Raw genomic sequence first — 219,774 nt, forward strand, 5'->3', positions numbered from 1 at the left:
TCCGGCTGGAAATCGGGCTTGAGCGTGCCAGCCACGACAACCAGTCCGCCGATCAATTCCGGATGCTGCGCGGCTAGCGCGATCGACACCATGGCGCCCAGCGAATGGCCGACGACGACCGGCCGTTCGAGCCGCAGGCGCCGGATCAATCCGGCGACATCGTCGGCGAAGTCAGCGATGCCAAAGCCCCTGCCCGCCTGCGAGGCGCCGTGGCCGCGCAGGTCCGGCATCACCAGCCGCCGACCGGAAAGATGCGGCGCCAGCAGCGAGAAGCTGCGACTGGTATCGGTGAAGCCGTGAACCAAGAGCAGCGGTGGCTCCGAACCGGCGATCTCGACATAGGCGAAATCGAGGCCACCGACATCGGCGAACCGCTTGCGGCCAGCCCAGGCGCGCTGCTCGGCCTCCTGCGCCGGCACCGGCAGATCCAATGCCGCCGGCCTCACAGTCCGAGCTTTTCCTTGACCGCGGCAAGGCCGGGCTTGCCGTCGAACGTGGTGACGCCTGCAAGCCAGGCGTCGAGGCGATCCTTGTTCAAGGTGATCGACTTCAGCGCCCCTTCCTCCGGCTTCATGCCGTCATTGATGAGGTAGCCCATGCCGACATTCTCCAGATCGATGTCGAAGGTGAGGTTCTTCAGGAACTGCGCGACGTTCGGGCACTCCTGCAGAAAGCCTTTGCGCACCTGTGTCGTCACCGTCGCGGCGCCGAAATTCGGGCCGAAGAACTTGTCGCCGCCGGTCAGGTACTTGAAGTCGTACATCGTGTTCATCGGATGCGGCGCCCAGCCCTGGAAGACGATGAACTGCTTCTCCTTGATCTCGTAGCCGACCTCCGAGAGCATGCCGGCTTCGCTGGACTCGACCACCTGCCAACCGTCGAGCTGGAATTGAGGGTCGGCGATGGCGTCCATCATCAGCTGGTTGGAGCCGGGCTCGATACCGTACATCTTCTTCCCGAATTTATCGGCGAATTTGTGCAGGTCCGACAGGTCCTTGACGCCGGCTTCCCAGACATAGGTCGGCACGGCGAAGGTGTATTTGGCGCCGACTAGATTGACGCGCACATTCTCGATCGAGCCGTCCTTCTTGTAGGGTTCGTAGTAGGTGACCATGGCCGGATCCCAGTAGCCGAGGAACAGGTCGAGGTCTTTGTTCTTCATGCCTTCGTAGATGACGTTGATGCCGAGCACCTCGCTCTGCGGCTCGTAGCCGAGCGCCTGGAGCAGGACCTTGGCCGCGCCCGTGGTGAAGGCGAGGTCGTTCCAGCCAGGCTCCGCCATGCGCACCACCCTGCACTGCTCTGGCTCGGCCGCATAAGCCGTTTGAGCAGCCACCATCAAGGCAGCGAGACAGACACTATTCGCAAGCATGCGCAGCATTCCGGTTCTCCTCATCGGCCTGTTTGACCTTTCGGTCTATTTATTGTCCCATTGGTCAATCATTGATCTGGACGGACGAAAATGTCAACATGGATTCGTCATGCATGGATCCATCCGGTGAAGCTCACGCGTCTCAGCGACATACGCCGCAAGGAGTTGCGGCAGGCGGCCTTCGCGGTGCTGGAGCGCGAAGGCATTGCCGGCGCGACACTGGAAAAGGTCGCGGCCCAGGCCGGCGCCTCGAAAGGCATCGTGCTTCACTATTTCCGCAACAAGCAGGAATTGTTCGAGCACGCGATGCGCGAGGCAAACGCCGTGCTGTGCAATGCAGTGGTGGCACGGCTCAAGCGGGCGCGGACGCCGATGGAGCGGCTGGATGCGGTGATCGAGGGCAATTTCGAGGAGCATCTGTTCCTACCGCCGCTCTGCCATGCCTGGCTGTCGCTCTGCGCCGAGGTGCCGCGCGACGAGAAGCTGGCGCGCATCCAGAAGGTGATCCACGCGCGCATGCGCTCGAACCTATTGTCCGGCCTGCGCGGCCTCGCATCGCCGGAGGCGGCCGACGAGATCGTGCTCGGCGTCACGGCCTTGATCGACGGGCTGTGGCTCAGGCTCGGCCTGCAGCCGGGCAGCGTCACGCGAGAACAGGCGGTCCGCCAGGTGACGGATTATGTCGCCGGGCGCCTCGCCCTGCGCCAGCAGGCACCTGTCGGCCTGGCCTCGGCCGGATAAACCCGGTCCTACACGCCGGCATCGTCCGCGCCATCCCCGTCCTTGAATCCAAGCGCCTCGACCTCGGCGAGGATCTGCTCGCGGATCCAGCGATGCGGCGCCTCGTCGTCGTGGCGAGCGTGCCAGTACATCCTCACCGCGGGCGAAGGGATCGAAATAGGCGCCTGATAGACGCAGATCGGCAGGGATTTTGTCGCCACCGCCGCGAACTGCCTTGGAACGACGGCCAGATAAGGCCCGCCCGCCACCGCCAGCGCGACGGCCTGGAAGTGCGGCAAGGCGAGCGTGACGCGACGCACCCGGCCCATCCTGCCCAGCGCGTCGTCGGTGAAGCCCGACATCGAGCCGTCGATGGAGCGGAGCGCGTGCGGCAATTCGCAGAACAGGTCGAGCGGCACCTGCTTGCCCTGTGCGATGCCCGCTTGGCGAAGCGCGGCGTTGTCTTTCGCCGCGATGACGGCGAAGGGCGAGCCGAACAGCGCCACACTGGACACCCAGTCGGCAACCTCCAGCGGGCGTTCCAGCGCCGCGTCGATCTGATCCTCCTGCAGCAGCCTCGAGACGTCGCCGATAGCGCTGTCCAGAAAGCGGAATGATATGCGAGGCGCAACCGCCGCGATGCGCGCGGCCAAAGGCGGCATCAAGAGCATGGAGAAGAAATCGGCGCCCATGAAGGTGAAGGTTCGCTCCAGCCTGGCCGGATCGAAGTCCGTCGCCGGCTGGAAGGCGCGCTCGATCTCGCGCAGCGCCGCACGCACCGGCTCGGCCAGGCTTTCGGCGCGCGGCGTCGGCACCATGTCATTGCCGCGGCGCACGAAGAGTTGGTCGTTCAGCGCATGGCGCAGGCGGTTGAGCGCCGCACTGACGGCGGGCTGGCTGAGGCCGATCTGCTCGCCCGCGCGCGTCACGCTTTTCTCGCGCAAAAGCGCGTCGAGGACTCTCACCAGATTGAGATCGAGTGCTTTCAAATTCATCGCATCAATTCAGCCCATACGATCATTCGATTTCCATCGTCCGCCCACCCCTGGTTAGGTCGCATCGACGCCGTTTCGCCGGCCCGACACAAGGGAGAGACATCGTGACAATGATCAACCGGACCATCGCAGGCAAGGAGCTCCTGTGGTTCAACAACACGCTCGTAGCCATCCAGGTCTCGTCGGCGGACGGCGAGGACGGCATCTGCGTCATCGAGCATCGCCTGCCCTATGGCGATTCCGCGCCGCTGCATGTGCACCGCAACGAGGACGAGGTGTTCCATATCCTGGAAGGACGGATACGTTTCATTGTCGATGGCCGTGAGCGGGTCGCCGGCGCCGGCGAAACGATCATTGCGCCGAAGGGCCTGCCGCACACATTTAAGGTCGAGTCTGCCGAAGGCGCGCGCACGCTGACTGTCACGCGCGGTTCGGATTTCGAGACGATGGTGCGCAAGGCAAGTCGCCCCGCCGAGCGGCCGGACCTGCCGCCGCTTTCGCACCCGACGCCTGAGATGATCGCGGCGCTGACAAGGATTTGCGGGGAGAACGGGATCGATATTGTTGGAGCGCCGATGGGTTGACCGCTTTCCCTTCTCCCCTTGTGGGAGAAGGTGTCGCCGAAGGCGACGGATGAGGGTGCTCCAGGGAAAGCCAGCGTCTCACTCCGCTGGAACACCCCTCATCCGTCTCGGCGCTGCGCGCCGATCCACCTTCTCCCACAAGGGGGAGAAGGAAGAGGCTATACCCTTCAACCGATTTGCATCCTGCCCGCCCGTAATCTCCGCTTGATGCCATTTGTGCAACGCGATACGCCCTTGCCAAATCGACAGATCGGAGACTTGCCGTGAGCGCTGAAAAGACCAGAACCGAGACCGATACGTTCGGTCCCATAGAGGTGGCGGCCGACCGCTATTGGGGCGCGCAGGCGCAGCGTTCGCTGGGCAATTTCAAGATCGGCTGGGAAAAGCAGCCGGCCTCGATCGTGCGCGCTCTGGGTGTCGTCAAGCGCGCGGCGGCCGAAGTGAACATGGAGATGAAGCGGCTCGATCCCACCATCGGCAAGGCGATCGTGGACGCCGCGCAGGAAGTGATCGACGGCAAACTCAACGACCATTTCCCGCTGGTAGTGTGGCAGACGGGCTCGGGCACGCAGTCCAACATGAACGCCAACGAGGTGATTTCGAACCGGGCGATCGAGATGCTCGGCGGCGTCATGGGTTCCAAGAAGCCGGTGCATCCCAACGACCACGTCAATATGAGCCAGTCGTCGAACGACACCTATCCGACGGCCATGCACATAGCCTGCGCCGAGCGGGTCGCGCATCATCTGATCCCAGCGCTCCATCACCTCCACAAGGCGCTCGACGCCAAGGCCCGCGCCTTCAACCACATCATCAAGATCGGCCGCACCCACACGCAGGACGCCACCCCGCTGACGCTCGGCCAGGAGTTTTCCGGCTATGCCGCCCAGGTCGCGTCTTCGATCAAGCGCATCGAGCAGACGCTGCCAGGCCTGCAGGAGCTGGCGCAGGGCGGCACCGCGGTCGGCACCGGCCTCAACGCGCCGGTGGGTTTTGCGGAAAAGGTCGCGGACCGCATCGCTGCCGTCACCGGCATTTCCTTCGTGACGGCGCCGAACAAATTCGAGGCGTTGGCGGCGCATGATTCCATGGTGTTCTCGCATGGCGCGATCAACGCGGCGGCGGCTGCACTGTTCAAGGTCGCCAACGACATCCGCCTGCTGGGCTCCGGCCCGCGCTCCGGTCTTGGCGAACTGTCGCTGCCGGAAAACGAGCCGGGCTCCTCGATCATGCCTGGCAAGGTCAACCCGACCCAATGCGAGGCGCTGACGCAGGTCTGCGTGCAGGTGTTCGGCAACAACGCCGCGCTCACCTTCGCCGGCAGCCAGGGCCATTTCGAGCTCAACGTCTACAACCCGCTGATGGCCTACAACTTCCTGCAGTCGGTGCAGCTGCTCGCCGACGCCTCCGTCTCCTTCACCGACAATTGCGTCGTCGGCATCGAGGCGCGCGAGGACAACATCAAGGCGGCGCTCGAGCGTTCGCTGATGCTGGTGACGGCGCTCGCCCCCACCATCGGCTACGACAACGCCGCCAAGATCGCCAAGACCGCGCATAAGAACGGCACCACGCTGCGCGAGGAAGCTTTGGCCACCGGACTGGTCAGCGAAGCCGATTACGACCGGCTGGTGCGGCCCGCGGATATGACGCATCCGGGGTAAGCGCTGGTTCGTATCCTTGGGCTGTGAAGTATTTGGCGGCGGGACAATTTGCTCCCGCCATCGAACATTGCGACATCAATTTCGCGCCGACCGAGCGATCACAGGAACATAGAACCTGTGAACAATGTGTCGCCGCATAGACAGCTTTGGTGAACAGTCTCCATCGTCTATCTGACTGGACATTCAACCCACTCGGAGACTCGCCATGTCCATCAACACTTCCGCCGCAGGTGCCGGCGCCGCATCGAACAATTCCACCACCATCCTGCTCGGCCGCATCCTGCTTGCGGTCATCTTCCTGCTTTCCGGCTTCGGCAAGCTCACGGCCATTTCCGGCACCGCCGGCTACTTCGGCGCCCTCGGCCTGCCCGTGCCGACCGTAACGGCCGTTGTCGTCGGCCTGATTGAGCTGCTCGGCGGCCTCGCCATTCTCGTCGGCTTCCAGACGCGGATCGCCGCCTGGGTGCTCGCCATCTTCACGATCGCCACCGGGCTGGTTGCCCACACCGGCTGGGCCGATCAGATGCAGATGATCCAGTTCCTGAAGAACCTGGCCATCACCGGCGGCTTCATCCTGCTCGCCTCCTCCGGCGCCGGCGCCTACTCGATCGACGCCAAGCGCGGCTGATCTTTGTTTGACGCAATTCCCGGCGAAGATCGTTTCCCGGAATTGTTCCCGGCCTTTCCTCCCAGGCCTGAATGAAAGCGGCGCGGAATTTTCCGCGCCGCTTTTTCGTTTTCTTGACGGCAGGCGTAAACTGCAAAGGCGGGCGCAATTCCGAAAGGAATGCCTGCAAGGGAGGCTGCAATGTTTCGCAATGCACTGCTTCTTATCTCGCGGCTGCTGTTTGCCGCGCTGTTCGTGCCCTCGGGCTTTCAGGCGCTCGCCAACATCGCCGGCACGACGAGTTATTTCGCCGGCCTCGGCCTGCCGCTGCCGACTTTAGCCGCCTGGGGCACCGGCCTTTTCGAGCTGATCGCCGGATTGCTGATCCTGATCGGTTTCCAGACGCGGATCGTGGCACTTCTGCTTGCCGCCTTCGCCATCGTCGCCGGTTTCATCGGCCATTACGGCCAGGGCGCCGACGACGCCACGCTCGCCTTCCTGCACCAGCAGATGCTGATGAAGGACATCGCCATTGCCGGCGGCTTCCTGGCGCTGGCCATGGCCGGCGCCGGCGCTTGGTCGGCGGATGGCCGCAGCTTCGGAATCGGCGCCGAGGTGACGTGATCCGCTATTTTACCGAAACGCTTGGCCCGCCCTCGACCGCCAGCACCAGGCGGCGGTTGGTGATGCGCGCCAGTTGCGCCAGGCGGCCGGCCGGGCGCTCGCCATAGAGATCGGTGAGCGAGGCCGGCAGCACCAGCGCCAGCGCGCCGTTGCCGCGGTTTTCCCATTTCAGCCTCGGCATCACGCCGGGCATCGCCGCCGTCATCAGGTAGACGACGCGCATCATCGCAGCCAGCACGCGAGCGCGCTCGAGGATGCGCGGCGGCGCCAGCGCCTTGATCTCGGGCGCAATGCCGTCGTTGAAGATGCCGTCATGGCGGTAGGCGCTGGCCAAAGCCAGATAGGCGCGGCCGGGATGGTCGACGCCGATGAAGGAGGCATGCGCGATGATGTTGAGCGACTGCCGGCCGCGATATTCGGGATGCGCGCGCCAGCCGATATCGGCGAGCAGGCAGGCGGCATGGCGGTAGCGTGCTTCGTCCACCGTCTCATCGATGCCGAAGGCCTTGAAAGCCTTGCCGGTCCATTCGACGAGATCATGCGCGTGGTGGACCGAGCGCGAGCGCAGGAGCGCCAGCTCTTCCGCCGCCGAGATTAGCGGATCGGCCCTCTGCTCGGCCGCGTCGAGCAGGGAATAGAGGAAGCCTTCGCGCACGCCCTGGGCCGAGACAACGATCTTCGACGGCTGCATCGCCGCCATGATCTCCTGCAGCACGACGGCGCCGTAGGGCAGCAGCGAGCGGCGGTTCTTGGAAACGCCTTCGATGCCCTTGACCTTCTCGACTTCGCCCTTGGCCACCTGCCTGAGGAAGGTCTGGGTGCTATCGGCGGCGATCTCGTAATGATGCATGACGCCGAGCGGATAATTGTTCATCTCCATGTGCAGCCGGGCGAGATTTCGCCAGGTGCCGCCGACGGCGTAGAAGACCCTGCCCTGCCCGCCCTTCAAGAGCTTCGCCCGCGCCAGTTCCTGGCGCGCGATCTTCTGCGCCTGGACGAGCGAGTTCTTCGCCATGTCCTGCAGGCGCAGGCCGCCGAGCGGCAGCGTGATGCCGTCGCCGATCGTTTCGCCATTGATGTCGATGAGTTCCAGGCTGCCGCCGCCAAGGTCGCCTGCGATGCCGTTGGCCGGGTGGAAGCCGGAGATGACGCCGAGCGCCGAGTAATGCGCCTCCTGCCGGCCGGAGAGCACCCGGATCTCGGTCTTCAGCACATCCTCGGCGCGGTGAATGAAATCCGGGCCGTTGACCGCCTCGCGGGCGGCCGCGGTTGCCAGCACATACATATGCTCGGCGCCGGCTTGATCCGAAAGCGCGCGGAAACGGCGGAACTCCTCCATCGAGCGCGTCACCGCCTCGGGATCGAGCTTGCCTGTCGACACGATGCCGCGGCCTAGGCCGGCCAGCATTTTTTCGTTGAACAAAAGCGTCGGCGAACGCGCCAGCCCTTCATAGACGACGAGGCGGATCGAGTTCGATCCGATGTCGATGATCGACAGCGGCCGCCGGTCCTGGAGCCGGCCCTGGGAAATAGAAATCACGCGGCGCCGTTCTTCTTGCGGCGCTTGAACTGGGCAATGCGCCTTGGCGCATGCGATTTCAGCGCGTCACCCCGTCCGGAAAGGCTCGGATTGGTCATGAAATATTCCTGCGCGTTGAACGGTTCCTCGCCCTCCTCCAGCGTGACGCGCCGGGAGGTGCCGTCAGCCAATACGTCGAAACTTTGCTGGTTGTCCATGACGTTGCCGAGCATGATCTGGCCAAGCACCTGTTCATGCACAGTTGGAGTGGTGATCGGCACCAGCGTCTCGACACGGCGGTCGAGATTGCGCGGCATCAAGTCGGCGGATGAGATGTAGACGATCGCCTCGTCGGACGGCAGCCCGTGGCCGTTGCCGAAACAGAAGATACGGCTGTGCTCGAGGAAGCGACCGACGATCGACTTCACCCTGATGTTCTCGGAGAGACCCGGCACCTGCGGCCTCAGGCAACAGATGCCGCGCACGACGAGATCGACCTCGACGCCGGCACGGCTGGCGTCATAGAGCGCGTCGATGATAGTCGGGTCGACCAGCGCGTTCATCTTCATCCAGATGCGGGCCGGCCGGCCCTCGCGCGCATGGACGATCTCTTCGCCGACGTGCTTCAGGATGCGGTTGCGCAAGGTGAAGGGCGATACGGCAAGCCGCATCTCCTCGGCCGGTTCGGCATAGCCGGTGATGAAGTTGAAGACCTGCGCGACGTCGCGCGCGATCGTCGGGTCGGTGGTGAAGAAGGACAGGTCGGTGTAGATGCGCGCGGTGACCGGATGGTAGTTGCCGGTGCCGAGATGCACGTAGTTGCGTAGCCTGCCGTCCTCGCGGCGCACCACCAGCGACATCTTGGCGTGGGTCTTCAATTCCAGGAAGCCGAACACGACCTGGACGCCGGCGCGCTCGAGGTCGCGCGCCCAGCGGATGTTGGCCTCTTCGTCGAAACGCGCCTTGAGCTCGACAAGCGCCGTGACCGACTTGCCGGCCTCGGCCGCGTCGATCAGAGCACGCACGATCGGGCTGTCGTTCGAGGTGCGGTAGAGCGTCTGCTTGATGGCGACGACTTCCGGATCGGCCGCCGCCTGGCGCAGGAACTGCACCACCACGTCGAAGGATTCGTAGGGGTGATGGACGATGATGTCCTTCTCGCGGATGGCGGCCAGGCAGTCGCCGCCATGCTCGCGGATGCGCTCGGGAAAGCGCGGATTGTAGGGCGTGAATTTGAGGTCGTCGCGCGGGATGGCGACGATCTCGGAAATCTGGTTGAGCGCCAGCGGGCCGGTGAGCACGCTGATGCGGCTCGACGAGACGCCGAGCTCGCCGGCAACGAAGTCGCGCAGCTCGGCGGGCATCAGCGTGTCGAATTCGATGCGGATGACGGAGCCGCGGCGGCGGCGCTTCAGCGCCGTCTCGAACAAGCGCACGAGGTCTTCCGACTCTTCTTCCACCTCGATATCGCTGTCGCGGATGATGCGGAACGTGCCCGAGCCCTTGACCTCATATCCCGGGAAAAGCTTGCCGATATAGAGGCCGACCGCTTCCTCCAGCGGGATGAAGCGCACAAGATGCTTGCGGTCGGGCAGACGAATGAAGCGCCGCAGCGCCACCGGCAGGCGCAGCAGCGCGCTCATCTCCTCGCCGTTCTTGCGGTGGCGCAGTTGCAGCGCCATCGAGAAACCGAGATTGGGGATGAACGGGAACGGGTGCGCCGGATCGATCGACAGCGGCGTCAGCACCGGGAAAACCTGCTCCTGGAAATGCTCCTCCAGCCAAGCCTTCTCGTCCTTGGTCAGGCCATCGCGGGTGATGCTTTCGATGCCTTCCTTGTTGAGCAGTTCCATCAGCGTCGACAGGCTCTTCTGCTGGTCCTCCTGCAGTCGCTCGACCTCGCGCAGCAATTGCTCGAGCTGCTGCTCGGGCGTGCGGCCGTCCGGGCTCTTCAGCGCGATGCCCTCGCGGACCTGGCCGGCGAGGCCGGCGACGCGGACCATGAAGAACTCGTCGAGATTGGCGGCCGAAATAGACAGGAAGCGGACACGCTCGAGCAGCGGATGGTGCTCGTTCAGCGATTCCTCCAGCACCCGACGATTGAACTGCAGCCAGGAGAATTCGCGGTTGACGAAACGGTCGGGATTGCCGCCGTCGGGGCTCGCCGCCTCGACGCTGATGAACTCGCTCTGCACCGGCCTCAGTTCGCTCATGGTTCCTCGTCCGCAGCCTTTCTCTTTGAGCGCCATACACCGCAGGGCGCGCATGATCGACGCTCTAACACGCTTTTGTGACGCATGATCGGTCACGGAATCGCTCCGATTCCCAAGGTCATGCGTTTAACCGGCTCAACTTATCCTCTGCCAGCCTTTTGCGACAGTTTCATTTCATCGATCTTGCAAACTGCCCGGTTATGATCCAGATGCAAACGGGCCGAACTGAAGGAGACGACGATGGCAGGCGGTACCATTCCCCATTTCCAGAACGACGCGGGCCATCCGGCGATCGATATCGGCGTGAAGGAATTCATGTGCACCGGCGCCAATCCGCCCTTCGATCATCCGCATGTGTTCCTCGACATGGGCGACGACAACGAAAAGGTCTGCCCCTATTGCTCGACGCTCTACCGCTATTCGGCCAAGCTGAAGGCGACGGAAACCGAGCCTGCCGGCTGCCTCTTTATCGACCAGGCCGCCTGATCCCGCTTCGCCTGGTTGGCTGCTAGACCATGAATGAGGCGCGGTCCCGGCAGGTCGTCATCGCCGGGGCCGGCATCGCCGGGCTGACCGCGGCATTGGCCTTTGCCGAGCGCGGCCATGCCGTCACGGTCCTGGAACAGGCCAGGCAACTCGAAGCTGCGGGCGCCGGGCTCCAGCTTTCTCCCAACGCGACGCGCATCGTGCGCCGGCTTGGCGCGCTCGACCGGTTGCGGCCGAGCGCGATCAGGCCGGAAGCGGTGGTGCTGAAGGACGCCGCAACCTTGCGCGAGTTGGCGCGTGTGCCGCTGGGTCAGGCCGGCGAACGGCGTTGGGGCGCGCCCTATCTGGTGGCGCATCGCGCCGACCTGCAAGCGGCCTTGACGGCGCGGACGGCGGAGCGTCCCGAGATCCAGCTTGTCACCGGCGCGCGGGTTACAGGCATCGCGGTGGCACCGCAAAATATCGTCGTCACGGTGCAAGGAGACGGCGGCGGCGCGGAGGTTGCCGCAGGCCTTTTGGTGGGCGCCGACGGCGTATGGTCGTCGGTCAGGTCACAGCTTGCCGGCAAGGATCCCGCTTTCACGAGAAGCCGGTTCTCCGGCGAGTTGGCCTGGCGCGCCACGGTGGCGGCCGAAAGCGCCGCCGGACAGACCTTTGCGGCGATCGGCGCCGCCGCCTGCGTCACCACATTCCTCCATCCCGGCTTCCATATGGTCGCCTATGCGGTGAGCAAGGGCAGCGCCTTCAACCTCGCCGCCTTCACCAAGGGCGAACGCATCGCCGAAGGCTGGTCCGGCCATGCCGATCCCGCAATTCTCGCGAAAGCCATGCGCGGCACGTCGCCCGAACTGGCGAGGCTTGCCGCCTTGGCCGGGCCATGGACGGCGTTTCCGATCCACACCGTCGAACAGCGGCGCTGGACGATGCCGGAGGGAATCGCGCTGATCGGCGACGCCGCGCATGCCATGACGCCGTTCGCGGCTCAAGGCGCGGCGATGGGAATTGAAGACGCCTCGATGCTCGCCAATCTGGTCGCCGACTTCCCCGGCGATGTGAAGCAAAGCCTCACCGTCTGGGAAAACCTGAGGGGACCGCGCGTCGAAGCGGTGCTCAGGCGCGGCGCGCTCAACCGGCTGGCGTGGCATGCCTGGGGTCCGGTGGCCATCGCGCGCAACCTGGTGCTTGCAACGCGGCCGGCAGAGAAGCTCGCGGCGGATCTGGACTGGCTGTATGGGTGGGAGGAGAGCAAGGTTGTGAGACGGTAGGACGTCTGACGGGCGAGAAAGTTGGATAGGCTGGCGGGACAGAGGGGGCGCGAAGGAACGAGGCGCTCGCCGTTTTCCCGTCCTGGCCGCCAGCTCTTAATTATGCAACTCCAACGACCACCCCAGCGACACCGGCAGCGGGTTCCACCAGCCGGTGCGCAGGCCCGCAACGCGCAAGCCGGCCGCCGTCCAGGTGTTGCAGCCGACCAGCGCGTTGAAATGGCCCTTGGCTTCGTAGAAGCGGTCGAAAGTTGAATATCCGGCATTGCCGATGAGCATCGGCCCGTTCGAGCCCTGTCGGAAGCTCGCGGCGATATAGTCTAGAAGTGCGAAGAAATGCTGCTCGTCGACGTCGAAGCCGGCGACGTCCGGGTGCGGCTCGGCGATCGCGCCGGCGACATCGACATGCATGACCGAGGCATCGAGCGTCAACGCCTTCAGGACAGGCGCGGCCTTCAAATCCGACCAGGTCGGCGTCTCCAGATAGAAGGCGCGACCGCCCCAGCCGAAGACGACGTAGCGCGCCTCCGGCGCATCGACCGGCAGGCCGGCATCGGCGAGAAAATGGAAGCGCCGGCGCACGCCGTCGTCGACCGGTATCGCGATGTCGGTGTGGATCGGGTTGCTCAGCACCAGTATGTGACGAGTGCCCTCACCCGCGGCGGCCGCCGGCCAGAGCGGACGCGGCACCAGCGTGCCGAGCATCGCGGCAACCACCGCCGCGACGGCCAGCATGGCCAGGAAGCGCCAGAGCTTTCTCATCAAGATGCGGCGCCCCCCGTTCAATCGAGCCAGTCGATCGCCCCGAACAACAGAAAAGCCCGGCCGTTTCGCGGCCGGGCTTCGCAAATGGTGTCCGATCCGCTCAGTGCAGGATCTGCGACAGGAACAGTTTCGTGCGCTCGTGGCGCGGATGGTCGAAGAACTCGGCCGGCGTGTTCTGCTCGACGATCTGGCCCTGGTCCATGAAGATCACCCGGTTGGCGACCTTGCGGGCAAAGCCCATCTCGTGGGTGACGCAAAGCATGGTCATGCCTTCTTCGGCGAGGCCGACCATCGTCTCCAGCACTTCCTTGATCATTTCGGGGTCGAGCGCCGAGGTCGGCTCGTCGAACAGCATGATGCGCGGGTTCATGCACAGCGAGCGCGCGATCGCCACGCGCTGCTGCTGGCCGCCGGAGAGCTGTCCCGGATATTTGTTGGCCTGTTCCGGGATCTTGACGCGCTTGAGGAAATGCATGGCGATCTCCTCGGCTTGCTTCTTGGGCGTCTTGCGCACCCAGATCGGCGCCAGCGTGCAGTTCTCCAGGATGGTGAGGTGCGGGAAGAGGTTGAAGTGCTGGAACACCATGCCGACCTCGCGGCGCACCTCGTCGATCTTCTTCAGATCGTTGGTGAGTTCCTTGCCGTCGACGATGATCTTGCCCTTCTGATGCTCTTCCAGCCGGTTGATGCAGCGGATCATGGTCGACTTGCCGGAGCCGGACGGACCGCAGATGACGATGCGCTCGCCGCGCATCACCTTGAGGTTGATGTCCTTCAGCACATGGAACTCGCCGTACCATTTGTGCATGCCGACGATGTCGATGGCGACATCGGTGGTCGAGACATGCATCTTCTTGGCATCGACCTTGATGTCTTCCGCGCTGACGGCGTTTTCGGTGCTCATGGCCAATTCCCCTTTTATCGTTTGTAGCCGGTGTCGAGCCGGCGTTCAGTGTACATTGAATAGCGCGACATGCCGAAGCAAAACAGCCAGAACACGAAGGCCGCGAAGACAAGACCGGATTTCGCGGTTTGCGGCGTCGCCCAGTTGGGGTCGGTAAAGTTCAGCTTCACCACGCCGAGCAGGTCGAACATCGAGATGATCAGCACCAGGCTGGTGTCCTTGAACATGCCGATGAAGGTGTTGACGATGCCGGGAATGACCAGCTTCAAGGCCTGCGGCAATACGATCAGCCCCATCTTCTGCCAATAGCCGAGGCCGAGCGAATCGGCGCCCTCATATTGGCCCTTCGGGATCGCCTGAAGGCCGCCGCGCACCACCTCCGCCATATAGGCGGCGGCAAACAGCGACACGCCGATCAGCGCCCTGAGAAACTTGTCGAAAGTGACGCCCGCCGGGAGAAACAACGGCAGCATGACGCTGGCGAAGAAAAGCACGGTGATCAGCGGGATGCCGCGCACCGTTTCGATGAAGACGACGCAAAGCCATTTGATGATCGGCATCTTGGAGCGTCGGCCGAGCGCCAGGACCACGCCGAGCGGCAGCGACACCGCGATGCCGACGAAGGAGAGGCTGAGCGTGACCAGCAGCCCGCCCCAGCGTGACGTCTCGACAGCCGGCAACCCGAAAACGCCGCCCGTCAGCAGGAAGAAGGCGACCACAGGCAGCGCCAGAAAGAGCAGGATGGCGTTCAACCCCTTGCGCGGCACGCGCGGGATCAGCATCGGCGCCAAAAGCGCCACGAACAGGATGGCGGCCACGATGGGCCGCCAGCGCTCCTCGACCGGATAGGTGCCGAACATGAACTGACCGAACTTGGCGTTGACGAAGGCCCAGCAGGCGCCGGTCCAGCCGTCGGGCTGAATGCCGCCCTGGGAGGCGGTGGTGCAAACCGTGCGATCCGGCCCGGTCCACTGCGCGTTGATGAAGGCCCAGTTGAGGACCTGCGGCAGGATCCAGGCAACGATGGCGATGCCGAGGATGGTGAGGATGGCATCGCCGACCGAACCGACGAGGTTCTTGCGCACCCAGGCATAGGCGCCGCGTTCGGTGGGCGGCGCCGGCTGCGCCAGCGCCATCTCGGTGCGCACCCAGGACAAGTCGTGCTCCTGCATGGCTCTACCTCTCCACCAGCGCCATTCTGGCGTTGACGACGTTCATCACCGCGGAGGTGATGAGGCTCAGCACCAGATAGGCGATCATCATGATGAACACGCCCTCGACCGCCTGCCCGGTCTGGTTGAGCACCGTGCCCGCGACGGCGGTGAGATCGGGATAGCCGATGGCGATCGCCAGCGACGAGTTCTTAGTCAGGTTCAGATACTGGCTGGTCAGCGGCGGGATGATGATGCGCATCGCCTGCGGGATTACCACCAGGCGCAGGATCGGACCGGAGCGCAGGCCAAGCGCGCCCGCGGCCTCGCTCTGGCCTTTGCTGACGCCTTTGATACCGGCGCGCACGATCTCGGCGATGAAGGCCGCCGTGTAGCAGGACAAAGCCAGGTAGAGCGACAGGAATTCGGGTTTGACCTGGAAGCCGCCGGTGAGATTGAAGGTCGACTGCTTCGGGAAGTCGAAGGTGAGCGGCATGCCGGCAAGCAGGAAGGCGAGCACGGGCAGGCCGACGATCAGCGCGACCGATGTCCACAACACCGGAAACTGCTGACCGGTCGCCATCTGCCGCTGGCGCGCCCGGTGCGCGACGAACCACGCCATGGCGAGCGCCACGACGAAAGCGACCAGAATCAGCCAGGAGCCGTCGCCCCAGACGGCGCTCGGGAAGTAGAAGCCGCGCTGGTTGAGGAACGAACCGAACGGCAGGTGATAGCTCTCGCGCGGCGGCGGCAGCACCGCGAGCACGCCCGAATACCAGAAGAAGATGACCAGCAGCGGCGGGATGTTGCGGAAGATTTCCACATAGACCGTGCAAATCTTGCGGATCAGCCAGTTGTGAGACAGGCGGCCGACGCCGATGACGAACCCGATGATGGTCGCGGTGATGATGCCGGCGATGGCTACGATGATCGTGTTGACGAGGCCTACGAGGATGGCACGGCCGTAGGTCGAATCGGAGGTGTAGGCGATCGGCGTATCCGAGATGTCGAAGCCGGCCCTGCCCTTCAGGAAGCCGAAGCCGGAAGCGATGTGAAGGCGCTGGAGGTTCTCGATGACGTTATGGACGATCCACCAGACCGAACCGAACAGGAGGATCACCACCAGCGTCTGAAAGAACAGGGCGCGTATTTTCGGGTCATTGATGAAGGAGCCGCGACTCGGCTCCTCACGAAGGATTTCCTGCGAAGCCATGAACGATCCCCTGGAAAGAGAAGCCGGGAGGCAGACTGTCTGCCCCCCGGATCACGTTTCGATCAGCGAACCGGCGGACCATATTGCAGGCCGCCCTTGGTCCACAGCGCGTTGATGCCGCGCGCGATCTTGAGCGGGCTGCCCGAGCCGACATTGCGCTCGAACATTTCACCGTAGTTGCCGACAGCCTTGATGACGTTGACGACCCAGTCGTTGGAGAGGCCGAGATCGGCGCCGTACTTGCCATCGGGCTCGGTGCCGAGCAGACGCTGGATGTTCGGGTCGGTCGACGACTTCATCTCGTCGACATTGGCCTGCGTGATGCCGGCTTCCTCGGCGTTCAGCAGCGCGAAATACGTCCACCGCGCGATATGGGCCCACTGGTCGTCGCCCTGGCGCACGGCCGGGCCGAGCGGCTCCTTGGAAATGATCTCGGGCAGCACCACGTGGTCGGCGGGCGAGGAGAGCGTCAGGCGGATGCCATACAGGCCGGACTGGTCGGTGGTGTAGGCGTCGCAGCGGCCGGAATCGTAGGCAGCGTTGACCTCGTCCAGCTTCTCGAACACGACGGGATTGTACTCCATCTTGTTCTTCTTGAAGTAGTCGGCGAGGTTGAGCTCCGTCGTGGTGCCGCTCTGCACGCAGACGGCGGCGCCCGAAAGCTGCAGCGCCGAGTTCACGCCCGGCAGCTTCTTGGCGTTGATCATGAAGCCCTGGCCGTCATAGTAGGTGACGCCGACGAAATCCAGGCCGAGCGCGCTGTCGCGGTTGCTCGTCCAGGTGGTGTTGCGCGACAGGATGTCGATCTCGCCCGACTGCAGGGCGGTGAACCGCTCCTTGGCGCTGAGCGGCGTGAACTTGACCTTGGAGCCGTCACCGAAGACGGCGGCCGCGACGGCGCGGCAGAAATCCGCATCGATGCCCTTCCAGTCGCCCTTGTCGTCCGGCGCCGAGAAGCCGGCAAGGCCGGTCGAGACGCCGCACTGGATGAAGCCCTTCTGCTTCACGGTATCGAGCGTGCCGGCCGTAGCGGCTGACGCCGTGAACCCGAGCGCGGCGGCGCCAAGGATACCCAATGCAATATGTTTCATGACCCACAGACCCTTTTCTGTTACAGGCGCCCCTGCTTCCCAGGCAGCCCTGATCTTTTTCCGTGTGTGAATGCAGCTCCCATTTGGGTCCGCTCCCGGACCCGCATCGTTAGCCGATGCGCTGCCTCCCATTCACGAAACGCATCGAAGGCGATTATTCCTGTGAGGTCAAGGGAAATGACCGAATTGCGACGGGTTTGAAAACCGATTGCCGCAAATGCCTGAATTGCAGACAAAAGCGCCCGCGAATTGGTCAAGAGCTGCAACCGGAACCGGCAAGTCCCGGCCCCCGGAAATTTTGAACATTACGAGAATTCCCAGCCATTACTATTGTCGACGGCAATGGAAGGACTGGCGCGATTCATGGCGGGGCAAGGCGCACCGGCTGCGTTCGGCAGATATCCGCCGGAAGCGCCAACGGGCGCGCAAACGATAAGGGCGGCAATCCTCTTATTTGGCCCATCCAAACACCGCCGCTTGGCGGATTCGAAGCGGTTGCGCGGCCAGGTCCACCGCTCTATGGCTGGGCTCCTGACACATTTCGACGAGCGACGAACCATGGCGACAGACGGCAGCAAGATCGGCATCAACACGCAGCTTGCCCATTCCGGCAACAACCCGCGCGACTATTTCGGTTTCGTCAATCCGCCGGTGGTGCATGGCTCGACGGTGCTCTATCCCGACGCCGCCTCGATGGCCTCGCGCAGCCAGAAATACACCTACGGAACGCGCGGTACGCCGACGATGGATGCGCTCACGCTCGCCGTCGACGCACTCGAAGGCTCGGCCGGCACAATCGCCGTGCCGTCCGGCCTGGCTGCGGTGACGATTCCCCTGCTTACCTTCGTCTCGGCCGGCGACCATCTGCTGATCGTCGATTCCGTCTATCACCCGACGCGGAATTTCGCCGACACGATGCTGAAGCGCCTCGGCGTCGACATCGAATATTACGACCCCCGCATCGGCGCCGGCATCGCCTCGCTGATCAAGCCCAACACAAAGGTGGTGTTCACCGAATCGCCGGGATCGAACACCTATGAGGTGCAGGACATCCCCGCCATCGTGAAGGCGGCGCATGCCGCGGGCGCCATTGTCATGATGGACAACACCTGGGCGACGCCGCTCTACTTCAAGCCGCTCGACCACGGCGTCGACATCTCGATCCATGCGGCGACGAAATATCCGGCCGGCCACTCCGATGTGCTGCTCGGCACGGTCTCGGCCAATGAAGCGCATTGGAAGCGGCTCTATGAAGGGTTCTGCACGCTGGGCTGCTGTTCCGGGCCGGACGATGTCTACCAGGTGCTGCGCGGCCTGCGCACCATGGGGGTCAGGCTCGAGCATCACCAGAAGAGCGCGCTTGAAATCGCGCGCTGGCTGGAGGAGCAGCCGGGCGTGGCGCAGGTGCTGCATCCGGCGCTGGAAAGCCACCCCGACCATCAGCTGTGGAAGCGCGACTTCTGCGGCTCGAGCGGTGTCTTCTCGATCGTTCTCAAGGGCGGCGGGCAGAAGGAGCAGCACGCCTTCCTCGACGCGCTGACGATCTTCGGCCTCGGCTATTCCTGGGGCGGCTATGAGAGCCTTGCCGTGCCGGTCTTCCTCGGCGACCGCACCATCGCCAAGGGTTCCTATCAAGGGCCGCTGATCCGCCTGCAGATCGGGCTGGAAGATGTCGAGGACCTCAAGGCCGACATTTTGCGCGGGCTCGAAGCGGCAGCGGCCGCCGAGTAACGGCCCGAACCGGCGGGGACGACCTGCCTAATGATGATGTTCCTTCAGGCGATGCCGGTGGGCAGCCTGCTTTGCCCGGTTGCCGCATAGCGCCATGCTGCACCAGCGGCGCCTGTGCCCGCGCGTATGGTCGACAAAGAGCAGCGTGCAGGCCGGACCTTCGCAGGCCTTCACATGCGAGAAGTCCTCGGTGCAGACAAGCTCGGCCAGAGCTTCCCCGACCGGCAGCAAGAGGGACGCCGGCGTCCGCCACCTGCGAACCGGCTGAAGCGCAAATGGCACGGCTTTGCCACCGTGCACCGCGGTGATCCGGCTCGACGTCTCATCGCGCTCGAGCAAGCGATTGAGCGGCTCCAATTCCGCCAGGTCCGCCGCAGCCAGAGCCCGCCCCTTGTGCTCGCGGACAAAGCCTCTGAACCATTCCCTGAGATGCCTTGCCTGATCGGCGACCTTGTCGAGTTCCCCCGGCAGCGCGTTTCTTCGGACAGTTTCCAGCACCTCGGCCGGCACGAGCCGCGCCTGCCGCAGCCAGTCCAGCAAGCCCTCGCCGCCGTCCAACCAGTCGACAGGCGTTTCGACGGGCGCCGCAATCGAATTGAGGAAATCCAGGCCAAGCGCGTCGCCGACGAAAAGCGCAGGTGAGCGGTCCATCGCAACTCCAATCCGACGTGGCAGCAGTCCGCCGCGGGGCATCAATCCATGAACACGAGTCTGTGATAACCGGTTTAAATACGGTTGACAAGTTACCTTCTTCAATCGTAACCGTTCTGTATCGGATAATGAGGTTATCGACCAAGCGACCCCGATACGGAAGGAAGCGGCAATGTCATCGAAAGGCGTAAGTATCGTGCTGGTCCATGGCGCCTGGGCTGACGGATCGAGCTGGGCCAAGGTCGTCGCGCCGCTGGCCGCGCAAGGCCTCAAGGTGGTGGCGGCGCCGCTGCCGCTGACGTCATTCGACGACGACGTCGCGGCGCTCGATCGGGCGCTGGAGCGGGTCGAGGGGCCAATCGTGCTGGCCGGCCACGCCTATGCCGGCGCGGTGATCGGCGCGACCCGCAGCGAGAAGGTGAAGGCGCTGGTCTATGTGGCCGCACTGGCGCCTGACGAGGGCGAGACGGTGGCGGACGTCTTCTACCGCGCCGAACCGCATGCCGAGGCGCCCAAGCTCGGCCCCGACGAGCATGGCTTGATCTACCTGCCCGACGAGGCTTTCGCGGCTGCCTTCGCCCAGAATGCCTCGGCGCAGGAACTGGCAGTGCTTCAGGCCGTGCAGCGGCCCATTTCCCCGGCCTGCATTACGGTCGCCGTGGAGCGACCGTTGTGGCGGGACCGGCCGGCGTGGTTCTTGATCGCCGAACAGGACCGCATGATCGCCGCCGAAACGCAGCATTTCATGGCAGCGAGAATGAAGGCCCGGGCGCGCTCGCTGCCGCTGGATCACACGCCGATGGTCACCGCGCCGGATGCGGTCGTCGAGATCATCCTCGAGGCCGAGCGGGCATAGCGTCGCCGGTCAGTCCGGCACCCGAGAATAACCCTTCACTCGCCAATATTTCGGTTATAGACAAGGAGAGAAAGATGACTGCCTACCGCACGGCCGATGTCGACGGCTTCAGCATCTTCTACCGCGAGGCGGGCAAGCCCGGCGCGCCAAAACTGCTTTTGCTGCACGGCTTCCCAAGCTCCAGCCATATGTTCCGGGATCTCATTCCCCTGCTTGCCGACCGTTTCCACATCGTCGCGCCGGACCTCCCGGGCTTCGGCCGCTCGGACATGCCTGAAGCCCGCGCATTCACCTACACATTCGATCATATCGCCGACATCATCGACCGTTTCACCGAGGTGGCAGGCTTTGATCGCTATGCCCTCTATGTCTTCGACTATGGCGCGCCGACCGGGTTCCGTCTGGCGCTGAAGCATCCCGAACGCATCGCCGCGATCATCTCGCAGAACGGAAACGCCTATGAGGAAGGCCTGAGCGACGGCTGGAATCCGATCCGCGCCTATTGGCAGGAACCCTCGCCGGCCAATCGCGAGGCGCTGCGCGGCTTCCTGAAGCCCGAGACGACCGCTTGGCAGTACACGCATGGCGCCCCGGAGAACGCGGTCTCTCCCGACGGCTATTCGCTCGACAATTTCTATCTCACCCGGCCGGGCGCGCATGAGGTGCAGTTGGACCTCTTCGGCGACTACAAGAGCAACATCGCGCTCTATCCTGCCTTCCAGGCCTATTTCCGCACCCACAAGCCGCCCTTCCTGGCGGCCTGGGGCAGGAACGATCCATTCTTCCTGCCGCCAGGTGCCGAGGCGTTCAAGCGCGACATCCCCGAGGCGGTCGTGCGCTTCTTCGACACCGGCCATTTTGCGCTGGAGACGCATGCCAAGGAAATCGCGGCGGCAATCGACGACTTCCTGCGCTGATCCCGCCTCGAAGAATCAAGGAGAAACGCCCATGGCGAAATCCGTCGCCATCGTCACCGGCGCCAGCCACGGCATCGGCCATGCTGCGGCACGGCCGATGGCGTGGAGGCGGCAAAGAGTTCGGTGGTGCTGACTGTACGCATGGACGGCGGCGAAGCGAAATCTATCTGAAATGCGACGATCGAACCCTTGAGGCTGCACACATGATTGACTGGGACAGGGTGACCCGCGCCCACGTTCTGCGCGCGATGGAAGAAAATGACCGGCTGGGGCCCGAGCGCTTCTTCGCCGAGCACGGCTTTGCGCCAACCACGACCTACGAGCTGGTCGCGGACAACCGCCTCTACCCGCCGAAAGCGATCCTCGGCACGGCCTATGAGTTCGCTACGAGCGAGCGGCTCGGTTCGAGCGACTTCGAGGGCGGCAGGACCGGAGCCGTCAAGGTGCTCGGCAAGCTGGGTTTCACCGTCCAGGCAAAGCAAGCGAAATAAGCGGGTCGCGGATAACGGGCCGCGGAACCTAGATCCGCGAACGGCCGCAAGCATTGGCGCGATTGACGAAGCGAAGGCCGTTGGCGGCATTCCGCCGGACGGCGACGCGCAATAATATTCTCTTCAACCGCGAATAGACGGATTGGTTTGGCTTCCAAATCGGCCGCTTCGGCGGCATTGCGGGCACCGCAAATTCGCACAGGTTCCAGGACTTGCCATGGCGTTCCGTCTCTTCGTTCCGATCCTTGCCGGCGCGACGCTGCGCGAGCGGCTCGCCGCCTGCATCGGCGCCACCATCGGCATCGCGCTGACCGGGGTGATCAGCGGGCTCGCCATGGGCAGCGGCCCGCATGTGGCGCTGCTGGTGGCGCCGATGGGCGCGTCGGCGGTGCTGCTCTTTGCCGTGCCGTCGAGCCCGCTGGCGCAGCCCTGGTCGATCATCGGCGGCAACACCATCTCGGCGCTGGTCGGCGTGACGGTGGCGCATTACGTGCACAGCCCGGTGATCGCCTCCGGGCTAGCGGTGGCGCTCGCGATCGCCGCCATGTCGTTCACGCGCTCGCTGCATCCGCCGGGCGGTGCCGCCGCGCTCACCGGCGTGCTCGGCGGACCGGCCGTGGTCAGCGCCGGCTTCCTCTTTCCGTTCGTGCCGGTGGCGCTGAACTCGATCATACTGGTCACGCTCGGCTTCCTGTTCCACAAGCTGTCGCGCCGCAACTATCCGCACGTGCATGTGCCCGTGGCCAACAGCCACGGCACCGCCGACCGGCCGCCGGCGGAGCGGGTTGGCTTCCGGCCCGAGGATGTCGATGCCGCGCTTGCGGCGCTCGACGAGACCTTCGACATCGACCGCGACGACATCGAGAGACTGCTGCGCCAGGTCGAACTGCAGGCGATGGTGCGCGCACAGCGCACGCTGCTTTGCCAGGACATCATGTCCCGCGACGTGATCTCGGTGCCCGAGCACGCCACCGCCAAGGAGGCGAGCAAGCAGCTGCTCGACCACAACATCCGCACCTTGCCGGTGGTTGACGCCGAGGCGAAGCTGGTCGGCGCGGTCGGCCTGCGCGAGCTGACGGGAGCGACCGACACGGTGAAGGACGTGATGTCGAAGGCCGGCACGGCCTCGCCCGAGACGCCGGCGATGAGCCTGCTGCCGGTGCTGACCGACGGCCGCAGCCACGCGGTGGTGATTGTTGATGCCGAGCGGCACATCCTCGGCCTCATCACCCAGACCGATCTCCTCGCGGCGGCGGCGCGCGTTCAGACTGCAGACAGCCCGCAGTTGAAAGCTGTAGCATAGGGTCAGCGGCCGAAAACCCGGGAACCTTTTGCCGGTGGGCGCATCCAATTGCCGGATGCAACTTGTCGGGAGATCGGGACGCGATGAGAAAGTCCGCACTGCAGGCCGCCGCGATTTCGGCGGCGGAGGCCAGCGACATGGCGCTGGTGCGCCGCGCGGTCGCCCGGGAAGCGGGCGCCTTCCGCGCAATCATCAAGACGCACAACCAGCGGCTCTACCGCATCGCGCGCGGCGTGGTGCGCAACGACACCGAGGCCGAGGACGTCGTACAGGAGGCCTATATGCGGGCGTTCGCCAGCCTCGACGCCTTTCGCGGCGATGCCTCCTTGGCCACCTGGCTGTCGCGGATCGTCATCAACGAGGCGCTCGGCCGGCTGCGCAAGAAAAAGCGCATGGCGGCGATGCCCGGAAACCCGCAGGCTGAGATCATCCGGTTTCCCCTGACCCCAAGCGACTTGAACCCTGGCGACGATCCGGAGCGGACGATGGCGCAGCGACAGATCCTGGCGCTTGTCGAACGGGCGACCGACAGCCTTCCCGATGTCTATCGCACCGTGTTCGTCGCCCGCGTCATCGAGGGCCTGAGCATCGAGGAGACCGCCGACCTGCTCGACGTCAGGCCGCAAACCGTGAAGACCAGGCTGCACCGGGCACGCGCGCTGGTGCGCAAGGCGCTGGACGACGAGATCGGCCCGGTGCTGCTCGACGCCTTTCCTTTCGCCGGGCGCCGGTGTGAAAGGTTGACGCAAGCGGTGATGAAGAGGCTGGGGTTCGAGGGCTGATAGGTCGACGGGACCAGTGCCCGGCTCCCCAGCGTCACGCTTTCCCGGAACCTTTCGCCCCTTCCGGCATCCAATGGCCGTCAACCCAGACAAGCCCGACGCCTTGCGCCGGGCGAAGGAGATGCCATGTTTATCCGACAGACCGCCGCCCTCGCCGCTTTCCTCCTTGTCAGCGCCGCGCCGCTGGCCGGCGCCGCCGAAAAGCCCACCGATCCGCAGATCGCCCATATCGCCTACATGGCCGGCACGCTCGACATCGAGGCGGCCAAGCTGGCGATCAAGACGTCCAAGACCAAGGAGGTCGTCGACTTCGCCAAGGACATGGAGCGCGACCATGAGGCGGTGAACAGCCAGGCGCTCGCCCTAGTGAAGAAGCTGAACGTCAAGCCCGAAGACAATGCCACCAGCCAGGCGCTGGCGAAGGCCGCGAAGGAGGAGCGCGCCAAGCTGGCGAAGCTCAAGGGCGCCGCCTTCGACAAGGCCTATATCGAGAACGAGGTGGCCTATCACAAACAGGTCAACGGCGCGCTCGAGACGCTGCTCATCCCCTCGGCCAGCAATGCCGAGCTGAAGAGCCTGCTGGAGACAGGGCTGAAGATCTTCCAGGGCCATGAGCAGCATGCCGAACATGTCGCCGGCGCGCTGAAATGAGGGCGAGCGCGTTATCGCTGCTCAGCTCGCTGGCGCTGGCGCTCATCGCTTCGCCGGCGCTCGCCGCCACGATCGAGGTGACGATCGACAAGCTGGTCTTCTCGCCGGCGAGCGTCGAAGCAAAGGTCGGCGACACGATCGAGTGGACGAACAAGGATGCGTTCGTCCACACCGCGACGGTGAAGGGTGGCTGGGAGGTGATGATCCCGCCGAAATCGAAGGGCAGGATCACGCTCGGGCAAGCGCGAGCGGTCGACTATTTCTGCCGCTTTCACCCCAACATGAAGGGTCATGTGGAGGTCGCGCCCTGACTTTCGAAGCCGGCGGCGCACGCCACCGGCTTCTCCGCGCTAATGCCAGGTGCGGCGTTCGCTATCTTTTCCGATAGATGCTGATGTGGCGCCAACTGCGGGCATCGAACGGTTCGCGGTTCCAGCCACCATATCGCTGCTCGAGCACCAGGCCGGCGCATCGCGCCATCAGGTCAAACTCGGGCGGGTGCGCCAGCCTGAGCCTGAGCGGAACCATGCGGACCATGTCGTTGCCGATATCGATATGCGACAGGTCCAGCACCTGACTGATCGGATCATACCGGCACGCGGTGATGTGGACCGATGCGGTTCCAGGGTGAGAGACTTCGACGAACCCGTTGTCGGCCTGCTTCGGCGCGGTGGGAATCCGGCATTCGAGCAGGAAAACGCCACCTTCATCGAGGTGCCGGGCCGCATTCTCGAAGCATTTGACCTGGCCATCCTGGGTAATCACGTTGCCGATGGAATTGAACACCAGATAGACTAGCCCGTACCGGCGACCCATATCAGCCGCGGTCATGTCGCCATTGACGACGCCGACCTCCGATCCGCCCGGTTTGGCCCTCAGCACTTCGATCATGTCGGGCGAAAGTTCGATGCCATCGACGCGCAGGCCGGTCGCCGACAGCGGCAATGCAATTCGACCGGTGCCGATCGCAAGCTCCAGGCAATCCCGTCCGGCCGCGATCTGTTTCAGGAATTGAACCGTCTCCTCTTCATCGCCGCGCAACTCGTCGTCGTAGCGCCTTGCGACGTCGCCGCGAAAGCTGTCTTCAGGCCTGAACCCTTCCATATCGTGTCCTCCAATCCCACGTAACTAGGCTGCGCGACGCCCCAGGCAAGCGCCGTCAGGCATGCGGTCGATCAGGGCATAGGTCAAGGCGTTGAGTTTTTCGGAGCGGTTGAGGGTCAGCACCGCGACGCGGTCGCGGATCTCCCACGGCACAAGCTCGGTCATCATCTATTCCTTTCCGGCGTGAACGGCCGCAAGGGATCAGCTTTCGGCTTGTCTGTATATTCACCAGTCGGTATACTTGACGGGTGAACGAAAAGGTCAATCACACCAGGAAGCGCCTTGTCGACGCGGCGGCGAAGCTGTTCTATGCCGAAGGCATCGGCCGGGTCAGCGTCGATGCCGTGGCGGAGAAGGCGGGGCTTACCAAGCGCACGCTCTACTACCACTTCAAGAGCAAGGACGAGCTGATCACGGCCTATCTCGACAGCCGCGACCAGCCGAACCTCAAGCAGATGGCCGACTGGTTCGAGGCTGCGGAAGGCGGCGCGGACAAAAAGGTCACGGCGATCTTCACCCATCTGGCGCGCGTGGCGCGGCACGTCAAATGGAAAGGCTGCGGCTTTCTGCGCACGGCTGCCGAACTCGCCGCGATGCCTGGACATCCGGCGGTCAAGGCCGGCTCGCGCCACAAGAGCAATTTCGAGAAATGGCTGGCGGGCGAGCTTTCAAGCCATGGCGTGCGCGAGCCGAAGATGCTGGCGCGCGAGATCGTGCTTCTGATGGACGGCGCCTTTTCCAGCATGCTGATCCATCACGATCCCGACTACATCACCGCCGCCGGCCACGCCGCCGCGACGCTGGTGCGGGCGCGGATGGCAGCGCCGGCGTAGACTTCGAACCGGCGGAGCGCGGCAGCGTCCCTCGCGCGCCAGATGCCATGTTGGAGGCTTGGCCGGGTTCGTCGCCAACGGGCAGCTCTGACGCCCTGGACCAAAAAACCTGGAAAGGATTAGGGCCAGTCCGCCTGACTTGGATGGTGCAATGCAGGAAGCGGATGGTCATTATAAGGAGACCCTTTATAACGGTCGCCGAGATTTCCGACTTAGCCAAGGGGAGACGATGCGCTACATACGTCCGCAATCAATGGAAGATGCCGTGGGCCTGCTGGCCGGCGCGGCCGGCCCGGCAGCCATTCTTGCCGGAGGCAGCGATCTCCTGGTCAGGATGAAGGGCGGCTTTGTCGAGCCCGAGCTGATTGTCGACATCAAGGCGATCGAGGGCCTAGGCGAAATCACGGAAACGGCCGACGGCTTCAGGATAGGTGCGGCAGTCCCCTGCGCCGTATTGGGCGAGAACGCGGCGCTGAAGAAGGCGTGGCCCGGCGTCGTCGAGGCGGCCAAGCTGATCGGCTCCAAGCAGGTGCAGGGACGCTGCACCATCGTCGGCAATCTCTGCAACGCCTCCCCCGCCGCCGACAGCGTGCCGGCGCTGGTGGCCGCCGGCGCCAAGGCGGTTGTCGCCGGGCCATCCGGCAAGCGCACCATTCCTGTCGAGAGCGTGCCGACCGGGCCTGGCCGGACCTCTTTGGCCAAGGGCGAGATCATCGAGGCGATCCTGCTCGACAAGCGCCCGCCGCATGCGGGCGATGCCTATCAGCGCTTCATCCCGCGCACCGAGATGGACATCGCCGTGGTGAGCGCCGGCGTGGACCTGACGCTCGATGACAAAGGCGTCGTCAAGGCGGCCCGCGTGGCGCTGGGCGCCGCCGCGCCCACGGTGCTGCTGGTCGAGGAAGCTGCCCAAGTCCTCATTGGCTCGAAGCTCGATGAAGGCACGCTTGAGCGGCTGGCAAAAATCTGCGCCGGCGCCTGCCGTCCCATCGACGACAAGCGGGGTACCATCGAATTCAGACGGAAAGTCGCGGGCGTGCTGGCCAGACGGGTCGCAGCAATCGCTTATGAACGTGCAGGAGGCAAGTGATGGCCGGTGTAGCGGTTTCAACGACAATCAACGGCGATCACGTCGAGTATCTCTGCCAGCCTGACGAGACGCTGCTCGACGTGCTGCGCGACCGGCTGGGGCTGACCGGCGCCAAGGAAGGCTGCGGAACCGGCGACTGCGGCGCCTGCAGCGTCATCGTCGACGACCGGCTGGTGTGCTCCTGCCTGGTGCTGGGCGCGGAGGCCGAAGGCCGCCAGATCGAGACCATCGAGGGCATGGCGCATGGCGATCAATTGCATCCGCTGCAGCAGAAGTTCCTGGAGCATGCCGCCCTGCAATGCGGCATCTGCACGCCGGGCTTCCTGATCGCGGCCAAGGACCTTCTGGCGAAGAACCCCTCGCCCACCGAGGAGGAAATCCGCTTCGGGCTGGCCGGCAACCTCTGCCGCTGCACCGGCTACGACAAGATCGTGCGCGCCGTCCAGGACGCGGCAAACGTGATGAAGGGAGCCTGAGATGAATTTCGATCCGCGCTATTCCGGACGCAATTTCTCTTCCGTCGGCACGCGCCCCATCCGCCCCGACGGCGTCGACAAGGTGACGGGCCGCGCGCGCTACGGCGCCGACTTCAACATGGCCGGACAGCTGGTCGGGCGCGTTCTCAGAAGCCCGCATGCGCACGCCGTCATCAGGAAGATCGACACCTCGAAGGCTGAAAAGCTCGCCGGCGTGAAGGCGGTGATCACCGCGGCCGACCTGCCGGACCTGACCGACGGCGATGCCGCGATGTTTGACATCCTCGACAACTGCATGGCGCGCACCAAGGCGCTCTATGACGGCCACGCGGTGGCCGCGGTCGCGGCGATCGACGCCCGCACCGCCAGGCAGGCGCTGAAGCTGATTGAGGTCGACTACGAGGTGCTGCCGCATGTGACCGATGTCGACGAGGCGATGAAGCACTCGGCACCGCTGATCAACGACGCCATCTTCACCGAGGGCCTCGAGGAAAAGCCGGTCAAGCCCTCCAACGTCTGCAAGCGCACGCAATACGGCCATGGCGACGTCCATCAGGGTTTCGCCCAGGCCGACATGATCATCGAGCGCTCCTTCAAGACCGAGCAGACGCACCAGGGCTATATCGAGCCGCATGCCTGCGTGGCCAGCGTCAACCCCGACGGCACGGCGGACCTGTGGGTCTGCACGCAAGGGCATTTCGTCTACCGCCAGCACTGCGCGCAACTGCTTGGGCTGGAAGCCTCGAAGCTGCGCGTCACCTCCTCCGAGATCGGCGGCGGTTTCGGCGGCAAGACCCATGTCTGGGCCGAACCCGTCGCGCTCGCGCTGTCGCGCAAGGCTGGACGGCCGGTGAAGCTGGTGATGACCCGCGACGAGGTGTTCCGTGCCTCCGGCCCGACCAGCGCCACATCGATCGACGTCAAGATCGGCGCCAAAAAGGACGGCACCATCACCGCGGCGGAAGCGACGCTGCGCTATAGCTGCGGCCCCTATGCCGGCATGTGGGCCGAGATCGGCGCCATGACGGCCTTCGCCTGCTACAGACTGGAGAACGTCAAGACCGTCGGCTATGAGGTGCTGGTCAACCGGCCAAAGACCGCGGCCTATCGCGCGCCCTCCGCACCCATGGCGGCCTTCGCGGTGGAAAGCGCGGTCGACGAGCTCGCCAAGGAGATCGGCATCGACCCGGTCGACTTCCGCATCAAGAACGCCGCTCAGGAAGGCACGCGCGCTTCCTACGGCCCGGTCTACGGCCCGATCGGCATCGGCCCGACGCTGGAAGCGGTGAAGAACCATCCGCACATGAAGGCGCCGCTGGGCACGAACCAGGGGCGCGGCATGGCCTGCGGCTTCTGGTTCAATTTCGGCGGCCAGACCTGCACCGATCTCAACATCGGCATGGACGGCTCGGTCTCTTTGGCCGTCGGCACGGTGGATGTGGGCGGGTCCCGCGCGTCGCTGTCGCTGGTGGCGGCGGAGGAGCTCGGCATCGACTATGCCCATGTCAAGGCGATCGTCGCCGACACCTCTTCCCTCGGTTACAACGACATGACCGACGGCAGCCGCGGCACCTTCTCCTCCTCGATGGCCACCATCTCGGCCGCCCGCAACGCGATCAAGATCCTGCGCGAACGGGCCGCGCAGATGTGGGACATCTCGGTCGATGACGTTGTGTGGGAAAAGGGCCATGCGGTCGCCAAGGGCGAGAAGCACGGCAATCTCGGCAAACTGTCACTGAAGGAGATCGCGGCGCAGTCCGGCAAGACGGGCGGGCCGATCGCCGGCCACAGCGAGCTCGTCGCCGACGGCGCGGGCGTGTCCTTCGCCACCCATATCTGCGACATCGAGGTCGACCCCGAGACCGGCTCGACCAGGGTGATCCGCTACACGGTGGTGCAGGACGCCGGCAAGGCGGTGCACCCGACCTATGTCGAGGGCCAGTACCAGGGCGGTGCCGCGCAAGGCATCGGCTGGGCGCTCAACGAGGAGTATATCTATGGCAAGGACGGGCGGCTGCAGAACCCGGGCTTCCTCGACTACCGCATCCCGGTATGCTCCGACCTGCCGATGATCGACACGCAGATCCTCGAGATCCCCAACCCCAACCACCCCTACGGGGTGCGCGGCGTCGGCGAGACCTCGATCGTGCCGCCGCTGGCGGCGATCGCCAATGCGGTGTCGAACGCGGTCGGCGTGCGCATGAGCCACATCCCGATGTCGCCGCCGCGGATTCTCGCCGCGCTCGAGGCCGAACGGGAGAGGTTCTCGCGCTAATGGTCGAAGTGACGCTCTGGGGTTCGCTCGGCGCTGCCGCCGGAGGCCAGAGCAAGCTCGACATCGAAGCCAAGGACATCAGGGAGCTGTTCCGGAAACTTTCGGAACAGTATCCCGCCTTCGAGCCCCTGATCGATCGCGGCATAGCGGTGGCGATCGACGGGACGATCTATAGGGATACGTGGTCGAAGAAGCTGCCGCCGGGGGCGGAGATTTTTCTGCTGCCGCGATTGGCGGGGGGATAGGCGGATCACGATCTCCACATTCCAGAGCTGGCAGCCAAAGGCTCGGCCAGCGCTGGACTTGCTCGAAAAGCGCGATCGCGTCGCAGCGCGCGATCAAAGCTCCAGGGAACGGGTGGTCAGACGAGGCCGCGACGCCCGGTGATCTTCTCGACGTTGATGCGGAAGAAGAGGTGGGGCGGACGGGCCACGTTGTCCTCGGAGCGAGGTGTCTCGCTGCCGGGGTCCCACCAGTTGGAGCGCGCTTTCTGCAACAGCGCCCATGCCTTGTCGCGCTCACCCTGCCGGGGGCCGGCATCGGGGAGCTCTTCGTAGCGGCCGAAGGCGACGACGCTCCACCAATCGCGGGGGCTGCGAATCTCATCGACTTCGAAGCAGACCTGAGGGTGTCCCCGCATCGCCTCGACCTTGTGGCCGATGAGGGAGAAGCTGTAGATGTGGCCGTTCTCGTAGACGAAACTGACCGGCACGACATACGGCACCCCGTCGCTTACGCAACCAAGGCGCCCGACCCTGCTTTCGGCCAGGTGCGACCTGCATTCCTGGGCGGTCATTTCGCTGACGATCACGGGACGCCCCCTGCTGAGAGAGCGAGGCTCATTCTTTTGATCTCCATTCCGCCAAAGTGCGAAGCGCACGCAGGCTCGGCCGGATGCCTCCCGTCTAGCCGATCGTTTCAAGGAACCGATCGGCGAAGCCGGCGAGCGCGTTCCAGTCGGTGAATTCGTGATCGCGCTCGATGTTCGGATCGCCGCTCTTCATGACTACGAATTTGACGAACTGCTCCTGAAAGTAATCGTATTTGGTGAAGCGCAGGGCGCCGCCGAGAAGCAGGATCATGCGGGGTTGCCACGCCGTGACGGAAACGAAGCGATCCACGTACTTTTGAGCGTCCGCCTCGTGACCCTCCAGCGCCGCCGACAGGCTGACGGAAATGAGGGCCGAGGGCTTGGTGCTCAGCTGGTCGTGATGCGCAAACACGAAGTTCGTGACGGCTTCCTGGTGGTGCTCCTGGTGGACCGATGCGGCGACGACGAAGGCATCGAAGTGTCCGAGCTTCAAATCGGGAGCGAGCGCCGCGCTATCCTGCAACTCGACCTGGTGCCCGCGCGCGCGAATTTGCGTTGCCGTCCGCTCGGCGACCTTCTTCGTCTGCCCTTCCGTCGATCCAAAAACAATCAGGACGTTCACGGTGCCCCTCCGACAGCGGATGAGACAGTCATGGGGCGATCAATATGAGCCCGCCCGGCATGCCGGTACCTTGATGCAACGGCAATCGACAACATTATAGCTCACGGAACAGGCATCACGAACCGATTTTCGCTGCGGCATGGAGGCTGGAGTAGTCAAGCAACGAAGACTGAACCGGCGGACTCTTTGCGCATCGCTGCATGGGGGCTGCGGGGCTACCGTTTTTGCCTTGGCGCTTCCCGGTTTGTTCAAAAAGAAAGCGACAGCTTTCTCTCTGGAACTTGGACTCTGGATTCTGGCTTATGGATTATGGGGCTTATCCCCTGCCTTAACCCGGGGGTTATCCAAAGCCGGGATTCCCCAGTTTTTCCAACGGCTTCTGCTTCGGCCCCGACAGCGCGTCGAGCCGCTGTTGAAGATGCCCGTTGAGCACGTTCGCGCGGGTTAGATCCGGTGCTGGACGTCGCCTCCACCGAGTTTTTCCCTATAGGCCCGCCAGAGCCTGAGCAGCAAGGAGCCGAGCTACCAAGCGGTACTGCTCTACGAGGAAATCGTCATTGGTGAACCATTCGGCATAGGGTGCCATGCGAACGCCCTTCGCTTCGGCATCCTTGATTTGGCTGGCGCCGGCGAACATTAGCCGTTTGCCGTCCGACGAACGAACCATCTCAGCGCTGACGGTCATTGCGATCCCTCGGCCATCGCCAACTGGTACGCTCAATGCGTGGTAGACGTTGATCTTCAGCCTGGCGGAGGCGGTCGATGCCGCATCTGTCAGGCGATATCCCTTGCTAATGAGGTCTTCCTTCGCCTGACTCTCGATGAGCTCGCGGAGGTTGGTGCGCGTATCCACGATCTCTTGGAGACGAGAAGTTGCCTCTGCCACCGTGGCGGGCACGTTCCCGGAACTCGCATTTGCCTCACTTGAATTTGGCGCAAAGACAGTGGCTTTCGACAGCTGCACAGGCTCCACGTAGACGAAGCCCATGGAGGCCTTGCTCTGCGGGTCGATGGAGGACGCGACGCAAGCGGTAAGAGCGACCGCGACAAGGGCAATAAGACTGCGGCGAAGCAATGGAATCTCCAAAATTTTCAAAGTCGATTCGCGATACTACTAAACAGGTCATTCGGCCCATCGCGTGGGACACGTCAAGGAGCAATCATGATGCCTCTATCGCGCTCGTGCAGATACTCTTTGGATGGACATCCACATCCGACCATTTCCTGAAGGCGATCGAGGAGCGAGTTCAGGAGCGTGTTGAACTAGCACTAGCCAAATGAGCTGATGTGGCCTCGGCGAGACCGCGCGCTGCTGGCCTGCCGGTGCGGGCCGACCGGCCCGTCGCGACTTCGTCAGATGCCGAGCGCTCTAAGTCACCACCGAAAGGCTCGCCGGCTGCGACGCGCCCGGGAATGGTCCGATCCTGGCCGGGCGATGCCCGGACTGGAACAGGTTGCTGTGGAGGTTGGCGATCCACTGCTTGCCCTCCGTCGTCAGCTCCAGATAGCGCAGCGCGTCGCCGATATAGGGCTCGACCTCGAGCGTGAAGAAATTGGTGAAGATGGCGCCGAGATCGGCGGCGGTCCTGCAGCCGAGCTTTTCCACCATGCCGATCTCGGAGAACTCGGCAAACAGCGCCGTCAGCTTGCGGTGGTAGAAGGGATCGGCGAGCTGGCCGATCAGGTCCGCGGCCCTGACCAGCGCCGGTTCGGTGTTGGTGACGTGGTAGGCCGGATCGTTCGGCACCGGAAAGCGCGTCATCTCGATCGCCGCGACAATGCGCTCCTCGTCGATGAACTTCGAGGACTTGAAACGCTGGCGCACATACATCTTGGCGCGGTCGACATGATAGGGCCCAAGCACCGCGTCGGAGGCGCCGCGCGGCGGCGTGCAGCGGTCGCCCGCCTCGTTGATGACGAAGCTCTCGTCGGTGTCGCCCTCGCACACGCCGTGCACCATGCCGATGTCGTGGACAAGCAGCGCGCAGGTATAATGCAGCCAGTCATCAGGGGTCAGGGCTTCTGAAAGCAGCCGGCCGCGGATGATCTGCTGGCCGGCGAGCGTGACCATCAGCGTGTGCTCGATGTTGTGGTAGAGCGCGTTAGAACTGCCGATGCGCTCCAACACAAGGCGCGCCGCCCCGCCCAGGTAGCTCGCATATTCCGGATTGCGATGCGAGAAATACTGCAGATAGAGTTCCGACAGATAGTCGCCGAGCCGGTTGGCCATGATGGAGATCGGATTGAGCATGACAATCGTTCCTGACCGCTTTGAAGCATGACAAGTCGCGCCGCGCGGCGGCCATCCTAGCACGGTTCCGTCGCAGATTTGTGCCAGACCAAGGCCCTAAGCCGGCGGGGACTGGCGGCTGCTGCCGGCGGTCGCCATCGCCACTCGCGAGACCGTGGCCGCCGCCGGTGCCGACTGCGCCGTCGGCGACTGCCGCGGCCATGTTCACCCATGTTTCGAGGCTCATCTCGACCGGGCATCGGGACCTCTGGACCTGGCACTCTGGGCTTGGGAGCTGAAGTCATGACCGCGGCAGGTCGAAGCTAGTGCCGGTGAAAGCTGCCCGCCCTACGCCCCCAGCGTCGGCTCCGTATTCACCTCCAGCGCCTCTTCCGCCTCATCCTCATCGCCAAGCACCTCGCCGTTCACGCCCAGCGGCCGGCCGATCCAGATCGGGTCGACCAGGTGGTCGCGCTTGGGGTTGGTGGTGTTGGGGTGGATGAGGATGCTCAGGCCGCCGTGGTTCAGCATCAGCCACGGCACGAGCGAGGCGAAAAGCTCGGTCGCGAACGAGACCTGGTACATCGCCTGCTGATGCGGGCCGACCGGCTCGTCGCGCCAGTTGCCCAGGCGCACGCGGAAACGTTCGCCGATGCGCAGGCGCAGCCATTCGGCATGGTGCCGCTCGGCCTGCCCGGCGTAGTAGATATGGGCGTGATAGCTGGCGATCTCGGCGATCGGCCTGACTTCGTTCATCGCGATGCTCCCCTTCGATGATTTTTGCGCGCCGCGGAACTGTAGCCGAGGTGCAGGCGCCTTGTCTGCAACCGGTCCCCCGCGGTTCAGGAAGGCAATCGCGCACGGCAGCGCCAGCCCCGGCTCCGTCTCGGCTTCGCCGAGCCACCTCTCCCCCCACGTTATGGGGCGAGGAACCCAAGCTTTCCGGGGGCGCGGCCTCGGCGGTTGGCGTTTCCTCGCCCCCATGAAATGGGGGAGAGGTGGATCGGCGCGCAGCGCCGAGACGGAGCGGGGGAGCAGCATCTGCGATTGCCCTGTCCGCGGCCGCGGAAACGCGGCCTATGCGGTGCCTTTTTTCGAGAAGACCGAATAGCCGAGATTGGGGCCGATGTGCCTTGCGCGCTAAATCACCGCGGTGACCGTCCCCGCCGCATTGAGGCGACAGTCGACACGCGCCTGCCTGACTTCAATGCCGCCTTGCCTCTTATAGTCTATGCGCACCGCGATCGGGGCGTTGAGTCCGCTTTGAGCTTGACGCGCGGGACCTGCGCTTGCCGCGTAGACACGCACGGCGCCGAGGGGCTTCGCGGCGGTCATGATCGCCGCGTGACAGGCGCGCACCACGTGATCTGGTGTGCCGGGTTTCGCTGTCAGAGGTGACAGGACCGCAAACGGATGCCCCTCGGCGAGCCGCCGGAGGTCACCGTTGCCGGAAGGCCGCAGCGCGGGAGGCAGAGTGATGGATTGTGCCGCGGTCTTGGCCAAAGCGGGGGCTGTCGTGACTGCGGCCGGGCGCCGGGCAGAATGAGCCTGTCCTCTTTGAGCGGAAGGATGGTCGCCCACACGGGCGCCCGCAGACACGCCCGCGCCTTTGCCGCCCATGTTGCCGCCGGCACTGGCGCCGGGTGATCCGCCGCCGCTGGCCGATGCGCCAGCGTTTGCGCCACCGACACCGTCGGCGCTCGCGCCCACGCCCGCCGACACGCCTTGCGAACCGGCGCTCAATCCAGCGCTGACCCCGACACCGCCAACCGTGCCGCCTACGCCGACGTCGACAGCCGAGGCAGGCCCGATCGTGATCCCGATCACCAAGCCAGCTGCGACGTATTTCTTCATGGCCATACCTCCCCGCGGTATCGTTGCGGGTCGCTGCTCTTCACGGGTCCGGCGTCGGTGGTCGCGTCGGCAGCAAGGCGGCGGGAAGAGCTATGGTCGCCACCAGATCGGGTTGCGGCGACTTTTGCAGCTTAACCCTCTGCCTGTCCGGCGCCTTGTGCGCGGACGCGGAGCGCTCCGACATGCTTGCATGCCGCCTTGCGGGGACAGTCGCTTTCGGCATGCGCTTCATGCTCACCGTGCGACGCTCCGCCTTGACGATGCCAGTTGCCTGCCGTGCGGCACTGAGGCTGCGGGCCAGGCCGATAGATCTTTCACGCTCTTGTTCCAACGCCGCGCTCAACGCTGCCGCGGCCTCTCTTGAAGCGTCGCGTTCCTTGCGCACGCTGTCGAGATCCCGCGCGGCGGCATCCGCCCGCTGACGTTCCAGCGCCAGCGCCTCGCCGGTCTGCTTCAATGCGGCCTCGGCCGCCTGGCGGTCCTTTATGGCGTTGGCCTGCTCGATCGCGGCCTGAGTTGCGCCTGTCTTCAGATCCTCGGCGGCCCGGCGGGACGCGGCGAGTTGCTGTTCAAGGAGATCAACCTTGTGCCGCTCCTCATCAAGCGCCCGCTGAACAGCAACCTGAGAGGCCTCTGTCGAGCGATCCGCTTTAAGCATGGCGGCCTTTTCATTGTCCCACACAATAGCCTTGGCCTTGAAGTCTTCGACAACGCGCCGCGCCGCCTCCAGATCGAGCGCGAGCGCTTTGGCTTTCTGCCGCTGCTTTTGCAGGTCTTGTGCCTGTTTGGCCGCCTTGTCGGCCACTGCATGCGCCTCGGCGCTTGCGTCGCGCGCGTTGCGCTGCATGACGTCCAGCTCAACTCGTGCCGCCGCCAATTCGCGGCGCAAAGCCTGCTCATGCTCGCCAGGCAGCGTCTGCGCAGCTTGCTCGAGTGCTCCTGGCGCCGTGGGCGCCGTATCTTCGGGCGCTGCTTGCTCGCCTTCGAGCCCCACGGAACCTGTCGTTTCCGCGGCCGGTTTAAGGATGCGCTGGACGATCGTCTCCGGCCGCTCGGGCAGGCCACTCCTGGCTTGCAGACGATCGGCAATCAGCTTTGCCAACTCGTCGGTACGCAGCCTGGGCCCGCTCCATGGGTCTACCCTGCCGGTCGAGTCGATGTTGAAGTCTCGGTTGAGCTGCAACCCCTCCACAACGCCGCCACGCAGCGCGGTCCAGTGCCAAACGTGCAGTTCGATCCTGTCTCCCGGGCCTAGTCTGTCGTCAACCGTCGACTGGCTCCTCGCCGGAAGACCCAGCAGCAGAACGAGGCATAGCGAAATGAGACAAAGCGCGGGGGTGCAGCCCCTGCCGCGCATTCCAAGGAGTGAACTCGAAACCCGTCGCCCAATGAAGGTGGAGTTACGATGGATGCATGCTGACTGGGTGCCCTGCACATGGTTCATCACTGAACCCCACCGGCTGCGCGCCCCTCACCGCCATCTACGATCCGTAAACCCGTACTCGGCGGCTGGACGCCGCACCAAAGACCCATGATAGAAAAGCACTCTCTCGGCAACGCCAAGTACCGCAAAAGGCTTAGGGGACCGTCACCTTTCAACTTAGTGATTATCGATCCGTCGTGGGCGGCCATGGCATGTGTTGAGCTCGCCCACCGCGCCGTTAAGGGGCAACTTGCAAATTGGTTTTGCCTAATGTGCGGTCGTGTCTGCGGCCAAGTAGATCGCCGTCCCCTCACCCTGGCCCTCGGCGCCGCCGCCCGCTCCCCCACAGAGCCCGCGCGACCAGGCCCCGCGTCCTCCTGCGCGGAATAAGCTCCACGTCGCTGACCAGCTTCGCCCCGCCCTCGCGCCGCTCGAGCGTGATCTTGCGGCTGTGAAACGCTTCCAGCTCGGCCCGGTGGGCGACGCTGATGATGGTCACCTTGGGCAGGGCGCGGATCACCGTCTGCATCATCCTGTCCTGGCTCTTCTCGTCGAGCGCCGAGGTCGCTTCGTCCAGCACGACGATGTCGGGGCAATGCAGAAGCAGGCGCGCGAAAGCGAGGCGCTGCTTTTCGCCGCCGGAGAGCGTCTGGTCCCAGGGCGCGTCTTCCTCCAGCCGGTCTTTCAGGTAAGCGAGGCCGACCTTGTCGAGGGCTGCATTGATCTTCTTGACCGCCCAGTTGTCGGCGGGGGCGGGATAGGCGACCGCGCGGCGCAGCGTGCCGGTGGGGATGTAGGGGCGCTGCGGCAGCATGAACAGCCGCCTGTCGGCGTGGAAATTGACGCTGCCGCCGCCCCAAGGCCACAGCCCCGCGATCGCCCGCACCAGCGTCGACTTGCCGGTACCGGATTCGCCGGCCACCAGCACGCGCTCGCCCGGCACGATCTCGACCTCGGTCTCCTTGACCACGCCGGTGCCGTCATTGAGCGTGACGGAGAGATCGTCGAGCGAGAGCATCGCACCGTTTTCCGTATTGCCATGCCTGATGCGGCCGAAGGCCTCGCTCCGTTCGGCGCGCTCCAGCCCGTCGAGCGACATCATCAGCGAGGCGATGCGGCGCGCCGAGGCGTTCCAGTCGGCAAGGCGAGGATAGTTGTCGACCAGCCAGCCGAACGCGCCCTGCACGATGGCGAAGGCAGACGCGGCCTGCATGACCTCGCCAAGCGACATCGAGCCTTCGAGGAATTTCGGCGCGCACAAAAGCACCGGCACCACCGGCGCGAACAGGCTCGCCCCCTGCGACACCACCGCCGTGCGCATGTGCTGTCCCGTCAGCAGCGCCCATTGCCTCAGCACATGGCCGAAAGTCCTGTCGATGCCGCTGCGCTCCTCCTCCTCGCCGCCGAGGAGCGCGATGCTCTCGCCGTTCTCGCGCACACGCGTCAGCACGTAGCGGAATTCGGCTTCGGCCTGGTTCTTCACCTCGGAGAGCTGCACGAAATGGCGGCCGATGACCACCATCGAGGTCGAGGTGATGGCGGCATAGATGACCGCGGTGACGACGAGGAAGCCGGGAATGGTTATGCTCGCGCCGCCGAACGGCAAGGTCAGCGCGCCGCCGATCGTCCACAGCACCACGATGAAGGTCGAGGCCGACAGGAAGGCGTTGATCACGCCGGAAATGAAATCGACGGGCGCGTCGGTGGCGATCCGCAAATCTTCCGTCAGACGGGCTTCGGGATTGGTGTGGTCGCCAGCGACGAGGTTCAGCTGATAGTAGCGGCCGTGGGCCAGCCAGCGCGCGATGACGCCGGTGGTGAGCCAGGAGCGCCAGCGGCGCTGGATCGTCATACGCAGGTAAACCTGCGCGACGACCAGGCTGGCGCTTCCTGCCACCAGCGGCAGGAAGACAGCGCTCAGCATATAGACGGTGCGGACGTTGCGCTGCTCGATCGCGTCGAAGAAGGCGCGGTTCCAGACGTTGATGCCGTACTGGAAGCCGACATTGACGACGATCAGAACCAGCAGCAGAACCGTGAACGGCCAGGCGAGCCGGTCGCCGTGCTGGCCCCAATAGCCTCGCCCGCTGATCCAGAAACGCCGCAGAAGGTATTTCTTGCGCGCCTGCTCGGCCGCTTGCGGCGTCAGCTCGGGATCCGGCTCGACGGACTCGGGCGGGGGCGGCGCGGCCTGGCCGTTGACCTCGGGCACGGCTTCGGCGGGCGGCTCCTTCTCGCCACTTGTTTTCCCTGCGCTTGGCTTCTTTGGGCCCGATTTCCTTGGTGAAGTCGACTCTTCCGGGCGCCGCTTCGGTTCACGCACTTCGTCTTGGCGCGACGTCTCTTCGCGAGCCTTGCGGGCACCGCGCGGTTTGGCGGCGTCGGTCGGTTTCGGTTTGAATTCAGCCTCTGACATCAGCCGACAACGGCTTAAAATTCAGAAGGTTTCACCGCGCACGCGGATGCATCGCTCCGAGCCAGGTCATCCGACCGGTCGGACAGTCGCGAATGGCCACGATTCCAGACCTCACCTCACCCGGCGAAGCCGCGGCGCGCGGCGGCCATGCCTACCCACATCAGCTTCAGGCCGAGCGCGCCGACGACGGCGCCGGCGGCGCGGTCGATCCAGTGTTTGGTGCCGAGATAGGCCGCGCGCGGCCGGCTGGCGGAAAAGGCGAAGGCGACGATGGCGTACCAGGCGAATTCGTTGAGGAAGAGCAGCGGTGGCAGCACGAAGAGCATCCAGAGCGGCGGCGATGCCGGCAGCATGGCCGCGAACATCGAGGCGTAGAAGATAGCGGTCTTGGGATTGGCGAGCTGCACCAGAAGCGCGCGGCGCAGCGCCCGCCAGAACGAGCCGGCGCGCGCCGATGCATCGCTGGCGATCTCGATCGGCTCATTCGCGCCGCGCCAGATCTTGATGCCGATCCACAACAGATAGGCGCCGCCGGCGATGCGCAGGACAATGTCCAGCCAGGCGACTTGGACGAGCAGCGCCGTCAGGCCGGCCATGGCGATGGTGGCGAAGATGAAGCCGCCGATGCCCATGCCGATCGCCGCCGCCAGGCCGTCGGCGCGCTCGCCGGCCACCGCGATGCGAGAGACGACGACGAAGCTCGGCCCGGGGCTCATCGCGCCCAGCAGGAAAACGCCAAGGATGGACAGGATGGTTGCAAGCTCGGTCAAGGCTCTTCTCCCAGGTCGATGTCGGTCGCGCGCAAACAATGCACGCGCCGTGCGCCTTGTCACCCCCTGGTGGCCTCATCCATCTGGCTGGAAGAGCCTGTTCCTACCAGTTCCTGCCAATTGGGATTTCGCCGAGGGTCCGCGGCAGCCCCAAAAACAAAACAAGGCGCGCCATCTGCAGATTCATAGGCGTACGGCCGCATCGCCAATCCCGCCAAAGCCCAATCCCACACCTTCGAGGTCTTGACGAAAATTGGCCGGCCTGTTTGAGACGGGGGGCAAATGGGGACATTTGCTCAATGCGGCGACGAGCAAGCGGGGGGCAAGCTGTGAAGGGCGTGTTTCGATTGCTTGCGGCGCTGGTCATGACGTTCGCCGTGGCCGGGTGCACCAGCATTTCCTATTACGCGCAGTCGCTGGAGGGCCATGTCGAGATCATGGCGGCGCGCAGGAATGTCGGGAAGCTGATCCGCGATCCTTCGACGCCAAATCCATTGCGCGCCAAGTTGGCGTCGGCCGCCGCCATACGCCGCTTTGCCACCGATGAACTGGCGTTGCCCGACAACAGCAGCTACCGCAGCTATGTCGACATCGGCCGGGACAATGTGACCTATGCCGTTTTTGCCGCGCCGCAATTTTCGCTCACGCCGGTGACATGGTGTTTTCCGGTTTTCGGCTGCGTTCCCTACCGGGGTTACTTTTCACGGAAATCCGCGACTGAAAGCGCTGCCGAACTGCAGCGACAAGGGCTGGATGTTTACGTCTCAGGCGTCACGGCATATTCCACGCTGGGCTGGTTCAGCGATCCGTTGCTCAGCACCATGCTCCGGCACGACGACACCTACATCGCCACCCTTGTCTTTCATGAACTGGCGCATCAGAAAATCTATGTGAACAACGACTCGGCATTCAACGAGTCTTTTGCAGTTTCGGTCGAAACCAGCGGCGCCAGAAAATGGCTTCGCGCCACCGGCAACCGCGCCGGACTGCGCCGCTACGAAGCCAATCGCAAGCGCAGCGCCGATTTTCTCGAGCTGATAGCGAAAACCCGGGACGAGTTGAGGCAGGTTTATGGAAGTCCGCGTAGCCCGGAGCAGATGGCGGCCGCCAAAGACGCCGCAATCGACAGGCTGCGGATGCGCTACCGGCACCTGCGCGACAACCGCTGGGCCGGATACCGCGGATACGACGCCTGGTTCGATAGCCCGATCAACAACGCAAAGCTCGCCGCGACTGCTGTCTACGGCGAACAGGTTCCGGCGTTCCTTCACTTGTTCGACTTGTGCTCAGCCGACTATCCCAGGTTCTATGCTTCCGTTCGACGGATCGCCGCCTTGCCCGCAGCGTCCCGAGCGGAGGCGTTGAAGACCGCGGCGACGTGCAATTGACCTGAACAAGCAAGAAGACCGTCGACAAACGCGGCCCTGAGCGACGCTGGCTCGGGCCGCCACGCGAGGCCGCGACGAGGCCGAAAAACAAAAAAAGGCCCCTTGCGGGGCCTTATCGCAACATCCTTTGCGCCCGGTCGGCGCACAGCTCCACTACTGCGTTTCACCGTTTCACGGAAACGGCGAAACGCCCTATCTCCTTATTTTTACGCAATTCCGGACGGAAAACCGCTCACACGTTCCCGGAGTTGCTCTAGCTCGAAAACGCAACGGTCACGCCGCGCTGCCGAAAATAAGCCTGCATCAACTTGCGGCCCGCGCGGTTGTTGTGCGCCAACTTGGCTGGATCGAACACCGCCTGTTTCATTCCTTCGCGTGCCAGCGCCGCCTTGAGCGTCGCGATATGCGCGTCGATGTCGGCATTGTCCGCCTTGAGCGAGGCATAGATGTTCTCGGTCGCCTGGGCCACGTTCGGTTCACTCACTTGTGTAGTCCTTAATTTGGTGGAGCGGCGGCTTAACACAGATTCGCGGCGCAGCAATACCGATGAGAGCACGGCGCCCGGGCCTGAAAACAAAAACAAGGCCCCGTACGGGGCCTTGTCGCAACAGCTTCGATGGTAGACCCCTGCCCTATTTTCCGGCCAGTTGCTTGGCGTTCTCCGGCGTGATCGCGGTGGTGTCCACCGTCACGTTCGCATCCACGGAGGTCGCGCAATCGAGCAGGATCTTCTTCGACATCTCGATCGCTTCCTTGGCGCCGGTCGGGTAAGTGAAGGTCGCCGCCCAGTCGCCCTTGGCCACCGCCTCGATGCCGCCTGCCGGGCCCGGCAGGCCGTCGGTGCCGATGATCTTGACGTCCTTGCCGGCGCCCTTGGCGGCCAGCAGCGCGCCTGCCGCCATCATGTCGTTCGAGGCATAGAGCACCTTGATGTCGGGGTGCGCCTGCAGCATGGCGGAAAAGGCGGTCTGGGCTTTATCCGGAACCCAGTCGGCAGCCTGCTCGGCGACGATCTGGATCTTCGGGTTGGCCTTCACGCCTTCCTTGAAACCGTTCAAGCGCTCCACCGCCGGGGTCGAGCTCGGCAGGCCTTCCAGCACCGCCGCCTCGCCGCCATCGGGCAAGAGCTTCGAGGCCGTGAACTTGCCGGCTTCCTCGGCGATCTTGAAATTGTCGCCGCCGATGAAGGCCGTGTAGTCCTTGCCGGGGTCGCCCACCGTCTTGCGGTCGAGCTCGATTACCGGAATGCCGGCATCCATGGCGCGCTTCACGGCGGGCGTCAGCGGTGCTGCCTCGAAGGGCGAGATCAAGAGGATGTCGACCTTCTGGGTAATGAAATTGTCGACCTGCGAGGTCTGCGTGTTGACGTTGCCGGCGCCGTCGGCGATCTGCAGCGTGAAGCCCGGCACCTCTTTGGCGGCCGCCGTCAGCTCGTCATTGACGTGCTGGCGGTAGGGCTCGGCGTTGTTTGCCTGCGAAAAGCCGATGACGAACTGGCCGTCCTTGGCGCAGGCCTTCACCATCGGGTCGGCCGCCTGGGCCGTTCCGGCCACGCATAGGCCGGCGCCTGCCAGCAGCGCGGCCCGCAGGACGCGCGATCCTCTCAGTGTGGTTCTCATGCTCAGTCTCCTCCTCGTCTGGCCCGGGGGCCAGACCTTCGTTGCGGTTCCTGGGGTTGCTCTTTCCGAATGCTGCCGCCGGCCTCCTATCGTCCCAATCCCTCGCGGCGGCGAACAAGGGATTGAAGCACTGCCGCGAGCACGATGATCGCGGCGGTCGCGAGCAACTGCGTGGCGGGGGTGATGTTGTTGAGCTGAAGGATGTTGGCGAGCGCGCCGAGCATGATGGTGCCGGCAACGGTGCCGACCATTGAGCCCGCGCCGCCGAACAGGCTGGTGCCGCCGATGACGACGGCGGCAATGGCCGTCAATTCATAGCCCATGCCGTCATTGGCACTGCCGAAGTTGAACTGGCCGGCGTGCACGATGCCGGCAAGCGCGGAGGCAAAGCCGGTGATGGCGTAGACCGAGATCTTCACCATCGACACCGGCACGCCGGAAATGCGTGCGGCGCGCTCGTTGCCGCCGACGGCGTAGACGTAACGCCCGAAGCGCGTGGTGTTGAGCACCAGGGTGGCTAAAGCGGCAAAGATGATGAAAACGATGGTCGCCACCGGCACCGTGTTATCGAACAGGCGCTCGCCAAGCACCGCGAACACCGGCGGCGCAAGGCCCGGTCCGTCGCCATAGGAGATGTTGATATACTGATTGCCGGAGACGATCAGCGCGAGACCCCGCGCCGCCTGCAAACCGGCAAGGGTAACGATGAAGGGCTCCAGCCGGAAGCGGGTGGAAATCGTGCCCTGGACAACGCCGAAGATGACGCCCATGGCAAGCACGGCGAGGATCGTGGAGATCAGCCCGAACCCGCCGGAGATCATCATCGTGGCGGTCACCACCGCGGAAAGGCCAAGAACCGCGCCGACCGAGAGATCGATGCCGGCGGTGATGATGACGAAGGTCATGCCGATGGCGATGATGCCGGTCTCCGACACCGCGCGCACGATGTTGGCGATGTTGTCGGGGTTGAGGAACAGGATCTCGCCATGGCGCCGGGGAGAGAAGATGATGCCGCCGATCGCCACCAGCACCAGCCCGATCAGGCTCTGGAAACGCACGATGATGGCCAGCGGGTCGACGCGATGTTTGGGCGCCGCCGCGGGCGGGTTCGCCGCCACCGAAATCTTCTGGTCCGACATCAGGCCTCCCTGCCGTTTGCCGCAGCAAGCACGGTGTGCTCGTCGACGCCGCCGATAAATTCCGCCACATTGCGCCCCTGGCGCAGCACCACGATCCGGTCGCAGAGGCCGATCAGTTCCGGCATCTCGCTGGAGGCGACCAGAATGCCCAGTCCTTGCGCTGCAAGAGCCCGCAGGCGCGTATAGATTTCGCCTTTGGCGCCGACATCGACGCCGCGCGTCGGTTCGTCGAGCAGCAACAGCCGCGGATTGCCGAGGATTTCCTTCGCCAGCACCACCTTCTGCTGGTTGCCGCCCGACAGCGCACCGACAGCGATGTCCGGGTTCTTCGGGCGGATGTCGAACTGGCCGAAGGATTGCCCCACTGCCTCCGCCTGGCGGCGCGGCGACATCAGGCCGGCCGGCGAGATGCGCCGGATCACCGACATCACCAGGTTCAAGCCCACTGCCATCCGAAGCATCAGGCCGCTGCCGCGCCGGTCGTCGGTGACGAAGGCGATGCCGGCCTTGCGCGCCGCGCTGATGGAGTCAAGCTTCACCGGCCGGCCACCGACCGCAACCTCGCCCTGCCAGCGGCCGGCAAGTCCGGTGCCGTAGAGCGCGGAAAGCAGCTCGGTGCGCCCTGCCCCCATGATGCCGGCAAGCCCGACGATCTCGCCTTCCTTGACCTCCAGCGAAATGCCGCTCGGCGGCTGCCAGCCGGCGCTTTCGCGGGCGAGCCTGAAGCTCGCATCCTTGAGGCTGAGCAGCGTCTTGCCGGCGCTCTTGGCGCGCCCGGGATAAAGCTCGTCCAGCGGCCGGCCGACCAGCAGGCGCACCAGCTCGGCCTGCGGCGCGTGCGGCTCGGTGATGCCGGCAATTCTGCCGTCGCGCATCACCGTCACGCGGTCGGCGATATCAGGCACTTCCTCCAGCCGATGCGAGATGTAGACGATGCCGACGCCGGTCGCGGCAAGCTTCCTCATGATGTCGAACAAGCGCTCGACCTCGCCGACGGTAAGCGCGGCCGTCGGCTCGTCCATGATCAGCACGCGGGAGGCGTAGGACAGCGCCTTGACGATCGCCACCACCTGGCGCTGGCCGATCGAGAGGTCGGCGACGAGGCGCGCGGGGTCGATGGCGAGCTCGATCGCTTCCAGCCGCCGTTTCGCCTCGCGGCGCATCGCCGGCACGTCGAGCATGCCGCGCGGCCGCATCAGCTCGCGACCGAGGAAGAGGTTCGCCGCGACGTCGAGCGAGGGCACGAGATCGAGTTCCTGGAAGATGGTGGCGATGCCGGCGCCTTGAGCCTCGCGCGGATTGCTGAAGGTGACCGGCCTGCCGTCGATGCGGATCTCGCCCTCGTCCGGCGTGTAGACGCCCGACAGAAGGTTCATCAGCGTCGACTTGCCGGCGCCGTTCTCCCCGAGCAGCGCATGGATCTCGCCAGCCTTGAGGTCGAAGTCGACGCCGCGCAGCGCCTGCACCCCGCCGAAGTGTTTCACCGCACCCGTGACGGAAAGCAGCGGCGCGCTCATTCCGGCCTCGCGTGGGCCGACCTCGCCTGGGCGGACCTCGCGTGGGCCGACCTCTTATCGGACGGCCTCGTTTGGGCCGGCCTCGCGCAGGATTGGCGTGCCTTGAGCGTCGCCTGCAGGCGCACGGCGTGGGGTGCCGCGTCACTCGAGGCGATGCGGGCGCTAAGCAGCGCCGCCGCCTGGCGGCCGATCTCGGTGCAGGGCTGCTCGACCAGCGTCAGGCGCGGCTCGAAGCAATCGGCCCATTCGAAATCGTCGAAGCCGACCAGCGAGAGGTCGCGCGGGATCGATAGACCTTTCTCCCGGATGGCGCGGACTGCCCCGATCGTCGTCATGTTGTTGCCGGTGACCAATGCGGTTGGCGGCGCGGGCAGCGACAGGATCGCATGCGTCGATGCCGTGGCGCTCGCCGTGTCGACATTCTCCGGCGAGACATAGTGCGGCAGGCATTCAAGTCCATTGGCGGCCAGCGACGCGCGGAAGGCGTCGACGCGCTCGCGCGTGGTGGCCAGCCCCGGCTGGCCGGCGATGTAACCGATGCGGCGGTGGCCGAAGGAGGCGACATGGTCGATCAGGGCGCGCATCGCCGTCTCGTTCTCGACGCCGATCTGATCGAAGCGGTCGTCGGCGAAGCGGTCGATCAAAACGCAAGGCAGCTTCTTTTCGGCGAGATAGGCAATCGCTCGCTCAGGCGCGCCGGAGGGCGCCAGGATAACGCCGTCGACACGGCGCTGGTGGAAGGCGCGCACCACAGACAACTCGCGGTCGGGGTCTTCCTGCGTGTCGGAGAGAAACACCATCAGGCCGAGCCGCGCGCATTCGGCCTCGACCGCGCAGATGATGTCGGTGAAATAAGGATTGGAGATCGCCGAGATGGCGAGCCCGACGCTGTTGGTCGAGGCGACTTTGAGCGAGCGCGCCAATTCGTTGGGCTGGTAGCCCATGGCGGCGATGGCGTCGTTGATGAGCTGCGCCTTCTCGGGCGAGACGAAGCGGGTGCGGTTGACGACATGCGAGACGGTCGAAACCGAGACGCCGGCGCGGCGCGCGACCTCAGCCATTGTCGGCATGACGGCTCTTATGGAGTGCCCGCAAGCTCTCCTCCCTGAATTGCGTTTCCCGTCCGCTCTGCGGCGGATTTGATGAAACCATAGAGCCATCGAAACGTTTGCGCAATCGATTCGATAGATGCTCATGACAGATTTTTGCCACGGGCGGAAAAGTCCTAAATCAGGAGGTGAAAGCGAGCCAGGCGGTGCCGGCAAGAAGCGTCAGCAAGGTCAGCGGCAGGCCGACCTTGAAGAAGGCCGTGAAGGACAATTCCTTGCCGGCCGCTTTTGCCTGCTCGGCGACGATGAGGTTGGCGACGGAGCCGAGCAGCGTGAAATTGCCGGCAAGCGTCGAGCTCATCGCCACGACCAGCCAGGCGCGCTCGGGGTTTTCCAGGCCGGGAATGAAGGGCCGCAGCGCCAGCACCGCCGGCACATTGCTCATGATGTTGGAAAGCACGGCGGTGAAGCCGGAGAGTCGCCAGACATCGTCGAGCCCGATGGTCTTTGCCCAGGCGATCATGTCGGGGGTGAGCAGCGTCTTTTCAGCGCCCGCCACAACCACAAACAGGCCTGCGAACATGAAGAGCAACGGTCCGTCGATCTCGCGGTAGATGCGATGCGGCTTGATCGCCCGGGTGACGAGCAGGAAGGCGCCGGCGATCAGCGCCGCCTTGGCGACGGGGACACCAGCGAAGAAGGCTATCGCCAGCGCGACGCAGACAATGGTCGCCTTCAGCACCTGGCCGGGCAGCATGCGGCCGCGATAGACCTCGGGGCTGAGTTCGGTGGGCCGCGAAAATTCAACGCGATAGAGGAAGCGCACGATGATAATGACGGCAACAAGGCCGAACAGCGCGACGGGTGCAAGCGCCGCGGCGAAGGCGGGATAGGAAATGCCGGACAGCGCGCCGATGACCATGTTCTGCGGATTACCGGTGATGGTGGCCACGCTGCCGCAATTGGAGGCGGTGCAGGTGGCGATAAGATAGGGAACCGGGTTGCGTTTGATGACGCGGGTAACGTGGACGACGATCGGTGCCATCACCAGGCAGATCGCATCATTGACCAGGAAGGCCGAGAGCACCCCGGTCAGCACCGTCACCATGATGAGCAGCATGAAGGGCGCATGCGCGTGTTCGATGGCAAAGCCGCCGAGCGCGCGGAAGGCGCCGGACACTTTCAGATGCGCCACCACGATCATCATGCCGAGAAGCAGCGTGATGGTGTCGAAGTTGATGGCGCCGTAGGCGTCCTCGATGCTGATCGCGCCGACGGCGATCATGGCCGCGCCGCCAAGCAGCGCGATGCCGGCGCGATCGAGCCTGAGGCCCGGAATGCGGCCTACGGCGACGCCGGCATAGGTAGCTACCAGGATGAAAAGCGCGCTCGCGCCCGTCCATGTCATTGCGAGATCCCCGTTCGCCACCCGGCAGAATCTGCCCGGGCCGCACTTTTGCGGATCACCTTTAGCAAGGGCTGCGCAAAGGGAAAGCGCTGACCGCTGGAAACTTGCGCCAGCCGTCCCCCGCAGCTTTACATTTGAGATAGCTAATGTAACCTTTTCTGAAAAAATCGGACCGGCAATCCAGTCGTTGGGGACTAAACGGATGAACACGGTCGTTGACGGGGACCATCGCGTCTCGCCCAGGGGGAATCCGACGCCCTCAACGGAATGCCTGCGCTGCCATGGCGCCAGGAAAGTCTTCCTTTGCGCCCGCTGGATCGGTTCCAACGGCCATTGCTGTCCGGAAGGGACGCATCGCCTGAGTTGCCCAGGACATAGCGTCGTCTGTGTGGAATGCGTCGGACGCGACGGCCGCAACACCTGACTGGTCACGTTTCAGGGAGCTTGCAAGCACGGCCGGCCCGCAAGCGGCCGCCGCCCTATGGCTTGATCACCTCTGCCCTGTTCTCGGTCGTCGCCTGAACGCGTCTTCCTCGGATCTGGAACCATTCCAGCATCCGCAACGTTGGAACCAGCCCACCTGGGACAACTGGAGGCAGGCAAATGGGTGTGTCGATCCTCATCGGCATCCTGATCACCTTCCTTGTGGTGATCCTGGTGCTTTATCTCATCCAGCGCCTGCCGCTCGACGGCCGCACAAGGCAGATCGCCCAGGTCATCGTCATCATCATCGGCATTCTCTCGCTGCTCAGACACCTTGCGGTGTTCTAGCGGCGATCCATATCTGTCACCGCAAAGCCATGACTGGAAGCGGTGCCTCGATGAAAAGTCTGTGGATCGCCCTTGTTGCCGGCACGATGTTGTGGACCGCCGGTGCCGCCGATGCGCGGCCCGACACCCGCACCATGACCTGTACCGAGACGCAGGCGCTGATTCAGGGCCGGCACGCCGCAGTGCTGACCACGGGACCCAACACCTATGATCGTTTCGTGCGCCAATTCGGCAACGAGTGTGACTGGCCGGATGTCCCGATGTCGGTCGCGGTTCCGACCCGTGACGGTTCGTGCCGCGTCTACCGCTGCGAGGAACCGGTCTTCGACTTCCCTGGTTGAGCGACGCTTCCAACCGCGTTGCGGAACCGTTGCGGTGGCACGCGAATTGTAGCGACTGGTGATATCGATATCCCGGCTGCAGGAGGAACGGCCATGTCCAACGATGTTATGCGCAGCGGCAGTTGCCTGTGCGGCGGCGTCCAGTTCCGGGTGACCGGCGAGCCGCTGAGGGTCGGCCTTTGCCATTGCAAGGACTGCCGCAAGACCAGCGGATCGGCCTATCAGGCCTTTGCCATATGGCCGCGACAGGCATTCGAAAGCGAGGGAATCACCAGCACCTATGGCGGACGAAGCTTCTGTCCGACCTGCGGCAGCCGCTTGCCGACGGTCCGCGAGGATGAGGTCGAGGTGATGATCGGCAGCCTGGATGTCGCGCCGACCGAAGGATTGGAGCCCAGTTACGAACTGTGGATCGGTCGACGCGAGCAATGGTTGCATCCCCTGCCTGATGCGCGCCAGTTCGAGAATGACCGGACCGTCGCCGATTCGGCGGCCGATCGTGGCGAACCGGAGACGGGACAGGAGTCCTATCTTAGGTCAGCCTAAATTCCCAGAACGCGGCAAGGCTTAAGTCCAGACCAAGAGCCATCGGTCCCGGCAATGCCCTGAAATGGCCGGACGCAGGCAGCGTGGACCTCATCTTCTTCTTGACGTCACGCATTTTCAACCACCGGTCGGTTTGCCAGTATGGCAACGGCCGCTAGCATCTTCGGCGCGGCGAAACCTTTTGGAGGCCGCTTCGGCCGGCGCGGCTCAGGCAACACATCAGCATTACCGCGCCGGCCTTGCAAGAACGATAGAATGCCCGGCCTCGGCGTTGCGTCCGAACGAATACAACTTTTAAGGTTGTTTCAAATTCAAAGGTTTTTTCTTATCGCATGAAGCACCAAGCTTCAGTTGCGACAGAGAAGTTAAAATTGTTTCGGCAAAAGAAAATCTTTCATAATCCGCATTTCTGGTCATGCCAAATAGGCGGCCAAGGCTATGTAAGCAGCAGCAGGCCTTATGATTTCCGATCTCGTACAAAAGGCCAACTTTGTTTCTTTTGAGTTTTGCGACATAGTACTGGCGAATCTTGAAACCGAACGGGGCGGTTTTCATGACGCCGGCGCCTGAACGCAGCCGCAACATGCATATGCGGTATCCACCGATCGACGGGTTCTGGACCTGGGACATCAAGCGCGATCGCGTCTATGGCGACGCTAATCTGTCCGCCTATTTCGACCTGACGCTCGACGAATTCTCGCACGGTGCGCCGCTGGAACGGTGGATGCAAAGCATAGAGCGGGAAGACCAGCCGAGGGTTCGGCTGGCGATCCGCAAGGCAATCGAGCGCAGGTCAGGCTTCCGCGAGGTCTACAAGGTCCGCTCGGAAAAGATGGGGCTGCGCAAGATCCTGGCCGTCGGCCAATGCTATGTCGACGGCATGGGCGAGGCAGCGCTCTATCCCGGCTGGTTCGTCGACCTGACGCAGGACGCCACGTGGGAGGAGCACTCGCTGCGCGAAATCCACAATCATGTCGAGCAGGCCAAGGAAATCGCCCAGTCGAGCGGGCACGACATGCTGTCCTACCTCCTGGACAACATCCAGGAAGAGATCCAGCAGAGGCTTGGCGAGAAATCGAGGAGGCGCACCTGAGGCGATCTCTGACAGGTCTTGGGCTAGCTTCTAGGCGGAAGCCTGCCGCGCCGGCCGATCTCGGCCGTCACCAAGCGTGCGAAATGCGACTGGGGCGAGCGGCGCTCGATAAGCCTGGCTCGCTCGAGGGCGGCGTCGCCATAGAACTCGATCAGCACATTGGCGGCTTTGGCGGCGTCGGCCTGCAGCCTTCCCACATCGGCCTGTGCGCTCCCACTCGAGGGCTCGCTCCTGGCAATCACGTCAAGCATGGCTTGCAACTTGTCAGGAGTGCTGCCCTCGTCTTCGTGCATGGTCACTATCCGATTGGGGGCGTAAAATATCGACATTTCCGCGTGTTGTCCAACAGCTTCGTTGATCGAGCGCGGGTGCAACCGGGTACAGCCTGACCGTGAGTCGGACCCATAACCTTCGTACAAGCATAGTCAGCCAAACTTCCCATGCAGACATTGGGGGCACCGATGGACCAGCCAAGCAAAATGGAAAACCTGCAGTTTGCGCAGGGGATCTTGCGGGAGCTTCGCCAGAAGGCTGAGGCTGATGGCGAAAAGCTTCTGACCTATCTCATCGACATGGCCTATCTCGAAGCCAGCGACCGCATCCGCGCCCATTGGATCGGCAGCCATGAAAACGAGAACCGCCGGGCCAAAGGCTGAGGCCACTGTTCCAGCCGGGAGCGTGCCGACAAGGTATCGGCCGGCGCCCGAAACGCAAAAAGCCCGCCATGCCTTTCGGCACGGCGGGCGCGATCATGCATGAGAACCTATTGCGTAGCCGCTATCTTATGATGCGGCGGCCTTTTCACGGACCGGAAGCTTCCAGCCCGGCCGGACGAAATGGCAGGTATAGCCGTTTGGGTAGCGCTCCAGATAATCCTGATGCTCGGGCTCGGCCTCCCAGAAGGGACCGGCCGGAGCGAGCTCGGTGACGACCACGCCCGGCCAGAGGCCCGAGGCGTCCACATCGGCGATCGTATCCTCGGCCACCCGCTTCTGCTCCTCGCTGGTGTAAAAGATCGCCGAGCGGTAGCTCATGCCGACATCGTTGCCCTGACGGTTCCTGGTTGTCGGGTCGTGGATCTGGAAGAAGAATTCGAGCAGCGTGCGGAAACTGGTCTTGGCCGGATCGAAGACGATCTCGATCGCCTCGGCATGGGTGCCGTGATTGCGATAGGTTGCGTTCGGCACGTCGCCGCCGCTGTAGCCGACACGCGTGGAGATTACGCCCGGAAAGCGGCGGATCAGATCCTGCATGCCCCAGAAACAGCCGCCGGCAAGGACCGCGCGTTCGGAAGAAGCCATATCAAACCTCCTTTGGATTTCTCCATAGGTGGGGATTGTGGCCTGCTTCTTCCAGCCGCTCAAGCAGTTGAAAAGGGCGATCGGAAAAGGGTGGTTGGAGCGCAACCAAACGCGGCGCTGGATTTCTGCCGATGTTCGCCGGTCGTGCAACCGGCGAGCATCGGCAGCCTCAGGTCAACCTCACTTGAGCCCCTTGTCGCCCCTGCCGTTGTTGCCGGGATTGCCCCGGTCATGCCCCTTGCTTTCGCCACCGAGGCAGTTGGCGTCGCCAACGCCGCAGCAGCGGCCGGCCCACAGCTTGTTGGTCGGCGTGTTGTTGCATTCGTAGATCTGCTGGCCTGCCATAGCGGAGCCGCCCAAGGCTGACACGGCGACAGCGGCAAGAAGTGCATTGCGAAGTATCCTGGTCATTTGAATTCTCCATGCTGTGGTTTCGTCTGCAACCCTGTGTCGCCTGACGGGGACCGGTTGGTTCATTAAGCGTTCAGAAAATTCGTGATTGCCGGCAACTCGCGCCCTGCCTGTCGGAACCCGGGATCGCGAAACAGCGGCGCCTCATTCTTCTTTCGCTGTCTTGAACCGCCGCACCACCACCTCGAACAGGATGTCCGAAATCCACATGGCAGACACCCCGATGAGGAAGGCGGCGGCTAAAGTGGTGGTGTCGTCGGCGGCGTCGGGCATCGGCAGGCCGCTCGCCTGAACCCAAGCGACAACGGGCAGCGTCAGATAGGCGGCGGCCAAAGCGCCGCAGATCGGCGAGGCCACCATCTCGCGCAATTTGTAGTGATGGCGCGACAGCGCCCTCAGCACCCCGCCGGCAAGACCGGCGGCCACCACCTGGCCCTTGACGCCGAGCAGATCGAAGATGTCGTGCATCAGGGCCTCCACCCGCAGAGTTTTGCGCCCTTGCGGTTGTGGGCGAGAAGCGCCCTCGCCTCCTCGTCCGACAGCGTATCGACAGCCCTGGCGGAGAGACGCAGCGGCGAGGAGACGATGCAGAAGCCGCTTCTGGCCGTTGCGCAGCCGCCAAGCGCAACGAGGAAGGCGGCAACGATCAGTCCCTTGCCCATGACTTCAGCTCCTTCCTGACCGCATCGGCGGGCAACGCGCCGATATCGTTGTCGACCTGACCGGCGATATCGCGGGCCGCCGCCTCGCTCGCCGCCTGCCTGGCGCGCTCGACCCTGGCGCCGGCCAGCCGCTGGTGAAAGCCCCAGCCGAGAGCCGCAATGAGGGACGCGACCACGCCCAGGATGGCGGGATTGCCGGAGAGGAAGGACAGGAACGCCGTCATGCCAGCCACCACACGGCGAGCGCGCCTACAAGGAGCAGCGCGCCGATGACCCAGGGCAAGGCCTGGCGTAGCAGTTCGGTGAAGACCTCGACCATTTTGTAACCTCATTTCGACCAGTGGAATCTGTGGGCGAGCGCGTACCAAGCCTCGGCGGCGAGGCTGAGCGCCAGGCCGACGGCGGTTTCGAGCGCCATCTGGATGTCGGGATCGGCCGAAAGCGCCGCGGCGTCGCCGGCGCCGAGCAGGCCGCGCGCGACCAGAACGCCGGCGCCATAACGCAGCGCGATGCGGATGATGACGGCGATCATTGGCAGAGGACTCCAAGGAGATTGCATGGAAGATGCGCGGCCCAAGCGGCGGCCGAACCGAACGCCAGCGCGACCAGGGCGAGGACACCGACGGCCTTGCGGGGCGATGGCCGGTCGTCGCCGCCAGAGGCGCTGACGGCCGGCTGCCCCGCGGCGGAGGTCGGCGTCTGCGGCGGCCGGGCGGGCGCCTCAGGCCGCGCCGAGATGAGCAACGCCTCGCTTCGCACCGAGGCGACGCGCGCGCTCCAGCCCTTGCCGAAAGTCGACCAGGTCGGCAGGCGGTGCAGGAAGGCGAGACGCATATCGCAAAGCGCGTCGATGACGGCGCCGGCGGATTTCGCCCGGGCCGCCGCGAGCGTGGCCGGCCCGACGCGGCCGTCCTGCGCAACGCCGAGCACCGCCTGCAGATATTTCCCAGCCCTGCCCGGCCCGCTGTTCACGGCGAAGTCGAAGACGGCATAGTCGACACCATCGGGAAGCTGCGCGCAGGCAACCGAATCCCAATAGAAACAGCGGTACACCGTTGCGATTTGGTCATCCGTGATCTTCATCAGATCGGCCTTTCCGGCGTCGGCCTTCACGTAGCGGCGGAAGTTGGCAAGTGTGACGCCCTTCATGGTGGCGCCGCCGGGATCGGCTTTTTTGTCCGACCAGCCGCCTTCGGATTTGAGCACGAGCGCAAGCGAGCGCGCGAAGTTGCGGTCCATGGGAGGTTCCTGGGATGCAGATTGGGGTGGAAAAGTTTGCCGGCGAATTGCGTTCGCGTGGATTTAGCTTTTTAGAAAAGCCTTAATTGCCGCATGGTAATGTCTGAAAATGGCGGTTGGGCTCCGCCGGGTTGAATGGGCAGCGGCGTTGCAAGGCCTAGGGGTTGGGCAAAATGGGTTTGGCGTTTTTCGAAACAGGCGAGTGCCAAGACTGCGGCGGCACCGGCACGATATTCGAATGCCCGAGATGGCGAAGCTCGAACGGCCACTGCTGCCCGGCGGGCACGCATCAGCTTAGATGCCCAGGCACCAGCGTGCGCTGCGTCGAGTGCGAGGGGACGGGCGGATCACGAATGGTCGAGGGATGTACGATCGAAAGCGTGACCCAAGGATAGGTCCTGCCGCGCCGGCAAAAAGTCAACATCGAATAGCCCTCAGGGGTAAACAGACGCGCCCGAGAGCATTTCCACACTTTGGGCTCCAACACACCTGGTCGAGCGAGGCGCAACCGCCTGAAACCGCCATGGGCAGCTCGAGTGCCGGCCATCCCCTCCCGGTTCAAGCACGGATAGACGGCCGCGATCTGCGCACCCCGTGATCTTCCCCGGATCGGCCTGGTGCATCGGCCTTTATGCAGCCGCCTGAGGGCGACATATCTGCGCCGCTTTCATGGAATCCGAGCAGTATGACCGTTTTATAGGCAGAACCGAGTCGATGCCGCGGTTGATCGGGGTTTTCTTTCCGGTGGGAGTTGAGATAGGAAGGGACGCTGGTTGCCTCCAGCAATGGCCCGACCTGAAGGCCCGTCTTGATGCCTGTCGAGCACCACCTGCTAACTACATGAGCGTTATGACCGTATTTTTCCACGCCAGTTCACGATCCAACTATCGAAACCTGGCAACACCGATCATAAGGCGGCTCAGGCAGACACAATACTTTCCACTGCTCACACTCTTCGATCGCCATTGGTACGCTTCCCGCTACCCGGATGTGATCGGCTTCAGAGGCGGCGCTTTCGCGCACTACGTCCGCTTTGGAGCCGCGGAGGGCAGAGACCCAAGCCCTTATTTTTCGACCCGCTACTATGTTCGCCAAGTCAGCGGGGTCTCACCCGGAGGCGCCGTCCAGCATTATCTTAAAAAAGGCTGGCGCATGGGTTTGAATCCCCATCCTCTCTTCGATACCAAATGGTATCTCGGCGAAAATCCCGATGTTAAAATAGCGGGGGTCAACCCGCTTCTTCACTGGATTCTTTTTGGCATCCGCGAGGGCCGAATGCCATCTCCGGCAATCGACGCTGTCTGGTATCTAAGGCTGTACCCCGATGTAGCCGCGGCCGGTGTTAACCCGGGTGACCACTTCTTCCGGAACGGCGGATCCGAACTCCGAAATCCGAATGCATATTTCGATGCCGGATGGTATCTGGACACCTATCCTGATGCCGAGGATTTCGCGCAGAACCCGCTTTCCCACTTCATCGAATTTGGCGCGGCGGAGGAACGTGATCCAGGGCCGAAGTTCTCGACCCGAAAATATCTGGACCAATATCCAGCCCTGCGCACCGAAAAGACGAACGCGCTTGTCCATTTTCTGACGCAGGGCCGTGCGAAGGGCCTGCAGCCATTTCCGAGCGATCGCGGCCTCACAGTACCCCGTCGCTACTTTTCATCTGGCGAGCTCTCGGCTGGCGCCGTTTCCGGCCTTCAAGAACCGGAGTTGCTTTCCGTCCGGCAAAACTTCCTGTTTCGGCCCCTGAACGTCGAAGTGGACCCCGCGCTTTCCGCCGATCCACGCGTACTGATCCTGCTGCCAGGACTCAATCGGCGATACGCCACCGGCGGTCCGAACACTGCCTATATCCTCGGCGCGCTGCTCGCGGAGGCCGAAGTTCCGATCAGCTTCGTCTCTGTCGATGCTCCTCCAGATACGGACATCGGCCCGCTGAAGAACCATATCCGCCAGCTGACCGGCGTCGATTGCGACAAATACGGTGTCCAGTTTCTCGACGCCAGCAATCGGCAGCGGCCATTCAAACTCGGGTACAACGACATTCTGTTCGCAACGGCGTGGTGGACGGCTCAACCGGCCAAAGCAGCCGCAGCAATGCTCAGGAATCGCCGCATCTACTATTTGATCCAGGATTTTGAGTCCAAATTCTATGGCGGCAACGATACCCATTCCGTCGCGCAAGAGACTTATAGCTTTGACCATCTTCCGGTCATCAACACCACATTTCTCCGCGACCAATTGGCTGCCGAAAAGATCGGTCGATATGCAAATCAGGACTTCGTCGACTCAGCGATAGTGTTCGAGCCTGCTGTCGATAGGAGTTATTTCTATCCGCAGCAGCGCCCCGCGGACGCTCCACATCGCCTGCTGTTTTATGCTCGTCCCACCATGGCTGAACGAAACCTCTTCGGCCTGGGTCTGGCGGCCCTGAGAGCAGCCGCATCCAATGGCATGTTCGACGAAGGCGCCTGGGAATTCATCGCGATGGGCGAGGATATCCAGCCAGTATCCTTGGGCGGCAAACATATGCTCAAACCTGCTCCGTGGCTTGATTTCCCGAAATATGCGGAGCTGATGCGAACGTCGGATATGCTTCTGTCTCTGATGTTCTCTCCCCATCCCAGCTATCCGCCGCTCGAGATGGCAGCCTGCGCGAAGCCGGTGGTTACAACTTGCTATGGTGTTAAAACGCGCGAGCGTCTGGCGCAGGTTTCGCCGTACATCTTTGGTGTCGAGCCGACCATCGACGAGATCGCATACGGCATCTCGCGAGCGCTTCTCACGCGGGACCGCCCGATATCGGGGATGATCGATCATCTCCAGGCTTTCCCAACAAGTTGGAAATCGAGCCTGTCGCTCATATTGCCTCAGTTGCTGGTTGAATTGAAAAAGGATGGGATCACGCCGCGGACCTCGCCACCCCTGCCCCGGTTTGTGAAACAGGTTTATCGCCGAACACTCCCCGGAGAAGTCGAGTTGGCTATCGAGCGGCGCAAAGCTTTTTATCGAGACGCCGCCGATGGCGATCTCATTGCTTATCTTGGCATTGGCAGGAACCGTGTCGAACTGGAAGCTTTTAAAGGCCCTCTTCTGGCGCAAGATTCCAAGCATGCGCCGGAATGGATGGTGAAGGCCGCCGGCAGTCGTGCGCTCGGCGACATTCCACCCGACACAGTCCATGTGCAGCTTATCGACACCGCTCTTCGAGACACCCTGGAGAGAAGCCGAAAGCGCTATGTCGTCTGGCTCCAAAGCGCCTGCGAACTTCTTCCCGATGCTACAAGGATCATCGAGGCAGCACTGGAACAATCGGGGCTTCCGGAGGTGCTCATCGTGACCGGCGAGCCTTATGACGGCAGAGGCAGTCGGCATGCACTATCGGACCCCATCGTTGTTATTGACCGACGCGCTCTTCTTTCTTCGGGCGTCGATCTGGAATCATTTGATCCAAAACTAGCCGTGAAGCTCATCCTCGGCGATCCTGCCAAGGCGCCTCGGTTGGATGAACATCTGGTGCTTTTCAGAAGCGAACAAAAATAATGGTGAACTCCCCTCAGAGCGCGATTCCATACGCGTCCTACTTTGAGCAGCATCTGGAAAGTCGATTGGCGAGCGCACCGACTGACCCCAAGGTATCGATTTCGGTGGTCACGACCGTCTATATTAAAACGAACGTGGCTCTGTTCTTGGAGACCGCGAAGTCGATTAAGGCGCAGACCGTTACGCCGCATGAATGGCTTGTCCTATCCCACGGCCCGATTTCTGATGACCTTTCGACCGCATTGGAGCGATTGAGGGATGAAGGCGCTCTTAGATGGCTTACGTTGGACAAGAATCTCGGCATCCAGGGCGGCCTAAGGTATTGCCTGGAGCAGGCAACCGGTAAATTCATCCTGAGCTTGGACGCCGACGACCTCCTGACGCCAGATGCTATTGCACTTCTTTCCGACGCGGCAGCGGAGTCGCCGGAAACTCTCGTTTTCTATAGCGACGAAGATATCCTCGTCGACGATGTGCCAGTCCATCCCTTCTATCGGCCGGCCTTTGACCCGGTCCATTTGTTCTCACATTCCTACATTTGGCACTGTATCCTCTTCCACCGCGCGACGGGCCTCGAACTGAACGCCTACACAAACGCACGGACCGAGTATGCTCAGGATTGGGACCTGCTGATTCGATTTGTTCGAGCCGGACATGAACCGGGGCATATCCCCGAAATCTTGTACCATTGGCGTCACCACCGTTCTTCGCTGTCGAACAGCGGCAGTCTTTTCGAGGGTTCCGTTAGCTCGATCAAAGGTTGCCTCGACGCGATCAGGCTTGGTGACTTTGCGGATTTGCTTTCGATCGAGGAGTATCCGATCGGCCCACCGGCGTCGGATTTCTATTTGCGACGCAGCGCCTCGAATGTGCCGTCGTGCCTGTTGCTCACTATGTCGGACTCCGACGGTGTGCCCAGCGCCGACATCGAGGGGGATGTTTTCTGCCGATCAGCGCATGTGCGGGTCGATCGGGGAATCAATGGCCTGCATGCGCTCAAGGGGGCAATCGAGGACAGCGGCGAAACCTTTGTCTGCCTTCGCAACGACACCGTGACCGATTTCGAGGAGCTCGGGATCCTTCAGGCCTTCAAGCATCTAGAGCTGGTGCCGTCGGTCCAGGTCGTGAGCGGTATGCTCTCCAGCAAATTGGGAATGGTTCTTCACGGCCCGGTGGTCAGATTTGACGGTAAGTTCAGCGACCTGAGCGCAGGCCGACCGGCTACCGGCAACAATGCCCATATGTTCAACATCTGGAAGCCGCATTGTGTCGATCTTCCCTGTCTCGATCTGATGATCGCCGGACGCGACTTTCTGCTCGATGCCCTTGCTGCGGCGCCGGCGAATCTCGCCCTGCGCTCGCTGTCCTGGTGGTTGGGCAGGACAGCCCGTCTGACAAAGCAGCGCGTAGCTTTTGAGCCGCTTTTCATGGGATTTGTGACGGACGAGACGAAGCTCACGGGTGATCCGCCTGCGTCGCTACTAAGAGCCGAAGCGGCTTTCGGCCCATCCGACTTCCATGGCAGCCAGCCGCGAGGGCTTTCCAGGATTGCAGGCATGTCTGGACGTCACATGCGTTAGCAAAGAGTGGGCTACAGCTATGCTGGAGCACCGCGCAGTTGGCCACAACGCCTGGGCGCATAGGTAGAATTATGAAAATTGCCGTCTTGTACTTGGCCCGCAAGAGCGGCGAGCACATCGCGCGGTTTGCCGCATCCTATCAGCATTTTCCGGCTGGCACCGACCATGAGTTGATCATCCTCCATAAAGGCGAAGGCGCTTCATGGTTTGCTGGAGGCCAGCCACTGTCCCACTTCCGGCACAGGCCCATCGTTGTTCCTGAGAGCATCGGCCAAGATATTCATGCCTACAAATACGCAGCGCAGAGGATCGATGCTGACCTGATCCTTTGTTTGAATACCTATGCCGAGATCAAAGCTGCCGACTGGCTGGCGAAGATGGTCAGCCACATTATCAGGCCTGGCGTCGCGGTGGTCGGGGCTATGGGATCTCACGAGAGCTTTCGCGATAGCTACAAGCTTTCAGTGAAGGTTGCTTGGGTGCTGGCTAAAAGACCTCGTTTCAATGCCCGTATCGCGCGTGAATATCGGTTCATCGCAGTCGGCCAGAGCGCGGGTTGGCTTACAGCAAGCGATTCTCGGATGAACAGAGCGTACCGCTTCATCGCAGATTGTTACCAGCGCCGCCCGCGCCTCCAATCCGTCGCGGAAGATTTCGAGCCGTATTGGGAAGAAGCCGTGCCGAAAACAAGCTGGCTCTATCGATTCCCTTCCTTCCCAAATCCTCACATAAGGACGAATGCATTTTTAACAAACCGTCAAACGCTTTTGGCTACACCTCTCGATGGCGACAATGACAGAGAGGCATGTCTTTTGTTCGAGAGCGGCGAGCGCGGTCTGTCCAGATCTGCGACCGGCCGTCTTATGGTTATCAACTCCGACGGCAAAGCATTTGAAACTGATCGATGGGCAGAGAGCCAAACCTTCCGCCTTGGGTCTCAATCCGGACTGCTCGTCGGCGACAACAACACGGACTATTGGAACAAGCTTGACGAGCACGAACGGATAACCGTTTCGGGCACGACGTGGGGTGTGGGTCGCCCGCGACGCTTCCCCACCTTTCCTTGATCATATCTGAGGACGGTGCGACAGCATCCCCTGCCGAGGATCGCTGGTGAAATTTGCTTCCTGATTGGAGGCATCGAACACAAAACGGTTTCGGGCGCCCTCCAGGCATCCACGCAACCTCTTGGATTATGCGATGGCTAGGTAGCCATCGCCGACAGTTCGAGTTACTAGGAGCATTGACTTGATCTGGGGAGGATCTTATGAGCGCCACGGCTTTGCTTCGAAAACTAAAGGGCTCAATGTTTCCGAAACTGGTGCTGGATAGAACGCCGCTAGACAATCAAATCGCGGAGTTGAAGAAAGCTCTCGGAGACATTACGGCCAAGTATGAGGCTGCGCTGACCGCAGTGCACGCCCCGGCGGCGGCGCCGACGACGTTTCATTTCAATGGCTACGATATCCCAGTAGACCTGATGCAGATGACGGGCGGCGGGCCGGAGACTTTTGAAGAGATCTCCGCCATGCACCAGAGCAATCTGGCGAAGTGGATCGGCATCAAACCCCAGCACCACGTCCTGGAAATCGGCTGCGGCATCGGCCGAGACGCGATCCCGCTATCGACAATCCTTAGCGATGGCAGCTACGTCGGGGTCGATATAATAGGACGATCAATTGAGTGGTGCACAGCGAACATTGGCGCCAGAAACCCCAACTTCAAATTCGTCCACTACGATGTTGACGACCAACTTCACAATCCAGGTGGAACGACGAGCACAGAAGCCATTGTCCTGCCAATCGAAGATCGGTCCATCGATAGGATTTTTCTATTTTCCGTCTTTACGCACATGTATCAGGAGGACATCGAGCACTATTTGCACGAGTTCAGCCGCGTCTTGAAACCGGATGGCTTGGTCTATGCGACCACATTCATCTACGACGACGCCGTTCTGGAGAGCGCGCGCAGCACCAACAAGACGATTTTCAATCTCCGGTTCGAGCATGAGCTGCACGAAGGGTGCCGGATCAACAACCTTGAGTACCCGCTTGGTGCGGTCGCCTTCACAAGGGAACTCTGGCAGAAGATGCTGATCGCCGGCGGCATGAAATTGGCCAAGCCGATTCTCAACGGACAGTGGTCAGGCCTTTACGATAAGTTCGATGACGGCCAGGACGTTTTGATTCTTCAGCCGGCACAAATTATGCATTCGCTGACCGGCCTTCCTCATACCAGTTAGTGCCGTCCCAAGTCATTACCAGCATGTCTGATGCGGAGGTGGTGAAGTTTCCGGCCATCTTCAGATTGCTGCCGGCGGTGACTGTGAGGATGCCGTCGAAAATCATGCGGATTGTCGCGCCGGCGACAATACCTGTGCCGTCAATCGTGGCGATATTGGTCGTACCCGACACGTGGAACAGGTTGCCAGTCGGCACGATGGTCGCGGCGCTGGCTACCGTAGTTCCCATGAAGCTGTGGAAGATGCCGCTGACGTTCCACCCCGACTTCAGGTCGTTGATATCGAAGTCAGCTCCGTCGTTGGCCGTTCTGACAAAGACCCCGAATTGACCTCGCCCATTGCTGCTGCTTCGGGTGAGTCCAAAGCCGGCCTTGGCGGACCGCGTCTCGGAGCTGGAGCTTGTTACCTGAAAGCCGATGGCTGCCGTACCCGACGCGCCATTGTCGTTCTCCAGCCTTGCAAGAATTCTCTGCGCGTTGACCGCATCATAACCATGCAACTTGCTCTGCGGGGCCTTCGCGTAGCTGCCGATGATGAGGAGGCCCACGGGATAGCTGCGGCCGGTCTCGATCCAAGCTGCCCCCAACTTACGGAAGGACATCATGGCCCCGTTTGGTGGTGACGTGTTTTGCGCCCCGCGAAGCACCAAGGATGCGCTATGTACCAGCATAGTATTGGCGTCAGCGATGTGAAGTTCGATTTCCTGCCTGTCGTAGCCATCATCAAAGGTAGTGATACTTGTAGCCCCGGCGTTGTTAGTTATAAGGATGTTGTTGACGACCTGAGCAACCGATGGCGTGGTGTCGCCGCTAACCGCGATTGTGAGGTTGGCAACTGGCTGATTATCGTAGATGTAGCTCTGTCCAGCACTGCCATCGCCACCAACGATCGCGTCAACGGTGCCGTCCCCAACGTTGCCATGAATGGTGTTTCGGGTGGTGCTCGACGCCTGGTAGATGCAGAAGAACCCGCCAGTCGTGTTGTTGAATGAGTTGTCGGCGATGATGTTGTCTGCGCCACCTGTCAGGAAAATGCCGAAATTATTGATCCCCGAGGGAGCACCCGGCGTTGAGACCGTGTTTCCACTCAAAACGTTGAAGTGGGCGTTGGACATGAAAATGCCTGGCCAGTCAGCCTGTGACGAGATGTGCGTCTTGTAGATCAGATTGTCGGCAATCGGAGTGTAGACTACGTTGACCAGGCTTATGCCCTTCACGCCCGCATTGATGTGATTGTTCCAGACACCCACCCAAGCATTTGCCGTGCTGCCGTCTGACATAATGCCGGTGCTGACTCCAACCAGACGGCAGTCCTCAATCGCGAGGCCGTCCCCGTAAGACGGAGTATCGGAGGTGGAATGAATGCCAACCTCGCAATGATAGGCGTGGACCTTGCTGACATGGCAGTCATTGCACCGCAACAGCTTGATGGCGTCGTTCATTTCGAATGGCGACTGGTTATCCCCGGCAATGCCCTTGATGCTGCATCGCTCAATCGTGCCGTTCCATCCATCCGTAACGACAATGCCGTTGTCCCAGTAGTCGGCGTCCACATCCAGCCCCTGGATGCTCAGGTCATGGTAGTGGAACATGATGGAGGTGGAAGAAGCGCTGGCCGGGCTGATGGTGTGCGAGAGGGCGGTGCCGCCGCTCGCCTGGCTGGTCTTGATGCTGAAATGGTGCAGCTCGATCTGCCGGGACCACTGGACCTTTCCGGCGGAGTGGGTGGAGGTGATGTCCAGACCGCCGTCGCTGCTGGTCCAAACGAGGATCGAAATGTCCTCGCCCTGCCCGCCAAGAGCCAGGCCAGCCGTGCCGATGTTCTTGGTGATCCTGGAGCCCAGCGTGATGGTGCCCGCAGGGAGTTCCCCGGCGATGCCGGTGTAGACGAGGAAATCCAGGAAGGCCGAGAACGCGGCGGCGCTGTCGGCGCCGTTCAAGGTGACGCCGAACCACAGCGGCGATATGGCCCTTACCGCACCTGAGCCGGAGACGAGATCGATGCGGCGCCATGCACCTGAGGCCCCGCTGGCGTCGGAGGACGGCGCGACCAGCACACCCTGCCAGGGATCGTTTGTGACATTCACCGCCTGATTGGAGGCATCAAACACAAAGATACCGTTCCGCCCGCCCTCGTTCCAGATAAGGGCAACCTTGTCCCTGCCGGTGTCGAGCACCGCGAGCGCGGCGCGGTCGGCAACATAGACCGGCGCGTCGATGTAGTCGCGCGCGACCGCCGGCGCCGTTCCGCCAAGGGGATATTCGACAATGCTGATCGGATCATCGCCGATCACGGGATCCAGCGTGTTGAAGCGGAATGTCTTGCCGGCGTTGATGGCGCCTTCCTGCACTGCAACCGTCGTGCCCTTCTGCAGGGTGCGAGCCGTGCGGGCGTCGGCCGCCCGATACCACTGACCTGCCGAGACGGTGCGGATGCCGTTCTCTGAGCCGTCGGTCTGGTCTTTGACCAGGATGCGGTCGCCGACTTCGGTCTGCACGCCGTCGATCACCAGCAGGCCGCCGGTGTCGACATCGATGTTGGCGACAGTCGCCAGGCGCACGGGTTCGCGTTGGCGACATAGACGACATCGGCCTCGGTGTCCCAGGCAAGCTCTATCGCCGCGGACGGATGGTCCCAGCCGAAATCGAGCGCGCCGATGCGCGGCCACCAGCGTGGCAGCCGGAAAGGCTCGCAGGCGATCATCTCCTCCGGCACCGGGAAGATGCGGCCGGAGCCCAGCACCGGTATGCCTTTGGCGCGGGCTTCCCGCTCATGCTCCGGATAGGCGGCGATGATCTCGGCGCGCTGCTCAGGGCTGTAGTGCCCGGCATCGTCGATGGTCATGAAGGTGACGTGACGGGACATATTAGCTTGCCATAATTAAATACTGCGACGAATTAAAGCCATTGATAATACTGTCTATTGGTGCAAGGTTGCCAGCGGGTTTGGGGGAGATACATGATCCGCATTGCAATCGTCGTGGCCATTGCTGCCAGTGCATCAGCATGCCAATCGAACGTTCCGTATGATACGAGTAAGCAAACCTGCAAGATGTACGATCTCAACGGGCATCAACACAAAGTCTGTGCCCCGGACACACCGAACAAAGTATGCAATGTCTGGTTCAATCGGATTACGGGCGACGAAAGGATATGGTGCCAACCGCTAACCCGGAAAGCGACCGATCCTAAAGCTCGCGCCAGGCAGCTTGCGGGCAGCAAATACCCCTGATTCAGGAAGGCCCTCTCCGGCCGCTGCGCGGCCGCCGGCGCCACGTCGGATCAAACGCCCCGTCCCTGGTGGACGATTCCAGAACGAGCAGCAAAACTGCGGCCACTTCTCATCGCCGGCTTTATGCGGTAGGTCTTGCCTCGCATCGGCGACACCGATGTGTGTTGGGCCGGAGCATCGTGCGCGGCCTCTCCTCTACGCGGGTGGGAAAGCCACCCTTTGCCATGACAGACTTATTCGAGGCTATGCGCCTGTCCGCCGAGGACAGCGAGACCGCTCATCTTTACTTCAGCGAAGGCGGCAAGATGTTGCTGCCGCTCGGCAAATCGACAAATGCCATGACAGGTCAGGAGATGCTGCAGCGGCTGCTGTCGCCCTCCGATGACGACGACGGCACGCTTGCCAACGACCTTCTCGGCGAGCTTGGCAACACGGTACCGCTGGAAAGCCTGCGTCTCCTGCTCACGTCGGCCAATGCCCGGACGCGAGCTGCAGGCGCGTTTCTTGCCACGTTTCAGAACCAGAACATCAGCTCGATGGTGGGCGAACTGGCGGCGTTGCTGGCAGATGACAACCCTCGCATCCGCTTCGATGCCGTAGAATCTATCCTGCGATGCAGCACACGGGGCCACGGCGACTATCTGGCGCGAGCGTTGTTTGCGCTTGATGATGAAAATCGGGGGGTGCGCACAGGGGCCATCGAATTCGTGCGCTTTGCCAAGGACTGGCAGCTGAAGTTGGCCCGCCAGCGCGCCGCATCGCTCAGGCCGCAGACGCCGTTTTCGGCGATAGCGGATATTTCCGCGCAATGGCGGGACGATGCATCAGGGATGATCCGGGCGATGCTGGACCATGCGGAGCCAGTCGTGCGGCGTTACGGTCTGGGGTTGGCCGGCCGGGCGAGATTGGTGGTCGTCGACGCCTATGTCGAATGGGCGCGGGCGTCTGCCGACCCTGAAATCAGCAAGCTGGCAACGGATTGCATCGAGCACAAGCTGATATCGCGGCATGCGATATGGCATTCATCATTGCCGGTAACCACCCGAAATAGCCCGTAAAGGTGACATCGATTCCGGTAGGCGCGGATGTCGAAGCTGCTGATCTCCCCCTTGTTTGGGGGGAGATTGGCAGCGGGGCACCGGCCCTCATCCTGCAACGTTGGAGAGGCAAAAGCCGACGTGACATCTGATCTCCCCAAAAGGGAAGATTGGCTGCCATTCACCCCTTCCCTATCCTCTCCACCTCCTGCGCACTCAAAAACCTGAGCACCACATCGCTCATTCCGAGCAGCGGCGTGAAGGTCACGATCGTTATGCCGGCCGTCGAATTGGTGCGGGTGAGGCCTTCGGAATAGATATCGAGCGGCGGCTCCTCGTCGAACCAGACGCCGTGCAGCGTCTCGCCCTGCCATTTCTCGCGGCCTTTTTCGTAGCTCTTGAAGGAGAGCACGCTTTCGCCGGCCTGGACGTCGCCGCCACCGCCCCAGCGCACGATGACGCTGTCCAGCGCACCGGGCGCGCCGCGGCCCATCACCGTGTCGGCGATGGCGTCGGCCGGGATCATGCCGGTGCCCCATTCGCCCTGCTGCTGCGGCGGGCCGACCAGCACGCGCTGCGGGTTGTCGCGCGTGCCTTCGCCGGTGACGCCGGCGGCCCAGAGCCGGACGGGCTGATCGAACACCTTGCCCGCCCACCAGTCCGGATAGCGGCCGGTGAGGTGGATCGCCCATTCGGCGCCCCCTGCCCTGGTCTTGCCGAGTTGGTTGCCGGCCATGAACAGGCGCTCGCGGTTTTTCGCCCCCGCGGCGTGGAATTCGGCTTGGCGGTCGTAGGGCCGGTAGGCGGCGAGAAGATTATGGCGCCACCTTCGGTCCAGCTCCTCGAGCAGCGCCAGATAGGTTCTCATCGGCATCGAGGAACGGCCTGAGGCTCGCTTCAAGGCCGCGGATGCGGTTGCGGATCTCCTCATCGCTCAATTGACCGAAATTGTTTTGGTGCGCATCGAGACCTTGCGAGAATTCCTTGGGCAGCATCGTCAGCACGACCTTCAAATACTGGTCGGGCTTTTCCGCGCGCACCGCGGCGATGACGCCGGCGCCGTGGGCGCGGAAATCAGCGCGGAGCGCCGCGGCGAAATCGTCACCGAGCGTCTTTCGCGAGCGCTTCGGGCGGGCCAGCGTGGGGGCCGGCTCGGCCTTCGCCCTTGCCGTCTTTGCATTTGCGGCCCGGGCGCCGACAACCTTGCGCCGTGCCTTGCCTGGGGCCTCAACCATCAGCGGTCGCCGATGCCTTGGCGGAACGAACCGCACGTGCCTTGGCGGACTTGCGCGCCGGTTTCTTGCGCCGCTTTACGCGAGCCGGTTTTGGCGGCGGGTCCCGGTGAACCTGATCGGGTGCAGCCATTGGCAAGGCTGGCGGGACAGCGCCTGTCCTGTCCGTCCTCCGCAGCAACTGCGCTGCAGCTGCGGAGGGTGGACCGGACATCTCCCCCACTTGGGGGGAGATCGACAGCTTCGGCGCCGGCGCCGCTGCCTTCAGCGTCGCCGTAGCGACAGCGATCGCCAAATGGTCCAGGTCCGGGCGCGGAAAGCCGAAGCCGGCGACTGCCTCGACGGCGCCGCCGCGAACCATGCCGATGCGCACGCCCGGCGCGACTTGCTCGACGCGGCCAATGTGGCGCGGCAGGCTTGCGCCTTCGAACTCGCCGATGGCACTGACGATCTCGGCACCGTCGTCGGCGGTGATGATGGTGGCATAGCGTGGCATGGGGCCTCGGGTCTGCTGGTAAATCGGAAGCGCCGCATTCCTTCGCGCCCGCTCTGGCCCGCCAGCGTCTGTAAAGATGTTAGCCGCAAAGACATGGACAGAAAAAACCCGCCGGGGCGGCGGGTCATCGGCGCAAATCAGCACCATGGATAAAATCATAGCATAGCTGCCCTCACCGGGCAACGCCTTCTAGGCAAATTTTCCTATGGCCTCTTGCAGCCTCGCGGCCTTGCGCGGCCGGTGGCCGCCACACCTATAGATTGAGCTCCCGCGACAGCTCCGGCGCAAGTTTGTCGGAACCAACTCCGGTTCGACGGGTTCCACCTTCAGTCGCAATGCGACAGACCGCACAACAGAGGAACCGTCTCGCAACAAGAAGGAGAAGATCATGCTCATCAAGATTCTCGCCGCTTCGGCCCTGACGCTTGGCCTCGCCACGGGGCGGTGGCCGAGAGCGCCGGGAACGGTGGCGCGGCCGGCAGTGGCCAGTCGGTGACGGTGGAACCGAGGACGCCGGCCAATTCCCCACCCGACCAGATGCTGCCCGATGACATGTCGCTCGACATGGGCACGACCGGCAGCATCTATGGCGGCCCGACCTATGGCGGCGCGACCTATGACGGCATGAATTCGAACGCCGACCGGAACTGCCCGGCGAGCCCGCAGGGCGCGCAGCCGGATGCGAACAACCTGTCGCCCGGCACGGCATCGCCAAGCGTCAACGACAATCACTGCGGGAAGTAAGGCCGCTGTATCGTTGAGAGTTTCGTCGCAAGGGCCGTGGAGCTCCTCCACGGCCCTTGCTTTTACGGCGACGGCGCGCTTGCGGGAACCATGACCCATCGTGGCCGTTGCAGAAGAAAAAGAAAAAAGGAGAAACCCGATGGCAGACAACAACACCGGCACCACTCCGGCAAGCGGCAACGGCAAGGGCACGACGAGCGCCGCACGCAACAGAGGCGCCTCGCGCCGCAGCGGGCGAGCTTCGGGCGCTTCCGAGGCGGCGATGAAGAAACAGATCGCGGAGCTGAAGCGCGAGGTGAGCCGGCTCAACCGGATGCTCGCCGACCAGGCCGAGGAGACCGCTCACGGCTGGTACCAAAGCGCGGCCGACCGGGCCTCGGACTTGTACAGCGGCGCGGCCGATCGGGCCTCCGACTTGTACAGCGGCGCGACCGGCCGTGCCTCGCGCGCGGCCAGGCAATTGCGCAGCAATGCGCAAAGCGTGTCGGAAACGGTGCAGCACAATCCCGGCACCTTCTCGAGTGCGGTCGCGCTCGGCGGGGTGATCGGCGTGCTGGTCGGCCTCGCCCTGGCCAGGAGCTCGCAGCCGGAGCCGGACTGGTTCCATCGCTGGCATAGCTAAAGCGCGAGACGGCTTTGCCGTCTCGTCGCTGCCGCGCAGACCTTGGCAGGAAAGGCGCGAGACGTCTCGTCGCTACTCGTAGACGTGCCAAGAAGCGGCCGTTTGCTCACAGGCTGGTCATTAGCCGGACCTTATGGAATCATTCCGCATTGGAATCGCGGAGAGCGGGCATGGACAAAGCTGCCATGGCATCCGTCTTTCGGATGCGGCATGCGCCGGCAAGCATTTTGGGTGTTCGCAGCCTGGGCCGGGGCCAGGCGGATCCGATCTTCCATTCTCGGCCGCTCGGCGAAGCCATCCGCTTCATCGTCGAGGCCGACGGCCAGTACGATTTGAGCGCCGTGGCCATCTCCTATGGCGACCGCTCGACACCACCGCTCGGCAGCCGCGAGGTCAAGCAGCTCTGGACCGAATATGGCCAGCGCCTGATTGAGGCGTAAGGCACTTCCCCGGATCGGAAACGCCGCTCGCGCGTTTTTGAGGCGAGGTCAATGGGAGGAAGCGCCATGAACGTCGCAAATCTGCAACTCGAGGGCCTGCTGATGGCCGTCGCGGCAATCAACCATACGCTGGTGCGCAAAGGAGTGCTGACGGTCGAGGAGATCGACATCGCGCTGCGCAAGGCCGAGGCCGTGGAGACCGGAGAAGACCGGTCCGAGGGCATGTCGGCGTCGAGCCGCGACGCCGTCAACTTCCCGATCCGCCTGCTTGAGCTCGCCAATCAATGCCAGCCGGAGGCGGACATGCCGTCCTTCTCCAAGCTGGCGCGCATGGTCGGTCAGATGAAGGAGCCTTATAACGACCAGATGTGAGTCCGCTTTCCCCGGTGATGCCGGCGCCGCCCCTCATCCGCCCTGCGGGCACCTTCTCCCCGTATAGTCGCGGGGAGAAGGATAAGCCTACGCCCGGCCCGGCCAGCCCTGACGCAGGGCGAGCACGCTACCCGGCCCGTGCGCGGCGGCATAGAGCAGTCCGGCGGCGAAGGGGAAATGCGACATGAAGGCGCCGAACTCGGCCTGCTCCGTGGCCCAGTGCGAAGGACCGTGGAAGGCAAAGCCGAGGAAGGTGACGTAGACCGCGCCGATCAGCGCCAGCGGCGTCAGATAAGCGCCGGTCAGAAAGGCGATCACCAGTAGCGTTTCGAGGATCGCGGCGCACCAGGCCAAAAACAGCGGGAACGGGAAGCCGGCGGCGGCGATGTAGCCGGCGGTGGCGCCCATATCCATGAACTTGAACGCCACCGCCATCGCGAACATGGCTGCGAAGATCAGGCGAGCGATGAGAATGGCGGCGGTCTGCCAGGTCGATTGCGTTTCCACGTCTGTCCCTCCGGGTTGTTGAAGCGGTTGATGTGCTCAAAGGACGGACGAAGGGCGATGGTTCCGACAGGGGTGGAGAAAATTGTTTGGAGCGAAGGCGCGGCGCCTCTCCTTCTCCCCTTGTGGGAGAAGGTGGATCGGCGCGCAGCGCCGAGACGGATGAGGGGTGCCGGAAGAAACGCGGTCTAAAAAGACATAGCAATTTTAAGCACTTAGATCTTCAAGGCAGCACTCCGTCCAGCACCCCTCATCCGTCCGAGCTTCGCTCGGACACCTTCTCCCACAAGGGGAGAAGGAGAGGCGTCAGCCCGCCTTCGCCTGCGGCGGATGGCTGATCGAATCCCGCACGGTGCCGTAGGCTGCGCCCCAGCGGTCGGTCATGTCGCAGCGTATGTCCCAGAGCTCGGGGAAGAAGCGATGGCGGGCGCCGCCTTCCAGGATTTCCACCGGCCGGCCCTTCAGCGACTTCGAGCCTAGCCCGATCGAGCGATGGATGAGATAGAGGTGGTTGGCGCGGAATTTCTGGAACAGCTCGTCGAACTCGATCAGCGCCTCGGCCACGACATAGGCGTCGCCATGGTCGTAATGGGCATCGTAGATGTCCGCGACGGAGAGCCCGCGGGCGTCGAGATAGGCGTGCTTGAAGGCCCGCCAGAGGTCCGGCGGCAGGCGCAGGATGAACTTGAAGCCCGGGGATTCCTGGCCGCTGCCGTTGCCGAGCTCGAGGCGGACCTGCTGGTATTCCTTGGGCGACATGGTCTCCAGCACATCGAGCTGCGCTGTCATCAGCCGCATCAGCCGGTGGACGCGGCCCATCAGCGTGACGATGCGGTGCGTGTCCTGCTTTTCCAGATAGTCGAGCACGTCGACCAGCGTGTAGGCGATGAGCTTCATCCACAGCTCCTCGACCTGGTGCACGATCTGGAACTGCAGCTCGTCGGCATTGACCATCTCTGCCAGCGGCTTCTGGCAGGAAAGCAGTTGGTCGCATTTCAGATAGACGCCGTAATCGCGCATCTCGGGCGCCTCGATGCGGCTGTGATAATCCGACTTGTCCATGGCTCATCTCCTCGCGCGGGCATGGTTCGATAGATGCTCCAAGGATAGCGATTCCGGCTTGAACATTGTTTCTTTCTGTTATCCAATCTGGCGAAATTGGAGGACGATTTATCGTCTTTCAGAGAATTTTGGAGAACGAACGATGCTGGATAGCGTCGACCGCAGGATCGTCGCCGCGCTCGAACGCGATGCGCGCATCTCCTTCGGCGAACTCGCCGAAGAGGTTGGCCTGAGCAAGACGCCGTGCTGGAAGCGGGTCAAGGCGCTGGAAGAGGCCGGCGTCATCCGCGGCTATTCCACCCGCATCGATCCGGCCGCGATCGGCTTCGGCATCGAGGCCTTCATCCAGGTGTCGATCGACTTCGAGGTGTCGGACGCCTTCGAGGCGGCGGTGAAGAAGCACCCGCTGATCCGCCGCTGCTATGCCACGACCGGCGAGGCCGACTACCTCCTGCAGGTCGTCACCGTCGACATGAGGGCGCTGGACAGGATGCTGCGCGCGGAGCTCAGCCGCCTGCCCGGCGTCCGCCACACCGTGACCTCGATGGCGATGCGCGAGATCAAGGGCGACATCTCGTTTGCCAACGCGGCGGGGCATGCGCTGAGAGGATAAGGCGCGCGCCAAATGAGCCGCGGATACCGGCCGTAGAGCTGGTCCCTGACTTTTTCTGGGACGGTCGAGAACCGACGTTCAACCGGTCTATAGTCACGCCCGGGGCTACGCGGGTGACTGATATCATGTCGATCAAAACAGGCGCGGAGCCTGCCGGGCGATTGCCGGCAGGACGCTTAAGTTGCGCCTTCATGGTGAATGCCGATATGGCGCGCCGGTCCTTGCCCATTCTGGCGGCGGTGCTGCTCGCATCGACCATGCTGCCGCCGATGGCAGCCCGCGCGGCGCCGATCGCGCCGGAGCCGCGAGACGGATTCCACCAGCCGATCGATCGGAAGGCACAGTTGCAGGAGGCCAAGCGCCTTCTTCTGGCGCAAACCTCGGGCGGCAACGGCGGCAATGGTGGGAATGGTGGTAACGGCGGTAACGGCGGTAATGGTGGCGAGGCCGGCGGGAATGGTGGGAATGGTGGCAACGGCGGTTCCGCTGGCGGCAATGGCGGCGACGCTGGCGGGAATGGTGGGAACGGCGGCAATGGCGGCAACGGTGGAAATGGCGGCGACGCCGGCAACGGCGGCTCAGGCGGAAACGGCGGCTCCAGCGGCAATGGCGGCTCGGGCGGTAACGGCGGCTCGGGCGGAAACGGTGGCTCCGGCGGTAACGGCGGCTCCAGCGGCAATGGCGGCTCGGGCGGTAACGGCGGCTCGGGCGGAAACGGTGGCTCCGGCGGTAACGGCGGTTCCGGCGGCAACGGTGGCTCCGGCGGCAATGGTGGCTCGGGCGGCAATGGTGGCTCCGGCGGCAATGGTGGCTCGGGCGGCAATGGCGGCTCGGGCGGAAACGGCGGCTCCGGCGGCAATGGCGGCGGCCCCAGCCATCACAACACCAATTTCGGCCATTCGGACGGCGGCACGCGCTCCTGCGGAATCTCCCAGGGATCGTCTTGCTGAGGCGGCTTAGAGCGTGATCCCGATAAGTGGGAACCGGTTTTCGGAGAAGATCATGCTCCAACAAAGAGTTGGGTCAGGATGACGATTCAACGAAACGTCACCCTGATCTAAGGCGCGTCGCGATCTGTCAGATTCGCTCCATGCGCTTAGGTTCTGACCTACACATGTCTCTATCCCGAAGCGGTTCCCGCTGTCGGGAGACACGCTTCAACCTCGAGCGACCTCGGAACCACCGGCGGCGGGAATGCAGGCCGCGGATCGCTGGAGGACCGCGCTATGGACCGGTGCGGTAGGCGAAATCGTCGATCGCGGCCTGCCAGTAATGCAGCGTCCGGATCTCGAGCCGCGTGATGCGCCTGTAGTCGGCCGCGAAGTAGACCTGTCCGTTGGCCGACAGCGCAAGCTGGTCCTCATAGACCGGCTCATCGCCCCGCCAGGCCTTGAGAACAAGCGTCTCGCCCTCCGCGTCGTCCCAGCCCGCGCCGAAATAGGCGCCCGTGAAATCGAACGGCTTGTCGCTGAACACCTGCGCGGGATGGCCCGAGCTGTTGTAGGCGATGAATTCGCCCGACATCGTGGTGTTGATGTAGCCCGGGCCGGCGGTGAAGCGCTGGTGCATGGCAACGAGATTGTACCAGTCGAGTCCGCCATAGCCGGACGGAACTTCGAACACGCCCGGTGTCGTCATCAGGTCATCGAAGCCGACGACATGCTCTATGGGCAGCGGCTCCCCGGCGGGTCCGTCCTTGCCCGAGAACGCGGAGAGCACCGCGGGCGCCGTGCCGGCGACCACCACGTGCCGCCGCTCGGTCGTCGCGCCGGCCGAGACGTCGACCAGCCACGCGCCGGGCGCCCCGGGCTGGCTGAAGCGCCCGTCCGGGCCGACCTTGGCTGCGGCGGTCACGCCGTCCGGCCCGGTGAGGGAAACGCGCGATCCGGCGGCGACCACGCCGCTGATCGTCAGATCCGCCGCAAGCCCGACCGGATGCGTCGTCGTCTTTGCGATCATGTCGCCCGGCGATCCAGGCAAAACGACATAGTCGCTTTCCTGCGATGCATTGCCGGTGGTGACTGAAAATCCCGGCGGAGGCACGACGCGAAAGGCGTAGTGTCCGGGATCGACAACCTCAAGATCGCGCTGGACGGCCGACATGCGGAAATTGGCGAAGCCGCTGACATTGGTCAATCGCATGATGGTGCTGCCGTTCGGCTTGTCGAGTTCGACGGCGACACGCGACATCGGCCGATCGCCCAGATCGTAGACGCCGTTCCTGTTGAGGTCGCGGAACACAAGCAGCGACGTGTTCATCTGGCCACCTTCGAAGGAACCCCATGCGCGCTTGGGGTAATAGTCGTCAGCACTGCCGGCACGGGCCGTGCCGCGGACCATGGCCAAACCGATGGCCGCCGCGACGACGACGGCGCCCGAAAACAACAAACCACGCTTCACGAAATTTCCTCTTTGGCTGTCCCTGCCGATCCGGTCCCCTGGAGCCGCGCGATGACCTTGTCGACGGCATCGGCATCGAAATAGGCGAGATAGAGCAACGCCATGGTGGCGCTGAATGTGTAGACCGGCAGCGTCACATAGATGATGGCGTGAAAGGCCAGGCCCGGCAGGACCAGATAGCGCCTCGTCGCGCGAAACGGCAGGCCGATGGCGAGGCAGTATTCGAGCGCGACCACGGCGAGGGACACGATCGTGGCGAGCCAGGCAAGGCCGGCCGGGTAGTCAGAACCGGCATAATACCAGAGGAGTATAGCCTCGATCCGCGCGCCGCTGAGAAAGGCATGGTTCGTCTTGTCGAAGGCGGCGAAGAAGTAGAGCACCGAGAGCTGCACCACGATCAGCCGCAGCCCCCACAGATTGCCGCGCTCCGCCGGCGGCGCAAGACCCGCGCGCTCGGCGCGCATCACCGCCAGGTAGCGGTCCAGCGAATAGGAGCGGCCGCAGGGCGTGAGCGCGATCAGCAGTGCTGCGACGGCAAGCAGATAGGTATGGTGGTGGGTCCAGGGCTCACGCCCTAGCTGGAAGCCGAAATAGTAATACATCGCCAACCCGACCGAGCCCGTCCAGATGGCTGCGACGCGGCTGCGATAGCCGACGAAGAGGAGCGCTGTCGCGACGAAGAAATTGGCGGCGAGGAACAGGCCGGCCGGCGATTGGTCCCTATAGAGCAGCAACTCGCCCGCCCAGCGCGACCAGAACAGCATCGCCAGGCCGACACGGATCAACGCCGACGAACGCGACGAGCCCTCCGTATCGACCGCCCAGCCGACGAAACGCGCGGCAATAGCGTGCCCCAGCCGCCAGCCGGACCAGTCGGCGGCGGCGTCAGTCGGCGCAGGCATTTTCGGCATCGGTACGGACGATCTGCCAGCCGCTGCGCGTGGCCTGGCGCGCGCGGACACGGATGTCGGCGCCCTGCCCGGCTGCTGTGCAGAGCCGCCTGATGACGGACGCGAGCTCGTCGCGGCTTTCGATCCGCTTCAGCCCGCCGTCGCGACGAGCGCCGAGCAATTCGAATCGGTCGAGCGGGACAAGCGTGCCGTCCGGCTGGCGGATCTCGAAGGAGGCGTCGATCACGCCCATCCCGATCGCGCTGAACATGGTCCATGAGCGCAGCCATGCCGTCTGCACCCCGAGGACCTGCTCGGCGACCGGACCGGCGATCATGAAGCCGGCGATCGCGACGAATGCGAACAGCCGCCAGCGTCCCACCGAAACGCGCCCGGCAGGCCTCGCATCCACTCTGATCGAACTGATCGAAACGAATTCCGCCACCCGCGCACCCCCGGCGCGACTATAGAGCGGTTCAATGCCCGTTCCAGACCATCCCAGAAAAAGTCAGAGCTCGACGTCGCGCCCGAGCAGCCGCACCGCGACCTCTATGGCGATGCGCGAGATCAAAGAAGAGGCCTCGCGGAACTGCGCCGCAAGGTTGGGTCAGGCCCGTCGAGCCGGGTCCTCATCAGCAGGCTCGGCCGCCCGCGTCGGCTCTTCCCTCTCGGCGTCGGCCTTGCGCTTCGGACATTCCTCGAAATCATGGTCGCGGCCGCCGCAATAGGAGCAGCATTTGGCGGGGGTGTCGGGGTGCAGCATCGAGGCCATTCCCAAGAATGCACGAAAAGATGTCCGGTTGCAGCAATTGCGTGAAGCCGCTGCAACCGCCGTCCAGCCCGATGCCCCTATATGTTCGCGCAATTCCCACGGAACGCCGCACACTGTCCTGGAATTGCTTATAAAAGGAGCTCGCCGCTCGCGCGGCGGGCTCCCGCTCAATCATCGCTCACGCGTGGGCGTGGGGATGACGGACGTCCCAGACGGCCCAGGCCGACGCCGCGACCACGAGCACGCCGAGGACGACATGCGTGATCATGACATTCCTGTCGGCCGCAAAGCCCAGAAGCCAGGGCGACGCGATCAGCCAGAGCCCGAGCACCAGATTTACCCATTCCTCCCATTCGGCGAACACCGAAAGCGTCGCGAGCGCCAGTGCACCGAGCAGGACGCCGACAATCCAGGCGTTCCACGCGGGCATCATTGCCGCGGTGAATCCGATGACCCAAGGTGAGATGAACAGGCAGATTGCGAGGATCAGGGTAACCCAGTCCTTGCTCTTCCGTTCTTCCATCAGTTTGCTTGCCATGACAACCTCCATCGATGAAGCTTGACCAAAGCAACTGCATTCGCGTGCGACACGCACGCTCTGTTAATTGATGTAATACACTTTTACGGACCTGCAAGGGGAGAGACCTGCGGCAGCCTTGGGTTGCGCGCGAGGCGGCGTCTCCTTATCTGCCTCCATGGCAAAACTCATCGGGCTCGGCATGGTTGTCCTGGCGATCGTCGAGGCCGTCAGTGCAGTTTGGAAAATGGGTATGTCCGCGCGTAGCCGGCACACCTATGCGCCAGTACCGATGCTGGACGAACCGGAGGGTGTGCCCGCCGAGCGAAGGCGGCACGACGAGGCTGGATACACTCGAAAAACCCGCGCCGGATCGGCCCAGCCATCCCTCTGCGGAAAATGGAACGGCTCGTCAGCTGTTGAAATCGCTTGCGTTCTCGGCGCCTAGCTGCGGCACGACGATGGCCTCGAGCGGCGCCGTCAACGACCATTTCATCTGGCCAGGCGAACGTTCGAGGCCGGAGGAGCCGCCGAGCGCTTGCGGCGCCACGCGCTGCAGCACCACCGTGCCAAAGCCCTTGCGCGCCGCCTCATTGGGCTCGCCGTCGCCGGCATCGGTATTCGATGTCTCCTGCCAGACAAGGTGGAACCGGCGCTGCGCCTCGGGACCGGTCTCGACCGTCCAGGTGATCCCGACGTGACCGCCCTCACCCGCCAGAGCGCCATATTTCGACGAGTTGGTGCCGAGTTCGTGGAAGGCCATGCCGAGATTCTGCACGGCGTTCGACTGCAGCGTCAGCAAGGGACCGGAGAGCGAGATGCGCTCCTCGTGGCCGAACGGTTTCAGATGTTCCTGGATGAGGTCGAACAGGCTCGCTCCCGCCCATTCCGACGTGACCAGAAGGTCGTGCGAGCGCGACAGCGCCATAATGCGGGCGCGGATCATCTCCTCGAACTCGTCGGGACTGGCAGAGCGCTTGTTGGTTTCCCTCACCATCGACAGGATCACCGCAAACTGGTTCTTCACGCGATGGTTGACCTCGCGCATCAAGAGCCGGATGCGGCGCTCGCTTTCCTTGGCTGCGGTGATGTCGCGGGCGATCGTGGACGCACCGACGATATCGCCGGAAGGGTTCCTGATTGGCGAAACCGTGACTGAAACTGCAACCAGCGAGCCGTCCTTGCGCTTTCGCATCGTGTCAAGGCTCGCCACCCCCTCGCCTGCGCTGATGCGGCCGATGATGTCGGCCTCTTCGTCATGCAAATGCTCGGGGATGAGGAGCAGCATCGATCGGCCGATAGCTTCCTCCGCACTGTAGCCGAACATGCGTTCGGCCGCGCGGTTCCAGTCGGTGATGATGCTGTTCAGGTCCTTGCCCATGATGGCGTCGAAGGACGAATCGACAATGGCGGCTAACCGCTCGTTGGCGCTGGCATTTTCCGATTGGCGGCCCCCGGATTTCACCATGGGCGTTAGCTAGCGCGTTCGGAGCTCAAGGCAAGCGCCTAAGCCTTGGAACGGTCGGGATTTTCGCCGCTGGCCTTATCCGGGGCCAGCACGCCGAAATCCTGTGACTTCACCCCAGCCTCGGCGGTCAGGAAGCCGTCCGACGCAAGACCGCGGCGCAGCAATTCACGCACCGCGGCCGACCGGCTCGGCATCCGCTTTTCAAAACGCCAGTTTTCCAGCGCCGCCAGCTCTTCCTCAGTCAGCATGATCTGTAGCCGCTGCGGCCGCTCCAGTTCAACCATCTTCAACCTCCCTCAAAAACCGAGGAACGCCACGAATGAGTATCTGTCTCACTGTGAGTAGAAGTAGGGCTTGGCTCAATGGACGTCAAGGAAGACGTATGCGGCAACGCAGGCTTACGCTAACGATACCAAATTGAGTACGAACCCGCATTTGATGAACTATACTAACTAATTGATTTATTTATGTCTTTTAACATTTGTGTATTGTCAGACGCGCGGTATGGGCGCATGCTGCCAATAGAGGGATAAACCGTCCGCGAAAGGGAGGGTTTTCGGATGTCACGAGCATTTTCTGACCGGTTGCGCGATGACGCCCACTGCAAGGTCCAAAGGGCCTTGCAGGACAACGGGATCATCAACATCATAAAGTTGTCGGAGGAAATCAGGCTTATCCACGTCGCGGAGAATATCGCCCGAGAGGATATCGAGAGCCTGGTGATGCACGTGGCCCAGTTCTATGGCGCGGCCATCGAGTTCGATGAGGAAACCCTGACAGCGCTCGACCTGCCCGATGCCTGTCCGGCGGACAGCCGCAATGACCTCGAAAAGGCGCTCAGCGAGCGGGCCCGGCCGGACGCTCCGACCAAGCTGCTCCAGCTTGATCGGGGCGGATAGCAACCGGCGACGGACATTCGCCAGGCCCCTGACCGTAAACAGATCACCTTTGTCGGTCAGGCCCGCTTGATCTGGCGTTTTTGGGCAGGTTTCTTCGGCACGGCCGCAGGCGTCTCGGCTTCCTGCGCCAATCTTGCGGCGCGCAGGCGCTCCGTCTTGGCAATCCTTGCCGCCGCTTCCAGATCGACAATTTGCCGAGCGACACGACTGGTCATGTCACCCTTCGCTTCGGTTCGCGACGGATTCGGCTTGAACAGCCCGGGTTCGGGTATGTGCTTCATTGCTTCATCTTTCTGAATGGAAAAGGCCGGGCAAAGCCCGACCTCCTCCGATACGCCTCGATGGCCGATGCCAGTACATCCGTGGTCAAAGATGCGAAGCGCTCCGATCAGGCAGCCTGGAGGTTTTCCGCAGAGCTCTTGCCGTTGCGGTTATCCTTGACGATGTCGAAGCTTACCTTCTGGCCCTCGACCAGGGAACGCATGCCGGCGCGCTCCACGGCCGAGATATGAACGAACACGTCCGGCTGGCCATTGCCCTGTTCGATAAAACCGAAGCCCTTGGTGGCATTGAAAAACTTCACGGTTCCAGTAGTCATTGCGATCTCCTTTCGAAATCGACGCAAATTATCGCCGCTTGGCCACTAGCCAAACGCCGCGCTTTCGAAATTGAGATGGAATATCGTCAGGGCGCCAAAGCGCGGAAACAACGTTCGTTCAACAAGATCGATGTGCCATACATAGCGCTGAATTTCGACAGCGGCAAGGGAGCCTCGGACAACACTTTCGGGGTGCCAAGAATTTTCCCGATACATCCCAAGCTCTTCACATGGATCGAGGCGTTGGCCGCACACCGGATTTCCCGGATCGAGGCACCTATGCGTCGGCTGTCAATCCGCCGAGCAGATAGAGCCCGACCTCATACTTCGCCGGCGAAACGCCCGCCTGGTGGGCCTGCCAAAGATTATCCTTGAGGTCCGCCTCCTTGACGGCCAGCGCGAGCTCGTTGGACCCCGCGCGGCAGATGAAGTCCTGCTCGCTTTCGTCCATCCGTCTGGTCAGAGCGTCGACGGCCGCGACGACGGACAAGCCGAAGCCCGCCGCACCGAGCCGACCGAGCGTCCACCCTTCGCCCTTCTCGACCACGTCGTGCAGATAGGCGACGGTTTTCTCGTCCAGCGTTTCGACGGCGTCGGCAACACGCCTGACATGTTCGATATAGGGGCGGCCGGTCTTGTCCTTCTGGCCGCGATGGGCCTCCTCGGCGATCTTCGCCGCGCGGTAAAGCATGATCTCTCTCTCAATTTGGAAGCCCGCCCCGGCGGGGACATCCGAGGCGGGCTGGATCGGGCTCTGGAATACCCAGTCCATCGGCGCGCCCTTCACGGGGGGTGCGGAACCGCGCGCCATGAACGAGAACATCAGCAGCGTCTAAAGGTTCCCTCTCCATGTCGCGATTCCAGGGATCGGCCAAAACAGGAACTCGCGGCCGGCGCCGCCGTTACCCATCATGCAAAAAAGGAGGTCCCGCCATGGATTGGAACCGCGTCGAAGGAAACTGGAAACAGGTCAAGGGCAAGGTGAAGGAACAGTGGGGCAAGCTCACCGACGATGACCTCGACCGCATCGCGGGAAAACGCGACCAGCTCGAAGGCAAGATCCAGGAACGCTACGGCATCGAGAAGGATCGCGTCCGCCGCGACATAGACGACTGGGCGAGGCGCCAGGGCTGGTAGCGGCCAGATAAATGATGCCGCAGGCCCCTCAAGCCGGCCTGCGGCTTCAAGCAGGGAATTTTGATTTCAGAGCAATGACACTATATTAGTTGACTAATGATCTATGGCACGATTAGTTGACTAATGATTTGTGGCACGGTGAACCGATGGCCAGGAAGAAATCGAGACCGGCCTTGTCCGCCATAGCGACAGCCTCCCGGTCGGAGGCTAGCGAGGCCGTCTATTTTGCCCGCAAATGCGGCCTTACCCCCGAAGAAGCGCTGCGGATCATGCGCGAGGCGCAGATTACGCCCGCGCTCAAGTCGCCAGATAGCGCAAAGCGGAAGCACTGAGCGGCAATCGCGCCGATCCAATTTCGTCCTGGCTTCAGCCGGAGGCCCGGTTCCTCAAAAGCCGGCAGTCCGGCCGCTAGCCGGGCGACGCATTACCGCGGTTCTTCGCGAGGTCCTTCAATGCCTTGAGAAAGATCGGAGCCGCCAGATCGCATTTGCGTTTGGACGGCCCATTGGTGTGGATGACTATTTCGGCCTGTTTCAGGGTCAGGCCGTGCTTTTGGGCGAATTCGAGCGGTTCATAGGCCTGCTCCCAACCTGGCCCTGTCTTCAGCATTGTGACGGTTTCCTCCCGCGATCGATTGATACGTGGCAACGCGTCCGGCTCAACAAGGTTTCAATGGCATGCGCCAGGACGGCGCGCCGGACTTCAGCCAGCGCCGGGCGCCCAAATATTCGTCAATAACAAATGATCGGTTTGGGCCATGTCATGGCCGAAATTCTCTCCGGAACAAGTCGGTTCGAATGGAGTTGAGGCTGACCAACCCATCAGGAGATGCAAGGCAATGGCAACGACCAAAGCGGCCACGAAGAAAGGCCTGAATGAACTTTTCCACGACACGCTGAAGGACATCTATTTCGCCGAGAAGAAAATTCTGGCGACGCTTCCCAAGATGGCCAAGGCGGCGCAAAGCAATGACCTGAAGGCTGCCTTCGAAAAGCATCGCGGCCAAACCGAGGAGCATGTCGCGCGCCTCGAGGAGGTCTTCGAGGTGATCGACAAGAAGCCGGCCGGCAAGACCTGCGCCGCCATCATGGGCATTACCGAGGAAGGCGCCGAGATCATGGAGGAATACAAGGGATCGCCCTCGCTCGACGCCGGTCTGCTGGCGGCGGCGCAAGCAGTCGAGCACTATGAAATCTCGCGCTATGGGACGCTGAGAACCTGGGCCTCCGAACTCGGGCTTACCCAGGCAGTCAACCTTCTCGACAAGACACTCGGCGAGGAGAAGGAGACCGACGCCGCGCTCACCGAACTTGCCGAAACCGCAGTCAACGTCGCCGCCGAAGCGGCGTAGCGGAAGACAGGATCTTCCCTCAATTCTGCTCTTCCTCGAGCCCTGGCGATACCTCGCCGAGGCTCGTAACCCCGCTCGGGCCGGCATATGGAAAAAGCATTCAATCGAATGGCGGAGGCAGTCGCCCGCGCCACCGGCAGGCCGTGGGCCTTTGCCCTTTGCGTGGCGTCGGTTCTGATCTGGGGTGTCACCGGCCCGGTCTTTCACTATTCCGAAACCTGGCAGCTCGTCATCAACACCGGCACCACGATCGTCACCTTCCTGATGGTGTTCCTGATCCAGAACACGCAGAACCGCGACGGCGCAGCCATCCAGGCCAAGCTCGACGAACTGATCCGCTCGGGCCGGGCCAAGAACGACTTCATCGGTATCGAGCATTTGACGGAGGCCGAGGTCGAGGAGTTCCGGGCCCGCTGCGCCGAAGCCAAGAGATCGCGGATGGCCAAGGCCCAGGTTGGATGACGCCGCCTATCGGCGGCTTGGAGAAGAACGCGGCAAGGTTTCCGCCGGCCGGCAGCTGCCTTGGGGAGACACTGCGGAAATGGAACTTCAGTCGCGGCCGATTGTTCCACTGGGGAGGCGGACATCCAGCATGGCCAGATCGTCGCTGCATCTGCTCAAGGGCATAGGCTATTTGATCTCGACGGTGAGCGTGATGCTACTGGCGGTCGTCAGTTGGGGAAGCGCATCCCAAAGCCCGGTGCTGACTGCCTGCCTGCTCGGCGGCGCCACCACATCGATCGTCGGCATGTTCTGCCGCTGGCTTTCCTATGAAGTCGAAAAGCGCCAGGAGGAGCGACAGGCCCGAGCAACGCCAGACCGCGGATCGCCGGGCAGCAGCGTCAACAACCTTGCCTCCGCCGCCGGAACGCCGAGACCAGCACCGCGATCAGGCCGCTGATGACGATCCACGTGACGACCTCGCCGTCCGACTCGCCCGGGTTCCGGGACCTGCCCGGCCTTCCCGTTTCAGTGCTGACCGCCAGCACGGGCGCGAGATCCTGCCGGCTGCCGCTCCGCACCGAATAGGCACGGGTGATCTCGGCGCCGAAGAGGAAGATCTGGGCCGAGTAGTAGACCCAGACCAGCACGACCATCAGCGCGCCGGCGGCGCCGTAGGAGGTGGCGATGGCGCTGGTGCCGATGTACCAGCCGATCAGCGACTTGCCGACGGTGAACAGCAGCGCCGTGACGACCGAGCCGACGCCGACGTCGCGCCATTTGAGCCTGCGGTCCGGCAGGACCTTGTAGATCGCCGCGAAGAGCAGCGCGATCAGCACGAAAGAGACGGCAGTGTTGATCGCGCTCACAATCAGCTCGCCGAACGGCAGGCGCTGGTTGATATATTCGCCCAGCGCCGAGATCGCCGTGCTTGCGGCGAGCGACACCAGAAGCATGAAACCAAGAGCGGCCACCAGACCTAGGCTCGCCGCCCTCGCCCGCACCAGGCGCGACAGCGAGACGCCATTGGGCTTGACCTTCCAGATCTGGTTCAGCGACTGCTGCATCTCGCCGAAGACCCCGGAGGCCGTGACAAGCAGCGCGATCAGCCCGATGACGGTGGCCAGCGTGCTGGAGCCGCGATGCGAGGCGGTCTCGATCGTTGCCTTGAGGAGGTCCGCGCTCTGCGGGCCCATCACGCCAGCGAACTCGGCCGAAAGCGCGAGCTGCGCGGCGTCGTTGCCGATGACGATGCCCGCGATCGCCACGACGATCAGGAGCACCGGCGCCAGCGAGGTCGCAGCGTAGAAGGCCATCGCCGCCCCATGGCTCAGCGCATTGTCGTCGAGATAGCCGGTGACGCTCTGCGTCAGCAGGACCCGGGCTTCCTCGAACACACGCGGCATATCCCTCACCATCTATTTCGAATGGGAGATGCAGGTTCGGATAATCGACGTTTTGCCATGCGCGGCCGCCCAAATTGGGCGGGCCGGGTGGGACAAGAGCTCGACTGCCTTTTCGTTGGCCAGGGTGTGAAGCCGGAAAAACCAAACCCTGTTCTCTTTACCACCGGGTCCGGCTGACGCGGCCCGCTGAGGTCAATTCGGAAAGTGCACGATGGTTCCGGGCTCGCTGCCGCGGACTTGGGGCTATATGGGATCGCATGTCGGGCCCGTGCCCTGGCGGCAAGAAACCGCCCCGGATGGAACAAACCGGGGCGGAAAATCGTGGGAGCAGTTCCGGTGCCCGGGACTACCAGACGGTAACTCGCCTGCCCCCGAAAAAGTTTCGAGCCAGGCTGATCCGGCGCCCTTATTTTGGCTGCTGCTGCGGCAACTCGCCTGGCTTGATTATCGGCATCTGGCTGTTGTCGGCCGGCGGAACGGTGGCGTTCTTGTCGCCGGTGGGCGGCGGCATCAGCACACCGTTGCAGTTGTCCAGCGTTTCCGACAATTCGGTCGTGTCTGCCTGCTGCTTCTGTTGCTGATCCTTGGTGTCGGGCTTGGCCTGGCAGTCCCCTGGTTGTTGCAGGTCGGGGATGAGCTGCTGGTCCATCGGCTGATCGGCAGTCTGGGCGGCTGCCGGCAGCGCGGACATCATAACGACGGCCATGGTGAGAAGAATTTTCTGCATGGGATCCTCCTCATGGGTTAGTAACCCCCGATGATCGGCAGGATCTCGCCGGTAATGTAGCTCGAGCACTGCGGCGAGGCCAGGAACACATAGGCCGGCGCGATCTCCTCCGGCTGGGCGGGCCGCCTCATCGGCGTTTTGGCGCCGAACCGCGCGACGTCCCCGGCCTCCTTCTCCGACGGGTTGAGCGGCGTCCACACCGGGCCCGGCGCCACAGCGTTGACGCGGATGCCCCTGCCGATTAGGTTGCCGGAGAGCGCCCGCGTGAAGGCGTGAATGCCACCCTTGGTCATCGAATAATCGATCAGATCCTTCGAGCCCTCGATGCCGGTGACGGAGCCGGTGTTGACGATCGCCGAACCCGGCTTCATGTGCGGCACGGCTTCTTGAGCCATGTGGAAATAACCGTAGAGGTTGGTCTTCAGCGTAGTGTCGAAATGCCGCTCGGTGAGATCGGCGAAGTCGGCCGAATGCACCTGGAAAGCGGCGTTGTTGACGAGCACGTCGAGCCTGCCAAGAGCCTTCACTGTCTGCTCGACCGCCTTGCGGCAGAAGGCGCGCTTGGTGACGTCGCCGCGAAGCGTGATGCAGCGCCTGCCGTCGGCCTCGACCGCGGCTTTGGTCGTCATGGCGTCGCGATCCTCGCTGAGGTAAACGATGGCGACGTCGGCGCCTTCGCGCGCGAAGAGCACGGCCACGGCGCGGCCGATGCCGGAATCGCCGCCGGTGATAAGCGCCACCTTGCCGGCCAGCTTGCCCGAGCCCTGCCAGAACGGCGCGTCATACAGCGGCGCCGGGTCGATCGCCCATTCCTCGCCGGGCTTCGGGTGATGCTGCTTCGGAAAAGGCGGCACCGGATATTTGCGCGCGCCGGCCTGCATGGCGCCCTCCTGCTTTGCCTTTGGCTTGGCACGGTCGATCGCATCGACCTTGCGCTGCACGCTGCGCTGCCGGCTCGCCGTCTTCGCGCTATCGGATTTGGATCGGATATCGGTCGACATCGCCATCTCCTTTTCGATAGACAACGCATGCCGGGGGAAAAGGTTGGCTTTCGCCGGGGCGAGCTCGGCCGCATGGCCACGGCGCGCGCTATATCAAAGTTAAATGCGGGCGCTCGTCATAGCTGCTAATCGATCGATGTTTTGGGGGACTCTGTAGGAGGAGAGTTCCATGGACGTTCGAAATCTGATCGGCAGGCTTTCGGCTGCATTTGTGCACCAGCGTGCCGCCGCGCCGATCGCCTCTCTTAAGCCGATCCGGGCCTCGCTCGCCGACGTGCCGCTGAGAGTGCGCCCGCGCCCGCCCCACCGTCCGGCGCCTCCCATCCGGCCCGCGAGCAATATGTAACTCGCCCTTGCGTCAGCCCTGGCCGATCGGATGCAACCGGCCGGCCGCATCTTCGTTTATGGCGATCCCAATCGTGGTGGAGGCAAACATGAAATCCATTCGCATGAGCAATCCCATTTTCATCCTGTCGGCGGCACTGACCGCGGTGCCTTTCATCGGCCTCGCCTGGCGCGCGCATGAATGGCTTGGATGGTGACCAAGAAATGAGCCGGTTCCTGCCGCTCGCCATCCGCTTCCACAATGGCGGCTCGATGGTGGTTTGCTCGGTCGCCGACGCAAAGAAGGCGTTGAACGGTACATGGAAGGACAAGCAGGCCCCGGACTATCTCGCGGCGGCGCGGCTGGTTGACGACGCCATGGCCGGTATCTGCCGTCCGGCGGTGGCTTTCGCGGCCTTCAAGAAGGCCGCAGCCGAGCAAGGTCTCCTGAGGGTGAGCGACCGGAGTGCGGCGCTCACCATGCTCGACGCGCTGTGGTCGCGCGATGGCAAGGCCCCACCGGAGTAGAACCTCACCTCGGCTCGTTGGTCATGCTGAGATAGGTCGGGTCGAATTCCGCGATCTCGACGAGACGCGGCCAGTCGACGATCGTGACCGTTTGGCTCACCCAGTTGATCACATTCATGCGCCGCAACGCGCCGATGACCCGGTTCATATGCACGACCGAGAGGCCGAGCACGTCGGCGAGCACAGCCTGCGACAGCGGCAGATGGAAACTCATGTCGCGGGTCTTGTTCACGACCTGAAGCCTGACCAACAACTCGCAGATGAGATGCGCCAGATGCGAGGTCTTGGAACGGCGCCCCATGGCCACGATCCATTCGCGGTGGATGGCGCCGTCGACAAGCGTATCCAGCCACAAGAGCCTGGTGAGATGCGGCGCCTGCTCGGTGATCGCGCGCAGCTTGCTGTGATCGGCCGCGACCACATGGCAGGGCGAAAGCGCGATGATGCCATGGTCCATGGTCTTCAGGAGAAAGGCATGCAGGTCGACGAAATCGCCGGCCACCTGCAGAGATGTGAACTGCCTGCCGCCATCCTCGAGCACCTTGTAGCGCGCCGCGAGCCCATCGACGATCAACGTGCTGACGCTCGGCCTCGATCCTTCCGGGACAATGTCCTCGCCGGTGAGGAAATACTTCTCGACCGACATTGCGCCGGCCAGCAGTGCCTTTTCCTCGTCCGACAGGGCGTCGTGCTGGCCAAGGTTGAGATAAAGGGAATCCAGCATTCGGATTTCCATCCTCTGTTAGCGAAACCTAACGTTGGAGGACTGGGACTGGTTGCAGGGGAGCAGTCGTGAAATCGGCCGTAGCAGGAGATCACGACGGCCCGAACTGTTCTCGGGATCAGTCGCCTGGAACCATGATCGATGCGATGGATTGATCGTCAAGATAGACGGCAAAGGCGGTGCCGATGGAACGCTTCTACTTCGACCTCTACAACACCGAAAGCACCCAGAGGGACGCCGAAGGGCAGCTTTTTCCCGACCGCGAGAGTGCGCGCATGGAAGCGCTTCGGATACTGCACGATGTTGTGCGCGACGAGGCGCTGGGCGGAGATCGTCTCAAGATCACCGTCAAAGTCCGGAACCAGAAGAGGGACCAGATATTCGAGGCATCCATGACGCTCGATTCCGCGTGGAGCTGAACATCGCGAGGCGCGAGCCGAAAGGACGCTTCGGCCGGCGGTCGCGGCAACCATCCCCACCCTCATCGCGTTCCGCCTGCCGGAGACAAAGCATGTTCGACGATTTCGAAAGTGCCGAGGTCGACACCGGCGGGGCACGGATATTCATCCGGATCGCCGGCGGCGGCCCCGCGCTGCTTCTGCTGCATGGCTTCCCCGAAACGCATCTGATGTGGCGCGACGTGGCGCCGAAGCTCGCCGACCGCTTCCGCGTCGTCTGCGCCGACCTGCGCGGCTACGGGAAAAGCTCCTGCCCGCCGTCCGATGCGGATCATGCGCCATACGCCAAGCGCGCCATGGCTGCCGACCTTGCGGCGCTGATGACGAAGCTCGGCTTTTCCCGGTTCATGGTCGCCGGGCACGATCGCGGCGGCCGCGTCGCCTATCGGCTGGCGCTCGACCACTCCGACCGCGTCGACAAGCTAGCCGTGCTCGACATCATACCCACCGCCGATGCGTGGGCCTTGGCCGACGCCCGGCTGGCGCTGGGCTATTGGCCATGGTCGCTGCTGGCGCAAACCGCGCCGCTGCCGGAAGCGGTCATGGGGATGGCCGCGGATGCGATCGTCGACAATGCGCTGGCCGGCTGGGGCTCCTCGCCCGCCGCCTTTCCCGCCGAGGTCCGGCAGGCCTATGCCGATGCCTTGCGCGATCCGGCTCATGCGCACGCCATCTGCGAGGAATACCGTGCGGCGGCGACGCTCGACCGCGAGCACGACCATGCGGACCGGGCAGCCGGCCGGCGCATCGGCTGCCCGGTGCTGGCGCTATGGAGCGGCCTTGGCGCGCTCGCCGAGTGGTACGTTCAAGAAGGCGGACCGCTGGCACTGTGGCGGAAGTGGGCTGACAATGTCAGCGGCGGGGCGATGCCCGGCGGGCATTTCTTTCCGGAGGAATTTCCGGACGAAACCGTGGCAGCGCTGTGTGATTTTCTCTCGCCGGAGAAGTAGCGGACCGCAAGTCGGTCCTGCCGGCACTTGCCGGTCGCAGCCAGAGGATCAACCGGCAGGCGCAAGCCGGTGCCAGATTTGCTCCTGGCGCCAGATTTTTTGCTCAGGGTCCATTGTGATGAAACATTCTTCCTCCCTTGCCGTTCGAGGTCCAAGGAGGACCGTTATGATTAGGCATAGCGGCGAAGCAAGCCCGAAGAAGAAGGTCGAAATCGCGGTGCTCGTCTCCCAATTGACACAAGCGACCGGGATTTCCAACGCGGAAGCGCGGAAGCTGATCAAGCTGGTCGGCACCGATTGGCCTTCACTGCTGCGACGGGCCGGCTTCCTGAAAGCCCGGTAAGCTGCCGCCTTCCGTTACTAGGTTGGTGACAACCCGGTTAGCGGGCGCCCGGCTGCTATATTCCGTAGACCACCGTGAGATAGATCGCCGGCGCCACGATCAGGCAGAGCGCCATCGCGATCACCACCGCATTGCCTAGGCGCTCGGTGCGCCTGGCAATGTCGGCGACGTCGTCATCGTTGATGAATTGGAGGATCGAGATTTCAGCGAGGGCGGAGAGATGATTGTCGTTTGCGGCGTGGCTTTCAGCATCTCGCGCTTTGGGCTTGGCAGACATAGAGGTCAAATCGTCGTCTCACTTTCGAAACCGGCAACGCGGCTTCCTCATTCCGATGGTTTAGTTTCGGTTCGATGGCCTTGGGTGCCCGCCGTTGCGCGGAATGGCGGACACCCAAATGCCGCCGACGGAGGGGGTCCATCGGCGACCGCTCACCAACTCGAAGCTTCCGCTTTGGTTGCCGCCGACGGCCCAATGCGCGGGACGCTCGGACTTCAGTCGCAGGAACGGTTCGGACCGTGGCCCCTCATGGAGCGCTGGCAGGCGCGATGGTCGCGACGCGCTGCCTCCGGGTACGGCGCCCGCCGTGGTTGGAACTTCTTCGCCTCCTTTCGGTTCCTCAGAAACACGCCGCGGCTCGCCGCCGTCCAGGCGGATGTTTGAACGGAGGAACCGGATGTCCGTGCACGCCCTTCACCCCGATCGCGTCGACGAGGCACGCACGCATGCCTATTCGACCTTCGCTCCGCTGTTGATCCATTCGCTGACCCAGAGGCTGGCACGCAGCCAGGGCATGAAGGAGTTGGACAAGATCGAGACTTCGCTCGTGCGCCTTATCGAGGAAACCGTCCTCGCCGCGCCCGACGGCGAGGCGATGAGGGAGTTCGCGGTCGAGCTCGTGGTGTCGACGCTGCGCAACGTGCGTGAGCATCCCGACGCCAAGCACGACCTGGAAGAGATCGAGGAGCGCCGCACGGCCGGGCGCTCCGAGAATCCGGAGACGCTGGAAGAGCAGTTGCAGTCCGGTCTGGAGGACAGTTTTCCGGCGAGCGACCCGCCGGCGGTCGTTTCGACCTCCATCACCGGTGGCTCGAAGGACATCGTCGGAACCGACGAGGTGCTGCGCCGCAAGAAGGAGGCACGCCGCGGGCCGGAGAAGGCCGGCTAGGCGCGGCGACAACAAAGGAGGCCTGCGATGAACCAGGCAAACGACAATATCCCGAACCGACCTGGTGCCGGTCATTCGCCGTCCCCCGGCCGGTTGCCGACCAAGGGCGGCGAGGATCCGGATGTTCGGTTCCTGGCGGAAAACAGCGATCTTTCGCCGAAGCAGGCGCGCGAATTGATCCGCGAGCACGGTCATGATCGCGACAAGCTCATGAGGATCGCTCGCACCATGAAGGCCGAGGGCTGAAGCGAGGCAAAAATGAGCAATTCACCGAAGAAAGGGCCACCGGGAACTTCCGATCAGTGGCCGCGCTGGGAAGGCCCAAAAGAGAGCCGGCCACCCGGCTACCTGCCGGCCAAGGACGATCCAGACGAGGATCGCGACGCCGCCGGCGAGAATAACAAGGATCCGGAACGGTCCGACCTGGGCGACGTCGCCAAGAAGAAAGGCTCCTAAGACCAATCCCAGGTCTTCACACCTTGAACTTCACTCAGCGCAACAGGAGAAGAAAAATGCCACGCGGAGACAAATCGAAATACACCGACAAGCAGGAGCGCAAGGCCGACCACATCGCCGAAGGCTACGAGAAGCGCGGCGTGTCCGAGAAGGAAGCCGAGCGGCGCGCCTGGGCGACCGTCAACAAGGACGATGCCGGCGGCAAGAAGGAAGGCGGCTCCGGCCGCGGCAAGCACACCGGCAATCCGGCTGCGCATAAGGGCGGGCGGATCGGCGGCAAGGCTTCCGGCGACCGACCGGCCGCGGCGCGTTCGGCTTCGGCCAAGAAGGCGGCGGCGACCCGCAAGCGCAATGAGAGCCACACGCATCACTGAACGGGTTTAGTCTCGGTTTAGTCTCCCCCGTTAAGGCGGAGATGGCGGGCCAGAGGTCGCCTCGCAAAGCGACGGGTGTCGCGCTCGACGTGAGACGCCCTCGGTGACATCCTTCCTTCAAGCGGGGGGATCAGCCTCAGCCGCCGTAGAGCCCGATCTCGTCAGGCTGGATCCAAGCGGCCTCATTCCCGGCGATCTGCTTCTCCAGCGCGGCGTCCAGCCGGTCGCGGTCGCCGCCAGTCGGATCGACGATCGCATTGACCAGTTTCTCGAGCGAAATGCCAAGCTGGTCCAGGCCGAGCTGCCTTTCGATCTCGGCAATCGCCGAGGGCGATTGCCGCTTCAATGCCTCGACCGCATTCTTGACGGCCGAACCGTAGGAAAACACGGACTCGTAGTCGGCCTGGTCGAGGCCGAACTCCTTACCCGCACGCTCCATCAGCCGGACTTTCGTCGCCGTGACGTTGAGCCTGTTCACGCTGAACATGGATTGAGAAATGCCAGCCGGCGCCTGGACGAGCGACGAGCCGGATCCAGCGAGGCTGTCTGTGGCCGATCTGGCCGTCGCCGGCGGGCGCTGCGGCTGCAGGATCAGCAAGGCGGCGTTGTTCAGCGCGAATAGCGGAGACATTCTCGGCCCCAACGGTACCGGTCCGTCATGGAACCGGCGCCGGACAGTCGAGCCAAGACATCATGTCTCGAGCAGAATGAAATCGGTTCGGCAAGGTGATAGCCGCTTATATCTGAAGAATCTCCTAGGCTGCTCAACCTGCGCGCGTGACCGGTGGGCGGCTGTGGCGCGGCCGTTCAGTCGTCGCCGCCGTCATGGCTGCCGCTGTCCCCACCGCTCCCGCCGTCCCCGCCATCATGGCTGCCGCCGTCGCCGCCATCGTCGCCGCCGCTGTCACCGCCGTCGCTATCGTGATCGGCGCTCTGGTGATCACCGTCCTCGTCGTCGCCCTGATGCGAGCCGGAATCGGCGCCCTCGCCTTCATGGCCGGTGTGCTCATTCTCGGCGACGTCGCGGTCGCTGTCATTGCCGGCGGCGGCGCCCTGGTCGTCATCCTCGGTCACGGTCACCTGGCCGCCATGGTCCGAGCCTGCGAAGGATGGCTGCGCTGCAAGAATGCCGAGCAGGCCGATCGCGGTTGCCGCCAGCAATGGAAAGGTCTTCATGATCGCTCCGATCTTATCGTCGGTGCGGATCATTGCCTTGCCGGATTACGGCGCCCTTAAGCGGACGATTGCAATTTTAGCGGCTGCTCATTTTATGCCGCCCATGCGGGCTTGCCGTCTTTCAAGCGGCGCCGCGCCAACGACCGCCCGCGCCACGACCGCCTCGAGCGGCTCCGGCCTGTGCAGGAGATAGCCCTGGCCATGACCGATTCCCATGCCCGTGAGGACCTCCAGCGCCCTGCTTTCCTCGATCTTCTCGGCCACCACGGCGGCCCCCACGCTGCGGGCGATGCCGGCAATCGCCGAGACGATCTCGCGGTCGAAGCGGCTGTCGGCGATGTGCTCGATGAAGGAGCCGTCGATCTTGATGGCGTCGATGGGGAAGCGCCTCAGATATTCGAAGGAGCTCATGCCGGCGCCGAAATCATCGAGGCTGACGCGGCAGCGGCGCTGCCTAGCCCTGCGCACGAATTCTTCCGCCGCGTCGAAATTGGTGACGGCGGCGGTCTCGGTGATCTCGAAGCCGATGCCTGAGGGCGGCGCGCCGCTCTCGGCAATCGCGGCGTCGACGAAATCCCAAAGCTGCGGATCGGAGAGCGTCTGCGCCGACAGGTTGAAGCCGAGCGAGATGGCGCCGGAACGGATCGCCCTGCCGTGCCGCGTCAGCGCCGTGCGGATGATCCAGCGGTCGAGCCGGGCGGCGAGCCCGAAACGTTCGGCTACCGGCATGAACTCCCCCGGCGGGATCGGCTTGCCGTTGCTCCCCTGGAGCCGTGCCAGCACCTCGACATGGCGGCTCTCTTCCCAGGGCCTGCCGAGGCGATGGATCTCCTGGCCGAACAGCGTCAGCCTGCCGTCGTCCATCGCATCGACCAGATCGGCGGCGAGCCGCGCGGCGTTGAGGCCGCTGGCGCTGGCGGCCGTCTCGGCCGAGAACACGGCGAAGCGGTCGCGCCCGCCGGCCTTGGCGGCGTAGCAGGCATCGTCGGCGCAGGCCAGCGCGTCGGCCACCGTCGTCCTGGAATCGCGCACAAAGGCGATGCCGATGCTGGCGGCCAGCCTGCGGGAGGTGACAGCGGAGCCAAGATCGGCGTCGCGCACGGCGGCGAGCACGGCGTGCGCAAGCCGCTCGGCGCAGGCGTCGCCGCAGTTCGGCACCAACAGCGCGAACTCGTCGCCGCCGAGGCGCGCGGCATGCGCCGAGGGCGGCAGGCTGGCGACGATGCCGGCGGCCACGCTCTTCAGCGCGATATCGCCCGCGGCATGGCCGGCATAGTCGTTGAGCGCCTTGAAGTAGTCGAGGTCGACATAGAAGACGGCGAGCGGCAGCCGGTTGACGGCGGCGATGCTTTCGGCCAGCAGCCGGTCGAAGGCCGCACGGTTCAACAGCCCGGTGAGCGCATCGTGGCGCGCGGCATGGGCGAGCTCCTCGGCACGCTTCTTCTCGTCGGTGATGTCGCGCACCGTGCCGAGGATCTGGCCGGCCGAGCCGACGCCGGCGATGAAGCGCACCAGCGACTCGACATGACGGATCTCGCCGTCGCGCCTGATGATGCGGTATTGCGTGGCGGTAACTCTCTCCGAGCCCGGCGGCGGCAGGTGCGCGCGCTCGGTGGCCTCCTTGTCGTCCGGGTGAAGATAGGTGTGCCAGAGGCCGGCCGTCACCTCGTCGGTGTCGCTGACCAACCCGAATATCTCCCTGGTGCGCGCGTCCCAATAACTCTTGTTGGTGCCGATATCGTAATGCCAGATGCCGGTGCCGCTGGCGGCGAGCGCGAGGCGGAAACGCACGTTGATCTGCTCGAGCGCGGCCTCGGCCTCCTTCTGCCTGGTGATGTCGGTCTGCACGCCCATGAGGCGCAGCGGCTTGCCCTCGGCGTCGCGCTCGACGATGCCGCCGCGGTCGAGCACCCAGACCCAGTGGCCGTCCTTGTGCTTCAGGCGCAGTTCCGTCTCGATCGATCCGGTGTGGCCGGCGATATGGCGGTCGCCGCTCGCCAGCGCCCGCTCGCGGTCGTCTGGGTGGGTGAGGGTCAGCCAGAGATCGGAGGTGTCGGCGAGCTCGCCCTCGGCATAGCCCAGCATCCTCCACCAGGTCGGCGAATAGTAGCAACCGCCGGTCGCGAGGTTCCAGTCCCAAAGGCCGAGCTGGGCGCGATCGAGCGCCAGCGCCCAAAACCTTCCCTTACGTGTCTTGTCGTCCGCCATGCCCTGGTTTTGCCTTCCCCCGTCCGGGCATAGAGCATGAAACCAGACAAGAAAGGGTTACCGGGTCGGGGCTGCCAATCTCCCCTCGCGGGGGCAGTGGCCGGCAGGCCACAGGGGGGTGCCTCGCACCATCGGCCGCCAGCAGGAGCAATCACGCCTAAAGGAGCAATCAATTGTCGGGAAGCGGCAACGGCGTGTCACTCAATGTCCGCAGGTAGGCGATGAGGCGCCCTCGGCGACCTCCAACCCGAAGGCGCGCAGCGTCTCCGCGACGAAGCCGGCGGGGCGCTTTTCCTCGAAGCCGAATTCGGGATGGGCGTGGAGATCGCGCAGCCACACCGTCATCTCGCGGTGAAGCGCCTGCTGGTCCATCGTCGTCTTCCCTTCAGGCAGACTGCAACAGCACGTCTTGCGGCGCCATCCCCACCAGCTCGGCATAGCGGCCGGGATCGGTCGCCCCTTCGGAGTTGATGATCAGCACGCGGGAATTGGCATCGAGACCGAGCGCCGCGCGCATGCCCTTGTCACTCGCGGCACGGACGAGACCGGCAAGCCCTGCCCCGCCGCTTTCTCCGGAGACGATCGCCGGATCGTTACCCAAGGGTCGCGCCAGCTGATTCATCACCGCGACCGCGTCTTCCTCCTCCACCGTCATGAAGGCATCGCCGACGCGCGCCAGCACGCGCCAGGCGATCAGGGACGGCTCAGCGCATTCCAGCATTGCCATCACCGTCGACTGCCGATGTTCGATCGTCACCGGACGTCCGGCCGCCGCCGAGGCGTAGACGCAAGCCGAGCGCCTCGGCTCGACCACCACGGTCTTCGGCCGCCGCTCGCCGAGCAGAATCGCCATATGGCCAGCAATCGCCGCCGCAAAGCCGCCAACGCCGGCCTGCAGGAAGACGTGCGTGGGCGGTTCGGCCATGCGCCGCAGCGCCTCGCGCACGCTCACCGTATACCCCTGCATGACAAGCCCGGGGATGCGCTCGTAGCCCAGCCAGGACGTGTTGGAGACGATCTTCCAGCCGCGCTCGGCACCAACCCGGGCGACTTCGCGCACCGCATGATCATAGCCGCCCTCTACCTGCACGATCTCGGCGCCGAAGCGGGCGATGGCCGCCACGCGCCCGGCGCTGACCCCGGCATGGACATAGATGACCGAGCGTGCGCCGACGAGGCCGGCCCCCTGCGCCACCGAGCGGCCATGGTTGCCATCGGTGGCGCAGCAGAATGTCATCTGGGCGGCGATGGCGCGCAGCTCGGAACTGTTGATTTCGCCGACATCGACTGCGCGACCAAAGCGCTTGCCGGCCTCCTCCAGCACCAGCCGGATGACGGCATAGGCGCCGCCCAGCGCCTTGATGCTGCCAAGGCCAAGACGCTGGCCCTCATCCTTGACATGCAGTGCTGCGATGCCGAGGTCATCGGCCAGTGCCGGCAAGGCGCACAAAGGTGTTTCGGTATGGTTGCCGCGCGCCTTGAGATAATGCTCGGCCCGGTCGGCGCCTGCCATGCCGAGGGACTCGGCGTCGGCCGCCACCAGCGGCTGGTTGTGTTCGCGGCGCTGGTTGAGCAGCAGCATGCTATTCTTTCTTCGAGGCACTGAACTCTGTTGGCGGTGCGAATCCGCCGCTTGAGTGATTGAAGTTTGTATCGATCTGATGTCGCCGAATGCGGCGCTGGAGGACCTGAATGCCTTCCAACATGACTATTTCTGGTGGTAATTGGCCGTGGGTCGTCTGCATTCCTCCCCACTATCAGTCACGCCGAACAGCAATCAGTTCGCTGGCGGCAGGCAACATTACTCAAGCCAGTTGCCTCGTCAGCCAACCTCCTGCAGCGTCATCCCGACCAGCTCGGCATAGCGGCCGCGGTCTGTCGCGCCTTCGGAATTGACTATGAGCACGCGCGATTGGGCATTGAGGTGAAGCGCCGCCCGTCTTCGCTCATCCCTACCGCCCCAGCCACCTCGCATACACTTCCCCGACGATGCCACGCCGGAAGATCAGCACGCAGACCATGAAGATCAAGCCGGTGGCGATGGTCACCGGAAAGCCGGAGGTCGCAAGCGTGTTTTCGAGCCCGACGACTAGGCCTGCGCCGACCACCGGGCCGACCATGGTGCCGATGCCGCCGAGCAGCGTCATCAGGATCACTTCGCCAGACATCTGCCAGGTGACATCGGTGAGCGTCGCGAACTGGAAGACGATCGCTTTCAGCGCGCCGGCAAGGCCGGCAAGTGCGGCCGACATGACGAAGGCGGCGAGCTTGTAGCGGCCGACCGAATAGCCGAGCGAAGTCGCGCGGTTCTCGTTCTCCCGGATTGAGCGCAGGATCATGCCGAAGGGCGAGTTGACGATGCGCCAGATGGCGAAGACGCCGATCAGGAAGACGGCGAGGACAAAGAAGTACATGTTCATCGGCACGTTCAAATCGATGATTCCAAGAAGCGTGCCACGCGCAACGCCCTGGATGCCGTCCTCGCCTTCGGTGAAGGGCGCCTGGACGCAGAAGAAGTAGAACATCTGCGCCATCGCCAGCGTGATCATCGAGAAATAAATGCCCTGCCGACGAATGGCGAGGAAGCCCACGACAAGTCCCATTGCCGCAGCGCCCACGGTGCCGAGCAGGATGCCGGCCTCGGGCGGCCAGCCCCAGGCCTTCACCGCATAGGCGCAGAAATAGGCGGCGCCACCGAAGAAGGCGGCATGGCCGAAGGAGAGCAGACCGGTGTAGCCGAGGAGCAGGTTGAAGGCGCAGGCGAAGAGCGCGAAGCACAGCATCTTCATCACGAAGATCGGATAGATGAGGAAGGGCGCCGCGACGAGCGCCGCTATACCCAGCGCGACAAGTCCCCGTTCCAGCCTCACCGAGGCGGCGAGGCGCTCTTCATGAAGGGTTGCCTCGCTCATCTCAGGCGTCCCTTCCGAACAGGCCGGCGGGCCTGAGCAGCAGCACGATCGCCATGATGACGAAGACGACGAGGTTCGAGGCCTCGGGGTAAAAAACCTTGGTCAAGCCTTCGGCGAGGCCGAGCATGTAGCCGGTGACGATGGCGCCGAGGATCGAGCCCATGCCGCCGACCACGACCACCGCAAAGACGACGATAATGAGGTCCGAGCCCATCAGCGGGCTGACCTGATAGACGGGCGCGGCGAGGATGCCGGCCAGTCCTGCAAGTGCTGCGCCAAGTCCATAAGTCAGCGTGAGCAGCAACGGCACGTTGACGCCGAAGGCCTGCACCAGTTCCGGGTTCTCGGTGGCGGCGCGCAGAGAGGAGCCGAGCCTGGTCTTCTCGATCAAGAGCCAGGTGCCGATGCAGACGATGAGCGAGGCCACCACCACCCAGCCGCGATAGTTGGGCAGGAACATGAAGCCGAGATTGGTGCCGCCGGCAAGCAGCGCCGGCACGGCATAGGGATTGCCGGAGACGCCGTAGTAGAAGCGGAACACGCCTTCGATAACGAGCGCGAGACCGAAGGTGAAGAGCAGGCCGTAGAGCGGGTCGAGACGGTAGAGCCGCGACAGCGCCAGACGCTCTACCACGATGCCGAACAGGCCGACGGCCAAAGGCACGATGACAAGCGCCGGCCAGTAGCCGATGCCGAGATGGGTCAGCAGCAGATAGCCGATGAAGGCGCCGAGCATATAGAGCGCGCCATGGGCGAAGTTGATGATGCGCAAGAGCCCGAAGATGACGGCCAGGCCGAGGCTGAGCATGGCGTAGAAGGAGCCGTTGATCAGCCCGACCAGGAGCTGGCCGAGAAGCGCCTGGATGGGAATGCCGAAGATCATGGTCATTTGGCCATCATACCCCCAGCACCTCGTGCAGTTTTTCGGTGTGCGCGGAAAGTTGCCCGACCGGAAAACCTTCCACCACCTTGCCGTGGTCCATCAGGTAGAAACGGTCGGCGATACGGGCGGCGAAGCGGAAATTCTGCTCGACCAGAAGGATGGTCATGCCGCGCTTCTTCAGCGTCGCCAGCAATTCGCCGATGCGCTGCACGATGACCGGCGCCAGCCCTTCGGTCGGCTCGTCGAGCAGCAGCATCTCGACGCCGGTTCTGAGTATCCGTGCGATCGCCAGCATCTGCTGCTCGCCGCCGGAAAGTTTCGTGCCCTGGCTGTTGCGGCGCTCTTTGAGGTTCGGGAAGAGCTCGAAGATCTCTTCCACGCTTATGCCGCCCTTGGCCACCACCGGCGGCAGGATGAGGTTCTCATCAACCGTCAACGTAGCGAAGATGCCGCGCTCCTCCGGCACGAAGCCGATGCCTTGGTGGGCGACGCGATGCAGCGGCAGGCGGATCAGGTCCTTGCCGTTGAAGGTGACGCTGCCCGTGCGCTTGCGGATCAGGCCCATGATGGCGCGCAGCGTCGTCGTCTTGCCGACGCCATTGCGGCCGAGCAGCGTGACGGTCTCGCCGCGCAAGACCTCGAGATTGACACCATGAAGCGCGTGGCCCTCGCCGTACCAGGCATGGAGGTCTCGCACGGTAAGCAGCGGCTCACTCATGCTCGGTCCCCATGTAGGCGACGCGCACGCGCTCGTCCTGGCTGACGGTGGCGTAGTCGCCGGCGGCGAGCACCTGGCCGCGCTGCATGACGGTGATCCAGTCGCACAGATCGGCAACGACAGTGAGGTTGTGCTCGACCATCAGCACGGCGCGGTCCTTCGCCAGCGAGCGGATGATGCCGGAGATCATCCCGACATCCTCATGCCCCATGCCGGCCATCGGCTCGTCGAGCAGAAGCACTTTGGGGTCGAGCGCCAGCGTGGTGGCGATCTCCAGCACGCGCTTCCGGCCATAGGAGAGATCGCCGGCGAGACGATGCGCTACATCGTCGAGGCCGACGATGGCGAGCAGCTCGCGCGCCCTCGGCGTCAGCTCGTCGAGGGCCGAGAGCGAGCGCCAGAACTGGTAGCCCAGCCCGCCAGGGCGCTGCAGCGCGACGCGCACATTGTCGAGGACGCTGAGGTGCGGAAAGATGGCCGAGATCTGAAAGGAGCGGACTAGGCCCATGCGCGCCACTCTCGCCGGCGGCATGCGGGTGATGTCGGTGCCGAGCAGTTCGATCGTGCCGCTGGTCGGCTGCAGGAATTTCGTCAGCAGGTTGAAGATGGTGGTCTTGCCGGCGCCGTTCGGGCCGATGAGGGCATGGATTTTCGCATGGTGGACGTCGAGGTCGACATCCTTCACCGCGACGAAGCCGGCGAAATCGCGCCTGAGGCCGCGGGCGGAAAGCACCACCCGCGGCGTCTGTCCGGTGCCGTCCCGTCGGACGGCGGTCGCGGTCTCGAGCGTCACTTGCTGACGAGCGGACAGCCGCTGTCCTCAGCCTTCAGGAAAGCCTTGTCGCCCGGAATCGTCGCCAGGTAATTGTAATAATCCCAATCCTTCTTCGACTCTTCCGGCTTCTTGACCTGGTAGAGATACATGTCGTGCACCATCGAGCCGTCGGCCTGCACCTTGCCGTTCACGGTGAAGACGTCGTTGACCGGCATCTCATGCAGTTGCTTGGCCACCGCCTCGGTCTCGTCGGTGCCGGCCTTGTCGATGGCCTTCAGATATTGCGTCACCGCCGAGTAGGTGCCGGCCTGGATCATGTTCGGCATCCGGTTGGTGCGCTTGAAGAATTTTTGCGCGAAATCGCGGCTCACGTCGTCGCGGTCCCAGTAATAGCCTTCGGTCAGCACCACGCCCTGCGCCGCCTGCAGCCCGAGGCCATGCACCTCGGCAAGCGTGAACAGAAGAGCTGCCAGCCGCTGGCCGCCGGCGACGATGCCGAATTCGGCCGCCTGCTTGATTGAGTTGGAGGTGTCGAGGCCGGCATTGGCAAGGCCGATGATCTTGGCGCCGGAGGACTGCGCCTGCAGCAGGAAGGAGGAATAGTCGGTGGAGCCCAGCGGATAGCGCACCTCGCCCAGTACCTTGCCGCCGCTCGATTCGACCAGCTTGGCGGTCTGGTCCTTCAGGGAATAGCCGAAGGCGTAGTCGACGGTGATGAAATACCAGCTGTCGCCGCCCTGCTGCACCAAGGCGCCGCCGGTGCCGACCGCCTGGGAGTGCGTGTCATAGGCCCAGTGGAAGCCATAGGGCGAGCACTGCTTGCCGGTGAGGTCGGTGGAGGCGGCGCCGGTGACAATGTCGATCTTCTTCTTTTCCTTGGAAAGCCCCTGGACGGCGAGCGCTACGGAAGATGTCGTGAGCTCCATGATCGCGTCGACCTGCTCAGTATCGTACCACTGGCGCGCGATGTTGGAGGCGATGTCCGGCTTGTTCTGGTGGTCGGCGCTGACGATCTCGATCGGCGCGCCCTGCACCTTGCCGCCGAAATCCTCGACCGCCATCTTGGCGGCCTCGACCGACCATTTGCCGCCGAAATCGGCATAGACGCCCGACTGGTCGTTGAGGATGCCGATCTTGACCTTGCCGTCGGAAATTTCGCCAGCCGCCGCCGGCATTGCGGATGCCGCAATGAGCGCGGCCGAGACGAGATAGGATGCTTTCACTGGTGGTTCCTCCCTTGTGGCCAACCACGTCAAACGCGGCGAGCCTCGCAATGGTTCAACAGTTCCGTCCGATGTCGTGGAAATTCGGGCTCGCGCCCCGATCGCTGTCCCTCCTCTTCCGCCGCATTCCTGGGTGCCGGCGGCGAACCTAGCATCACCTTTTGCGGGCCGAGAATGCTATTTTCGTAGCATGGAGGATAAGGCACGCCGGCGCCGCCCCACCTCACCACGGCAGCCGTTTGCCGTCGCGGAAGAAGCCGCCGGTCGGGCCGTCGTCCGGCAAGGTGGCGGCCCAGACTATGCCGGCGGCCCCTTGCGCGACGGGGCGTCCGCCGGGGCCGCCCATGTCGGTCGCGACCCAACCGGGACAGATCGAATTGACCAGCACGCCGGTGCTTCGGAGTTCCGCCGCGAGGATGCGCGTCAGCGCGTTGAGCGTCGCCTTGCTGGTCGAATAGGCCGGCGCGCCGGCGCCCATCGAGGCGAGTGAGCCGCCTTCGGAAGAGACGTTGACCAGCCGGCCGTGGCCGGAGGCGCCGAGCAGCGGCGCGAAGGCAACCGCCACGCGCCAGGCGCCGAAGACATTGGTCTCGAAGGCCCCGCGGATCACCGTCCAGTCGGGTCCAAGTGCCCGCGCGGACGGGTCATAGTGGATGGCGGCGTTGTTGACCAAAACGTCGAGCCGGCCGAAGCGGCGCTCGACTTCGGCCGCCGCGTGCGCAGCGGCGTCCGGCGCGGCAACGTCAAGCGCGATGGCCTTCACCCTGCCGCCAAGCGTCCTTGCCGCAGCCTCGCCCTTGGCGAGGTCGCGCACGCCGATGAGCGCCGTGAAGCCGAGCTCGGCGAGCTGGCGGGCCGTCTCCAGGCCGATGCCGCGATTGCCGCCGGTGATCAGCGCCACCTTGCCGTTATGCGTTGTCTTGGCATTCATCGTCTCTCTCGCAGGAGCATTGGTCTTCGGGGCTTGGTGTCTGGCCGCCCGGCGGCCTTGTCGGCACATTCGCACGGTCAGAATTGAATGATTAGATGGAAAGACTTTCAGTCATTGCGCGATCCCTTGCATGAATGGATTATCGCAGTCTGGCGCGCTGCCTGCCATCGCCCCACGGCATCGTCTGGCTCCCACGAAGCGGGGCGTCGCAGCGGCGCCAAGCTCTTCCAGCAGGCGCGTGCTGCGGCGCTCGGCGCGGTCTGCCTCGCCGACTTCGGGCTTCTGCTGGCCGGCGCCAGCTCATAGCTCCGGCCGGCCTATTTCTTCTTCTGCGGATGGATCGTCTCGCCGCGCTTGAGCATCTCGACGAAACTCTCGATCTTCTTCCTGCGCCCCGCCTCGGTCTTCATGTTGTGGATGCGGAAGGCGAGCGCGAAGCGGTTCTGCGCGGAAAGCTTTTCCAGCATCTCCTTTGCTTTCGGCTCGGCGTCGATGGCCGCCTGCAGGTCCGGCGGGATGGTCATCTCCCTTGAGCCGCCATAGGCGCGGTCCCAGCGGCCGTCGGCCTTGGCCGCCTCGACTTGGCGTAGGTCATGCTTTGTCATGCGGCCCTGCTCCATCAGGCGGGCAACATTGTCGATGTTGATCCTGCTCCAGATGCTCTTTTCGCCGCGCGGCGTGTAGCGCTGCAGGAAGCTCTTCTCGTCGAGCGACTTGCGCACCGCGTCGATCCACCCGAAGCAGAGAACGACGTCGATCGCCTCCTTCGGCGTGATCGAGGCAAGGCCCGAACCCACCTTGTGGATCTTGATCCAGACCTCGTCCTCGCTGGCATGGTTCTCGCCCAGCCAGGCGTAGAAGCTTGCCGCATCGGGGAATTCATGAACCTTGTCCGGATCGACTTTTATGGGTGCCATTGCCGCCTCGTTTGCTTATCCGGCCGTTGCAGTATGGACGATTCCGCGCCACGGTAGCGATAAGTGCTACCAGTTTCCGTCAGCGGCCTTGGGCGACCGTTCCGCACAGCATATATGCAATTGAACGCCAGCCGGAAAAGTCATTTCTTCCACTTTTTCAATCGCTTAACTAACTCTACACTTCTGTTGACTTCTACAGATGTGTGGAGTACGCTATCTTATGAATGCGAACGAATTCCGGCGCTGGCTCGCCAAGCAGGGATGCACCTTCGAAACCCACCGTGGTGGGAGCGGCCACCTGACGGTCCGTCTTAAAGACAAGGTTTCCCAGCTGCCGATGCATGGCGGCGGCAAGGAGCTTGGAACGCGTTTGGTCGAGAAGATCAAGAAGGATCTGGGCCTGAAATAGAGGAGGCTGTGTATGTGGTATGAACTCGCCCTCACGCCCGACGACAACGATACCTGGCTGGTTACGGCGCCTCAATTCGATGAGGTCGTGTCCTATGGCGACACCAAGGAAGAAGCTTGCCGGAATGGGCGCAACGCAATCGAGGAGGCGATCTCAGCGCGCATTGCTCATGGCGACGACATTCCCTACCCGCTCAAGGAAACCACGGGCAAGGGATGGTTTGTCGAGATTCCGGCGCTCGTCTTCCTCAAATCGGCCCTATACATGGCTCTGAGAGAAAAGGGCTGGAGCCGCGCGGATCTGATGCGCGAACTGAAATGCCAGCGGGAACACGTCGATCGCCTGTTCCGCCTCGACCACAACTCGCGCCTCGACTCGCTCGAGGAGGCGTTCAAGGCGCTTGGCTACCCGCTTCGCTTCGACATGGAGTTCCACAGGGCCGCCTGACTTTCGTCGGCCGCCGCCTTCCCGCCATCGGACTCCTCGATAGCCCTATCGGTTTCTTCCGTTTTCGTTTCGCCCACTCGCCTGCAACAACAGCGTCCATGCAAGGAAAGGCATGGATATGGACAATCGAAAAATCCTGATCGTCGGCGGCAGCTCGGGCATGGGGCTGGCGCTTGCCAGGCGCTGCCTCGATGAAGGCGCGGCTGTAACTGTCGCCGGGCGCGGCGAAGCGAAGCTGGGCGCCGCACGGGACGAGCTCGGCCGCCCGGCCGCGCTCGAGACGGCGGTGGTCGACGTCAGCCGCGAGGCCGAGGTCGCCGCGCTGTTCGAGCGTATCGGCCGGCTCGACCATATCGTCAGCACCGCGGCCGACATCGAGGGCGCCTACCGGCTGTTGCCGGAGGTCGAGCTTTCAGCCGCGCAAAGGGTGGTGGAGAGCAAGTTCTACGGGCCGCTGCTCTTAGCCAAGCATGGCGCGCCGAAGCTTTCGGCAACCGGCTCGCTCACCTTCGTCTCCGACATCGCCGCCTACCGGCCGGCGGCGCGCGGCTCGGTGGTCGCCGCCGTCAACGCCGCGCTCGAAGGGCTGGTGCGGGCCCTGGCCATCGAGCTGGCGCCGATCCGCGTGAACGCGGTGTCGCCCGGCTGGGTCGACACGCCGATCTGGCAGTTCGTTGCCGGCGATGCGAAGAACGAGACGCTCGCCGCCATGGCCAAGCGCCTGCCGGCGGGGCGCGTCGGGCGGCCTGAGGACATTGCCGACGCGATCCGCTTCCTGATCGGCAACGGCTTTACGACGGGAACGACGCTGCATGTCGAGGGCGGGCATCGGCTGGCCTGACCGGCGCGAAGCCCGTGTCCGCCGAAGCGAGCAGCGCCTTCAGCGCCGGCGGCTGGACCCGCCCTCGGCGCCAGATCATCACCAGTTGCGCCGAGCGGACAGGACCCGGCCATGCAAGCTCGGCCACCTCGCCGCGATCGATCGCCGTGGTCACCGCAAGCCGCGGGACGATGCCGAAACCCGCGCCGGCCGCCACCAGGCCCACGATGGCGTCGATGCTGCCGACCTCGGCCGCGAGCTTCGGCCCGTTGAGGCCAGCCTCGGCGAAGACCCTGTCGACCATGGCGCGGTAGACGCAGCCGGTTTCGGTGGCGACGAAGCGCTTTTCGGCAAGCTCGGCCAGATCGACGTCCGCCCGGTTCTCGCCCGGCGGCGCGATCAGCACCAGCGGCTCGGCCGCGACGATACGCCTGGCGAAGCGGTCATCCGGCGCGCTGGCGCCGGACCTGTCGAAGCAAAAGGCGACGTCGATCTCGCGATCGCCAAGCCTTCGCAGCAATTCACCGCTGCCGGCGATCTTCAGTTTTATGGAGATATCGGGATGAACGGCCTGGAAGTCGGCGAGCCAGCCCGCGAGTCTTACGGAAGCAATCGACTCCAGCGCGCCGATCGATAATGTTGCGGCCGTCTCGCCCTTGCTGGCATCGACGGCGGCTCGCGCATCGTCGGCGAGCGCCAAAAGCCCCTCGGCATAGGGTTTCAGCGCGTCGCCGGCCGGCGTCAGCTCAAGCCCTTGCCGCGAGCGCGTGAACAGGTCGGCGCCAAGCTCGGCCTCCAGCGCCTGGATCTGGTCGCTGACGCTCGACTGCGCGAGATTGACCTCGGCGGCTGCGCGCGTGATATTGCGCGTGCGCGCGACCGCAAGAAAGGTCTTCAGCAGCCTTGGATGCATGCGGCTCTACTGCAGCTGCGGCTTCTTCAGGAAGGAATTGCGGTCGGCGGATTTTACGCGCAGCCAGGTCTCGCGGCCGTCGCGCACCACGCGCAGCGGAATCTCGGCGCCGGCAGGGTTCTCCCACAACTTGCGATAGAAGTCGGCGAGACCGTCGACCTCGCCGTCGCGCACGTCGGAGATGATGTCGCCCTGGCGCAGGCCAGCCTTGGCCGCCGGGCCGCCCTCGGCGACGCTCATCACCACCACCATGCCGTTCGACTCGGCCGAGAAGGCGCCGAGCCACGGGCGAGGCGGCTTGGCCACCTGGCCGCGCTTCACAAGGTCGTCGAGGATCGGCGTCAGAAGGTCGATCGGCACGATCATGTTGATGTCGGCGATCTCGCCGGCGCGGCTCATCTGCAGGCGCAGCGAGCCTACGCCGAGCAGCTTGCCGTCGCGGTCGAACAGCGCGGCGCCGCCCCAGGACGGATGCGCCGGCGCGGTGAAGATCGCCTCGTCGATGAGATATTCCCAATACCCAGCGAATTCCTGCTTGGTGACGATATGCGCATCGACCTGCTGGCCCACGCCGTCGGCAAGCGTCACGGCGTCGCCGATATTGGCCTTCCTGGCGTCGCCGAACTTTACCGCCGGCAGGTTGAGCGGCGACAGCGCCTGCACCAGACCGAAGCCGGTCTCCTGGTCGTAGGCCAGCGCGTGCGCGGCGACCACTCGGCCGTTCTGGTCGGTCAGCCAAACCTCCTCGGCCTCGGTAATCAGATAGCCGATGGTGAGCACCAGCCCATTGTCACGGATCACCACGCCGCTGCCCTCGCGGCGCGTGCCCAGCGCATTGGCGGTGAAGGCGTCGTCCGGAACCGTGGCGCGCACGGCCACCACGGAGCGCGATACTTTTTCGATGGTCATCGGTCGATCCTGAATTGCGGGTCTTTTTCTATAAGTATGGCCAATGGGACGCGGTGCAAGGGTTCCACCCCTCTCGCGGGAGAAGGGGGGTCCGTGCTGGCCCAGTCACTAGTTCAACGAAAATTGAACTTTTTTCTTTGACGGACGCGTGGTCGCACCTAAGTCTATGCCCAACCAACCCGCATCCGCCCGCAGGAACCCCCAAGATGAACCAGTACACCCCGCCTAAAGTCTGGACCTGGAACAAGCCGAACGGCGGCGCTTTCGCCTCGATCAACCGGCCGGTCGCCGGACCGACACACGAGAAGGAGCTTCCTGTCGGCAAGCATCCGCTGCAGCTCTATTCGCTGGCCACGCCCAACGGCCAGAAGGTCACGATCATGCTGGAGGAGCTTCTGGCGCGCGGCCATAAGGGCGCCGAATACGACGCCTGGCTGATCCGCATCAATGACGGCGACCAGTTCGGCTCAGGCTTCGTCGAGGTCAACCCGAACTCCAAGATCCCGGCGCTGATGGACCGCAGCGAGCCGAAGCCGGTGCGCGTGTTCGAATCCGGCTCGATCCTCACCTATCTGGCGGAAAAGTTCGGCGAATTCCTGCCGACGGAGCGTGCCGCTCGCGCGGAAACCTTCTCCTGGCTGTTCTGGCAGATGGGCTCGGCGCCGTATCTCGGCGGCGGCTTCGGCCATTTCTACGCCTATGCGCCGGAAAAGATCGAATACGCCATCGACCGCTTCGCCATGGAGACCAAGCGGCAGATGGACGTGCTGGATCGGCGACTCGCCGAGAGCGAATACCTTGCCGGGCCCGACTACACCATCGCCGACATGGCGGTCTGGCCCTGGTATGGCGGGCTCGCCAAGGGCCGCAGCTACAATGATGCCGCGCAGTTCCTCTCCGTGCACGAGTACAAGCACGTGCAGCGCTGGGCCGACGCGATCGACGCCAGGCCGGCGGTGAAGCGCGGCCGCATGGTCAACCGCCTCTCCGGCGACCCGGCCTACCAGCTGCACGAACGCCACGACGCCAGCGACTTCGAGACGAAGACGCAGGACAAGCTGCAAGCGGCGGAGTGAAAGGCAATCTCCCCCGCAAGGGCCACAAGGTGTGAGATCAGGCGCTCAGCCGCTTTCGCCAACCTCCCACGTCTCGCCTATTCCGAGGCTCCCGCGAACGAAAGCGCGCCCGCCACGCCGAATATCTCGGCGCTCGTTGTGGCGGGAGGTTCGCCGCCCAGTGCCTGATAGAGCTTGGCAAAGCAGGCGAAACCGACGATGAGCATCCCCAGCGCCAGCAGCCTGTCGGTCTTTCTTTTCATCAGCGCCCCCAGCGCCTTCCCAACCGGGCAGCGGGAAGTGAATCAGCCATCCTAGCCGAGCTTTTTGCCGGGGCTAAGGGCAAGACATCACACGAGGAAAGTTAAATGCGCCTTCGACCGGCGTGCCTTCTCCATCCGGCCGCGGTGGACATTTTCGACTTTACTCGACTGGCGAACCAATATCCGACGCCCGAAACGGCCGCGCCATGTCTTTCGCGCCATAAGTCCTGACCGCGTGAGCAAAAAGCCACACTCCCCAAGAATAAAAAGCTCTACCACCTGCCTTGGTTGACAGGAAACGCGCATGTGACATTATCCAGCGGGGATTTTTAGGAGAGCATTGGCATGAAGAAGATTTATGAGAGGCCTGTCCTCGTCCGCAAAGGCAAGCTTTCGACGATCACCGCGGTTGCGTCTACCCCGATCCCGGGCTGATCCCACACAACCTTATCGGCTTGATCCCGCTGTCCAAGGCACCAGTCTTCCTCACCGATTTGTAGCGCTGTGTTATTCCGGTGTCGGTGGATAGCCTGACCTATTTGAGGGGGAATCCAACTATGAAGAAGACCTACGAGAAGCCCAGTTTTGTCCGCAAAGGCAAGCTTTCCAGGATCACGGCGGGACCGTCGGCTCCAGTCACAAACGGTGCAACCTGATCCGAAGAGGGATTCAGGGAAACTCAGCCATGAAGAAAACCTATGAGAGGCCGACCCTGCTCAAGAAGGATAGGCTTTCGGCGATCACCGCTAACGGCGCCGCTTCGCTCGTTACGATCTGAGCACCAAAGCGCTGCACCGACATTCAGGCGGCGCACCATAGCGCTTGCCTGACATGTGTCGTTTGCCCCGAAGCTGCCGCGCTTGGCCGGCATGCGTCAGAGCGACAGCACCAGATCATCAAGCACCATCTGCCAGTGATGCTTCGTCGACAGGCGTACACGCGTCACCGCTTTCAGCATCGGCGCGTAGTGAACCGGCGCCAGCGCCGACAGCGCGACCTCGTCGCGCGCGACCAGCTCGTCCCCCAGCCAGCTTTCGACCAGGGCGGTCTCGCCCTGTGAGCGCAGCCACGCGGCAGTCAGCATCACCGAATGGAAGCCGAAGGGCGCCGCGCGGCCGAGCTCGGCCGGATGGCCGCTGCTGGTATAGGCGATGTAGGCGCCCGAGACGTTGCCGTTGACGTAGCCCTGGCTGTTCTTGGTGTGGTCGCGCGACATGGCGTTGAGATTGTACCAGTCCAGCCCGGCATGGCCCGACGGAATCTTGCACAGGCCGCGCGTGGTTACATCGTCGAAGGCGATGGCGCTGAGCGGCGCATCGGGCTCGAGCGCCCCGGGCGCAAGCAAGCCGAGCTCGACCGGATAGGCCGAGAGCGCGAGGCGCCGGTCGAGCCCGCCGCCGGCGATCACGACTTGATCGGCCTCGACGGCGAGAGGGAAATGGAAGGCCTCGCCCGGGCCGAGCGGCCGGCTGTCGAGCAGCCGGCCCTTGCCCATCACCGATAGCGTCGCTGCGGCCGGCGTCCTGCCGCTCACCATGCGCGCGGGCGTTAGCCCGACCGGCCTAGGCAGGCCCTCCCCGGCCAGGCCCACGAGCGAGCCGCGCGCATCCATCAAGCGCACCAGCTGGTTCTCGTTAGCGCCGCTAGCGCGCCAGCCCGGCGGCACTGAGACGGAAAAGCGGTAGGTTCCGGGCGTGCGGATCGCAGCGCTGCGCCGCTTCGACGACATCGGGAAATTGGCAAAGCCGGCAGCATTGCTTCGCACCGCGGCAATAAAGCGGCCCTGCTCGTCGAACAGCCGCACCGCGACGCCAGCCATCGGGCGGTCGGTCAGGCCATAGGTTCCGTCGCCGTCGACATCCATGAAGACGAAGGAGGAGAAGTTCAGCTTGCCGGATGTCGGGCCCCACGCGGTGCGCGGCGCATAGTCGCCGGCCGGATTGGCATTGCCGCGAGCCCTGCGGCGCTTGCGCCGCCAGCGCAGGGCGAGCGCGATGAGCGCTACGGCGCCGGCGAGGACAAAGGCGCAGATGAAGAGAACGAGGGCGTTGTCAGCCATGGCGAGGATCGCGGGCTGTTGGGTTGATGGTCAGCAAAGGCGACGATCCTTGGTTGTTCTGATGCAACCTAGCTTGCTGCAAAGCGGCTGGACAGACGCAACCCTCCTGCTCCCACAAGCGGAGAAGGTCAGGTCGCTAGCTCTACCCACACCGGCGCGTGGTCGCTGGCATTGTCCTGGCCTCGCACATCGCGATCGATGCCGGCCGCCTTCAGCTTTCGCGCCAGCTTCTTCGGCAGCAGGATGTGGTCGAGCCTGAGGCCAGCGTCGCGCGGCCAGCGGTTTCGGCGGTAGTCCCAGAAGGTGTAGAGCTTCTCTTCCTTCGGGAACGTTTTGCGCAGCGCATCCGTCCAGCCCTGCTCGATCAGCGAGGCGAAAGCGGCGCGGCTTTCAGGCTGCACCAGCGCGTTGTCGTCATAGGAGCGGGTTTGGTAGATGTCGCGCGGCTCGGGCACGATGTTGTAGTCGCCGGCAAGCACCACCGGCAGGCCGGTGTCGAGGAGTTGCCCGGCATGCGTGGCGAAGCGCTCGTGCCAGGCGAGCTTGTAGTCGAATTTCGGCCCCGGTTGCGGGTTGCCGTTGGGCGCGTAGAGGCAGGCGATGACGACGCCGTCGACCGCCGCCTCGATGTAGCGCGCCTGGCGGTCGGCATCGTCGCCGGGCAGCGCGTCGCGCGTCAGCACCGGCTCGGCGCCGCGAGCCAGTATGGCAACGCCGTTCCAGGTCGGCTCGCCCTTCCACACCGCGCCGTAACCGGCATTCGCCAGCCTGGTCAGCGGAAACTGCGTGTCGCGCGCCTTGAGCTCCTGCAGGCAGACGACATCAGGCTTGGCGCGGGCGAGCCAGGCCAGCAGGTTTTCGAGGCGACTGTTGATGTTGTTGATGTTGAAGGTGGCGATTTTCATTTTTGGATGCCGAAAGCGCCCCTCGCTTCGTCATCCTCGGGCTTGACCCGAGGATCCATGCCGCGCCCCTTGCCGCGGAACGCGACGGGGCAGAATTCTGAACCGCTGCAACGCCTCAGCATCGCGGCATGGATCCCAGGGTCTGCGCGCGTCGCTTCGCTCCTTGCTCCGCCCCTAGGATGACGAAGCCGCCAGCCTGGCTTTTATCGTCTCCGCCACCGTCTTCAGGTGATCCGCCGTCGAGAAACCCGAGAGAGCCTTGCGCGGCTTGAGGTCGTGGTCGCCGTCCTCCAGCCAGATCACCTCGATTGCCGCTGAAAGCCCGTAGGTAGCGACTTCCTCCCTGGTGCCGAACTCGTCGCGCGTGCCCTGGAAGATCAGCGTCGGCGTCTTAAGGTCGATGAGATGCTTTGTGCGCAACTGCTCGGGCTTGCCCGGGGGGTGGAACGGATAGCCCAGACAAACCAGCCCGGCGATCTCGCCCTTTTCGAACATCTCGTCGGCGACCATGGAAGCGACGCGGCCGCCCATCGACTTGCCGCCGATGATGAGCTTGCCGGTCACGCGCTTGGCGCGAAGATCGGCGATCGCCTTGACATATTCCGGGTTCACCGTCTCGGCGCGCGGCGGCGGCTTGCGATGGCCGTAACGGCGCGCTGCCATGTAGTGGAACTCGAAGCGCGCGACGCGGAAGCCGGCCGCGGCGAGCGCCTTGGCGGTGGCGGTCATCGAGGGCGAGTCCATCGCGGCGCCGGCGCCGTGGGCGAGAAGGATGGTGACGGGAGCGGTGTCGAAGCCGTCGAAGAGGAAGTGGGTCATGGGGTCTCCAGCGTCCCCTTCTCCCCTTGTGGGAGAAGGTGGCCGAGCGAAGCTCGGACGGATGAGGGGTGCTCCAGCTTGGCGGATATGCCCATCGATTTCCTGGAAAGCGACAACGTCACCAGCGCCTCATTCCCTCCAACACCCCTCATCCGTCTCGGCGCTGCGCGCCGATCCACCTTCTCCCACAAGGGGAGAAGGCAAGGCGCTACCCCGCTGTCCGCGCCATATGCAGATCCACGAACTGTACGCCCTTCCGCGCCAGCCTCGCCCATTCGGAGTCGGTATCCAATTCCAGATAGCGCGCCCAAAGCCGGCGGGCTTCGGGAAAATTCCCCGCGTCGAACTCCAACCGCGCCAAATTGAACACCGGGTCGGCATAGGCCTTGTCGAGCGCGATCGCCTTCTGCAAATGCCGGCGCGCCGACGCCACCTTGCCCTCGTCGCTCATCAGGCCGGCAAGGTTGAACCAGGCTTCGACGAAGCCGGGATCGAGCTTGATCGCGCGGGCATAGTCGTGCGCGGCTTCCGCCACGCGGCCGGCGCCGCGCAGGCAGTTGGCGCGGTTGAAGGCGGCAATGGCATCCTTTGGGTCGATCGCGAGGCAGCGCTGGTATAGCGCGGCCGCATCGTCGTGGCGCCCCTCCTCTTCCGCGGCTTCGGCCTCGGCGAAGAGTTCCTCCAGCGTGTCGTCTTCCGAAGACCCGAGGTCGAACAGTAACTGGCCGTCGAGCTCACTCGTCCCCTCGTCGAGATAGATCGCGTCCGGGCGGCCATGCTGCGAGCCGAGGTTGAGCGACTTGGCGGTGAGCGAGGCGACCGGGCCGGAGCGATGGACGGAGCGGGCGATCGCGCCCCAGGTGGCGCCGCTGGCAATCAACCCGGCGTATTTGCGGGCGAGGATAAGATCGCGGAAGGAATAGGGCTCGCCGTCATGCTCGAAGGCGTCGAACAGCGACAGCATGTCGAGGTCGTCGCCGGCAAGGCGCGACTGGTCGACGAGCGACTGCCTCGACAGCGACGAGGCCTCCGGCGCCTTCATCAGGCCGAGCAGGCGCAAAAAGCCGTTCTCGCTGATCAGCGCACGCCCGGCGTCGCGCTCGGCTTTCACGCGGCGCTCGATCTCGGCGTCGCCGGTTTTCGTCAGTCCCGCCTTGGCGAGAAGCGCACGGCCGAACACGACATGCGTGGTGCGCCGCGTGACGCCGCGCCTCAGCTCGGCATGGCGGCGCTCGACCTCGCGCGCGGCGAGGCGCAATGGAAAGGCGGCCAGCGCGCCGACGACGCCGAGGACGGCGCCGGGAACGATCACCGGCCCTCCGGTCACTTCTTGCTCTTGCCGACGGCCTTCAACAGGTTCGCCTTCAGCGGGTTCTCAGGCGCGCCGCCGCCGGCGGCCGCCTTCTTGGCGGGTTTCGCCGGCGCTTCCTCGGCCTTGGTCTTCGACTTGGCAGGAGGCTTCGCCTGCTGCGACAGGCTCGCCTTCAGCGCATCCATCAGGTTGATGACGTTGCCGCGCTCGGGTGCGGCCGCGATGATCGGCTTGTGGCCCTTCAGCTTCTCGCGGATCATGGCCATCAGCGCCACTTCATAGCGATCCTCATAGTTCTTCGGGTCGAAATGGGTTTCCTTCTGCTTGATCAGCGCCTGGGCGAGGTCGAGCATCTCCGGGTCCGGCTTGCCGGCCGGGATGTTGCCGAAATATTCAGTCGTGCCGCGCACTTCGTTGGGGTTCCTCAAGGTGCAGACGAACATGCCGTTCTCGCGCGCGCCGATCGTCACCACGCGCTCGCGGCTGGAAAGCACCAGCCGCGCGATGGCGAGCTTGCCGGATTTGCGCATCGCTTCGCGCAGCACCGCAAAGGTCTCCTCCGCCATGGCGCCGTCGGGCGCGAGGTAATAGGGCGAATCCTGGTAGATCACGTCGACTTCGCCCTCGTCGACGAAGGCCTCGATGTTCATCGTGTGGTTGGATTCGATCCTGACCGCATCGAGATCGGCATCGTCGATGATGATGTACTGCTTGTCCTCGTATTCGTAGCCGCGCACCAGGTCCGAGCGCTCGACCAGGCCGAGCTCGGGATCGACCGGCTTCATGTTGATGCGGTTATGCGTCTTCTTGTGCAGCTGATTGAACGAGATGCGCTCGCTCGCGCTGGTGGCCGGATAGAGCCGGACCGGACAGCTGACGAGGCTGAGCTTGAGGTAACCTTTCCAACTTGCCCTGGGCGCCATGATGAACTCCTACGCGGCCATGCACTGACTTTATCTTGGAGCATGGTCTTGTCCAAAAACCGGTTCCCACTTTTTGGGACCATGCTCGTTGCAGCGCTTTCGTCCGAAGGACGAGCGACGCCGTGGAAATCCTACACCGACCCCCGATTGTACTACCGAATTCCTGACGAAATGTTTTCTGGGGCGGGTTGGCGCGGAGAATAGTTCAAATTGTAGCAAGCGTCGATGGAGATGGAACTGAGACGCTGGCGAGTTGCCGAAAGCCTTTAATGCTTCGTCATCCTAGGGCGGAGCAAGGAGCGAAGCGACGCGCGCAGACCCTAGGATGACGAAGCGCGCGCGGCCGCGCCTAGTGACAACCGCTGGTGCGAGGAACTAGGGCTGCACCACCGGCAGATCCCTCGCCGCCTCATCGATCTCCGCCCACGGATCGCCCGAGGTCTCCAGCAATCCTGGCAGCGAGGCGTAGTTCAGATCCTCCGGCGCGTCGATCGTCTCGAGGTCAGTCCAGCTCACCGGGGTCGAGGCCGGCAGGTTAGTGCGGGCCCGCAGCGAATAGGGAGCGGCGGAGGTGTGGCCGCGGGCGTTGCGGTGGAAGTCGATGAAGATGCGCTTCTTGCGGTTTTCCTTGCCCATGGTGGTGACAAACGTGTCGGGCGCGGTGGAGGCAAGATAGGTCGAGATGGCGCTCGACGCCTGGTGCAGCTTCTTCCAGTTCTGCTTGCGCGTCACCGGCACGGTGATGTGGATGCCCTTGCCGCCGGAGGTTTTGGCGAAAGGCACCAGCCCCAGGCCTTCCAGGCCGCCCTTGATGTGAACCGCTGCCTCGACCACTTCGCGCCACGAAATCCCCTCGCCCGGGTCGAGGTCGAAGACGATCTGGTCGGGCTTGTCGAGTTTCGTGCGGTGCGTGCCCCAGGTGTGGAACTCGACGACGCCGAACTGCGCCAGCGCCAGATAGCCCTTGGCATCCTCGACCGAGAGATAGGTCTTGGTCTCACCCTCCGAATTGGTCGACTCGAACACCGCCACCGAAGGCGGCATGCCGGTGAAGGCATGCCGCTGGAAGAAGCAGTCCTGCGGCTTGCCGGTCGGGCAGCGCACCAGCGACACCGGGCGGCCGACGATGTGCGGCAGCATGAAATCGCCGACCAGCGCGTAGTAGACGGCGATGTCGAGCTTGGTCGGCCCGGTCTTGCCGAACAGCCGCCGCTCCGGATTGGTGACCCAGATGGTGGCGAGGTCGGACTCCGCGATCAGCCGCTTGCGCTTGACCGGCACCGGCGTCGTTAGCCCGCCGACATCGCGCAAGCCGCGAAACACGCCATGGCGGATCGCATTGTCGGCGGTGCGGTTGGAATAGCGGATGCGGGCCGACAGCAGCGGCTTCACCCAATGCATCTCGCGCATGATCTCGCGCGGCGCGCCCTCGGGCGGCGTGGCGCCGGCGGTCAGCCGCTCCAGCCGGGCAAGCAGGTCCGTCGCCATGTCACGATCGAAGCCGGTGCCGACCTTGCCGCGATAATGGAGTTCGCCGTTCTCGAACTCGGCCATGCCGAGCGCCGCCAGCCCTTCCGCCCGATCGGAGACGGTGTAGCCGGCGATGACGAAATCTTCCGTCTTCTGCGCCTTCACCTTGGTCCAGCTCTTGGTGCGGCCGCTCTGGTAGATGGCGTCGGCGCGCTTGGAGACGACGCCTTCCAGCCCAAGTTCCGAGGCCTGATCGTAGAGCCCCTGCCCGTCGCCCTCGACATGGTCGCTGAACTGGATGGCGGAGTTGGCGGCCTGGCCGGCGAGCAGCTCGGCAAGCAGCGCCTTACGCTTCTGCAAAGGCACCTTGCGCAAGTCCCAGCCATCCAGGTGCAATAGGTCGAAGGCGTAGAAATGCAACTTGGTGCCGGCGCCCTCCGCAAGCGCAGCCTGCAGCAGCGCGAAGCGGGAAATCCCCTTGTCGTCGAGCACCATGATCTCGCCGTCGATGATCGCCTGGCTGACCGGCAGCCGGGCAAAGGCCTGTGGCAGATCGCCGTAGCGCTTCGTCCAGTCGATGCCGCCGCGGGTGATCAGCCGCACCTCGCCGTCGACGACATGCGCCATGGTGCGGTAGCCGTCGAATTTGATCTCGTGCAGCCAGAGCTCGCCGGTGCGCTCCGCGGGATCGTCGCTACCCGGCGGCTTCGGCACCTGGGTGGCGAGCTGCGGCTCGATGCGGCTTGGCGGCTCGCCCTTCACCGCGCCGGGCAGCGCGCCCGGCTTCAGCGAGCCCGGCTTTGGCGGCAGGCGCTGCGGCTTCTTTTCGGCGACCAGCTGCTCGATGCGGCGACCCGACTTCACGCTTTCCGGACGCGCCTCGAGGATGTCGAGACTGGTGTCGGAGGCGAGGTCGCGCTCCTTGAACAAGAGCCAGTTCTTCTTGTTCTCGTCCTCGCCGGGCTTGGGCTTCAGCCTGGTGAGCATCCAGCCGCCATTGAGCTTCTCGCCGGCCAGCCGGAATTTGAAGGCACCGGTGCGCAGGCTTTTCTCGACATCCTCCATCGGCGCCCAGGTGCCGGTGTCCCAGACGATCATCGGCCCGCCGCCATACTCGCCCTCGGGGATGACGCCCTCGAAGTCGATATATTCGATCGGATGATCCTCCGTCTCGACGGCGAGGCGCTTGTCGGCCGGGTCGAGCGAGGGCCCGCGCGGCACCGCCCAGCTTTTCAGCACGCCCCCAACCTCCAGGCGCAGGTCGTAATGGTCGGCTGTGGCGTGGTGCTTGTGGACGACGAAGCGGTTGCCGCCGCCGACCGCTGGCCCGCCGGCGGGCTCCGGCGTGCGGCTGAACTCGCGCTTGGCGCGGTAGGATTTGAGTTTGGCGGGGCCTGGCATGGGTCAGGCGCCAAGGCGCAGAGCGGACAATGGCAAAGGCCGCGTTCCTTCGCGCCCCCCTCTGTCCTGCCGGACATCTCCCCCACTTGGGGGGAGATTGGCAGCTTGGCTGGCAGCACTTCTCCAGCAACGTCGGCGATTGGCGAAAGCGCCGGCGACATCTGATCTCCCCCCTTGAGGGGGAGATGGCCGGCAGGCCAGAGGGGGGTGCTGTCCCGCCAGCCTTGCCATGATCATCCGTGAAAACTCAATCGTCGGCGGCCGGCGTGAGCTCGAGCTCAGCCGGGGTCAGCCCTTGCCTGAGCTGGCTCAGCCGGAACTCGTCGACCCAATAGGCCTCGCCGTCGACCAGCACGCGGGCGCTGTAGGTGCCGCCGGAAAAGCTCTGCGCGGTGACATAGACCTTGTGACGGTCGAGCGCCTTCTTCACCGCGGCGCGGCGGGAATTTTCTCTGGCGGCGGGACTGGCCATGGCCTCACTCTGTATACGCTGCCGCTCAAAGGTCGGCGCTTATAAGGATGGCGGAGAGCGGCGAGTGAGTCAATTTGGCGCAGTTGGCGGCGATCGCCCCTGCAACATCGACAGCTGGCGAAGCAGCGCGCTTCGCCAGCCATGGCCACTGCGCTAGTAGTCCATTCCCGCCCCCGGAGGCATCGCGGGGGCGCCCTCCTTCTTCGGCTTTTCCGCCACCATCGCCTCGGTGGTGACCAGAAGCCCGGCGATGGAGGCGGCATCCTGCAGCGCGGTGCGCACCACCTTGGCGGGATCGATGACGCCTTGGCTGTAGAGATCGCCGTAATCGCCGGTCTGGGCGTTCCAGCCGAAAGAGAACTGCCCGTTCTCGCGCAGCCTGCCGACGATGATCGAGCCTTCGGCGCCCGCGTTCTCGGCGATCTGGCGCACCGGTGTTTCCAGCGCTCGGCGCACAATCTCGATACCGGTCTTCTGATCGGGGTTGTCGGCGGCGGCAGCGTCGAGAGCCTTTGCGGCTCTCAGCAACGCCACGCCGCCGCCCGGCAGGATGCCTTCCTCGACCGCGGCGCGGGTGGCGTGCAGCGCGTCGTCGACACGATCCTTGCGCTCCCGGACCTCGACCTCGGTCGAGCCGCCGACGCGGATGACTGCGACGCCGCCGGCGAGCTTGGCCAGCCGTTCCTGCAGCTTCTCGCGATCGTAGTCGGAGGTGGTTTCCTCGATCTGCTGCCTGATCTGGGCGACGCGGCCCTGGATCTCCGCCTTCCCGCCGGCGCCGTCGACGATGGTGGTGGCCTCCTTCTCGACAGTGATCCGCCGCGCGCGGCCGAGCATGTCGAGCGCGACATTCTCGAGCTTGATGCCGAGATCCTCGGAGACGACCTGGCCACCGGTGAGGATGGCGATGTCTTCCAGCATGGCCTTGCGGCGGTCGCCGAAGCCCGGAGCCTTGACGGCGGCGACCTTCAGGCCACCGCGCAGCTTGTTGACGACCAGCGTCGCCAGGGCTTCGCCTTCGACATCCTCGGCGATGATCAGAAGCGGCTTCGCCGACTGCACCACCGCCTCCAGGATCGGCAGCAGCGCCTGCAGATTGGACAGCTTCTTCTCGTGAATCAGCAGATAGGGCTCCTCGAGATCAGCGCGCATCTTGTCCTGGTTGGTGATGAAGTAAGGGCTGAGATAGCCACGGTCGAACTGCATGCCCTCGACCACCTCGAGCTCGGTCTCGGCGGTCTTGGCCTCCTCGACCGTGATGACGCCTTCATTGCCGACCTTCTGCATCGCTTCGGCCAGGAAGCGGCCGATCTCGGCGTCGCCATTGGCCGAGATGGTGCCGACCTGAGCGATCTCGTCGTTCTTGGTCACCTTGCGGGCATTGGCCTTGAGATCGGCGACGATCACTTCCACGGCCCTATCGATGCCGCGCTTCAAATCCATCGGGTTCATGCCGGCGGCAACGGCCTTCGCCCCTTCCCTGACGATCGTCTGGGCGAGGACCGTGGCGGTGGTGGTGCCGTCACCGGCAACGTCGCTGGTCTTCGACGCCACCTCGCGCACCATCTGCGCGCCCATGTTCTCGAACTTGTCCACCAGTTCGATTTCCTTCGCCACCGTCACGCCGTCCTTGGTGATGCGCGGCGCGCCGAACGACTTGTCGATGACGACGTTGCGCCCCTTGGGGCCGAGCGTCACCTTCACCGCGTCGGCCAGGATATCGACGCCGCGCAACATCTTGTCGCGGGCCTCGGTGTGGAATTTCACTTCCTTGGCAACCATGGAACCCTCCCTCAGCGAAGCTCGCCAGCATGCCTCGCGCGTCTACCGCAACTAGTCTGGCGCAGAGGGGTTTCAAGGGCGCCGGCCGGGAATATTTCGGCACCAGTGTCAATTTCAACGCGCTGTAATCACGGCGTTATTCGCGATTGCGGAAGCGGTGGAACTTGTGCGGGGCGGCATCGGAACAGTTCCTGCGTGCCACGGTGGCGAATAGCGTCAACTTGGCGGGGCGGCAGAGCGCTGATTTCCCCACTCGTGGGGGAGATTGGCTGTCGCCGGCGCCTCGCTATATCTTCCTAAGACAAACTAGGGAGACCGCCATGACCCATGTCCGGGCGATGACGAAGAACGATCTGACCGCCGTCTCGCGGCTGCTGGGGGCGTCCTGGCGGCGGACCTATGCGCCTATTATGGGGGAGGAAACCACGGCCCGGCTTTCCGACGAGAAGCATGCGCCGGAGAAGCTCGCGGCCGAGCTTGCCGATAACGACAAGATGTCCTTCGTCGCCGAAGGGGCCGACGGGTCGATCGCCGGCTATGCGATGGCGGCGATGGACGGGGATGGCGATGTCATGCTCGACCGGCTGCATATCGAGCCGGAAGCGTTCGGCAGCGGCCTCGCCGTCGATCTGCTGCATGCCGTGCTCGCCGCTCATGCCGGCATCCCCTCGATCGCGCTGGAGGTGATCGAGGGCAACGAGCGGGCGATCGGCTTCTATCGCAAGCACGGCTTCGAGGTCGTGGAGCGTCGGCCTGCGGCGCATGGCGTCGGCGGCCATGCCTCGCTGATCATGCGCCGGCTGCTGCCGCGGGCGTGAGGCGCCTCAAGCCGAGCGGCGCAGCATCAATTCGGCGTTGAGCAGGATGCGCTCGCCGTCGCGCCTGGCGGGCCCATTCTCGTCAAGGCGCTGCAGCAGGAGCTCGATCGCCAGGCGGCCGATCTCATTGTAGTTCTGCGCAACCGTGGTGATCGGCGGGCAGGCATAGCGCGACAGGGGGTGGTCGTCATGGCCGGCGACGCGCAGGTCGCAGTCGGCGCCGTGACCGACCCTCAGGCCAAGCTCATAGGCGGCGCTGATCACGCCGAAGGCGATGCGGTCGTTGGCGCACAGCACCGTCCTGGTCGCAAAACCCTCCCCCTTAAGAATGCGCAGCGCCTCGTCATAGCCGAACTTCTCGAAATCCCAGGAGCGTATGTCCGCGACCGGCACGATGCGCGGCGCCATCTTGAACTGGCGCATGGCCTCGATATAGGCCTCCTGACGCGCCGACGCGTTGTTGTTGACCGGCGGCATGGCGAAGTAGCAGGGCGGCTCGCCGGAGCGGCAAAGATAGTCGACGACCAGCCGAAAACTCTGCCGATTGTCGGTACCGACGAAGGACGAGGTCTGGTCGAGCGGCGAGTCGATATAGATCAGCGGAATGCTCGACCCGAGCTCGGCCAGGATGCGATGATGCGAGCGCACGCCGAGCGGCGCGATGATCGCGCCGGCGATGTTCATCGACCTGAAGGTCTGGATCGCCTGGTCCTCCATCTCGGCGCGGCCGTCGGAGGACAGCACGAAGGCGAGGAAACCGGCCTCGTTGGCGATCATCTCGATCCTGCGCGTCAGCGCCATGTAGAACGGGTCGGTCGAATTCGGGATGATGACGCCGAGGATATTGGAGCGACGACGGTTCAGATTGACGGCGAACATGCTCGGCCGGAAGTCGGATTTCTTCAGCGCCGCCTCGATAACGCTGCGCGTGTTTTGCCGCACCGAGTCCGGATCGTTGAAGTATTTCGAGACCGTCGTACGGGACAGGCCGACAAAGGCGGAAAAATCCTCCATCGTCCTGATCGTCTTCGCCATGGTCTGCCCCTCTCTTGCCCGCCCTCACGACTGTCTACGCGAGTTACCGCTTGGCGCAAAGGCGGGCAATCTTGATGGCCGCCTTAGCTCTCGGCCGAGAACTGGACCTTCATCGCCACCGGCATCGCCAGAGTGGTCGAAGGCATGATCGGCTTGACCGCCGATGGCGGCACCGCGCTGATCTTCGGCGTCTGCGCGCCGGACGCCAGGATCGCGGTCGCGCCGTTCGAGATTTTCCGCCGCCAGATCAGGCTGGCCGGGTCGCATTCGCTGAACCGCAACATCCCGCAGGCGCTGGAGATACTGAGCCGCGACGACGGTACCATGGCCAGGCTGGTCAGCCACCGGGTGCCGCTCGACGAAGTGCTGCCGTTCTTTGACAAGGGCGGTGGCAGTCCGGCGACGTCGACGACGAAATCGAACCCGCGCGCCTGCGCCGCCAAATCCTGCGATCCGGAAACCAGCGGTACCAGCCCGAGCGAGGCGGCGAACGCCAAACGCTGCTCGCTGATGTCGGCCACCGCGACTTTCGCCGCGCCGCTGGCCTTGAGCGACAAGGCCATCAGCAACCCGATCGGCCCGGCACCGAAGATGAGCGCGTTGCCGGGCACATGACCACCGGCCCCTACCCCGGCCGCACCAAGGCCGTTCAGCACGCAGGCGAGCGGCTCGGCGAGTGCGGCCGTTTCGAAAGCGAGATCGCCGATGCGGTGCACATGATCGGCGGCGACGACGCCGTATTCGGCAAAGCCGCCATTTTCCGTCACGCCATAGGCTTTCAGCGCCGAGCAGAGGTTGGTGAGACCCTTTGCGCAGGCCGGACACTGCCCGCACGGAATGTTGGGATCGACGGCAACGCGGTCGCCGGGCTTCACCGACGTCACATCCTCGGCGACCGCCTCGATCGTGCCGGCATATTCATGGCCCGGCACAAGCGGAAACGCGCCCGTGCCATAGCGGCCGTGCAGCACATCGATATCGGTATGGCAAAGTCCGGCCGCGCGCACCCTGACCAAAGCGTGACCCGCCGTGAGCTGCGGCATGTCGAGTTCCGCCAGGCCGGCAACACCCGCGGCGGCAAATCGGATGGCCTTCATCGTCACCTCCCTCGAAACGCGACCGATGAACGCCTCAGCTCATCCAGTTGCCGCCGTCAACATTGTAGGTCTGGGCCAGGATGTAGTCGCTGTCGGCCGAGGCGAGGAAGATGGCGAGGCCGGCAATGTCCTCGGGTTTGGCAAAACGGCCGATCGGCACGGACTTCGCCACCTGCGCCTTCTTCTCGCCAGGCTTCAGGCCCTGCCAGCGGGCGAAATGGGCGTCGACGTCGTCCCAATGCTCGCCGTCAACGACGCCCGGCGCAATGGCGTTGACGTTGATGCCATGCTTCACCAAAGCGAGCGCCGCCGACTGCGTGACCGAGATGATCGCCGCCTTGGAGGCGCAGTAGATCATCGCCAGCGCCTCGCCGCGGCGGCCGGCCTGGCTCGCCATGTTGATGATCTTGCCGCCGCGGCCGCGTGCGATCATCAGATTGGCGACCGCCTTCATCGTGAACAGCGCCCCCTTGAGGTTAATGCCGAAGACGCGCTCGTAGCTCGCCTCGGTGATGTCGGTGATCGGCGCCATGTCGAAGATGGCGGCGTTGTTGACGAGGATATCGATGCCGCCGAACTCGCGGTCGACCTCGGCGGCGACGCTCTCGATGGCGGCGAGGTCGGTGACGTCGAGTTTCTTGGCGCTGGCTGCTGGGCCGATCTCGGCCGCCGCCCGCGTCGCGCGCTCGATGTCGATATCGGCGATCACGACGCGCGCGCCTTCGCGTACAAATGCCTGGGCGAAGCCGAGGCCGATGCCGCGCGCGCCGCCGGTGATGAGGGCCGTCTTGTTGGTCAGCTTCATTGCGAATTCCAATTCGTCAGAGTTTCGAAAACGATGTTCGTGCGCCGCTGCGAGGAACGCACGGATCCGGCGTTTGCTCACGCAATTCGCCACGGAAAACCGCTGGAATTGCCCGCACGGATCCGCGCATCCCCGGCCGCCGCAGGGAGTTTGCGGTCAGGCCGGACGGCCGGAAGAATGCGCACGCTGCCTCTCCCGGCCTGCTCGGACGGCTACTTGATGTAGCCCGCCTCCTGCATCGTCTTCTCGACCGAGGCCTGGGCGCCGTTCAGCGCGTCGTCCACGGACTGCTCGCCGGTGAGCGCCGCGGCGACCGCCTGGCCGACCTCGGTGCCGATACCCTGGAATTCAGGGATGGCGACGAACTGGATGCCAGTATAGGGCACCGGGTCCTTGGTCTGCTTGGTCGGATCGGCGGATTCGATCGCCGAAAGCACGGTCGCGGCGAAAGGTGCCGCCTTCTGGTAGTCCGGGCTGGCATAGGTGGACTTGCGCGTTCCGGGTGGTGCCGCGACCCAGCCTTCGGTCTCGCCGACGCGCTGGACATAGGCCTTCGAGGTCGCCCATTTGACGAAGGACTTCGCCATGTCCGCCTTCTTGGTCGAGGCCGGGATGGCGAGACTCCACGCCCAGCCCCAGGCCGAGCCGTTCGGTGTGACCGCGACCGGCGCCTTGGCGAAGCCGACCTTGTCGGCGACCTTGCTCTGCTTCGGATCATAGACGCGGCCGGCGGCGGACGTGGCGTCGATCCACATGGCGCAATGGCCGGAGGCGAACAGCGTCTGGTTCTCGTTGAAGCCGTTGGAGCTGATGCCCGGAGGTCCGTCCTTCTTCATGGTGTCGACATACCAGCCGATCGCCTTCTTCCACGCGTCGGAATTCAGCTGCGGCTTCCAGTCCATGTCGAACCAGCGGCCGCCAAAGGTGTTCACCAGCGTGCCGACGAAGGCCATGTTCTCGCCCCAGCCCGGCTTGCCGCGCAGGCAGAGCCCGTACTGCTCCTTCGACTTGTCGGTGAGCTTGTCGGCGAATTCGGTGATCTGGTCGTAGGTCGGCTGCTCCGGCATCTTCAGGCCGGCGGCGTCGAACAGGTCCTTGCGGTAGAGCGTGAACGAGCTCTCGGCGTAGAACGGCACAGCATAGAGGTTGCCGTCGGCGGTCAGGCCACTGCGCACCGGCGTGATCAGGTCGTCATAGTCATAGTCGTCGCCGAGGTCGTTGAGCGGCGTCAGCCAGCCAGCTTTGCCCCAGATCGGCGTTTCGTAGCCGCCGATGGTCATGACGTCGAACTGGCCGCCCTTGGTGGCGATGTCGGTTGTGACGCGCTCACGCAGCACGTTTTCTTCCAGCACCACCCAGTTGACCTTGTTGCCGGTCGCCTTTTCCCATTCCGACGACAGTTTCTGCATGATGATCATGTCGCCATTGTTGACGGTGGCGACAGTGATTTCCTCCGACAGGGCAGCGCCCGCCATCAACGCCGATGCGGCGGTCGCCGCGGCGAGAATTCCAAAAAGCTTACGCATTGCGTTCCATCTCCTCCTTTACGAATGCGCATGCAAAACTGAACATGCGTGCATCTTCTATCGCGCCGGAGAGCCGCGCCGTCAAGCCCCATTGTGTGAGCTTTTGTCGTTCATTCCCGCGCCAAGAGGCATAATCCTTTGATTTGAAAGCATCACGCAGGCAATAAAAACATGTACGCGCGTATAGTTTTTGTTGACATCGTCTCCGCGGCGATTTACCTCGTTCGGAGACCGGCGCTATCGTGAGCTGCTGCGCACTGATCCGGCTGAGGAGAGGAATCCAGAGGATGGACCGAAGGGAGATCGCCGCCGAAGCGGCCGGGCCAACGATCGTCGCCGGCGAGATCCTGGTCGAGATCATGGCGAACGAACGCGGCTTCGGGTTCGGCGAACCTCTGGCGCTGACCGGCCCCTACCCCAGCGGCGCTCCCGCAATCTTCATCGATCAGGTGGCGAAACTCGGCGGCGGCGCCGGCATCATCGCCTGCGTCGGGCGCGACGATTTCGGCACCATCAACCTCGAACGGCTGAAAAGCGACGGCGTCGACGTCTCGGCCGTGTCGGTTAGCGACCGCTATCCGACGGGCAGCGCCTTCGTGCGCTACCGGCCCGATGGCGGGCGCGACTTCGTCTACAACGTCGCCGAATCCGCCGCCGGCCGCATCAGCCTGACCGAGGAAGCGCGGCGTCTGGCTGACGGCGCCGGGCATCTGCATGTCATGGGCTCGGCGCTGTCGATCGCCGGGCTGAAAGAGATCGTCGCCTATGCCGCCAAGGCGGTACGCGCCCGCGGCGGCTCGACCTCCTTCGACCCGAATGTGCGCAAGGAATTGATCGAGGGCGCCGACGGCAGCCATTTCGCCGCCCTGGTGGACGATGCGGACCTGCTTTTGCCCTCCGGCGACGAGCTGCTCGCGGCGGCCGGTGTCGATGACGAACGGCAGGCGGTGGCGGCGCTGATCTCGCGCGGCGTCGGCGAGATCGTGCTCAAGCGGGGTTCTGACGGCTCCACCCGCTTCGGCGCCGACGGCAGCCGCACCGACTGCGCCGGCTTCCTGGTCGAGGAAGTCGATCCGACCGGCGCCGGCGACTGTTTCGGCGCGACCTACCTCACCTGTCGGCGCCAAGGCATCGAGCCCGGCAAGGCGTTGCTCTACGCCAATGCCGCAGGCGCCCTGAACGTCACGCGGCGCGGGCCGATGGAGGGGCTTGCCGGCTTCGACGCACTCGACAGCTTCATCGCAGGAACCGACCGGGTGAAATGAAATGACGATCAACCCGCTTCAAGGTCTCGCCGCCGCGCGCCGCAGGGCAACGCCGTACGGCATCACCTCGGTCTGCTCGGCCCATCCGCTGGTCATCCAGGCTGCGATCCGGCGCGCCGTCGCCGACAGGGACGCGGTGCTTCTGATCGAGGCGACCTGCAACCAGGTCAACCAGTTTGGCGGCTATACCGGCATGACGCCTGATCTCTTCGTTGCCTTCGTGCTCGAGATCGCCAGCCGCGAGGGGCTGGATGCCTCGCGCATCATCTTCGGCGGCGATCATCTCGGGCCGAACCCGTGGAAAAGCGAGCCGGCCGCGCAGGCGATGAACAAGGCCGAGGCGATGGTCACTGCTTATGTCTGGGCCGGTTTCAGCAAGATCCATCTCGACGCCTCGATGGGTTGCGCCGGCGAGCCGGCCGCGCTGGACGACGAGACCACCGCGATGCGGGCCGCCAGGCTGACCAAGGCGGCGGAAAAGGCGGCGCGATCGCGCGGGGGTGCTGCCCCGCTCTATATCATCGGCACCGAGGTTCCGGTGCCCGGCGGCGCCGACCATGCCATCAGCGACCTGAAGCCGACGGAAGCCGAAGCGGCGCGCCGCACCATCGACATCCATCGCGCGGTCTTTGCCCGCGAAGGGCTGGACGAGGCCTTTGGCCGCGTCATCGCCGTGGTCGTGCAGCCGGGCGTCGAGTTCGGCAGCCAGAACGTCGTCGCCTACAGGCCGGAGGCGTCCAAGCCACTCACCGCTCTGCTCGACGGGGAAGAATCGCTCGTCTATGAGGCGCATTCGACCGACTACCAGAGCCGCGCGGCACTGACGGCGCTGGTCGCCAACGGCTTCCCGATCCTGAAGGTGGGGCCCGGCCTGACACTCGCCTTGCGCGAGGCGCTCTACGGGCTCGACCTGGTGGCCTCCGAGATGGTTTCCGGCTATGACGAGCGCTCGCTCGCCCGGGCCATGGAGAAGCTGATGCTGTCAGCGCCCGGCCATTGGCGTGGCCACTATCACGGCGACGAGACGAGCCTCTATCTGCAGCGCCACTACAGCTACAGCGACCGCATCCGTTATTACTGGACCAACCCTGCTGCGAGCGTCGCCGTCGCGAAGCTGCGGGAGGCGCTGAGCGGCGCGGCCATTCCCGAGACGCTAATGCGGCAATTCCTGCCGACGCTGCCGGCCGAACTCGGCGCCGCCGGCAATCCCGAGGCCATCCTGGTCGCCGCCGTCGACCAGGTGCTTGCCGACTACGACGCCGCCTGCCATCCCGCCTGACGCTGGACGCATTCTCTCCCGGCCCTATAATTTAGCCCGATTGCAAATTCGGCCGGAGAGAAAGCATGAGCCTGGGCAAACGGAAACTTGGCAGCCAGGGGCTCGAAGTCTCGGCGATCGGCCTCGGTTGCATGGGCATGAGCCAGTCCTACGGGCCGGCGGACGAGGCGGAGTCGATCGCGACGATCCACCGGGCGATCGAGCTCGGCTGCACTTTCCTCGACACGGCCGAGGTGTATGGGCCCTTCCTCAACGAGGAGCTGCTCGGCCGCGCGCTGAGGGGCCGGCGCGATAAAGTGACGATCGCCACCAAGTTCGGCTTCCGCATTGTCGACGGCAAGCAGGACGGCACCGCCCGCGACAGCCGCCCAGAGCATATCCGCGAGGCGGTGGACGCCTCGCTGCAGCGCCTCGGCACCGACCATATCGACCTCCTCTACCAGCACCGCGTCGACCCGGCCGTGCCGATGGAGGACGTGGCGGGCACGGTCGGCGAGCTGGTGGCGGAAGGCAAGGTGCGCTTCTTCGGCCTATCGGAAGCGGGTATCGCCAATATCCGCCGCGCGCATCAAGTGCATCCCGTCTCGGCGCTGCAGAGCGAATATTCGCTGTGGGAGCGTAACCTCGAGCCCGAGATCATCCCGGCGCTTGCCGAGCTCGGCATCGGCCTAGTGCCGTTCGCGCCGCTCGGACGCGGCTTCCTTGCCGGCGACGTGAGGCGCGCGGAAGACTATCCGGAAGGCGATTTCAGGCGCGGCGACCCGCGCTACCAGGGCGAGAATTTCGACTTGAATGTCGCGGCGGCGGCCACAGTGCGCGACATCGCCGCGGCAAAGGGCGTCAAGCCCGGGCAGGTGGCGATCGCCTGGCTGCTCGCCAAGGGGCCGGAATTCGGCATCGACATCGTGCCCATCCCCGGCACCAAGCGGCGGACCTATCTCGAAGAAAATGTCGCGGCGGCCGACATCGAACTCGACGCCACCGAGATGCTCGGGCTAGACATGGCGCTGACGCCCGACAAGGTGTCAGGGCCGAGATATAACGAGCGGACGATGTCGATGGTGGATCGTTAGGTCCTGTCAGCGCCTACTTCTTGCAGTCCGGCAACGCCTCCATCGCCTTCCTGGCCTCCCCTTCGCTGGCGTATTTCTTCTTGCCGAGATCGATGACCAAGGTCCCGTCGGGCTCCTTCGGCACGATCTCACACTGTTTCGAGACGGCATCCCTGGCGACCCAGTATTCCTCGGCAGCCACGGCCGGAAGGCTGGCCATGCCGGTGGCCAGGATTGCGATAGCGAGGGTGCGAACCATTTCCGGTCTCCATTGTGCTGCGGGAAAGCAGGCCGGCGTCTTGCGCGAACGGCGTCGGCTCACTGCTCTAACCATTTGTTTTTGCGCAATTCCGGCCAGAAAACCGCCACGCGCTTTCCCGAAATTGCTTGAACGGAAACGCCCTGCACGGCCTTCCGTTCCGGCATGTTCCATCGTCGCGCGGCGATGACAAGAAGACTGGAAAATCATCGCGTCCGTCGGCCCTTCGAAAAAGCCTGACGCAGCGCCAAAGCGGGCCTTGACTTCGGCGAACCAATCACCAGATCGATGCTAGCCGATCTCGTGCGCAAGCGCTGGACATACCGGGTGTGTTTGAAGCGCGGCCGACGCCCTGGAGGACCAGTCAGGCCAGGCAGATGCACAGCCTCGAAGCTGTCCGGTGCCCAGGCACCTGCATCGCCTCACGCAACCGAGAAAGGAGACATTGAAATGGCAATTCGTGATCTCATTCCTTGGGCCAGGGAAGGAAATCAGGCCCCCGGTCTCTATCGCGACAGCGATCGCGACCCCTTCATGGCGCTGCATCGCGAGATGAACCGCTTGTTCGACGACGCATTCCGCGGTTTTGGCAGCAGGATGCCGTCGCTCGAGTCCATTGGCGGTCGCGCGGGATGGCCGAGCGTCGAAATCTCGGACACCGATTCCGAGGTCCGCATCACGGCCGAGATGCCCGGCATGGAGGAGAAGGATGTCGAGCTGATGCTGGACGACGGCGTGCTGACGCTGCGCGGCGAGAAGAAATCGCAGACCGAGGACAAGGACAGGCAGTTCTCCGAGCACTTCTATGGCCGCTTCGAGCGTCGCATCCCGCTCGGCACCGAGGTCGAGGAAGACAAGGTGCGCGCGGATTTCCACAACGGCGTGCTCACAGTGACGCTGCCCAAGACCTCGCGCGCCCAGGCGAAGGCCAGGCGTATCCCGATCGGCGGTACCGGTGCCGGCTCCACCAAGAGCAAGCATTGAAGCCCGCTCGTCGGCCGGGCGCGCTGCGCCCGGCCGGAGTTCAACCGCCCGAATGCGGATCGATGCTGTAGGGATGGACGGGATAAGCGGGGCCGATCGCTTCGCGGACCCGATCGATCCAGGCGCTGACCGCCGGATAGTCGGCAAGCGAAAAGCCGCAATCCTCGGCGCGGTGGCTGTAGGCGTAGACGGCGATGTCGGCGATGGTGAGCGCGACGCCGACGAGGAAGGGCGCGTCTTTCAAGCCGCGATCGAGAGCGCCAAGCGCGCGGGTACCCGCCTCGCTTTTGCCGGCAACCATCGCGTGGTTGCGCTCCAGCCGCCCGGTCAGCGTCCAGAAGCGCAGCGAGCCGATGACCGGCTCGACATGATACTGCTCGAAGAACAGCCATTGCATGACCTTGGCCCGGGAGAATCGGTCCGCCGGCAGAAAGGGCGTGCGTTCGGCGAGGTAGACGAGGATAGCGTTGGACTCGGCGATCGCCTCGCCGTTCTCCAGGCCAAGCACCGGGACGGCGCCGGCCGGATTGAGCTTGAGAAAGTCCTCCGTGCGGCTCTCACCCTCGAAGATCGACACCTGCCGCGTTTCGTACGCGACGCCGAGCAGCCCCAGCAAGACGCGCACCTTCCAGGCGTTTTGCGACGGCAGGTAGTCGTAGAGCGTGAACATGGCTGGGTCCCCTCTCGTGCAGATGGGGTGGCTTCGCATGGAGCATGTATGGGCGCCACCCGATTCATGCGGCGCCGACTCTCGGCATTTGAACACCCCCAATGCAGCACTTGGGAGTGTTCACCCCCGCCTCGCAATATCCTTCGCCACGGCCTGCGCCTCGATGCCGATCTCGCGCAGCAGGCCGGTGACCGGATTGTAGAAGCCGACGAGATAGACGCCGAGATCGGACGCTCGCGGATTGACGCCGCTCTTTGCCGGCCTGAGCTCCGCCGGCAGGATGCCGTCATAGCCCGGCCGGTAGCCGGTGGCGAAGATCACCGCGTCGAATTTCTGCTCGCGCCCGTCGGTGAATTTCGCGCCGTCCTCGGTGAAGCGGACGATGTCGGGGAGGATGCTGATCCTGCCCGCCTTGATCGCCGCCACGGTGCCGACATCGATCACCGGAATGCGGCCGGCGTCGATCTGCGCAAGAATGCCGGTCTTCGGCCGTCTGATGCCGTATTTCTCCAGTCGGCCCAACGCCAGGTCGAGGATTTTTGGGAACATCCAGTCGTTCAGGGCCTGCGGCATCGGCCGGCTGGCGATGCCCACCATCTGGATCGGCACGCCGAAGAGCTGGCGCGGCACGATGTGGACGCCCTTGCGCACCGAGATCGCCGGATGCGCACCGCTTTCGGCGAGGTCGAGCGCGATCTCGGCGCCGGTGTTGCCCATGCCGACGACCAGCACATCCTTGCCGACATAGGGCGCCGCTTCGGTGTAAGCGGCGCTGTGCAGCACTTCGCCCTCGAACGCCTCGATGCCGGGGAAGCCCGGCACGATCGGTTCGGCATTGTTGCCGGTGGCGACGACGATTTTCCGGGCGACGATGCCGCCGGCATCGGTCTCGACCAGGAATTTCTCGCCCGCGCGGCGGATCGATTTCACCGTCACGCCGAACCGCGGCTTCAGGCCGAAGCGCTGGGCATAGGCATCGAGATAGACGACCACCTTTTCGCGCGGGACGTAACGAGGGTGGCTTTTGGGGAACGGCACGAAGGGTAGCGAGGAGAAGGACTTCACCGTGTGGAGATGCAGCCGGCGATAATGCCGCCGCCAGGCCGGCGCCACCTCGCTGGCCTTTTCCAGAATGGTGAAATCGACGCCAGCCTGTTGCAGGCAGGCGCCGACGGCCAGACCGGTCGGCCCGGCGCCGACAATGACGACATTGGTGTCCAAGCTAGCTTCCTCCCCAAGGCAGGAAGAAGCTATGCCCGCGGTGTCGGAGGGGCAAGTGGGGGAAATCACCATTATCCGCGCGCGTGCGTTACTCCATCGCGCCAGGCACCTCGGGCTCGTCTTCGGGCGGTTCCAGAATCTCGATCAGCCGCGCCACCCTGGCGCCCGGCATCGCGCGGCCCTCGTTCACCAGCGCCTCGTCGGCGCCAATCCAAGCGAAGGCCTCGCGCAATTCCTCGAGGCTGGCACCGGTGAGCGCGATGTCGGCGATCACGGCCTCATCGACCGGGCCAAGAACGGAAATGATCTCGTTGCGGGTCATCCTTGTCTCCCCTGGGTCGGAACGATGCAAGGAAACGGCGGGCGGGCGGAGCAGGTTCCGATGCCGTCGCCATCTTTGCTCCCGCACCGACAACCGCTATGGACGAAGCCTCGCCCCGCGATCCTGTAGAGTCCTCATGAAACCCGCCCTGCTGCTTTCCGCCCTGCTGCTCGCCACGCCCGCTCTCGCCGACTGGAAGCCGGTTGAGAAGGTCGAGACCTATGCAATCTCGGGGCAAACGGTGGAGGCGCTCTATGTCTCGATCGGCGAGAAAGGCCCGGTGATCGGCAAGGATTCGGCCGGCAATGAGCGGCGGGCGATCGCGCACACTTTCTTCAAGCTGACCTGGCAGCGGGACTACCGGCCGCAAGGCGGTGCCTGCGTGCTGAAGACGGCGCGGCCAAAACTCATCATCACCTATACGCTGCCCAAACCCGCCGGGAAACTTGCCCCCGCCGTGCAGGCGCGCTGGAATGCGTTTGCCGATGGTCTCGCCGCGCATGAGAAGGTGCACGGCGCCGGCATCGTCGGCATGGTGGACAAGATCGTCGCCTTCAGCACTGGCCTCACCGTCGCCGACGACCCCGGCTGCACGAAGATCAGGGCGGAGCTGACGCAATATCTCGACCAGCTCTCCAGGGCCCAGCGCCAGGCCAGCCACGATTTCGACAAGGCGGAGTTCGGCCAGGGCGGAAATTTGCAGAAGCTGATCGCGGCGTTTTTGATCGGGGGCTGAGAGGGGCCGGGTATCGGCCGGTTGATCGGCGGCAAAGCCGCGGCCCAAAGCGCGTCGCGATCTTTCAGGTTTGCTCCACGCGCTTTAGGTTTTGATCATACGCATGGCCGGTTCTTACTTTCGCGAGACATGCCCCAGCTTGACTTCGCCTCGCGGCGGGCTTTGCCCGTTGTCCCCAACGGCGAAAGTATAAGCGTGCGCGCCGCCGCTTTACAGGCGGATTTGGTAGCGCTACCGTTTCACAGTCGCGTGACCCGGGGGGAGCTGGGGCAGACGTCGCCGACGCCAGTGGTGGATGCTTGCCGGCATCCGTTTCAGCCACACCTGATAGAAACGGGTCTCCGCGAGACTTCGCAGGGACGATCGGGAGGAATGCGATGGCGTCTGTCGCGATTGGCGATGTCTACAAATCGTTCGGGGCTACCCAGATCCTGCATGGCGTCAGCGTCGACATAGACGACGGCGAGTTCGTCACGCTGGTCGGACCCTCCGGCTGCGGAAAATCGACGCTTCTGAGGATGATCGCCGGACTGGAAAAGATCTCGCGCGGCCATATCTCGATCGGCAGCCGAATCGTCAACGACGTTGCGCCAAAGGAGCGCGACGTGGCCATGGTGTTCCAGAACTACGCGCTCTATCCGCACATGACCGTTGCCGAGAACATGGCGTTCTCGCTCATGCTCAAGGGCGTCCCGAAGGCGGAAAGCGATACGGGGGTGAAGCGGGCGGCCGAAATCCTCGGGCTGGTGCCGCTTTTGTCGCGCTATCCGCGCCAGCTTTCGGGCGGCCAACGGCAGCGCGTCGCCATGGGCCGGGCCATCGTGCGCAATCCGCAGGTGTTCCTGTTCGACGAACCGCTCTCGAACCTCGACGCAAAGCTGAGGGTGCAGATGCGCGCCGAGATCAAGGAACTGCACCAGCGGCTGAAGACCACGACGGTCTATGTCACGCACGACCAGATCGAGGCCATGACCATGGCCGACAAGATCGTGGTCATGCATGACGGGGTCGTGGAGCAGATCGGACCGCCGCTGGAACTCTACGACCGGCCGAACAACCTCTTCGTCGCGAGCTTCATCGGCTCGCCCGCCATGAACCTGCTCAAGGGCACGTTCGCCAACGACGGCGCGCCGTCGTTCCGGGGCGCGGGAGGCGTCTCCGTGCCTCTGCCGAAACCACCTTCGATCGGCAACGGCGAGGCTATCGTGCTCGGAGTGCGACCCGAGCATCTGCGGCTGGCCGAGGACGGCATTCCGGTGACGGTGGTGGTGATCGAGCCGACCGGCTCGGAGGTGCAGATCATCGGCCGGACGGCCGGCGGCGAGGATATCGTCGCCAATTTCCGGGAGCGCCATTCCTTCGCGCCGGGAGACACCATCCGGCTGTCGGTCGAGCCAGGGCCCATCCATCTGTTCCACGGCGAAACCGGCCAGCGGATCGAAGCGGCGCGATAAGCCACCCAGCGAGGAAACACACAGGAGGAGACGAGCATGAAGTTCACCAGACGCGACGTGATCCGCACGACCGCCGGCGCGGCCGCCGGAGCCTTGGGCAGCCGCTTTGTCGGCTCGGCGGCCTTTGCGCAGGACGCCCTCACCTACAAGCCCGAGGACGGTGCGAAGCTCAGGCTGCTGCGCTGGTCGCCCTTCGTGCAGGGCGACGAGGACCAGTGGCTGAAGAACACCAAGCGGTTCACCGAGGCCACCGGCGTGGAGGTCCGCGTCGACAAGGAAAGCTGGGAGGATATCCGGCCGAAGGCGGCGGTTGCCGCCAATGTCGGCTCCGGCCCCGACCTGATGCTGGTCTGGTTCGACGATCCGCACCAATATCCCGACAAGCTGCTCGACGTGACCGAACTCGGCGACTATCTCGGCAAGAAATATGGCGGCTGGCACGATGGGCCGAAGCAGTATGCGACGCGCGAGGGCAAGTTCCTCGGCCTGCCGCTTGCCACCATCGGCAACGCCATCGTCTATCGCGAAAGCTGGGTGAAGGAGGCCGGTTTCTCGGAATTTCCGAAGGACACGGCCGGCTTTCTCGAACTTTGCAAGGCGCTCAAGGCGAAGGGCCATCCGGCCGGCTTCACGCATGGCCACGGCGTCGGCGACGGCAACAATTACGCGCATTGGCTGCTGTGGAGCCATGGCGGCCAGATGGTCGACGAGAAAGGCAAGGTGACGATCAACAGCCCCGAGACCCTGAAGGCGATCGAATACGCGCAGGAGCTCTACAAGACCTTCATCCCGGGCACGGAAAGCTGGCTCGACGTCAACAACAACCGCGCCTTCCTGGCCGGCGAAGTGAGCGTCATCGCCAACGGCATCTCCGTTTACAACACGGCCAAGGTCAACAAGGACAAGGATCCGAAACTGACCGAAATCGCCAAGGACATGCGCACGACCAACCTGCCGATCGGTCCGGTCGGGAAATCGGTCGAGCTGTTCCAGGTGACCACGGCCGTCATCTTCAACTACACGCCCTACCCCAACGCGGCCAAAGCCTATCTGCAGTTCATGTTCGAGGATCCGCAAATGTCGGACTGGATCACCTCGTCGGCCGGCTATTGCTGCCAGACGCTGAAGGCCTTCGACAGCAACCCGGTGTGGAAGGCCGATCCGAACAATGCGGCTTACGCGAAAGCCTCGGCGACGCTGCGTCCCAACGGCTATGCCGGGCCGCTCGGCTATGCCTCGGCGGCGACCATGGCCGACTATGTGCTGGTCGACATGTTCGCCAAGGCCGTGACGGGCCAGGCCACGCCGCAGGAGGCAATGGAAGAGGCGGAGAAGCGCGCCAACCGCTACTATCGCGTTTGATCCTGTTCGTCGCCTGAACCGGGGTGGCAGCGCCCGTCGTCCGGAAGCATCCGGAATAAGGGCTGCCGCCCCGCACGCTGTACCAGACCTCGCACAGGAGCCCGCGCCATGGCCGTGCCATCCGTTGCCGTTCAGCAACGTCCGTCGATGCTTTCGCGGCTCGCAGAAAGCCGCAACACCCTCGGCCTCGGCTTCATGCTGCCGGCGGCGGCGCTGCTCCTGGTCTTTCTCACCTATCCGCTGGGCCTCGGCATATGGCTCGGCTTCACCGATACGCGCATCGGCCGCCCGGGCATCTTCATCGGCGCCGAGAACTATGAGTATCTGTGGAGCGACAGCGTATTCTGGCTCTCGGTCTTCAACACGCTGCTCTACACGGTCAGCGCTTCGATCCTGAAGTTCGTGCTGGGCCTCTGGCTGGCGCTCATCCTCAACGAGAAACTGCCCTTCAAGTCGTTCTTCCGCGCGGTGGTGCTGCTGCCCTGGGTGGTGCCGACGGTGCTGTCGGCCATCGCCTTCTGGTGGATCTACGATTCACAGTTCTCGATCCTGTCCTGGGCGCTGCAGCAGATGGGACTGATCGACCATCGCATCAACTTTCTCGGCGACCCGACCAATGCGCGCGCTTCCGTTATCGCGGCCAATGTCTGGCGCGGCATTCCCTTCGTCGCCATCACGCTGCTTGCCGGCCTGCAGACGATCCCGCAATCGCTCTATGAAGCCGCTACGCTCGACGGCGCCAGCCGCTGGCAACTGTTCCGCCATGTGACGCTGCCGCTTCTGACGCCGATCATCGCCATCACCATGACGTTTTCGGTACTGTTCACCTTCACCGATTTCCAGCTGATCTATGTGCTGACCCGCGGCGGGCCGGTGAACGCCACGCATCTGATGGCGACATTGTCGTTCCAGCGCGGCATCTCAGGGGGCCAGCTCGGCGAAGGCGCTGCGATCGCCGTCGCCATGATCCCCTTCCTGCTGGCGGCGATCCTGTTCAGCTATTTTGGCCTGCAACGGCGCAGGTGGCAGCAAGGCGGCGGAGACTGACATGGCCGCGATCAAGGAAGTCGAGCGCATGGACACCGACGAAGGCGGCATGGGCTACCTGCAAAGCCTGCCGCGCCGCGTGGTGACGGTCTATCTGCCGCTGCTGGTGTTTCTGATCGTGCTGTTGTTTCCGTTCTACTGGATGACGATCACGGCGGTTAAGCCCAATGTCGAGATGACCGACTATGTGAACTACAACCCGTTCTGGGTGGTGCATCCGACGCTGGAGCACATACGCTACCTGCTCCTCGATACCTCTTATCCCGGCTGGCTCTTCAACACGGTGATCATCTCCACCGCCGCCACCTTCCTGTCGCTGGCGGCCGCGGTGCTTGCCGCCTACGCGATCGAAAGGCTGCGGTTCTCGGGGGCGCGGCAGGTCGGTCTTGCCGTCTTCCTTGCCTATCTGGTGCCGCCCTCGATCCTGTTCATCCCGCTGTCGGTGATGGTGTTCAACCTCGGCCTCTACGACACGCCGTTCGCGCTGATCCTCACCTACCCGACCTTCCTGATCCCGTTCTGCACCTGGCTCCTGATGGGCTACTTCCGCTCGATCCCGTTCGAGCTGGAGGAATGCGCGCTCATTGACGGAGCAACTCGCTGGCAGATCCTCACCAAGATCGTGCTGCCGCTGTCGGTCCCTGGCCTGATCTCGGCCGGCATCTTCGCCTTCACGCTCTCCTGGAACGAGTTCATCTACGCGCTGACCTTCATCCAGTCATCCGAGAAGAAGACGGTGCCGGTCGGCGTGCTCACCGAGCTCGTCCGCTCCGACGTCTATGAATGGGGAGCGTTGATGGCAGGCGCGCTGATTGGCTCGCTGCCGGTGGTGGTGCTCTATTCCTTCTTCGTCGAGCACTATGTGTCCTCGATGACCGGCGCGGTGAAGGAATAATTGTCGTCCCTGCATCGACCCGGCAATTGCACCGGTGTCGCAGCGTCAATGGAGGCTACCGGATCGGAACCAGCTTCGCTGCCTCGCGGATGGCGCGCACGGCACCCGGATTGGTGACGGGATAGCCCGAGATGAAACCCTCCACCGAGAAGCCGGGAAATTCCGCGCGCAGCCGGGCCGCGATGGCGGCGGCCTCCGGGCCGTCGCCCAGCGTGGCATGAGCGAGCATCAGGAAGATCAGCACATGCGGCGAATCCGGCGTGCTCCGCCGCAGCGCGGCTATGGCTTCTCGGTGCCTGCCGGCCGCGAACAGGACGCGGCCCTGCATGCCGAAATACCAAGGCGGCGCGATCGGGTTGAGGCGCATGGCGCGCTCGATGAGCGGGATGGCTTCGGCCGGATCGCCGGCGACCAGCGCCCTGCTGCCGGCAAGCAGTGCCAGCGTGTCGGCATGGTTGGCGCCGCATTCGAAGGCGCGCCGGTGGGCACTTTCGGCCGCCTCGAGATCGCCAAGGCAGCCCATGAGATCGCCGAAGCAGGTGTACGCGGCGCTGTCGCTCGGGTCGAACCGCAGCGCGTTCTCGACCGCCCAGCGCCATTTCCCGATCGAGGCGTTCAGGTCGTCGCCGTACCCGTTGCACGCTTCGATCGAATAGGCATAGGCGAGTTCGGTCCAGGCCCTGACCAGGGTCGGGTCAAGCTCGAGCGCGCGTGAGAACAGCCTGATGGCCTCCCTGTTGCCGCTGCGGCTGAAGGTGTTGTGCTGCTCGACACCCAAGAGATAGCAGTCATAAGCGCGTAGGCTGGCCGGCGGCTTGCGGCGGATCGCATTGCGGCCGACCGTGGCGATCGCGCCGAAACAGCCGGCAAGCACGTTGATGACGCTTTCGGTCAGGCTGTCCTGCAGCGCGAAGATGTCCTCCACGGGCCGGTCGAAGCGTTCGCTCCACAGGCTGACGCCGGTGCGCGCATCGGCGAGTTCCATCGTCAGCCGCACGCGCCGCGCGTCGGCGCGCAACTGGCCGGACAGAATATAAGCCGCGCCCAGGGCCTTGCCGTCGGCGGCGAAATCGGCCGGCTTGCTGCCCAGCGCCTTCATGGTGTGGAAGGCAACGACCGGCAGATCCGCGTAGCGCGCAAGGTCGACCGTGATGTCCGACGACAGGCCGTCGGCAAAGCGGCGCCAGTGCTCGTCGGCGCTCAGGCATTCGATGGGAAATATCGCCAGCACGGGCGAAGCGTCGGTCACGGCCGGCGGCCCGGCCGGCGCCGTGCCGATGGCGTTGATGTGCATGGCGAGCGCGACCTTGCTGCGCACGCCAAGCTTTTCATAGATCGCCGCGAGATGGGTGCGCACGGTGGACGGCGCGATGACCAGCGCCTCGCCGATCTCGCGATAGGTCAGGCCGGCCGCGAATTTTTCCGCCACGGCGCGTTCGCGCTCGGATAAGGCCGGCAAGGGCTTGCCCGGCGAAAGCGCGGACGGTGTGGGCGTCGCGTCGTGGTTCATCCGATCCCCTGCCCGCGGACGGGAACATTATCAAACGTCCGCCACCGCAAAAAATACTACAAATGCAGGACCTAAAACACTGCATGCGGCCGATGGCTCGGCAGGGCATCACGGTTCAGGCTCCCCGCATGCCCTCGATGAGGGCCATTCATTCCGAGGAGCCGATGATGAAACCGACGTTGAACACGATTTCCGACTTCCACGGCGCCGTGCGCCTCGATGTCCGCGACCCGCCGACCGGCGAAGGCCTGTTGCCCCGCCGTCCCGGCCTGTTCGGCCTTTTCGCCGTGTGGCGCGAGCGGGCCCGCTTCCGCGCGGAGCTGGCGCTCAAGGCGCGCGACACGCCATATCTGATCGGCGATATCGGCCTGACGATGGACGACGTGCGCGAGGAACTGGCGAAACCGTTCTGGCGGCGATAGGCGGAACAATTCAGCAAAAAATCAGCAGTCGTTCAGGACGGCGGGCACCTTTCGCAGCGATGCTTGCGCAAACAGCCGATGAGCGACCCTGCAGCGAGCACCGCTCCGCTGCCGCTGGCTACCTGGAGGTTGATCATGCATATCAACGCCGAAGCGCCGTTCCCGCCCGCGCAACTGGCTCGAGAGGAGATGCTTCGTTTCCTTTCGACCGGCTTTGCCGGCCCCTGTTGCGGCGAGAGCAACGAGATGCTGGCCTACCTCGAAGGGGTGGCGTCCGGCGAGAAAGCCCCGACCACCGAGCCGCCCGGACCAAGGTTTCGCCTGCGCGGCCTCTTTTCAGGCTTGAACTTGTTTCCAGCTTGACCTTGCCGGCATTTGCCATTCCCATTGACGGCGCGCGATGAAGCGCGGCGATGGGGCAAGAGCTTGGCGCTACGGATCGGCGGCGCGGTGCTCGATCTCGACCGGGGTACGCTCCGGCGTGACGGCGAGATCGTGCCGGTCCGGCCGAAGACCCTGGAGCTGCTGGCCTATCTGACGCGCAATCCCGGCCGTGTGCTGAGCAAGGAAGAGTTGCTGCAGGCTGTCTGGCCGGGAATCATCGTCTCCGACGACTCCCTCACCCAATCGATCCACGATGCACGCAAATCGATCGGCGACGAAGCGCAGGCGCTGATCCGCACCGTGCCGCGCCGCGGCTATCTGTTCCAAGCCCCCGAGGTCGAGGCGGCAACTCCGCATGCCGGCGCCATGGCTGCCGCCCGGGCGGAGCCGATGGTGGCCGTCCTGCCGTTCCATGTCGATCCGGCCGACAGCGCCGCCAAGGCGTTGTTCGACGGCGCGGTCGAGGAGATCACCAATGCGCTCTCCTACTTCAAGACCGTCACCGTGCTGGCGCGTCATTCCGCATTCGCTCTGGCCGAATATTCGCGCGAGGACATCCGCGCGACCGCCGAACGCCTCGGGGCCGACTATGTCAGTGAAGGCAGCGTCGAGACTGCCGGAGCGGATTACAGCGCACGGGTGGTCCTGACCGAAACGGCGTCCGGCCGGCGCGTCTGGGCCCAGACCTTCACTTTCGCCAAAGGCGAGATCTTCACGTTCCAGACGATGGTGGCGCAACGCATCGTGACGGCCCTGGTCGCCAGCGTCGAAAGCGCGGTGATGCGGCGCGGCCTGCCCGCCGCGGCAGCCAATGTCGAAGCCTATCTGCATTTCCTGCGCGGGAAGGAATTGCTGCGCAGCTATGGCGAACGGGTCAACCAGGATGCGCGCGAGCATTTCCTCAAGGCCATCGAGCTCGATCCTCGTTCTGGCCTGGCGAACGCCTATCTGGCGCTCGCAGATGTCATCATCGGCGGCTACGCCGATGCGCCACGCGCCGTGCTCGACCAGGCGCGGGACCGCGCGCTGCATGCCATCGCGCTTAGTCCCGACGAGGCGCGATGCCACCGCATGCTGGCGCTGATCCTGCTTTATCGCGGCCGTGACGAGTACGACGCCGCCGAAAAACATTTCGCCCGCGCGGTCGATCTCAATCCCTATGACGCCGACACGCTGGCGCAGACCGGCTTCTTCCGCGCCATGCGCGGTGACGGCGAGGCTGGGCTCGCCCTGCTCGACAAAGCCGTCCAGCTCAATCCCATGCATCCGACCTGGTATTATTACGATCGCGGCGAAGCCCTGCTGGCCGTCGGCCGCTATCAGGAAGCGGCGGCATCCTTCTCATGCCTGCCCCGCAAGAGCGCCTGGCAATGGGCGCGGCTGGCCGCATGCCACGCATTTGCCGGCGACCATGGTAAGGCGTTGGCCTGCGTCAGGGAAGGTCGCGCCTTGGAGCCTGACCTCACCATCGCCCAGATCGTCCGGGAGATGCGCATGGAACGTGCTGAGGACCGCGAACGACTCCGTCGCGGGCTCGAGCTCGCCGGCTGGGACGCGCCGGCTGTATCGGCCGGGACCCCTCCCTAGAAGCTGATCTCCACGGCCGCGGCGCTCCGCCTGGCCTCCCCATGGAACACCGCCTCGATGTTGTTGCCGTCGGGGTCGAGCAGGAAGGCGGCGTAGTAGCCGGGGTGGTAGGGGCGCTCGCCCGGCACACCGTTGTCCCTGCCGCCGGCGGCCAGCCCCGCCTGGTAGAAGGCGTCGACCATCGCGCGGTCCTTGGCCTGGAAGGCGAGATGGTGGCGACCGGTGAGCACGCCTTGCGCCGCCCGGCTGTCGGCGCTGGAGACGAACAGCTCGTCGGCCCAAAAGTAATCGTCGGCCTCGCCGCCGACCGGAATGCCCAGCACCTCGAACGCCGCGCCATAGAAGCGCCGGCTGGCCTTCAGGTCGCGCACGACAAGCTGGATGTGGTCGATGAGCCGGCCGCGATAGAGTTCCATGGGTGTCCTCCTGGTTGAGGGGGTCAATCTAGAGGGGGCTGGCGTGCGGTCAATGCGGGGTATGGCGGTCTGCTGACACTGAGATGTCGGCGGGACAGCGCCCCTCTCTGGCCTGCCGGCCATCTCCCCACAAGGAGGAGATCGGCCTTCACGCGGCCTTTCGTTAATCTCCAACATTGCAGGAAAGCGCCTGCGCCTAAGCTGCCACTCTCACCCCAAGTGGGGGAGATGTCCGGCAGGACAGAGGGGGCGCGAAGGAACTCAGCCTTGCAGGCGACAGCCCAATATTCCACCCCAACAAAATCCGGATAAAAAATGCAACCAGATTGTAGGATCGGCTTCTCCTGCGGCGTCCTTCGGACGCAAGCGGCACGATGAACCTGGCAAAAGCGTGCCGCATCAAACAGGATGCCTTACGGCATGGAGACGAACCATGAACCATTCCTATCGTTGGGTCATTGTCGCGGCTGGCGCGCTGATGACCTGTGTGGCGCTCGGCGCAATGTTCTCGCTGGCGATCTTTCTCGAGCCGATGTCGCTCGACACCCAATGGTCGCGCGCCGGCATTTCCAGCGCCATGACTTTGAATTTCCTCGTGATGGGCGTAGGCGGCTTCGCCTGGGGCTCGATCTATGACCGTGTCGGGGCGCGTCCCGTCGTGCTTGCCGGCGCGGTGCTGCTTGGCCTCGCTCTGGTGGTGGCGAGCCGCGCCAACTCGCTGCTGGTCTTCCAGCTCAGCTACGGCGTGATCGTGGGCCTTGCGGCCAGCGCCTTCTTCGCGCCGATGATCGCGCTCACCACCGCCTGGTTCGACACCAACCGCAGCCTTGCCGTATCGCTGGTCTCGGCTGGCATGGGCGTGGCCCCGATGACCATCTCGCCCTTCGCGCGCTGGCTGATCTCGGCCTATGACTGGCGCACCGCCATGTTCGACATCGGCGTCATGGCCTGGGTGCTTCTCCTGCCCGCCGTTTTGCTGGTGCGCCAGCCGCCGGCGGCGCCTGCGGCATCCGATGGCGCGCCACGACCTGCCAACGATGATCCCGGCCTGAGCGTCGGCCAGGCGCTGCGTTCACCGCAATTCCTGATCCTCGGCCTCACTTTCTTTGCCTGCTGCGCAGCGCATTCCGGGCCGATCTTCCATATGGTCAGCTACGCGATGGCGTGCGGCGTGGCGCCGATGGCGGCCGTCTCGATCTACAGCGTCGAGGGCCTTGCCGGGCTCGGCGGGCGCCTGCTTTACGGCGTGCTTGCCGATCGGCTGGGCGTGAAGCCCGTGCTGGTCACCGGACTCGCCATTCAGGGCCTGGTGATCGCCGCCTATCTCGGCGCCGGCCGTCTGGAGCATTTCTACATACTGGCCGTCATCTTCGGCGCCACTTATGGTGGCGTCATGCCGCTCTACGCGGTCTTGGCGCGCGAATATTTCGGCGGACGCATCATCGGCACCGTGCTCGGCGCCGCCACCATGCTCTCCAGCCTCGGCATGTCATTCGGGCCTTTGGCCGGCGGCATGATCTACGACGCCTATGCCAGCTATTCCTGGCTGTTCATCGGCTCGGCGCTGGTGGGTCTCGGCGCCGCCGGCATCGCCATCGCCTTCCCGCCGCAGCCAAGCCGGCAGCGGCTGCAGATGGCGTAAGCGGAAGCTGGGTTGCTCGCCCCCGCTATACCGGGGGCGAGCGAAACGGCTAAGCCGACACCCCTTCGATGGCCATGATGCGTGTATGGGCGCTGCGGAAGCGGATTTCCTTCAGGCGCACATATTCCGGCGAGTCGTACCAGGCGGCGAGCGAAGCCATGTCGGGAAATTCGATGATGACCAGGCGGTGCGGTTCCCAGTCGCCCTCGAACACCCTGGTCGCGCCACCGCGCGCAAGATAGCGCCCGCCATAGCGCGCCTCCGTCGCCGGGACCTCGCGCCTGTACTCGTCGAAAACGGCCATGTCGGTGATTTCGACATCGGCAATCAGATAGGCGGACATCGCAGCTCTCCCTCTCAAATCGTCTTCCACATCATCAGGATCGGCACCGGCGCGCCGCCAGTGTCGTCGAAGATCCTCTTGCCCAGCTGGTAGCCGCAGGCCCGGTAGAGCGGCTCTCCGGCCATCGTCGCGCCGAGCTCGACACGGCGGAAGCCTTCCTTCCTCGCGGCGTTTTCGCAGACGGAAAGGATGAGGCGGCCAACGCCGCGCCGCACGAAATCGGGGTGAGTGTACATCGCCCTCACGCGCGCTGCGTCCCTGCCGGGATCGAGCAATGCGGCGCTGCGCCCGGGCGTCTTGTCGCCGCCATACATGGTGGCGCGCCGGCTCCAGCCGCCGCAGCCGGCAAGCGCTTGTCGGCAGGTCACGACGAAGTAGGTTCCGTCGTCGATCAGCTGGGTGTCGAGACCCATGATGGCGCGGCTGGATTCGATCTGGGCGTCACCAAGGAAGGGTTTTTGCAGTTCGGCGATCGCCAGCGCCATCAGCGCCGAAATCCCTTCGATGTCGTCGCGGGTCGCTGTCCGGTACTGCAACTCCTGGCCGGCCATTCGCGGAACGCCAAGCGCCGTTGGAATGGAGCTATGTTATATTGGCGTGCACTCAGATCAAGGGCCGAGCGGAGCCACGCCTTGGCTGGCGCGAAAATCCATTTGCCGGATGCCGGCTACTGTGAAACCCTCTGCCAGGGAAGCCGCAAACCGATGCGTTCCGGCCACTTGCCGGCACGCACCATGATCCGGGGAACATTGCAGTGACGGCAAGCTTGGAAGCCGAAGACGCCAGGACCTGGTCGAACCTGCTGGTCGCGGCCGAGAAAGGCGACGCGGAGGCCGTGCGCGCGGAACTCGCCGCCGGGGCGGACATCAACCAGGCCGACGAGGGCGGCTGGTCGGCGCTGCACCTCGCCGCTCACAATGCCCGTATGGCGGCGCTCGAGGCGCTGATTGCGCACCCGGCAATCGACGTCAATTCCAGGAACAGATGGAAGAGCACGCCCTTGAGCCTGGCCGCCGCCAAGGGGCACTACGACTGCATCCTGGCCCTGGTGAGACATCCCCGGATCGATATCAACGCCCGCGCCGACTATTACGGCAGGACGGCGCTGATCGAAGCGGCAAGGAACGGCCATCTCGATGTCGTCAAGCTGCTCCTCGAGCATGGCGCGGACGTCAATCTGGCCGACAAGACGGGACGCAACAGCGCGCTCATAGAGGCCATCAAGGGACGGCACTACGAAGTCGCCGAGTATCTGCTGGACTCTCGCAAGGTGAACTTCCTCAACAAGGACATGCGGCTGAACGCGCTGATCTGGGCCGGCAGCACGCGCAACGCTGAGCTCATCGGGAAGCTGGACGCAGCGATCCACGCTTTCTTCGAAGGCAAGTGAGCGAGATGCCTTCAGTATTGTAGCGCGATCGCCACAGCGGCAGCGCCCATGCACATGACCGCGCCGCGGTTTGAACGGGCGCGCGGCAACTGCAAGCCGCGCCGCGTGCCGGCCCGGCGACAGCGAAAGAGGAACCGTGCCACGGCCAAATGATGGCGGTGATGGCCAGAAGGACAGTGCCCTCAGGCTGCCGGCCCTCCGCAACGGCGCTGCAATTGGAGGGTGGGAACTGCTAGAGCAATCCAGGAAAAGTGTGTAATGGTTTTCCGTCCGGAATTGCGTAAAAACAAATACTTAGAACGGTTCGGCGATTCTATGAATCGCTGAACTGCTCTAACCGCTTTGCGCCGCCACCCTCTTCTCCACCACCCAGCGATGCTTGCCGATCCGGCGGTTGCGGCTGAAACCCTGGGCTTCGAACATCGCCAGCGTGCCGTTGTGCAGGAAGGCGCCGGCGACCTTCCGGCCTTCGGCATCTTCCGGATAGCTTTCCACCGTGCCGCCGCCGAGACGGCCGATCTCGGTCAGCGCGCCGGCAAGGGCCGCCGCGGCCACGCCCTTGCCACGAAGAGCCTTGTCGGAGAAGAAGCAGGTGATGCGCCAGTCGGGCAGCGCCGCCAGCCCTTCCTCATAGGCGCGCCGGTGCTTTATGCGCGGCAATTCGGCGGTCGGGCCGAACTGGCACCAGCCGACGCAGGCCGGACCGTCGAAGACGAGCGCGGCATGCGCCCGGCCCTCGCGCACCAACACCTGCTTCGCGTCGCGGTTGCCGGCGGCGCCAACGCCCTTGGCATGGAAGGCCATGCACCAGCAGCCGCCCCACACGCCATTGTGCCGTTCGACCAGCGCGGCGAAATGCGGCCAGCTGGTTTCGTCGAGCGGTTTTGTGCTGAAGCTCATCGCCGACCTCCGAGCGCCGAGGATAACTGATTTTGGGCGGGCGTCGAAGCTGCCGATCTCCCCCTCGTGGAGGAGATTGGTCAATCGCCTGCCCCTCACCCCGTCCCCGACCTCAGCGCCTCCCTGCCCTCGTCGTCGCGGCGCAGGCGCGCGTCGGAGACCAGCACCACGGGGCACGGGCAACGTTGCAGCACGCCGCTCGTCGTTTCGCCGAAGATGAGCTCGTCGCCCGGCCGCCGCGCCACGCCCATGACGATCAGCGCCACGTTCCTGCCGGCCTGTCGGGCGATGGCGTCGGCGGCGGCGGCCCGCGAGCGGATGGCTGTCTCGATCTCGACGCCATAGCGGTCGGCAAGCGCGACAATGTCCTTCAGCACAGCCTCCCTGCGGCGATGCGAAACCGTGTCACGCGGCTCGTCACGGGCGACCCGCGCAACATAGAGCATCTTGACCGGCGCGCCGGTCACGGCGGCGATGGAAAGCGCCAGCTCGGCGCCACGGCGGGCGACCGACGTGCCGTTGACCGGCACCAGGATCCGGCCCGACTGGTGGCCGAGCCTCGGCATATGCCGGCCGGCGCCCGTCGGCTTCAGCACCAGGCAGAGCGGGCCGTCGAAGGCGCCGGCGATCTCGTTCAGGCGATGCGAGAAGCTGCCTTTCGAAGTCACGGCGCGTCCGAGACCGATCAACAGCATGCCATAGCCCTTGCGCGCTTCCCTGGCGACCGCCTCGGCCGAGAGCGGGGCATCGTGCCGGCGGCGCATGAGCGGCGTCTCATGCGCCGGCTCCTCGTCGGCTTGCCTCGCCGCCTCGCGGCCCTCCTCGGCGCCCTTCTCGATCTCATCGAGATGCGCCGCCTCGCCGGGCTCGGCTTCGCTTTCGCCGCTGGCATGCAGCGCCGTCATCGGCTTGCCGGCGCCGATCACGCCGGCAAGGTAGGCGGCGAACCGGCCGACCACGCCCTCGTCGACCACCACCAGGATCCGCTCCAGGTTGGCGATGAAACCGCGCTGGTCGATCTCCTCGCGCTCCAGCCGCTTCTTCTCGGCCTCGCCTACCGGCAGCCGGCCGAGCGCCCAGCGCAGCGTCGGCGGCATGGCCAAAGTGGTGATGACGGCCATGGTGAGGATCATGGTGAAGAGGTTGTGCGAGAGCACGCCGATCGACAGGCCGATCGAGGCGACGATGACCTCGGTCGAGCCGCGCGCGTTCATGCCGCAGCCGACCGCGATGCCCTCGGCGCGGCTCATGCCGGCCGCTTCGGCGCCGATGAAGGCGCCGCCGAACTTGCCGACGCTGGCGATCGCCACCAGCGCCACCGTGAGCAGGGCGAGTTCGAGGTCGGCGAGCACGGTGAGATCGGCCGAGAGCCCGGCGACGCCGAAGAAGACTGGCATGAAGAGCGCTGTGATCACCCCGCGCAATTGCCCCTCGATGTGGCGCGACAGGATCGGCGACTCGCCGACCAGAATACCGGCAACGAAGGCGCCGAGCACGGTGTGGACGCCAATCAGGTCGGTGATTAAAGCCATGGCGCCCATGATGGCGAGGATGACGGTGACCACCGCATATTCGGAGCGGAAAGTGTCATTGGTCCAGCGGATGGCGTCGAAGACGATGCGGCGGCCGAGCGTGAAGGAAAAGCCCATGAAGAGGGCGACGCCGGCAAGCGTAAAGGCGAGGCTGCCCGCCTCGATGCGGCCATGCGTGGCGATACCGATGGTGATGGCGATGATCACCCAGCCGATCGTGTCCTCGATGATGGCCGAGGAGACGATGACCTGGCCGAGGTCGCGGCGCATGAAGTTCATCTCGCGCACCACCATGGCGACGATCTTGACCGAGGAGATCGACAGCGCCGTGCCGAGGAAAAGCCCGGCAACGACGCGCTCGCTGCCGGCGGCGAGCAATGTCTCCGGCATGAATTGCGCAGCGACGAACCCCAGCACGAACGGCACGGCGACGCCGGCGGCGGAAATGGAAAAGCAGGCACGGCCGACCCGGCGCACCAGCCGCAGATCCGTCTCCATGCCGGTCAGCAGCAGAAGCATCAGGATGCCGAGCTGGGCGATGGCGTTGATCATCGATTTCTGCGCGGCGTCGCCGGCAAAGACCAGCCGCTCGGCCTCGGGCCACAGCCAGCCGAGCAGCGAGGGTCCGAGCAGGATGCCGCCGAGCAACTGCCCCATCACCGCTGGCTGGCCGAGGCGTTCCAGAAGTTCGCCGATGCCGCGGCCGACGACGAGCAGCAGGATCACTTCGAGAACGAAGATGCCTTCGCTGGACATGCCGCTCTTTTCGGCGGCGAAGGCGACGGCCGGCGTCAAAAAGAGCGACGCGGCGCCAAGCGCAATCGTCCAGCGCCGATTGGGTAGGAAGGACAATTTCTGCACCCCTCGATTATGCTTGGCGATAACGGTTTCGCATATCCATCGGTTGCACGGCCTTTCCTCGCCCCTACGATAGTGGAGGAGAGGTGGCTCGGCAAAGCCGAGACGGAGAAAGGAGCGCCCTACGACCGACCCTCTCCGCCCGCTTCGCGGACACCTCTTCCCGCTTTGCGGGGACGAGGAAGGTTCGCGACAATTCTATTCAAATGCGATTGTGGATGTTTGCGTTTGGGTAAAGCGACTCGCGCATGGTCGATACAAGGCGGGCAATAAGGAGAAGCTAATGAAAAGCGACTTTGCCGCCGCGCACCTGCACCTCGACAGGGCCTGCCACTATCTTCGCGGCGACGACGAAACCAGCCGCATGGCGCTTGCGGCGCTCGACCTTGTGATCGAAGCGGTAGCGACCGCCCAATATGCCAGGCCCGAGGCCGAAGTGGTGCCATTTCCGGCTGCTTCAAAGCGAGCGCTGCCTCCCATCGCATCCTGACTTTATCCGCCTTAGCGGCGGGAACATTTTTGCCGGCCGCACATTATGCTATATGGGGTGTGGCCGGCTTGTTCGGCCGGCCACGGCGGGAGGCACGTGGCAAGGGGAATGTCACAGGTCCAGACCATAAAGCCAGCCGAGGCGGCCGCTGCGCCGCGAGGGTCCGACGCATTCGCGCTGAAGCTGACGTCTTCCGAATTCGCTACCACCATGTCGCATTTCCACCGCGCCGAGATCGCGCGCATGGCCGGCTGGCGCGACCGGCTCGACCGCACCAGCAACTGGTCGATAACGGTGGTGGCGGCAATGCTGTCTGTATCGCTGTCGACGCCCTCCGCACACCACGGCGTGCTGCTCTTCGCCATGCTGCTGATCACGCTGCTTTTGTGGATCGAAGCGCGCCGCTACCGCTTCTTCGACGTCTACCGGGCGCGGGTGCGCCAGTTCGAGCGCTACTACTTCGCGCAGATCTTCTCGCCGCAGCCGGATTTCGCCTCCAACTGGCTGGCGATCCTTGGCGAGGGCCTGCGCTCGCCGCGCTTCCTCATCTCGCAGCGCGCGGCGCTGGTCCGGCGGCTGCGCCGCAACTACGTCTTCATGTACACGATCCTGATGCTCGCCTGGGTGCTCAAGATCACCACGCCAAGCCTGGCGCGCGAAGGCTCACCCATCGGCTTCGGCGCGTCACTCCTCGACACATTCCGGGTGGCGACGCTCGGGCCGATCCCCGGCGTCGTGGTGGTGTGCGGTGTGGCGGTGTTCTATGTCGGCATGCTCGCCGCGGCTTTCCTGATCAGCGCCGACGACGGCGAGCTTTCGTTCGGCGACGTGCATGTGTGAGCGGCGAAAGCCGCAACTTTTTTCAAATCAGCCACAGCTTTCGAAGAAGCAAAGCGCACGCCGATGCCTGCCGGGACAACCTCAGGGCCGCGCCGCCGTTAGCACGTTGATAAGCATTTGGTAATAAAAGACGACGGATGAGAGACAGGCCTGGATCCGCAACCAGAAAAGCGCTGTTGCCTGCAGGGCCATGCGGTGCGCATTAAGAGTCAGATCATCCTCAGCATGGTCAGTGCCGCGGCGCTGATCGGGCTGGTTGGCGGCGTCGCGGTCTTCACGCAGATGACGGCGACCAGACTTCTGGGTCTGACCGAAGCGACCAATGTCGCGCGCGAGCTCGCCGACACCATCGTCTTCAAGCCGTCCGACGGCACGTCGCCGCTGCTCGAGCGGCCCGAGACATTGAAGCAATTCCTGGAGCAGCAGCATCGCCGCTCGCAGCGGGACTTCATCGTCGTCGACCGCAACAAGGTAATAGTCGCCCATGCCGCCGACGAGGAGCACAAGGCCGGCGAGAAATTCAACCACGACCCCGCCAACGAGGTCGGCCAGACACTGCAAGACGGCATCCCGCGCCGGTTCATCGATCCGAATGAACTGAACGCCATACTGGCCGTTCCGATCGAACAGGGCGAGGACGCGATCATCGGCGCCGTGCTCCTCGAATATGACCCGGTGGTGAACGCCTCAGAACAGCGCACCAATGGCCTGCTCTGGCTGATCGGCCTCAGCACCGCCGCCGCCATGCTGGTCGCGGCGGGTTTCGCCTGGGTGCTGCTCAGCCGTTTCGGCTCCGGCCTCAAGGACATGATGCGCGGCATGGAGGCGCTGGCGCAGGGCAACGACATGATGCGCATTAGCCATGGGCGCAAGGACGAGTTCGGGCAGTTGGCCGACGGTTTCAACACGATGGCCGACCAGCTCGCATCGGCGCGGGCGCATATCGAGGACATCGTCGACACGGTGGCCGAGGGCATCGCGGTGCTTGACGGCGACGGCCGCATCGCCAGCGTCAACCCCGCCGCGACAACCATGATCGGCCGGCGCGCCGACAAGATCGTCGGGCAGCAATGGGACGAGGCGCTGAAGCTTCACGATCCGCGCGGCGGCGACTTCGCCAGCGGGATGTCTCCCGTCGAGATGGCACTAGCCACCGGGCGCCAACACCAGGGCGAAGTGCGCCTGACCAAATCGGACGGCTCGCAAATGCCCGTCATCGCCAGCTGCAGCCCGCTGAGCCAGTCCGAGGGTGGCCTGGTGCTTACGCTTAACAACATCAGCGAGCTGCGCCGCGCCGAAGGGGTCGTCAACGAGCGCGCCGATCAGCTCGCCATCCTCAATCGCGAGCTGCACGAGAAGTCGGAAACCACAGCCCGGCTGGTCAAGCTCGGCGAATTGCTGCAGGCCTGCGTGACCTTCCCCGAGGCCTTCTCGGTGGTCGGCACGGCGATGACGGAATTCCTCGGGGGCTTAAGCGGCAGCGTGCATCTGACCAGCGCCTCGCGCAACCTAGTCGAGGAGATGGCGCATTGGGGCGATGTCCGCTCGAGCGTCAACCAGTTCGCGCCGGAAGACTGCTGGGCGCTGCGGCGCGGCCAGGAGCATGTCGCCGGGCCGGGAGTGCTGACGCCGCGCTGCGCTCACATCACCGAGAACGGCAAGAAGGGCTATGTCTGCATGCCGCTGGCGGCGCAGGGCGAGACGCTGGGCATCCTGCATCTGTGCGAGCCGAACGCAGCCGAGAAGCCGCAATGGCTCACAGAGCGGCAGCAGATCCTGCGCGGCGTCGTCGACACGCTGGCGCTGGCGCTGGCCAATTTGCGCCTGCGCGAGACGCTCAGGCAGCAATCGATCCGCGATCCGAACACCGGCCTGTTCAACCGGCGCTATCTGGAGGAAACCAGCAGCCGCGAACTCAGGCGCACGGAGCGCTCGAACCAGCCGCTGGCGATCATCATGCTCGACGTCGATCACTTCAAGCAGTTCAACGACACGTTCGGCCACGAGGCCGGGGACCTCGTGCTGAAGCAGGTCGCGGCGACGTTGATCGAGCATGCGCGCGACAGCGATGTGGTGTCGCGCTACGGCGGCGAGGAATTTGCGCTCGTCATGCCGGGATGCTCGCTCGAGGAGGGCGCCGAGCGCGCTGAAACGCTGCGACAGGCGATCAAGAATCTGCATCTGGCGCATCGCGGCCGCACGCTGGGCACCGTGACGGCCTCGTTCGGCGTCGCAGCCTATCCTGAGCATGGCGCGGGCTGGGCCGAGCTCACCAACGCCGCCGACCACGCGCAATACGACGCCAAGGCAGAGGGCCGCGACCGCGTGGTCGTGGCCAGGAACACTCCGCCGGGCGAGCGCCCCGCGATCCAGCTGGTGCCGTCGAAGAAATCGGGCGCGGACGTCAAGGGCTGAGGCCGCCGGCAGCGCGGGGCCGATCGGGCTACTTGCCATGCGGTCGGCGATGAACCCCGGAGCGCCGCCTGCTTTACAATCCCGGCGGCCTGACGAAGCCGTCGGTAAGCCGCGCCAGCGCCTTGGCGACTGCCAGTAGCTTCATATCCGAATGGCGGCGGCCGACGAGCTGGGCCCCGATCGGCAGGCCCTCGCGGTCGAGGCCGATCGGGATGACGACGGCCGGATGCCCGGTCAGGTTGAAGCGGCAGGCGTGACTGAGCGCGCTCCAGTACGGCGCCTCGACGCCGTCGACGGGGATCGGCGCCCCCGTCTCGCGGTGGCGGAATGCGGTGCACATCATCGCCGGGCAGACCAGCACGTCCCAATCGTCGAAGAAGCGCTCCCAGGCGTGGATGAATTCGTCGCGCCGGTTGAGCGCCTCGAGATAGGCAGCCAGCGAGGGCAAGGCTTCGCGCTGCCGGAAGGCCTGCGAGTACCAGGTGATGAGATCGGACAACAGCGCCCTTTCCGCCACGAAATCATGCTGCGGCAGGGCCTCCCGCACGCGCGCTCCCCCGACCTCGATGGCGCCGGCGAAGCCTGCAATTGCCTCGGCGATGTCGAACGCGGTCGGCACGCCCGGGAATTCCGGCGCGAAAGCCACCCGGAGCTGCCCGAGCGGCGGCTCCGGCGCTTCGTCCGTCGTCACAGGCGGAACTTCGGTGTCGATGCCGTCGGCGCCGGCGATGATGCGGTGCGCGAGGATGAGGTCATCGACGTCGCGGGCCAAGGGCCCGATACCGAACAACAGGCGGAAGCTGCGCGGCATGTCGGGCTGATCGGCATAGCTGCCGGTGGCCGGCACGGTCGCCTCGGTCGGCATGAAGCCGTAGATGCCGGTGAGATGCGCCGGCACGCGGATCGAACCGCCGGCGTCGCTGCCGATCTCCAGCGGCACCAGCCCGGCGGCGACCGCGGCCGCCGCGCCGCCGCTGGAGCCGCCCGGCGTGCGGGTGACGTCCCACGGATTGACGGTGCGGCCGAAGATCGGGTTGACCGTCTGCAGGTCGCGCAGGCGCGGCGGCACGTTGGTCTTGCCGATGATGATCGCGCCGGCCTGGCGCAGCCGCGCAGCGATGGTGCTGTCCGTCGCCGGAACGTGGTCGGCAAAGGCCTCCAGGCCGACAGTGGTGCGCATGCCGGCGGTGGCATGGCCGTCCTTCAGCGTGACCGGCACGCCATGCAGCGGACCGACGGCTTCGCCGCGCGCAAGCGCCTGATCGGCGGCCTCCGCTCCGGCGCGGGCAGCTTCCTCGTCGAGGGTGACGATGGCGTTTAGGAGCGGATTGACCAGCTCGATGCGGGCAAGCTGCGCCTCCATCGCCTCGACGGCGCTGACGCGCCGCTCGCGGATCGCCGCCGACAGCTCGCCGGCGGTCAGGAAGGTGGTGTCGGAGTGGCTCATATCGCTATTCTCCCGATGGAAGGGAGTAGGAGAGTACGGCAGTAAGGGAGTAGGGAGAACAGATTGCGTGGACGCGCACTTGGCTCCCATTCCCCTATTCGCGTACTCCCCTACTCCCCTGCTCCCTCACTTCAACGAAAGCGCCGTGCGGAACTCCTTCGTGGTGTTGCGGTTCGGATAGGGCTCGGCCGGCACCGGGACACCGAGATGGGCGCAGAGCGGTTCCCAGCCGTCGCCGAGCTTGTGGACCAGCAGGCGCTCGGCCGGCACGGTGTCGAGCACCGCCTCGACATTGGCCTCGTAGGTAGCGATCGCGTGCGCGCGATCATCCGCCTGCCCGCCGAAGACCTGTCTTGAGACCAGCGAAATGCCCAGCGACTCCTGATCCTGGCTGTCGGCGATGGCCGGCAGGATGGTCTTTGCGAAACTCTCCCACCAGCTTTCCGGCGAGCGCCAGGTGAGGATGACGCGCGCGTGCGGGTAGGCTGCGATCAGCTCGCGCCAGTAATGCGCTGACGGCCAGTCGACGCAGGATTTGTAACCGGCGAAGAGCCGGTCCCAATCCGGCGCGGCGCCCTTGGCGAGCGCCCGCCAAAGCCGCTTCTGCTCGTCATGTGCCATCACCTCCGACATGTGATGACACGGCCCGAAGCCGAGCATCGTCAGCGCCTCGCGCATCGAATCCGTGCCGGTTCGGCCAAAGCCGGTCCCTATCACCCTGATCGACATTTCCCCTCCTCCCTCTGTCCTCCCCGATGGGTCGGCTGCGGCGCGATCAACCTTCCTGAACCACGATCCGCAAGAGATTGCCCTCCGGATCGGCGGTCTCGACGGCACCACCGATGTTTTTCGATGGCGCGCCGGCGGCGGCGAGCCTCAGCGCCACCGCCGCAAGCTCCTCCGCCGACGCGAGCTCGACCGTGAAACAGTCGAGGCCGGCCGCACCCGGCGGCGGCTCGCGCAGCTCCTCGCGCGCCCAGATATTGAAGGCTACCATATGGGGCCGGCGTCCGGTGCCGCAGTCGAACATGCCGAAGGTCCTCGACTGGATGTGCGGGCGGAAGCCGAGCACGCCGACATAGAATTTCATCAGTTCCTCCGGCGCGCGGGCGCGCATGTGGATGTGGCCGATGAAGGCGTCCTCGGCGATCCTCTGCTCGACGTGGCCGGAATTGCCGAGATCGCGCAGCAGGCCCGGGACGTCCAGCGCCTCGAGCCCGGAATGCGCGCTGCCGTCGGCGGCGATCAGCGTCACGCGGCCATCGGCCGATACCTCCCGGCGAAGGAAGCGCTCCGGCGTGTCGAAGCAGATCTCGATGCCGTTGCCGGACGGGTCGGAAACGTAGAGCGATTCCGAGATCAGATGGTCCTGGGCGCTGTATCTCAGGCCCGACGCCTTGAGGCGGGCGGCCGCGTGGGCGAGGTCGCGCCGCGTCGTCACATGGATGGCGACATGGAAGAGATCGCGCGATTTCTGCGGCAGCGGCGTCTGCGCTCCGGCATGGAGCACGATCAGCGTCCTGCCGCCGGCGCCTAGCTCCGCGGTCGCGTCGTTCTCGCCCATCGGTTCGAGTCCAAGGGTATCGCGCCAGACGATCAAAGCCGCCGGGATATCGGTCACCTTGAGATGGACCGGCCCGAGGCGGGTGGCTTGAGACAGCAATCCTTCGTCCATCGTCGTCTATCCGATTGCGGTCGGGAACATATTAGCTCTGAACGATATTTCTGTCTTGCGCCAAGTTCGGGTTGACCCCTTCCCGGCGGGCGGCGACTATTGTCAAAAGGCAGTTTGTTTTACGCAATTCCGAATGAGAAACCGCTGCACGGTTTTCCCTGAATTGCTCAGTCAGGAGGATTTCCCATGGACGAGACCGACCACTGGCGCAACATGGCGAGCGCGCCGCGGGACGGCAGCCGCATCCTGGTGACGGTGCGCTCGTCCGAGCAGGGACCGGCCGAGGTCGACATGGCCTACTGGTCGCGCGCCGACCAGTTCGGCGCGGAAGGCTGGCGTGCGTCGGACTCTTCGCCCGGACGCGTGGTCGAATATGCCGAGCCGGAGCTGAGATGCTGGATGCCGCTGCCGTCGGCAGGGCGGGGATCGATGCCGAGCCCCTGGGAGGGCGAGGATGTGCCGCTGGTGGATGGCGAGGGGATTTAGGCGCGCCTCACCCCACCTCCACCATCACTTCCCCCGCCTCCACCTTCGCCGGATAGGTCCGCAGATTTATACATGGCGGCAGGCGTTTTGCCGCTCCAGTGCGGTAGTCGAATGCGCCGGAATGTTTTGGGCATTCGACCTCGTAATCCATAACCAGGCCATCGGCGATGTGCACCGCCTCATGCGTGCAGAGTCCGTCGGTGCAGAACACCTCGTCGTCCGGCGACCGGAAGATGGCATAGGTCCTGCCGCCGTGGTCGAAGCGGCGGGCGCCTTCCAGTTCGATGTCGTCGAGGCCGCAGGCCCTGATCCAGCCGGTCATTTTTCCTACCTGTGAGTTCGATTGCGGCGGGCCTGCGGGATGCCCCGGAGGCCCAGCCCTGCGATCAGTTCTTGCCGAGGTACTCCGCCGCGTTCGCCGGCGTCACCAGCTCGAAGGGCACGTAGACGACGCGGTCGACCTTCTCGCCCTTGGCTAAAGCAAGCGCCGCATCCACCCCGCCGCCGCCCTGCCCCTTGGCGTTCTGGAACACCGTAACCGAGAGCTCGCCGGCCTTCATCGACTGCAGCCCGTCCTGCGTGGCGTCGATGCCGCCGACCACGACATTCTTCATGTCGACGCCATTGGCCTTCAGCGCCAGGATGGCGCCGATGGCGGATTCGTCATTGTTGGCGATGACGGCGTCGGGCGCCGGACCGGCGGTCAGCCAGTTGGTCATCAGGTTCTGCGCATTGTCGCGCGACCATTCCGACGACTGCTTGTCGGTGACCTTGATGAAGCTGCACATGTCGGTCGAAAAGACCTGCTCGACATCCTTGGTGCGCTGCAGCGCCGCCTGATGCACCAGGCTCCCCATGACGATGTAGGCCGTAGCGCCGGCCGACTTGCCCCTGGCGCGCAGCATCTTGCACACCTCGAAGGCTTCCAGCGTGCCGGACTCGACCTCGTTCGAGCCGACATAAACCTGCTTTTCCGGCAGATTCGCCATGTCGACCGGCTCGAGGTTGACGAAGACCAGCGGAATGCCGGCCTTGGCCGCTTCCTCGCTGATGGTCTTGGAGGCGTTGGTGTCGACCAGCGTGACGATGATGGCGTCGACGCCGCTGGCGATGAAGTTCTTGACCTGGTCGAGCTGCTTGGCGACGTCATTCTGCGCGTCCTCGACCTGGATGTCGACACCCTTTTCCTTGGCGCGGTCCTGCATGCCGTGCATCAGAAGCGTCTGGAAATTGTTGTCGAAATTGACGATCGAGACGCCGAGTTTGGCGGCGAAGGCGTTGGTCGACATCAGCACAGCTAAAGCCGTCGAGATGAGAAGCTTCTTCACGGGGTTCCTCCCTTGGACTGGAGCGCCGGCTCACTCCGCTTCTGATTTTCCGGCCCTTTCGGGATGGCTCGGGTGGAAGGCCGCAGGCCTCCTCACTGGGTGGAAGGCCGCAGGCCTTCTCACTGGGTGGGCGGCCGAAGCCGTTCATCCGGCGGTCTGTCGGCGTCATTTGGCGGCGGCGTTGGCGCGCGCCTTCTTCTTCTCGTAGCGGGCCTGCATGCGCGCCTCGCCGTCCTTGCTGCCGTCGTGGAAGGTGCCGAACCAGCGGTCGAACGGGATCAGGCCGTCGCCGTAGTTCACCTCGAAATATTTGTGGTGGAGGTAGTGGATGTAGGCGTGGCTATCGACGGCTCTGTCCTCGGTCAGTTCGACTTTGTCGAAACCGACATGACCTGGAATGGCGCCGAAGCCGGCATAGTGGAACTGATAGAGCGCCATGAGCGGGTTCGACGGAATGATCAGGTGCCAGAGAGCGACGCCGAGATAGCCGAGCTGCTCCACCGGATGCATCGACAGCGACGACCAGGGCGACGGATTGACCGAATTGTGGTGCACCGAATGCACCCATTTGTAGAGCGGACCCCAGTGGATCGCCCGATGCAGCAGGAAGAAATGCGTCTCGTGGATGATCGGCACCACCAGCGCCAGGCAGAACAGGTAGACCGGATGCGCGGCGAAGGTCAGCCACGGCACGTAGCCATTGGCGTAGGCATAGAGGATCGCCACCTCGATCGCGGTCCAGATCGGCATGCCGGTGCCGAAGGTGCGCAGCATGTTGTCGATGTTCTGGTTCTCGAAGAAGAAGGCCTTGCTCTTCTGCTCCGAAGGCCATTTGCCGTTGTATTTGAAGCGGTTGCCCTGGGCTCTCAAAATGTAGAGTCGAAGCTCGAAGGCGCCGAAGAAGACGAGCAGCGCCGCGCAGTTGACGATGAAGAGACGCAGGATCCAGCCAACGGAGAGCGTCTTCATCACCTCGACGTCGGGCAGCACGAAGCGCCACCACGCCACCGCCGAAAGCGCGAACAGCAGGTTGTAGGGCAGGAAATAACCCGGCAGCCATTTCAGCACCGCCAGCGGGCGCGGCGGAAAGACGAAAAGCGGCGCGGTGCCGGCCGGTTCGATCGGAGCCCAGTCGCCCCTTTTGTTGCGCGTGCCGTATCGAAGATCGTCCATGGCTGATCTCACAAGGACTGTGCGAGGGTGAGGAAGCGGTCGTAGGCGGCATCGTCCATGTCCACCTGGTGCTTCGCTTCCGGATAGGCGCCTTCGGCGACGTCGCGGCCGAAGGCGCGGAAAGCCGCGATGCGCTTTTCCTGCAGTTCGGCCTCCAGCGTGACGAAGTCGGCGTAGCGCTTGGCGTGGCGCGGATAGTGGCCGGCATGGGTGCCCAGCACGTCGCAGGAGAAGAGATACTGCGTGTCGCAGGCGCTGCCGCAGCCCATGCCCATGGTGATCAGCGGCGTCGAGCGGGTGATGTGCTCGGCGAGCCTTACCGGCACCACCTCGACCTCGATGCAGGCGGCGCCCGCATTTTCAAGATCCTTTGCAGCGCGCAGAACCTTGAAGGCTTCCTCGGCGGTGCGACCAACGGCACGGAAATTCGTCCAGGTGGCACGGTTGGGCACCAGGCCGACATGGCCGGTGACCGGGATGCCCTCGGCCGCCATCGCCTCGATGAAGCGCGGCGAATGCGATGAATAGACCGCATCGGCGCCGCGCTTCATCATGGCGAAGCCCAGCCGCACCGCCTCATCGGGCGAGGCGACGGCCCCATGCGGCATGCCGACGGAGAGGAAGGCGTGAGGCGCCGCCAGGCGGATGGCTTCGAGATTGTGGTCGGGCTCGCAGGAGAGGATGGCGATGCCGCAGGCGACCGCTGCGGCGGCCTCGACCGGCGTGTCGACATGCAGTTGCAGCCATTTGCGGCTGCCCTTGGCGCTTTGCAGGTCGTAGGCCGTCAGCCGTCTCGTCACCGATGTTCCTCCCGTTCGCGGGCGGATCGATGGCGGTTGGAAAAGCTCCCCCTCACCCGGATTGCCACCTCTTCCCGCGAGAAGAGGATGCCGCCGGCGCCGGTGCTGCGCGGCGGCCGGATGAGGGGGAGAATGCCTGCGCCGATCGTCTCCCGGTCACCGGCGAGTTAGCACCGCGCTCGCGGCAAAGGCTCGCGGTTCCTTGATCAAGTCAGATCAGAGATTCTCGGCGGTGAAGGTGACGAAGCGGATCGGCGGGTTGTCGACCGGCAGGTCGTGCAGGTTGAGCCCTGCCAGCACTAGGTCGATGGCGCGGCGCGCCTGCGCCTCCGGCGCCTGGTCGAGCACGACGTCCATCGTGCCGTCGCGCAAGGCCCGCGTGCTGCGCTCGGTCAGCTCATGGCCAACAAAGAAGATGTCGCGACCGTGCTTGCGCAACACCTCGTTCAACGCGGTGTTGGCGCCGCCGGCATTGTAGAGGCCGGCAAGGTCCGGCCAGCGCTTCAGCGCTTCGTGAAGCTGCTCGGCGTTGCGGTCGCCGTCGTCGAAGCCGAACAAAGCGGCGATGGGCTCGAAGTCCTGCCCTTGCTCGATCAGGTAGTCGAAGAAGCCGCGCACGCGGTCGCGATGGACGCGATAAATCTGACTGTGGCAGATCGCGACCACCTTGCCCGGCCGCCGCTGCATCTTCGCCATCAACAACCCCGCCATGCGGCCGGCGGCATAGTTGTCGATGCCGACATAGGTGCTCTTGGTGCGCGAGATCTGCGTGACGATCTGCACCGTCGGGATGTTTTCCGCTTCGAGCTTTCGCAAGGCCGCGCTGACCAGCGGATGGTCGGGCACGGCGAGGATGAGCGCGGCGCGCCGCATCCCCGGTTCGAGGATGCGTTTGGCGATCGCCGCCGGGTTGGCCTCGTCGAGAAAAGTGCGGTGGACGGCAATCGTGCGGTCGAGCGTCGCGGCGATGCGCTCGAACGCGCGCGACAGCCTGGCGAAGAAGGTCGCGTCCGGCCTGACCAGGATCACCTCGATGCGGATGACGCCGCGATGCGCCTCCGGCAGCCGGCGCGGATAATCGAGCGAGCGCGCCGCCGCCACCACCTTCTCGACGGTCTGCGGCCGCACCCCGCCCCTGCCGTTCAGCACGCGCTCGACGGTGGCCGTGCCGACGCCGGCGCGACGGGCGATTTCGAGGAAGGTTGGCTTGGGAATGGGCGGGGCTCCCGAGGTGTGTCGGCGCGAGCGTAGCCCTTCTCCCCTTGTCGGAGAAGGTGGACCGGCTCGCCGAAGCCGCCAATCTCGCCAGCGACATATTAGAAAATACTAATTGACAGCCCGCATAAAGCGGCGCTCATTCGAGGCCATACGGATCGCAGCCAAGGCGGTCGATGTCGACCCGCCGACGTCACCTTGGGAGGGTCTCAAATGCCAACGATCATCGGCTATCACGACATCAGCAAAGATGTGAACCACTGGCTCACATCGCCCAAGCGCGAGGAGCTGTTCGGCCCGCTCGGGATCACCAATATCCGCACCTTCGTCGACCCGCAGAACCCAAAACGCGTGGCGGTGATGATGGACGTACCGGACATGGACAAGCTCTCGGCCGTGATGCAGAGCTAGGCGGCCGCGGACGCGATGGCCCATGACGGCGTGGTACCGGAGTCGCTGGTAATCGTGGTGGAATCGAAGGCGTAGGCGAGCGCCCTCTCCTTCTCCCTCATCAGGAGAAGGTTAGGCGCGTCCAGAGTTCAGCGGCGGCGCAAATGCTCTTTCAACACGCCGGTGGACAGTATTGATACGAACGGCGTTGCCAGTGCGAGAAGCCGACGCACGACTCCTCCCAGGTCCATGGTGGACATGGCCGTCAGCCGGCAAGCTCGCTGCCGCTCCAGATAACGCGCCAGGGCGATGTCGTGGCGAGCCGTGGCCGGCGTCTTGTCAGCGCGCCGGGAAATGTCGCCTTGTCGAAAGGGCCAGTCGGTCAGGTGAAGCAGTGCCATAGCAGCTCTCCCACATCTCATGTTTCGACAACTGTGCGACAGCGCCGTGAGGAAGGCGTGGCAACCAGCGTGATCAAATCGTGAAAAGCGCTGCGGCGAGAAATCTCGGTTGAATTAGCGACAGCTAAGCGAAAGAATTGCCCCGATCATGGGTCGGGGTGGCTTCCGATGACGGCGCCGCATCTTCACCTGCTGGGTGGTTTCGACTTTACCGGTGTCGGGGCAACGGCTCCCGCCTTCAGCCGCAAGGCGCGCGGCATGGTGGCTTATCTTGCGCTGCAGGCCGGCCAGGCGCAGTCGCGCGAGAAGCTGGCGGCGCTGCTCTGGAGCCTCAATGGCGAGACCCAGGCGCGGATGAGCCTGAGGCAGGCTGTGTCGTCCGTCCGCAAGGCGATGAGCGTCACCGGCGGCGGCCGCTTCCTGACCGAGGGCGCAAACATCGCGCTGCATCTCGACGATTTCGACTTCGACGTGGCGCGGTTCGAGGCGCTGGCGGCGAGTTCCGCGCCTGAAGACCTCGAACAAGCCGTTGGCGTCTATCGCGGCGACCTGCTCGACGGCCTCAGCCTGCGGGAAGAGCCGTTCGAGGAATGGCTGCGGGTCGAGCGCGAGCGCCTGCGGGCGATCGTCGTGTCCGCGCTGGACAGGCTGATCAATCACTACACGGCTGCCGGTGATACCGCTTCCTGCATACGGGCCGCCATGCGGCTGCTGGCGATGGAGCCGCTGCGCGAGGACGCCCATCGCGCCCTGATGCGAAGCTACGCGGCGCAGGGGCGCATCAACCTCGCGCTGAAGCAATATGAGCTCTGCCGCGAGGCGTTGCAGCGCGAGCTGCGGCTGATGCCGGAAGCCGAAACCCGGAACTTGCACGAGGACCTGCGCGCCCGCCGCACCGCGTCGCCTGCCCGGCCCTCGGCTTCGGGCGCCGAACCCGAGCCCAAGCGGCCGCCAACCCACTATGTCAAATCGTCGGGCGTCAACATCGCCTACCAGGTGACCGGCGACGGGCCGGTCGACCTCGTCTACGTGCCGGGCTGGGTCTCCAATCTCGACCTTGCCTGGGCGTCGCCGCGCTTCGCGCATGTGCTGAAGCGGCTTGGCTCCTTCTCGCGCCTGATCCGTATCGACAAGCGCGGCACCGGCCTCTCCGACCGCAATGTCGGCCTGCCGACCTTGGAGCAGCGCATGGAAGACGTACGCGCCGTGCTGGACGATGTCGGCTCCAATCGCACGGCGCTGTTTGGCAGCTCCGAAGGCGGACCGATGTGCCTCCTGTTTGCCGCCACCTATCCGGAGCGCACCGCAGCGCTGGTGCTCACTGGAGCTTACGCCAGGGGCACATGGTCGAAGGATTACCCCTGGGCGAGAACCGTCGATGAGGTGCAACAGGATATCGACACCGTCGAACGACAATGGGGCGAGCCCGCCGACATGCGCAACGCCGCGCCCAGCCTGATCGAAAACATGGTCGAGCGTGAGTGGTTCGCCGCCTATCTCAGGAATTCAGCCTCGCCGGCCGACGCGATCGCGCTCTGGCGCTGGGGCACCGAGATCGACGTGCGCGACATCCTGCCGGCGATCCATGTCCCGACGCTGGTGCTGCAGAGGACCGGCGACCGCTGGGTGAAACCGGAAGAAGGACGCTATCTGGCGACGCATATCGAAGGCGCCAGATATGTCGAGCTTGCCGGCAGGGATCACGTGATATGGGGCGAGGACAGCGACGGCCTCGTCGACGAGATCAGGGCTTTCGTTACCGGTGCGCTGCCCCCTTCGCCCGGAGAGCGAGTGCTCGTATCGGTGCTGGCGCTCGCCATCGACGGCGCGGCCGAGGGCGCGAAAGCTTCCGACCATGCGGACATCGTTCGCGACGAATTGCTGCTTGGCGGCGGCACCGAGATCAGGCGGTCGCGCGGCAGGCTGCTTGCCGTGTTCCAGCGGCCGACCCGATCGATTCACTGCGCGATGGCGATCGCCGGCCGCCTGAAGCCATGCGGCCTCGAGGTTCGCGCGGCGATTCACATCGGCGAGTGCGAGGCGCGCGGCGCGGATTTTTCCGGCATCGCTATCGAGGTCACGTCGCGGCTGTTGGAGCATGCGCGGCCGGGCCAGATCATCGCGTCGCGAACGATGCGCGACCTGGTCGTCGGCTCCGGCCTCACCTTCGGAGAACAAGGCGAGATGAAAGCCAGCGGCCTGCCTGGCGCGCTCCAGTATTTCGCCGTCACCGGAGGCCCGCCAGGCCTCTGACCTTCGTTCTAGAACAAGAACGCCGCAGTCGCCGGATCAGGCCCGGTGCGGCCGTCGCCCGAATCCATCCCGCGGATGGTCTGCATGTCCTCGCTGTCCAGCTCGAAACCGACGTCGAAATTACCGGCGATGCGGTCCTGGCGGATCGATTTCGGGATGACGATCAGCCCCTCCTGCAGGTGCCAGCGGATGATGACCTGCGCCACCGACCTGCCGTGCTTCTTCGCGATCGCTGCAAGCGTCGGGTCGGCGAGCAGCCGGCCGCTGCCCAGCGGGCTCCAGCTCTCGATATGGATGTTGTGCTTCTTATGGAAGTCGCGCTTGTCCCGCTGCTGGAAGCGCGGGTGCAATTCGATCTGGTTGACGACGGGAGTCACGCCGGTTTCACCGATGATGCGCTCCAGATGATCCTGGTTGAAGTTCGACACCCCTACCGACTTGATGCGGCCGGCTTGCTTGAGTTCGACCAGCGTTTTCCAGGCCTCGACATATTTGTTCTGGCTGGGCACCGGCCAGTGGATGAGGAACAGGTCGATCTGGTCGATGCGGAGCTTCTGCATCGTGTCGTCGAAGGCGCGAAGCGCCGCATCGCGCTGGTGGCCGCCGTTGCGCAGCTTCGAGGTGATGTACAGTTCCGACCGCGGCACGCCGGCGGCGCGGATCGCCTCGCCCACGCCTTCCTCGTTGCGGTAGCCCTCGGCGGTGTCGATCAGGCGATAGCCGGCCTCGATCCCCCAGCGCACGACTTGTGACGTGACATCCGGATCGACCTGCCACACGCCAAGTCCGATCTGGGGAATGGTTGAGCCGTCGTTCAATGTCAGCTGTCCTGGCATGCGGATGTCCTTCTGCACGGTGTTTTGCCCCGCTCTATCTAGGCTGCGCATTCATGAATGCGAGTCGATGACGCGCGCGCCATGGAACCTAGTCCCCCCTTGGCCGATTTTATGATTGAGGGCGGGGCGCAACCCACGGATGCCATGGCCGACGTTCGAAACCGTGTTTCACTTGGGACAAGCTCGCCGCGAGCACAGGCGCTGAACCGCTTCATCATCGTCATCGGCGCGTCGGCGGGCGGAGTCGAACCGCTGAAGCGGATCGTGAGCGACCTGCCCGCCGATCTGCCGGCGGCTGTGTTCGTCGTGCTCCATGTCGGCCAGGTCAGCTACCTGGCGGAAATCCTCAATCGCGCTGCAGTGCTCGATACCTCGGTGGCCAAGAACGGCGCGACCTTCAAAACCGGCAACATCTACGTGGCGCCGCCCGGCTTCCATCTTCTGCTTCATGGCGATCACATGATGCTGCGGCGCGGACCGCGCGAAAACCTCGCCCGGCCGGCCATCGACCCGCTGTTCCGCTCGGCGGCGCTGAGCTACGGCGCGAGCGTCATCGGCGTGCTGCTGTCAGGCTCGCTTTCCGACGGCACCGCCGGCATGAGGGCCATCAAGGCCGTCGGCGGACTTGCGGTCATCCAGCACCCGAAGGACGCGCCGGTGCCGGCTATGGTGGAAAGCGCGCTGCACTACGTCGAGATCGACCATTGCCTGCCGGCGGCGAAGCTCGGCAAGTTGCTGGCGAAGCTGGCCGCCGAGCCGGCCGGCGAAACCTTCGCGCCGCCGTCGGGTGTGAGGCTGGAAGCGGCCGTCGCCGCACAGGAGCATTCGACCATGAAAGATGAAGATCGACTTGGCGAATTGTCGGTGTTTACATGCCCGGAATGCCACGGGCCGCTGTGGGAGATCGAAGACGGTGACATGCTGCGCTATCGGTGCCATACCGGGCACGCCTTCACCGCCGACGCGGTGATGGAGGCGCAGGCGATCGAGGCGGACGAGATCTTGTGGAGCCTGCTGCGGTCGCATCAGCAGCGGGCAGGGTTTGCCCGGCGCATGGCCGAGCGGGAGAAAACGAGGGATCGCTCCGAACTCGCTGCCGAGTTGGGCCGGCGGGCGAAGGAATACGAAGCGGATGCCGCTCTGATCGAGCGCATCCTGGAAAGCAGGCGGGTGCAGGCAACAGACGATGGCGAGGAAAGCAACAGCAAGGAAAGCGAGGGCTAGCGCGCGCAAGAGCGCGAAAGAGCCTGCGCCTTCCCCCATCATCGGCATCGGCGCATCGGCCGGCGGCATCGGCGCGCTGCAGAAATTCTTTCCCCAGGTTCCGGCCGACAGCGGCTTTGCCTATGTGGTGATCCAGCATCTCGACGCCGAGCATGAAAGCGTGCTGGCAAGCATCATCCAGCGCTGCACCGAGATCGAGACGAAAACGGCCGCCGAAGGTTTGGAAATCGAGCCGAACCACATCTACGTCATCCCTCCGGCGGCCTCGGTAACCATCGAGAACCACCGTTTCCACCTGGCCAAGATGGCAACCACGCGCGCCAGACGGACGCCCATCGATGATTTCTTCACGTCCCTCGCTCTGGAGCAGTCGGGGAATGCGGCAGGCATCATTCTTTCCGGAACCGGCAGCGACGGCACCATCGGGCTTAGGGCGATCAAGGAGCGCGGCGGCCTGACGCTGGCCCAGGAAAGCGCCGAATATGACGGCATGATGCGAAGCGCCGTCCAGAGCGGCCTCGTCGACATGGTGGTTCCGGCGGAGGAGATGGCCGGCAAGCTGGTCGGCTATTTCAGCCACGCCAAACGCACCGAAAGCGAGCGCGACCGCCGCAAGCGCGAGGTGGCCGAGCAACTTTCGCGCATTGCGGCGCTGCTTCGCGCGCGCACCGGCCATGATTTCAGCGGCTACAAGGACAACACCATCCTGCGGCGCATCCAGCGTCGGATGCAGGTGCTGCAGATCGACGATCCGACCTCTTTCTACGAGCGGCTGCGCGAGGAGCCGCAGCAGGTCGACCTTCTGTTCCAGGATCTGCTGATCGGCGTGACCAGCTTCTTCCGTGACCCGGAGGCCTTCGATACCCTCGAGCGCCAGGTCATCCCCAAGCTGTTCGAGGGCCGTAAGCCGGACGAGACGATCAGGGTTTGGGTGCCGGGCTGCGCCACCGGCGAGGAAGCCTATTCGATCGCCATGCTGTTGAAGGAGAACGCGCCGCGGGGTGCCGCTTCGCCCAACCTGCAGATCTTTGCCACCGACATCGACGAGCGCGCGCTCGAAGTGGCCCGCGCCGGCCGCTATCCGGCGACGATCGCGACCGACGTGACGCCGAAGCGCCTCAAGGAGTTCTTCTCGCGCGAGGACGGCACCTATCGCGTTGCTTCCGATCTGCGGGAAACCTGCCTGTTTTCGGCGCACAATCTGTTGCGCGATCCGCCCTTTTCCAAGCTCGACCTGATCGCCTGCCGAAACCTCTTGATCTATATGGGACCGGAACTGCAGGAAAAGATCGTACCGATCTTCCACTACGCGCTGCGCAGCAGCGGCTATCTCTTTCTTGGATCCTCGGAGAACGTCACGCGTCACGCGCCTCTGTTCTCGACCATCGACAAGACAAGCCGCATCTTCCAGAAACGCAGCGGGATCGCCATGCACCGGCTGCCGGAGTTCCCGCTCGCCGCCGCGGCCAGGCAGGCGCCGCCGCTCCTGCGCCGGGGGACGATGGCGGGAACCTTGCGGGAGGTTGCGGAACGCGTCCTCGTGGAGCGCTATTCGCCCGCCTTTGTCGTCGTCAACGCCGACGGCGAAGTGATGCACAGCTCGGGAGGCACCGGCAAATACCTGGAGCTCGCCGCCGGCGCCCCCGACCACAACGTCTTTTCCATGGCGCGGCGCGGGCTGCGCATGGACCTAAGGGCAGCGCTCCACAAGGCGGTCAACACCGGACAGGTGGCGGTCCAGAACAAGATCAGCGTCGGCACCAATGGCGGGCGCCAGACGATCAGCCTCGCCGTGCAGCCGCTGCCGCCCGACGGCTCGTCCGACCCGCTCTACATGCTCGTCTTCCGCGACATCGGCGGCATCACGCCGGAAGCCGAGGACGAGCCCGTCCACACGACCGACGATGTCGAAAGCGCCAATGTCAGTCAGCTCGAAAAGGAGCTCAGGGAAACCAGGGAGCGGTTGCAGATCACGACGGAGGAACTTGAATCCTCCAACGAAGAGCTGAAATCCTCGAACGAGGAACTGTCCTCGATCAACGAGGAACTGCAATCGTCAAACGAGGAGCTGGAAACCTCCAAGGAAGAGCTGCAATCGATCAACGAGGAATTGCAGACCGTCAATGCCGAGCTCAACATCCGTGTGGACGAGCTCAGCCGCGCCAACAACGACATGGCGAACCTGCTCGAAAGCACGCAGATCGCCACCGTGTTCCTCGACCGCGACCTCTGCATCAAGAGCTTCACGCCGACGGCGCGCGACCTGTTCAGGCTGGTCGAAAGCGACGTCGGCCGGCCGCTTGCGCATGTGCGCCCGCGTTTTGCCGCCGACGGACTGCACACCGACATGGAGCAGGTGCTGCATAGGCTCGGCACGATCGAGCGCCAGATCGGGGGCGTCGACAACGGCAAGCGCTACATCATGCGCGTGCTGCCCTATCGCACGATCGACAATGTCATCGCCGGCGTGGTCGTCACCTTCGTCGACGTCACCCAGATCGCGCAGGCGGAGGAACGAATCGGCGCGCTCTCGCACGATCTTCGCAACCGCGTCGAAAGCCTGGAGACGCTGCTGGACCTGGTGCCGGTGGGCATCTTCATCGCCGAGAACAGCAATGGCGACGCGATCCGCGCCAACCGCCGCGCGGCCGAGCTAGCCGGCCGGCGCGCCACGGATGGCAAGCTGACTTCGGTGCCGGCCATCCTGCCGCTGACGATCAACGGTGCAGTTGTGGAAACGGACGACCAGCCCCTGCAGAGGGCGATGCGGACGGCCAAGGCCGTCCACGGCTATGAAGCTCGGATCGCGCGCGAGGACGGCAGCAGCATCGACGTGAAGATATCGGCCAATCCGCTGTTCGACGAGTCCGGCAAGGTTCGCGGCGCGATCGCCGCGCTGATCGACATATCGAGCAACAAGGAAGCGGAGCGCAGCCAGGAAAGGCTGCTGCACGAGTTGCAGCACCGGGTGAAGAACATCCTCGCCACGATCACCGCGCTTGCCGCGCGCATGATGCGTTCGTCAGCTTCGATGGACCACTTCTCGACTTCGTTCCAGGAGCGGTTGCACGCGATGGCCCGCACGCACGAGGTTCTGTCGTCCCACAACTGGGGCGATGCCGACCTCGAGCAGCTGCTCAGGGCGACGCTCTCTCCCTACAACAGCACGGAGCGCGACATCCTGGTCGTCCATGGCCGGCCGTTCCATCTCAATACGTCAACGGCGGCGGCGCTCGGCATGGTGTTCTTCGAACTTGCCAGCAACGCCGCCAAATATGGAGCGCTTTCCGTCGACGTCGGCCGTGTCGAGGTCTCCTGGGATGTCGTGAAGCCAGGCGTATTGTCGATCAAATGGAGGGAAGTCGGCGGTCCGTCCGTGACGGAACCGTCGCGCTGGAATTTTGGAACTACTTTCATCCGGCAGAGTTTAGAGTACGAATTGGGAGGGAGCATCATGTTGGATTTCAGGCCTGCAGGCCTGGAGTGCTTGCTTGAGATTCCTTTGTCCCGGACGGAAGCCCTCGAGCCGTTGCCCAGCCACGCATGAACAAGAGCGCTCCATTGTCGGGCATGCGGATCCTCGTCGTCGAGGACGCTTTCCTGGTTGCGCTCGATCTCTCCGACGAACTGACCGACGCGGGCTGCGATGTCGTCGGACCCGCGCCTTCCGTCGAACAGGCACTCGAGCAGATCGACGGCGTCGAGTTGGACGGGGCGGTTCTCGACGTCAACCTGCAGGGCGAACGCAGTTTTCCGATCGCCGAGCATCTCGCCTCACGCGACATCCCTTTTGTTTTCCTCACCGGCTATGACAGCGCCACGGTCTTTCCCGATCAGTTCCAGGATTCGCCGAGGCTGTCGAAGCCCGTCGACACCAGGGTGCTGATCGAGGCGGTCGCGCGCTTCGGCAACCACAAGCATTGAGCAGCCCTCCCTTCTCCCACAAGGGAGAAGGGGAGCTCACCCTCTCGCCCCGAACCTCAACCCGTCCATCAACAGCTTCACCAGCCGTCCCGACCGCTCGCGCCAATCAGGCGTGTTGGGGGCGGAGTAGATGCCGCCGAGCGCATGCATCACGTCGGAGGCGTCGACATCGGCGCGGATTTTCCCAGAGGCGGCGGCGGCCTCGATCAGGCGCCTCATCGCCGCCGAGACGCGGCCGGAGGTGTCGGAGAAGAGCGTCGAGTTGGTCGTCAGCAGGACCCGCAGGCTTGTGGCCAGGCCGCGCTTGGTGGCGATGTAGTCGACGAAGCGCTGCATCCAGAACTCCAGCGCGACATCGGCCGGATGATCGCGGGCGAGTTCCTCGGCCGCATGGCATAGCCCTTCCACCTCGCGGCGATAGACCACTTCGACCAGATGCTCGCGCGTCGGGAAATGCCGATAGAGGGTGCCGATGCCGACCCCTGCCCGCTTCGCGATCTCCTCCAACGAGGCGTCGACGCCGTCAGCCGAGAACGCCTGCGCCGCCACCTCGACCAGCTTGTCGCGGTTGCGCTGCGCATCGGCGCGCAACGCCTTCTGTGCCGGCGCTTCCCGCTTGTCGGCAATCTCTGGCGTCTGTTCGGACAGTTTTTTCTCCACTCTCGCAATATGGGGCTTGAACCCATGCGGGTCAGCCCCCACGTAGATAAACGGAGGCCCCTCCGCTTTAGTGGAGTTGTCTTATCATATAATCAGGGGAAGCGGTATGTCACGTGTTCGAGAACGGAAAGCTTACCCTGTCCGCTGGAGAGTCGGCGCGCTGGAGCGCGTGATCTCCCTCCAAGTGGGGGAGTTTGGCAGCTTCCACGCCCTCGCCCTTCCTCAGATGTCACCCTTGCCCGTCTCCTCCCAAGCCCCATTTCCATCCGCCTAGCGTCCAGCAATCGGAGCCCGACGCCCTATGAATGACCAAGCCACCATCAGTCCCACCACCCTTTCGATCCAACTCACCATCAACGGCCGCGAACACGCGCTCGATATCGAGCCGCGCGTCACGCTGCTCGACGCGCTGCGTGAGCGGATTCATCTCACCGGCACCAAGAAGGGCTGCGACCAGGGCCAGTGCGGCGCCTGCACCGTGCATGTCGACGGCGAGCGGGTGCTCGCCTGCCTGACGCTGGCGGCGCAGGTCGAAGGCCGCTCGATCACCACCATCGAGGGGCTCGCCGGCGAGGACGGCACGCTCCATGCCGTGCAAGCCGCCTTCCTCGAGCAGGACGCCTTCCAGTGCGGCTATTGCACGCCGGGACAGATCATGTCGGCGGTGGCCTGCATCCGCGAGGGTCATGCCGGCTCCGACGAGGAGATCCGCGAATACATGGCCGGCAATCTCTGCCGCTGCGGCGCCTATCCGCACATCGTCGCCGCCGTCCGCCAAGCAGCACAGGAGCTTCGTTCATGAGAGATTTTTCCTACCTGCGCGCCGACAGTGTCGAGGCCGCGCGCAACGCCGCCGCACTTCCCGGCGCCATGCTGCTCGCCGGCGGCACGACGCTGATAGACCTCGCCAAATGCGGTGTCGCGGAACCCGCCACCGTCATCGACATCAGCCATATCAAGGGGCTCGACGCCATCGACGTCAGCGCCGACCGCGCCGTGATCGGCGCGCTGGCGAAGATGAGCCACGTCGCCGACCATGCCAAGGTGAAGAGCTTGTTTCCGGCCGTCTCGGAAGCGCTCTGGCAGGCGGCCTCGGCGCAGCTGCGCAACATGGCGACCATCGGCGGCAACCTGATGCAGCGCACGCGCTGCCCGTATTTTCGCGACCCCGCCAACTTCTCGGCCTGCAACAAGCGGTCGCCCGGCAGCGGCTGCTCGGCGATCGGCGGCGTGACGCGCGGCCATGCGGTGCTTGGCGTGAGTGAATCTTGCATCGCCACCTATCCAGGCGATCTCGCCATCGCGCTCGTCGCCTTCGACGCCGAGGTCGATCTCGGCGAGCGGCGGTTGAAGGTGGAAGACTTCTTCCTCGCCCCCGGCGCGACAGCCGAGCAGGAGCATGACATCCGCCCCGGCGAGGTGATCACGGCAATCGAAATCCCCGGCTCGGCTGCCGCGCGGCGCTCGACCTATCTGAAGGTCCGCGATCGCCAGTCCTACGAATTCGCTGCCGCAAGTGCCGCCGTCGGACTGGAACTCGAAGCCGACGGCCGCACCATCCGCGACATCCGCGTCGCGCTCGGCGGCGTCGCCACGAAGCCGTGGCGGGCGCGCCAAGTCGAGGCGGCGCTGAAAGGCAAGCCGCTCGATGAAGAGATCGTGCGCAAGGCGAGCGAACTCGCCATGGAGGGCGCCGTCGACCATGGCGCCAACCACTACAAGATCGCATTGGCGCCGCGCGTTGTCGCTAGAGCCATCCTCGAATTGGGAGAGACGGTATGACCGTTCATGACATGAAACACGCAGCGTCGGACAGCGCGCGCCTTGAAGCGGTCGGCGGACGGCTGTCGCGCGTCGACGGACCGGCCAAGATCACCGGCGCCGCGCATTACGCGTTCGAACAGCAGATCGACGGGCTGACGCATGCCGTGCTGGTCAGCGCGACCATTGCCGCTGGCAAGGTGGCAGCCATCGACACACGCGCGGCGGAAACCGCGCCGGGCGTGCTTGCCGTGCTGACCCCCGACACCATCATGGAGCTGAAAGCTGCGTCGGACTGGCTTGGCAACCCGCCATCGCAGCCGACCTATAATCCCCTGGCTCGCGAGGTCACCTTTTCCGGCCAGCACATAGCCGCCGTGGTCGCCGAGACTTTCGAGCAGGCCGTGGCGGCGGCAGCACTCGTCAAGGTCAGCTATGACGAGACGCCGGCCATCGTCGATCTGAGCGACGGCACCGACGGCATCCCGATCGACGCGATGACCAAGGAATGGGGCGACGCCGAAGCTGCCTTTGCAGCAGCGCCGGTGCGCGTCTGCGTGGCCTACAACACGCAGCGCGAGTTCCAGGCGGCAATGGAGCCGCATGGGCTGATCGCGCACTGGGAAGGCGACGCGCTCACCATCTGGGAGCCGAGCCAGTGGGTCGACGGCATGGCGCGCACCTATGCCGAATGGTTCGGCGTGCCGTTCGAGAATGTGCGGCTGGTCTCGCCCTATATCGGTGGCGGTTTCGGCTCCAAGGCACTGGCCTTGGCGCACAGCGCGGTAGCGGCGGCAGCGGCGAAGATGCTCGGACGTCCGGTGAAGCTGGTGCTCAACCGCCCGCAGAATTTCACCTCCTATGGCGGCCGTGCCGCCACCCGCCAGACGGTGGCGATCGGCGCCGACCGCGAGGGCCGCATCCAGTCGATCGTGCATCGCGGCGTCAACGAGACGGCCGTCGACGGCATGTGGGTCGAGCCGCTCGGCTCTGTCACCTCGATCATGTACGCCACGCCCAACTTCTCCTCGAAGCAGAATGTCGTGCGGGTGAACACGGTGGTGCCGGGCGCCAAGCGTGCGCCGGGCGAGAACCCGAGTGCCTTCGGCATCGAATGCGCCATCGACGAGCTTGCCTACGAACTCGGCATCGATCCGCTGGAGATGCGGCTGATCAACTATGCCGAGCAGGACCCGCATGCGAAGAAGGCTTGGTCGACCAGGCAATTGCGCGAGGCCTTTGCCATCGGCGCGGAAGCGTTCGGCTGGGCGAGGCGTTCGCCAGCACCGCGCTCGATGCGCGACGGCCATCAGTTGATCGGCTGGGGCGTGGCGGCCGGCACCTATCCGGTGCGGCGCGCCCATGGCGAGGCGGTGGTGAAGATTTTGGCCGACGGGTCGGTCGAGGTCGAAAGCTCCTCCATCGACATGGGCCAGGGCACCTACACGATCCTGGCGCAGACCGCCGCCGAGACGCTCGGCGTGCCGGTGGAGCAGGTGTCGGTGAAGCTCGGCGACTCGCTTCTTGCCCGCGCCGGCGTCACCGGCGGCTCGCGGCTGGCCGGCGTCATGACCGGCGCCGTCTACAAGGCGGCCGGCCAGGCGCTGGACGAGCTGATCGGGCTCGCGCTCTCCGACCCGCGCTCGCCCTTCCAGAAGCTGCAGGCGAACACGCTGCAAGTGCGAGACGGCCGCATCGCCTCGCCGCGCGGCGAAGGGCCGGAGCTGTCGATCGCCGACTTCATGGGCGCCATTGGCCGCGAGCGGATCGAAGCCAAGGGCGACACCTTGCCGGCGACCACGACGCCGGAGGAGCGCTACAAGAACTACACCACCATCGCCATGGCGATCCCCCACACCGAGGGCGACTATTCGCGCCATTCCTGGTGCGCGCATTTCGTCGAGGTGCGGGTCGATGAAGATTTCGGCACGGTGCGCGTCTCGCGCGTGGTGTCGGCGCTGGATTCCGGCCGGCTCTACAATCCGAAGCTGGCGGAAAGCCAGTGGAAGGGCGGCATCATCATGGGCATCGGCCAGGCGCTGTTGGAGGAAGGCATCGTCGACCGCCGCCACGGCCGCATCGTCAACGGCAATTTCGCGGACTACATGCTGCCGACCAACGCCGACATTCCGGATATCCAGACCATCTCGGTCGGCATCCCCGACCCGCATTCCTCGGCGCTCGGCGGCAAGGGCGTGGGCGAGCTCGGCATCGTCGGCGTGGCGCCGGCGATTGCGAATGCTGTGTTCCACGCGACGGGCAAAAGAGTGCGGGATCTGCCGATAACGCTGGAGAAGTTGATCTGAGGGGGCGGTCGGCGGAGCGCCTAATCTCCCCCTTGTGGGCAGGGGAATCGCATATGGCTTTTTGGGACTTGAAGTTGGCCTGAGAAGGGATTCTTTGGGCAGGCAGTCGAACGAGGGAGAGACTGCCATTTCCAGCCTTGAGAGCTATTTCGGCGCGCTACCCGATCCGCGCGCCGGCAATGCCACGCATCGGCTTGGCGATTTGATCGTGATGATGATCGCGGCGAGCCTGTGCGGGGCGAGCAATGCGACGGAGTTCTCGTTGTTCGCGCAAGAGCGCAAGCAGGCGCTGTCGCGGTTGATCGCGTATGAGGTGGCGCCCAGCCACGATACCTTCTCGCGGCTGCTGCGGCTGCTCGATCCGGAGGCGTTCAGCCGTGCCTTTGCCGCCTTTGCCGCGGGCTTCGCGCGGGCGTGTGAGGAAGTGGTCTCGCTCGACGGCAAGGCGCTGCGGCGAGCCTACGAGAAAGGCCTTGCAGCCAGTCCTCCCCTGACGGTGTCGGCTTTTGCCGCCGAGACGCGGCTATGTTTGGCGGCGGTCTCGCCCGGCGAGGAAGAGAATGAGGTCGAGGCCGCCCTCAAAGTCATCGAACTTATTGATCTTACTGGACGATTGGTCACAGCCGATGCGCTCCACTGTCACACGCGCATGGCAAAGGCCATCACCGAACGGGGCGGCGACTACCTGCTCGCGCTCAAAGGCAATCGTCGCCATTGGGTCGGCCACGCCAATCGCCATCTGGCCGAGACCGCCCCCGCAGTCGCGGAGCGGACCGAAACCAGCCATGGCCGCAGCGAATGGCGCCAAGCCGAGGTCGTGGTATCGGCTGAACCGCTGATGGCCGGCCACAAAGCCTTCATCCGCATCACCAGCCGGCGCGACCAGGCCAAGCCGCTGACGCGCCTGTTCATGGCTTCCACCTTGCTGTCACCCCAGCAAGCCCTCGAGCTCACCAGAGCCCATTGGCAGATCGAGAACGGCCTGCACTGGATGCTGGATGTTCATCTGGACGAGGATCAATCCCGTGCCCGCAAGGACAACGCCCCCGCCAACACCGCCCTCCTCAACCGCATCGCCAGAAATCTCCTTCAGGCCGCAGATGTCGATAAAGTCCCCATCAGTCACCGCATCAAGAAATGCGCTTGGAATGACGGCTATCTCATCCAGGCCATCACCCATATGCGATAGCCCTGCCCTTGTGGGGGAGATTGTCAGTTCCGGCGACGGCGCCCGGAACCCGCCCTCCATCGCCCACGTTTGCAAAGGAGCACTACGTGAAATGGAGATGGACAATGGCAAGCGCAGCCGACCGCGATGCGCGGCACCACACGCAGAAAATGCAGAAAGCATTCCAGGAGATCCAAGACCACCTCCGGGAAGACATCACAAAGGTCGATGAGCCCCAGCTCAAGGCAATGTTCGAAACGTCGGCGGAGGTCCTGGGCGGCCTGATCAAAGCGTTCCGGGATTATGAGCACAAGAACGAGGCAGCCTGGCGATAGCCCGCTGGAGCGTTTCACCGCTCCACGGGAACGACGAGCCGCTTTATCTTTTTTCCGAACGGGGAAACCGTTACGCGCTTTTCCTGGATGAGATCAGCGAGGCAAGACGATGTCCGCGACTGTAAATGTCCGATACATGGTCGACGACGTCGACGACGCCGTGGCCTGGTACACGCAGCACCTGGGCTTCAAGCAGCTTTCGAACCATGCGCCGGCCTTCGCGGACGTCACGCGGGGAGCGCTTCGGCTGCTGCTCAGCGGTCCGACCAGTTCAGCGGGCAGGCCAATGCCGGATGGCCAGCGGCCGGGTCCCGGAGGGTGGAACCGCATTCACCTGATCGTCGAGGACCTTGCGGCGGAGGTAGCCCGGCTGAAGACGGCGGGCCTCAATTTCCGCAATGAAATCGTGAAGGGTCCAGGCGGCTCACAGATTCTGCTGGTCGATCCTTCCGGTAATCTGGTGGAACTGTTCCAACCGGCGCAGTGAGCGCAATTTCCAGGTGACGGCGGGCGAGAGACCGGTGCCGCGCCGGCGCGCCGAGATAGCTATTGCGTGCTGCCTGCAGGTGCTGCCACCGGAGTTTTTGTTTTGTATGTTCCGGGACCACCACCTGGAGAGGGAACCATGCAGCGCATCCCGGCAATACTCGTCCTTGCACTTTTCCTCCCCGCCGCCTTTCTGGCCACCCTCCCTGCCCATGCCGCGTCCTGCGCCTGGTCGGCCAAGATGGAAGAGGACGAGGGCGGCAGCGTGCTGATGGCTTCGGTTTGCGGCGGGCCAGAGGGCGATGCGAGCCTGATGCTGGCCTGCTTCGACAGGCCGGTACTGAGCTACGATCTGGGCGGCGCTGGCGGGGAGATCGAGCCGGGCACCCGCGGGTCCTTCACGTTCAAGGCCGGCGGCAAGAGCGTGACCAAAAAGCTCGTTCTCGAGGCGATGTACAATTATTTCACGACGGACCTCTCCGGCCCCTCCGACCCGCTGCTGGCGCTCTTGCGCGGCAAGGGCGAGGTGACGATCAGCGCCGACAAATATGGCGCGGCGAGCTTCCCGCTGACGGGATCGAGCGCGGCGATCGGCAAGGTGCTGGCCGAGTGCGACAAGGGTTCGGGCGAGGCGGATTGAATCTCCCCGATCTCCTTCTCAGGGAGATCGGGAAGTTCATCGCTTTCGCCGATCGCCGGCGGCGAGTTCCTACCACTCCAGCCCGAATACCAATTTGCCGAAATGCAGGCCGCCGGCGGCCATGTGGGTGTAGGCTTCGGTCGCATCGTTGTGTGAAAACACCTTGTCGACGACCGGCTCGATACCGGCGGCGCCGACGGCGCGGGCGGCGTCGCGCAGGTCGGACACCGAACCGGTGTTGTTGCCCACCACCCTCAGCGCCTTGATGATGATCGGCAGCAGGTTGACGGTCGCCTCGGCGCCGGTGACGAAGCCGATGGTGAACAGCGTGCCGCCGGGCGCGGTGGCGTTGACGGCGCGCGCGAAGGTAGCGGTGCCGCCGGTCTCGACGACAAGGTCGGCGCCAAGACCATCGGTCAGTTCCAGCACCTTGCCGTCCCAGTCGGGCGTCGCGCGGTAGTTGATCAGGTGATCGGCGCCGAGCGCCTTGGCCCGCTCGAGCTTCTCGTCCGAGGACGAAGTGATGACGACGGTGGCTCCGGCCGCCTTGGCTAGTTGCAAGGTGAAGATCGAGACGCCTCCGGTACCGAGCAGCACGACCACCGAGCCCGGCCGGACATCGGCGGCGCGAAGCGCGTTCCAGGCGGTGGTGCCCGCGATGGGCAGGGTCGAGGCCGCCTCGAAGGAGAGATGCTGCGGGATCGGCACGACCGAATTGGCCGGCAGGGCGACATATTCGGCCAGCGACCCGGGCAGCGAGATGCCGCGCATCTGCGTCATCTCGTAAGGCCGCGGCCGGCCGCCGATCCAGCGCGGCTTGGCGTGGGCGACGACGCGGTCGCCGACGGCGAAGCGGGTGACGCCCTCGCCGAGCGCGACGATCTCGCCGGCGCCGTCGGCAACCGGAATGAGCGGGAAGACCGGTCCGGGATAGTTGCCGCTGGCGACGGCGACATCGACGAAATTCAGGCTCGCGGCGCGCTGGCGGATCAGCACCTCGCCGCGCTGCGGTTCGGGCGTGGCGACGGTGGCGGCGCGGAAGGCGTCCAGCCTGGGCTGGCTGAGTTCGATGGCTTTCATGGTTCACTCCGTGGGGTGGACGATTGATGGGTTGAGCGAACCTAGCTACTGCGCTATTTCTCGATAATCATTGGACTTTGCATTTGAGCATTGCAAATCATGCAGCAATCCTATGAACCCTCCGCCCTTGCCGAAATGGCGGCCTTCGCCGCCGTAGCCGAGGCGCGCTCCTTCACCAGGGCGGCAGCGCGGGTCGGACGCGATGCGACCATCCTGTCGCGCCGCCTGCAGTCGCTGGAGGGGCGGCTGGGGGTCAGGCTGCTCCACCGCACGACCCGCAGCGTAGCGCTGACGGAGGCGGGCGCGGAATTCCTGGTGCGCGTGCGCGCCATCCTCGCCTCGGTCGACGAGGCGGAAGCCGCCGCCTCGGCGCATGCCGGCGGCCGGCCGCGCGGGCTGCTCCGGCTTTCGCTGCCCGGCACGTTCGGGCGCATGTGGATCGGGCCGTTCCTGCCGCAGTTCCTCGCCGAATTCCCGGAAGTGCGCATCGAGGCCGAATTCTCCAACCGCTTCGCCGATCTCGTCGCCGAGAATTTCGACGTCGCCGTGCGGCTGGGCAGCCTGGAGGATTCGCGGCTGGTGGCGCGCAAGGTGGCGACGCGGCGCCGGCTGCTCTGCGCCGCGCCCTCCTACCTCGCCCGAAGGGGCAGACCGGAAACGCCGCAGGCGCTGCTCGAACATTCCTGCCTCGGCTTCACCGGTTTCCAGACCTTTCCGGCCTGGGAGATGACCGACCGCGAGGGCCGGCGCGTGCGCGTCGAGGTTTCGGGGCCGTTGGTCGGCGACGATGCCGAGGTGCTGGTCGAGGCCGCCGTGCAGGGCGTCGGCCTGATGATGAGCACCGACTGGCTGGTCGGACGCGAGCTCGCCGACGGCCGGCTGGTGCCGATCCTGGAGGACTGGACGTTGGCCGACGAGGGCGCGGTCTATGTCGTCATGCCCTCGGCCAAGGGCCAGGCCGCCAAGACCCGCGCCTTCGCCGACTGGATCGGCAAGCGCTTTTCGCCGGAGCCGCCGTGGCGGCTCACTTCCCCTGCCCCTTCAGGAACTGGCTGAGCAGATCCACCGGCAGCGGGAACACAACCGTGGAGGAGCGCTCGCCGGCGATGTCGTGCAGGGCCTCGAAATAGCGCAGTTGCATGGCCTGCGGCTCGGCCGCCAGCATGCGGCCGGCCTCGACGAGCTTTGCCGCCGCTTGCTGCTCGCCGTCGGCGTTGATGACCTTGGCGCGCCGCAGCCGCTCGGCCTCGGCCTGCTTGGCGATGGCGCGGATCATGCTTTCATTCAGGTCGACATGCTTGATCTCGACGTTCGAAACCTTGATGCCCCAGGCATCGGTGCGCTGGTCGAGGATCTCCTGAATATCGCTGTTGAGCTTGTCGCGCTCGGCCAGCATCTCGTCGAGCTCGTGCTTGCCGAGCACCGAGCGCAGCGTGGTCTGCGCCAGCTGGTTGGTGGCGGTCATGAAGTCCTCGACCTGGATGATCGCGCGCTCGGCGTCGACGATGCGGAAATAGAGCACGGCGTTGACCTTCACCGAAACGTTGTCGCGCGAGATGACGTCCTGCGGCGGCACGTCCTGCACCACCACGCGCAGGTCCACCCGGACCATCTGCTGGATGAAGGGAACGAGCAGAATGAGGCCAGGCCCCTTCACCCCGGTAAAGCGACCAAGCGTGAACACCACGCCGCGCTCATATTCCCTGAGGATGCGGATGGCCGCCGACAGGAACATGATCACCAGCAGGGCAAGGACCAGATAGGCGACATAACCGACCGTCATCGTCTTGCTCCGTCATTTTCCGAGTTGCGCCGCCGCACCGTCAGCACCAGGTCGCTGACCGCGGTTACCTCCGCGCGATCTCCCGGCGCTATCGGCTCGTCGGCCTTCGCCCGCCAGCGTTCGCCGAGCGCCAGCACATGGCCCTCGCCGCCCTGCCAGTCGAGGATCTCGACCGGGAGGCCGCGCATCGCCTCGCCGCCGATGCGCGGCGGATTGCGCCGCGCCGCCCAGAGGTAGCTGCCGGCAAAAAGTGCCAGCCCCAGCGTCAACGCCGCGGCAGGGCCGATGATCGCCCAGGATATGGCGAAGCCCGGCCCCTCGATCTTGAGCAGCATCGCCGCGCCGAGCAGGAAGGCGGCCGCGCCGCCGACCCCCAGCACCACCGTCGGATTGAAAGCCTCGACGATGAGGAAGCCGACGCCGAGCAGCATCAGGGCGAGCCCGGTATAGTTGATCGGCAGCAGATCGAGCGCATAGAGGGCGAGCACGAGGCAGACGGCGCCGATGACGCCAGGCGCCACCGCGCCGGGGCTCGTGACCTCGAAGACGATGCCGTAGAAGCCGATCAGCATCAGCAGGACGGCGACGTTCGGATCGGTGATGACGGAGAGAAGCCGGATGAACCAGCCGGGATCCAGCGTCTCGACGGCCAGGCCCTTCGTGGCCAGCACCACTTTCTTGCCGGCCAGGTCAACGGTGCGGCCGTCGGCCATCTGCAGGAGCTCGGTCGTGTCGCGGGCGACGAAGTCGATGACATGTTGCTGCAGCGCGGTGCTTGCCGAAAGGCTTGCCGCCTCGCGCACGGCCTTCTCGCCCCAGTCGCCGTTGCGCCCGCGTAGCTCGGCGAGCGACCGGATCAGCGCCACCGCGTCGTTGGTCACCTTGGCCATCATCGCGTCGCCGGCCGGCCGCCCGCTGGCGTCCTTCTGGTCCTTGTCCTTCTCGCCGCCGGGAAGCGAGGGCAGCCCGCCGAACTCGACCGGCGTCGCCGCGCCCAGATTGGTGCCCGGCGCCATCGCCGCCACATGGGTAGCGTAGAGAATATAGGTTCCGGCGCTTGCCGCATGGCCGCCGGCCGGCGCGACATAGCCGATGACGGGAACGGGAGAAGCCAGGATGTCGGCGATCATCTCGCGCATCGAGGTGACCAGGCCGCCCGGTGTGTCGAGCTGAACGATGAGGACCGCGGCATGGCGCTCGGACGCCACCTTGAGCGCATCCTTGAGCTGGCGCGAGCTCGCCGGACCGATGGCGCCGTCGATCGCGATGCTGAGAGCGACCCTCTCCGCCGCCATTCCGGCCGAGGAGAAGGGGAAAAGAACCGCAGCCACGAAGGCCGCTGCCAGAAGGGCCACCCGCGCGAGTCTCACGCTCAAAGCTCCTTCGATTCAATATGGGGTTGTGCCGGGCGAAGTCCAATGAGGGCGGCAGAGGCGCTCCACTTGCAACGTCGGCGATTGGCGAAAGCCGTCGCGCCGTTCAATCTCCCTCCTCGTGGGGGAGATTATGCGCTCCGACGATTCCACGGCAGTTTCGACGCCGGCTCCAACGCTCGCTCCGTCGCCCGTGCCGCATTGTCCCCATCGACGACGCGAAGGAACGCGTCCGCAACCGATGGAGATGACGATGACCACTTTTGATCACGCAACCTACGAAACCCGCAGCATCGGCTTCAACCTGCCCGGCCCTGCCGGCCGCGCGTTGCGGCTGGCCTACCACGCCATGCGGCTGCGCAGCGACCGCGCCGCGCTGCGGGCCATGCCGGACTATCTGTTGAAGGACATGGGCGTCAGCCGCTCGCAGATCGAATACTACACATCCGCGCGCGGCGCGCTCGCCGAATCCGACAGGACGCCTGAAGCGGGATGACCGACTGCATCGGCGGCCGGCCGGAAGGTCGACGAAAACCCCGGCATCGCCGGGGTTTTTCGCGTCTGACCTAGCCCGCTGACCGGCCTGCCGGCGTTGGGTTCCCACGCCCCAAATGAAACGGGCGATGCAATTTCCACGGTGGGCGTATCGAAAATTCCACGCCCGCACCCACTCTCGTTCAAACGCCCGACGGTCAAAGAAGGCCGTCACGGCAACCAAGCCGCAAACCAACCTTTTTGGGAGAAGACAAATGCAACCGAACACCAAACCTGCACGACTTCCGCTCAATGGCGTCGACACACCGAACCTGTTGGCGACGATCAACTTCGTCGCCGGCCAGCCGGAGCTGGCGAAGTTCCAGTTCCGCGCCCACAATGAATGGATCGAGGGCACGCACAGCAAGAGCGTCATGCACGGCTTCCACGGCGCCGGCCAGGAGCAGAAGCACGAAAAGCCCTTCTATGCCGACAGCGACCATCCCGCGATCCTGTGCGGTGCCGACAACGCGCCGACCCCGGTCGAGTGGCTGCTGCATGGGCTGGCGAGCTGCCTGATGGCGGGCCTTGCCAACATCGCCGCGGCGCGCGGCATCAAGCTCACCAAGGTCTCATGCTCGGTCGACGGCGACATCGACCTGCGCGGCATCCTCGGCATCTCGGACGAGGTCCGCAACGGCTTCCAGAACATCCAGGTCTCGTTCGAGGTCGAGGGCGACGCGCCGGCCGAAAAGCTCCAGCAGCTCGTCGAGCAGGCCCGCGCGCGCTCGGCCGTGTTCGACGTGCTGACCAAGGGCGTTCCGGTGGCGGTCGGGATCAAGACCATCCAGTGACGCAAGACTGGGAGACGGTCCGGGGAATCCGGACCGTCTCTTCCCTGGGTTTCGGAACAGAGCCATGAAACACGCTGACGTCGTCATCATCGGCGGCGGGCAGGCCGGGCTTGCGCTCAGCCATTGCCTTGGCCGCGTCGGCATCGACCATGTCGTGCTGGAGCGCTGCCGCATCGGCGAGCGCTGGCGCGCGCAGGCCTGGCAATCGCTGAGGCTGCTTACGCCCAACTGGCTGAACGGCCTGCCCGGCTCGCCCTATGACGGCCCGGACCCTGACGGCTTCAGGACGAAAGACGCGTTCGTCCAGGATCTCGAAACCTATGCAACCCGCTGGCAGGTGCCGGTCGAATGCGGCGTCGAGGTCGTCTCCTGCAGGCGGACCGGCGGCGGCTTCGCGCTCGCCACCAGCGCCGGCGACTGGACGGCAAAAGCCGTCATGGTGGCGACCGGCCACTGCGACCGGCCGGTGATCCCCTTTGCATCCGCGACAATGGGCGGGCGGCTGAGCATCCACGCCTCGCAGTATCGGTCCCCCGGCGAACTGCCGCTTGGCGGCGTGCTGATCGTCGGCGCTTCCTCCTCCGGGGTGCAGATCGCCGACGAGCTCGCGCGCGCCGGCCGGCGTGTCACGCTTTCGGTCGGCAAGCATACACGCCTGCCCAGGCTGTGGCGCGGCAAGGACATCTTCTTCTGGCTCTGCAAGATGGGCCTGATGGCGCAGCCGCTCGACGGACTCGCCAACCCCGAAAGCGCCAGGCGCCAGCCCTCGCTGCAGCTTGCCGGGCGGCCGGACAAGGCCGATGTCGACCTCGCCACGCTGCAGGCGCTCGGCGTCGGGCTGGCGGGCCGTGTGCGCGGCATCGCGAACCGCGAGATCGGCTTCGCCGACGATCTCGCGGCGAGCGTGGCGGCGGCTGAAGCGAAGCAGGCGCGCCTGCTTGCCGGGATCGACCGCTTCGCTGGCGCCGCGCGGCCGACCCGCCGCCAACCGGTGACAGTGCCTTCGGTCCGCCCAATGCGGCTTTCGCTGGCGGACGGGTCGATCCGCACGATCATCTGGGCAACCGGCTATGCCCGCTCGTTCGACTGGCTGGAGCCGCTTGCGCTCGGCGCCGATGGCGAGATCGCGCATCAGGGCGGCGTCACCAGCGTTCCCGGCCTCTACGCGCTCGGCTTCCGCTTCCTGCGCAAGCGGGACTCCAACTTCATCGGCGGCGCCGGCGTCGACGCGCAAGCGATCGCCGCCGAGGTCTCCCGCTATCTCGACCGCAAGGGCCTGAGGGCCGCCTGAGGACACTGACGATGCCAACGACTGCGTTTTCCCTACCGCCCACGCCCAAGCGCGCCCGTTACGACGCGATCGTCGTCGGCGCGCGCTGCGCCGGCGCCTCGACGGCGCTGCTGCTCGCCCGCGCCGGGCTGAAGGTCCTGGTCATCGAGCGCCGGCCCTATGGCTCCGACACGCTGTCGACGCACGCGCTGATGCGGCCGGCCGTGCTGCAATTGTCGCGCTGGGGCGTGCTCAAGCCCCTCATCGAGGCCGGCACGCCGCTGGTCGAAACGACGACGTTCCACTATGGCGACGAGGAGATCACGATTGCGCTCGACGGCGGACCGGACCTGCCCGGCCTGATCGCGCCGCGGCGCACGGTGCTCGACCGCATGCTCGTCGATACCGCGCGCAAGGCCGGCGCCGAGTTCCTGCATGACATCGCCGTCGCCGACCTCTTCGCCGACACGCGCGGGCGGGTGCGCGGCGTCGAGATCCGCGGCGCCGGCCGCGCCGCCTTGCGGGTCGCCGCCGATATCGTGATCGGCGCCGACGGCATCGGCTCGCTGGTGGCGAAATGCTGCGACGCCGAGGTGCTGCGACAAGGCGCGGTCTCGGCCGCCCATGTCTATGGCTATGCGCCGGTCGAGCCCGGCACCGGCTATCACTGGTATTTCCGCGACGGGCTCGCAGGCTCGCTGATCCCGACCAATGACGGCATGGCCTGCATCGTCGCCTCGGTGCCGACCAGCCTGTTCGACCAGCGCTTCCGCACCGGTCATGCGGGTGCCCGCATGGAGGTGCTGGAAGCGCTTTCGCCCGCGTTTGCCGCGCAAGCCGACCGCGCTGCCAGGGATGCCCGCCTGCAGGCGTTCCGCGGGGTGCCTGGCTATATCCGCCAGGCCTACGGCCCGGGCTGGGCGCTGGTCGGCGACGCCGGCTTCTTCCGCGACCCGATCACCGCGCACGGCATTTCGGATGCGCTGCGCGATGCCGAGGGCCTGGCGCGGGCGGTCCTGGACGGATCGGAAGCAGCCTTCGCGGCCTGGCAGCGCGAACGCGACCTCTTCGCCAATCACGTCCTCGACGCTACCGACGCCGTCGCGGGTTTCGACTGGACGCTCGCCGAGATCGGCGAGCGTCATCGTCGCTTCAGCGCGGTGATGAAGGCGGAAGTCCAGGCGCTCGCCGGGCAGGAGATGCCGAGCCGCACCCTCCACGCTGCCCGACGGCGGCCGGCGGCGCGGCGGGCGCCGGCAAACGACACCAATGCACCGGCCGCCGCCGGCTCGATCACGCTACGCAACCGAATGGGGACGAGACTATGACCGCACATATGATGAAGGACGGATGGATCGGCGTCGTCAACGGACGCCCGCAGGTGGGCGCGTCGGCCGAGCGCTCACGGCGGACACGCGCGCAGGACGTCGACGCGTTCGCCGAGATGACCGGCGACCGCAACCCGCTGCACTACGACAAGCGCCTTGCCGAGGCATCGGTCTTCGGCAAGCTCATCGTGCAGGGCGGCGTCACCTCGGGCATTCTCAACGCGGTGGTGGCGGAAGACCTTCCCGGTCCGGGGTCGGTGTTCCTGGAGGTCTCGTGGAAATTCGTCAAGGCGGTCGGCGTCGGCGAGCTGATCACCGGCCGCGTCGAGGTCACCGAGGTGCGTTTCGACAAGCCGATCACGAAGCTCGAGACATCCGTGCGCAACGAAGCCGGCGAACTGTGCCTGACCGGAACCGCGACGGTGTTCACCGTGCCGCTGATCAAGGACTGAGCGGCTCTCCGTCGGCGCTCGCCTTCCGGATCAGGGCCCGGCCGTCTCGGCGACGAAGGCGCGGACATGGGCAATAAACTCGTCGAAGGCCGGCTCGCCTTCAAGCAGAATGTGGTTCTGGCTTTCCAGTTCGAAGAAGCGCGCGCCGGGAATGCCGGCGGCCATTGTGCGGCCGGACTCGACAGGGGCAACGTTGTCTTCCCGCGCGTGCAGCACTAGGGTCGGCACCCGCACCTGTTCCAGGAGCTCGCTGACATCGATCACCGAGAAGGCGCTTTGCAGACGGAAGGCATCGTCCGGAGACACGGTGCGCAGCATCAAGTCGTCCATCCAGGCGAAATGCTCGTGCGTAGCGCCGGGGATGAACATGGAGCAGAAAACCTGGCGGAACATCGGGTTCTGCTTACCCCACCCCTCGCGCATCAGCGTCGCGATCGCCTCGCGCGTCGCGATCTCACCGGCATCGCCGCGCGCCCGCCAGCCTTTGACATAGCCGCCGTAGAGGATCATGCCCGATACCTTTTCGGGATGGCGTATGGCGTAGGCGATCGAGACCGCGCAGCTCTGTGAAAGGCCAAGCAGGGTGAAGCGATCGAGCCCCGCCGCCTCGACCACGCATTCGAGGTCCGACACCATGGTGTCGAACGAGACGTCGACCACGTGGCGTTGCGACAGTCCGTTGCAGCGCTCGTCGTAGCGCACCAGCCGGTTCTCGCGCGACAGTTCCGACATCCAATGGCGCCAGATCGGACTGTCCCAGTCGAAGGTGAGATGCGACATCCAATGCGCGGCGCGCAGGATGGGCGCGCCGCTGCCGGTCATGGCGTAGGCGAGCCTCGTGCCGTCGCGAGCCCGGCAGAAATGCACGGCGCGGCCGGGATCCTGCGCGGTTGCCGGGCTCTTTGCGGGCGAAGACGATTGCGCCGGAGCAGCGCCGGGTTGCGCAGAGCGTCCCGCGGGCTGGGCGGCGGCCGCCCTCACCTTCTCCCCCAGCGCCTCGACCTCTTCCGCCAGGCCGAGGTCCTCCGGCAGCAGGCGGCGCAGGCGCCGCGCAAGCGGCAGCGCACGCCTCGGCTCGCCAGCCAGGCGCTCGACCAGCTCGCGCAATATGCCAAGCTCGGCGAGCTCGACCTCGCTGGCGACGCCCGTGCGCCAGGCCTGGTATTCGAAGCAGCGCTCGAGCGCGAGATCGGCGAGGAAATCGCCACGGATCGAACCGGCAGCGGCCTCCAGTTCCTCGGTCGACGCCAAGGAAAGATCGCCCTTCAGCAGCGGCAGCAGCCGGGCGTAGTCCGTTGCGAGCTTCAGCGCGACAGTGTTGCGGTCGGCGATTAAAGCGCATTCGTCCTCGCCCAGCACCTGGCGGATCTTGGACAGGCTCCAGCGCAGCGCGCCGCGCGGATCATCGGGAATGTCCCAGAAGATTTCGCAAAGCCGCTCGCGCTGGTGCGCCTTGCCAGTGACGGCGAGATAGGCGAGCAAGGCCCTCGTCTTGCGCGACGGCGGCAGGTCGATGAGTTCGCCGCCACGGGCCACCTGGAAATCACCGAGCACGCATAGATCCAGCAGCCCGGCTTGCGGACTGTCGATCATGCGGCCGGGCGTCCTTCCACTGCCACTACCCCCATCGTTTCCTCATCAGCTCGGCGAGAGAAACCACTCCGCATATCAAAATCAGCTAAAATGCGGAAGTCTCGCTGGCCACCGGCATGAGAAATGCCGATACGGCAAGATGGCTGTGAGGACTGTGTGACGGGTTACATTGGTGGCTGGCGAGGCGCGGTGCAGACGCCGCCAACCTTCCCCCCGTGGGTAGATCAAGCGCTCCGGCGCCTTCGCCAACCACCGGCAATTGCCACCGCCACCAGCACCAGCCCAGCCGCCACCGCGAATGTAAGTCGCGTCCCGCCGGCTACCGCCTCAGGCGCGGCGCCTGCGATATCCTTCGTCCCCGCCGAAAAAGCAAACACCGCGCCCATCGCCGCCGTGCCGGTGATCAGGCCGAGATTGCGCGACAGGCTCAGCATGCCCGACACCACGCCGCGCTCGTTGCTGTCGACATTGGCCATGACGGCGGTGTTGTTCGCCGCCTGGAAGAGCTGGTAGCCGGGCGTCAGCAGGATGATCGCCGCGGCGTAGCCGGCGACGCCGAACAGTGTCGGCAGCACGGAGAGCGCGACGCAGCCGGCGGCCATCAGCGCCAGCCCGGCGGCGACCATCGCGGATGCGCCCCACCGGTCGACGACGCGGCCGGCGACGACGCCGCACAGTGCCGAGACGACCGGGCCGATCGACAGGACGGCACCGACCAGCGCTTCGCTCAGGCCCAGGGCGCGCGACAGGAAGAACGGTCCGACCACAAGCGTCGCCATCATCACCGTCGAGACCAGCGCGTTCATGGCAAGGCTCGGCGCCAGCACCGGGTCGCGGAACAGCGCGGGCTTGACCAAGGGCGACGCCACCTTGCCCTCGGCCCAAAGGAACAGGCCGGCGCAGAGAACCGCGGCGCCGAGCAGCCCGACGTTCAGGCCGCCGAAATGGCCGCGCCCAAAAGTCATCGCCAGCGCGTAGGCGGCGAGCGTCAGCGCAAGCAGGATCGTGCCGAGGGTATCGAAGCGAGCGCGTCCCCTCCTCGCGCCCTGATCTTCCCTCGCCTCGCCCACAGGCAGGAAGCGCCGTGCGGCAAGCATGGCCGCCACGCCGAGCGCGGCATTGACGAGGAAGATCGAGCGCCAGCCGCAAGAAACGATCAGCACGCCGCCGAGCGACGGCCCAAGCGCCGTGCCGGCCGCCGACATGGTGCCGAGCAGGCCCATGGCGCTGCCCGTGCGTTCCTTCGGCACCGTCTCGCCGACGAAGGCGATGGTCAATGCCATCATCACCGCCGCGCCCAGGCCTTGCGCGGCGCGGGCGATTATCAGCAGCGGCAGGGTCGGCGCGAGCGCCGCCGCCAGCGAGGCGGCGCTGAACAGCGCGAGACCCGCAACCAGCAGCAGCCGGCGGCCGACGAGATCGCCCAGCCGCCCGACGCTGACGATGAGCGCGGTGATGGTGAGCAGATAGGCAAGCACGACCCATTGCACCGCCGGGAAGGATGCCGCGAAGGCGGTGCTCAACGTCGGCAGCGCGACATTGGCGATGCTGGTGCTGAGCGAGGAGAGCAGCATGGCAAGCGACAGGCTGGCCAGCGCGCCGGTTGCCGAGCGGCCTGCTGATGCGATGCGTGGACCTGCGATGTCGGCCATGGCTCTTCTCCGGCTCGGTGGAACTTGCCGGGAAGATAAGCACGTGCCTGATGTGGCGGAACACGCAGCATTTGCACTTCATCAGTGCATCAAACGCCATATCACAAAACCAGAACCGTGTTAAAATCGCGCCATGTCGCGACCCGATCTCAACCTGCTCGTCACGCTGGACGTGCTGCTTGCCGAAGGCAGCGTGGCCGGAGCCGCGCGGCGGCTGAAGCTCAGCCCCTCGGCGACGAGCCGCGCGCTGGCGAGACTGCGCGAGGCGACGGGCGATCCGCTCTTGGTGCGCGCCGGGCGCGGTCTGGTGCCAACGCCGCGCGCGGTTGAACTCAGCATGGAAGCCGGCCGGCTGGTGAGGGAAGCGGAGGCCATGCTGCGTCCCGCAGAGCGGCTCGACCTCAAGCGTCTCGCGCGCAGCTTCACGTTGCGCAACAGCGACGGTTTCGTCGAGAATTTCGGCCCTGCCCTGCTGGCACGCGTCGCCGAGGAGGCGCCGGGTGTGCGGTTGCGCTTCGTGCCGAAGCCCGACAAGGACAGCGCGCCGATGCGCGAGGGCAGCGTCGACCTCGAAACCGGCGTGGTCGGCGGCTCGACCGGCCCGGAGGTACGGGCGCAGGCGCTATTCCGGGACCGTTTCGTCGGCGTGGCGCGCATCGGCCATCCTTTAAGCGGAGGCAAGATCACCGCCGCCCGTTTCGCCGCCGGCCGCCACATACTGATCTCGCGCCGCGGGCTGGACCGCGGGCCGGTCGACGATGCGCTGGAGCCCGCCGGTCTGGCGCGGACAATCGCGACGGTGGTCGGCGGCTTTTCGGAGGCGCTGGCGCTTGCCCGCGGCTCCGACCTCATCGCCACCGTGCCCGAGCGCTATACGGGCAAGCTGCGCGAAGGCCTGTTCACCTTCGCGCTGCCGGTAAAGCTCGTCCCGCTCACCATCTCGCTGCTGTGGCACCCGCGCCTCGATACCGACCCCGCGCATCGCTGGCTGCGGGACGTGGTGCGGGAGGTGTGCGGGGGGCGGTGAACCATCTCCCCCCTGCGGCGAGATGGGCGGCAGGCGAAGGATCGCGATGCGTTGGGTTTTTGGTTTTGCGCAATGTCTCGAAACCGGTCCACGCTTTGGGGAGAAGTGCTCAAGCGCCGGCGCCGCCCATGAGACCGGCAATCAGCGTTGCAAGGAAGATGAGCAGCCCAAGCGCCAACCTGTCCAGCCAGGATTTGCGCCTGGCAAGCACTTCGAGCAACCGATCGCCCATGGCACCCTCCCTCGCTCGCATTGGATATTATAGCACGCCTGCATGAGGGTATCATGAAGCGGTTCACAAGCGGCCAGCGCTCTCGCCTTGACCGGAGATTTGGCGCGATGTTGCGTGCGGAAATGCGCCCAAAAAAAGTCAGGTTGAGAACCGGGCCTCAAAATAGCTCAGCCGACGAAAAACGAACTTATTCAAACGGATAGACATATAGGTCCGCATTTGACGACAAGGGGAGCCGAAAAGCCCGGAAATCCGCCATTTCCACGCTTCCGCCTAAAGCAAAGGCGTGATCGCGGCAGGCCGTTTTCAGCCCTTTGCAACAACAAAAAGCGCCCTCTATTGGGCGCTCCGGCCGGCGTTGACAGCGAGGCCCGCCAATGGCACTCCGCAATCACTGGTCACGCCATGACCGTTGCTGTTGGGGACGGACGGGGTTTCAGCAGCTTGGCGGCGGCGCCGGACGGGCGGGCACTGCGCAGTGCACCGCCCGCTCCTGGCCGGGAGCGGCGCGCAGCCCATATTTCAGGCTGGCGCACGGCTGTTAGAGCGTTATCGACGAGCCATTGGCGGCCGTGACGGCGGAAAGTTTCCCGCGCTTTTCGAGCGTCGGCTTTCTGTAGACCTTCTTCATCGAGATTCCCCCTGAAGACGATGCGCGCAAAATGAGCGCCGCGGGCAGCTATTGTCAAGTTTGGACCGCCCGGCGGCTTCAGAACGTGAAGCCGGACGCTGGCGCGGCAGCGGTCGCGGCCGAGAGCCGGTCACGCTTTTCAAGCCTGGGCTTTTCGTAGGTCTTCTTCATCGTTCGTTCCTGCGCGGGTCAACGACCGGCGCAGGTGAACGCGATGCGGCTGCCCTGTCAAGTTTGCCGGGATGCCGTGTCAGCCCGCCTGCTGCAGCCAATGGCGGTCGAAGACATTGAGGATGGCGCGAAAATCATCCGGCGGGATCTGGTTGGCGCCGCCGCCGCTGTCGGCGCCAAGGAACTGCTCGAGCTGCCGGTCGACCGTCTCCGGGTGCTCCACGGCGATGCCGAGGCTCGCCAGGTCGCCGGCGATCGAGCCGCCGGCCGGCAGGTATCCGCCCCATGTTTGGGCGCCGAATGCCGCATCGCGCAGACGCACCAGAAGTATCCTGGTGATCGATGGCAGAGCCTCGGGCCCGATGACGGCGGCGCCGCACATATAGCCGCCGAGCACACTGACCGGCTGCGTCTGCGGGAAGAGGCAGAGAAAGAATTGGGCGTCGCCGCCCACCTCCTTCAGATGCACGTAAAGGCCGCGCTTTGCCGGGTTGACCGGGCCGCCGAGCAGCAGCTGCCCGGTCGGCAAGATCTCGCGATAGGTGGCGGCAAGGCCATGCGCGCCGGGCCCGGCCTCGATCGACAGGCGGCCCTTGATGAGCTGGCCGCGATAATAGGGCGACCAGGCGCGCGAATAGCAGGCATAGGCCCCGGCAAGCCCGGAGCCGAGGCTGCGCTCGTCATGCGTGGCGGCCTCGAACTGCATGCCGGCGCGGCGCTCCAGTTCGCTGCTGCCGATGCCGTGGCGGGCCGCGATCGCGGCGGTGAAGCTTGGCAGGTCGCTCTCGGCGATCCAGGCACCGGGCTGTTCCAGCTCGAGCAGCTTCGCCCAGTCGTCATAGACGCTCACCTGGCGCGGCCGCGCGCGGCCCTGCAGCCATTTGTCGGCTCGGCCGAGATCGAACGCCGTCTTCGGGTTGACGGCGCGGAACGCCGCCGCCAGGTCCTTGCGGGTCACGGTTCCCAGCAAGGCCGACGTCAGTCTCAGTTTTTGCGCGATATGCTGCGCCATGCGACAAGCCCCTCGATGTTTTTGCCGCTAGAGCATTTCGGCGTTTGGCAGGGAATCGCCGAGTTGTTCCAGCCATTCGGTCTAGCACGCCGGCAAACGGACTCCATTCCCGGCCATGGCAATTTTCCACCGCCTAATATTCCAGGAAATCCAGAGAATTCCATAGCCTTCCGCACACGCTGCCTTTGCCGCCGGGCAGCCGGCGCTAGGGTCGCCGCCGGGGTGGGTGCAGGGGAGCTGTCATGAAAGTCGTTCTATCCGCTCTTGTCCTCACGCTTGCGCTGTCGCCGGCCGTCGAGGCCAAGACGAAAACTCTGGTGACCGAGACAAAGATCAACATCGAGAAGAAGCGGCCGCCGCTTGACCAGACGTCCACCGGTGGAATCGCGCTTGCCGGCACTACGACGGCGTCGCAAGGCGATCCAGGCCAGGCCTATCCGCCTGCGCTGGACCTGCATTTCTAGAAGCAATCCGGGAAAATTGCCCAGCGGTTTCCGTCCGGAATAGCGCAAAAACAAAGGGGAGCCGTTCCGGAAGACCACGTGGCGGTTTCCGGTCCCCGATCGGCGAGGAAAAACGACCGGCAAAAGGCCGGACCAGACAGCCACCCGGCCAGCCTGAGGGTTGGGGGGCTTGGCGCCGCCGCGGGGGCAGGCGCCCGCCCGCGCGGATCGCCAAGCTGCGGTTCGCGCGGGCCATGCCAATCCCGGCCAATTCTTGCCGCGCCGCCATCGGGGTCGCCGCCCTGCCGTTCGATCTCCCGGTCGAGATCGAGGCCGAGGTGATGATCGATCGATAGGAAGCGTCACCCCGCGGCCGCCTGCAGCTCCTTCTTGCGGGCTGTACGCCGCCGGCGCGGACGGCGCTGGGGGGTGAGCTTCAGCGCCACGACCGGTTCGCTCGAAAGGGCGCCTGCCACCGCGTCGACCATGCCGTAGGCGACGAAATCTGCGTTGAGGTCGCCCGCCAGTTTCGCCGCGGCCTCGGTGTCGCCATTGCCGATCTCCGACCAGAAGACGATGCCGACCCTCAGCTTCGGATTGAGGCGCTTCAGCCGTCGCACCACGAAGCGCGCGTGCTTGGTGGATTGACGGTTGAGGAAGCCGATGACGGCCGCGTCGACGGTGTCCAGGTCGAGGCGGCGGATGCCCAAGGGCTCAAGGTCGATGAAGCTCGCCCTCGACGTCTCGGCGCCCTGCACTTCCAGGACCTGCGCCAGCATCGCGGAGGCGGCATCGTCGAGCTCGCCGCGCCCGCCGGCGCAAAGCACGGAAATGCCGGATCCGTCCGGCAGGTCGACCTCCTCGGCATCGGCGTCTTCCTTGCCCTCGGTTGCCTTGCCTTTGGGGGCCTCCTCGCCGGAAGCCGGCTGTTCGTCCTCCTCGGCGTCTGCTTCCTCCTGGGCGCTGTCGTCGAGATTGGCAACCAGCGTCAGCGCGCTCTCGGCCACCTGCTTCCGCTGGTCGTCATCCATGACGCCGCGCATGCGATCCTGCTCGGCAAGCAGCAGTGCGGGGACGGCTACCTGATCATAGAACTCGAACAGGTACTTTTCCTCGAGCATCTCTTCGGCATGATCGGTCGCCTCCTCCGGATCGCTGGCAAGAAGCCGCTGGTAGAGCCTTGCATGCGGCTCCAGCACCGGCTCGTTGCCGAACAGCACATCGAGGAACTCGAATTGCGGCACGTGTCGGCCGAGCACGACAAGACAGACGGTGAGCGGCGTCGACAGCACCAGGCCGATCGGGCCCCAGACCCAGGTCCAGAAGATCGCCGCGACGATGATGGCGAGCGGCGAAAGTCCGGTATGGGAGCCATAGAGCCAGGGCTCGATAACATTGCCCGTGATCAGCTCCATGACGATGAAGAGGGCGCCGGTCCACAACAGCAGCGACCAGCCGGGCGCCACGGCCAGCGCCAGGAAAAGCGGCAGCAGCGCGCCGATGATCGGGCCGATATAGGGGACGAAACGCAGCGCAAGCGCCAGCATGCCCCAAAGCAGCGCATTGGGGATGCCAAGCACCCACAGGCCGATGGTGATCGGTATTGCGTAGACGATGTTGACCATCAGCTGCATCAAAAGATACTGGCCGACCCGCTTGCCGGCATCCTGCAGCGCCTGCGTGGTTCGGTGGAGATCGCCATAGCCGACGAGACGGATAAAGCGGTCGCGCAGGTCCTCCCGCTCCATCAGCATGAAGATCACGACGACAATGACCAAGCTGGCCGAGGCCAACGGGCTGATGAGCGGCGCGACCAGGTTCTGCAACACTTCGAGCGGCTTCTCATGCGAGACGATCTCGACCGGGATCGGATCGCGCTTCGGCGCCTCGGTCGCCGAGGGCAGTTGCGGCTCCTGGCGGTCTATCTCCTGGCCGACGCGCTCGATCACCCCGCTCAATCGCGAAATGATGCCGCCGCCAAGCCCGCTTTCCTTCAGCGCGCGGATCTTGGTCAGGATGTTGATCTGGTAGACGGGGATGTTCTGGGCGAGGTCGCTGACCTGGCTGGCGACGACAAAAGAAAACAACGCAAGGGCGGCGAACGCGCCAAGAACGCTGGCGATGACCGCCGGAAGGCGCGGGATGCCGACGCGCTTCAGCGCCGAGACGACCGGAGCGATGGCGAAGGTCAAAAGCAGTGCCACCGCGATCGGCAGGAACACCTCACGGCCAAAATACAGCGCCGCGACCGTGGCGACGACGGTGGCGACAGTCGGCAACGCCGTGCGCGGGTGGCCGCGCGAGGCCGCAAGCAGGCCCGCCAGCCCCGGTTCGGATGCGCGCGTGCCATTTTGACGATTGCCCGCCACCTGAAGCCTCCACCCTGCCCCGCCATGATTGGCGATATTTCGCCGGCGTGCAACGCGCGGAGCGGGGGATGGTTGCGCGGAGCGGCTGGAGATTGGCGAAAGCGCCAGTGAGAGCCGGTCTCCCTCGCAGGAGGGGAGATCGGCAGATCACGGCGCGCCGGCGCTCGCGCGAGGTCCCCCTCGTCTACTTAACCGGGATCATCAGATGAGCGTAAGGCGTGCCCGGCCACATCACATAGGGCTTGGCCGTGTCGGGCTTCGGGTCCGACGGATAGCCCGCCATCACATCCATGGCGTTGACGATCATCACGTGTGGACCGGTCTCAATCCAATTGTTGCCCTCCGTCGGCGCCGTTGCATACGGATCGGTGTTGCTGCCGTCGGTGCCGCCGGACAGCATGTACATGAAGCCGACCTTGCCCTTGGGCGGGTCCTTCTTTTGCAGCCAGGCCATGGCCCATTCCATCGCGTTGGCGTCGCCGCACATCGGGTCGGGGCCGGGCGAGGCCGGATTGTCGGGCATGCACCAGAAGCCGTTCTTGCCCTCGCGCAGGGTGCGCATGGCGCCCTTGGCATCCATGGCGTAGATCGCGGCGCCGCTGGCCACGGCCGCGGGCGCGGCGGACTCCGCGCTCTTGATCAGCGCAGCGTCGTCATCGGCGGCTGCGCCTTGCATCGCAATCAAACTCCCCGCCGCCAAAAGGGCAGCGACCGTCAGAAGCCGTTTCATGGCCATTCTCCGGTTTCACGTTGATCTCTTGTGCATGATGTCGGACGCACGGCTTTCCCGAGCCGTTTGTCGGTGTTAAAATTTTAACAGATCGCCTGCAGGCGGACAATTATGCCTTAGCTACCACTAATGCGCTGAGCTGCCTGAAAGTTGGCGAAAGCGGCTGAGCGCGCGATCTCCTCCCAAGCGGGGGAGATGTCCGGCAGGACAGAGGGGGCGCGAAGGAATGAGGCCTCGATCAACCTGTCCGCGCCAGGAATCCTATGCTGGTCTGGGAAGCGCAATCGGCTGATGGGCCGGCAGGACAGCGCCCCCTCTGCCCTGCCGGGCATCTCACCCACAAGGGGGAGATTGGCAGCTCCAGCGTCTCGCGCCCTTATTCGCTGCCTCCCCTTATGTTGCGCTGCGTTAGATTTGTTGCATTGCAATATGACGGTGCAGGGCCGAGGCTTGCCCCAAGGCGGGATACGAACGAGCGTTGCGAGGTTCGCCTTCGTGTCAGCACCATCGCCGGACTTTCGGCCAGACATTGAGGGGTTGCGTGCGCTGGCCGTGGCGGGCGTCGTCGCCTTCCATTTCGGCCTCACCGCGCTGCCCGGCGGTTTTGCCGGCGTCGACATCTTCTTCGTCATCTCCGGCTACCTGATCACCCGCCAACTCGTCACCGAGATTTCCGGAACCGGCCGGCTCGACTTCCTGCGCTTTTACGCCCGGCGTGCGCGCAGGCTTTTGCCGGCGGCGCTTTTCGTCATCGCGGCGACCCTTGCCGCGGGCGCGATCATCCTCTCGCCGGAGGAGCAGACGCTCTATTCCAAGGGCGCGATGTGGGCTTCGGCCTATATGATCAACCTGTGGCTGATCCGCTGGTCGTTCGACTATTTCGCCAACGACGCCGCCAACAATCCCTTCATCCATTACTGGTCGCTGTCCGTGGAGGAGCAGTTCTATCTCGCCTGGCCGGCGCTGTTGATGCTGGCGGCGTGGCTGAAGCCCGGCAAGCGGACGATCATGCTTGCGATCGGCATTGCCGGCCTCGTCTCCTTCGCGGTCTGTGCCTGGTTGACCACCATATCGCAGCCCTGGGCATTCTATTTCTCGCCGCTGCGCGCCTGGGAATTCGCCGCCGGCGGGCTGGCCTCGATGGCGCCGGCATGGCTGCTCCAGAAGCGCCCGTGGCTTGCCCTGGCGCTCAGCCTGGCCGGACTGGCGATGATTGCTTTTGCTTACCTGACTTTCAGCGAGGAGGCTCCCTTCCCCGGTTTCCTGGCGCTGGTGCCGGTTGCCGGCACTGTCCTTCTCTTGCTGGCGGGCGCGGCCGGCGCCAGGGTCGGCGTGAATGCCGCCCTGGCGCTGCCGCCCTTGCAGTGGGTCGGAAAGCTTTCCTATTCGCTCTATCTCTGGCACTGGCCGGTGATCGTCTATGCCGGCATGCTGGTCGAGGAGCTGACTTTTCCCCAACGCCTTGCCTGCCTCGCGCTGACGCTGGCGCTCTCGGCGCTGAGCTACCATCTCATCGAGAATCCGATCCGTCGCAACGGCTGGCTTATGGCCAATGCGGCGCGGGCGCTGGTGCCGGCCCTCCTCCTGACCGGCACCGGCGTCGCAGCCGCCTACGGCAATGCGGCACTTGCGGTGCGTCACCAGGACCCCGAGCAGCGTGAGATCGCGGCGAGTGCCGCCGAGCCCGCAACCGCGCGCGCCGAAGCCTGCGTGGAGGGTTACGACACGGTGACGCCGAAGCCGTGCACGTTCGGCAATGGCCGGCGCATGATCGCGCTGTTCGGCGATTCGCATGCCGATCACTGGTCGACGCCGCTGATCGAAGCGGGAAAGAAGAACGGCTACCGCGTCGAGACCTGGCTGAAGAGCTCGTGCCGGCCCTCGCGCTTCTCCTTCTTTGTCGCCAAGCTCAACCGCAACTACCGCGAATGCGACCAATGGCGCGAGCAGGCGATGAAGGAGATCATCGCGGCCAAGCCTTCGCTGGTGGTGATCTCGGAGCTGGCGCTGACCTCCTCGCGCAAGATGGCGGCCGGCAAGGGCGAGCCGGACACGCCGGACGCCGTGTGGCAGGCCGGCCTGCGCTCGACGCTGACGACCTTAAGCAAGGCCGGACTGAAGATCGCCTTCATCCGCGACGTGCCGTTCAACGACGAGAACATCGACACCTGCGTGGCGAGGGCGCTGTGGCGCAACAAGACGCCCTCGCTCTGCGACCAGACGCGCAGCTATGCCGCCAACGACGCGATGGCCGCGGTCGAGCGCGAGATCGTCGACAGCGTGCCTAACGCCTCCTATGTCGACCTCACCGACCGCTTCTGCAACGCCACCACCTGCCACGTCTTCATCGACGGCCAGCTCGCCTTCCGTGACCAGCACCATCTGGCCACGCCGTTTGCGGAATCGCTGGAGCCTGAGGTGGAAAGACGTGTAATTTCGAAGGTGGGCAGGTGAAGTTGCCAATCTCCCCCTTGTGGGGGAGATCAGCAGTTGCCGTCCCCTCACCCCTCCACAACGACAAAATGCTTGGTCACCGGCTCGAGGATCTTCCAGGTGCCTTTGAAATCGGCCTCGACCACGAAGGCGTCGCCGGGGCCAACCTCTACCGGCTCGCCGCCGTCCGGCGTGATGACGATGCGGCCGGCGATCATATGCACGAATTCGTAGTCGGTGTAGGTGGCATGGTAGGTGCCGGGCGAAGCGCGCCAGGTGCCCGACATCACCTTGCCGTCCTCGCTGGTGTGCTGGACGGCGGTCTGCATGGTCGGCCTGCCATCGACGACGATCCAGCCCGGCAGGTCGCCGGCCTCTGCATGCTCGACGGCGCCGAATTTGAGGATTGTGGGCCTGGTCATAAGGGGACTCCTGCGGTTGGGTTGGGATTGTCAGGGTAGATAGCGGATCGGCCTATGGGTCGCTCGCGAGGCCGCGACACAGCGCGCCGGTATGGCAACGAGGCGCCCACGAGGATCAGCAGTTTCAGCGTCGCTCGCACTCCGAACGCACATTTTCTGGGAACACCGCCCGACCTGAAACCGTTTACCCGTCGAAGGGGCATCCATCGAAACCCTCGAAGAGGAGGCAGCGATGAAAAAGCTTATGTTTGCTTCGATGATCGCCATCGCCTCGGCGTTCGCGATCGCGCCGGCCAGCGCCGGCAGCGTCCAGTTTGGTATCGGCGTCGGCCCGTCCTATGACCCGTACTACGGAGATGACTATGGCGGGTATTACCCTCACCGCTATTACCGACACGTCTACGATGACGACTACTACACTCCCTATCGTGAGCGTTATGTGGTTCGCTATCATAACCGGTATTATGGCGATAATTGCCGGGTCAAGATCGTGAAGCACTGGCGCCATCACCACCGCGTCATCGAAAAAATCCGTATCTGCGAGCGCTGATAGAGCGGTGCCCGCGATCGGCTGATCTCCCCGCGGGCGAGATGGCCGCCCGCCCATCCCGGCGATGGGCGGGCGAATATTAGTGAGCTGCCTCCGGCACGTTTATGGGGTGATCAACCTCAGGAGGAGGTAGCCATGAAAAAGCTCCTGCTCGCCTCCGTAATAGCCATTGCGTCCGCGGCCGCCATGATTGGCCCGGCCAATGCCGGCCGCCTCGAGTTCGGTACCGCCCGCGAATATTACAGCTACAGGCCACACTACTACCGGAACCATTACTACTTCCGGCACTACAGGCGTTGCCACGTCGAGTATGTGAGGCACTGGCGTCACCATCCACAGGGTCTACGAGGCAATCCGCGTCTGCAGGTATTGAGCCTGACTGACACGGCAAGCCGGCTTCTAGCCGCTTTTGCAACCCATCGTTGAGGGCGAGTGTCACGCTCGCATCGGCGAACATTAGCGACCGGGAACATAGGCTTCCTGCGGCGCGTTTATCCGATGATCAGCCTTCAGGAGGAGGTTGCCATGAAAAAACTGTTACTTGCTTCGGTAATTGCCATCGCCTCCGCGGCAGCCACGGTCGCGCCTGCGGACGCACAGTTCTTCGGTCCGTTCGGTCCGTTCGGCGGCTTCGGCCCGTCTCCATTCTACGGCGGTCCGTTCTACGGCGGCCCGTTTTACGACTATGGCCCCCGCTATTACGGCCAGCGCTACTACGGTCCCCGCTACTACGGCGGCCCCCGATACCTGATGCGCTATCCGCACCGCTACTACAGGCATCATCATCGCCGCTGTCACCGCGAATGGGTGAGGCATTGGCGTCATCACCACCGGGTGGTGGAACGCGTGTGGGTGTGCGGATATTGACGAGGCTACAGCTTCGTCATCCTAGAGCGAACAAGGAGCGACGCGACGCGGCGCAGGCCCGAGGATGACGAAGCGAGGGGCGGTCCGCCACGTCACCGCCTTGCAAATCCCATGCAAAATGCCATCTAACTCCCGGCATACCGGGAGAAACACGTGACGCAGCGAAGCGGCAGCGCCGACCTGCCGCTGCATGGCGGGCGGGTCCCGAAATGGCTGGGCGAGCGCATGACGCGGCTCGGCGCGGTGCTGTGCGAAGCCATCATCCACCATTACGGCCGCGACGAGCTTCTCAGGCGCCTGGCGCACCCCTTTTGGTTCCAGTCCTTCGGCGCCGTGATGGGCATGGACTGGCATTCCTCCGGGATCACCACCTCCGTCATCGGCGCGCTGAAGCGCGGGCTGAACCCGCTGGCCGGCGGGCTCGGCGTCCATGTCTGCGGCGGGCGCGGCGCGCATTCGCGCAAGACGCCGGGCGAATTGCTCGCCATCGGCGACCGCGTCGGCCTGAACGGCGAGGCGCTCGCCACCGCCAGCCGCCTCGTCGCCAAGGTGGACAGCGCCGCGGTGCAGGACGGCTACGACCTTTATCTGCACGGCTTCATCGTCACCGATGACGGGCGCTGGGTGGTGGTGCAGCAGGGCATGAACGGCGACGCCCGCCAGGCGCGCCGCTACCACTGGCTGTCGGAGGGGCTGACGAGCTTCGTCGACCAGCCGCATGCGGCGATCGAGGGCGAGCGCCAGGGCGAGATCGTCAACCTCACCGACCGTCGCGCGGAAAAAGCGCGTGGAAGCCAAATCCAGCTTCTGAAAACCATGAGCCCGGAAAAGATCCTAACCGAGCTTGCCGTGCTGGAGCCGCAACCGGAGCCCGAGCCAGCCGCGCAGCCGCTGCTGCCCAACCTCGTCATGCCCGCGCATCACGACGTGCGCGAGAGCGACATCGTCATGCGCCGGCTGCACGGCAACATTTCCGCCGCGATCGAAAGCGGCCCGAAGGATTTTCCCGAGCTGCTTTTGGTCCCCGGCGTCGGCCCGCGCACGGTGCGCGCGCTCGCCATGGTCTCGGAAGTGGTGCACGGCGCGCCCTACCGCTTCTCCGACCCGGCCCGCTTCTCGCTCGCCCACGGCGGCAAAGACCGCCACCCCTTCCCCGTGCCGCTGAAGGTCTATGACGAGACGATCGCGGTGCTGAAATCGGCGGTGGGCAAGGCGAAGCTCGGGCGGGAGGAGGAACTGCAGGCGCTCAAGCGACTGGATGGGGAGTCGCGCCGGATGGAGCGCTATGTGACGGGGCCGAGCCTGAAGGAGATCGTGGCGGGGGAAATGGACCAGTCGCATTTGCTGGGCGGGCGGAGCGTGTTTGGGTGGGAGCCACCACCGGAGGGCGGCGAGAAGCCAACCTCCAAAACTACCCACATCGCACTCCGCAAATAACATCGAAGGCAGCGGGCTCAGCGCCGAGCGTCTGTGATCTGGCGACAGTCGCCGGGCTCAGCGATGCTCACGATTCTGCTGACGGACCCAACGCCACACAGCCGCGGTCCCAACCACAAGCGCAGTCAGCCCCGCCGAAAAGAACAGCCAAAAGCGGAATTGCAGCGACGCGAGTTCCGGTTGCCACGCGGGGAACTGCGACAACCAGGCAAGCGTGACCGCCTGCCCGAAAGCGAGCAACGCTACGACCAGCGATACAAAAACAATCGCGAGATAGGCCGGAGACTGTTTCGTCATGGCGCCCATGCCTTCATGTCTTCCGCTCCAGCAGCCGCATCTCCTCCTCGGGCTTCACATAATGGATCAGCCCCGCTTTTTCGGACAGGACCATGATCCCTCGTTCCAGATAGCCAAGGACTTCCCTGGGGTACTCCTCGGAATATTCGTCGGTATCCATGGAGCAGACAACGACGCCTTCGTTCCCTTCCCAGACGAGGATCTTGTCGCCAAGTCGGGCAAGGGTTCCGTCAGGGTATTTCATTGGAGCTCCGCAGGAATGGCACCAGCGCCGGCTATATTTGGTTGCTTCTACTCTAAACGAGCAACTGCTTGCGCATTCGATCAATCGCTATTTGCAGAGCCTCGTCGGCAGATGCAGCTTGATACTCATCGCCATCGACGAGCAGGTTGGAGGCAAACTGAATTTCGTGATCGGAGCCGCCCTCGGGGTGCTCGCTGAAAGTCGGGGTGACTCGAAACAGGTCGTAGTCGAACAGCCTGATCTTGTACCTGCCTTCTTCATCGGCAGATTTCAGCGCTTCGAGGCGAAAGCGTTGGTAGTGTTCGGACGCTATCGCGAACTCCAGTTCGATGGTCTTTTCCAGGTTCCAACGCTTCATCATTGCCTTAGGTACCTGTTGACGGCGACCAGGCCGCGTCAAAGCGGGTTCGTATTGATAGATATCTGTATTTTGGAAGTTTTTATCCGGCAATCAGCAACTATGGTTATTGTTCAACCACCCTCACCCCGCCCGCCTCCCCATCATCCCGTAGTGCACCGCCAGCAGGTCCAGCCCGAGCTTCAGCAGCTTCATCACCACGTCGCGCCCCTCGCCGCTGCGTTCGGCGATGGCCTTCACCGACTGGCCTTCGAGGCAGATTTTTCGCACCACTTCGGCCACCTCCCAATGGGCAAGCGCGGCCGCGGCGTGGGTATGCGCGCGGCCGGCCGACAGCACGCGGTCGGGGACGCCGCCGCCCACCCGGCCGCCGTCGACACGCTCGCTCCAGGATTGCGGCTGCAGGCCCTCGCGCTGGCTGCGCTCGAAATCGTCGCGAAAGCGTTGACCGGCTTCGCGCTGCTGGCCGGTGAGCGAGGTGATGCCGGTGAGTGGATCGACATTGCGCAGGCGCACGATGCCGCCGGTGGAGGTGTAGCCGCCGTTCGACACCTCGTAGACGCGGCGCGCCTCGGCGGTGCCATTGCTGAGGCGCTGGCGGCCGAAGCGGTCTTGCTTCAGCGCGAAATCGTGGCCGACCTCGCGGCGAATGCGCACCTGCTCGGCCTCGCCCTTGGGGAGCTTTGGCGGCTGGGGTTTTTTCGGGGCTTTGCGGGCCATGGGTTGGTCCTTGTGTGGGTGTGGGTAGTTGGAGAGGTCGGCGCGAGGCGCCCCCCTCTGTCCTGCCGGACATCTCCCCCTCAAGGGCAGGGCTATCGCATATGGGTGATGGCCTGGATGAGATAGCCGTCATTCCAAGCGCATTTCTTGATGCGGTGACTGATGGGGACTTTATCGACATCTGCGGCCTGAAGGAGATTTCTGGCGATGCGGTTGAGGAGGGCGGTGTTGGCGGGGGCGTTGTCCTTGCGGGCACGGGATTGATCCTCGTCCAGATGAACATCCAGCATCCAGTGCAGGCCGTTCTCGATCTGCCAATGGGCTCTGGTGAGCTCGAGGGCTTGCTGGGGTGACAGCAAGGTGGAGGCCATGAACAGGCGCGTCAGCGGCTTGGCCTGGTCGCGCCGGCTGGTGATGCGGATGAAGGCTTTGTGGCCGGCCATCAGCGGTTCAGCCGATACCACGACCTCGGCTTGGCGCCATTCGCTGCGGCCATGGCTGGTTTCGGTCCGCTCCGCGACTGCGGGGGCGGTCTCGGCCAGATGGCGATTGGCGTGGCCGACCCAATGGCGACGATTGCCTTTGAGCGCGAGCAGGTAGTCGCCGCCCCGTTCGGTGATGGCCTTTGCCATGCGCGTGTGACAGTGGAGCGCATCGGCTGTGACCAATCGTCCAGTAAGATCAATAAGTTCGATGACTTTGAGGGCGGCCTCGACCTCATTCTCTTCCTCGCCGGGCGAGACCGCCGCCAAACATAGCCGCGTCTCGGCGGCAAAAGCCGACACCGTCAGGGGAGGACTGGCTGCAAGGCCTTTCTCGTAGGCTCGCCGCAGCGCCTTGCCGTCGAGCGAGACCACTTCCTCACACGCCCGCGCGAAGCCCGCGGCAAAGGCGGCAAAGGCACGGCTGAACGCCTCCGGATCGAGCAGCCGCAGCAGCCGCGAGAAGGTATCGTGGCTGGGCGCCACCTCATACGCGATCAACCGCGACAGCGCCTGCTTGCGCTCTTGCGCGAACAACGAGAACTCCGTCGCATTGCTCGCCCCGCACAGGCTCGCCGCGATCATCATCACGATCAAATCGCCAAGCCGATGCGTGGCATTGCCGGCGCGCGGATCGGGTAGCGCGCCGAAATAGCTCTCAAGGCTGGAAATGGCAGTCTCTCCCTCGTTCGACTGCCTGCCCAAAGAATCCCTTCTCAGGCCAACTTCAAGTCCCAAAAAGCCATATGCGATTCCCCTGCCCTCAAGGGGGAGATCAATCTCTTCGCGGCTTTCGCCAATCACCGACGCTGCAGGAAAAAGCGCGGCGGGCGAAGCTGCCGATCTCCCCCCTCATGGGGGATCAGCAGTTCCCGCGCCTCGCCTCTCACATCCCCCTCCCGCGATGGCCGTGGAACCGCGCATGATGATGCGCGCAGTAGGAACGCGTTCCAGTCGTGCGCAGGCCGCAGCAGAGCATGTCCGGCCCCGGGCGCGCGCCGGGCGGGTCGTCCTCGGGCTCTTCGCGCAAGGCGAGGTCGATCGGCGCGCGGCAGCGGCCGAACAGGCAGTCGAGGAAACGCATGGCCGCGACATGCGGCTGTCGGCCGGGATTTACCCGGGGCGGCGGCGCGGGGAGCTTGTAGAGCTGAGCTTCGGATTTTTGGCGCTCGCCGGGGGAGAGCCAGGCCGGCGGCAAGGCCCGCGCAGGCTTTCGCGCTTTGGGTTTTTTGGGCGGGGTGCGAGCGGTGACGATGCTGTTTGTCTGTGCGGAGAGTTCGTACACGGAGAGGTCGGCGGGACAGCGCCCCCCTGTGCCTTGCCCGTCCTCCGCAGTAGCTGCGCTGCAGCTGCGGGAGGTGGACCGGGCATCTCCCCCACCTGGGGAGAGATTGGCAGTTCCAGCCTCGGCGCCTTCCAACAGTTCGGCGTATCTCGAAAGCGCTGCCGGCTCTGACAGCGTTACCCCTCCGGCCGCCACCCTGCCCCGGCGGCCCGGCCGGTCCGGCCGCGCGTTCTTCCTCGGCCGGCCGCCGGCGCGGCCGCCTTTCGGGTTGGCGAAGCCGATCGCGCGGAGACCCGCGTTGCGGTGCACGATGCCGATGATGGCGTTGCGAGAGACCGGGCTGCCGCGCAGGGCGCTGAAACGGCCGGCGATGCGCGAGGCCGAAAGCCCCTCCTTCAGCCAGGCGGCGATCGCGTCGATTTCCATTTCGGTGTAGGCGGCTGCCATGTCTCATTCCAGTTGCTTGCGAAGGGCTTGGGGGAAGGCCTTGGCTGGGGCCAAGCGCCAGGCTTCGGCCGCGAGGCCGTTGATCAGGTCGGGAAAGGATTGAGGTCAGGCGGGCGCAGCACCAGGCAGTCGAAGAAGCGCTGCCTCGGCGGCGGCCCGCGTCACTCCCGACACCGCCCGGCCCGTCATCCGGTCGAACAGGATGACGGTGCCGTCCTCGGTGCGGATGCAGCTTATGCCGCTTGAATCGAGGGCCGGAGCCGGGGGAGGAGCGGCTCCGGCCGTTCCGGTGAACCGGGGTGCGGGCGGTTCGACCGGATCCGGGGCAAGCGCCCCGGAATGCGTCCGGACCGGGGAGGAGGACGGTCCGGACGATTGGAATTCAAAAGTCGAGGGATCGGCGGCGAAGGTGCCGATGCTATGCCGGCGACGTGTTGGCCCCGAGTTGCTCGGTCCCGAGATGGCCGTGGGCGGACTCAAGATGATCATGGGCGATGCGGAAATGCTTGCGGGATGCTCATTCATGCGCTAAGCGTACGTTATGTACGAATGACGCGCAAGCGAAATCGTACACTTTGGACGATAATTTTCAGGCATTTTGTACGATGATGGATTCTCGGCACAGATTGCAGCAGGCGCGCGCCCAGGCTGGCTATGCCTCGCCCAGCGATGCGGCGCGGGCGCTGCGCGACATCAACAAGAACACTCTCATCAGCCACGAGAACGGCAACCGGCCGCTGTCGCGCAAGGCGGCGGAGAAATATGGCCGGCTGTTCGGCGTCGACCCGGGCTGGCTCTTGTTCAATGGTGGTTTGGGGGCCGACGGCGCCGAGGCCGGCCCGGCGCAGCTCGCCCCCTCGCCCGTCACCATCGACGTGCCGATCGTGTCCTGGATCAGCGCCGGCGAGCTCGGCAGCCAGGACAGCGTGGTCAACCTTTCCGACTATCCGACCATCCCCACCGCCGACCTCGAGGAAGGCGAGTGGATCGCGCTGCGCGTCGACGGGCCGTCGATGAACAAGATCTCGCCGCCGGATTCGATCATCTTCGTCAACCTGCGCGACAAGCGGCTGGTGACCAATGGCTGTTACGTCATCGCCGACGAGACCGGCCGCGCCACCTACAAGCGCTACCGCCCGAACGACACCCCGCCCTTCCAGCCGGCGTCGTATCTGGAGATTCCCCCGCCGGAGTTGGAGGGGGCGATCACGATCATCGGGCGGGTGAAAAGGTCGATGATCGATATGTGAGCGCCCATCTCCCCACTCGAGTGGGAGATGTCGCCGAAGGCGACAGAGGAGGGGTCGCCTCGCATAAATCGCCAACGCCGTCGGGCGTCGCGGAAAGCGCTGGCGCTCCACACTCCGGCACCCCCTCTGGCCTGCCCCGTCCTCCGCAGCATCTGCGCTGCAGCTACGGAGGGTGGACCGGCCATCTCCCCCTCAAGGGAGGAGATTACGCGCTTCGCAGCCCAATTGCGCTGCAATGGCGCCACTGTTTTAACGAAGAACAAAAAAAGAACTTTTCGGACTTGTACTTGCCGTCGAAATCCCCTTAGATCACGGAGGCGTGAGGGTTGGGGTCCCGTTGCCGGGAGGGGGAGCATGACCAAATCGATCAGGGAAAATCTGCGTTTCATCCTGCTGGCGCAGGCCTTTATGCTGGCGGAGCCGGCGATCGTGCATGCCGGGGATGCGGACTATCATCCGCAGAATTTCACCCAGCCGCTAAGCGCCGCCAGGGGCACGATCAATCCGGCCGGCGGCGGCGCCATCTACCTGAAGCCGGAGGACAGGTGCAATCTGGTGGTGAAGGAGTTCGGCTGGGACCGCGACCAGTGCGGCACGATCGACCAGCTGATCTTCGGCTTCACGCCGGAGATCGACAACCTCACCGTCGAAAAGCCCGTCTCGGACGGCTATGTCAGCCTGGCCGACTGGGACAGCGCCGGCCGCGGCGAAGAGATCAGCGCCATCGAGGAAAGCTTCAAGGAGTCGGTGAAGGCTCAGTCGCAGCGCATCGGACAGGAGATCCGCTTCGACGGCTGGCTGGTCTATCCGCAAGTCGACAAGGCCAGGAACATCCTCTACTACGCCAACATCCTGAACTGGGGCGGCGACAGGACAATCAATATCTCCGTCTCGATCTTCGACCGGCAGGGTTATGTCCCGATGAAGATCGTGCCGGTGGACGGCAATATCGCGGCCGGGTCCGTGCTGAAGATCGTCGAGGCGTCGGCCGCCGCCTACAAGCCGAAGGCCGGCTCCTCCTATTTCGAACATTCCAGCGGTGACAAAGTGGCCGGCTACGGCGCGCTCGGCGTTCTGGCGGCAATGCTCGGCGTCAAATTCGGCAAGGCCGCCGGCGTCGGCCTCATCGCGCTCGCCCTGGTGGCGCTGAAGAAGGGCGCCTTCCTGCTGTTGCTGCCGCTGGTCTGGCTAAGGCGGCTGTTCAGCCGCAACAAGGCCGATAGCTGATCCCGGAAGGCCGGCAAATGGCAGGCTGGGCGGATGAAGGTCGGTTGATACGGCTGGTGCGAAAATGGCGCCTGCCGCTGTTGCTGCTGCTGGCCGGCCTCGTCGCGCTCGACGTCCGCTGCGCCATGGGGATCGCCGCCAATCTCACGTATGCGGCCTGCATCGGCAATGCGGCCGACCCCGCCCGCCGGCTCGAAGCCTGCACGCAAATCATCGATAGCCAGGCAGAGGGTGCGGACAGGCGCGCGACGGCCTACTTCAAGCGCGCCTACGCCTGGTCAATGGAAGGCGATCTCGACCGCTCCATCGCCGACAACGACCAAGCGATAAGCATCAATCCTCAATATGCATCTGCTTACTACAACCGGGGCTACGACTGGGCCGCAAAGGGCGATTACGGCCGGGCTATTGCCGATTACGGTCAGGCAATAGCGCTCGACCCCAAAAGCGGCGCTGCTTACAACAACCGAGGCCTCGCATGGTCGTACATGGGCGATAATGACCGGGCCATCGCGGATTACAACATGGCGATCATCGCCGATCCCAAGGACGCATCCGCTTACCACAACCGGGGCAGCGCGTGGGCGGCGAAGGGCGCCCACGATCACGCCATCGCCGATTACACCCAGGCGGTCAGAATCGATCCGAACTACGCCGGCGCTTATAACGATCGAGGCAGCAGTTGGGGGAGCAAGGGCGACTACGATCGCGCCATCGCCGATTACAGTCGGGCGATCAGCCTCGATCCGAAACCCGCCTATGCCTATTACAATCGGGGCCTTGCCTGGTCTCGAAAGGGCGACGACGACCGTGCGATCGGCGACTACGCCGAGGCCGCGGACCTCGATCCGAAGATGGCTGATGCCTATTACGGGCTGGGTCTCGCCTGGGCGCGCAAAGGCGACCATGACCAGGCCATCGTCGACTACGACCAGGCGATCGCGCTCAATCAGAAATCCGCCGATTTCTACAGCGCCCGAAGCGAGTCGTGGAAGGCGAAGGGAAACCGCGAACGCGCCGAGGCCGACGGGAAGAAAGCGGTTGGCCTTGGGGCGAAGTAGGTTGCCAGGCTTGAGGGTTGCGTCTCCCCTGACCCGAAACAGGCGCAGGAATACGGCGCCCGCAATTTCTGCTTGCATTCCGGAACAAAAACAGAACTATATAGGCGATTGCGGCCGCCGTCGCGGCAACTCCGGGGGGAGGATCAAAACCATGTCATGCCGCACAGGCGCGTTCGCGCGCGCATTCGTTGCCTTGCTTTCGCGCGGCCCGCTTTTGGCGCTGGCGGGGATCGTTGTGCTTGGCGCCTTGACCGCGCCAGCATCCGCCGTCGTGAGGGACTATGCCCTCTGCTTCGGCGACGACAAAGGCGCGCGGGACGACCAAGGCCTGGGCGACGAGAGTGGCTCGATCTACGAAAAGAAAGCGGTCGTCGACAAGGCCGCGGCCGAGCGGCGCATTGCGGCCTGCACGGTGATTGCCGAGGACGTCACCGAGGCGTCGCGCCTGCGCGTCCCGGCCTATTTCTACCGGGGCGTCGCCCGGGACGACATGGGGGACTGGGACGGTGCAATCGCCGACTACAGCCAGGCGATCGCGCTCGATCCGGCGCGGGCTTCAACCTATTTCAACCGCGGCTCCGACTGGTACCACAAGGGCGACGACGAGCGCGCGATAGCCGACTTCAACATTGCCATCAGCCTGGAACCTTCAGCCAGCGATGCTTATTCCAGCCGCGGCTGGGCCTTCCTGCGCAAAGGCAAGATCGACGCGGCCATGCTCGATTTTCAACAGGCGATCGAGGCCGACCCGCAAAGCGGCAAGCCGCATGCCGGGCTTGGCGCGGCCTGGGACAAGAAAGGCGAACCGGAAAAGGCGATTGCCGAATATGGCGAGGCCATTCGCCTCGACCCGACGGACCTGATTGCCTTGGTCAATCGCGGCATAGCCCGCGCCGCCAAGGGCGAGTTCGACGGCGCCATTTCCGACTACGATGCCGCGATAGACGCTGATCCCGGGGCCGCCGATGCCTATGCTAACCGCAGCGTCGCCTGGATCGGCAAGGAGGACTGGGCGCGCGCGATCGCCGATGCCAACAAAGCGATCGAACTCGATGCCGGGATCACCGACGGCTATTACGCCCGGGCCGTCGCCTGGGTGAGCAGAGGCAACAACGATCGCGCCCTTGCCGATTTCGACAAGGCGATCGAACTCGATGCGACCGAAGCCAGGGTCTGGTTCGCCCGTTCGCTGACGCGGGCGCAAAACGGCGATACCGTCGGCGCGGCCGCCGACTGCCGGCGCGCCGTCGAACTCGACCCGAAGCGGGCCGGCGCATGCCGCGAAACCGCACCGGCCGACGCAGCTCAACAGGCGACCTCGCAACCGAGCGGGGATCCAGCGACCGCCAGGATCTTGCTCGAGCGCGCCCAGATGCGGCTGTCGAAATATGGCGTCGAGGGGGCGCTGCTCGATTTCGACAAGGCAATCAGCCTCGATCCCGACAATGCCGACGCTTATTTCGGCCGCAGCCGCGCCAGGATGCTCGAGGGCGATCAAGCCGGCGCGGCAGCCGATTGCCGGCGCGCCATCGAACTCGACCTGAAGCGGACGGGAAGCTGCAGCGAACAGGTTGCCGGCAATGAGGGCAACCCTGCATCTGCACCGGGCTTGGAGCAGTCGAAGCCGGCGGGCGCCGCTCCAAACCAGCAAACCGTTCGTCCGAATTTGACGGCTACGGACGACACACTTGCTGCAAGGTCGCTGGAGACAAAAGACCCGCGCGCCCTGCAAGCGATCCTCGGTGGCGATGCCTGGCTGGACATGGGCAAATACGACAAGGCGATCGGCTCCTATGACCAGGTGATCGTGCTCGAACCCTACAACCGCTTCGGCTATTTCGGCCGCGGCAGGGCCAGAGCAGCCCTGCGCGACTACGGCCAAGCGATCGCCGACTTCGACATGGTCATCCAGGTCGCCCCCAATTTTGCCGCCGGGTATTTTCGCCGCGGCCTCGCCAAGGTCACCTCAGGCGATGCCGATGGCGCTCTTGCCGATTGCGACCGAGCCGCGGCGCTCGACCCGAAGGCGCGCGACGCCCATTACTGCAAAGGCATGGCCTGGCACGCCAAGGGCGACAGCGGGCGCGCGATCGCTGCCTATTCGGTTGCGGTCGGCATCGATGCGAAGGACGACGCCATCTACTATGCGCGCGGCATGGCGCGGGCCGACCGCAAGGACTATGCCGGCGCCATCGCCGACTTCGACCAGGCGCTCAAGCTCGATCCGGGCAATGCCGACTATGCCGTCGCCCGCAAAGCAGCGGTGGCGGCGGAGGGACAAGGCGAAGAGGCCGACGCGGATCTCCAGGCCGTCATGTCACTGCTGGAGCGTGGCGACGCGTTCTACAAGAAACGCAAATACGATCGCGCCGTCGCTGAGTACAGCCGCGCCTTGGCGCTCGCGCCAAACGAACCGTCGACCTATTCGGCGCGCGCTAGGGCGCGCCTGCAAAAGGGCGACTATGACGGGGCCCTGGCCGACGTCAACCGCGCGCTTGAGATCGATCCATCCTACATCGCAGCCTATCACGGCCGCGCTCTGATACTGGTGAAGAAGCGCGAGCCGGAAAAGGCCATCGCCGATTTCAACCGTGCGATCGAAATGAAACCGGACTATGCCCCGTTTTATTTCGGGCGCGGCAGCGCCTGGTACTATATGGGCGACTTCGATCACGCCATTGCCGATCTCGACCGGGCACTCGAGCTCGATCCTAAATCCGACATGGCCCGTCAGGGTCGAAAATTGGCAATTGCTGCGAAAGAGAAAGCGCCTCGCTCGAAAACGCCGGGCAAGCTTACCAAAGGAACGCTTGACGGGGACACACTCTCCCAAGGCCTCAAGCAGGCAAGCGCGATGGTGTTCTTCAAAATGGGCCGCGCGCTGCAAGAAAAGGGCGACTATGACCGCGCCATCGCAGAATTCGACCAGGCGATCGACCTCGATCCAAACAATGCCGCAGCCTATTACGGCCGTGCTCAGAGCCTTACCTTGAAACGTAACTTTGAGCAGGCTCTTGCCGATTACGACAAGGCCATCAGCCTTGTCCCCAGCGAAGCGAAAATTTATGCGGATCGCGGTTTTGTGCGGATGAGCCGGCATGACAGCGATGGCGCATACAGCGACTTCCAAAAGGCGCTCAGTCTCGATCCCAAAAACGTGTCCGGCTACTATGGCCGAGGCGTGATCCGGAAAACCAGAGGGGACTATGACGGAGCCATTGCCGACCTCAGCAAAGGCATCGAGCTCAATCCGAACTTCGCCCGGCTATATGAGGCGCGAAGTAAAGCATGGGAAGCCAAGGACAACCGCAAGCGCGCCGAGGCTGACCGAAAGAAGGCGCAGAGCCTCGAAGCGAAGTGATCAGGGAGAGGGCCAGCGGATGTCACCTTGGAAATGGTTGCAAGTGGTGGCGGTCATCCCCGTAAGCATCGTTGGGACTAAAGTGATGCCAACGATGTTCGGCGGCGGCAGACATCACCACTATCAGTCAGTGGAGATGCCGCCCCGGCCGGTGACCACCGCCGACATCGATGCCGAGATCCGGAAGCAGGATCTCCGGATCTTCGAGGCTATCGCCCGGGAATTTCCGGACGACTACGATGCAATGCTGCGTAAGATCACTGCCGCGGCCCAGACCGGAAACCAAACAGAAGTGCGCAATGTCAGCAGGCAGGCGGTCACCGATCTCAGGCACAGATATGCACCACTGCTGCCCACGACCCCCGACAGCAATGCTTCGGAAGCGCTTTCGGCGCAACTCGACATGCTCAATCATGTCATGGCGCGCGAAACGCCGGCCATCCTGCGCAACGGGCCGGACGCGATTAGCGCGCCCAGCCACGATTTCCTGGCCGACCTGGACAGGATCGGCGCCACGTTGTTCCACGCCTTCGGCGCCGCCAAAAGAAGCGGCCTGCCGGCGGCCGTGCCTAGCGATCAGGACTGGTCGCTGGTCGCCGACATTTTCACAAAGATCTGAGGCACGCCGGCCGAGATGGAGGCTATCTCGAACGCCAAGCAGGACTTCCCGGGCCTGTGCCCGGCCACGGCGAAATTCTATGAGGCCGCCCTGTTACTGCAAGGCGAGCCTGGGTGGCACATCAAAACCGCGCTGCTCCACGCCATCGTCAAGAATTAGGCTCCGCACCGGATTTTGGGGCGGGCGCTTGACGAAATCGGCACGCAGCTCGAAGGCTTTCCGATACGGCCCGCATGATCCTTGCCTCAAGGCGCGACTTATCGTTCAAATTGTACGAACTTTACTTGACTGTATTTCGTACATAAAGTACGATACCTCCCTTCCTTTGAGGGGACTTGCTTGAACACCGCGAACCATGCCGCTTTCGCCGATCTTTCCTGTCCAATTCAGTCGCCGTCGCCGTTCGCCGAGCGCGAGCGCCTGGCCGGCGCATGGCGCATGGCCAGCCAGGACATCGCCGACGACATACGCTTCATCCGGCAATATCTGAAAGTAATCGCCGAGAAGGATGAGCGGCTTTCGACCGGCACGCTGGTACACGGCCGGGCGTATGTCGAAGCCTGCGCCGCCTGGCTGCCGGAGACAGTGACGCGGTATCTGAGGAACCTCAGGCTGATCAGCGAATGTGAGGGCGCGATGATCGCGGCGGGCGTGCGGTTTGCAAAGTCGAGCGATGCCTGGGAGTGAACGCCAGCGCCGCGCCCGGAACGCGAACAATCACGCCGCTGCAACCCTCGGCTCTCCGTTTCGGAAAATGCATCGTTTCACACAATTGCCAATTGGTGGACGCCTGCGAGCGGCCGGGCGTTTAATTCCTGCAGGCGAAGGAGGGCATAGCCGCATACCAGGGAGGAACTCGTTTGATGCATCAGCAAATCGACATCGGCATACAACCCGACGATCAGCCTTACGAAGTCACCTCATTTGCCAGGAAGCATGGCCTGACGATCCCGGTCGCGGACGCAGTGCTTTTTGCAAAGGGTCCGTCGCCATCGCGGGCTGCCTGCGATACCGCCGCGCTGGCTTTCCTCTGCGCGGTCGCCCAGTACGCTGGGAAGCAAGGGCGGCGGTAGTTGTTCAACCCGCCCCTTCTCTCCATGCGGGAGGAGGTGGATCGGCGCGCGCTGCGCCGGGACGGACGATGGTGTTGGAAGAGACGAGGCGCTCGGTGATTTGAAGCACTCAGGCTTCCATCCCAACACCCCGTCGCCTGCGGCGACACCCTCTCCCACCAGGAGAAGGGGAAGCCTCACCTACCAGCTGAACTGCAGCCCCGCATTACCGCCGACGACGTTGCCGGAAAAGGCAATTCCGAGCGTGCCGGTCAGCCGGCCGCCATGAGCGAAGCCCTCGCTCAGCACCGCGGCACCGGTGATGCCGAAGGCATTGGCGTCGCCGGCATTGCCCCAGTTGACGCGCAGGCCGAAATGCTCGCCCTGGACGAGGTCGGGCGCGGCAAGGGCGGCCGAGATCGAGGCGTTCTCGAAGGCGCGGGTGATGCGGTTGTCGATGTCGTCGACGTGGGCAGCCAGTGCTGTCTTGCCGGTGACGGTGGTGAACCCGCCGTTGCCGTCATCAACCTTCCGGTTGGTCACGCCGGTGTCGGCGTTGATGCAGGTGTCGGTGCCCGGGCTGTAATAGTAGTTGGCGCCATAGGCCGAGCAGATCCTGACATATTCGACCCCGGCCTCGGATGGCGCCGCCAAAAGCGTTGCCGCGCCGAGGATCGCCGGCGCAAGGAAATATCTGAACATGATTGCCCCCTGACCAACTCTTACCAGGTGAGCTGCAGGCCGGCATTGCCGCCGACAGTCTTGCCGGAGAAGGCGACGCCGGCGGCGCCGGTCAGACGACCGTTGCCCGTGGAGAAGAGCCCCTCGCCCAGCACGGCCGCGCCGGTGACGCCCATGGCGTTGGACTGGCCGGCATTGCCCCAGTTGACGCGCACGCCGAAATGCTCGCCCTGCACCAGGTCCGGACTGGTCAGCGCCGAAGCCACCGAGGCGCCCTCGAAGGCTCGCTGGACGCGGCCATCGATGTCGTCAACCTTGCTCGCCAGTGCGGTCTTGCCGACAACCACGCCGTCCTCGGTCAGACGGCGCGTCTCGCCGGTATTGGCGTTGATGCAGGTGTCGGTGCCGGGGCTGTAATAATATTGCGCGCCATAAGGCGTGCATACCTTGACGTACTCGACCGGCGCCGCCTGAGCGGACGCCGAGAAGCCGCCTGCCGCGGACAGAAACGCAAATGAAACAAGACGGTTGATGCCCCGCATACCCTGACCCCCAAAGTTGGATAGAGAAAGACCCTGGCGCGAAAGCACCATTGGGGGGCGAACCGAGTCAACGGGAGTTCCGGGCCCAATACCTGACTTTTACTGGGAGTATTTCAGACGAGAGCGCGACTGTTGCCGCAGAGCCACGGTGGATTGCTCGATCTATTCAGCAACGCGCGATCACGCAAAGCATACTAATAAAGGATAGCTAATTTTAGTTGAAACTAATATTATTCTGCTGCGCCTCCGATAGCGCAGGTCGAGTGCATCCATGCGCGCCCAAACGGGGCGCGGGCTTCCCCGCCTCTCGTTCACCAGCTATGGAGATGGACCGGCGCTGGGGCCGCCGGAAATCAGCCCTTGGCTTTCGGCTTGGCGGACGCCTTTGTCTTGGCAGGAGCCTTCGCCGCTTTCGGCTTGTCTGCCTTGGCGGCCGCCTTTTTCAGCGCGGCCTTCTTCGGCTTTACGGCGCCGTCGATCTCGGCGGCCGCCTGGTCCCAGTGCTCCATATGCGCGCCTTCCGGCCGGCCTGCCTGTTCCCAGATCTCATGCGCCCGCCGGCGAATGCGTTCCTGCCTGTCGTCCGTCACCGTCGCCTCCTTTGAATGGGGCCGTTCCCCGACGGAAACATTAGCCGAATTTTCCGGTGGCGTCTTGCGCATAGGACGCGTGGGACTTGAACTTGAGCAGCGATTTTCTTCAGTGCACGTCAGAAACGACGGCGACGCCTAGATACGCTGCCTTTTTCGTAATCAAAGCGGCCAAATCCGCGTCAGAGCGTTCGGTTCCGGTGCTCTTGCGCAGGATGGTGATCGCTTCATCCATCGACAGCAGGCCGGTGCGATGTTCGGCCAAAAGCTTGTCGACGGCCTTTGCGCAATCGGCTGATTCGACATGGGGATGGTGCATGGTTGCGACTCCTTTCTAGGAGCCGGCATCCCCCCGCCGGCACGGCGGGAGGATCGGGGCTCGTAAGCACAAAGCTACTCGATAACCTGTATCACTCTGCGTGTGCCGGGGTCGACAAGAACCGTATGGTCGTTGACGACGGTATATCTGTACTGGACATCCGGCACCGTCTGCAATTCAACTGTATCCGGCACCGTGGAGCCTATGCCGAGCTCGAGGCCCAGAACATTGACCGAGGCCACAGGATGCTTGTGGACATATTCCTTCACGACAGTCTGCTGCTCAGGGGTGACGATCACCTCGTCCGCAGCCGCAAAGCCGATACCGGCCATCAGAGCCAGGCCGGCGACAGCAGGAATGAGGGTGGTTTTCATCATAAGTCTCCTGTTGCGTTGGCGAGCTCCGCCCTGCCTCCGCTACGCGGAAACCCAGGTAGATCGAACATGGGAGCTCCCGGGGCAAACGCCTGCGGATCGCGGTTGTTCCGTCACCGATGGCTAAATGATCCGGCTCCGCCGAGGGAGCCCGGGAACCGTCGCGGCGGCTTCGCATTGTTAGCATTGCATGATTTGACACGCCGAAGGCCCGCCATGAATGAAGCCCTCGTCAGAAGCGATATGCCCTTTCGCCGCCCGGTGGCGATTGCCGTCGGCGCCGGCTTCAGACGAGAGATCGCTTCGCTGGCCGCGATGGAGAATTTCCTCACCGAATGGCCGCCGGCGATGCGCGGCGACTGCTATCGCGCGGCAGTGCGGGCCTGCGAGGCGGCGAGGACGGGAGACGTGAAGCTCCAGGAAGTGCGGCGGACCTTCCTCGCCTTCGCCCAGAAGGCCGGCATTCTATGGACGGGCATCGATCCGGTGACGGCGCTGCGCGAAGCCAAGATCAGGCGCGTCAGGGCCAGGCGCGAGAACCAGCCGCGGCTATGAAAGAAAAAGCCCCTCGCGAGGGCGAAGGGCTTTCGAGCAGTTGTTTGCGGCGAACGGCAGCGCAACGCGGCTCAGACAGACTGCTGCGACGGCGGAACATCGGCCGTCACCGCGGACAGCTTCTCGCGCTTCACCAGCACCGGCTTTTCATAGATCCTTTTCATCTTTACCCCCATTTGCTCGCTTTGCTTGCGCAGGTTCACGCCACAACCATGGCGCTGTCAATCGCAAGGGCATCGCATGGCAAACTTTGCCGGCACCGGTGTGGCGCATGCGCAACGCCGCTCACTGCCGCCCAAACCCTGTCCGGCAGCGGTCGACATCGATTGGCGGGAAGGAGGCTGCCGTCAGGTCGGCGACGTTTCGCTGAGCGCCTCGGTGACGAAGGATGCGGCGATCAGGTCGTCCGCATCGATGCGTAGGGAGCCGTCGCCGCCTCCCATGATGGCCGCGACCTTCTGGAAGGTCTTCATCTCGTGTTCGGTGATCCTGGCGTCCTGCATCCGGGCTTTCAGATCGGCGACGCGCATCCCGAGCGAGCGGGATGTTCCGATTTCTCGTTTCGACATGTTGACTAGTCCTCCTCGCCCCCAGCCCGTGCCTGTTTTCGCCGCCGCCCGAATCCGCATCCTGCCCGTGCTTTGTGTTGTCTATGAGACAAGACGAACCAGAGGCGGCAACGTCCGCTCAGACGGAAGGTTCCGTAAGCGTATGGTAACAAAATAATACTGGGTTATGGCCCCCCGCCTGAGCCGGCGACGGGCCATCCAGCTTGCTGGCCGGGTATCAGCGGCCGGTTACTGCAGCACCTTGACGATCTTGCGGGTACCGGGGTCGACGATAATCGTCTGGTTATCGACGACCACGTAGCGGTATTTCACGTTCGGCACTTCGCGCAGCTCAACGGTGTCGGGAAGCGTGCTGCCGATGCTGAGCTCAACGCCGGGAACCTTCACCGAGGCCAGCGGCTGCTTGTGTACATATTCCTTGATGACGGTTTCCTGCTCGGGCTCGATGACAACATCCTGTGCGGCTACGGCGCCTGCCCCGGCCAGAAGCAGAAGGCCAGCGGCGGCTGTGGTGAAGTGCATTCTCATGGTCGTCTCCTTTATGGATCAATCGCCTCCGCTGCGCCTGCGATTTTCCACAGCCGGTCCGGCATTGGCCCAACGCCAGCGCCCAAACCTTGTTCCTGCAAATCGCCACCGGCGCTCTCACAAAACGTCACCTCGGCTTCGCAAAACATTTCGGAACAATGCTTTTAAGCCCGGGTTTATCCGAGTGAAGGGACCGACTTTCCGAGGAGAAACCAGATGAAACACCTGCTGATCACGAGCATGATCGCGCTCGGCGTCGGTTGCGGCGCCGCGATGGCGCAGACCGAATCCGTGCAGCCGAGCGGCGACAATAACTGTGCCGCCGGCCAGGCCGACTGCCAGAAGGGCGGCAAGGCGGGCGAACAGGCCAAAGGTAAGATGAAGTCGCAGACCGAGCAGAATGCCCAGGGCAAGGCGGGCGCCAACACCGAAGAGCAGGCCCAGGGCAAAGCCAAGATGAAGACCGATGAGCAAGCTCAGGGTCAGGCCGGCACCAGCACCGAGCAACAGGCTCAGGGCAAGGCCAAGATGAAGACCGATGAGCAGGCCCAGGGTCAAGCTGGCACCAAGACTGAGGAGCAGGCTCAGGGTACGGCCAAATGCAAGACCGGCATGGCCAACTGTCCGAAGGGCTCGAACGAACAGGCCCAGGGCAAGACGAAGATGAAGAGCACTGAGCAGAACGCCCAGGGCAAGACGGGCACAAGCACTGAGCAGAACGCTCAGAGCAAGACCGGTACGACCACCGAGCAGAACGCCCAGGGTACCACCAAGATGCAGACCCAGCAGAATGCTCAGGGCAAGACGGGCACAAGCACCGAGCAGAATGCTCAGGGCACCGTCCAGACCGACCAGAACAAGACGGCCTCGATCACCAACGTGACGGTCGAGCAGAAGACGCAAATCACGCAGATCATCCACGAGACCCACGTGCAGCCGGTCGCGAGTGTCGACTTCGACATCTCGGTCGGCGTCGAGATCCCGCGGCACAAGATCCGCCTGCATCGAGTGCCGGCCCGCATCGTCAAGATCGTTCCGGCTTATGAATCCTATGAATACTTCGTGCTGGCCGACGGACGCATCATCATCGTCGATCCGGACACCTACGAGATCGTGGCGATCCTGGAGGCCTGATCCGGACGGCATTCCCAACTGGACGAGGTCCGCCGCGCCGCAAGGCATGGCGGGCCGTTTCTTTCCGAGGCGGGAATTCGCAAATCCATGAAACAGGCTCTATGAAACTCGGCTCCGCGGCCTTCGGAGGAAATCTGTGGGTCGGGGCTCCCGATGAGGAAGGGACGTCGGCCGTCGTGCAAAATTGCGCGATGATTGGGGACAGACTCTTAAGCGCATCGCGATCTTTCAGTGTCGCTCCTGCGCTCTACGCCTTTGATCTTACGCCTGTCTTTATACACTAGCCGAGCAGGATTCCGGCAGCCGCGAAGACGATGCAGAGGCCGAAAGCAGGCGCGAGAAGCCACCGCGCCTCATAGACGCTGCGGTCCATCAGTTCCTCCTGATTAACGTGATGGAAGGGAACGGATCGGCCTCGGCTTGGTTCCTGAAAGCAGAAGTCCAAGACCCTTGTCCTTGCGGCATCAGCCGAAAGGCCTACGGGATCGTTGCGGGCGTTGTTCAGCCTTGCGATCACACCGGAAAGGTGCAAGGGTCAGGGTGGGTAGAGGAATGGGCGAGATTGCCGACGATCACGAACGGTCGCGGCGCTCGGTTGGGCAAATGTATTTTCCGCAGTTTCTTGTGGGAATGACGGCAACGCTCCTGGTGCTTCTCGGATGGACTTACGCGTCCACCGGGTCGGTCTGGGAATCGCTGGGCTGGACATTTCTGGCGGGCGTGGTGCTGCAGGCAGGCTACTTCGTGGCCGTGCTGTGGCTCGTGCACGCCGAAAGCCGGGTGACGGACGAGAGCAAGGCGACCGATGCCGGCGCCCCTGCCAAGCTGCCGGGCCCGTTCGAGCGGGACGGCATCGTCCATGCGCTGATCTCGCGGCTGTTCCCGAGGCTGCTGCCGTAAGGCGGTTCAGCGTTCGCCCCTCCGACGTCGTCATCCCTGGGCGCAGCGACGCGAGGCGCAAGGACCAGGCATTGGCCACATCGGAGCGCGGGTGCAGAATTCCGCTCCGGGCTGCTTCGGCTGAGGTCACGGAAGGATCCCAGGTCTCCGCGATGGAGCTTCGCTCCTGCCTCGCCCCGGGGTAACGACAGTGAGGCTGGCGCGTCGCGCCAAAACGGGCGACGCGCTTGCCGGTAGGGCCGATCAGCGCGCCGGGGCAGCCGTAGCCGAGCGCACCGTTTCGGAAGACGAGAAGACGACGAAGCCAAAATCAGCACCGCGGCGGCGACAATCAGCGAGCCGATCGCCACGACCGGCTCGACCTCCGGGTGGCCTTCCGCCAGCATCCAGTAAAGCGCCGGCAGCATGATCACGATGCCGACCGTGTAAAAGCCGTAATGGATCATGGCGATGCGGCGCTCGGCCTTGGCCGGATTGAGCGCATAGTAACCGCCGAAGATCGCGCTGGTCACCCAACCGAGAAGGTTGATGTGGGCATGCGCCGGGAATGCGCCGTGGTTGCCCGAAATCGCCATCTCCAGCCCGGCGGCAATGCCCAGGATCAGAAAGACGACGGCAGTTTTAAAGAAAAGCTCC

At 64.4% G+C, this 219,774-nt stretch carries 240 protein-coding genes and 5 pseudogenes (2 of these 245 only partly in view); 110 read left to right on the forward strand and 135 right to left on the reverse strand.

All coding sequences use genetic code 11. From position 1 onward, the window contains the following. On the reverse strand, window positions 1-419 hold the 5' portion of the coding sequence (locus EJ067_RS02525) for an alpha/beta hydrolase (RefSeq protein WP_245468145.1). Its footprint begins 397 nt before the window's first position; the window shows 419 of its 816 coding nt (coding positions 1-419); it begins with the start codon at window positions 417-419; its stop codon lies beyond the left edge, outside the window. 23 nt (window positions 420-442) lie between these two features. Continuing rightward, a complete protein-coding gene (choX, locus tag EJ067_RS02530) occupies window positions 443-1,381 on the reverse strand; it encodes a choline ABC transporter substrate-binding protein (protein WP_126084518.1) in 939 nt (312 codons plus the stop codon). Between the two features lie 81 nt (window positions 1,382-1,462). On the opposite strand from choX, the gene betI reads away from it, so the two are divergent. Then, a complete protein-coding gene (gene betI / locus EJ067_RS02535) occupies window positions 1,463-2,113 on the forward strand; it encodes a transcriptional regulator BetI (RefSeq protein WP_126084519.1) in 651 nt (216 codons plus the stop codon). Between the two features lie 8 nt (window positions 2,114-2,121). Here betI and EJ067_RS02540 read toward each other — a convergent pair whose 3' ends face one another. Next, window positions 2,122-3,087, reverse strand: a complete 966-nt coding sequence (locus tag EJ067_RS02540; protein WP_126084520.1) for a LysR family transcriptional regulator — start codon at window positions 3,085-3,087, stop codon at window positions 2,122-2,124. A 110-nt stretch (window positions 3,088-3,197) separates the two neighbouring features. Here EJ067_RS02540 and EJ067_RS02545 point away from each other — a divergent pair, with 110 nt between their 5' ends. The 4 genes from EJ067_RS02545 (at window position 3,198) to EJ067_RS02560 (ending at window position 6,563) form a co-directional block, all read left to right on the forward strand. Beyond that, complete coding sequence (locus EJ067_RS02545; RefSeq protein ID WP_189510686.1) at window positions 3,198-3,671, forward strand: cupin domain-containing protein; 474 nt, start codon at window positions 3,198-3,200, stop codon at window positions 3,669-3,671. Between the two features lie 263 nt (window positions 3,672-3,934). After that, window positions 3,935-5,332, forward strand: a complete 1,398-nt coding sequence (gene fumC / locus EJ067_RS02550; protein ID WP_126084522.1) for a class II fumarate hydratase — start codon at window positions 3,935-3,937, stop codon at window positions 5,330-5,332. Window positions 5,333-5,537: 205 nt separating this feature from the next. Then, window positions 5,538-5,960, forward strand: coding sequence for a DoxX family protein (locus tag EJ067_RS02555; RefSeq protein ID WP_126084523.1), 423 nt, complete (start codon window positions 5,538-5,540; stop codon window positions 5,958-5,960). Window positions 5,961-6,140: 180 nt separating this feature from the next. Continuing rightward, a complete protein-coding gene (locus EJ067_RS02560) occupies window positions 6,141-6,563 on the forward strand; it encodes a DoxX family protein (protein ID WP_126084524.1) in 423 nt (140 codons plus the stop codon). 4 nt (window positions 6,564-6,567) lie between these two features. Here EJ067_RS02560 and ppx read toward each other — a convergent pair whose 3' ends face one another. Together ppx and EJ067_RS02570 are read right to left on the reverse strand one after the other, a co-directional pair. Further along, window positions 6,568-8,103, reverse strand: coding sequence for an exopolyphosphatase (ppx, locus tag EJ067_RS02565; protein ID WP_126084525.1), 1,536 nt, complete (start codon window positions 8,101-8,103; stop codon window positions 6,568-6,570). Further along, window positions 8,100-10,295: an RNA degradosome polyphosphate kinase gene (locus EJ067_RS02570; RefSeq protein WP_126084526.1), complete on the reverse strand. Its 2,196-nt coding sequence runs from the start codon at window positions 10,293-10,295 to the stop codon at window positions 8,100-8,102. The genes ppx and EJ067_RS02570 overlap by 4 nt, the downstream gene beginning before the upstream one ends. 240 nt (window positions 10,296-10,535) lie before the next feature. Between EJ067_RS02570 and EJ067_RS02575 the strand changes: the two genes are divergently transcribed. Beyond that, complete coding sequence (locus tag EJ067_RS02575) at window positions 10,536-10,781, forward strand: zinc-finger domain-containing protein (protein ID WP_126084527.1); 246 nt, start codon at window positions 10,536-10,538, stop codon at window positions 10,779-10,781. Between the two features lie 29 nt (window positions 10,782-10,810). Next, window positions 10,811-12,046 (forward strand): FAD-dependent monooxygenase, encoded by a 1,236-nt coding sequence (locus tag EJ067_RS02580; RefSeq protein ID WP_126084528.1) that lies wholly within the window; start codon window positions 10,811-10,813, stop codon window positions 12,044-12,046. Window positions 12,047-12,142: 96 nt separating this feature from the next. Here the strand turns inward: EJ067_RS02580 and EJ067_RS02585 are convergent, their stop codons facing one another. The 5 genes from EJ067_RS02585 to EJ067_RS02605 all read right to left on the reverse strand — a co-directional run bounded on the left by EJ067_RS02585 (window position 12,143) and on the right by EJ067_RS02605 (window position 17,170). Next, on the reverse strand, window positions 12,143-12,808 hold the full coding sequence (locus tag EJ067_RS02585) for a TIGR02117 family protein (protein WP_126084529.1): 666 nt from the start codon (window positions 12,806-12,808) through the stop codon (window positions 12,143-12,145). 103 nt (window positions 12,809-12,911) lie between these two features. Further along, entirely contained in the window at window positions 12,912-13,715 is an 804-nt protein-coding gene (locus EJ067_RS02590) for an amino acid ABC transporter ATP-binding protein (RefSeq protein ID WP_126084530.1), read from the reverse strand. Window positions 13,716-13,729: 14 nt separating this feature from the next. Then, a complete protein-coding gene (locus EJ067_RS02595) occupies window positions 13,730-14,887 on the reverse strand; it encodes an amino acid ABC transporter permease (RefSeq protein ID WP_126084531.1) in 1,158 nt (385 codons plus the stop codon). Window positions 14,888-14,891: 4 nt separating this feature from the next. After that, the gene (locus EJ067_RS02600) at window positions 14,892-16,079 is read right to left on the reverse strand and encodes an amino acid ABC transporter permease (protein ID WP_126084532.1); all 1,188 of its coding nucleotides are present in this window, start codon (window positions 16,077-16,079) and stop codon (window positions 14,892-14,894) included. Between the two features lie 62 nt (window positions 16,080-16,141). Next, a complete protein-coding gene (locus tag EJ067_RS02605) occupies window positions 16,142-17,170 on the reverse strand; it encodes an amino acid ABC transporter substrate-binding protein (RefSeq protein ID WP_126084533.1) in 1,029 nt (342 codons plus the stop codon). Between the two features lie 558 nt (window positions 17,171-17,728). On the opposite strand from EJ067_RS02605, the gene EJ067_RS02610 reads away from it, so the two are divergent. Beyond that, window positions 17,729-18,901: a cystathionine beta-lyase gene (locus tag EJ067_RS02610; protein WP_126084534.1), complete on the forward strand. Its 1,173-nt coding sequence runs from the start codon at window positions 17,729-17,731 to the stop codon at window positions 18,899-18,901. 27 nt (window positions 18,902-18,928) lie between these two features. Here the strand turns inward: EJ067_RS02610 and EJ067_RS02615 are convergent, their stop codons facing one another. After that, window positions 18,929-19,552, reverse strand: coding sequence for an ABATE domain-containing protein (locus EJ067_RS02615; protein ID WP_126089473.1), 624 nt, complete (start codon window positions 19,550-19,552; stop codon window positions 18,929-18,931). A gap of 172 nt (window positions 19,553-19,724) precedes the next feature. Here EJ067_RS02615 and EJ067_RS02620 point away from each other — a divergent pair, with 172 nt between their 5' ends. The 7 genes from EJ067_RS02620 (at window position 19,725) to EJ067_RS02650 (ending at window position 24,863) form a co-directional block, all read left to right on the forward strand. Beyond that, window positions 19,725-20,408, forward strand: coding sequence for an alpha/beta hydrolase (locus tag EJ067_RS02620; protein ID WP_126084535.1), 684 nt, complete (start codon window positions 19,725-19,727; stop codon window positions 20,406-20,408). 74 nt (window positions 20,409-20,482) lie between these two features. Continuing rightward, on the forward strand, window positions 20,483-21,325 hold the full coding sequence (locus EJ067_RS02625; protein ID WP_126084536.1) for an alpha/beta hydrolase: 843 nt from the start codon (window positions 20,483-20,485) through the stop codon (window positions 21,323-21,325). A 203-nt stretch (window positions 21,326-21,528) separates the two neighbouring features. Beyond that, window positions 21,529-21,816: a hypothetical protein gene (locus tag EJ067_RS02630; protein WP_126084537.1), complete on the forward strand. Its 288-nt coding sequence runs from the start codon at window positions 21,529-21,531 to the stop codon at window positions 21,814-21,816. 217 nt (window positions 21,817-22,033) lie between these two features. Continuing rightward, window positions 22,034-23,119 carry an HPP family protein gene (locus tag EJ067_RS02635; protein ID WP_126084538.1) on the forward strand — a complete coding sequence of 362 codons (1,086 nt, stop codon included), beginning with the start codon at window positions 22,034-22,036 and terminating at the stop codon, window positions 23,117-23,119. 83 nt (window positions 23,120-23,202) lie between these two features. After that, complete coding sequence (locus tag EJ067_RS02640; RefSeq protein WP_126084539.1) at window positions 23,203-23,901, forward strand: RNA polymerase sigma factor; 699 nt, start codon at window positions 23,203-23,205, stop codon at window positions 23,899-23,901. 126 nt (window positions 23,902-24,027) lie between these two features. After that, window positions 24,028-24,552, forward strand: coding sequence for a DUF4142 domain-containing protein (locus EJ067_RS02645; protein ID WP_126084540.1), 525 nt, complete (start codon window positions 24,028-24,030; stop codon window positions 24,550-24,552). Beyond that, window positions 24,549-24,863 carry a cupredoxin family copper-binding protein gene (locus EJ067_RS02650; protein ID WP_126084541.1) on the forward strand — a complete coding sequence of 105 codons (315 nt, stop codon included), beginning with the start codon at window positions 24,549-24,551 and terminating at the stop codon, window positions 24,861-24,863. The genes EJ067_RS02645 and EJ067_RS02650 overlap by 4 nt, the downstream gene beginning before the upstream one ends. 61 nt (window positions 24,864-24,924) lie before the next feature. Here EJ067_RS02650 and EJ067_RS02655 read toward each other — a convergent pair whose 3' ends face one another. Next, window positions 24,925-25,593: a class I SAM-dependent methyltransferase gene (locus tag EJ067_RS02655; RefSeq protein ID WP_210211684.1), complete on the reverse strand. Its 669-nt coding sequence runs from the start codon at window positions 25,591-25,593 to the stop codon at window positions 24,925-24,927. A 123-nt stretch (window positions 25,594-25,716) separates the two neighbouring features. Next, window positions 25,717-25,821, reverse strand: a pseudogene (locus EJ067_RS02660) (enoyl-CoA hydratase); the annotation flags it as partial. A gap of 83 nt (window positions 25,822-25,904) precedes the next feature. On the opposite strand from EJ067_RS02660, the gene EJ067_RS02665 reads away from it, so the two are divergent. From EJ067_RS02665 to EJ067_RS02685, 5 genes are all read left to right on the forward strand, one after another. Next, the gene (locus EJ067_RS02665; RefSeq protein ID WP_126084543.1) at window positions 25,905-26,489 is read left to right on the forward strand and encodes a TetR/AcrR family transcriptional regulator; all 585 of its coding nucleotides are present in this window, start codon (window positions 25,905-25,907) and stop codon (window positions 26,487-26,489) included. 229 nt (window positions 26,490-26,718) lie between these two features. Then, window positions 26,719-27,579 (forward strand): xanthine dehydrogenase family protein subunit M, encoded by an 861-nt coding sequence (locus EJ067_RS02670; protein WP_126084544.1) that lies wholly within the window; start codon window positions 26,719-26,721, stop codon window positions 27,577-27,579. Next, window positions 27,579-28,055, forward strand: a complete 477-nt coding sequence (locus tag EJ067_RS02675) for a (2Fe-2S)-binding protein (protein ID WP_126084545.1) — start codon at window positions 27,579-27,581, stop codon at window positions 28,053-28,055. Before EJ067_RS02670 ends, EJ067_RS02675 begins: the two co-directional genes overlap by 1 nt. Before the next feature lies 1 nt (window position 28,056). After that, the gene (locus EJ067_RS02680; protein ID WP_126084546.1) at window positions 28,057-30,330 is read left to right on the forward strand and encodes a xanthine dehydrogenase family protein molybdopterin-binding subunit; all 2,274 of its coding nucleotides are present in this window, start codon (window positions 28,057-28,059) and stop codon (window positions 30,328-30,330) included. Continuing rightward, window positions 30,330-30,575 carry a MoaD/ThiS family protein gene (locus EJ067_RS02685; RefSeq protein WP_126084547.1) on the forward strand — a complete coding sequence of 82 codons (246 nt, stop codon included), beginning with the start codon at window positions 30,330-30,332 and terminating at the stop codon, window positions 30,573-30,575. The genes EJ067_RS02680 and EJ067_RS02685 overlap by 1 nt, the downstream gene beginning before the upstream one ends. 116 nt (window positions 30,576-30,691) lie before the next feature. Here EJ067_RS02685 and EJ067_RS02690 read toward each other — a convergent pair whose 3' ends face one another. The 9 genes from EJ067_RS02690 to EJ067_RS02730 all read right to left on the reverse strand — a co-directional run bounded on the left by EJ067_RS02690 (window position 30,692) and on the right by EJ067_RS02730 (window position 40,402). Beyond that, the gene (locus tag EJ067_RS02690) at window positions 30,692-31,141 is read right to left on the reverse strand and encodes a pyridoxamine 5'-phosphate oxidase family protein (RefSeq protein WP_126084548.1); all 450 of its coding nucleotides are present in this window, start codon (window positions 31,139-31,141) and stop codon (window positions 30,692-30,694) included. Between the two features lie 94 nt (window positions 31,142-31,235). After that, complete coding sequence (locus EJ067_RS02695; protein WP_126084549.1) at window positions 31,236-31,763, reverse strand: flavodoxin domain-containing protein; 528 nt, start codon at window positions 31,761-31,763, stop codon at window positions 31,236-31,238. A gap of 484 nt (window positions 31,764-32,247) precedes the next feature. After that, entirely contained in the window at window positions 32,248-32,859 is a 612-nt protein-coding gene (locus tag EJ067_RS02700) for a hypothetical protein (RefSeq protein ID WP_145965168.1), read from the reverse strand. A gap of 273 nt (window positions 32,860-33,132) precedes the next feature. Next, window positions 33,133-34,014 (reverse strand): metal-dependent phosphohydrolase, encoded by an 882-nt coding sequence (locus tag EJ067_RS02705; RefSeq protein WP_126084551.1) that lies wholly within the window; start codon window positions 34,012-34,014, stop codon window positions 33,133-33,135. Window positions 34,015-34,341: 327 nt separating this feature from the next. Continuing rightward, window positions 34,342-34,749 carry a DOPA 4,5-dioxygenase family protein gene (locus EJ067_RS02710; protein WP_126084552.1) on the reverse strand — a complete coding sequence of 136 codons (408 nt, stop codon included), beginning with the start codon at window positions 34,747-34,749 and terminating at the stop codon, window positions 34,342-34,344. A gap of 384 nt (window positions 34,750-35,133) precedes the next feature. Beyond that, window positions 35,134-35,847: a hypothetical protein gene (locus tag EJ067_RS02715; RefSeq protein ID WP_126084553.1), complete on the reverse strand. Its 714-nt coding sequence runs from the start codon at window positions 35,845-35,847 to the stop codon at window positions 35,134-35,136. Window positions 35,848-35,887: 40 nt separating this feature from the next. After that, window positions 35,888-37,030, reverse strand: a complete 1,143-nt coding sequence (locus EJ067_RS02720) for a hypothetical protein (RefSeq protein WP_126084554.1) — start codon at window positions 37,028-37,030, stop codon at window positions 35,888-35,890. A gap of 550 nt (window positions 37,031-37,580) precedes the next feature. Further along, window positions 37,581-39,686 (reverse strand): ABC transporter ATP-binding protein/permease, encoded by a 2,106-nt coding sequence (locus EJ067_RS02725; RefSeq protein WP_126084555.1) that lies wholly within the window; start codon window positions 39,684-39,686, stop codon window positions 37,581-37,583. Window positions 39,687-39,802: 116 nt separating this feature from the next. Beyond that, on the reverse strand, window positions 39,803-40,402 hold the full coding sequence (locus EJ067_RS02730; protein ID WP_189510689.1) for a LysE family transporter: 600 nt from the start codon (window positions 40,400-40,402) through the stop codon (window positions 39,803-39,805). Between the two features lie 419 nt (window positions 40,403-40,821). On the opposite strand from EJ067_RS02730, the gene EJ067_RS02735 reads away from it, so the two are divergent. Further along, window positions 40,822-41,844, forward strand: a complete 1,023-nt coding sequence (locus EJ067_RS02735; protein ID WP_189510692.1) for an aminopeptidase — start codon at window positions 40,822-40,824, stop codon at window positions 41,842-41,844. Window positions 41,845-42,097: 253 nt separating this feature from the next. Here EJ067_RS02735 and EJ067_RS02740 read toward each other — a convergent pair whose 3' ends face one another. From EJ067_RS02740 to EJ067_RS02765, 6 genes are all read right to left on the reverse strand, one after another. Further along, window positions 42,098-42,328, reverse strand: coding sequence for a hypothetical protein (locus EJ067_RS02740; protein WP_126089474.1), 231 nt, complete (start codon window positions 42,326-42,328; stop codon window positions 42,098-42,100). A 148-nt stretch (window positions 42,329-42,476) separates the two neighbouring features. Then, entirely contained in the window at window positions 42,477-43,463 is a 987-nt protein-coding gene (locus tag EJ067_RS02745) for a substrate-binding domain-containing protein (protein ID WP_126084558.1), read from the reverse strand. Between the two features lie 86 nt (window positions 43,464-43,549). Beyond that, the gene (locus EJ067_RS02750; protein ID WP_126084559.1) at window positions 43,550-44,602 is read right to left on the reverse strand and encodes an ABC transporter permease; all 1,053 of its coding nucleotides are present in this window, start codon (window positions 44,600-44,602) and stop codon (window positions 43,550-43,552) included. Continuing rightward, window positions 44,602-46,119 carry a sugar ABC transporter ATP-binding protein gene (locus tag EJ067_RS02755; RefSeq protein WP_126084560.1) on the reverse strand — a complete coding sequence of 506 codons (1,518 nt, stop codon included), beginning with the start codon at window positions 46,117-46,119 and terminating at the stop codon, window positions 44,602-44,604. The genes EJ067_RS02750 and EJ067_RS02755 overlap by 1 nt, the downstream gene beginning before the upstream one ends. After that, on the reverse strand, window positions 46,116-47,189 hold the full coding sequence (locus EJ067_RS02760; protein WP_126084561.1) for a LacI family DNA-binding transcriptional regulator: 1,074 nt from the start codon (window positions 47,187-47,189) through the stop codon (window positions 46,116-46,118). Before EJ067_RS02760 ends, EJ067_RS02755 begins: the two co-directional genes overlap by 4 nt. A 160-nt stretch (window positions 47,190-47,349) precedes the next feature. Next, the gene (locus EJ067_RS02765) at window positions 47,350-48,576 is read right to left on the reverse strand and encodes an anion transporter (RefSeq protein WP_126084562.1); all 1,227 of its coding nucleotides are present in this window, start codon (window positions 48,574-48,576) and stop codon (window positions 47,350-47,352) included. A 603-nt stretch (window positions 48,577-49,179) separates the two neighbouring features. On the opposite strand from EJ067_RS02765, the gene EJ067_RS02770 reads away from it, so the two are divergent. The 3 genes from EJ067_RS02770 (at window position 49,180) to EJ067_RS02780 (ending at window position 50,234) form a co-directional block, all read left to right on the forward strand. Continuing rightward, window positions 49,180-49,347 carry a Thivi_2564 family membrane protein gene (locus EJ067_RS02770; RefSeq protein WP_126084563.1) on the forward strand — a complete coding sequence of 56 codons (168 nt, stop codon included), beginning with the start codon at window positions 49,180-49,182 and terminating at the stop codon, window positions 49,345-49,347. A 50-nt stretch (window positions 49,348-49,397) separates the two neighbouring features. After that, on the forward strand, window positions 49,398-49,688 hold the full coding sequence (locus tag EJ067_RS02775; RefSeq protein WP_126084564.1) for a hypothetical protein: 291 nt from the start codon (window positions 49,398-49,400) through the stop codon (window positions 49,686-49,688). Between the two features lie 93 nt (window positions 49,689-49,781). After that, complete coding sequence (locus tag EJ067_RS02780; RefSeq protein WP_126084565.1) at window positions 49,782-50,234, forward strand: GFA family protein; 453 nt, start codon at window positions 49,782-49,784, stop codon at window positions 50,232-50,234. A 294-nt stretch (window positions 50,235-50,528) separates the two neighbouring features. Here the strand turns inward: EJ067_RS02780 and EJ067_RS02785 are convergent, their stop codons facing one another. Further along, window positions 50,529-50,789, reverse strand: a complete 261-nt coding sequence (locus EJ067_RS02785; RefSeq protein ID WP_126084566.1) for a hypothetical protein — start codon at window positions 50,787-50,789, stop codon at window positions 50,529-50,531. Here EJ067_RS02785 and EJ067_RS02790 point away from each other — a divergent pair. Continuing rightward, window positions 50,788-51,327 (forward strand): hypothetical protein, encoded by a 540-nt coding sequence (locus EJ067_RS02790; RefSeq protein ID WP_126084567.1) that lies wholly within the window; start codon window positions 50,788-50,790, stop codon window positions 51,325-51,327. The two genes, EJ067_RS02785 and EJ067_RS02790, sit on opposite strands and share 2 nt — an antisense overlap. A gap of 23 nt (window positions 51,328-51,350) precedes the next feature. Here the strand turns inward: EJ067_RS02790 and EJ067_RS02795 are convergent, their stop codons facing one another. Beyond that, window positions 51,351-51,620 carry a hypothetical protein gene (locus EJ067_RS02795; RefSeq protein WP_126084568.1) on the reverse strand — a complete coding sequence of 90 codons (270 nt, stop codon included), beginning with the start codon at window positions 51,618-51,620 and terminating at the stop codon, window positions 51,351-51,353. A 168-nt stretch (window positions 51,621-51,788) separates the two neighbouring features. Here EJ067_RS02795 and EJ067_RS02800 point away from each other — a divergent pair, with 168 nt between their 5' ends. Further along, window positions 51,789-51,983 (forward strand): hypothetical protein, encoded by a 195-nt coding sequence (locus tag EJ067_RS02800; protein WP_095778310.1) that lies wholly within the window; start codon window positions 51,789-51,791, stop codon window positions 51,981-51,983. 126 nt (window positions 51,984-52,109) lie between these two features. Here the strand turns inward: EJ067_RS02800 and msrA are convergent, their stop codons facing one another. From msrA to EJ067_RS02835, 7 genes are all read right to left on the reverse strand, one after another. Then, complete coding sequence (gene msrA, locus EJ067_RS02805) at window positions 52,110-52,628, reverse strand: peptide-methionine (S)-S-oxide reductase MsrA (protein ID WP_126084569.1); 519 nt, start codon at window positions 52,626-52,628, stop codon at window positions 52,110-52,112. Window positions 52,629-52,808: 180 nt separating this feature from the next. Continuing rightward, a complete protein-coding gene (locus tag EJ067_RS02810; RefSeq protein WP_126084570.1) occupies window positions 52,809-53,039 on the reverse strand; it encodes a hypothetical protein in 231 nt (76 codons plus the stop codon). A 144-nt stretch (window positions 53,040-53,183) separates the two neighbouring features. Beyond that, window positions 53,184-53,507, reverse strand: a complete 324-nt coding sequence (locus tag EJ067_RS02815) for a hypothetical protein (protein ID WP_126084571.1) — start codon at window positions 53,505-53,507, stop codon at window positions 53,184-53,186. After that, window positions 53,507-53,701: a hypothetical protein gene (locus EJ067_RS02820; protein ID WP_126084572.1), complete on the reverse strand. Its 195-nt coding sequence runs from the start codon at window positions 53,699-53,701 to the stop codon at window positions 53,507-53,509. The genes EJ067_RS02815 and EJ067_RS02820 overlap by 1 nt, the downstream gene beginning before the upstream one ends. Then, the gene (locus EJ067_RS02825; RefSeq protein ID WP_126084573.1) at window positions 53,686-53,925 is read right to left on the reverse strand and encodes an ABC transporter permease; all 240 of its coding nucleotides are present in this window, start codon (window positions 53,923-53,925) and stop codon (window positions 53,686-53,688) included. The genes EJ067_RS02820 and EJ067_RS02825 overlap by 16 nt, the downstream gene beginning before the upstream one ends. 104 nt (window positions 53,926-54,029) lie before the next feature. Next, window positions 54,030-54,233 (reverse strand): hypothetical protein, encoded by a 204-nt coding sequence (locus tag EJ067_RS02830; RefSeq protein WP_126084574.1) that lies wholly within the window; start codon window positions 54,231-54,233, stop codon window positions 54,030-54,032. Beyond that, entirely contained in the window at window positions 54,230-54,940 is a 711-nt protein-coding gene (locus EJ067_RS02835) for a glycosyl hydrolase 108 family protein (RefSeq protein WP_126084575.1), read from the reverse strand. The genes EJ067_RS02830 and EJ067_RS02835 overlap by 4 nt, the downstream gene beginning before the upstream one ends. A gap of 669 nt (window positions 54,941-55,609) precedes the next feature. Here EJ067_RS02835 and EJ067_RS02840 point away from each other — a divergent pair. The 4 genes from EJ067_RS02840 to EJ067_RS02855 all read left to right on the forward strand — a co-directional run bounded on the left by EJ067_RS02840 (window position 55,610) and on the right by EJ067_RS02855 (window position 62,311). Then, a complete protein-coding gene (locus EJ067_RS02840) occupies window positions 55,610-58,489 on the forward strand; it encodes a hypothetical protein (protein WP_126084576.1) in 2,880 nt (959 codons plus the stop codon). 65 nt (window positions 58,490-58,554) lie between these two features. Further along, window positions 58,555-60,069 carry a glycosyltransferase gene (locus EJ067_RS02845; RefSeq protein WP_189510330.1) on the forward strand — a complete coding sequence of 505 codons (1,515 nt, stop codon included), beginning with the start codon at window positions 58,555-58,557 and terminating at the stop codon, window positions 60,067-60,069. A 71-nt stretch (window positions 60,070-60,140) separates the two neighbouring features. After that, window positions 60,141-61,136 carry a hypothetical protein gene (locus tag EJ067_RS02850; protein ID WP_126084578.1) on the forward strand — a complete coding sequence of 332 codons (996 nt, stop codon included), beginning with the start codon at window positions 60,141-60,143 and terminating at the stop codon, window positions 61,134-61,136. Window positions 61,137-61,336: 200 nt separating this feature from the next. Beyond that, the gene (locus EJ067_RS02855; protein WP_126084579.1) at window positions 61,337-62,311 is read left to right on the forward strand and encodes a class I SAM-dependent methyltransferase; all 975 of its coding nucleotides are present in this window, start codon (window positions 61,337-61,339) and stop codon (window positions 62,309-62,311) included. On the opposite strand, the gene EJ067_RS02860 is transcribed toward EJ067_RS02855, so the two are convergent. Beyond that, window positions 62,274-64,871 carry a NosD domain-containing protein gene (locus tag EJ067_RS02860; RefSeq protein ID WP_126084580.1) on the reverse strand — a complete coding sequence of 866 codons (2,598 nt, stop codon included), beginning with the start codon at window positions 64,869-64,871 and terminating at the stop codon, window positions 62,274-62,276. The two genes, EJ067_RS02855 and EJ067_RS02860, sit on opposite strands and share 38 nt — an antisense overlap. Then, window positions 64,817-65,176 carry a terminase family protein gene (locus tag EJ067_RS02865; protein WP_348639514.1) on the reverse strand — a complete coding sequence of 120 codons (360 nt, stop codon included), beginning with the start codon at window positions 65,174-65,176 and terminating at the stop codon, window positions 64,817-64,819. Before EJ067_RS02865 ends, EJ067_RS02860 begins: the two co-directional genes overlap by 55 nt. A 590-nt stretch (window positions 65,177-65,766) precedes the next feature. Here EJ067_RS02865 and EJ067_RS02870 point away from each other — a divergent pair. Beyond that, window positions 65,767-66,600 carry a hypothetical protein gene (locus EJ067_RS02870; RefSeq protein WP_126084581.1) on the forward strand — a complete coding sequence of 278 codons (834 nt, stop codon included), beginning with the start codon at window positions 65,767-65,769 and terminating at the stop codon, window positions 66,598-66,600. 160 nt (window positions 66,601-66,760) lie between these two features. Here the strand turns inward: EJ067_RS02870 and EJ067_RS02875 are convergent, their stop codons facing one another. Genes EJ067_RS02875 through EJ067_RS02885 form a run of 3 tightly spaced genes read right to left on the reverse strand, consistent with a single transcriptional unit; the run spans window position 66,761 to window position 68,307 of the window. Further along, entirely contained in the window at window positions 66,761-67,453 is a 693-nt protein-coding gene (locus tag EJ067_RS02875; RefSeq protein ID WP_245468146.1) for a terminase family protein, read from the reverse strand. Then, on the reverse strand, window positions 67,395-67,814 hold the full coding sequence (locus EJ067_RS02880; RefSeq protein WP_126084583.1) for a hypothetical protein: 420 nt from the start codon (window positions 67,812-67,814) through the stop codon (window positions 67,395-67,397). The genes EJ067_RS02875 and EJ067_RS02880 overlap by 59 nt, the downstream gene beginning before the upstream one ends. Continuing rightward, window positions 67,807-68,307 (reverse strand): hypothetical protein, encoded by a 501-nt coding sequence (locus EJ067_RS02885; RefSeq protein WP_126084584.1) that lies wholly within the window; start codon window positions 68,305-68,307, stop codon window positions 67,807-67,809. Before EJ067_RS02885 ends, EJ067_RS02880 begins: the two co-directional genes overlap by 8 nt. Before the next feature lie 492 nt (window positions 68,308-68,799). Between EJ067_RS02885 and EJ067_RS02890 the strand changes: the two genes are divergently transcribed. From EJ067_RS02890 to EJ067_RS02905, 4 genes are all read left to right on the forward strand, one after another. Further along, window positions 68,800-69,051: a hypothetical protein gene (locus EJ067_RS02890; RefSeq protein ID WP_245468147.1), complete on the forward strand. Its 252-nt coding sequence runs from the start codon at window positions 68,800-68,802 to the stop codon at window positions 69,049-69,051. A gap of 139 nt (window positions 69,052-69,190) precedes the next feature. Then, a complete protein-coding gene (locus EJ067_RS02895; protein WP_126084585.1) occupies window positions 69,191-69,673 on the forward strand; it encodes a hypothetical protein in 483 nt (160 codons plus the stop codon). A 170-nt stretch (window positions 69,674-69,843) separates the two neighbouring features. After that, window positions 69,844-70,113, forward strand: a complete 270-nt coding sequence (locus EJ067_RS02900; RefSeq protein WP_126084586.1) for a hypothetical protein — start codon at window positions 69,844-69,846, stop codon at window positions 70,111-70,113. Window positions 70,114-70,179: 66 nt separating this feature from the next. Continuing rightward, window positions 70,180-70,485 (forward strand): hypothetical protein, encoded by a 306-nt coding sequence (locus tag EJ067_RS02905; protein ID WP_126084587.1) that lies wholly within the window; start codon window positions 70,180-70,182, stop codon window positions 70,483-70,485. 87 nt (window positions 70,486-70,572) lie between these two features. Here the strand turns inward: EJ067_RS02905 and EJ067_RS02910 are convergent, their stop codons facing one another. Continuing rightward, window positions 70,573-70,929 (reverse strand): DoxX family protein, encoded by a 357-nt coding sequence (locus EJ067_RS02910; RefSeq protein ID WP_245468282.1) that lies wholly within the window; start codon window positions 70,927-70,929, stop codon window positions 70,573-70,575. A gap of 366 nt (window positions 70,930-71,295) precedes the next feature. Continuing rightward, window positions 71,296-72,051 carry a tryptophan 2,3-dioxygenase family protein gene (locus EJ067_RS02915; protein ID WP_126084589.1) on the reverse strand — a complete coding sequence of 252 codons (756 nt, stop codon included), beginning with the start codon at window positions 72,049-72,051 and terminating at the stop codon, window positions 71,296-71,298. A 142-nt stretch (window positions 72,052-72,193) separates the two neighbouring features. Between EJ067_RS02915 and EJ067_RS02920 the strand changes: the two genes are divergently transcribed. Both EJ067_RS02920 and EJ067_RS34360 read left to right on the forward strand, forming a co-directional pair. After that, window positions 72,194-72,664 carry an Lrp/AsnC family transcriptional regulator gene (locus tag EJ067_RS02920; RefSeq protein ID WP_126084590.1) on the forward strand — a complete coding sequence of 157 codons (471 nt, stop codon included), beginning with the start codon at window positions 72,194-72,196 and terminating at the stop codon, window positions 72,662-72,664. A gap of 125 nt (window positions 72,665-72,789) precedes the next feature. Next, window positions 72,790-73,614: a hypothetical protein gene (locus EJ067_RS34360; protein WP_189510332.1), complete on the forward strand. Its 825-nt coding sequence runs from the start codon at window positions 72,790-72,792 to the stop codon at window positions 73,612-73,614. A gap of 274 nt (window positions 73,615-73,888) precedes the next feature. Here the strand turns inward: EJ067_RS34360 and EJ067_RS02930 are convergent, their stop codons facing one another. From EJ067_RS02930 to EJ067_RS02955, 7 genes are all read right to left on the reverse strand, one after another. Continuing rightward, complete coding sequence (locus EJ067_RS02930; protein ID WP_126084591.1) at window positions 73,889-75,064, reverse strand: SdrD B-like domain-containing protein; 1,176 nt, start codon at window positions 75,062-75,064, stop codon at window positions 73,889-73,891. Next, window positions 75,061-75,966: an HTTM domain-containing protein gene (locus EJ067_RS02935; protein ID WP_189510334.1), complete on the reverse strand. Its 906-nt coding sequence runs from the start codon at window positions 75,964-75,966 to the stop codon at window positions 75,061-75,063. Before EJ067_RS02935 ends, EJ067_RS02930 begins: the two co-directional genes overlap by 4 nt. Continuing rightward, window positions 75,950-76,399, reverse strand: a complete 450-nt coding sequence (locus EJ067_RS02940) for a hypothetical protein (RefSeq protein ID WP_126084593.1) — start codon at window positions 76,397-76,399, stop codon at window positions 75,950-75,952. The genes EJ067_RS02935 and EJ067_RS02940 overlap by 17 nt, the downstream gene beginning before the upstream one ends. A 162-nt stretch (window positions 76,400-76,561) precedes the next feature. Further along, window positions 76,562-76,717 carry a hypothetical protein gene (locus EJ067_RS34365; protein WP_189510336.1) on the reverse strand — a complete coding sequence of 52 codons (156 nt, stop codon included), beginning with the start codon at window positions 76,715-76,717 and terminating at the stop codon, window positions 76,562-76,564. A gap of 187 nt (window positions 76,718-76,904) precedes the next feature. Then, window positions 76,905-77,264, reverse strand: coding sequence for an SPW repeat protein (locus EJ067_RS02945; protein WP_126084594.1), 360 nt, complete (start codon window positions 77,262-77,264; stop codon window positions 76,905-76,907). Between the two features lie 391 nt (window positions 77,265-77,655). Further along, the gene (locus EJ067_RS02950) at window positions 77,656-78,711 is read right to left on the reverse strand and encodes a PAS domain S-box protein (protein ID WP_126084595.1); all 1,056 of its coding nucleotides are present in this window, start codon (window positions 78,709-78,711) and stop codon (window positions 77,656-77,658) included. 38 nt (window positions 78,712-78,749) lie between these two features. Beyond that, a complete protein-coding gene (locus tag EJ067_RS02955; RefSeq protein ID WP_126084596.1) occupies window positions 78,750-78,995 on the reverse strand; it encodes a hypothetical protein in 246 nt (81 codons plus the stop codon). A 336-nt stretch (window positions 78,996-79,331) separates the two neighbouring features. Here EJ067_RS02955 and EJ067_RS02960 point away from each other — a divergent pair, with 336 nt between their 5' ends. Next, the gene (locus EJ067_RS02960; RefSeq protein WP_145965169.1) at window positions 79,332-79,610 is read left to right on the forward strand and encodes a hypothetical protein; all 279 of its coding nucleotides are present in this window, start codon (window positions 79,332-79,334) and stop codon (window positions 79,608-79,610) included. 56 nt (window positions 79,611-79,666) lie between these two features. Here the strand turns inward: EJ067_RS02960 and EJ067_RS02965 are convergent, their stop codons facing one another. The 3 genes from EJ067_RS02965 to EJ067_RS02975 all read right to left on the reverse strand — a co-directional run bounded on the left by EJ067_RS02965 (window position 79,667) and on the right by EJ067_RS02975 (window position 80,899). Next, window positions 79,667-79,891 carry a hypothetical protein gene (locus EJ067_RS02965; protein ID WP_126084598.1) on the reverse strand — a complete coding sequence of 75 codons (225 nt, stop codon included), beginning with the start codon at window positions 79,889-79,891 and terminating at the stop codon, window positions 79,667-79,669. Between the two features lie 107 nt (window positions 79,892-79,998). Further along, on the reverse strand, window positions 79,999-80,208 hold the full coding sequence (locus EJ067_RS02970; RefSeq protein WP_126084599.1) for a cold-shock protein: 210 nt from the start codon (window positions 80,206-80,208) through the stop codon (window positions 79,999-80,001). A gap of 277 nt (window positions 80,209-80,485) precedes the next feature. Continuing rightward, window positions 80,486-80,899, reverse strand: a complete 414-nt coding sequence (locus EJ067_RS02975) for an HD domain-containing protein (protein WP_126089475.1) — start codon at window positions 80,897-80,899, stop codon at window positions 80,486-80,488. 242 nt (window positions 80,900-81,141) lie between these two features. On the opposite strand from EJ067_RS02975, the gene EJ067_RS02980 reads away from it, so the two are divergent. Beyond that, window positions 81,142-81,345: a CsbD family protein gene (locus EJ067_RS02980; RefSeq protein WP_126084600.1), complete on the forward strand. Its 204-nt coding sequence runs from the start codon at window positions 81,142-81,144 to the stop codon at window positions 81,343-81,345. A 408-nt stretch (window positions 81,346-81,753) separates the two neighbouring features. Here the strand turns inward: EJ067_RS02980 and EJ067_RS02990 are convergent, their stop codons facing one another. Continuing rightward, complete coding sequence (locus EJ067_RS02990) at window positions 81,754-81,954, reverse strand: hypothetical protein (protein ID WP_126084602.1); 201 nt, start codon at window positions 81,952-81,954, stop codon at window positions 81,754-81,756. Between the two features lie 229 nt (window positions 81,955-82,183). Between EJ067_RS02990 and EJ067_RS02995 the strand changes: the two genes are divergently transcribed. The 3 genes from EJ067_RS02995 (at window position 82,184) to EJ067_RS03005 (ending at window position 83,597) form a co-directional block, all read left to right on the forward strand. Next, window positions 82,184-82,696, forward strand: coding sequence for a ferritin-like domain-containing protein (locus EJ067_RS02995; protein WP_126084603.1), 513 nt, complete (start codon window positions 82,184-82,186; stop codon window positions 82,694-82,696). 87 nt (window positions 82,697-82,783) lie between these two features. Beyond that, a complete protein-coding gene (locus EJ067_RS03000) occupies window positions 82,784-83,158 on the forward strand; it encodes a low affinity iron permease family protein (protein WP_126084604.1) in 375 nt (124 codons plus the stop codon). Next, window positions 83,151-83,597 (forward strand): hypothetical protein, encoded by a 447-nt coding sequence (locus EJ067_RS03005; RefSeq protein ID WP_126084605.1) that lies wholly within the window; start codon window positions 83,151-83,153, stop codon window positions 83,595-83,597. The genes EJ067_RS03000 and EJ067_RS03005 overlap by 8 nt, the downstream gene beginning before the upstream one ends. Here EJ067_RS03005 and EJ067_RS03010 read toward each other — a convergent pair. From EJ067_RS03010 to EJ067_RS34370, 4 genes are all read right to left on the reverse strand, one after another. Continuing rightward, window positions 83,539-84,543, reverse strand: coding sequence for a YihY/virulence factor BrkB family protein (locus EJ067_RS03010; protein ID WP_126084606.1), 1,005 nt, complete (start codon window positions 84,541-84,543; stop codon window positions 83,539-83,541). The genes EJ067_RS03005 and EJ067_RS03010 overlap by 59 nt on opposite strands. Before the next feature lie 406 nt (window positions 84,544-84,949). Next, complete coding sequence (locus EJ067_RS03015; protein WP_126084607.1) at window positions 84,950-85,270, reverse strand: hypothetical protein; 321 nt, start codon at window positions 85,268-85,270, stop codon at window positions 84,950-84,952. A gap of 17 nt (window positions 85,271-85,287) precedes the next feature. Then, window positions 85,288-86,271: an SDR family oxidoreductase gene (locus EJ067_RS03020; RefSeq protein ID WP_189510340.1), complete on the reverse strand. Its 984-nt coding sequence runs from the start codon at window positions 86,269-86,271 to the stop codon at window positions 85,288-85,290. Between the two features lie 358 nt (window positions 86,272-86,629). Beyond that, a complete protein-coding gene (locus EJ067_RS34370; protein ID WP_189510342.1) occupies window positions 86,630-86,773 on the reverse strand; it encodes a hypothetical protein in 144 nt (47 codons plus the stop codon). Window positions 86,774-86,820: 47 nt separating this feature from the next. Here EJ067_RS34370 and EJ067_RS03025 point away from each other — a divergent pair, with 47 nt between their 5' ends. Then, window positions 86,821-87,123 carry a DUF982 domain-containing protein gene (locus EJ067_RS03025; RefSeq protein WP_126084608.1) on the forward strand — a complete coding sequence of 101 codons (303 nt, stop codon included), beginning with the start codon at window positions 86,821-86,823 and terminating at the stop codon, window positions 87,121-87,123. A 4-nt stretch (window positions 87,124-87,127) separates the two neighbouring features. Here EJ067_RS03025 and EJ067_RS03030 read toward each other — a convergent pair whose 3' ends face one another. Next, complete coding sequence (locus EJ067_RS03030; RefSeq protein ID WP_126084609.1) at window positions 87,128-87,847, reverse strand: Crp/Fnr family transcriptional regulator; 720 nt, start codon at window positions 87,845-87,847, stop codon at window positions 87,128-87,130. Window positions 87,848-88,032: 185 nt separating this feature from the next. On the opposite strand from EJ067_RS03030, the gene EJ067_RS03035 reads away from it, so the two are divergent. From EJ067_RS03035 to EJ067_RS34375, 3 genes are all read left to right on the forward strand, one after another. Beyond that, window positions 88,033-88,266, forward strand: coding sequence for a hypothetical protein (locus EJ067_RS03035; RefSeq protein ID WP_126084610.1), 234 nt, complete (start codon window positions 88,033-88,035; stop codon window positions 88,264-88,266). A 92-nt stretch (window positions 88,267-88,358) separates the two neighbouring features. After that, window positions 88,359-89,255, forward strand: a complete 897-nt coding sequence (locus EJ067_RS03040) for an alpha/beta hydrolase (RefSeq protein ID WP_126084611.1) — start codon at window positions 88,359-88,361, stop codon at window positions 89,253-89,255. Between the two features lie 166 nt (window positions 89,256-89,421). Then, the gene (locus EJ067_RS34375; protein ID WP_189510344.1) at window positions 89,422-89,598 is read left to right on the forward strand and encodes a hypothetical protein; all 177 of its coding nucleotides are present in this window, start codon (window positions 89,422-89,424) and stop codon (window positions 89,596-89,598) included. Between the two features lie 55 nt (window positions 89,599-89,653). On the opposite strand, the gene EJ067_RS03045 is transcribed toward EJ067_RS34375, so the two are convergent. Beyond that, window positions 89,654-89,875 carry a hypothetical protein gene (locus EJ067_RS03045; RefSeq protein WP_126084612.1) on the reverse strand — a complete coding sequence of 74 codons (222 nt, stop codon included), beginning with the start codon at window positions 89,873-89,875 and terminating at the stop codon, window positions 89,654-89,656. A gap of 397 nt (window positions 89,876-90,272) precedes the next feature. Here EJ067_RS03045 and EJ067_RS03050 point away from each other — a divergent pair, with 397 nt between their 5' ends. Genes EJ067_RS03050 through EJ067_RS03065 form a run of 4 tightly spaced genes read left to right on the forward strand, consistent with a single transcriptional unit; the run spans window position 90,273 to window position 91,594 of the window. After that, window positions 90,273-90,764, forward strand: coding sequence for a hypothetical protein (locus EJ067_RS03050; RefSeq protein ID WP_126084613.1), 492 nt, complete (start codon window positions 90,273-90,275; stop codon window positions 90,762-90,764). A gap of 27 nt (window positions 90,765-90,791) precedes the next feature. After that, the gene (locus EJ067_RS03055; protein WP_126084614.1) at window positions 90,792-91,010 is read left to right on the forward strand and encodes a hypothetical protein; all 219 of its coding nucleotides are present in this window, start codon (window positions 90,792-90,794) and stop codon (window positions 91,008-91,010) included. Between the two features lie 12 nt (window positions 91,011-91,022). Then, entirely contained in the window at window positions 91,023-91,220 is a 198-nt protein-coding gene (locus EJ067_RS03060; RefSeq protein ID WP_126084615.1) for a hypothetical protein, read from the forward strand. Window positions 91,221-91,276: 56 nt separating this feature from the next. Continuing rightward, a complete protein-coding gene (locus tag EJ067_RS03065) occupies window positions 91,277-91,594 on the forward strand; it encodes a plasmid stabilization protein (RefSeq protein ID WP_126084616.1) in 318 nt (105 codons plus the stop codon). Window positions 91,595-91,730: 136 nt separating this feature from the next. Here the strand turns inward: EJ067_RS03065 and EJ067_RS03070 are convergent, their stop codons facing one another. The 12 genes and pseudogenes from EJ067_RS03070 to EJ067_RS03125 all read right to left on the reverse strand — a co-directional run bounded on the left by EJ067_RS03070 (window position 91,731) and on the right by EJ067_RS03125 (window position 103,337). Next, window positions 91,731-92,225 (reverse strand): hypothetical protein, encoded by a 495-nt coding sequence (locus EJ067_RS03070; RefSeq protein ID WP_126084617.1) that lies wholly within the window; start codon window positions 92,223-92,225, stop codon window positions 91,731-91,733. A 176-nt stretch (window positions 92,226-92,401) separates the two neighbouring features. Then, window positions 92,402-92,770 carry a hypothetical protein gene (locus EJ067_RS03075; protein ID WP_126084618.1) on the reverse strand — a complete coding sequence of 123 codons (369 nt, stop codon included), beginning with the start codon at window positions 92,768-92,770 and terminating at the stop codon, window positions 92,402-92,404. An 87-nt stretch (window positions 92,771-92,857) separates the two neighbouring features. Beyond that, window positions 92,858-94,978, reverse strand: a complete 2,121-nt coding sequence (locus tag EJ067_RS03080; RefSeq protein ID WP_126084619.1) for an EAL domain-containing protein — start codon at window positions 94,976-94,978, stop codon at window positions 92,858-92,860. A gap of 228 nt (window positions 94,979-95,206) precedes the next feature. Next, window positions 95,207-95,350: pseudogene (locus EJ067_RS03085) on the reverse strand (amidohydrolase); the annotation flags it as partial. A gap of 13 nt (window positions 95,351-95,363) precedes the next feature. Further along, window positions 95,364-96,560 carry a diaminopropionate ammonia-lyase gene (locus EJ067_RS03090; protein ID WP_126084620.1) on the reverse strand — a complete coding sequence of 399 codons (1,197 nt, stop codon included), beginning with the start codon at window positions 96,558-96,560 and terminating at the stop codon, window positions 95,364-95,366. A gap of 370 nt (window positions 96,561-96,930) precedes the next feature. Continuing rightward, window positions 96,931-97,890: a branched-chain amino acid ABC transporter permease gene (locus tag EJ067_RS03095; RefSeq protein ID WP_126084621.1), complete on the reverse strand. Its 960-nt coding sequence runs from the start codon at window positions 97,888-97,890 to the stop codon at window positions 96,931-96,933. A gap of 1 nt (window position 97,891) precedes the next feature. After that, window positions 97,892-98,779: a branched-chain amino acid ABC transporter permease gene (locus EJ067_RS03100; RefSeq protein WP_126084622.1), complete on the reverse strand. Its 888-nt coding sequence runs from the start codon at window positions 98,777-98,779 to the stop codon at window positions 97,892-97,894. 7 nt (window positions 98,780-98,786) lie between these two features. Further along, window positions 98,787-99,491 carry an ABC transporter ATP-binding protein gene (locus EJ067_RS03105; RefSeq protein ID WP_126084623.1) on the reverse strand — a complete coding sequence of 235 codons (705 nt, stop codon included), beginning with the start codon at window positions 99,489-99,491 and terminating at the stop codon, window positions 98,787-98,789. After that, complete coding sequence (locus EJ067_RS03110) at window positions 99,484-100,284, reverse strand: ABC transporter ATP-binding protein (RefSeq protein WP_126084624.1); 801 nt, start codon at window positions 100,282-100,284, stop codon at window positions 99,484-99,486. Before EJ067_RS03110 ends, EJ067_RS03105 begins: the two co-directional genes overlap by 8 nt. Further along, window positions 100,281-101,489, reverse strand: a complete 1,209-nt coding sequence (locus tag EJ067_RS03115) for an ABC transporter substrate-binding protein (RefSeq protein ID WP_126084625.1) — start codon at window positions 101,487-101,489, stop codon at window positions 100,281-100,283. The genes EJ067_RS03110 and EJ067_RS03115 overlap by 4 nt, the downstream gene beginning before the upstream one ends. 223 nt (window positions 101,490-101,712) lie before the next feature. Then, window positions 101,713-102,420 (reverse strand): SDR family NAD(P)-dependent oxidoreductase, encoded by a 708-nt coding sequence (locus EJ067_RS03120; RefSeq protein WP_126084626.1) that lies wholly within the window; start codon window positions 102,418-102,420, stop codon window positions 101,713-101,715. Window positions 102,421-102,737: 317 nt separating this feature from the next. Beyond that, window positions 102,738-103,337, reverse strand: a complete 600-nt coding sequence (locus EJ067_RS03125; RefSeq protein WP_126084627.1) for a YdeI/OmpD-associated family protein — start codon at window positions 103,335-103,337, stop codon at window positions 102,738-102,740. Window positions 103,338-103,557: 220 nt separating this feature from the next. Between EJ067_RS03125 and EJ067_RS03130 the strand changes: the two genes are divergently transcribed. The 3 genes from EJ067_RS03130 (at window position 103,558) to EJ067_RS03140 (ending at window position 105,034) form a co-directional block, all read left to right on the forward strand. Beyond that, entirely contained in the window at window positions 103,558-103,746 is a 189-nt protein-coding gene (locus EJ067_RS03130; RefSeq protein ID WP_126084628.1) for a type II toxin-antitoxin system HicA family toxin, read from the forward strand. Between the two features lie 12 nt (window positions 103,747-103,758). Then, window positions 103,759-104,193 (forward strand): type II toxin-antitoxin system HicB family antitoxin, encoded by a 435-nt coding sequence (locus tag EJ067_RS03135; protein WP_126084629.1) that lies wholly within the window; start codon window positions 103,759-103,761, stop codon window positions 104,191-104,193. A gap of 112 nt (window positions 104,194-104,305) precedes the next feature. Continuing rightward, complete coding sequence (locus tag EJ067_RS03140) at window positions 104,306-105,034, forward strand: SDR family oxidoreductase (RefSeq protein ID WP_126084630.1); 729 nt, start codon at window positions 104,306-104,308, stop codon at window positions 105,032-105,034. On the opposite strand, the gene EJ067_RS03145 is transcribed toward EJ067_RS03140, so the two are convergent. Both EJ067_RS03145 and EJ067_RS03150 read right to left on the reverse strand, forming a co-directional pair. Next, window positions 104,985-105,926, reverse strand: a complete 942-nt coding sequence (locus tag EJ067_RS03145; protein WP_126084631.1) for a LysR family transcriptional regulator — start codon at window positions 105,924-105,926, stop codon at window positions 104,985-104,987. The two genes, EJ067_RS03140 and EJ067_RS03145, sit on opposite strands and share 50 nt — an antisense overlap. A gap of 6 nt (window positions 105,927-105,932) precedes the next feature. After that, complete coding sequence (locus tag EJ067_RS03150; protein WP_126084632.1) at window positions 105,933-106,835, reverse strand: S1C family serine protease; 903 nt, start codon at window positions 106,833-106,835, stop codon at window positions 105,933-105,935. Window positions 106,836-107,041: 206 nt separating this feature from the next. Between EJ067_RS03150 and yghU the strand changes: the two genes are divergently transcribed. Further along, window positions 107,042-107,911, forward strand: a complete 870-nt coding sequence (yghU, locus tag EJ067_RS03155; RefSeq protein ID WP_126084633.1) for a glutathione-dependent disulfide-bond oxidoreductase — start codon at window positions 107,042-107,044, stop codon at window positions 107,909-107,911. 77 nt (window positions 107,912-107,988) lie between these two features. Here the strand turns inward: yghU and EJ067_RS34380 are convergent, their stop codons facing one another. Then, entirely contained in the window at window positions 107,989-108,153 is a 165-nt protein-coding gene (locus EJ067_RS34380; RefSeq protein ID WP_189510346.1) for a hypothetical protein, read from the reverse strand. Window positions 108,154-108,498: 345 nt separating this feature from the next. On the opposite strand from EJ067_RS34380, the gene EJ067_RS34385 reads away from it, so the two are divergent. Together EJ067_RS34385 and EJ067_RS03165 are read left to right on the forward strand one after the other, a co-directional pair. Further along, window positions 108,499-108,588 carry a putative RiPP precursor gene (locus EJ067_RS34385; protein WP_189510348.1) on the forward strand — a complete coding sequence of 30 codons (90 nt, stop codon included), beginning with the start codon at window positions 108,499-108,501 and terminating at the stop codon, window positions 108,586-108,588. Window positions 108,589-108,838: 250 nt separating this feature from the next. After that, the gene (locus EJ067_RS03165; RefSeq protein ID WP_126084635.1) at window positions 108,839-108,931 is read left to right on the forward strand and encodes a putative RiPP precursor; all 93 of its coding nucleotides are present in this window, start codon (window positions 108,839-108,841) and stop codon (window positions 108,929-108,931) included. Window positions 108,932-109,027: 96 nt separating this feature from the next. On the opposite strand, the gene EJ067_RS03170 is transcribed toward EJ067_RS03165, so the two are convergent. The 8 genes from EJ067_RS03170 to groL form a co-directional block, all read right to left on the reverse strand. After that, window positions 109,028-110,212 carry a hypothetical protein gene (locus tag EJ067_RS03170; RefSeq protein WP_126084636.1) on the reverse strand — a complete coding sequence of 395 codons (1,185 nt, stop codon included), beginning with the start codon at window positions 110,210-110,212 and terminating at the stop codon, window positions 109,028-109,030. Between the two features lie 128 nt (window positions 110,213-110,340). Further along, on the reverse strand, window positions 110,341-111,117 hold the full coding sequence (locus EJ067_RS03175) for an exodeoxyribonuclease III (protein ID WP_126084637.1): 777 nt from the start codon (window positions 111,115-111,117) through the stop codon (window positions 110,341-110,343). A gap of 174 nt (window positions 111,118-111,291) precedes the next feature. Then, on the reverse strand, window positions 111,292-111,936 hold the full coding sequence (locus EJ067_RS03180; protein WP_126084638.1) for an alpha/beta fold hydrolase: 645 nt from the start codon (window positions 111,934-111,936) through the stop codon (window positions 111,292-111,294). Window positions 111,937-112,144: 208 nt separating this feature from the next. Continuing rightward, on the reverse strand, window positions 112,145-113,263 hold the full coding sequence (locus tag EJ067_RS03185) for a tetratricopeptide repeat protein (protein ID WP_245468148.1): 1,119 nt from the start codon (window positions 113,261-113,263) through the stop codon (window positions 112,145-112,147). After that, window positions 113,260-114,171 carry a Ku protein gene (locus EJ067_RS03190; RefSeq protein WP_126084639.1) on the reverse strand — a complete coding sequence of 304 codons (912 nt, stop codon included), beginning with the start codon at window positions 114,169-114,171 and terminating at the stop codon, window positions 113,260-113,262. Before EJ067_RS03190 ends, EJ067_RS03185 begins: the two co-directional genes overlap by 4 nt. A 375-nt stretch (window positions 114,172-114,546) precedes the next feature. Continuing rightward, the gene (gene ligD / locus EJ067_RS03195; RefSeq protein ID WP_126084640.1) at window positions 114,547-117,042 is read right to left on the reverse strand and encodes a DNA ligase D; all 2,496 of its coding nucleotides are present in this window, start codon (window positions 117,040-117,042) and stop codon (window positions 114,547-114,549) included. A gap of 247 nt (window positions 117,043-117,289) precedes the next feature. After that, window positions 117,290-117,514: a hypothetical protein gene (locus tag EJ067_RS03205; RefSeq protein ID WP_126084641.1), complete on the reverse strand. Its 225-nt coding sequence runs from the start codon at window positions 117,512-117,514 to the stop codon at window positions 117,290-117,292. A gap of 153 nt (window positions 117,515-117,667) precedes the next feature. Continuing rightward, window positions 117,668-119,296: a chaperonin GroEL gene (groL, locus tag EJ067_RS03210; RefSeq protein ID WP_126084642.1), complete on the reverse strand. Its 1,629-nt coding sequence runs from the start codon at window positions 119,294-119,296 to the stop codon at window positions 117,668-117,670. A 320-nt stretch (window positions 119,297-119,616) separates the two neighbouring features. On the opposite strand from groL, the gene EJ067_RS03215 reads away from it, so the two are divergent. Continuing rightward, window positions 119,617-120,114, forward strand: a complete 498-nt coding sequence (locus EJ067_RS03215) for an N-acetyltransferase (protein ID WP_126084643.1) — start codon at window positions 119,617-119,619, stop codon at window positions 120,112-120,114. Window positions 120,115-120,120: 6 nt separating this feature from the next. On the opposite strand, the gene EJ067_RS03220 is transcribed toward EJ067_RS03215, so the two are convergent. From EJ067_RS03220 to EJ067_RS03240, 4 genes are all read right to left on the reverse strand, one after another. Continuing rightward, window positions 120,121-121,128, reverse strand: coding sequence for a LacI family DNA-binding transcriptional regulator (locus tag EJ067_RS03220; protein WP_245468283.1), 1,008 nt, complete (start codon window positions 121,126-121,128; stop codon window positions 120,121-120,123). A gap of 104 nt (window positions 121,129-121,232) precedes the next feature. Further along, the gene (locus EJ067_RS03230) at window positions 121,233-122,246 is read right to left on the reverse strand and encodes an alcohol dehydrogenase catalytic domain-containing protein (protein WP_281058964.1); all 1,014 of its coding nucleotides are present in this window, start codon (window positions 122,244-122,246) and stop codon (window positions 121,233-121,235) included. A 34-nt stretch (window positions 122,247-122,280) separates the two neighbouring features. Next, window positions 122,281-123,051 carry an L-iditol 2-dehydrogenase gene (locus tag EJ067_RS03235; protein ID WP_126084645.1) on the reverse strand — a complete coding sequence of 257 codons (771 nt, stop codon included), beginning with the start codon at window positions 123,049-123,051 and terminating at the stop codon, window positions 122,281-122,283. A gap of 212 nt (window positions 123,052-123,263) precedes the next feature. Further along, on the reverse strand, window positions 123,264-124,577 hold the full coding sequence (locus EJ067_RS03240; RefSeq protein WP_189510350.1) for a sugar ABC transporter substrate-binding protein: 1,314 nt from the start codon (window positions 124,575-124,577) through the stop codon (window positions 123,264-123,266). A 287-nt stretch (window positions 124,578-124,864) separates the two neighbouring features. On the opposite strand from EJ067_RS03240, the gene EJ067_RS03245 reads away from it, so the two are divergent. From EJ067_RS03245 to EJ067_RS03255, 3 genes are all read left to right on the forward strand, one after another. Further along, window positions 124,865-125,842, forward strand: a complete 978-nt coding sequence (locus EJ067_RS03245) for a sugar kinase (protein WP_126084646.1) — start codon at window positions 124,865-124,867, stop codon at window positions 125,840-125,842. A 1-nt stretch (window position 125,843) separates the two neighbouring features. Next, the gene (locus tag EJ067_RS03250) at window positions 125,844-127,121 is read left to right on the forward strand and encodes a D-tagatose-bisphosphate aldolase, class II, non-catalytic subunit (protein WP_126084647.1); all 1,278 of its coding nucleotides are present in this window, start codon (window positions 125,844-125,846) and stop codon (window positions 127,119-127,121) included. 65 nt (window positions 127,122-127,186) lie between these two features. Next, a complete protein-coding gene (locus tag EJ067_RS03255; protein WP_126084648.1) occupies window positions 127,187-128,194 on the forward strand; it encodes an aldo/keto reductase in 1,008 nt (335 codons plus the stop codon). 13 nt (window positions 128,195-128,207) lie between these two features. Here the strand turns inward: EJ067_RS03255 and EJ067_RS03260 are convergent, their stop codons facing one another. After that, on the reverse strand, window positions 128,208-128,432 hold the full coding sequence (locus tag EJ067_RS03260; protein ID WP_126084649.1) for a hypothetical protein: 225 nt from the start codon (window positions 128,430-128,432) through the stop codon (window positions 128,208-128,210). A gap of 450 nt (window positions 128,433-128,882) precedes the next feature. Here EJ067_RS03260 and EJ067_RS03265 point away from each other — a divergent pair, with 450 nt between their 5' ends. Then, window positions 128,883-129,416: an Hsp20/alpha crystallin family protein gene (locus EJ067_RS03265; RefSeq protein WP_126084650.1), complete on the forward strand. Its 534-nt coding sequence runs from the start codon at window positions 128,883-128,885 to the stop codon at window positions 129,414-129,416. Window positions 129,417-129,456: 40 nt separating this feature from the next. Here the strand turns inward: EJ067_RS03265 and EJ067_RS03270 are convergent, their stop codons facing one another. The 3 genes from EJ067_RS03270 to EJ067_RS03280 all read right to left on the reverse strand — a co-directional run bounded on the left by EJ067_RS03270 (window position 129,457) and on the right by EJ067_RS03280 (window position 131,629). Continuing rightward, on the reverse strand, window positions 129,457-130,086 hold the full coding sequence (locus EJ067_RS03270; protein WP_126084651.1) for a glutathione S-transferase family protein: 630 nt from the start codon (window positions 130,084-130,086) through the stop codon (window positions 129,457-129,459). Window positions 130,087-130,206: 120 nt separating this feature from the next. Beyond that, complete coding sequence (locus EJ067_RS03275; RefSeq protein WP_126084652.1) at window positions 130,207-131,307, reverse strand: NAD(P)/FAD-dependent oxidoreductase; 1,101 nt, start codon at window positions 131,305-131,307, stop codon at window positions 130,207-130,209. Between the two features lie 88 nt (window positions 131,308-131,395). Next, window positions 131,396-131,629, reverse strand: a complete 234-nt coding sequence (locus tag EJ067_RS03280; RefSeq protein WP_126084653.1) for a hypothetical protein — start codon at window positions 131,627-131,629, stop codon at window positions 131,396-131,398. A gap of 136 nt (window positions 131,630-131,765) precedes the next feature. Here EJ067_RS03280 and EJ067_RS03285 point away from each other — a divergent pair, with 136 nt between their 5' ends. The 5 genes from EJ067_RS03285 to EJ067_RS03305 all read left to right on the forward strand — a co-directional run bounded on the left by EJ067_RS03285 (window position 131,766) and on the right by EJ067_RS03305 (window position 137,123). Next, complete coding sequence (locus EJ067_RS03285; RefSeq protein ID WP_126084654.1) at window positions 131,766-132,365, forward strand: DUF922 domain-containing protein; 600 nt, start codon at window positions 131,766-131,768, stop codon at window positions 132,363-132,365. 377 nt (window positions 132,366-132,742) lie between these two features. Beyond that, entirely contained in the window at window positions 132,743-133,819 is a 1,077-nt protein-coding gene (ugpC, locus tag EJ067_RS03290) for a sn-glycerol-3-phosphate ABC transporter ATP-binding protein UgpC (RefSeq protein WP_126084655.1), read from the forward strand. A 36-nt stretch (window positions 133,820-133,855) separates the two neighbouring features. Continuing rightward, entirely contained in the window at window positions 133,856-135,181 is a 1,326-nt protein-coding gene (locus tag EJ067_RS03295; RefSeq protein ID WP_126084656.1) for an ABC transporter substrate-binding protein, read from the forward strand. Between the two features lie 108 nt (window positions 135,182-135,289). After that, a complete protein-coding gene (locus EJ067_RS03300; protein WP_126084657.1) occupies window positions 135,290-136,228 on the forward strand; it encodes a sugar ABC transporter permease in 939 nt (312 codons plus the stop codon). Between the two features lies 1 nt (window position 136,229). Then, window positions 136,230-137,123 (forward strand): carbohydrate ABC transporter permease, encoded by an 894-nt coding sequence (locus EJ067_RS03305; protein ID WP_126084658.1) that lies wholly within the window; start codon window positions 136,230-136,232, stop codon window positions 137,121-137,123. Between the two features lie 55 nt (window positions 137,124-137,178). Here the strand turns inward: EJ067_RS03305 and EJ067_RS03310 are convergent, their stop codons facing one another. Further along, window positions 137,179-138,633, reverse strand: coding sequence for a LuxR C-terminal-related transcriptional regulator (locus tag EJ067_RS03310; protein ID WP_126084659.1), 1,455 nt, complete (start codon window positions 138,631-138,633; stop codon window positions 137,179-137,181). Window positions 138,634-138,797: 164 nt separating this feature from the next. On the opposite strand from EJ067_RS03310, the gene EJ067_RS03315 reads away from it, so the two are divergent. From EJ067_RS03315 to EJ067_RS03325, 3 genes are all read left to right on the forward strand, one after another. Then, on the forward strand, window positions 138,798-139,055 hold the full coding sequence (locus EJ067_RS03315; RefSeq protein ID WP_189510353.1) for a DUF1127 domain-containing protein: 258 nt from the start codon (window positions 138,798-138,800) through the stop codon (window positions 139,053-139,055). Between the two features lie 135 nt (window positions 139,056-139,190). Then, window positions 139,191-139,418: a hypothetical protein gene (locus tag EJ067_RS03320; RefSeq protein WP_126084661.1), complete on the forward strand. Its 228-nt coding sequence runs from the start codon at window positions 139,191-139,193 to the stop codon at window positions 139,416-139,418. Between the two features lie 63 nt (window positions 139,419-139,481). After that, on the forward strand, window positions 139,482-141,026 hold the full coding sequence (locus EJ067_RS03325) for a winged helix-turn-helix domain-containing protein (RefSeq protein ID WP_189510355.1): 1,545 nt from the start codon (window positions 139,482-139,484) through the stop codon (window positions 141,024-141,026). On the opposite strand, the gene EJ067_RS03330 is transcribed toward EJ067_RS03325, so the two are convergent. After that, window positions 141,023-141,442: a VOC family protein gene (locus EJ067_RS03330; RefSeq protein ID WP_126084663.1), complete on the reverse strand. Its 420-nt coding sequence runs from the start codon at window positions 141,440-141,442 to the stop codon at window positions 141,023-141,025. The two genes, EJ067_RS03325 and EJ067_RS03330, sit on opposite strands and share 4 nt — an antisense overlap. A 433-nt stretch (window positions 141,443-141,875) precedes the next feature. On the opposite strand from EJ067_RS03330, the gene EJ067_RS03340 reads away from it, so the two are divergent. After that, window positions 141,876-143,084 (forward strand): MFS transporter, encoded by a 1,209-nt coding sequence (locus EJ067_RS03340; RefSeq protein ID WP_126084664.1) that lies wholly within the window; start codon window positions 141,876-141,878, stop codon window positions 143,082-143,084. Between the two features lie 49 nt (window positions 143,085-143,133). On the opposite strand, the gene EJ067_RS03345 is transcribed toward EJ067_RS03340, so the two are convergent. Together EJ067_RS03345 and EJ067_RS03350 are read right to left on the reverse strand one after the other, a co-directional pair. Further along, window positions 143,134-143,427 (reverse strand): DUF1330 domain-containing protein, encoded by a 294-nt coding sequence (locus tag EJ067_RS03345; RefSeq protein ID WP_126084665.1) that lies wholly within the window; start codon window positions 143,425-143,427, stop codon window positions 143,134-143,136. A gap of 14 nt (window positions 143,428-143,441) precedes the next feature. Next, window positions 143,442-143,978, reverse strand: coding sequence for a GNAT family N-acetyltransferase (locus tag EJ067_RS03350; RefSeq protein WP_126084666.1), 537 nt, complete (start codon window positions 143,976-143,978; stop codon window positions 143,442-143,444). A 203-nt stretch (window positions 143,979-144,181) separates the two neighbouring features. Between EJ067_RS03350 and EJ067_RS03355 the strand changes: the two genes are divergently transcribed. Beyond that, window positions 144,182-144,817, forward strand: a complete 636-nt coding sequence (locus EJ067_RS03355; RefSeq protein WP_126084667.1) for an ankyrin repeat domain-containing protein — start codon at window positions 144,182-144,184, stop codon at window positions 144,815-144,817. 333 nt (window positions 144,818-145,150) lie between these two features. Here the strand turns inward: EJ067_RS03355 and EJ067_RS03360 are convergent, their stop codons facing one another. Next, a complete protein-coding gene (locus EJ067_RS03360; protein WP_126084668.1) occupies window positions 145,151-145,717 on the reverse strand; it encodes a GNAT family N-acetyltransferase in 567 nt (188 codons plus the stop codon). A 95-nt stretch (window positions 145,718-145,812) separates the two neighbouring features. Then, window positions 145,813-148,101 (reverse strand): cation:proton antiporter, encoded by a 2,289-nt coding sequence (locus EJ067_RS03365; protein WP_126084669.1) that lies wholly within the window; start codon window positions 148,099-148,101, stop codon window positions 145,813-145,815. A 289-nt stretch (window positions 148,102-148,390) separates the two neighbouring features. Between EJ067_RS03365 and EJ067_RS03370 the strand changes: the two genes are divergently transcribed. From EJ067_RS03370 to EJ067_RS03380, 3 genes are all read left to right on the forward strand, one after another. After that, on the forward strand, window positions 148,391-148,597 hold the full coding sequence (locus EJ067_RS03370; RefSeq protein ID WP_126084670.1) for a hypothetical protein: 207 nt from the start codon (window positions 148,391-148,393) through the stop codon (window positions 148,595-148,597). Window positions 148,598-148,705: 108 nt separating this feature from the next. Next, window positions 148,706-149,437, forward strand: a complete 732-nt coding sequence (locus EJ067_RS03375; protein ID WP_126084671.1) for a DUF2270 domain-containing protein — start codon at window positions 148,706-148,708, stop codon at window positions 149,435-149,437. Between the two features lie 195 nt (window positions 149,438-149,632). Continuing rightward, the gene (locus EJ067_RS03380) at window positions 149,633-151,852 is read left to right on the forward strand and encodes a diguanylate cyclase (RefSeq protein ID WP_126084672.1); all 2,220 of its coding nucleotides are present in this window, start codon (window positions 149,633-149,635) and stop codon (window positions 151,850-151,852) included. Window positions 151,853-151,925: 73 nt separating this feature from the next. Here the strand turns inward: EJ067_RS03380 and EJ067_RS03385 are convergent, their stop codons facing one another. The 3 genes from EJ067_RS03385 to EJ067_RS03395 form a co-directional block, all read right to left on the reverse strand. Next, on the reverse strand, window positions 151,926-153,299 hold the full coding sequence (locus EJ067_RS03385) for an amidase family protein (protein ID WP_126084673.1): 1,374 nt from the start codon (window positions 153,297-153,299) through the stop codon (window positions 151,926-151,928). 126 nt (window positions 153,300-153,425) lie between these two features. Then, window positions 153,426-154,028 (reverse strand): sulfotransferase family protein, encoded by a 603-nt coding sequence (locus tag EJ067_RS03390; RefSeq protein ID WP_126084674.1) that lies wholly within the window; start codon window positions 154,026-154,028, stop codon window positions 153,426-153,428. A 46-nt stretch (window positions 154,029-154,074) separates the two neighbouring features. Further along, on the reverse strand, window positions 154,075-154,974 hold the full coding sequence (locus EJ067_RS03395) for a VOC family protein (protein WP_126084675.1): 900 nt from the start codon (window positions 154,972-154,974) through the stop codon (window positions 154,075-154,077). Between the two features lie 186 nt (window positions 154,975-155,160). On the opposite strand from EJ067_RS03395, the gene EJ067_RS03400 reads away from it, so the two are divergent. Beyond that, complete coding sequence (locus EJ067_RS03400) at window positions 155,161-155,460, forward strand: hypothetical protein (RefSeq protein WP_126084676.1); 300 nt, start codon at window positions 155,161-155,163, stop codon at window positions 155,458-155,460. 7 nt (window positions 155,461-155,467) lie between these two features. Here the strand turns inward: EJ067_RS03400 and EJ067_RS03405 are convergent, their stop codons facing one another. The 5 genes from EJ067_RS03405 to EJ067_RS03425 all read right to left on the reverse strand — a co-directional run bounded on the left by EJ067_RS03405 (window position 155,468) and on the right by EJ067_RS03425 (window position 159,976). Further along, the gene (locus EJ067_RS03405; RefSeq protein ID WP_126084677.1) at window positions 155,468-155,782 is read right to left on the reverse strand and encodes a MocE family 2Fe-2S type ferredoxin; all 315 of its coding nucleotides are present in this window, start codon (window positions 155,780-155,782) and stop codon (window positions 155,468-155,470) included. Between the two features lie 64 nt (window positions 155,783-155,846). Further along, window positions 155,847-156,788 carry a sugar ABC transporter substrate-binding protein gene (locus EJ067_RS03410; protein ID WP_126084678.1) on the reverse strand — a complete coding sequence of 314 codons (942 nt, stop codon included), beginning with the start codon at window positions 156,786-156,788 and terminating at the stop codon, window positions 155,847-155,849. A gap of 165 nt (window positions 156,789-156,953) precedes the next feature. After that, a complete protein-coding gene (locus EJ067_RS03415; RefSeq protein WP_126084679.1) occupies window positions 156,954-157,961 on the reverse strand; it encodes a sterol desaturase family protein in 1,008 nt (335 codons plus the stop codon). 8 nt (window positions 157,962-157,969) lie between these two features. Then, window positions 157,970-158,761 (reverse strand): 3-methyl-2-oxobutanoate hydroxymethyltransferase, encoded by a 792-nt coding sequence (locus EJ067_RS03420; RefSeq protein WP_126084680.1) that lies wholly within the window; start codon window positions 158,759-158,761, stop codon window positions 157,970-157,972. A 216-nt stretch (window positions 158,762-158,977) separates the two neighbouring features. Then, window positions 158,978-159,976: a LacI family DNA-binding transcriptional regulator gene (locus EJ067_RS03425; RefSeq protein ID WP_126084681.1), complete on the reverse strand. Its 999-nt coding sequence runs from the start codon at window positions 159,974-159,976 to the stop codon at window positions 158,978-158,980. Between the two features lie 213 nt (window positions 159,977-160,189). On the opposite strand from EJ067_RS03425, the pseudogene EJ067_RS03430 reads away from it, so the two are divergent. After that, window positions 160,190-160,462, forward strand: a pseudogene (locus EJ067_RS03430) (hypothetical protein). Between the two features lie 53 nt (window positions 160,463-160,515). Here EJ067_RS03430 and EJ067_RS03435 read toward each other — a convergent pair. Then, window positions 160,516-160,767 (reverse strand): hypothetical protein, encoded by a 252-nt coding sequence (locus EJ067_RS03435; protein WP_126084682.1) that lies wholly within the window; start codon window positions 160,765-160,767, stop codon window positions 160,516-160,518. Window positions 160,768-160,935: 168 nt separating this feature from the next. On the opposite strand from EJ067_RS03435, the gene EJ067_RS03440 reads away from it, so the two are divergent. Then, window positions 160,936-163,020, forward strand: coding sequence for an alpha/beta fold hydrolase (locus EJ067_RS03440; protein ID WP_126084683.1), 2,085 nt, complete (start codon window positions 160,936-160,938; stop codon window positions 163,018-163,020). An 8-nt stretch (window positions 163,021-163,028) separates the two neighbouring features. Here the strand turns inward: EJ067_RS03440 and EJ067_RS03445 are convergent, their stop codons facing one another. Then, complete coding sequence (locus EJ067_RS03445) at window positions 163,029-163,856, reverse strand: aldo/keto reductase (RefSeq protein ID WP_126084684.1); 828 nt, start codon at window positions 163,854-163,856, stop codon at window positions 163,029-163,031. A gap of 144 nt (window positions 163,857-164,000) precedes the next feature. Between EJ067_RS03445 and EJ067_RS03450 the strand changes: the two genes are divergently transcribed. From EJ067_RS03450 to EJ067_RS03460, 3 genes are read left to right on the forward strand one after another with little or no spacing between them, the layout of a single operon-like run. After that, window positions 164,001-165,080, forward strand: a complete 1,080-nt coding sequence (locus EJ067_RS03450; RefSeq protein WP_126084685.1) for a chemotaxis protein CheB — start codon at window positions 164,001-164,003, stop codon at window positions 165,078-165,080. Continuing rightward, window positions 165,043-168,627 carry a CheR family methyltransferase gene (locus EJ067_RS03455; RefSeq protein ID WP_126084686.1) on the forward strand — a complete coding sequence of 1,195 codons (3,585 nt, stop codon included), beginning with the start codon at window positions 165,043-165,045 and terminating at the stop codon, window positions 168,625-168,627. Before EJ067_RS03450 ends, EJ067_RS03455 begins: the two co-directional genes overlap by 38 nt. Continuing rightward, a complete protein-coding gene (locus EJ067_RS03460) occupies window positions 168,624-169,004 on the forward strand; it encodes a response regulator (RefSeq protein WP_126084687.1) in 381 nt (126 codons plus the stop codon). The genes EJ067_RS03455 and EJ067_RS03460 overlap by 4 nt, the downstream gene beginning before the upstream one ends. Window positions 169,005-169,040: 36 nt before the next feature. On the opposite strand, the gene EJ067_RS03465 is transcribed toward EJ067_RS03460, so the two are convergent. Next, window positions 169,041-169,652 (reverse strand): TetR/AcrR family transcriptional regulator, encoded by a 612-nt coding sequence (locus EJ067_RS03465; protein ID WP_126089479.1) that lies wholly within the window; start codon window positions 169,650-169,652, stop codon window positions 169,041-169,043. 313 nt (window positions 169,653-169,965) lie between these two features. Here EJ067_RS03465 and EJ067_RS03470 point away from each other — a divergent pair, with 313 nt between their 5' ends. From EJ067_RS03470 to EJ067_RS03500, 7 genes are all read left to right on the forward strand, one after another. After that, the gene (locus EJ067_RS03470) at window positions 169,966-170,466 is read left to right on the forward strand and encodes a (2Fe-2S)-binding protein (protein ID WP_189510356.1); all 501 of its coding nucleotides are present in this window, start codon (window positions 169,966-169,968) and stop codon (window positions 170,464-170,466) included. After that, entirely contained in the window at window positions 170,463-171,446 is a 984-nt protein-coding gene (locus tag EJ067_RS03475; protein WP_126084688.1) for a xanthine dehydrogenase family protein subunit M, read from the forward strand. Before EJ067_RS03470 ends, EJ067_RS03475 begins: the two co-directional genes overlap by 4 nt. After that, window positions 171,443-173,731: a xanthine dehydrogenase family protein molybdopterin-binding subunit gene (locus EJ067_RS03480; protein WP_126084689.1), complete on the forward strand. Its 2,289-nt coding sequence runs from the start codon at window positions 171,443-171,445 to the stop codon at window positions 173,729-173,731. The genes EJ067_RS03475 and EJ067_RS03480 overlap by 4 nt, the downstream gene beginning before the upstream one ends. Window positions 173,732-173,825: 94 nt before the next feature. Then, complete coding sequence (locus tag EJ067_RS03485; protein WP_245468096.1) at window positions 173,826-174,920, forward strand: ISAs1 family transposase; 1,095 nt, start codon at window positions 173,826-173,828, stop codon at window positions 174,918-174,920. Window positions 174,921-175,024: 104 nt separating this feature from the next. Then, a complete protein-coding gene (locus EJ067_RS03490; RefSeq protein WP_126084690.1) occupies window positions 175,025-175,234 on the forward strand; it encodes a hypothetical protein in 210 nt (69 codons plus the stop codon). Between the two features lie 109 nt (window positions 175,235-175,343). Next, on the forward strand, window positions 175,344-175,721 hold the full coding sequence (locus tag EJ067_RS03495) for a VOC family protein (protein ID WP_126084691.1): 378 nt from the start codon (window positions 175,344-175,346) through the stop codon (window positions 175,719-175,721). A gap of 138 nt (window positions 175,722-175,859) precedes the next feature. After that, window positions 175,860-176,360, forward strand: a complete 501-nt coding sequence (locus EJ067_RS03500) for a hypothetical protein (RefSeq protein WP_245468149.1) — start codon at window positions 175,860-175,862, stop codon at window positions 176,358-176,360. Window positions 176,361-176,429: 69 nt separating this feature from the next. Here the strand turns inward: EJ067_RS03500 and EJ067_RS03505 are convergent, their stop codons facing one another. Continuing rightward, on the reverse strand, window positions 176,430-177,440 hold the full coding sequence (locus EJ067_RS03505) for an NAD(P)-dependent alcohol dehydrogenase (protein ID WP_126084692.1): 1,011 nt from the start codon (window positions 177,438-177,440) through the stop codon (window positions 176,430-176,432). A gap of 99 nt (window positions 177,441-177,539) precedes the next feature. On the opposite strand from EJ067_RS03505, the gene EJ067_RS03510 reads away from it, so the two are divergent. Beyond that, window positions 177,540-178,496 carry a LysR family transcriptional regulator gene (locus EJ067_RS03510; protein ID WP_126084693.1) on the forward strand — a complete coding sequence of 319 codons (957 nt, stop codon included), beginning with the start codon at window positions 177,540-177,542 and terminating at the stop codon, window positions 178,494-178,496. Here EJ067_RS03510 and EJ067_RS03515 read toward each other — a convergent pair. Both EJ067_RS03515 and EJ067_RS03520 read right to left on the reverse strand, forming a co-directional pair. Beyond that, entirely contained in the window at window positions 178,465-179,223 is a 759-nt protein-coding gene (locus tag EJ067_RS03515; protein WP_126084694.1) for a slipin family protein, read from the reverse strand. The two genes, EJ067_RS03510 and EJ067_RS03515, sit on opposite strands and share 32 nt — an antisense overlap. Beyond that, on the reverse strand, window positions 179,220-180,593 hold the full coding sequence (locus EJ067_RS03520) for a nodulation protein NfeD (RefSeq protein ID WP_126084695.1): 1,374 nt from the start codon (window positions 180,591-180,593) through the stop codon (window positions 179,220-179,222). Before EJ067_RS03520 ends, EJ067_RS03515 begins: the two co-directional genes overlap by 4 nt. 256 nt (window positions 180,594-180,849) lie before the next feature. On the opposite strand from EJ067_RS03520, the gene EJ067_RS03525 reads away from it, so the two are divergent. The 5 genes from EJ067_RS03525 to EJ067_RS03545 all read left to right on the forward strand — a co-directional run bounded on the left by EJ067_RS03525 (window position 180,850) and on the right by EJ067_RS03545 (window position 184,974). After that, complete coding sequence (locus EJ067_RS03525; RefSeq protein ID WP_189510358.1) at window positions 180,850-181,092, forward strand: DUF1127 domain-containing protein; 243 nt, start codon at window positions 180,850-180,852, stop codon at window positions 181,090-181,092. A 253-nt stretch (window positions 181,093-181,345) separates the two neighbouring features. Then, window positions 181,346-181,924, forward strand: coding sequence for an OsmC family protein (locus EJ067_RS03530; RefSeq protein WP_126084697.1), 579 nt, complete (start codon window positions 181,346-181,348; stop codon window positions 181,922-181,924). Between the two features lie 64 nt (window positions 181,925-181,988). Beyond that, window positions 181,989-183,215, forward strand: a complete 1,227-nt coding sequence (locus tag EJ067_RS03535) for an NAD(P)/FAD-dependent oxidoreductase (protein WP_126084698.1) — start codon at window positions 181,989-181,991, stop codon at window positions 183,213-183,215. 11 nt (window positions 183,216-183,226) lie between these two features. After that, window positions 183,227-184,522, forward strand: a complete 1,296-nt coding sequence (locus EJ067_RS03540; protein ID WP_126084699.1) for an NAD(P)/FAD-dependent oxidoreductase — start codon at window positions 183,227-183,229, stop codon at window positions 184,520-184,522. Next, window positions 184,519-184,974: a MaoC family dehydratase gene (locus EJ067_RS03545; protein ID WP_126084700.1), complete on the forward strand. Its 456-nt coding sequence runs from the start codon at window positions 184,519-184,521 to the stop codon at window positions 184,972-184,974. The genes EJ067_RS03540 and EJ067_RS03545 overlap by 4 nt, the downstream gene beginning before the upstream one ends. A 30-nt stretch (window positions 184,975-185,004) precedes the next feature. Here the strand turns inward: EJ067_RS03545 and EJ067_RS35050 are convergent, their stop codons facing one another. Together EJ067_RS35050 and EJ067_RS03555 are read right to left on the reverse strand one after the other, a co-directional pair. Next, window positions 185,005-186,567 (reverse strand): alpha/beta hydrolase, encoded by a 1,563-nt coding sequence (locus tag EJ067_RS35050; RefSeq protein WP_245468150.1) that lies wholly within the window; start codon window positions 186,565-186,567, stop codon window positions 185,005-185,007. Window positions 186,568-186,791: 224 nt separating this feature from the next. Then, a complete protein-coding gene (locus tag EJ067_RS03555) occupies window positions 186,792-188,219 on the reverse strand; it encodes an MFS transporter (RefSeq protein WP_126084701.1) in 1,428 nt (475 codons plus the stop codon). Window positions 188,220-188,352: 133 nt separating this feature from the next. Here EJ067_RS03555 and EJ067_RS03560 point away from each other — a divergent pair, with 133 nt between their 5' ends. After that, window positions 188,353-189,246, forward strand: a complete 894-nt coding sequence (locus EJ067_RS03560; RefSeq protein WP_126084702.1) for a LysR family transcriptional regulator — start codon at window positions 188,353-188,355, stop codon at window positions 189,244-189,246. Between the two features lie 109 nt (window positions 189,247-189,355). On the opposite strand, the gene EJ067_RS35625 is transcribed toward EJ067_RS03560, so the two are convergent. From EJ067_RS35625 to EJ067_RS03570, 3 genes are all read right to left on the reverse strand, one after another. Further along, window positions 189,356-189,478: a hypothetical protein gene (locus tag EJ067_RS35625; protein ID WP_281058966.1), complete on the reverse strand. Its 123-nt coding sequence runs from the start codon at window positions 189,476-189,478 to the stop codon at window positions 189,356-189,358. Between the two features lie 541 nt (window positions 189,479-190,019). Then, window positions 190,020-190,109: a putative RiPP precursor gene (locus EJ067_RS03565; RefSeq protein WP_126084703.1), complete on the reverse strand. Its 90-nt coding sequence runs from the start codon at window positions 190,107-190,109 to the stop codon at window positions 190,020-190,022. A 250-nt stretch (window positions 190,110-190,359) separates the two neighbouring features. Next, window positions 190,360-191,292 carry a hypothetical protein gene (locus EJ067_RS03570; protein ID WP_126084704.1) on the reverse strand — a complete coding sequence of 311 codons (933 nt, stop codon included), beginning with the start codon at window positions 191,290-191,292 and terminating at the stop codon, window positions 190,360-190,362. A gap of 242 nt (window positions 191,293-191,534) precedes the next feature. Here EJ067_RS03570 and EJ067_RS03575 point away from each other — a divergent pair, with 242 nt between their 5' ends. Further along, window positions 191,535-191,756, forward strand: a complete 222-nt coding sequence (locus tag EJ067_RS03575) for a hypothetical protein (RefSeq protein ID WP_126084705.1) — start codon at window positions 191,535-191,537, stop codon at window positions 191,754-191,756. 341 nt (window positions 191,757-192,097) lie between these two features. Here the strand turns inward: EJ067_RS03575 and EJ067_RS03585 are convergent, their stop codons facing one another. Both EJ067_RS03585 and EJ067_RS03590 read right to left on the reverse strand, forming a co-directional pair. Then, window positions 192,098-194,104, reverse strand: a complete 2,007-nt coding sequence (locus tag EJ067_RS03585) for an AI-2E family transporter (protein ID WP_126084706.1) — start codon at window positions 194,102-194,104, stop codon at window positions 192,098-192,100. 184 nt (window positions 194,105-194,288) lie between these two features. Further along, window positions 194,289-194,834 (reverse strand): hypothetical protein, encoded by a 546-nt coding sequence (locus EJ067_RS03590; RefSeq protein ID WP_126084707.1) that lies wholly within the window; start codon window positions 194,832-194,834, stop codon window positions 194,289-194,291. A 537-nt stretch (window positions 194,835-195,371) separates the two neighbouring features. Here EJ067_RS03590 and EJ067_RS03595 point away from each other — a divergent pair. Next, window positions 195,372-197,288, forward strand: a complete 1,917-nt coding sequence (locus EJ067_RS03595; protein WP_245468151.1) for an acyltransferase family protein — start codon at window positions 195,372-195,374, stop codon at window positions 197,286-197,288. A gap of 47 nt (window positions 197,289-197,335) precedes the next feature. Here the strand turns inward: EJ067_RS03595 and EJ067_RS03600 are convergent, their stop codons facing one another. Next, window positions 197,336-197,689: a cupin domain-containing protein gene (locus tag EJ067_RS03600; RefSeq protein ID WP_126084709.1), complete on the reverse strand. Its 354-nt coding sequence runs from the start codon at window positions 197,687-197,689 to the stop codon at window positions 197,336-197,338. A 232-nt stretch (window positions 197,690-197,921) separates the two neighbouring features. Here EJ067_RS03600 and EJ067_RS03605 point away from each other — a divergent pair, with 232 nt between their 5' ends. The 4 genes from EJ067_RS03605 to EJ067_RS03620 all read left to right on the forward strand — a co-directional run bounded on the left by EJ067_RS03605 (window position 197,922) and on the right by EJ067_RS03620 (window position 200,543). Further along, window positions 197,922-198,239 carry a hypothetical protein gene (locus EJ067_RS03605; protein WP_126084710.1) on the forward strand — a complete coding sequence of 106 codons (318 nt, stop codon included), beginning with the start codon at window positions 197,922-197,924 and terminating at the stop codon, window positions 198,237-198,239. A gap of 135 nt (window positions 198,240-198,374) precedes the next feature. After that, window positions 198,375-198,665 carry a hypothetical protein gene (locus tag EJ067_RS03610; protein ID WP_348639516.1) on the forward strand — a complete coding sequence of 97 codons (291 nt, stop codon included), beginning with the start codon at window positions 198,375-198,377 and terminating at the stop codon, window positions 198,663-198,665. A gap of 99 nt (window positions 198,666-198,764) precedes the next feature. Further along, window positions 198,765-199,106 (forward strand): hypothetical protein, encoded by a 342-nt coding sequence (locus tag EJ067_RS35630; protein ID WP_126084711.1) that lies wholly within the window; start codon window positions 198,765-198,767, stop codon window positions 199,104-199,106. 153 nt (window positions 199,107-199,259) lie between these two features. Beyond that, complete coding sequence (locus tag EJ067_RS03620; RefSeq protein WP_126084712.1) at window positions 199,260-200,543, forward strand: DUF763 domain-containing protein; 1,284 nt, start codon at window positions 199,260-199,262, stop codon at window positions 200,541-200,543. A 57-nt stretch (window positions 200,544-200,600) separates the two neighbouring features. On the opposite strand, the gene EJ067_RS03625 is transcribed toward EJ067_RS03620, so the two are convergent. The 7 genes and pseudogenes from EJ067_RS03625 to EJ067_RS03655 all read right to left on the reverse strand — a co-directional run. Continuing rightward, window positions 200,601-200,849, reverse strand: coding sequence for a hypothetical protein (locus EJ067_RS03625; protein WP_126084713.1), 249 nt, complete (start codon window positions 200,847-200,849; stop codon window positions 200,601-200,603). A 4-nt stretch (window positions 200,850-200,853) separates the two neighbouring features. Then, on the reverse strand, window positions 200,854-201,084 hold the full coding sequence (locus EJ067_RS03630) for a hypothetical protein (protein ID WP_126084714.1): 231 nt from the start codon (window positions 201,082-201,084) through the stop codon (window positions 200,854-200,856). A 52-nt stretch (window positions 201,085-201,136) separates the two neighbouring features. Next, entirely contained in the window at window positions 201,137-201,445 is a 309-nt protein-coding gene (locus EJ067_RS03635) for a hypothetical protein (RefSeq protein ID WP_126084715.1), read from the reverse strand. Window positions 201,446-201,565: 120 nt separating this feature from the next. Next, window positions 201,566-202,162 carry a DUF6456 domain-containing protein gene (locus tag EJ067_RS03640; protein WP_126084716.1) on the reverse strand — a complete coding sequence of 199 codons (597 nt, stop codon included), beginning with the start codon at window positions 202,160-202,162 and terminating at the stop codon, window positions 201,566-201,568. A 92-nt stretch (window positions 202,163-202,254) separates the two neighbouring features. Next, complete coding sequence (locus EJ067_RS03645; protein WP_245468096.1) at window positions 202,255-203,349, reverse strand: ISAs1 family transposase; 1,095 nt, start codon at window positions 203,347-203,349, stop codon at window positions 202,255-202,257. Between the two features lie 181 nt (window positions 203,350-203,530). Then, window positions 203,531-204,238, reverse strand: coding sequence for a GcrA cell cycle regulator (locus tag EJ067_RS35060; RefSeq protein WP_245468284.1), 708 nt, complete (start codon window positions 204,236-204,238; stop codon window positions 203,531-203,533). Next, a pseudogene (locus tag EJ067_RS03655) lies at window positions 204,230-204,376 on the reverse strand (GcrA cell cycle regulator); the annotation flags it as partial. The pseudogene EJ067_RS03655 and the gene EJ067_RS35060, both read right to left, overlap by 9 nt. Window positions 204,377-204,981: 605 nt before the next feature. Here EJ067_RS03655 and EJ067_RS03660 point away from each other — a divergent pair. From EJ067_RS03660 to EJ067_RS03690, 7 genes are all read left to right on the forward strand, one after another. Then, on the forward strand, window positions 204,982-205,626 hold the full coding sequence (locus EJ067_RS03660) for a S24 family peptidase (RefSeq protein ID WP_126084717.1): 645 nt from the start codon (window positions 204,982-204,984) through the stop codon (window positions 205,624-205,626). 354 nt (window positions 205,627-205,980) lie between these two features. After that, window positions 205,981-206,853 carry a DUF2167 domain-containing protein gene (locus EJ067_RS03665; protein ID WP_189510360.1) on the forward strand — a complete coding sequence of 291 codons (873 nt, stop codon included), beginning with the start codon at window positions 205,981-205,983 and terminating at the stop codon, window positions 206,851-206,853. 17 nt (window positions 206,854-206,870) lie between these two features. Beyond that, window positions 206,871-207,914 (forward strand): tetratricopeptide repeat protein, encoded by a 1,044-nt coding sequence (locus EJ067_RS03670; protein WP_126084719.1) that lies wholly within the window; start codon window positions 206,871-206,873, stop codon window positions 207,912-207,914. Window positions 207,915-208,065: 151 nt separating this feature from the next. Continuing rightward, window positions 208,066-211,275, forward strand: a complete 3,210-nt coding sequence (locus tag EJ067_RS03675; protein WP_126084720.1) for a tetratricopeptide repeat protein — start codon at window positions 208,066-208,068, stop codon at window positions 211,273-211,275. Window positions 211,276-211,294: 19 nt separating this feature from the next. Continuing rightward, window positions 211,295-211,894, forward strand: a complete 600-nt coding sequence (locus tag EJ067_RS03680; RefSeq protein WP_245468152.1) for a hypothetical protein — start codon at window positions 211,295-211,297, stop codon at window positions 211,892-211,894. Window positions 211,895-212,233: 339 nt separating this feature from the next. Then, the gene (locus tag EJ067_RS03685; protein WP_126084721.1) at window positions 212,234-212,581 is read left to right on the forward strand and encodes a hypothetical protein; all 348 of its coding nucleotides are present in this window, start codon (window positions 212,234-212,236) and stop codon (window positions 212,579-212,581) included. 176 nt (window positions 212,582-212,757) lie between these two features. Then, window positions 212,758-212,967 (forward strand): hypothetical protein, encoded by a 210-nt coding sequence (locus EJ067_RS03690; protein WP_126084722.1) that lies wholly within the window; start codon window positions 212,758-212,760, stop codon window positions 212,965-212,967. Window positions 212,968-213,147: 180 nt separating this feature from the next. Here the strand turns inward: EJ067_RS03690 and EJ067_RS03695 are convergent, their stop codons facing one another. The 5 genes from EJ067_RS03695 to EJ067_RS03715 form a co-directional block, all read right to left on the reverse strand. Beyond that, the gene (locus tag EJ067_RS03695; RefSeq protein ID WP_126084723.1) at window positions 213,148-213,648 is read right to left on the reverse strand and encodes a porin; all 501 of its coding nucleotides are present in this window, start codon (window positions 213,646-213,648) and stop codon (window positions 213,148-213,150) included. Window positions 213,649-213,668: 20 nt separating this feature from the next. Beyond that, complete coding sequence (locus EJ067_RS03700) at window positions 213,669-214,169, reverse strand: porin (RefSeq protein ID WP_189510362.1); 501 nt, start codon at window positions 214,167-214,169, stop codon at window positions 213,669-213,671. Between the two features lie 353 nt (window positions 214,170-214,522). Then, the gene (locus EJ067_RS03705; protein ID WP_126084725.1) at window positions 214,523-214,759 is read right to left on the reverse strand and encodes a DUF2934 domain-containing protein; all 237 of its coding nucleotides are present in this window, start codon (window positions 214,757-214,759) and stop codon (window positions 214,523-214,525) included. A 109-nt stretch (window positions 214,760-214,868) separates the two neighbouring features. Next, window positions 214,869-215,078, reverse strand: a complete 210-nt coding sequence (locus EJ067_RS03710; protein ID WP_126084726.1) for a hypothetical protein — start codon at window positions 215,076-215,078, stop codon at window positions 214,869-214,871. Between the two features lie 74 nt (window positions 215,079-215,152). Next, on the reverse strand, window positions 215,153-215,452 hold the full coding sequence (locus tag EJ067_RS03715; protein WP_126084727.1) for a DUF1236 domain-containing protein: 300 nt from the start codon (window positions 215,450-215,452) through the stop codon (window positions 215,153-215,155). Window positions 215,453-215,668: 216 nt separating this feature from the next. Here EJ067_RS03715 and EJ067_RS03720 point away from each other — a divergent pair, with 216 nt between their 5' ends. Next, window positions 215,669-216,007 carry a DUF982 domain-containing protein gene (locus EJ067_RS03720; protein ID WP_126084728.1) on the forward strand — a complete coding sequence of 113 codons (339 nt, stop codon included), beginning with the start codon at window positions 215,669-215,671 and terminating at the stop codon, window positions 216,005-216,007. Between the two features lie 347 nt (window positions 216,008-216,354). Here EJ067_RS03720 and EJ067_RS03725 read toward each other — a convergent pair whose 3' ends face one another. Together EJ067_RS03725 and EJ067_RS03730 are read right to left on the reverse strand one after the other, a co-directional pair. Beyond that, window positions 216,355-216,576 (reverse strand): hypothetical protein, encoded by a 222-nt coding sequence (locus EJ067_RS03725; RefSeq protein ID WP_126084729.1) that lies wholly within the window; start codon window positions 216,574-216,576, stop codon window positions 216,355-216,357. Window positions 216,577-216,804: 228 nt separating this feature from the next. Next, window positions 216,805-217,104, reverse strand: a complete 300-nt coding sequence (locus EJ067_RS03730) for a DUF1236 domain-containing protein (RefSeq protein WP_126084730.1) — start codon at window positions 217,102-217,104, stop codon at window positions 216,805-216,807. A 216-nt stretch (window positions 217,105-217,320) separates the two neighbouring features. Between EJ067_RS03730 and EJ067_RS03735 the strand changes: the two genes are divergently transcribed. Together EJ067_RS03735 and EJ067_RS03740 are read left to right on the forward strand one after the other, a co-directional pair. Beyond that, window positions 217,321-218,238: a DUF1236 domain-containing protein gene (locus tag EJ067_RS03735; protein ID WP_126084731.1), complete on the forward strand. Its 918-nt coding sequence runs from the start codon at window positions 217,321-217,323 to the stop codon at window positions 218,236-218,238. 552 nt (window positions 218,239-218,790) lie between these two features. After that, complete coding sequence (locus EJ067_RS03740; RefSeq protein WP_245468153.1) at window positions 218,791-219,138, forward strand: hypothetical protein; 348 nt, start codon at window positions 218,791-218,793, stop codon at window positions 219,136-219,138. 243 nt (window positions 219,139-219,381) lie between these two features. Here EJ067_RS03740 and EJ067_RS35065 read toward each other — a convergent pair. Next, window positions 219,382-219,774 (reverse strand): annotated as a pseudogene (locus EJ067_RS35065) (hypothetical protein); it runs 14 nt beyond the window's last position.

The organism is Mesorhizobium sp. M1D.F.Ca.ET.043.01.1.1 (assembly GCF_003952385.1).
Taxonomy (GTDB): domain Bacteria; phylum Pseudomonadota; class Alphaproteobacteria; order Rhizobiales; family Rhizobiaceae; genus Mesorhizobium.

Coding starts and splice junctions, on each gene's coding strand:
- choX (WP_126084518.1), bottom strand. CDS start 1,381: ATGCTGCGCATGCTTGCGAATAGTGTCTGTCTCGCTGCCTTGATGGTG.
- betI (WP_126084519.1), top strand. CDS start 1,463: ATGTCAACATGGATTCGTCATGCATGGATCCATCCGGTGAAGCTCACG.
- EJ067_RS02540 (WP_126084520.1), bottom strand. CDS start 3,087: ATGAATTTGAAAGCACTCGATCTCAATCTGGTGAGAGTCCTCGACGCG.
- EJ067_RS02545 (WP_189510686.1), top strand. CDS start 3,198: ATGATCAACCGGACCATCGCAGGCAAGGAGCTCCTGTGGTTCAACAAC.
- EJ067_RS02555 (WP_126084523.1), top strand. CDS start 5,538: ATGTCCATCAACACTTCCGCCGCAGGTGCCGGCGCCGCATCGAACAAT.
- EJ067_RS02560 (WP_126084524.1), top strand. CDS start 6,141: ATGTTTCGCAATGCACTGCTTCTTATCTCGCGGCTGCTGTTTGCCGCG.
- EJ067_RS02570 (WP_126084526.1), bottom strand. CDS start 10,295: ATGAGCGAACTGAGGCCGGTGCAGAGCGAGTTCATCAGCGTCGAGGCG.
- EJ067_RS02575 (WP_126084527.1), top strand. CDS start 10,536: ATGGCAGGCGGTACCATTCCCCATTTCCAGAACGACGCGGGCCATCCG.
- EJ067_RS02580 (WP_126084528.1), top strand. CDS start 10,811: ATGAATGAGGCGCGGTCCCGGCAGGTCGTCATCGCCGGGGCCGGCATC.
- EJ067_RS02585 (WP_126084529.1), bottom strand. CDS start 12,808: ATGAGAAAGCTCTGGCGCTTCCTGGCCATGCTGGCCGTCGCGGCGGTG.
- EJ067_RS02590 (WP_126084530.1), bottom strand. CDS start 13,715: ATGAGCACCGAAAACGCCGTCAGCGCGGAAGACATCAAGGTCGATGCC.
- EJ067_RS02595 (WP_126084531.1), bottom strand. CDS start 14,887: ATGCAGGAGCACGACTTGTCCTGGGTGCGCACCGAGATGGCGCTGGCG.
- EJ067_RS02600 (WP_126084532.1), bottom strand. CDS start 16,079: ATGGCTTCGCAGGAAATCCTTCGTGAGGAGCCGAGTCGCGGCTCCTTC.
- EJ067_RS02605 (WP_126084533.1), bottom strand. CDS start 17,170: ATGAAACATATTGCATTGGGTATCCTTGGCGCCGCCGCGCTCGGGTTC.
- EJ067_RS02610 (WP_126084534.1), top strand. CDS start 17,729: ATGGCGACAGACGGCAGCAAGATCGGCATCAACACGCAGCTTGCCCAT.
- EJ067_RS02615 (WP_126089473.1), bottom strand. CDS start 19,552: ATGGACCGCTCACCTGCGCTTTTCGTCGGCGACGCGCTTGGCCTGGAT.
- EJ067_RS02620 (WP_126084535.1), top strand. CDS start 19,725: ATGTCATCGAAAGGCGTAAGTATCGTGCTGGTCCATGGCGCCTGGGCT.
- EJ067_RS02625 (WP_126084536.1), top strand. CDS start 20,483: ATGACTGCCTACCGCACGGCCGATGTCGACGGCTTCAGCATCTTCTAC.
- EJ067_RS02630 (WP_126084537.1), top strand. CDS start 21,529: ATGATTGACTGGGACAGGGTGACCCGCGCCCACGTTCTGCGCGCGATG.
- EJ067_RS02635 (WP_126084538.1), top strand. CDS start 22,034: ATGGCGTTCCGTCTCTTCGTTCCGATCCTTGCCGGCGCGACGCTGCGC.
- EJ067_RS02640 (WP_126084539.1), top strand. CDS start 23,203: ATGAGAAAGTCCGCACTGCAGGCCGCCGCGATTTCGGCGGCGGAGGCC.
- EJ067_RS02645 (WP_126084540.1), top strand. CDS start 24,028: ATGTTTATCCGACAGACCGCCGCCCTCGCCGCTTTCCTCCTTGTCAGC.
- EJ067_RS02650 (WP_126084541.1), top strand. CDS start 24,549: ATGAGGGCGAGCGCGTTATCGCTGCTCAGCTCGCTGGCGCTGGCGCTC.
- EJ067_RS02670 (WP_126084544.1), top strand. CDS start 26,719: ATGCGCTACATACGTCCGCAATCAATGGAAGATGCCGTGGGCCTGCTG.
- EJ067_RS02675 (WP_126084545.1), top strand. CDS start 27,579: ATGGCCGGTGTAGCGGTTTCAACGACAATCAACGGCGATCACGTCGAG.
- EJ067_RS02680 (WP_126084546.1), top strand. CDS start 28,057: ATGAATTTCGATCCGCGCTATTCCGGACGCAATTTCTCTTCCGTCGGC.
- EJ067_RS02685 (WP_126084547.1), top strand. CDS start 30,330: ATGGTCGAAGTGACGCTCTGGGGTTCGCTCGGCGCTGCCGCCGGAGGC.
- EJ067_RS02705 (WP_126084551.1), bottom strand. CDS start 34,014: ATGCTCAATCCGATCTCCATCATGGCCAACCGGCTCGGCGACTATCTG.
- EJ067_RS02710 (WP_126084552.1), bottom strand. CDS start 34,749: ATGAACGAAGTCAGGCCGATCGCCGAGATCGCCAGCTATCACGCCCAT.
- EJ067_RS02715 (WP_126084553.1), bottom strand. CDS start 35,847: ATGAAGAAATACGTCGCAGCTGGCTTGGTGATCGGGATCACGATCGGG.
- EJ067_RS02725 (WP_126084555.1), bottom strand. CDS start 39,686: ATGTCAGAGGCTGAATTCAAACCGAAACCGACCGACGCCGCCAAACCG.
- EJ067_RS02730 (WP_189510689.1), bottom strand. CDS start 40,402: ATGAGCCCCGGGCCGAGCTTCGTCGTCGTCTCTCGCATCGCGGTGGCC.
- EJ067_RS02735 (WP_189510692.1), top strand. CDS start 40,822: ATGACGTTCGCCGTGGCCGGGTGCACCAGCATTTCCTATTACGCGCAG.
- EJ067_RS02745 (WP_126084558.1), bottom strand. CDS start 43,463: ATGAGAACCACACTGAGAGGATCGCGCGTCCTGCGGGCCGCGCTGCTG.
- EJ067_RS02750 (WP_126084559.1), bottom strand. CDS start 44,602: ATGTCGGACCAGAAGATTTCGGTGGCGGCGAACCCGCCCGCGGCGGCG.
- EJ067_RS02755 (WP_126084560.1), bottom strand. CDS start 46,119: ATGAGCGCGCCGCTGCTTTCCGTCACGGGTGCGGTGAAACACTTCGGC.
- EJ067_RS02760 (WP_126084561.1), bottom strand. CDS start 47,189: ATGCCGACAATGGCTGAGGTCGCGCGCCGCGCCGGCGTCTCGGTTTCG.
- EJ067_RS02765 (WP_126084562.1), bottom strand. CDS start 48,576: ATGACATGGACGGGCGCGAGCGCGCTTTTCATCCTGGTAGCTACCTAT.
- EJ067_RS02770 (WP_126084563.1), top strand. CDS start 49,180: ATGGGTGTGTCGATCCTCATCGGCATCCTGATCACCTTCCTTGTGGTG.
- EJ067_RS02775 (WP_126084564.1), top strand. CDS start 49,398: ATGAAAAGTCTGTGGATCGCCCTTGTTGCCGGCACGATGTTGTGGACC.
- EJ067_RS02780 (WP_126084565.1), top strand. CDS start 49,782: ATGTCCAACGATGTTATGCGCAGCGGCAGTTGCCTGTGCGGCGGCGTC.
- EJ067_RS02790 (WP_126084567.1), top strand. CDS start 50,788: ATGACGCCGGCGCCTGAACGCAGCCGCAACATGCATATGCGGTATCCA.
- EJ067_RS02785 (WP_126084566.1), bottom strand. CDS start 50,789: ATGAAAACCGCCCCGTTCGGTTTCAAGATTCGCCAGTACTATGTCGCA.
- EJ067_RS02795 (WP_126084568.1), bottom strand. CDS start 51,620: ATGCACGAAGACGAGGGCAGCACTCCTGACAAGTTGCAAGCCATGCTT.
- EJ067_RS02800 (WP_095778310.1), top strand. CDS start 51,789: ATGGACCAGCCAAGCAAAATGGAAAACCTGCAGTTTGCGCAGGGGATC.
- msrA (WP_126084569.1), bottom strand. CDS start 52,628: ATGGCTTCTTCCGAACGCGCGGTCCTTGCCGGCGGCTGTTTCTGGGGC.
- EJ067_RS02810 (WP_126084570.1), bottom strand. CDS start 53,039: ATGACCAGGATACTTCGCAATGCACTTCTTGCCGCTGTCGCCGTGTCA.
- EJ067_RS02815 (WP_126084571.1), bottom strand. CDS start 53,507: ATGCACGACATCTTCGATCTGCTCGGCGTCAAGGGCCAGGTGGTGGCC.
- EJ067_RS02820 (WP_126084572.1), bottom strand. CDS start 53,701: ATGGGCAAGGGACTGATCGTTGCCGCCTTCCTCGTTGCGCTTGGCGGC.
- EJ067_RS02825 (WP_126084573.1), bottom strand. CDS start 53,925: ATGACGGCGTTCCTGTCCTTCCTCTCCGGCAATCCCGCCATCCTGGGC.
- EJ067_RS02830 (WP_126084574.1), bottom strand. CDS start 54,233: ATGATCGCCGTCATCATCCGCATCGCGCTGCGTTATGGCGCCGGCGTT.
- EJ067_RS02835 (WP_126084575.1), bottom strand. CDS start 54,940: ATGGACCGCAACTTCGCGCGCTCGCTTGCGCTCGTGCTCAAATCCGAA.
- EJ067_RS02840 (WP_126084576.1), top strand. CDS start 55,610: ATGGAATCCGAGCAGTATGACCGTTTTATAGGCAGAACCGAGTCGATG.
- EJ067_RS02850 (WP_126084578.1), top strand. CDS start 60,141: ATGAAAATTGCCGTCTTGTACTTGGCCCGCAAGAGCGGCGAGCACATC.
- EJ067_RS02855 (WP_126084579.1), top strand. CDS start 61,337: ATGAGCGCCACGGCTTTGCTTCGAAAACTAAAGGGCTCAATGTTTCCG.
- EJ067_RS02865 (WP_348639514.1), bottom strand. CDS start 65,176: ATGTCCCGTCACGTCACCTTCATGACCATCGACGATGCCGGGCACTAC.
- EJ067_RS02870 (WP_126084581.1), top strand. CDS start 65,767: ATGACAGACTTATTCGAGGCTATGCGCCTGTCCGCCGAGGACAGCGAG.
- EJ067_RS02875 (WP_245468146.1), bottom strand. CDS start 67,453: ATGCCGATGAGAACCTATCTGGCGCTGCTCGAGGAGCTGGACCGAAGG.
- EJ067_RS02880 (WP_126084583.1), bottom strand. CDS start 67,814: ATGGTTGAGGCCCCAGGCAAGGCACGGCGCAAGGTTGTCGGCGCCCGG.
- EJ067_RS02885 (WP_126084584.1), bottom strand. CDS start 68,307: ATGCCACGCTATGCCACCATCATCACCGCCGACGACGGTGCCGAGATC.
- EJ067_RS02895 (WP_126084585.1), top strand. CDS start 69,191: ATGGCAGACAACAACACCGGCACCACTCCGGCAAGCGGCAACGGCAAG.
- EJ067_RS02900 (WP_126084586.1), top strand. CDS start 69,844: ATGGACAAAGCTGCCATGGCATCCGTCTTTCGGATGCGGCATGCGCCG.
- EJ067_RS02905 (WP_126084587.1), top strand. CDS start 70,180: ATGAACGTCGCAAATCTGCAACTCGAGGGCCTGCTGATGGCCGTCGCG.
- EJ067_RS02910 (WP_245468282.1), bottom strand. CDS start 70,929: ATGTTCGCGATGGCGGTGGCGTTCAAGTTCATGGATATGGGCGCCACC.
- EJ067_RS02915 (WP_126084589.1), bottom strand. CDS start 72,051: ATGGACAAGTCGGATTATCACAGCCGCATCGAGGCGCCCGAGATGCGC.
- EJ067_RS02920 (WP_126084590.1), top strand. CDS start 72,194: ATGCTGGATAGCGTCGACCGCAGGATCGTCGCCGCGCTCGAACGCGAT.
- EJ067_RS34360 (WP_189510332.1), top strand. CDS start 72,790: ATGTCGATCAAAACAGGCGCGGAGCCTGCCGGGCGATTGCCGGCAGGA.
- EJ067_RS02935 (WP_189510334.1), bottom strand. CDS start 75,966: ATGCCTGCGCCGACTGACGCCGCCGCCGACTGGTCCGGCTGGCGGCTG.
- EJ067_RS34365 (WP_189510336.1), bottom strand. CDS start 76,717: ATGCTGCACCCCGACACCCCCGCCAAATGCTGCTCCTATTGCGGCGGC.
- EJ067_RS02945 (WP_126084594.1), bottom strand. CDS start 77,264: ATGGCAAGCAAACTGATGGAAGAACGGAAGAGCAAGGACTGGGTTACC.
- EJ067_RS02950 (WP_126084595.1), bottom strand. CDS start 78,711: ATGGTGAAATCCGGGGGCCGCCAATCGGAAAATGCCAGCGCCAACGAG.
- EJ067_RS02955 (WP_126084596.1), bottom strand. CDS start 78,995: ATGGTTGAACTGGAGCGGCCGCAGCGGCTACAGATCATGCTGACTGAG.
- EJ067_RS02965 (WP_126084598.1), bottom strand. CDS start 79,891: ATGAAGCACATACCCGAACCCGGGCTGTTCAAGCCGAATCCGTCGCGA.
- EJ067_RS02970 (WP_126084599.1), bottom strand. CDS start 80,208: ATGACTACTGGAACCGTGAAGTTTTTCAATGCCACCAAGGGCTTCGGT.
- EJ067_RS02975 (WP_126089475.1), bottom strand. CDS start 80,899: ATGCTTTACCGCGCGGCGAAGATCGCCGAGGAGGCCCATCGCGGCCAG.
- EJ067_RS02980 (WP_126084600.1), top strand. CDS start 81,142: ATGGATTGGAACCGCGTCGAAGGAAACTGGAAACAGGTCAAGGGCAAG.
- EJ067_RS02990 (WP_126084602.1), bottom strand. CDS start 81,954: ATGCTGAAGACAGGGCCAGGTTGGGAGCAGGCCTATGAACCGCTCGAA.
- EJ067_RS02995 (WP_126084603.1), top strand. CDS start 82,184: ATGGCAACGACCAAAGCGGCCACGAAGAAAGGCCTGAATGAACTTTTC.
- EJ067_RS03000 (WP_126084604.1), top strand. CDS start 82,784: ATGGAAAAAGCATTCAATCGAATGGCGGAGGCAGTCGCCCGCGCCACC.
- EJ067_RS03010 (WP_126084606.1), bottom strand. CDS start 84,543: ATGCCGCGTGTGTTCGAGGAAGCCCGGGTCCTGCTGACGCAGAGCGTC.
- EJ067_RS03015 (WP_126084607.1), bottom strand. CDS start 85,270: ATGCAGAAAATTCTTCTCACCATGGCCGTCGTTATGATGTCCGCGCTG.
- EJ067_RS03020 (WP_189510340.1), bottom strand. CDS start 86,271: ATGTCGACCGATATCCGATCCAAATCCGATAGCGCGAAGACGGCGAGC.
- EJ067_RS34370 (WP_189510342.1), bottom strand. CDS start 86,773: ATGAAAGGCACCGCGGTCAGTGCCGCCGACAGGATGAAAATGGGATTG.
- EJ067_RS03025 (WP_126084608.1), top strand. CDS start 86,821: ATGAGCCGGTTCCTGCCGCTCGCCATCCGCTTCCACAATGGCGGCTCG.
- EJ067_RS03030 (WP_126084609.1), bottom strand. CDS start 87,847: ATGCTGGATTCCCTTTATCTCAACCTTGGCCAGCACGACGCCCTGTCG.
- EJ067_RS03035 (WP_126084610.1), top strand. CDS start 88,033: ATGGAACGCTTCTACTTCGACCTCTACAACACCGAAAGCACCCAGAGG.
- EJ067_RS03040 (WP_126084611.1), top strand. CDS start 88,359: ATGTTCGACGATTTCGAAAGTGCCGAGGTCGACACCGGCGGGGCACGG.
- EJ067_RS34375 (WP_189510344.1), top strand. CDS start 89,422: ATGATTAGGCATAGCGGCGAAGCAAGCCCGAAGAAGAAGGTCGAAATC.
- EJ067_RS03045 (WP_126084612.1), bottom strand. CDS start 89,875: ATGTCTGCCAAGCCCAAAGCGCGAGATGCTGAAAGCCACGCCGCAAAC.
- EJ067_RS03050 (WP_126084613.1), top strand. CDS start 90,273: ATGTCCGTGCACGCCCTTCACCCCGATCGCGTCGACGAGGCACGCACG.
- EJ067_RS03055 (WP_126084614.1), top strand. CDS start 90,792: ATGAACCAGGCAAACGACAATATCCCGAACCGACCTGGTGCCGGTCAT.
- EJ067_RS03060 (WP_126084615.1), top strand. CDS start 91,023: ATGAGCAATTCACCGAAGAAAGGGCCACCGGGAACTTCCGATCAGTGG.
- EJ067_RS03065 (WP_126084616.1), top strand. CDS start 91,277: ATGCCACGCGGAGACAAATCGAAATACACCGACAAGCAGGAGCGCAAG.
- EJ067_RS03070 (WP_126084617.1), bottom strand. CDS start 92,225: ATGTCTCCGCTATTCGCGCTGAACAACGCCGCCTTGCTGATCCTGCAG.
- EJ067_RS03075 (WP_126084618.1), bottom strand. CDS start 92,770: ATGAAGACCTTTCCATTGCTGGCGGCAACCGCGATCGGCCTGCTCGGC.
- EJ067_RS03080 (WP_126084619.1), bottom strand. CDS start 94,978: ATGGCGGACGACAAGACACGTAAGGGAAGGTTTTGGGCGCTGGCGCTC.
- EJ067_RS03090 (WP_126084620.1), bottom strand. CDS start 96,560: ATGCTGCTGCTCAACCAGCGCCGCGAACACAACCAGCCGCTGGTGGCG.
- EJ067_RS03095 (WP_126084621.1), bottom strand. CDS start 97,890: ATGAGCGAGGCAACCCTTCATGAAGAGCGCCTCGCCGCCTCGGTGAGG.
- EJ067_RS03100 (WP_126084622.1), bottom strand. CDS start 98,779: ATGACCATGATCTTCGGCATTCCCATCCAGGCGCTTCTCGGCCAGCTC.
- EJ067_RS03105 (WP_126084623.1), bottom strand. CDS start 99,491: ATGAGTGAGCCGCTGCTTACCGTGCGAGACCTCCATGCCTGGTACGGC.
- EJ067_RS03120 (WP_126084626.1), bottom strand. CDS start 102,420: ATGAATGCCAAGACAACGCATAACGGCAAGGTGGCGCTGATCACCGGC.
- EJ067_RS03125 (WP_126084627.1), bottom strand. CDS start 103,337: ATGGCACCCATAAAAGTCGATCCGGACAAGGTTCATGAATTCCCCGAT.
- EJ067_RS03130 (WP_126084628.1), top strand. CDS start 103,558: ATGAATGCGAACGAATTCCGGCGCTGGCTCGCCAAGCAGGGATGCACC.
- EJ067_RS03135 (WP_126084629.1), top strand. CDS start 103,759: ATGTGGTATGAACTCGCCCTCACGCCCGACGACAACGATACCTGGCTG.
- EJ067_RS03140 (WP_126084630.1), top strand. CDS start 104,306: ATGGATATGGACAATCGAAAAATCCTGATCGTCGGCGGCAGCTCGGGC.
- EJ067_RS03145 (WP_126084631.1), bottom strand. CDS start 105,926: ATGCATCCAAGGCTGCTGAAGACCTTTCTTGCGGTCGCGCGCACGCGC.
- EJ067_RS03150 (WP_126084632.1), bottom strand. CDS start 106,835: ATGACCATCGAAAAAGTATCGCGCTCCGTGGTGGCCGTGCGCGCCACG.
- yghU (WP_126084633.1), top strand. CDS start 107,042: ATGAACCAGTACACCCCGCCTAAAGTCTGGACCTGGAACAAGCCGAAC.
- EJ067_RS34380 (WP_189510346.1), bottom strand. CDS start 108,153: ATGAAAAGAAAGACCGACAGGCTGCTGGCGCTGGGGATGCTCATCGTC.
- EJ067_RS34385 (WP_189510348.1), top strand. CDS start 108,499: ATGAAGAAGATTTATGAGAGGCCTGTCCTCGTCCGCAAAGGCAAGCTT.
- EJ067_RS03165 (WP_126084635.1), top strand. CDS start 108,839: ATGAAGAAAACCTATGAGAGGCCGACCCTGCTCAAGAAGGATAGGCTT.
- EJ067_RS03170 (WP_126084636.1), bottom strand. CDS start 110,212: ATGGCTGACAACGCCCTCGTTCTCTTCATCTGCGCCTTTGTCCTCGCC.
- EJ067_RS03175 (WP_126084637.1), bottom strand. CDS start 111,117: ATGAAAATCGCCACCTTCAACATCAACAACATCAACAGTCGCCTCGAA.
- EJ067_RS03180 (WP_126084638.1), bottom strand. CDS start 111,936: ATGACCCACTTCCTCTTCGACGGCTTCGACACCGCTCCCGTCACCATC.
- EJ067_RS03190 (WP_126084639.1), bottom strand. CDS start 114,171: ATGGCGCCCAGGGCAAGTTGGAAAGGTTACCTCAAGCTCAGCCTCGTC.
- ligD (WP_126084640.1), bottom strand. CDS start 117,042: ATGCCAGGCCCCGCCAAACTCAAATCCTACCGCGCCAAGCGCGAGTTC.
- EJ067_RS03205 (WP_126084641.1), bottom strand. CDS start 117,514: ATGGCCAGTCCCGCCGCCAGAGAAAATTCCCGCCGCGCCGCGGTGAAG.
- groL (WP_126084642.1), bottom strand. CDS start 119,296: ATGGTTGCCAAGGAAGTGAAATTCCACACCGAGGCCCGCGACAAGATG.
- EJ067_RS03215 (WP_126084643.1), top strand. CDS start 119,617: ATGACCCATGTCCGGGCGATGACGAAGAACGATCTGACCGCCGTCTCG.
- EJ067_RS03220 (WP_245468283.1), bottom strand. CDS start 121,128: ATGGAGGATTTTTCCGCCTTTGTCGGCCTGTCCCGTACGACGGTCTCG.
- EJ067_RS03230 (WP_281058964.1), bottom strand. CDS start 122,246: ATGAAGGCCATCCGATTTGCCGCCGCGGGTGTTGCCGGCCTGGCGGAA.
- EJ067_RS03235 (WP_126084645.1), bottom strand. CDS start 123,051: ATGAAGCTGACCAACAAGACGGCCCTCATCACCGGCGGCGCGCGCGGC.
- EJ067_RS03240 (WP_189510350.1), bottom strand. CDS start 124,577: ATGCGTAAGCTTTTTGGAATTCTCGCCGCGGCGACCGCCGCATCGGCG.
- EJ067_RS03245 (WP_126084646.1), top strand. CDS start 124,865: ATGGACCGAAGGGAGATCGCCGCCGAAGCGGCCGGGCCAACGATCGTC.
- EJ067_RS03250 (WP_126084647.1), top strand. CDS start 125,844: ATGACGATCAACCCGCTTCAAGGTCTCGCCGCCGCGCGCCGCAGGGCA.
- EJ067_RS03255 (WP_126084648.1), top strand. CDS start 127,187: ATGAGCCTGGGCAAACGGAAACTTGGCAGCCAGGGGCTCGAAGTCTCG.
- EJ067_RS03260 (WP_126084649.1), bottom strand. CDS start 128,432: ATGGTTCGCACCCTCGCTATCGCAATCCTGGCCACCGGCATGGCCAGC.
- EJ067_RS03265 (WP_126084650.1), top strand. CDS start 128,883: ATGGCAATTCGTGATCTCATTCCTTGGGCCAGGGAAGGAAATCAGGCC.
- EJ067_RS03270 (WP_126084651.1), bottom strand. CDS start 130,086: ATGTTCACGCTCTACGACTACCTGCCGTCGCAAAACGCCTGGAAGGTG.
- EJ067_RS03280 (WP_126084653.1), bottom strand. CDS start 131,629: ATGACCCGCAACGAGATCATTTCCGTTCTTGGCCCGGTCGATGAGGCC.
- EJ067_RS03285 (WP_126084654.1), top strand. CDS start 131,766: ATGAAACCCGCCCTGCTGCTTTCCGCCCTGCTGCTCGCCACGCCCGCT.
- ugpC (WP_126084655.1), top strand. CDS start 132,743: ATGGCGTCTGTCGCGATTGGCGATGTCTACAAATCGTTCGGGGCTACC.
- EJ067_RS03295 (WP_126084656.1), top strand. CDS start 133,856: ATGAAGTTCACCAGACGCGACGTGATCCGCACGACCGCCGGCGCGGCC.
- EJ067_RS03300 (WP_126084657.1), top strand. CDS start 135,290: ATGGCCGTGCCATCCGTTGCCGTTCAGCAACGTCCGTCGATGCTTTCG.
- EJ067_RS03305 (WP_126084658.1), top strand. CDS start 136,230: ATGGCCGCGATCAAGGAAGTCGAGCGCATGGACACCGACGAAGGCGGC.
- EJ067_RS03310 (WP_126084659.1), bottom strand. CDS start 138,633: ATGAACCACGACGCGACGCCCACACCGTCCGCGCTTTCGCCGGGCAAG.
- EJ067_RS03315 (WP_189510353.1), top strand. CDS start 138,798: ATGATGAAACCGACGTTGAACACGATTTCCGACTTCCACGGCGCCGTG.
- EJ067_RS03320 (WP_126084661.1), top strand. CDS start 139,191: ATGCATATCAACGCCGAAGCGCCGTTCCCGCCCGCGCAACTGGCTCGA.
- EJ067_RS03330 (WP_126084663.1), bottom strand. CDS start 141,442: ATGGAACTCTATCGCGGCCGGCTCATCGACCACATCCAGCTTGTCGTG.
- EJ067_RS03340 (WP_126084664.1), top strand. CDS start 141,876: ATGAACCATTCCTATCGTTGGGTCATTGTCGCGGCTGGCGCGCTGATG.
- EJ067_RS03345 (WP_126084665.1), bottom strand. CDS start 143,427: ATGTCCGCCTATCTGATTGCCGATGTCGAAATCACCGACATGGCCGTT.
- EJ067_RS03350 (WP_126084666.1), bottom strand. CDS start 143,978: ATGGCCGGCCAGGAGTTGCAGTACCGGACAGCGACCCGCGACGACATC.
- EJ067_RS03360 (WP_126084668.1), bottom strand. CDS start 145,717: ATGAGCTTCAGCACAAAACCGCTCGACGAAACCAGCTGGCCGCATTTC.
- EJ067_RS03370 (WP_126084670.1), top strand. CDS start 148,391: ATGAAAAGCGACTTTGCCGCCGCGCACCTGCACCTCGACAGGGCCTGC.
- EJ067_RS03375 (WP_126084671.1), top strand. CDS start 148,706: ATGTCACAGGTCCAGACCATAAAGCCAGCCGAGGCGGCCGCTGCGCCG.
- EJ067_RS03385 (WP_126084673.1), bottom strand. CDS start 153,299: ATGAGCCACTCCGACACCACCTTCCTGACCGCCGGCGAGCTGTCGGCG.
- EJ067_RS03390 (WP_126084674.1), bottom strand. CDS start 154,028: ATGTCGATCAGGGTGATAGGGACCGGCTTTGGCCGAACCGGCACGGAT.
- EJ067_RS03395 (WP_126084675.1), bottom strand. CDS start 154,974: ATGGACGAAGGATTGCTGTCTCAAGCCACCCGCCTCGGGCCGGTCCAT.
- EJ067_RS03400 (WP_126084676.1), top strand. CDS start 155,161: ATGGACGAGACCGACCACTGGCGCAACATGGCGAGCGCGCCGCGGGAC.
- EJ067_RS03405 (WP_126084677.1), bottom strand. CDS start 155,782: ATGACCGGCTGGATCAGGGCCTGCGGCCTCGACGACATCGAACTGGAA.
- EJ067_RS03415 (WP_126084679.1), bottom strand. CDS start 157,961: ATGGACGATCTTCGATACGGCACGCGCAACAAAAGGGGCGACTGGGCT.
- EJ067_RS03435 (WP_126084682.1), bottom strand. CDS start 160,767: ATGGCACTGCTTCACCTGACCGACTGGCCCTTTCGACAAGGCGACATT.
- EJ067_RS03440 (WP_126084683.1), top strand. CDS start 160,936: ATGACGGCGCCGCATCTTCACCTGCTGGGTGGTTTCGACTTTACCGGT.
- EJ067_RS03445 (WP_126084684.1), bottom strand. CDS start 163,856: ATGCCAGGACAGCTGACATTGAACGACGGCTCAACCATTCCCCAGATC.
- EJ067_RS03450 (WP_126084685.1), top strand. CDS start 164,001: ATGGCCGACGTTCGAAACCGTGTTTCACTTGGGACAAGCTCGCCGCGA.
- EJ067_RS03455 (WP_126084686.1), top strand. CDS start 165,043: ATGGCGAGGAAAGCAACAGCAAGGAAAGCGAGGGCTAGCGCGCGCAAG.
- EJ067_RS03460 (WP_126084687.1), top strand. CDS start 168,624: ATGAACAAGAGCGCTCCATTGTCGGGCATGCGGATCCTCGTCGTCGAG.
- EJ067_RS03470 (WP_189510356.1), top strand. CDS start 169,966: ATGAATGACCAAGCCACCATCAGTCCCACCACCCTTTCGATCCAACTC.
- EJ067_RS03475 (WP_126084688.1), top strand. CDS start 170,463: ATGAGAGATTTTTCCTACCTGCGCGCCGACAGTGTCGAGGCCGCGCGC.
- EJ067_RS03480 (WP_126084689.1), top strand. CDS start 171,443: ATGACCGTTCATGACATGAAACACGCAGCGTCGGACAGCGCGCGCCTT.
- EJ067_RS03490 (WP_126084690.1), top strand. CDS start 175,025: ATGGCAAGCGCAGCCGACCGCGATGCGCGGCACCACACGCAGAAAATG.
- EJ067_RS03495 (WP_126084691.1), top strand. CDS start 175,344: ATGTCCGCGACTGTAAATGTCCGATACATGGTCGACGACGTCGACGAC.
- EJ067_RS03500 (WP_245468149.1), top strand. CDS start 175,860: ATGCAGCGCATCCCGGCAATACTCGTCCTTGCACTTTTCCTCCCCGCC.
- EJ067_RS03505 (WP_126084692.1), bottom strand. CDS start 177,440: ATGAAAGCCATCGAACTCAGCCAGCCCAGGCTGGACGCCTTCCGCGCC.
- EJ067_RS03510 (WP_126084693.1), top strand. CDS start 177,540: ATGCAGCAATCCTATGAACCCTCCGCCCTTGCCGAAATGGCGGCCTTC.
- EJ067_RS03515 (WP_126084694.1), bottom strand. CDS start 179,223: ATGACGGTCGGTTATGTCGCCTATCTGGTCCTTGCCCTGCTGGTGATC.
- EJ067_RS03525 (WP_189510358.1), top strand. CDS start 180,850: ATGACCACTTTTGATCACGCAACCTACGAAACCCGCAGCATCGGCTTC.
- EJ067_RS03530 (WP_126084697.1), top strand. CDS start 181,346: ATGCAACCGAACACCAAACCTGCACGACTTCCGCTCAATGGCGTCGAC.
- EJ067_RS03535 (WP_126084698.1), top strand. CDS start 181,989: ATGAAACACGCTGACGTCGTCATCATCGGCGGCGGGCAGGCCGGGCTT.
- EJ067_RS03540 (WP_126084699.1), top strand. CDS start 183,227: ATGCCAACGACTGCGTTTTCCCTACCGCCCACGCCCAAGCGCGCCCGT.
- EJ067_RS03545 (WP_126084700.1), top strand. CDS start 184,519: ATGACCGCACATATGATGAAGGACGGATGGATCGGCGTCGTCAACGGA.
- EJ067_RS35050 (WP_245468150.1), bottom strand. CDS start 186,567: ATGATCGACAGTCCGCAAGCCGGGCTGCTGGATCTATGCGTGCTCGGT.
- EJ067_RS03555 (WP_126084701.1), bottom strand. CDS start 188,219: ATGGCCGACATCGCAGGTCCACGCATCGCATCAGCAGGCCGCTCGGCA.
- EJ067_RS03560 (WP_126084702.1), top strand. CDS start 188,353: ATGTCGCGACCCGATCTCAACCTGCTCGTCACGCTGGACGTGCTGCTT.
- EJ067_RS35625 (WP_281058966.1), bottom strand. CDS start 189,478: ATGGGCGATCGGTTGCTCGAAGTGCTTGCCAGGCGCAAATCCTGGCTG.
- EJ067_RS03565 (WP_126084703.1), bottom strand. CDS start 190,109: ATGAAGAAGGTCTACAGAAAGCCGACGCTCGAAAAGCGCGGGAAACTT.
- EJ067_RS03570 (WP_126084704.1), bottom strand. CDS start 191,292: ATGGCGCAGCATATCGCGCAAAAACTGAGACTGACGTCGGCCTTGCTG.
- EJ067_RS03575 (WP_126084705.1), top strand. CDS start 191,535: ATGAAAGTCGTTCTATCCGCTCTTGTCCTCACGCTTGCGCTGTCGCCG.
- EJ067_RS03590 (WP_126084707.1), bottom strand. CDS start 194,834: ATGAAACGGCTTCTGACGGTCGCTGCCCTTTTGGCGGCGGGGAGTTTG.
- EJ067_RS03600 (WP_126084709.1), bottom strand. CDS start 197,689: ATGACCAGGCCCACAATCCTCAAATTCGGCGCCGTCGAGCATGCAGAG.
- EJ067_RS03605 (WP_126084710.1), top strand. CDS start 197,922: ATGAAAAAGCTTATGTTTGCTTCGATGATCGCCATCGCCTCGGCGTTC.
- EJ067_RS03610 (WP_348639516.1), top strand. CDS start 198,375: ATGAAAAAGCTCCTGCTCGCCTCCGTAATAGCCATTGCGTCCGCGGCC.
- EJ067_RS35630 (WP_126084711.1), top strand. CDS start 198,765: ATGAAAAAACTGTTACTTGCTTCGGTAATTGCCATCGCCTCCGCGGCA.
- EJ067_RS03625 (WP_126084713.1), bottom strand. CDS start 200,849: ATGGGCGCCATGACGAAACAGTCTCCGGCCTATCTCGCGATTGTTTTT.
- EJ067_RS03630 (WP_126084714.1), bottom strand. CDS start 201,084: ATGAAATACCCTGACGGAACCCTTGCCCGACTTGGCGACAAGATCCTC.
- EJ067_RS03635 (WP_126084715.1), bottom strand. CDS start 201,445: ATGATGAAGCGTTGGAACCTGGAAAAGACCATCGAACTGGAGTTCGCG.
- EJ067_RS03640 (WP_126084716.1), bottom strand. CDS start 202,162: ATGGCCCGCAAAGCCCCGAAAAAACCCCAGCCGCCAAAGCTCCCCAAG.
- EJ067_RS03660 (WP_126084717.1), top strand. CDS start 204,982: ATGATGGATTCTCGGCACAGATTGCAGCAGGCGCGCGCCCAGGCTGGC.
- EJ067_RS03665 (WP_189510360.1), top strand. CDS start 205,981: ATGACCAAATCGATCAGGGAAAATCTGCGTTTCATCCTGCTGGCGCAG.
- EJ067_RS03670 (WP_126084719.1), top strand. CDS start 206,871: ATGGCAGGCTGGGCGGATGAAGGTCGGTTGATACGGCTGGTGCGAAAA.
- EJ067_RS03675 (WP_126084720.1), top strand. CDS start 208,066: ATGTCATGCCGCACAGGCGCGTTCGCGCGCGCATTCGTTGCCTTGCTT.
- EJ067_RS03680 (WP_245468152.1), top strand. CDS start 211,295: ATGTCACCTTGGAAATGGTTGCAAGTGGTGGCGGTCATCCCCGTAAGC.
- EJ067_RS03690 (WP_126084722.1), top strand. CDS start 212,758: ATGCATCAGCAAATCGACATCGGCATACAACCCGACGATCAGCCTTAC.
- EJ067_RS03695 (WP_126084723.1), bottom strand. CDS start 213,648: ATGTTCAGATATTTCCTTGCGCCGGCGATCCTCGGCGCGGCAACGCTT.
- EJ067_RS03700 (WP_189510362.1), bottom strand. CDS start 214,169: ATGCGGGGCATCAACCGTCTTGTTTCATTTGCGTTTCTGTCCGCGGCA.
- EJ067_RS03710 (WP_126084726.1), bottom strand. CDS start 215,078: ATGCACCATCCCCATGTCGAATCAGCCGATTGCGCAAAGGCCGTCGAC.
- EJ067_RS03715 (WP_126084727.1), bottom strand. CDS start 215,452: ATGAAAACCACCCTCATTCCTGCTGTCGCCGGCCTGGCTCTGATGGCC.
- EJ067_RS03720 (WP_126084728.1), top strand. CDS start 215,669: ATGAATGAAGCCCTCGTCAGAAGCGATATGCCCTTTCGCCGCCCGGTG.
- EJ067_RS03725 (WP_126084729.1), bottom strand. CDS start 216,576: ATGTCGAAACGAGAAATCGGAACATCCCGCTCGCTCGGGATGCGCGTC.
- EJ067_RS03730 (WP_126084730.1), bottom strand. CDS start 217,104: ATGAGAATGCACTTCACCACAGCCGCCGCTGGCCTTCTGCTTCTGGCC.
- EJ067_RS03735 (WP_126084731.1), top strand. CDS start 217,321: ATGAAACACCTGCTGATCACGAGCATGATCGCGCTCGGCGTCGGTTGC.
- EJ067_RS03740 (WP_245468153.1), top strand. CDS start 218,791: ATGGGCGAGATTGCCGACGATCACGAACGGTCGCGGCGCTCGGTTGGG.